Here is a 171981-nt window from a genome sequence, read left to right as displayed (position 1 = left end):
TCAAGGAACGGACGCTTCCTTTGTACTCACCCTCTCGGGCTTTCCTCCGGGCTTTCGTTCTGTTCTTGCGTTTCCGACTCTATCAGACTCTTTCGGGCCTGACTCCCAGTCAGCGGGTTTTGCCTTCCGGGCTGTTGGGCCCTTCCGACTCCCGAACTCTAGTGGATTTCCCCGGCGATTCATAATCGGCCTTCGGAAATGAATTCGGGCATGCCGAATGCGTTCCCAGTGGGAGATCTTGCTGAGTTGGGGTGCCGCAACGAGGCGGCGGGATTCGTTGACACCAGAACCTGTTGGCTCTGGGACAACTCGAAGAACCTTACGGACTTGTGTCGGGCGTGTCAAACCTTCAGGTCAGCTCGGGGACTGGAGGTCTTCCACGCGGTCCAGGAGCCGGGTGAGCATGTCGCCCAGCACGCCGCGCTCCGCCGTGGAGAGGTCCTGGAGAAGGTCCTCCTCGAAGACCGTGGCCGCGCGCATCGCGTCCAGCCACTTGCTGCGGCCCTCGTCCGTCAGTTCCACGATCACGCGGACCCGGTTGGACTCGTCCCGCTCGCGCGTGACCAGGCCCTCCGAGGTCATGCGGTCGATCCGGTGTGTCATCGCCGCCGGCGTCAGGCCCAGCTGCTTCGCGAGCTCGCTCGGGCCCATCCGGTACGGGGAGCCGGAGATGACGAGGGCCTTCAGGACCTCCCACTCCGCGTTGCTGATGCCCAGCGCCGCCGTCTGGCGTCCGTACGCGACGTTCATCCGGCGGTTCAGGCGGCTCAGGGCGGACACGACCTTCTCGACCTGGGGGTCGAGGTCCTGGAATTCGCGCTGGTAGACGGCGATCTGCTCGTCGAGGCTCGGCTCGTGGACGGGCGTAGTGCCGTCGGGGGTGTCACCCATGCGTCGAAGTATGGCACGGGCTCGTTGGCATCTAACTCCTTCGATGTGTAGAGTTAAGGATTGAAGTTTAGGTATCAAGTCTTCAGTCTTCATCTTTCAAAGGCAGGTGAGAAGTGACCAAGGTGATGGGCGCTGCGATGCGGCGGATCCAGGCCGGGAACGCGCTGACCGCGTTCGGCATCGGCTTCACGGTTCCGTTCCTCTACATCTATGTGGCGCAGGTGCGAGGTCTGGGCTCCATGGCCGCCACGAGCGCGTTCGTGGCGTTCGCGCTGGGGGCTCTCGTCGCGCTGCCCCTCACCGGGCGGGTCATCGACCGCCGCGGCCCCGTTCCCGTGGTCATCGGGGCGGCCGTCGTCGCCTCGGCCGGCGCGCTGGCGCTCGGGCTCTCCGCGGGTGTCGTCCCGATCCTGCTGTCCGCCCTGGCGCTCGGCGCCGGGCAGGCCGTCATGCAGCCGGCGCTCGCCACGATGATCGTGTGGTGCTCGACGCCGTCCACCCGTACGCGGGCCTTCGCGCTGCAGTTCTTCATGCAGAACCTCGGTCTGGGCATCGGCGGGCTCATCGGCGGCCAGATCGTCGACGAGAGCCGGCCCGGCAGCTTCACGCTGCTGTTCAGCATCGAGGCCGTGATGTTCCTGGTGCTGGCGGGGGTCATCCTCACCGTGCGCATGCCGCAGGTGCCGAGCATCAAGGACGCCGTGCCGAGGGACCCGTCCCAGGCGGGCGGGAGTGCGTGGAAGCGCCTGCTCGGGCACAAGGCCATGGTCAAGCTGCTGGTGCTGGGCTTCGTGATCTTCTTCGCCTGCTACGGCCAGTTCGAGTCGGGTCTCGCCGCGTTCGGCACCGAGGCCGCCGGGATCTCCCCCTCTACGCTCGGCTTCGCGCTCGCCGCCAACACCGGTGCCATCGTCGTCGCGCAGTTCGTCGTGCTGCGGCTCGTCGAGAAGCGCCGCCGGTCCCGGGTCATCGCGCTGGTCGGGCTGATCTGGACCGTGGCGTGGGTCATCGCCGGGTTCTCCGGGCTGGGCCACGGGAGCGCCGTGATGGCCGCCGCCGCGTTCGTCACCACGTACGCGCTCTTCGGCATCGGCGAGGCCATGCTCTCGCCGACCCTGGCGCCGCTGGTGGCCGACCTGGCGCCGGAGGGTTCCGTGGGCCAGTACAACTCCGCCTTCGCGCTGGTCAAGCAGATGGCGCTGGCGCTCGGGCCGCTGGGGGTGCCGCTGGGCGCCGGAATCCCGATGCTCTACATCGGGATCTTCGTGGCCGTCTCGCTGGGCATCGCCTGGCTGGCGCTGCGGCTCGGGAAGCAGCTGAGCCCGGTGCAGGACAACCCGTCGCTGGCGAGCAGGATCGTGGCGCAGGGGAACACCGCGCCCGCCGCGGCGCAGGCCGCCGAGCCGGCGCACGCGTAGCCGTACGGAGAGAACGAGGAAGGCCCCGGTCCGGTGGACCGGGGCCTTCCTCGTGTCTACGGCTGCTTGTCCGGCAGCGCGAACTCGCACCAGACGGCCTTGCCGCCGCCCGGGGTGCGGCGGCACCCCCACGACGAGGCGATCGTCGCCACGATGGAGATGCCGCGGCCGGTCTCGTCGGCCGGTTCGGCGCGGCGGCGGCGCGGGAGGTGGTCGTCGCCGTCGGTGACCTCGACGATCAGGCGGCGGTCGGTGCGGCGCAGGCGCAGGTGCATCGGCGGGGTGCCGTGCTGGAGGGAGTTCGCGACGAGCTCGCTCGCGGCGAGGACGCCGAGGTCGCACAGCTCGACCGGGAAGCGCCAGGAGGCGAGGACGCCCTGGGCGAAGGCGCGGGCGCGCGGGGCGGCTTCGATGCCGCCGAGGAGTTCCAGGGCGGCGTTGTGGAAGAGCTCGGCGTCGGCTCCGGTGCGGGCGGGCTGCTGGAGGACCATGACGGCCACGTCGTCGTCGTGGTCGGCGTCGACCCCGAGGGCGCGCATCAGGCGGTCGCAGATGACGGCCGGGCTGCCCTGGGCGCCGGACAGGGCGCGTTCCAGGGCGGCGACGCCCTCGTCGATGTCCTCGCCGCGGCGCTCGACGAGTCCGTCGGTGTAGAGGACGGCGGTGGATCCGGGGCCCAGGGGGATGGTGCCGGAGGTGTGGAGCCAGCCGCCGGTCCCCAGCGGGGGGCCGGTGGGGTCGGCGGCGCGGCGGACGGTGCCGTCCTCGTCGCGGACCAGGATCGGGAGGTGGCCGGCGGAGGCGTACGCGAGCAGGCCCTCGCTCGGGTCGTGGACGGCGTAGACGCAGGTGGCGATCTGGCTGGCGTCGATCTCGGCGGCGAGGCCGTCGAGGAGCTGGAGCACCTCGTGCGGGGGCAGGTCGAGGCGGGCGTAGGCGCGGACGGCGGTGCGGAGCTGGCCCATGACGGCGGCGGCGCGGACCCCGCGGCCCATGACGTCGCCGATGACGAGGGCGGTGCGGCCGGCGCCGAGGGTGATGACGTCGTACCAGTCGCCGCCGACGGCCGCCTCGGTGCCGCCGGGCTGGTAGGTGGCGGCGACGCGGAGGTCGTCGGGCTGTTCGAGCTCCTGGGGGAGGAGGGAGCGCTGGAGGGTGACGGCGGCCTCGCGCTGGCGGCGTTCGCTGGCGCGGAGGCGTTCGACGGCTTCGGCGTGGTCGGTGACGTCGGCGAGGTGGACGAGGACGCCGGTGGGGTGGGTGTCCTGGTCGTCGGCGGGGCCGGCCTTGGGGAAGTCGACGGGGGTGCAGGTGACGGTGTACGAGCTGGTGCCGCCGGGGGCGGTGCGGTTCTTGGCGGTACGGGGCCTGCCGCTGCGCTGGACCTGGTCGAGGAGCGGGAGGAGACCGAGCGCGCCCAGCTCGGGGAGCGCCTCGTGTGCGGGGACGCCGGTGGGGCGGGGGCCGAAGCCGGCGGTGTACGCGTCGTTGACGTAGGCGACGCGGTGCTCGGGACCGTGGACCAGGGCGACCAGGGCCGGGAGGCGGCCGAGGACCTCGCGCACGGACAGCTCGTCGGGGGAGGGCACGGCGACGGGGGCGCTCGTACGGAACGGGGTGGCGGTGGCCGGGGCGGTGCCCGCACCGGAACCTCCGGCACCCGCGCCTGACGTGCCCGAACCGCCCGTGCCCGTGCCCGTGCCGGAGACGGTGGGGTCCGCGGGGCAGCCGTCGGCGGCGGGCGCGGGCCGCTCGGTTCCGGGGTCGGCTCGGCCGCCGCGGGCTGCCGGGACGGCGCCTTCACCCCGCTTGGCCTGGGCTGCGGCGTGTTCGGTCCGGGCGGCGGCGCGGCGCTGCGTTCCGGGAAACCGGGCGCTCCAGCGCGTGAAGTTCACTGCGTTCAAGCCTCGTGGTGTCGCAAGTGGTCGCTGTGTCGCTCGTGGTCGGTCGCTGACTGGACGATGTCACTCTGTGCAGGTGTGAGCGCACCTATGGTCACACGTCCAGTGTGGCCGACCGCACTGACAACGTCAGCCCTGGCTGTCCTGCGGGGGGTTGGGGGCGGGGTCGGGGGGCGGGGCCTTGGGACCGCCCCCCGCGGCGAGTTCGAACTCTGCCCTGGGGTGTTCGAGGGAACCGAGGGAGACGATCTCACGCTTGAAGAGGCCGGAGAGGGTCCATTCGGCGAGGACGCGCATCTTCCGGTTGAAGGTGGGGACCCGGCTGAGGTGGTAGGCGCGGTGCATGAACCAGGCGGGGTAGCCCTTGATCTTGCGGCCGTAGATGTGCGCGACGCCCTTGTGCAGGCCGAGCGAGGCGACCGAGCCGGCGTACTTGTGGGCGTACTCGGTGAGGACCTCGCCGTGCAGGGCGGCGACGAGGTTGTCGGCGAGGGCCTTGGCCTGGCGGACCGCGTGCTGCGCGTTGGGGGCGCACTCGCGGCCCTTCTCCGCGGCGGTGATGTCGGGGACGGCGGCGGCGTCACCCGCGGCCCAGGCATGCTCGACCCCCTCGACGGTGAGGAAGGCGGTGCAGGCGAGGCGGCCGCGCTCGTTCCTGGGCAGGTCGGACGCGGCGAGGACCGGGTGCGGTTTGACGCCGGCGGTCCACACGACGGTGCGGGTGGGGAAGCGGGCGCCGTCGCTGAGGACGGCGACGCGGTTCTCGCAGGATTCGAGCCGGGTCTCCAGGCGCAGGTCGATGTTGCGGCGGCGCAGTTCGCGGACGGTGTAGACGCCCATCTCGGGGCCGACTTCGGGGAGGATCCGGTCGCTGGCCTCGACCAGCACCCACTTCATGTCCTCGGCCTTGATGTTGTGGTAGTACCGCGCCGCGTAGCGGGCCATGTCCTCCAGTTCGCCGAGGGCTTCGACCCCCGCGTAGCCGCCGCCGACGAAGACGAAGGTGAGGGCGGCGTCGCGGAGGGCGGGGTCGCGCGTCGAGGAGGCGATGTCCATCTGTTCGATGACGTGGTTGCGCAGGCCGATGGCCTCTTCGACGGTCTTGAACCCGATGCCGTACTCGGCGAGTCCCGGGACGGGGAGGGTGCGGGAGACGGAGCCGGGGGCGAGGACGAGTTCGTCGTACTCGATCTCCACGGCGCCGGTCCCCTCCTCGTCGGTGGCGAGGGTGGTGACGGTCGCGGTGCGCTTGGCGTGGTCGATGCTCCGGGCCTCGCCGATGACGATGCGGCACTTGCCGAGGACGCGGCGCAGGGGGACCACGACGTGGCGGGGGGAGATCGAGCCCGCGGCGGCTTCCGGGAGGAAGGGCTGGTAGGTCATGTACGGCTCGGGGGTGACCACCGTGATCTCGGCTTCGCCCGCTCTCAGCCTTCGCTGGAGCCGGAGCGCCGTGTACATGCCGACGTAGCCGCCGCCGACGATCAGGATGCGCGTACGGGGCGGAGTACCGGGGGCCGTGCCCCGTGAGTTAGCAGCCTTCACCACCCCATGACGCATCGTGGCCGGGAGTTTGTCCACAGCCCCGACAGATTGTGTGACCGGAGTGAGTACGGGGACGGGGTGGTCGGGGGCGTCAAGTGGGGGTACAGGTGCGCAGGTCAGAAGGTGCGGAATGACTCATTCCGGGGGTACGGAACGGAAAAGTGGGGGTGAATGCTCCGATCGGGCGGTGGTCCGTCCGGGGCTGCCCCTTCTGAATTGACTCTGGCTCAACTATGTTCGTATCTCGTCGAGGAGTAGGACCGGGCCCAACTGACCGTGGCCCCCTCGACGCGAAGGCGGGGAGTGTCTCCGGGGGGAGACAAATGATTACCGGGGGATACATATGAACATTTCCGATTTCCATGGTTCTGCGACCGCGCTCTCGGTCGAGAGCAGCGGTCGTGCTGTCGCGAACGGCGCCACCACGCACGGCGTGGGCCGCTCCACGCCGCTGCGCGTCGACGCGCAGCGCAACCTGGAGCACGTCCTGCGCGCCGCCCGCGAGGTGTTCGGCGAGCTGGGCTACGGCGCTCCGATGGAGGACGTGGCGCGGCGCGCGCGGGTCGGTGTCGGCACGGTGTACCGGCGCTTCCCGAGCAAGGACGTCCTGGTCCGCCGGATAGCCGAGGAGGAGACCGCCCGGCTGACCGAGCAGGCCAAGACCGCGCTGGGCCAGGAGGAGGAGCCGTGGCAGGCGCTGTCGCGCTTCCTGCGCACCTCCGTGGCCTCGGGCGCCGGGCGGCTGCTGCCGCCGCAGGTGCTGCGCGTCCGCCCGGCGGGCGAGGACGCCGCCGAGGAGGCGGAGGCCGCGCGGGTTCCGCACCAGCGACAGGCCGGGACGGCCCCGGCCGCGCCGGACCTGCGGGTCGTGGGCGCGCGCACGGCCGCCGAGGACGAGCCGTCGGACGACGCGGGCGCGGGCGCGCTGCTGGAGGTCGTCGGCCGGCTGGTGGACCGGGCCAGGGCGGCCGGTGAGCTGCGGGGCGACGTGACGGTGGCCGACGTGCTGCTGGTGATAGCGACGGCGGCGCCCGCGCTGCCCGACCCGGCGCAGCAGGCGGCGGCGTCCACGCGCCTGCTCGACATCCTGCTCGAAGGGCTCCGGTCCCGGACCGTGTGAGTGCCGGGTGGCGCGCGTGCCGGGTGGCGCGCGTGCTTGGCGGTGCGAACGCCGGGTGAGTGCCGGACCGTGCGCTTGCCCGATCGGGTGAGTGCCGGCCGGGTGAGCGGTGTCCGCCCGGTCGTCCGGAGGGGCTGACGTCCCGGCCCCCGGGCGGCCGTGCGGGAGACCGGTCGCTCGAACGGGCCGGGAACGGTACGGCGGTTCGCCGAAGTGTGCCCGGACGAGTGGATGGTACGGAGAGCGCCTCGTCGCGCGTCCGCCGTGTGCCACGCTGGATCGGTGTACCGGTTGAGTGTGTCGTGCGGGGGCTTCCTCGATGGGCGTTGACGGACGGGAAGAGCCACTCGGTGGCGCCGGCGGAGCCGGTGGCGAGGCCGAGGCGGGCAGCCTGCCCGAAGGGCAGGTCCCGGCCCAGCGCGAACCGGGCGGGCGGCACGCCGCCTCCCCCGGGTCCGGCGCAGCCGGGGGCGCGTGGATGCCCGTCGGTGACGTGGCCCCGTCCGACGCGGACCTGATCGCCCGGATGCGCGGGGGCGACGACGGTGCCTACGAGGAGCTCTTCCGCCGCCACGCCGACTCCGTACGGCGCTATGCGCGCAGCTGCTGCCGGGACGCGCACACCGCCGACGACCTCACGGCCGAGGTGTTCGCGCGGACCCTCCAGGCGGTGCGGGGCGGGGCCGGGCCGGACCAGTCGGTGCGGGCGTACCTGCTGACCACCGTCCGCAGGGTCGCGGCGGCCTGGGCGAAGACCGCCCGGCGCGAGCAGCTCGTCGAGGACTTCGCCGTCTTCGCCGAGCAGGCGGCCACGGGGTCGGAGGGCGGCGGCGCCCTCGGCGGGCTGGCCGGGGACGACACGCTCGAACTGGGCGCGGACGTACGGGCGATGCGCGAGGCCGAGCAGTCGCTGGCCATGCAGGCGTTCCGGAGCCTGCCCGAGCGGTGGCAGGCCGTGCTGTGGCACACCACCGTGGAGGAGGCGTCGCCGAGCGCGGTCGCGCCGCTGTTCGGGCTGAGCGCCAACGCGACCGCGGTGCTGGCCAGTCGGGCCCGTGAGGGGCTCAAGCAGGCGTACCTCCAGGCCCACGTGAGCGCGGCGCTGAGCGAGGGCGGCGACTGCGCGCGGTACGCGGACCGGCTCGGCGCCTACGCGCGCGGCGGGCTGCGGATGCGGGCGGAGCGGGGGCTGCGCAAGCACCTGGAGGAGTGCGCGAAGTGCCGGGTGGCGGCCGGGGAGCTCCAGGACGTCAACGCGGGCATTCCGGCGCTGCTTCCGGTCGCGGTCATCGGCTGGTTCGCCGCCGGGTACGCGGCCAAGGCCGCCGGGGTCGTGGCCGGAGGCGCTGTCGCCGCCGGCGGGGCCGGTGCGGCTGCGGCCGCTGCCGGCGGGTCGGGAGCCGCCGGGTCCGCCGCTGCCGGCGGGGCGGCGGCGGGCGGCACGGCCGGTGGGGCCGCGGGCGCGGGTGCGGGGGCCGCCGGAGGCGCGGGGTCGGGAGCCGGGGCCGGGGGCGCCGCGGTGTCCGAGGGGCTCGGGATGCCGGCCAAGGCCGCCATCGCCGCCGGGATCGCGGTCGCGGCGGCCGCCGGGGTGGTGTTCGCGCTGGCCGGGGACGATGCCGAGCCCCGGGCCCGGGCGCAGCCCGCGCCCAGCGCCGCCGCGCCGGTCGTGCCGGACTCCCCCGCGCCCGCCCCGCCGGAGCCGGAGCCGGAGCCGCCCGTGGCGCGGGCCCCGGCCGCGCGGGTCTCCGTACCGGCGGCTCGGAAGTCATCGCCGGCGCCGTCGAAGCCGGCCGCGTCGAGGTCCCCTGCGCCTTCGCCCGCCGTGTCGCGGACCGCGCCGGCTCCCTCCCCCTCACCGAGCCGGGTGCGGCCCTCGCCGTCCCCCGCCCGGCCGTCGCCGCCCGCGCCGAAGCCCGCGCAGGGCTTCCGGCTGGCCACGCTGGGGCACTCCGCGTACGGGGACCACAGCGGTCCGGAGGTGCAGACCTGGCGCAGCAGCTGGGTGTGGCAGCGCTGGGGGCTGGAGGTGGGCGGCCGGCGGTTCGGGCAGGGCATCACCGTGAACTCCCGCTCGTCGGTGGAGATCACCCTGCACCGGCAGTGCAGCGCGTTCTCGGCGCGGGCCGGAGTGGACAGCCTGTCGGTGTTCACCGACGCCACGGTGCGGTTCTCCGTGTACGCGGACGGGCAGCGGCTGTGGCAGTCCGGCGCCGTGGGGTACCGGGACCCGGCCGTGGCGGTGCAGGTACCGCTGACCGGCCGCACGTCGCTGCGGCTGGTGGTGGAACGGGCCGGCGGGGGCAGCCTGCCGGCCCTGGCGAGCTGGGCGGACGCCGTGATCAGCTGCCGCTGAGCGCCGCGGCGAGGGCGGCCGGGGCGAGGGCGGCTCCGGCCGCCTCCTCCCGGGCGTGGCGGTCGGCGCCGAGGGCGGCGCGGGCCCGCTCCCGCAGTCCGTCGACGAGGGCCGCCTCGGGGACCGAGCGGGGACGGCCCGCGCGCCAGGCGGTGGCCGCGGCCAGGGCCCGTACGGCGTCGGCGGGCCGGTCGGCGTCGGCCAGCAGCCGGGCGGCGGTCTCGGCGAGGCCGGCCAGGACGCGTTCCGCGCAGTTCCCCGCGACGGCCCCTGCGAGGACGGGCCCGATCAGGGCCACGGCGGCCGGTGCCCCGCGTTCGCGGGCGGCGAGGAGGGCCCCCGTGCTGCCGAGGGCCGCCGCGAACTGGGCGGGCACAGTGACCTGCCTGCTCTTCTCCAGGGCGGTCGCGTACGCGGTGCGGGCGGCCTGGTGGTCTTCCTCGTACAGGGCGATGAGCGCGGCGAGCAGCCGGTTGAAGGCGCTGACGTTGACCACCTCGTAGCGGTCCGCGTAGGCGTCGGACTCCGCGAGCAGCCGGCGGGCCCCCTCGACGTCGCCGGTGCTGAAGGCGGCCTCCGCGATCCGGACGAGGGCGTACGGCACCTCGATGTGCGCCCCGACCTCGCGGGCCAGGTGGAGGCATTCCTCGTACTCGGCGCGGGCCGCGTCGTACCGGCCGCGGGAGAACGCGACCTCACCGGCCGCGCTCGCGACCTGGGACCGGGCCCAGCGGTCGCCGACGCGCAGCGCGATGTCGTGCAGTTCGGCGAGGTCCGCGTCGAGGGTGGGCAGGCCTCCGGTGACGTCGATGGCGAGGTGCGTACGGAGCATGAGGGTGACGGCGAGCTCCCATTCGCTGCCGTGGCGGCGGCAGTTCGCGACCGTCGTGTCGACGTCCGCGGGCAGGTCGACCTCCTCGCCGGCGAGGTAGCCGGTCATGGGCCAGAGCATGCCGGGGAAGCGTCCGGCCTCCGGGGAGCCGGTGCGGAAGGCCTTCCGGATCCGGGCGACGAGGGCCGTGGTGCGCGGGGTGCGGAAGTCCTCCGCCGGGCGGCCCTCGGCCATGAGGAAGAGGTGCAGGATGTTCAGGCGCATGCAGCGCCAGTGCGCCGGGGATCCCTCGGGGGCGTCGTCGGTGGTGATGCGCAGGATGCGGTCGGTCCAGACGCCGCCCTCGAAGCGGTAGTTGCGCAGCCACCAGAACCAGCCGAGGGCGAAGACGAAGCGCTGGGCGGTCTCGGCGTCGGCGCTGTCGACGGCGTGGTGGAGCGCGGCGCGGAGGTTGTCGAGCTCGGTCTCGATCCGCCGGATCCAGGGGAGCTGCGCGGCGGAGCGCAGGTGGGGTTCCGCTTCCTCGGCGAGCGCGAGGAAGTAGGCGGTGTGGCGGCTGACGGTGGCGGCGCGCTCGGGGTGGGTGCTCGCGGGGATCGTGCTCGCAGGGGCCGGGCTCTCGGGGGCGGGGGCGGGGGCGGCGGGTTCCGGGCCGCGGGCGAGGCGTTCGGACGCGTACTCGTGGATGGTTTCGAGCATGCGGTAGCGCATCGGGCCGCCGTGGGGCGCCGGGGCGGGCTCGGCCAGGACGAGGGACTTGTCGACGAGGGAGCCGAGGACGTCGGCGACGTCGTACGAGGGGTCGGCGCAGACGGCTTCGGCGGCGGTGAGGTCGCAGCCGCCGGCGAACACCGCCAGCCGGCGCAGCACGGTACGTTCGGGCCCGTCGAGGAGGTCCCAGGACCAGTCCACGACGGCCCGCAGCGTCTGCTGGCGGGGCAGGACCGTACGGGCGCCACTGGTCAGCAGCCGGAAGCGGTCGTCCAGCCGGTCGGCGATCTGCCGCGGCGTGAGCAGCCGCAGCCGCGCCGCCGCCAGCTCGATCGCCAGCGGCAGACCGTCCAGGCGTGCGCAGATCTCGGCGCCGGCGGCCGGGTCCTCGTCGGGGCGGAAGCCGGGTCGGGCCGAGGCGCCGCGGTCGGCGAAGAGGCGGAGGGCGTGGTCGGGGGACAGCGGTTCGAGCGGGCGCACGCGCTCGCCGGGTACGCCGAGGGGCTCGCGGCTGGTGGCCAGGACCTGCACGCCGGGGCAGTGGGTGAGGAGCCGTTCGGCGAGGGCGGCGGCCGCGTCGATGACGTGCTCGCAGTTGTCGAGGACGAGGAGCAGGGCGCGGTGCGCGCAGTGGTCGAGGAGCTGGGCGGTGGGGTCGTCGGCGGGGGCGGTCCCGCGGGCGACGAGGGAGTTCTCGCGTACGCCGAGGGCGCTGAGCACGGCGCCGGGAACGGCGGCGGGGTCGTCGAGGCGGGCGAGTTCGACGATCCAGCCCGCCTTGGGGTGGTCGGCGGCCGCGTGCTCGGCGAGGCGGGTCTTCCCGGAGCCGCCGGGGCCGGTGAGGGTGACGAGGCGGTGGAGGCCCAGGTCGGTGCGGAGGGCGGCCAGTTCGGGCGCGCGGCCGACGAAGGAGGTGAGGCGGGGGCGGAGGTTGCCGCGCGGGGGTTCCGGGGGCGCGGGAGGGGGCGGCGGGCGGAGGAGCTCCGCGTGCAGGGCGGTGAGTTCGGCGCCGGGCGTGGCGCCGAGGCCTTCGGCAAGGGCGCGGCGGGTGCGCTCGTACGCCGCGAGGGCGTCGGCGGGGCGGCCGGCCGCGCGCAGGGCGCGGAGCTGCTGGGCGCGGAGCCGTTCGTCGTACGGGTGGACGCGGATCAGCGCCTCGATCTCCGGCAGGAGCGCGGCGGGACCGGCGGGGCCGGCTTCGACTCGGGCACTGCGCAGGCGGGCTTCGATCCGGTCGCGGACGGCGGTGGCGCGGCGGGCCTCCGGGGCGGCGGCGTGGGCGGAGCGGACGGGCTCGGGCAGGTCGGCGAGGGCGGGGCCGCGCCAGAGGTCGAGGGCGCAGCGGAGGGTGCGGGCGGCGGCGTCGGGATCGGTGGCCAGCTCCTGGGCGCCGCGGGCCGCCAGGCGGGCGAACCGGTGCAGGTCGACGTCGTCGCGGGCGGCGGCGAGGCGGTAGCCGCCGGCGGGGTCGGAGTGGACGGCGTCCCGGCCGCCGAGGGCGCGGCGGAGCCGGGCGACGAGGGCCTGCAGGGCGGCGGGGGCGTCCTGGGGCGGCGCGTCGCCCCAGACCTCGTCGACGAGGGCGGCCACCGGGGCCGGGGCGCCGGACCCGGCGCGCAGGGCCAGGGCGGTGAGGAGCGCGCGCAGACGGGCGCCGCCGATGGGAAGGGGGGCGCCGGTCTCGTCGTACGCCTGGGTCGCGCCAAGGATGAGGTACCGCACCGGGCAATTCTGCCGGGTGCCGCGCGGGCGGCCCGGCGGGGGCGGCCGGCTCCGGCCGGGGCGGGGGCGCCGGGGCCGGAACCGCGGGGGGGGGTGCCCGGTACCGGCTCGTCCCTGCCAGGGCCGGTGGCGGGGTGCGCCGACGGGAGCACGCGGGCGGTCCCGGTCGGCGGGGGGGGGGCGCCTGGGCCGGGTCTGCGCCGGGCAGTTGGAGGCGAAGCCCGGCGGGGGCCGCCAGGGGCCCCTCGGGAATCCCGCGGAGGCCGCGCTTCGGCGCGCAGGCCTCAGGAGAGGGCCGGGCGGTGTACGGGGACGCCTTCCGGTACCGCGCGGCGCCGGGCCGCCGTGGTGCCCGTCCAGCAGGTGCCGCGGCGGGCGAGGAGGCGGCCGAGCCACAGTTCCATCGAGACGAGTTCCGCGAGGCCGTCGAGCGGGACCGGCCGGCCGTCCGCCGCGTCGAGCAGGGCCTGCTGGACGACCCGGGCGTCGATCAGCCCGGCGTCGGCGAGCAGCGGCGCGGCGAACAGGGCTAGCAGTTCCTCCAGGGCGGCCCGCAGCCCCAGCCGGGTCGCCGTCTCGTTCGGGGTGTGCGCGGTGACGCCCCAGCCGGGCGGGAGTTCGCGGACGCCGGTCGAGGACAGCACGGTGCGCAGGATCGCGGCCCGGGCCCCGGGCTGGACCCGGAGGGATTCCGGGAGGGCGCGGGAGGCCCGGACGACCTGGTTGTCGAGGAACGGGGCGTGCAGGCGCTGGCTGCGGACCTCCACGGCCTGCTCGAACACCCGGTGGTCGGCGGCGTGCCGGGCGAGCACCGAGCGGGCGCGCGCCTCGCCCGGGCGCAGGGACAGGGGCGGGCGTCCGGCCGCGGCGGTGAGACGGATCGATACTTCCGCGAGCGCCTCCCCCGTCAGCCAGCCCGCCGCCGGGCCGGGCCGGGACCAGGTCAGGGCGGCCAGCGAGGCGTCCACCGGGCCGGAGGGGCGTACGGCGACCCCGCCCTCGCGGAGCCGGGCGGCCGCGGCCTCCATGCCCGCCCGGTAGGTCGTACGGGCGAGTCGGCGGGCGGCGGAGTACACGGTGAGCGGGACCAGCAGGGACTCGCCCGACGCGGAGGCGGAGCGGGCCAGGGCGGCCACCGGGCGCAGCAGGTGCCGGCGCCGGCGGTCCATCAGGAGGTCGGCGAGGCGGGCCGGGTGCGCGTCGAGGACCTGGCGGGCGCCGTGGCCGGTGAAGTGGTCGGCGGAGCCGGCGGCCAGCCGGCGGCGCTCGCGGGCGGCGAACACCAGCGAGGGGCCGGGTTCGTCGGTCAGCGGCCCGTCGAGGTCGGCGTACGGGAGGGCTTCCTCGGCGGCGGCCACCACGACGTGGTGCAGGCGCGGGTCCGCGGCGATCGCGTGGGCCCGCTGCATCTCGGGTTCGCGGCCCTGCGGGGTGGCCAGGTCGTTGAACGTCACCGCGAGCAGGCGCGCTCCGGCGGGGCTCAGCAGGGTGCCCGGTGCTCCGGGCAGGCCGGCGGCGAGCAGGGCGAGGGTGGCGGAGGCGCTGCCGCCGGAGAGGTCGGCGCCGACGCCGGGGGCCGGCGCGCCGCGGGCCGCGCGCCGGTCGGCGGGGCCCATTCCCGGTACGGGGCCGGGATCGTACGGCGGCATCGCGTCGGGGGCATGGCGCGGCGCCGTGAGCCGGGCGCGCACGGCGTCCACCAGAGCTTCGCGTACGCCCTCCACGGCGCGCTCGGGGTCGGCCTCGGGCGCGGCCACCGCGAGGGAGGCGACCGGCTCGTAGCCGGTGATCTCGCGGGAGCCCTCGCGGAGGATGAGCGCGTGCCCGGGCGGGATGCGCCGGACTCCGGCGTACGGTGTGCCGTCGCCCAGTGCCTCGGGGCTTTCGGGGCAGGCCAGCAGGGCGGCGAGGTGGCCGATGTCGAGCTGCGCCTCGATGAGGTCGGCGAGGGGGAGGGCGGCGGTGGCGTACGCCGTTCCGCTCGCCCAGGGCGTGTAGAACACGGGCCGGGCGCCCGCGAGGTCGCCGACGACGGTGATCCGGCGGCCGGCCTGCACGACGGCGGTGTAGCTGCCGGACCACTGGGTGAGGTGGCGCAGGGCGCCGCCGCGGGCGGCGTACAGGGCGCGGCGCAGTTCGGCGTCGGTGGCGCCGCAGACGCCGAGGACGGCGAGGCGGGTGAAGGGGTCGGCGGGGTCGGCGGTGAGCATCCGGATCTCGTCGGGGCGCCAGTCGCCGACGGCCCACAGGGGGTCGGGGTCGCCCCACAGGAGCTGGGCGCCGACGGGGTGGACGGTGCGCTCGGCGTCCGCGCCGGGGTCGCCGGGGTGCGCGGCGTCCGCGATGCCGCCGTGCAGGGGGGCTCCGTCGGGGTGACCGGCGTCGGCGTGGCCGGGGGAGCCGTAACCGTTCGAGCCGTAGCCGTTGGAGTCGTATCCGCCCTGGCCGGAGCCGTTCCGGGAGGCGTGGCCGGGGGCTCGGGCGGAGCCGTGCCCGGAGACGCGGCCGGCCGTGCCGAAGCTCGCGGCGATACTGCTCCAACCCACCAACCAGCGCACCGCCGCCTCCCCAGCCCGTGGGCACATGACCGGGGCACAGGCAGCACGGACGGCGCTGAGGGCGCGGCCGACGGGGCCCCGGGTGGCTCGGGTCCATGCTGCCACGGGACAGGCGTGCGAGAGGGGTTAAAGGGGGCGCACATGCAAACGAACACGCGCCGACCATGCGGTATTTGGCGTTCCGTTCCCACCGCCCCATAGGTCGCTTTCGGCCATTCTTCGGCCGTCCCGAGTGCCGAGGTGTGGCCTCGGCGGCCGCCGTGCGGGCGCGGTGCGGGAGGCGGAAACCGCCCCCCGGACCGTTCCGCCACCCGCGGGGATTGAGGTGGCGGCATCCCCCGGCCCGCCCGATCCGCGCAGTGGGCCGACCCACGCACCGCACATCGAATCGCCGCTTCCCGGGGCCGGACAGAGCGCACGGGCGGGCGCACGGCCACACGGCCGGAGCACGCCGGGACGCGTGCGCCCCGGGGGCGGCCCGGGGCCCGACTGTGCAAACGGACAACAATCCCGCCATACGGACGGAGGGGCCTTAACGCTTGGGAGGCGGGGAACTACGCTGGGTTTACGAAATGCCGGGCGCCTATGCCCCGGCGGCGTCTGCGTTCCGCGTGTGACGAGGGGTGGCGCATGTCCAGGGAGCTCCGCGAGCCCAATGAGAAGCTCGGCGCCGTCCTCGCCCTCGCGGGCATCAGCAACGCGGGACTGGCCCGGCGGGTGAACGACCTCGGCGCACAGCGCGGTCTGACGCTTCGGTACGACAAGACGTCGGTGGCCCGGTGGGTGTCGAAGGGGATGGTGCCGCAGGGCGCCGCCCCCCATCTGATCGCCGCGGCGATCGGCGCGAAGCTGGGGCGGCCGGTGCCGCTGCACGAGATCGGCCTGGCGGACGCGGACCCCGCGCCCGAGGTGGGCCTGGCCTTCCCGCGCGACGTGGGCGCGGCCGTCCGCTCGGCCACCGATCTCTACCGGCTCGACCTCGCCGGGCGGCGCGGCGGTGGCGGGATCTGGCAGTCGCTCGCGGGCTCCTTCTCGGTCGCGGCGTACGCGACGCCCGCCTCGCGGTGGCTGATATCCCCCGCGGACGGCTCCGTCGCCCGGGAGCCGGCGGCCCGGGGCGGCTCCCCGGCGACCGGGGCGACCGCGGCCGGGACCCCGGCTCCGGCGGGCGCTTCCGCGGCCCCGCCGGCCGCCTCGGTGCCCGTACAGCCGTCGGGCGGGCAGCTCCCCACGGGCACGCCGGGCCCCGCACCGCAGCCGCCCGCACAGCAGCAGCAGCAGCAGGCACACGCTCAGCAGTCACCACAGCAGGCACAGGCACAGGCGCAGCCGTCACCGCAGCAGGCACAGGCGCCGTCCGCCGACCCGGCCCCGCAGCGCGTCGGCCACAGTGACGTGGCGAAGCTGCGCGAGGCCGCCGAGGACGCGCGCCGCTGGGACTCCAAGTACGGGGGCGGCGACTGGCGTTCCTCGATGGTCCCCGAGTGCCTGCGGGTCGACGCGGCGCCGCTGCTGCTCGGCTCGTACACCGACGAGGTGGGGCGCGCCCTGTTCGGCGCCACCGCCGAACTGACCCGCCTGGCCGGGTGGATGGCCTTCGACACCGGCCAGCAGGAGGCCGCGCAGCGCTACTACATCCAGGCGCTGCGGCTCGCCCGCGCCGCCGGCGACGTCCCGCTCGGCGGATACGTCCTGGCCTCGATGTCCCTCCAGGCCACCTACCGGGACTTCCCCGACGAGGGCGTGGACCTCGCGCAGGCCGCGGTCGAACGCAACCGCGGCCTCGCCACCGCCCGCACCATGAGCTTCTTCCGTCTCGTCGAGGCCCGCGCGCACGCCAAGGCGGGCGACTCGGCCGCCGCCGGAGCGGCGCTGCGGGCGGCCGAGGGCTGGCTGGAGCGCGCCCGCGCCGGCGACCCGGACCCGACCTGGCTCGGTTTCTACTCCTATGACCGGTTCGCGGCCGATGCGGCGGAATGCTACCGGGACCTCAAACTCCCCCGCCAGGTCCGGCGCTTCACCGAGCAGGCCTTGTCCAAGCCCACCGAGGAGTACGTGCGCTCGCACGGGCTCCGGCTGGTCGTGAGCGCGGTTGCCGAGCTGGAATCGGGGAATCTGGACGCAGCGTGCGCTGCGGGAACCCGGGCGGTCGAAGTGGCGGGCCGGATCTCCTCCGCGCGGACGACCGAGTACGTACGGGACCTGCTCCACCGACTGGAACCGTACGGGGACGAGCCGCGCGTCGCGGAGCTGCGCGAGCGGGCCCGCCCGCTGCTGGTGGCCCCCGCGTAGTCGTGTTGTCGGTGGCGGGGTGCAGTATGCAGGGGTGGGAGGTGTCAGCGTGGGCGGCGGCGTGGACTGCGATGTGCTGGTGATCGGCGGCGGGATCGTCGGCCTGTCGACGGCGCACGCCTTGGCGCGCCTGGCTCCGGGGACCCGCGTGGTCGTCCTGGAGAAGGAGGCCGGCCCGGCGCGGCACCAGACGGGCCGCAACAGCGGGGTGATCCACAGCGGGATCTACTACCGCCCGGGGTCGCTGAAGGCGCGCTTCGCCGTGCGCGGCGCCGCCGAGATGGTCAAGTTCTGCGCGGAGCACGGCATCGCGCACGAGGTGACCGGCAAGCTGATCGTCGCCACCGAGCGCGAGGAACTGCCGCGGCTGCACGCCCTCGTCCAGCGCGGCCGGGAGAACGGCATCCCGGTGCGCGAGCTCGGCCCGGCGCAGATCTCCGCGTACGAGCCCGAGGTCCGGGGCCTGGCCGCAATTCACGTCGGCAGCACCGGCATCGTGGACTACGGCCGGGTCGCGGCGCAGCTGGCGGAGTCCTCGGGCGCGGAGATCGTCTACGGCGGCGCGGTGGACCTGATCTCCCGCCGGCCCTCGGCGGTCGCGGTGCGCACCACGTCCGGGCTGGTGGTCCGGGCCCGGGTTCTGGTGAACTGCGCGGGTCTGCAGTGCGACCGGATCGCCCGGCTGGCCGGGGACGACCCGGGCATGCGGATCATCCCCTTCCGCGGTGAGTACTACGACCTCGACCGGCCCGACCTGGTCCGCGGCCTGGTCTACCCGGTGCCGGACCCGGCGTTCCCCTTCCTCGGCGTCCACCTCACCCGGGGCATCGGCGGCGGTGTCCACGTGGGCCCCAACGCCGTACCGGCCCTGGCCCGCGAGGGCTACGACTGGGGTACGGTCCGGCCGCTGGACGTGGCCTCGGAACTGGCCTGGCCGGGCTCCTGGCGGATGGCCGCGCGGCACTGGCGGTACGGGGCCGGCGAGGTCCACCGCTCGCTGTCGAAGCGGGCCTTCACCCAGGCCGTGCGCCGGCTGCTGCCGGCCGTCGGCCCCGAGGACCTGCGCCCCGCCGGCGCCGGGGTCCGTGCGCAGGCGGTGCTGCGCGACGGCACCCTGGTGGACGACTTCCTCATCCGGGAGGCGCCGCGCACGGTGCACGTCCTGAACGCGCCGTCGCCGGCCGCGACGGCCTCGCTCCCGATCGGCCGCGAGATCGCCACCCGCGCCCTGCGCACCCTCGGCTCGGCCTGACCGGTCCCTCCGGCGCCCGGGCCACGGACGGGCCGCCCGAGCGGCCGGGGGCGGGGTGCCGTCGTAGAATCAGCGCATTGTGCCTGAGTCCCTGAACCCCCAGTCGCCCCGCCTCCCGGACACCGCGCCGGAGGCGGGTTCGTACGTGCCGCCCAAGTGGCGCACCGAGCCCCGCTTCCCCGACGGCCCCTCGCCGGACCCGGCCGGCTCGCACCACGAGCGGCGCATCCGGAGCTTCCAGCCCCGCCGCAGCCGGGTCACCACCGGCCAGGGCGAAGCCCTCAAGCGCCTGTGGGGCACCTGGGGCTTCGACATCGACGGCCACGACGTCCTGGACCTGAAGGCCCTCTTCGACGGCCTCCCCGTCGTCCTGGAGATCGGCTTCGGCATGGGCGAGGCCACGGCGCAGATGGCCGCCGCCGACCCCGGCACGGGCATCCTCGCCGCCGACGTCCACACCCCCGGCCAGGGCAACCTGCTGGCCCTCGCCGAGCGCGGCGGGATGACCAACGTCCGCGTGGCCAACGGCGACGCCATCATCCTGCTCCGCGAGATGCTGCCGCCCGACTCGCTGGCCGGCATCCGCGTGTACTTCCCCGACCCGTGGCCCAAGGCCCGCCACCACAAACGCCGGCTGATCCAGCCCGAGTTCCTCACGCTGGCCGCGACCCGGCTGGCCCCCGGGGCCGTGCTGCACTGCGCCACCGACTGGGAGCCGTACGCCGAGCAGATGCTCGAAGTCCTCAGCGCCCACCCGGATTTCGAGAACACCCAGGAGGACGGCGGCTACGCGCCCCGCCCCGACTTCCGCCCGCTCACCCGGTTCGAGGGCCAGGGCCTCGACAAGGGCCACCTCGTACACGACTTGTTGTTCCGTCGCACGGAGAACTGACAACGTCACCGCCCGTGTCGGACCCGCTCGGTAGGGTCATGGCGTGTTCCGAGCGCTCCCCCGTGTGCTCGCACGTCCGTCGGGCGCGGTCCGCACGAGCGTGCTCGTCGTCCTGCTCGCCGCCACCGGGATCTCGATCCTCGAACTCGTGCGGGAGCAGACCGGTACGCCCGGGTTCCTCGTCGGCCTCGGTCTGGCGCTGGTCCCGGTGCCGCTGCTCGTGGCGGCCTTCCGGTGGCTGGGCCGGGCGGCGCCCGCTCCCTGGCCCCAGCTGCTGTTCTGCGCCGGCTGGGGCGCCTGCACCGCGGCACTGATCGCCATACTGGCCAACAGCTTCGCCGCCCAGTGGATAGCCGCGGCCACCGCCGACCCCTCCGACGCCGACCAGCTCGGCTCGGTCGCGATCGCCCCGGTCGTGGAGGAGAGCGCCAAGGCGGCCGCCCTGCTGCTGGTGTTCGTGTTCCGCAGGCGGCACTTCAGCGGTCCCGCCGACGGGTTCGTGGCGGCCGGGTTCACGGCCACCGGCTTCGCCTTCACCGAGAACATCCTCTACCTCGGCAACGCCTTCGACGAGGACCTCGCCCACGGCACCCCCCTGCTCGACTCGGTGACCGCGGCGACCTTCTTCGTCCGCATGGTGCTGTCGCCCTTCGCGCACCCGCTGTTCACCGTGCTCACCGGCCTCGGTTTCGGCGCCGCCGCCCTCGCTCCGCGCCGCGCGGCCCGGGTGGGCCTGCCGCTGCTCGGACTGGCGGCCGCCATGGGGTTGCACGCGCTGTGGAACGCCTCCTCGCACTTCGGTGAGTACGGCTTCTACGTGGTCTACGGGTGCGTGATGGCCCCGTCGTTCGGGCTGCTGGTGTGGCTGGCCGTACGGATACGGCGGCGCCGGCTGCGCGCCGTCGCCGGGGAGCTCGCCGTGTACGCGGCCGCGGGCTGGCTCGCTCCCGCCGAGGTTCCGGCCCTGGCCTCCGTGCCCGCCCGCTCGCTGGCCCGCTCCCTGGCCCGGCGCAGCGGGGGCCGGGCCGCCGGACGGGCGGTCGCCCGGTACGGGGCGGACGCAGCCGCCCTGGCACTGCTGCGGAACGGGGCCCGGCGGGGCGGCCCGCCGGGGGAGGCCGACTTCGCCGGACGGGAGCGCGAGCTGCTGCACCGGCTGTGGGAGCACCGGGCGACGGCGGGGCCCGCGCTGGCCCGGGCAGCGGTCATGGAGGAGCTGCTGCCGCCCTCGTACGACGCCGCGGACCGGGCGGTCCCGGCGGGCGCGCCCGCGGGGGTGGGCGTACCGGGTCCCCGGCCGCCCGCCGCGCAGGGACGCGCGGGCGCCGTACCGGAGGGGTCGCGCTTCCGGGGGCCGGGCTAGGGCGTCCGTTTCAGATCCTGCCGAGACGGCCTAGACCTTCAGGCCCTTGGAGTTGAGCCACGCCATCGGGTCCATCGTCGAGCCGCCCTTGCGCACTTCCAGGTGGAGGTGGGGCCCGGTGACGTTGCCGGTGGCGCCGACGCGGCCGATGGTCTCGCCGGCGCCGACGGAGCCCGAGGTCACCGACATCGAGGACAGGTGGCAGTACCAGACCTCCGTGCCGTCCTCCAGCTCCAGCACGATCCGGTAGCCGTACGCGCCCGACCAGCCGGCCGAGACGATCTTCCCGGCGGCCACGGCCTTGGCCGGGGTGCCGGTCGGGGCGGCGAAGTCGAGGCCGGTGTGGTGCCCGGAGGACCACATCGAGCCGGCGGCGCCGTACCGCGAGGTGAGGGTGTACGCGGACGTCGGCAGGGAGTAGCCGCCGGACGGCGCGGCGACGCGCTCCTGTTCGGCCTTGGCCTGCGCGGCGGCGCGGGCCTCCGCCGCCTCCCGGGCGGTCTTCGCCTCGGCCTCCGCGGCCGCCTTCTCCGCCGCCGCGTTCTCCGCGGTCTTGCGGGCCTCCTCGCGCTTGTCCTTCGCCTCCTGGCCGGCGGCCTCCTGCGCGATCCGCTCGGCCTCGGCCCGGGCCTGCGCCTCGGCGGCGTCCTGCTGGGACTCGGCCTGCTGGAGGATGCGGTTGCGCAGCACCTCTCCGGCGTCGGCGCCCCGGTCCGCCTGGCGGGGGATGATCCCGCTCCGGGAGGCGGCCGCGGCGGCCTCCGCGGAACCGGCGTCCGCCCGGCGGGCGTTGTCGCCCGAGGATCCGCCGTCCATCACGTCGGGCAGCGAGGGAAGGGAGGGCAGGGATATCGCGACCTGGGGCCGGTCCTGCGCCGTGGCGATGCCGCCCGCGCCGACCGCCGCGATGACGCCGACGCCCAGCACGGTGGAGCTGCGGGCGAGTCCGCCGCGCTGCCTGGCCACCCGGTGCTTGCCCCGTACCGGACGGACCGAGTCCTCCGTGGGGTTCCACTCGCCCCAGGCGCCCGCGGTGGGCTGCTCCAGGGTCTCGGTGCCTTCGGGAGCGGGCAGGTTGGATGCCACCGGGGCACACTCCTCATGGCGAACACACGCACGGCGCCGTCTCTTGCGACGGCCGGGACGACCGCGCTGCGTTATCGAACGGTAATAGACGCAGGGGAGTGATTCCAAGCTGTTGCGATTGATCGTTCTCACCAATCAGCCACGCACCGAACGGCTTTGGCCAGCACCTTTCGCCACAGAATCGGATCAACAACCGCAAAGTTCCGCCGATTCCACCACCTCTCCAGCCACAGGCGCGACATGACGGTTCGTCAGCCGCTGTGCGGAGAGCACCCCTTCGACCACGTACCGTTACGGACCTTCGTCCCGCGGCACCACCGGCACGGTCCGCCGGCGCTCCGGCTGCCCCTGCGCCGGCCGTCCCACCGCGAGCAGCGCCATGTCGTCCGTCGCGCCGCCGCCCGTGTGCCGCCGCACGTCGCTGCCGAGGGCGCTGAGGAGCGCGTCCGGCCCGGGGAAGACCCGTCCGCGCAGCCGCTCCGCCGGGTCGTAGAAGACCCCCGCGCCGTCCCTGGCCTCGGTCAGCCCGTCCGTGAACAGCAGCAGGGTGGTCCCCGCCGGGAAGTCCCATTCCTCCGCCCGGTCCGGCCACCCCCCGAGCTCGCCCAGGCCGAGCGGCAGGGCCGGATCCGCCGGGGCCAGGACGGCCAGTCTCCCGTCCGCGTGCAGCAGCAGCGGCTCCGGGTGGCCCCGGTTCACCAGCCGCAGCACCTCCGCCCCCGGGGGGATCTCGCCGAGCACGCACGTGGTGAACCCCTCCACCGCGTCCAGACTGTCCCGCCGGGTGCCCTCCCGGGCCAGCGCGCGCTCCAGGCGCCGCGCCACGCCCTCCAGCGTCGGCTCGCTCTCCGCCGCCTCCCGGAAGGCCCCCAGCACCACGGCGACTGCCTCCACCGCCCCCAGCCCCTTGCCGCGCACGTCCCCCACCGCCAGGCGCACGCCGTACGGGGTGTCCTGGACGGCGTACAGGTCCCCTCCGATGAAGGCGTCGGCCTGCGCGGCCTCGTACGAGGCGGAGACGTGCAGCCCGCCGATCCGCTCGGCCGGGGTCGGCAGCACCGCCCGCTGCGCGGCCTCGGCGATGCCGCGCGCCGAGGCGAGCGCGGCCCCGCTGCGCCGCACCACCTGGTTGATCAGGAGCGCCAGTCCGGCCACGGTCACCACGGTGGCCAGCTCGGTCATCGCCTCGACCTTCCACGTGGTGCCGTTGTGGAGGTGCAGCAGGACCACGGCGAGCGAAGCCAGCACCCCGGTCAGCGCCGTGGCCAGGAGGCTGAACAACGGCGCCGCGATCAGCGGCGCCGCCGTGAAGAAGGGGGACCCGGTGAAGCTGGGAGGGGTCATCACGTCGAAGAAGAACCCGAGGGAGATCAGCGCGGCCGGCAGCAGCCGGACCACCCGGCGGGCCGTGCCGTTCCCGGCACCGCCCGCGCGCTCACCGCCGTCCCGCTGGCCCAGCCCCGCCACGCCGCTCTCCTGCCGCCCGGTCCTCGCACGGGTGCGGGCCGCCGCCGCCTCCCCCTCAAGGCTGTCGCCCCGGACACCCCCGGGGCGACCCGGCGGCGGCCGATCGGGTGACGGCGGCCCGACGGCCCCCGGGGCGGGAACACGACGAAGGCCCGGCTCCCCAAGGGGAACCGGGCCTTCGTACGGAGTAGCGGGGGCAGGATTTGAACCTACGACCTCTGGGTTATGAGCCCAGCGAGCTACCGAGCTGCTCCACCCCGCGTCGGTAAACACAACTCTACGCCATCGGGACGGAGGCACCGGCCAATTAACCTCGCGCCAGCCCCCAAGAGCGACATCACCGCAGGTCAGAGCCTTGCAACTGGCCCGAAGGCCGGCAATTCCGGGGAAATCCGCAGGCCTTTCCGCACCCCCGGGCCTCCCCCAACAGCGGTGAAAAGCAGGGCTGTCGGGAACTTCCCCGCGGCATCACCGAGTTGCGGGCCCGCGGACAGCGCTGTGGCCCGCCCGGATCCCGGGCGGGCCACAGAACGAGCACGTCAGAACGCCCCGGCTGACGCCGCGACGAGTAGGCCATGTCGGACTCGAACCGACAACCAACGGATTAAAAGTCCGCTGCTCTGCCAATTGAGCTAATGGCCCTCCACGCGCTCACCCCAGAGCATAGCCGGAGAGCGCCGGTCAGCCGATCGGGTATCCCGTGCCCGGCCTGTCGGGCGCCCGCCCGCCACGGCCCGGGCGCCGCTCCGGACGGACGCGACAGGGCCCCCACGACAATGTCGTGGGGGCCCTGTCAGGCGCTCAGTTCAGCCGGTTCGGCCGAGCCGGGCCGGGATCAGCCGTTGCGCTTCCAGCGCGGCTTGTCGTCGCGGCGGCCACCGAAGGAACCGGTGGAGCCGGTCGAACCGGAGCCGGACGGACGGTTGTCGTCGCGGCGGCCGTACGGACGGTCGCCGGCGCCGCCGGAGCGGAAGCCACCGGAGGACGGACGGTCGTCACGGCGGAAGCTGCCGCCGGTCGGGCGGTCGTCGCGGCGGAAGGTGCCGTTGCCGGTCGGGCGGTCGCCGCCGGAGCGGAAGCCACCGGAGGGACGGTCGCCCCCACGGTCATCGCGGTTGAAGCCACCCGAGGGGCGGTCGTCACGGCGGAAGCCGCCGGACGGACGGTCGCCACCACGGTCGTCACGGTTGAAGCCACCCGAGGGGCGGTCGTCGCGACGGAAACCACCGGACGGACGGTCGCCACCGGAACGGAAGCCACCGGACGGACGGTCGCCACCACGGTCATCGCGGTTGAAGCCACCCGAGGGGCGGTCGTCGCGACGGAAACCACCGGACGGACGGTCGCCACCGGAGCGGAAGCCACCGGACGGACGGTCGTCACGGCGGAAGCCGCCGGACGGACGGTCGCCACCACGGTCGTCACGGTTGAAGCCACCGGACGGACGGCCACCGCGGTTGTCGCGGTCACCACCGCGGAAGCCGCCTCGGTCACCACCACGGTCGCCACCGCGGTAGCCGCCGCGGTCACCACCGCGGTTGTCACGGCGCTCGAAGTTGCCGCGGTCGTCACGCTGGGCGCGCTGCTCCTCGCGGCGCTCCTGCGCGGCCAGTTCGGCGGCAGCGGCAGCGGCGGCAGCCGCGACCTCGGCCTCGGCGGCCTCGGCCACCTCGGCGACGGCGGCCTCAGGGTCCTCGCCGCGCTCGCGGGCGGAGCGGGCGACCAGGCGGTCGGCCTCCTCGCGCAGCTCGCCGGCACGGCGGGTCAGGCGCTCGAGCTGCTTGGTGAGCTCGGCGACCTCGCGCTCGGCCTGCTTGGCGGCGTTGTTCGCGGAGTCGGCCTGGACCTCGGTGAGCGAACGCGCACCGGTGATCTCGGCGACCTCCGGGTCGAAGGCGCCGACGCCCTGGACGATGTGGCGCGTGGCGTCGACGCCAGCGTCCTCCATCAGGCGGAAGATCTGGCGGCGCTGGTGCGGAAGCGCCAGCGACACGACGACACCGGACTTGCCGGCGCGGGCGGTACGGCCCGAGCGGTGCAGGTAGTCCTTGTGGTCGCCGGCCGGGTCCACGTTCAGGACGAGGTCGATGCCGTCGACGTGGATGCCGCGGGCGGCGACGTCGGTGGCGACGAGCGCGTTGACGTAGCCGTCCTTGAAGTCGGCGAGGACGCGGGTACGGGCACCCTGCGTCATGCCGCCGTGCAGCGCGTCGGCCTTCACGCCGGACTCGACGAGCTGCTCGGCGATGCGGTCGGCGCCCAGCTGGGTGCGGACGAAGATGATCGTGCGGCCCTTGCGGGCGGCGATGGCGGCCGTGACCGGCGCCTTGTCCTTCGGCTTCACGACGAGGACGTGGTGCGTCATGGTCGTGACGTTGCCCTGGGCGCTGTCGACCTCGTGCGTGACCGGGTTGGTCAGGTAGCGCTTGACCAGGGTGCCGATCTCGTTCTCCATGGTGGCGGAGAAGAGCATGCGCTGGCCGCCGCCGGGGATCTGGTCGAGCAGCTCGGTGACCTCGGGCAGGAAGCCCAGGTCGGCCATCTGGTCGGCCTCGTCGAGGACCGCGACCTGGACGTTCGCCAGGGAGCAGGCACCGCGGTTGATGATGTCGCGCAGCCGGCCCGGGGTGGCGACGAGGACGTCGACACCGCGCTCCAGGGCGAAGATCTGGTTGCTCATCGACGTACCGCCGCAGACGACCTTCATCTTCAGGCCGAGCACGTCGCCGTAGGGCTGGAGGGCGTCCGCCACCTGCATGGCCAGCTCACGCGTCGGCGTGAGGATGATCGCGCGGGGCTTCTTCTTCTCGGTGTGGCCACCGGCCAGCGAGGCCAGGGTAGGCAGACCGAAGGAGAGGGTCTTGCCGGAGCCGGTGCGGCCGCGGCCGAGGATGTCCTTGCCGGCCAGGGCGTCCGGGATGGTCGCGGCCTGGATCGGGAAGGGGGCGGTGACGCCGTTCTGCGCGAGCTTGCGCACGATGCCGTCCGGCAGACCGAGGTCGCTGAAGGTGATCGTGGGCTCGGCGTCGGCGTCGTCCTCGCCGTCGAAGTCGTCGGCGGAGTCCTCGAAGGCCTCGTCGGACTCGTCGTCGGTGTTCAGGTCGGTGCTGTTCACGTCGGCCTCAAGGGCCTCGATGATCTCGTCCGCCTCGATGGCCTCAATGGCCTCGGTGACCACGAGGGCCTCGGCGTCGACGATCTCGTTGGAGTCGTTCTCGGGCATGACGGAACGGTCAGAACTGGAAATGGACATGCGAAATGCGAAACCTTCCGGAGTCTCGGCACGCGCCCAAACTCCGTGAATCGCAAATCGACCGCCTCAATGCGGTCAGCCACGGTTGGGGAGAGTACGCGCCACACGGCGCTCTTCGGAGTCGGCGCCGGGCAATGGGATCAAACGATCTATAACCATACGCACCCTCCCCCGGGTCTGGCAAGTCACCCCGTCGAGTACCGCCCTGAACTGCGACGATCCCGTTTCCGGGAGGGCCTGCCGACGCGGCGGCAGGAGCTCCGCGCGGGCTACACCTGCGGCTGGGGCTGGGTGCTGGGCTCCGGTTCCGGAGTCGGCTGGGCCGACGGCGGCGGAGTGGGTTCCGTCACAGGGGGCGTCGGCTTCGGGGGCTCCGGGGTCGGGCTCGCCGGCGGCTGGCCGCCGCCCGAACCCCCCGATCCGCCCGAGCCGCCCGGCGGGGGCTCCTGGGGGCCCTGGCCGCCCGCGCCGCCGCCGGGTCCCGCCGACGGGGAGGGCGCCCCCGGCGCGCCGCTCGGGGCGCCGGGGCTCGGGGTGGCCCCGGTCGCGCCGGAGGCCTTGCCGTCCTCCTTGGCCTTGCCGTCGCGGGTCCCCGTACCGTCCTTGACGCCCTGTCCGTTGCCGTGGACGCCCGAACCGCGGCCGGTGCCGGAGGAGCCGCCAGACGCGGAGCCGCGGTCGGCCGAGGAGGAGGGCCCGGGCTTGGCGGCGTCCTCGCCGACGCTCATGCAGCCCGCCGAGGCCGCGACCGCGAGCGCGGCGGCGGCCAGGCGGAGGGATGCGGACAACTGGCGCACGGGGCACCTCCGGGGCATGGGTGATGAGGTGATGAGCAGTCCGCATGTGCGGGTCAATGTGCCCAACTCCCTTTGACCCGCAAGGGACACGCCCGCGCGCACACCCGCTGCGCGCGGGCCGCCGGCGGCCTCAGGCGAACAGCTGCCGCGCCACCTGCGACCCGAGGTGGACGGCGCCCAGCCCCACCAGCACCGAAGCGCCCACGTTCGCCGCGGCGAGGAAGGTCCGGCCGCGCTCGGCCAGCCGCAGCGTCTCGTACGAGAACGTCGAGTACGTGCTCAGCGCCCCGCACAGCCCGGTCCCCAGCAGCAGGTCCAGCCGCGAGGAGGAGGCTCCGGCCAGCGCCGCCCCGGCCAGCGCGCCGAGCACCAGGCAGGCGAGCGCGTTGACCGTGAAGGTGCCCCAGGGGAACAGCGTGTCGTGCCGGGCCTGCACCGCCCGGTCGGTCAGGTACCGCAGCGGCGCGCCGACGACCGCGCCCGCCACCACCAGCAGCCAGTTCACCCGGCCCCCCGGACGGCCCGCCGGGTCAGCGAGGCAGCTCCCCACACGGCGCCCAGCGCGGCCACGACGGTGAGCCCGGCGTACGCCAGCGCGGTCCCCGCCTCCCCCGCGTCCAGCAGCCGGGAGAAGTCCAGGGCGTAGGCGGAGAAGGTGGTGAATCCCCCGAGCACCCCGACCCCGGCGAAGGGCCGCACCAGCGGGTGCGCCGCACGGCCGCCCTCGGCGATCAGCACCATCAGTACGCCGATCAGCGCGCAGCCGGCCGCGTTGATCCAGAAGGTCGCCCACGGGAAGGCCCCGGGCCCGGCCGGCCACAGCAGCGCGACGCCGTACCGCGCCGACGCCCCGACCGCCCCGCCCGCCGCCACGGCCGCGAGGACCCGGCCCTGCGGCTCGGCGCGCTGGGCCGGCACGCGCAGGTCGACGTCGGGATCGACCGGACCGCCGCCGTGGCCGTCGTGGCCGTCGCCGCCGTCGCAGCCGTCGCCACCGGGGACCGGCCCGGTCACCCGTAGCCCAGCTCGTGCAGGCGGTCGTCGTCGATGCCGAAGTGGTGGGCGATCTCGTGCACCACGGTGACCTCCGTCTCGGCGACCACGCTCTCCCGGTCCTCGCACATCCGCAACGTGGGGTTGCGGTAGATGGTGATCCGGTCGGGCAGCACCCCGGCGTACCACTCGCCGCGGTCCGTCAGCGGGGTCCCCTCGTAGAGCCCCAGCAGCTCGGGGTCGTCGGCGGGAGGTTCGTCCTCGACGAACACCGCCACGTTGTCCATCAGCCGCGTGAGCTCAGGCGGGATGCGGTCCAGGGCCTCTGCGACGAGCTCTTCGAACTCCTCGCGCGTCATCTCCAGCACCGGGCCATTGTCCCTCCGGAGGAAACCGTTTTGGCGATAGCTCCCCGGATCCCATATGCTTCTGACGTCCCCGACGCGCTGAGAAGTGCCCGGCGGGCCTTTAGCCCTCATCGTCTAGTGGCCCAGGACGCCGCCCTTTCAAGGCGGTAGCACGGGTTCGAATCCCGTTGGGGGTACGCAACACCATGTGCGAGACTTGTTCTCGCACAATGCAAGGACCTGTGGAGCAGTTGGTTAGCTCGCCACCCTGTCAAGGTGGAGGTCGCGGGTTCAAGTCCCGTCAGGTTCGCTGAAGCCGGAAACGGTTTCGTGGCTGGGTAGCTCAGTTGGTACGAGCGATCGCCTGAAAAGCGATAGGTCGCCGGTTCGACCCCGGCCCCAGCCACCACAGGAAGGCCCCGTCCTCGGACGGGGCCTTCCGCCGTTACTGCACCTCGGCCCTCTCGGCCTCCTCGGCCGTCTCCGTCGCCCCGGCCGCCGGCCGTGTCCGGCGGCGCCACCGGACCAGGCCCGTGACGGCCGCCCCGGCCGCGACCAGGCCGAGCAGCGCCCCGTCGGGGACGCCGCCGGCCAGCGCGCGGACGCGCTGCTCCACCGCGAACGAGTCGTCGACGTCCAGCAGGCCCGGCAGCGCGCTCGCCCCGTCGTAGGCCAGGAACAGCGCGCCCAGGGTGATGAAGAACAGCCCGGACAGCAGCGAGGTCGTGTGCAGCGAGAAACGGCCCGCCGTGAAGGCCCGCCCCCGCAGCCAGCGCCGCCGGCCGAGGTCGAACCGCTCCCAGAGCAGGGCCATCACGAACAGCGGTACGGCCATCCCCAGGGCGTAGACCGCCAGCAGCAGGCCGCCGTAGGCGGGGCTGCCGCTGACCGCCGCCACCGTCAGGACGCTGCCGAGGATCGGGCCGGCGCAGAAGCCGGCCAGCCCGTAGACCGCACCGAGCGCGTACACCGACAGGGCGGTCGTCGGCCGGATCCGCCCGGACAGCTCGGAGACGCGCTGGGAGGCGAAGCCGAGGCCGAGGATCTGGGCGAGGCCGAGGACGATGATCAGCCAGCCGCCGGCGAGGACCAGCGCGTCGCGGTTGCCGTGGAAGAAACGGCCCGCGTACGAGCCCGCCGCGCCCAGGGGCACCAGGGTGGTGGCCAGGCCCGCGTAGAAGATCCCGGTCCGGGCCAGGAGCCGGGAGGCCGAGTCGATCGAGTACGCGAAGAAGGCGGGCAGCAGCAGCGCGCTGCACGGGCTGAGCAGGGCGAGGAGGCCGCCGAGGAGGGCGGCCAGGTATCCGATGTCGGTCACTTGCGGGCCGCCGCCCCGGCCTTGGCGATCGCGGCGTCGAAGACGGCCGGCGGCTGGGCGCCGGCGATCGGCTGCCCGTTGACGAGGAAGGACGGGGTGGAGGTGACGCCGATGGAGTAGCCCTCCTCCCGGTCCTTGGCCAGGGCGGCCGCGGCCTGCTCGCCGGCCGCGTCGCGGGCGAAGCGCTCCAGGTCCGGGACGCCCGCCTGGCGGGCCAGCTCCAGGAGTCGGGCCTCGCCGAAGCCCTTCTCCTTGGAGCCGTCGGCGTACGCGGCGGCGTGGAAGGCGGCGAACCGGTCCTGCTGCCCGGCCGCCCAGGCGGCCCTGGCGGCCGCCTCGGACTCGGCGCCGAAGATCGGGAAGTTGCGCCACTCGATGCGCAGGGTGCCGTCGTCGACGTACTTCTTCACCAGGGCGGGCTCGACGTCGCGGGCGAACTTGCCGCAGTAGCCGCACTTGAAGTCGGAGTACTCGATCAGGACGACGGGCGCGTCGGCGCGGCCGACGGCGAGCTTGTCGCCGGAGTCGCGGCGGGCGAGGGCCTTCAGCGCGGCGGCGGGGTCGGCCGCGGGCGCGGAGGCGGCTGCCGCGGGCCCGCCGGAGGGCTTGTCCGCGGGGGCGGTGGCCTGCCAGCTGACGACCCCGAGGGTGAGGGCGGCGAGCGCGACGCCGGCGGCGTACAGCAGGGGCTTGCGCGAGGAAGAGGACGCGGAAGAGGGCATGCGGGTGCTCCAGGACTACGGGTGGGGTGATGGCCGGGCCGGGGGAACCGGGCCGGCCTAGACCCGCAGTACGGAGAGCTCCACCGGGCCGGGTGCCTGCCGGTCGGGCCCGCGTACGGGGACCCGTGCGGGCGCCGTGCCGTGCGGCCGGGGCTCCTCGGGCGCCGGCCGGGCCGCCGGGGCCTGGGCGTGGTCGGACCCGGCGCGCGGCGGCACGGCGGGGACGCCGTCCTTGCCGGGGGCACCCGGGTCGCAGACGGGCCCCCGGTCGCCGGCGGCCGTCACGAAGGCGGCGCCGGCCGCATCCGGGAGGACGGCCGGCACGACGGCCGGCACGACGACCGGGGCGGTGTCCACGGCAGCGGCGGCAGCGGCGGCCACGGCCGGCGCGGGGCCGGGGGCCGCCGACGGGCCCGCGAGGACGCCCAGCAGCATCGCGAGTGCGGCCGCCGCGAGGCACCACACACGGCGACGGCGGGACACAGTGGGCTGCCTCTCACTCGCACGACTGGGGTACTCGTCCCGAAATGGTACGGGGAGGGGCACAAATGCGTTCGCCACCCGGCCGCCGCGGGTGAGATCCTCGACCAGGTATGTCTACTTCCTTCGCCGCCCTGCAGACGCTTCTCGGTGAGATCTCCCTCCGTGACGCGCACCGCCTCGGCCGCCGCCTCGAGGGCGCCCGCCGCATCCGCAAGCCCGAGGCCAGGCAGGCCGTGCTCGACGAGATCGCAGCGGAGGCCTCCAAGGCCGCCGAGCGGCTCCTCGGGCGCGCCTCGCGGATGCCGGAGGTCACGTATCCCGAGAACCTGCCCGTCAGCCAGAAGAAGGACGAGATCGCCGAGGCGATACGCGACCACCAGGTCGTGATCGTCGCGGGCGAGACCGGCTCCGGCAAGACCACGCAGATCCCCAAGATCTGCATGGAGCTGGGCCGCGGCGTCCGGGGCATGATCGGGCACACCCAGCCCCGCCGGATCGCGGCCCGCACGGTCGCGGAGCGCATCGCGGAGGAGCTGAAGTCCGAGATCGGCCAGACGGTCGGCTGGAAGGTCCGCTTCACCGACCAGGTGGACCAGGACGCGACCTTCGTGAAGCTGATGACGGACGGCATCCTGCTCGCCGAGATCCAGACGGACCGCGAGCTGCGCGCGTACGACACGATCATCATCGACGAGGCGCACGAGCGGTCGCTGAACATCGACTTCCTGCTCGGCTACCTCGCCACCCTGCTGCCCAAGCGCCCCGACCTCAAGGTGATCATCACCTCGGCGACCATCGACCCGCAGCGGTTCTCCCGGCACTTCGGGGACGCTCCGGTCGTGGAGGTCAGCGGCCGCACGTACCCCGTCGAGGTCCGCTACCGCCCGCTCCTGGAGGAGGAGGGCGACGACAGCGACCGGGACCAGATCACCGCGATCTGCGAGGCCGTGGACGAGCTCCAGGCGGAGGGGCCGGGCGACGTCCTGGTCTTCCTCTCCGGCGAGCGGGAGATCCGCGACACCGCGGACGCCCTGAACAAGCGGAACCTGCGCTTCACCGAAGTCCTCCCCCTGTACGCGCGGCTCTCGCACGCCGAGCAGCACCGGGTCTTCCAGCAGCACACGGGCCGCCGGATCGTTTTGGCGACCAACGTCGCCGAGACCTCGCTGACCGTCCCGGGCATCAAGTACGTGATCGACCCGGGCACCGCCCGGATCTCCCGCTACAGCCACCGCACCAAGGTGCAGCGCCTCCCCATCGAGCGCGTGTCGCAGGCCAGCGCCAACCAGCGCAAGGGCCGCTGCGGCCGCACCTCGGACGGCATCTGCATCCGGCTCTACTCCGAGGACGACTTCCTCTCCCGGCCGGAGTTCACGGACGCCGAGATCCTGCGGACCAACCTGGCCTCCGTCATCCTCCAGATGACCGCGGCCGGCCTCGGCGAGATCGAGAAGTTCCCGTTCATCGACCCGCCGGACCACCGCAACATCCGCGACGGCGTCCAGCTCCTGCAGGAGCTCGGCGCGCTGGAGCAGGGCGAGAAGTCCGCCGAGGGCAGGAAGGGGCAGCGGCTCACGCCGATGGGCCGCCAGCTGTCCCAGCTTCCCGTGGACCCGCGCCTCGCCCGCATGGTCGTGGAGGCCGACAAGAACAACTGCGTCCGCGAGGTCATGGTCATCGCGGCCGCCCTGTCCATCCAGGACCCGCGCGAGCGGCCCTCGGACAAGCAGACCCAGGCCGACCAGAACCACGCCCGGTTCAAGGACGAGACCAGCGACTTCCTGGCGTTCCTCAACATGTGGCGCTACGTCCGCGAGCAGCAGAAGGAACGCGGCTCCTCCTCGTTCCGCCGGATGTGCAAGCAGGAGTACCTGAACTTCCTGCGCATCCGGGAGTGGCAGGACATCTACTCGCAGCTGCGCACGGTCGCCAAGTCCATGGGCATCCACGTGAACGAGGCCGACGCTCCCGAGCAGGTCATCCACGTCTCGCTGCTGGCCGGCCTGCTGTCGCACATCGGCCTGAAGGACACCGACAAGAACGAGTACCTGGGGGCGCGGTCCGCCAAGTTCGCGATCTTCCCCGGCTCCTCGCTGTTCAAGAAGCAGCCGAAGTTCCTGATGTCGGCGGAGCTCGTGGAGACCTCGCGGCTGTGGGCCCGGGTCAACGCCAGGGTGGAGCCCGAGTGGGTCGAGCCGCTCGCGCAGCACCTGCTCAAGCGCACGTACAGCGAGCCGCACTGGGAGAAGGACCAGGCGGCCGTCATGGCGTACGAGAAGGTCACGCTGTACGGCGTGCCGATCGTCGCCCAGCGGAAGATCAACTACGGCCGGATCGACCCCGAGGTCTCGCGCGAGCTGTTCATCCGCAACGCGCTGGTCGAGGGCGACTGGAAGACCCACCACAAGTTCTACGCCGACAACCGCCGCCTCCTCACCGAGGTGGAGGAGCTGGAGAACCGGGCCCGGCGCCGCGACATCGTCGTGGACGACGAGACGCTCTTCGACTTCTACGACCAGAAGATCCCCGACCACGTGGTGTCCGGGGCGCACTTCGACTCCTGGTGGAAGCACAAGAAGCACGAGGAGCCCGAACTCCTCGACTTCGAGCGCGAGATGCTGCTGACGGAGAAGGCGGCCGGGGTCACCAAGGCCGACTACCCGGACTCCTGGCACCAGGGGCAGCTGAAGTTCCGGGTGACCTACCAGTTCGAGCCGGGGGCGGACGCGGACGGCGTGACCGTGCACGTCCCGCTCCACGTGCTGAACCAGGTCACCGACGCGGGCTTCGACTGGCAGATCCCCGGGCTGCGCGAGGAGGTCGTCACCGAGCTGATCCGCTCGCTGCCGAAGCCGATCCGCCGCCACTACGTGCCCGCGCCGAACTTCGCGGGCCGCTTCCTGGCCACCGCGGTGCCGCTGCAGGAGCCCCTGCACGTGACCCTGGCGCGCGAGCTCCAGCGGATGGTCGGAGTGCCGGTCGCGGCCGAGGACTTCGACCTGACCCGCATCCCGGACCATCTGAAGATCACCTTCCGGATCGTCGACGAGCGGCGCAGGAACCTCGCCGAGGACAAGGACCTGGAGGCCCTGCGGCTGCGGCTGAAGCCCAAGGCCCGCCAGGCGCTCTCCAAGGCCGCCGCGGCGACCGCCGAGCGCGCGGGCGGGGAGTCCGTGGAGCGCTCCGGGCTGACCGACTGGACCATCGGCACGCTGGCCAGGGTCTTCGAGACCCGGCGGGCGGGCCAGCCGGTGAAGGCGTACCCGGCGCTGGTGGACGAGGGCGGGTCCGTCTCCGTACGGCTCTTCGACACCGAGGCGGAGCAGCAGCAGGCGATGTGGCTGGGGACCCGGCGGCTGATCCTGCTGAACATTCCGGTGAACCCGGCGAAGTTCGCCTCGGACCACCTGACCAACCAGCAGAAGCTGGCCCTGTCCCGGAACCCGCACGGCTCCATCCAGGCGCTGTTCGACGACTGCGCGACCGCGGCGGCCGACCGGCTCATCGCCGCCCACGGCGGCCCGGCGTGGGACGAGGCGGCCTTCCGCAAGCTCTACGAGGCCGTCCGGGCCGACCTGGTGGACACGACCGTCCGCGCGGTCGGGCAGGTGCAGCAGGTGCTGGCCGCCTGGCAGGCCTGCGAGCGCCGGCTGAAGGCCGTGAACAGCCTGACCCTGGTGGCGAACCTGCAGGACGTCAAGACGCAGCTGGCGGCCCTCGTGCCGGCCGGTTTCGTGACGCTCACGGGCCTGCGGCGCCTGGGAGACCTCATGCGCTACCTGGTGGCGGTGGACCGGCGATTGCAGCAGATGCCGACGGGCGTCCAGCGCGACACCACGCGGATGCAGAAGGTCCACGAGATGCAGGACGAGTACGCCTGGCTGCTGGAGCAGTTGCCGAAGGGGCGGCCGGTGCCGGCCGCGGTCACCGACATCCGCTGGATGATCGAGGAACTGCGGGTCAGCTACTTCGCCCACGCGCTCGGGACGGCGTACCCGATCTCCGACAAGCGGATCGTGAAGGCGGTGGATGCCGCGGCCCCCTGATCGGGTTCGACTGCACCCCTTGAGCTGCTGTACAGTCTGTTTCGCAGCCGGGTGATCGGCAGCCAAGCAAGGACCTGTGGAGCAGTTGGTTAGCTCGCCACCCTGTCAAGGTGGAGGTCGCGGGTTCAAGTCCCGTCAGGTTCGCAGTGACGTCAGGGCCCGTATCCCCCAGGGGATACGGGCCCTGACGCGTTGGCGGGGTGCGCCCCGGGGAGGGCCTTGGGAGGCCCCCTGGGGCGCCCGGAGGGCCACGGGCGCCCCAACTGCCCCGGGCGCCGCCAGGCGCCCCGTACGCGGCCCGACGGCCCGCACACGACCCGGTTGCCCGCACACGACCCGGCGACCCTCGCGCGGGCACCCGGCCGGCCCCGGCCACGGCCCGGCCACAGAATCCCCCGTTCGCATGATGCGCTTCGCGCGGGACCTCCCCTTACGGGGTGCAATGCCGGATGTACAAGAGTGATCATCTGTGACGGGAGTCACCGTACGGGTTTTTGAGACGCGTACTTTTATCGCACCCCTACGCGCCCTCGATTTAATATGTGCAATGGCACCTACCGCTCTCCGCGCCCCGCTCCCGCCCGATACCGCCCTGACCTGGGCATAAAAAAATCGCGCTGGACCCGGCGGAGTCCAGCGCGATCGACGACCGGTGAACCTGTTGGGGCAGGTTCGGTCGCATGAAGCAAAGTGGGTTTCATCGGATTGGGGGACCCGAATACGACCCGTTAAAGCAGGGGTGCTGCGGAACCTCAGGCCTCGCTGCGCTGCTGCGGAATTCCCGCAAGCAGTGCGCGGACCTCAGCCTCGCGGTAACGGCGGTGTCCACCCAGGGTGCGGATGGACGTGAGCTTGCCAGCCTTGGCCCAGCGGGTGACCGTCTTCGGGTCCACGCGGAACATCGTGGCAACCTCAGCCGGGGTCAGCAGCGGCTCGGCATCAGGGGTGCGAGCGGTCATGAGCGGCCTCCTCGGGAGAACCGAACCATCTCGGTTCTTTCCTCTAAATTCTGCACCTTGGCCCGCGGTGCCCGAAATGGACATACGCGGGCCGAGTCGGTTATAGGACGAACGGCTTGTCCTCGGCACTACAACTACACCATCCGTCCAGCCCCAAGGGCCAAACCGACGGAATTGCCCTCCGAGGTGTTCATCAGCGGCGGAAGCCGATGGACCGCCCCATAACGGACAGTCACCCCACTGTGACGATCAGTCACAGAGCGATCAGGAGTCGTCAGACCCCCCGTAGAGCGCAATGCCGAGCATTCCGCCCTTAGTTGGACGGAAGGAACCCTCCCCGGACTCCTTGTCCTATTTTGGCACGAGGGTAGGGGAAGGGCGCAAGGGTGTAGATAGTGCGGTCCGTCACGCTTGGGCCAATGGCCCGTATCGGGACGAAGGTCCTGGCACTACGTCCCAAATCTCACGATCAGGGCTCTGATCAGGCACTTATGGCCGATCGACCGATAGACAGCGGTACGTGCGCCCGCCTCAGGGTCGAGATCCGGCCGTTGCGCCTACTTCCGGCCTAATTCGCGAAAAGCCGCTCCCGCACCGCCCTCCAGCGCTCCGCGAGCTCCTCGTACGCCTCGACCGCGCCCTCGCCGTCCCCCGCCCGCAGGGCGTCCAGGCCCGCCGCCAGGTCACGGGCCGAGCGGTCGCCCGCCAGCCGGTCCGCCGGCAGCGCGTGCAGCAGCCCGGCGTAGTCCAGCTCGACCATGGAGCCCGGGTGGAACTCCTCCAGCCAGCTCCCGACCTCCACCAGGCCGTCGGCGAGCATCCCGTACCCCTCGGCCTCCCGCAGGACCCGCAGCGCCCGCGCCAGGCGCCGGCGCGCCTGGACCATCGGCGTCCGGTAGCGCAGCCGTTCGCCCGGCACGTACTCCCGCTCCTCGTCCGCCACCAGCACGAACCAGCGCAGCGGCACCTGCCACACCCCCGTACGGATCCACGGGCGGGCGTCCGGGTTCCGCTCGCGCCAGCTCTCGTACGCGTCGGTGGCCCGGCGGCGCTCGTCCGGCGGGAGCGCCGCGTCCAGCACCGGCAGCGGGAACCACTCCACCAGCTCCTGGAGCGCCAGCCAGCCCCGGAGCCGGGTGCGCCAGGGGCAGACCAGCAGCACCCCGCCGACCTCCGCCGTGAAGGCGTCGGCGCTCTCCTGCGCCGGCACCCCCACCACGGGCACCCGTACCAAGTCGGCCAGCGACCGGCGCAGTTCGTCCTGGGCCGTCGGGCTCACCCCGCGCCGGGCGTAGTCGGCCCAGTGCGCGCGCTCCGGCTCGGGGAAGGCGGCCAGGGGCTCGTAGACGCGCAGGTAGGAGGCGTACGGGACGGTCGGCGCCGTGCGGGCGGCGGGCAGCTGGGGCTCGGGGGATTCACTCACGCCCTCGTACCTCCCCCCTTTGCGGGCCCGGTTCACCTCCCGGGCGCCGGCGGCGTGGCGGACGGGTGCGCGGACGGGCCCCGGGCCGGGGCGCGGGCGGGTGCGCGGGCCGGTGCGCGGGCGGGCGGAACGCCCCGCGCACGGGGGTCCGTACTCCGGGAGGGTTCCGATCCCCGGACAGGTCGCCTCAGCGCGCCCCGCAGGTCTTACGCTGCTCCCAGCACGCCCTCCCCCACCCGCAGGGCGGGCGTCATCCCGCCGCATCTCTTCCATGGGAGTCACCACCGTGACCGAAATGACCGACGGCGTCCTGCACACCCTGTTCCGTACGGAACAGGGCGGCCACGAGCAAGTCGTGCTGTGCCAGGACCGAGCCACGGGCCTCAAGGCCGTCATCGCGATCCACTCCACCGCCCTGGGCCCCGCCCTCGGCGGCACGCGCTTCCACGCGTACGCCTCGGACGAGGAAGCCGTCCAGGACGCGCTGAACCTCTCGCGCGGCATGTCGTACAAGAACGCCCTCGCCGGTCTCGACCTCGGCGGCGGCAAGGCCGTGATCATCGGTGACCCCGACGTCATCAAGAGCGAGGAACTGCTGCTGGCCTACGGCCGGTTCGTGGAGTCCCTCGGCGGCCGCTACGTGACCGCCTGCGACGTCGGCACCTACGTGGCCGACATGGACGTCGTGGCCCGCGAGACCCGCTGGGCGACCGGCCGCTCCCCCGAGAACGGCGGAGCGGGCGACTCCTCCGTGCTCACCGCCTTCGGCGTCTTCCAGGGCATGCGCGCCAGCGCGCAGCACCTCTGGGGCGACCCGACCTTGCGCGGCCGCAAGGTCGCCGTGGCGGGCGTGGGCAAGGTCGGCCACTACCTGGTCGAGCACCTGCTGGAGGACGGCGCCGAGGTCGTCATCACGGACGTACGGGAAGAGTCCGTCCACCGGATCCTGGAGAAGCACCCGGGCAAGGTCACGGCGGTCCTGGACACGAACGCGCTCATCCGCGTCCCGGGCCTGGACGTCTACGCCCCCTGCGCGCTCGGCGGGGCCCTGAACGACGAGACGGTGCCGGCGCTGACCGCCAAGATCGTCTGCGGTGCGGCGAACAACCAGCTCGCGCACACGGGCATCGAGAAGGACCTCTCGGACCGCGGCATCCTCTACGCCCCGGACTACGTGGTCAACGCGGGCGGCGTGATCCAGGTCGCCGACGAGCTGCGCGGCTTCGACTTCGACCGCTGCAAGGCCCAGGCGACGAAGATCTTCGACACCACCCTGGCCATATTCGCACGTGCGAAGGCGGACGGCATTCCGCCGGCCGCCGCGGCCGACCGGATCGCCGAGCAGCGGATGTCCGACGCCCGCGCCGCGCGCGCGGTCTGACCCCTCGGGAGAGCCCCTGGGGGCGCCCGCCGGGGCGCAGCGAGACGGAACTCACTGCGCTTCGGCGGGTCGCCCGCCAGGAAAGGGTTAAAATCGCAGCTGACCAGCGAGGACGGGGTGCCTCGTTGGTTCTGCACCGGGGCGCGTCATGCGGGCGGCGTACCGTATGGCCGCGGAAGCAGGTACCGTTAAACCCCTACGGACGGTCTCTCCACGGAGAGCCCGCTCCGAACCATGAACGCGTGTCAGACTCTGGGGCCGTCGAGCCCCGTCACCGAGGGGGTCGAGCCATGGGGCGCGGCCGGGCCAAGGCCAAGCAGACAAAGGTCGCCCGCCAGCTGAAGTACAACAGCGGCGGGACTGATCTCTCGCGTCTGGCCAACGAGCTGGGCGCATCGCCGACGGAGCCGCTGCCTATCAGCGAGCCGGTCGAGGTCGATGACGATCAGGACGATGACGACGACGACCCGTACGCGCAGTACGCGGCTCGGTACAACGGCGATGACGACGACGAGGACGATGAGTCCGGTCCGTCGGCACACCGCCGCGGCGCTTGACGCCCACGGCGTCGGCACAGCAGGTCATAAAGCCGAAACCCGGTCCAGGGCGTAGCCCCGGGCCGGGTTTCGGTGCTGTTCAGCTCGCGTAGGTGCCGGTCAGGGTGGCGCCCTCGGTGTGGTCGCCGCGGTCGTGGATCTCGCCCGCGACCCACGCGTCGACGCCCCGGTCGGACAGCGCGGTCAGCGCCACCTCCACCGACTCGGCGGGGACGACGGCCATCATGCCGACGCCCATGTTCAGCGTCTTCTCCAGCTCCAGCTGCTCCACCCGGCCGGCCTTGCCGACCAGGTCGAAGATCGCGCCGGGGGCCCAGGTCGTCCGGTCGACCGTCGCGTGCAGGTGGTCCGGGATGACCCGGGCCAGGTTGGCCGCGAGGCCGCCGCCGGTGATGTGCGAGTAGGCGTGCACCTCGGCCGTACGGGTGAGGGCCAGGCAGTCCAGGGAGTAGATCTTCGTGGGCTCCAGCAGCTCCTCGCCGAGGGTGCGGCCGAGTTCGGCGATCTCCTGGTCCAGGGACATTCCGGCCCGGTCGAAGAGCACGTGCCGGACCAGCGAGTACCCGTTCGAGTGAAGGCCGGACGAAGCCATCGCGATGACGGCGTCCCCCGTACGGATGCGATCGGCGCCCAGGAGGCGGTCGTACTCCACGACGCCGGTGCCGGCGCCCGCCACGTCGAAGTCGTCCGGGCCCAGCAGGCCCGGGTGCTCGGCGGTCTCGCCGCCGACGAGGGCGCAGCCGGCGAGGACGCAGCCCTCGGCGATGCCCTTGACGATGGCCGCGACACGCTCGGGATGCACCTTGCCGACGCAGATGTAGTCGGTCATGAAGAGGGGCTCGGCGCCGCAGACGACGATGTCGTCCATGACCATCGCGACCAGGTCGTGGCCGATGGTGTCGTACACGCCGAGCTGGCGGGCGATGTCGACCTTGGTGCCGACGCCGTCGGTGGCGGAGGCCAGCAGGGGGCGCTCGTAGCGCTTGAGGGCGGAGGCGTCGAAGAGGCCGGCGAAGCCGCCGAGGCCGCCGAGGACCTCGGGGCGCTGCGTCTTCTTCACCCACTCCTTCATCAGTTCGACGGCGCGGTCGCCCGCTTCGATGTCCACGCCTGCGGCTGCGTAGCTGGCACCGGTGGTCTTCTCTGTCATGACAGGAGAGAGCTTTCGTGTCGTTACTGCGGGTGGTGCCGGGCCCTGGGAGAAGCCTCAAAGACAGGGCCCGGCGCAGGTGGAGCGGGCCGGACGGGAATCCGGCCTACGGGCGGCGCAGCGCGTCGGCGGCGTCCGAGCCGCCGGCGAGCTCGGTTTCCAGGAGCTGCTTGCCCAGGAGCTGCGGGTCGGGCAGCTCCATGGGGTACTCGCCGTCGAAGCAGGCACGGCAGAGGTTGGGCTTCTGGATGGTGGTCGCCTCGATCATCGTGTCGAGCGAGATGTACGAGAGGGAGTCCGCGCCCATGGAGGTGGCGATCTCGTCGACCGTCATGCCGTTGGCGATGAGCTCGGCCCGGGTCGCGAAGTCGATGCCGAAGAAGCACGGCCACTTCACGGGCGGCGAGGAGATCCGGATGTGGACCTCCGCCGCGCCGGCCTCGCGGAGCATCTTGACCAGGGCGCGCTGGGTGTTGCCGCGGACGATCGAGTCGTCCACGACCACCAGGCGCTTGCCCCGGATGACTTCCTTGAGGGGGTTGAGCTTCAGCCGGATGCCGAGCTGGCGGATCGTCTGCGAGGGCTGGATGAAGGTCCGGCCCACGTAGGCGTTCTTGACCAGGCCGACGCCGAACGGGATCCCGCTGGCCTCGGCGTAGCCGACGGCGGCGGGCGTACCGGATTCCGGCGTCGCTATCACCAGGTCGGCTTCGACCGGGGCTTCCTGGGCCAGGCGGCGGCCCATCTCGACGCGCGAGAGGTAGACGTTCCGGCCGGCGATGTCGGTGTCCGGGCGCGCCAGGTAGACGTACTCGAAGACACAGCCCTTGGGCTTTGCTTCCGCGAAGCGCGAGGTGCGCAGGCCGTTCTCGTCGATCGCGATGAGCTCGCCCGGCTCGACCTCGCGGACGAAACTGGCTCCGCAGATGTCGAGGGCGGCGGTCTCGCTCGCGACCACCCAGCCGCGGTCCAGGCGGCCCAGGACCAGCGGGCGGATGCCCTGCGGGTCGCGGGCGGTGTAGAGGGTCCCCTCGTCCATGAAGACGAGCGAGAAGGCGCCCTTGACCTTCGGGAGGACCTTGGTGGCCGACTCCTCGATGGTCAGGGGCTTGCCGTCGTCGTCGGTCTGTCCGGCGAGGAGGGCGGTCACGAGGTCGGTGTCGTTCGTGGCCGCCACCTGGGTGGCACGGCCGTCCTGACGGGGGAGGTCGGCGACCATTTCGGCGAGCTCGGCGGTGTTCACCAGGTTGCCGTTGTGACCCAGGGCAATGGAGCCGTGGGCGGTCGCGCGGAAGGTCGGCTGGGCGTTCTCCCAGACGGAGGCCCCGGTGGTCGAGTAGCGGGCGTGACCGACCGCGATATGACCTTGGAGCGAGCCGAGAGAGGTTTCGTCGAAGACCTGGGAAACGAGGCCCATGTCCTTGAAGACGAGGATCTGGGAACCGTTGCTCACAGCGATTCCCGCGGACTCTTGTCCGCGGTGCTGTAGTGCATACAGTCCGAAGTAGGTGAGCTTGGCGACCTCTTCACCCGGAGCCCAGACACCGAAGACGCCGCAAGCGTCCTGGGGGCCTTTCTCTCCGGGGAGCAGGTCGTGGTTGAGTCGTCCATCACCACGAGGCACGGCACCGAGTGTAGGCGAGATCGACCACTGGTCCGAATTGGGGACGGTCAGGAAAAGTCACAGTGCGGACAGTCGGGCCCTCCGTGCGGAGGGTGACCGTCTCGGAATCCGGAATGCCCTGGTTGACAGGTGCCTGTCGGTTCGTACAAGCTCCGCCCCATGCAGCCTCCCGGTGACCGCACCGTCACCCTCGTCGAGCGCCGGCACGTGGACCTGGTCCGTGTCGCGAGCGCCATCTGTCGTCGCTGCGCGTAGGCATCCGCCTTTCCCTTTCGCATTCCCCTTTTCTTTTTCCTGCTCCCCGTCCGAGCCCGCCCCGCCGTGCCGTGCGCCGCCGTGCGCCGCCCCCGGGCAGGCCGGCGGGCCGTGCCCTGGAGTACCTCTGTGAGCTCGAACGAATCCCCCCTGTCCCGGCGTGCCTTCGGGGGTGCGGTCGGTGTGACCGCGGCCGCGGCCGCGGTGGGTCTGGGCGCCTCGCCGGCGCAGGCCGCCGAGGAGCACCGCGCGGTGCCCGAGGAGCGGGAGTTCCGCGCCGCGCGGGACCGCCGGTCCCGGCGTCCGAACATCCTGTTCATCCTCGGCGACGACCTGGGCTGGGCGGACCTGTCCTCGTACGGGTCCCCGCACATCAAGACCCCGAACCTGGACCGGCTGGCCCGCCAGGGCGTCCGGTTCACCGACGCCTACTCGGGGTCGGCGACCTGCTCCCCGACCCGGTTCAGCCTGTACACGGGCCGCTACCCGGCCCGTACCAAGGGCGGTCTCGCCGAGCCGATCGCCGACAAGTCGGTGGGCCTGGAGCCCACGCACCCGACGCTGGCCTCGCTGCTGAAGGAGGCCGGGTACTCCACCGCGCTGATCGGGAAGTGGCACGCGGGCTACCTGCCCGACTACAACCCCACGAAGTCCGGCTGGGACGAGTTCTTCGGGAACTTCGGCGGGGCCCTGGAGTACTACTCCAAGCTCGGCCTGGGCGGCGAGTACGACCTCTACGAGGGCGACACCGAGTACAAGGACCTGCGCTACTACACGCGGATCATCACCGAGCGGGCGAGCGAGTTCGTGGGGCGCGAGCACCACGGAAAGCCGTGGCTGCTGAACCTCAACTACACGACCCCGCACTGGCCCTGGATCGCCGAGGGCGACACGGAGGAGAGCGCCGAGATCGTCCGCCGGATCAAGGCGGGCGACGGACGGGCGCTGTGGCACCAGGACGGCGGCTCGGTCGAGAAGTACAAGCAGCTGGTCGAGGACCTCGACCGGTCGGTCGGCGAGGTGCTGAAGGCGCTCAAGCGCTCCGGCCAGGAGGACAACACCCTGGTGGTGTTCTCCAGCGACAACGGCGGCGAGCGGTTCTCGTACAACTGGCCGCTGTCGGGGAACAAGGCGTCGCTGCAGGAGGGCGGCATCCGGGTCCCGAACATCGCCCGCTGGCCCGCGCGCCTGGAGGGCGGGCAGGTCAGCCGCGTCCCGGTGTTCAGCCCGGACTGGACGGCCACGCTGCTGGAGCTGGCCGGGACCCGGCCGCACCGCGCGTACCCGCTGGACGGCGTGAGCCTGGCCGGGTACCTGCTGCGCGGCGAGAAGCCGGCTCAGCGGGACCTGTTCTGGCGGGTGCGGGGGGAGCGGGCGCTGCGGCGCGGCGACTGGAAGTACTACCGCGGCAAGGCCGGCCGGGACCAGCTGTTCAACCTGGCCGGGGACGTCCGCGAGCAGGCCGACAAGGCGGCCGTGGAACCGGCCCGGCTGGCGGAGCTGCGGGCGGCCTGGGAGAAGACCGACGCGGGGCTGCTGCCGTACCCGGTCTGAGCCGGGCGGTGCGCGGGCGGCGTACGGGCGCCCCCCGGGCCGGGGGGCGCCGTGGCCGCGGCGCGGGCGCTCGCGGCGGCCGGAAGAGGCTCAAGCGGACCCGGGCGGGGTCACTCCGCCGCGGAGCCCGCCGTGGCGCCCAGTCCCGTGCCGTCGGGGGCGGTCAGGGTCAGCTTGCCGCCCTGCACCTTCCACGTGAGCGGGCCGCTGCCCAGCAGGCCGGTCAGGGTGCGCTCGACCTCGCCCTCGGGGCCCTGGCAGGCCATCCGGGTCGCGGTGAGCGGCCCGAAGGCGACGGTGGATCCGTCGACGGTGGCCTTCGAAGTGAACCGGTTGCAGCCGAGGTTGCCGCTGGCGGCGCCGTCGGCGGCGAGGGTGAAGCGGGCCCGGCCGGCGGCCGCGGCGGGTACGGAGGACACGCTCGCGCCGCTGATCAGGGAGTCGACGGTCCACTCGGTGACCGTGAGCGGGGCGTCCGGGTCCGGGGGTTCGGAGGTCATGGCGAGGGTGCTCCCGTCGGCGGTCTTCAGGGTGAGCCGGTCGGGGCCGCGGTCGACGGTGAGCCGGCCGCGGAACAGCTTGGCGAACTCGATCTCGAACGCCTGGTTCGCGCAGGCCATGGTGGTCGACATGCCCGGGGTGACGGTGAGGGCGCCGCCCTCGGGGACCACCTTCGCCGTGAAGCCGTTGCAGCCGTAGTTGCCCTTGGCCTCGTGCTCGGCGAGGTCGAGGCGGGCCTCGGCGGGTGCGTGGAGCGTCCGGCCGCCGGTGGTGAGGGACTCGACGCGCCAGGAGCCCTGGCCGCCGGGCAGTGGATCGGCCGGCTCCTCCCCCGCTCCGCCGCCGCAGGCGGCGAGGGCGAGGACGAGGGCCAGGCCGGGGGTGAGGTTCCGGAGAGTACGCATGACCCTGTGACGGAGCGGCCGCCGGAGCGGTTCCGCTCAGCTCATCAGCGGGAGGAGCGCGGACAGGTCCGCCCGCTCTCCGCTGGCCCGCACCAGGGCCCCGTCGAGCGCCTCCGACCAGCGCGTACGTCCCGTCGCGAGCCGCAGCCAGGTCAGCGGGTCGGTCTCCACCACGTTCGGCGGGGTGCCGCGGGTGTGGCGGGGGCCCTCGATGCACTGGACCACCGCGAACGGGGGGATCCGCACCTCGACCGATCCGCCCGGCGCCCGGACGGCGAGGGCGTCGGCGAGCAGCCGGGTGCAGGCCGCCAGGGCCTGGCGGTCGACGGGGACGTCCAGTCCGGCGGCCCGGTTCAGGTCGTCGGTGTGCACCACCAGCTCGACGGTCCGGGTGACGAGGAAGTCTGCCAGGGTCATGTCCCCGATCCACAGGTCCAGCACGCGGTGGCCGGGGTGGGCGTCCAGGGCGCGGGCCAGCCGCTCCCCCGCCCGCTCGTACAGCTCGGGCAGCGGGGCGCCTCCCAGGGTCTCCCGGGCGGCCTCCGAGATCTTCCCGGCGAGGGAGGCGGTGGCGAAGGGCCACTCCACGGCCGACAGCTCCGCGACCGCGGCGGGCGGCCGGTCGAGGCCGGCCGCGAGGGAGTCCGCGATCCACGCGACGTGCGCGGCGAGGTCGGCGACGGTCCAGTCGCCGAGCCCGCTGGGCCGCTCCAGCTGCTCGGGGGTCAACTCCCCGACGGCGCGGGCGACATGGCCGAACTGGGTGGTGACGGCCGTACGGACCCGGGCGGGGTCGTAGGCGCGCTGCTTCTTCCTGGCGGGCGGCATGACCCGACCCTACTCGGCGGCCTTCCGCGTCCGGGGAGCACCGCGGACACGGCCGGGCCCCCGCCCGGAACGCATCCGGACGGGGGCTCGGAACGGAGCGGGATCAGGCGAGCAGCGCCGGGATCGTCGCCTCGTGGGCCTCGCGGAGCTCGGCCAGCGGGAGCGTGAACTCGCCCTGGACCTCGATCTCGTCGCCGTCCACCACGCCGATGCGGGCGGCCGGCAGGCCCCGCGCACCGCACATGTCGGTGAACCGGAGCTCCTCGCTGCGCGGAACGGACACGATGGCCCGGCCCGCGGACTCGGAGAACAGGAAGGTGAAGGCGTCCAGGCTCTCGGGGACCACGATCCGCGCACCGTTGCGGCCGCGCAGACAGGACTCGGTGAGCGCCTGGATCACGCCGCCGTCGGACAGGTCGTGCGCGGCGTCGACCATGCCGTCGCGGGAGGCGGAGATCAGGATCTCGCCGAGCAGCTTCTCGCGGCCCAGGTCCACCTTCGGCGGCATGCCGCCGAGGTGGTCGTGGACGACCTGGGACCAGGCCGAGCCGCCGAACTCCTCGGCCGTGTCGCCCAGCAGGTACAGCAGCTGGCCGGGCTCCGCGAACGCCATCGGCGTACGGCGGTTGACGTCGTCGATCACACCGAGGACCGCCACGACCGGGGTCGGGTGGATCGCGGTGTCGCCCGTCTGGTTGTAGAGCGAGACGTTGCCGCCGGTGACCGGGGTGCCCAGCTCCAGGCAGCCGTCCGCGAGACCGCGGGTGGCCTCGGCGAACTGCCACATGACGTCCGGGTCCTCGGGGGAGCCGAAGTTCAGGCAGTTCGAGATCGCGAGGGGCTTGGCACCGGTCGCGGCGACGTTGCGGTACGACTCCGCCAGCGCGAGCTGCGCGCCGGTGTACGGGTCGAGCTTGGCGAAGCGGCCGTTGCCGTCGGTGGCCATGGCGACGCCGAGGTTGGTCTCCTCGTCGATGCGGACCATGCCCGCGTCCTCGGGCTGCGCCAGGACGGTGTTGCCCTGCACGAAGCGGTCGTACTGGTCGGTGACCCAGGACTTCGAGGCCTGGTTCGGGGAGGAGACCAGCGCGAGGACCTGCGCGCGCAGCTCGGCCGACGTGGCCGGGCGCGGCAGCTCGTTCGCGTCGTCCGCCTGGAGCGCGTCCTGCCACGCGGGGCGGGCGTACGGGCGGTTGTAGACGGGGCCCTCGTGGGCGACGGTGCCCGGGGGCACGTCCACGATCTGCTCGCCGTGCCAGAAGATCTCCAGGCGCTCGCCCTCGGTCACCTCACCGATGACGGTGGCGATGACGTCCCACTTCTCGCAGATCTCCATGAACCGGTCGACGTGACGCGGCTCGACGATCGCGCACATGCGCTCCTGCGACTCGCTCATGAGGATCTCCTCGGGCGAGAGCGTCGCGTCGCGCAGCGGGACGGTGTCCAGCTCGACGCGCATGCCGCCGGAACCGGCGGAGGCCAGCTCGCTCGTGGCGCAGGAGAGCCCGGCGCCGCCGAGGTCCTGGATGCCCGCGACCAGCTTCTCCTTGAAGATCTCCAGGGTGCACTCGATGAGGAGCTTCTCCTGGAACGGGTCGCCGACCTGGACCGCGGGGCGCTTGGTGGGCTTCGTGTCGTCGAAGGTCTCGGACGCGAGGACCGAGACGCCGCCGATGCCGTCGCCGCCGGTGCGGGCGCCGTAGAGGATGACCTTGTTGCCGGGGCCGGAGGCCTTGGCGAGGTGGATGTCCTCGTGCTTCATGACGCCGATGCATCCGGCGTTCACCAGCGGGTTGCCCTGGTAGCAGGCGTCGAAGACGACCTCGCCGCCGATGTTCGCCAGACCCAGGCAGTTGCCGTAGCCGCCGATGCCCGCGACCACGCCCGGCAGGACGCGCTTGGTGTCGGGGTGGTCGGCGGCGCCGAAGCGCAGCGGGTCCACGACGGCGACCGGGCGGGCGCCCATGGCGAGGATGTCGCGGACGATGCCGCCGATGCCGGTGGCCGCGCCCTGGTAGGGCTCGATGTACGAGGGGTGGTTGTGCGACTCGACCTTGAAGGTGACCGCGTAGCCCTGGCCGACGTCGACGACGCCGGCGTTCTCGCCGATCCCGACGAGCATCGCGTCGTTCTCGGGGATCTTCTCGCCGAACTGCTTCAGGTGGACCTTGCTGCTCTTGTACGAGCAGTGCTCGGACCACATGACCGAGTACATGGCGAGCTCGGCGCCCGTGGGGCGGCGGCCGAGGATCTCCCGGATGCGGGCGTACTCGTCCTCCTTGAGGCCGAGTTCCTTCCAGGGCTGGGCCGCGTCCGGGGTCTCGGCGGCGTTCTTGACCGTGTCCAGGCTCATGCGTTGACCAGCTTCTTCAGGACCGACGTGAAGAACGGGATGCCGTCGGTGCGGCCGGTGCCGACCAGCGGCTCCACCGCGTGCTCGGGGTGCGGCATGAGACCGACGATGTTGCCCCCGGCGTTGCTGATGCCGGCGATGTCGCGCAGCGACCCGTTGGGGTTGCCGGCTCCGTCGGCGGCGTCGCCGTCGACGACGTACCGGAAGGCCACGCGTCCCTCGGCCTCCAGTTCGTCGAGCGTGCGCTCGTCGGCGGTGTAGCGGCCGTCCACGTTCTTGAGCGGGATGGAGATCTCCTGGCCGGCGGCGTAGTCGCCGGTCCACGCGGTCTCCGCGTTCTCCACCCGCAGCTTCTGGTCGCGGCAGATGAAGTGCAGGTGGTTGTTCCGGAGCATCGCCCCCGGCAGCAGGTGGGCCTCGGTGAGGATCTGGAAGCCGTTGCAGATGCCGAGGACGGGCATGCCGCCCCTGGCCTGCTCGATGATGGTCTCCATCACCGGCGAGAACCGGGAGATGGCTCCGGCGCGCAGGTAGTCCCCGTAGGAGAAGCCGCCCGCGAGGACGACCGCGTCGACCTGGTGCAGGTCCTTGTCGCGGTGCCAGAGCGAGACCGGCTCGGCCCCCGCGAGGCGGATGGCGCGCAGCGAGTCACGGTCGTCGAGCGTTCCGGGGAACGTGACGACTCCGATGCGAGTGGTCACCGTCAGGCCTCGACCTTCACGGTGAAGTCTTCGATGACGGTGTTGGCGAGGAACGTTTCGGCCATCGTGTGGATGCGGTCGAGGGCGGCCTGGTCGACCGGTCCCTCCACCTCGAGTTCGAAGCGCTTCCCCTGGCGGACGTCGGCGATCCCATCGAAGCCCAGACGCGGCAGTGCACGCTGCACCGCCTGGCCCTGGGGGTCGAGGATCTCCGGCTTGAGCATGACGTCGACTACGACGCGTGCCACTGGCACTCCCGTGTGGTGGTTGGTGCGAAGGCGGTTCCCTCAGCGTACCCGGCGAAAATTTCTACGCGGGTAGATATCCTTCATCCTTGATCACCGGAACGATTCGGCTTCACCAACGCTTCGCAAAATCCGCCGGAAAACCACGCCCCCGGCATTGCGGCGGGACACGCGGAGAGAATTAACTGGGCTTAGCAATGCAATGGGAATCAAGGTACAAAGGAATCACCCGGTGCGAGTGACTTTTGCCGCTTCGCAACGGGGACGGAAAGATGCATTGCTCCGAAACATCCACACAGGCGACATCACCGCACGTCAGTAGGCGGCGTTGTCGCACGAAGGGACCGATATCCGTGGCGCAGCGCGTAGTAGTCACGCTCTCCGACGACATCGACGGCGGAGAAGCGGCGGAAACGGTCGTGTTCGCCCTGGACGGTAAGTCGTACGAGATCGACCTCAATCCCGCCAACGCCAAGAAACTGCGGAAGGGCCTCGCCCCCTTCGTGGCGGCCGGCCGGCGCCAGTCCCGCTCCGGGAAGGCCTTCAAGCACACGTCGGTCGCACCGGACCCGGCGGTCGTGCGGGCCTGGGCCCGGTCGAACCACCACGAGGTGCCGCCGCGGGGCCGCATCCCCAAGAAGATCTACGAGGCCTACAACGCGGCCCACTGAGAGCCGATTTGCCATCCACCCCCCTCCGTCGGCTAGTGTGTGGATCACGCCGAGGGGCGAGGCCGCAGGTCAAAGCCCCGAAGGTCGTGCGGGTGTAGTTCAGTAGTAGAACATCCCTCTTCCAGAGGGAAGGCGCAGTGTGCGATCCCTGTCACCCGCTCTGCATCGCTTTACGGACCACCACGGTGGATCAGGTAGAGTGATGCTCGCATTGCCGAGCGCGTAGTCCAGCGCCATGCATGCGGACGTAGCTCAGTTGGTAGAGCACCACCTTGCCAAGGTGGATGTCGCGCGTTCGAGTCGCGTCGTCCGCTCAAAGTGAGAAGGCCCCGGTCATTGTGACCGGGGCCTTCTTCGTGTGGCCGCCTTACGGCCTTTCCCGCGATCCGGCCGCACCGCGTCCGGCGGCGCCCCCTGACAAATGTCATCGGCGGCCATGACAGCGCGCACTGCCGGGCCGGTCCGGGCGCCGCGAGGCTGGATCCATGACTGACACCGTGATCGACGTCGAGGACCTGCGCCGCGGCTACTCGGGCGGCTTCGAGGCCGTCCGGGGCGTCTCCTTCTCCGTGCGGCGGGGCGAGATCTTCGCCCTGCTCGGCACCAACGGCGCCGGCAAGACCTCCACCGTCGAGCTGCTGGAGGGGCTGGCCGCGCCGACCGGCGGGCGGGTGCGGGTCTTCGGGCTGGACCCCCGCGCCCGGCGGGCCGAGGTGCGCCCCCGGACCGGGGTGATGCTCCAGGAGGGCGGATTCCCCTCCGACCTGTCCGTCGCCGAGACCGTACGGATGTGGGGCGGGCTCACCTCCGGCGCCCGCCCGGCGGCGGAGGCGCTGGAGCTGGTGGGGCTGGGCGGGCGCGCCTCCGTACGGGTCAAGCAGCTGTCCGGCGGCGAACGGCGGCGCCTGGACCTGGCGATGGCCCTGCTGGGGCGGCCCGAGGTGCTGTTCCTCGACGAGCCGACCACCGGCATGGACCCCGAGGGCCGCCGGGACACCTGGGCACTGGTGCGGGAACTGCGGGCGCAGGGCACCACGGTGCTGCTCACCACGCACTACCTGGAGGAGGCCGAGGAGCTCGCGGACCGCCTCGCGATCCTGCACGAGGGGGAGCTCGTCCTGACCGGTACCCCCGCCGAGGTCACCGCGACCCGGCCGTCGCGGATCCGCTTCGCCCTGCCGGCGGGGGTGCCCGCGGCCCGGCTGCCGCTGACGCTGCGCGCGGCCGCGCACGGCCGGGACGTGGAGGTCCGTACCGAACGGCTCCAGGCCGACCTGACCGAGCTGCTGCGCTGGGCCCACGACCACGGGGTGGAACTCGGCGGGCTCGACGCCCGCTCCGCCTCCCTGGAGGAGGCCTTCCTGGAGATCGCGCAGAACCGCCGGAGCGCCGGCGGCCGTACCGAGGACACGATGGCGGGGACCCGATGAACACCATGACCCTGAATCCCGGGCGCCTCGCGGCGCTCGGCCGCTCCGAGATCACGCTGCTGGTGCGCAACCGGGCCGCCCTGAGCGTGGCGCTGCTGATGCCGCTGGTGATGGTGTTCGTGCTGCGCACCTCGGTGACCGGCGCCGACGGCAGGGCCGCCGTCGGCGAGGCCACCCTGACCGGCGGGATCGGCATGGTGCTGATGCTCGTCGTGTACATGAACCTGGTCTCGGCGTACGTCGCCCGGCGCGAGGAACTCGTCCTCAAGCGGCTGCGGACCGGTGAGGCGGGCGACCTGGAGATCCTGGCCGGGACCGCCCTGCCCTCCGCCGTCCTGGCCCTCGGGCAGATCGCCGTCCTCGTGGTCGCGGGCTCCCTCGCGCTCGACGTGCCGCTGCCGCGCGAGCCGCTGCTGATCGCCGTCGCCGTCCCCGCCGGGATCGTGCTGCTGGCCGGGCTGTCCGCGGTGACCGGCGCCGTCACCCGGAACGTGGAGAGCGCGGGCATCACCACGCTGCCGCTGTTCCTGCTGACCTCGCTCGGTTCCGGGCTGTTCCTGCCGGCGGACGTACTGCCGGACGCGCTGGCCTCGGCCTGCGAACTGCTGCCGCTCAGCGGCGTGATGGCCCTGGTGCGCGCCGGCTGGTCCGGGGGCGCCGGGGGCGGGGACCTGCTGGGTGCCGCGCTGACCACGCTGGCCTGGACGGCGATCAGCGTGTTTGCTGTCCAGCGGTGGTTCCGCTGGGAACCGCGCCGCTAGGACGCGCAACGAGCCGGGGGGAGGCGCCGTGTCGAAGCTGACCGGATGGTGGAGGAACCGCAGCAGCGCGGGGAAGGTCGAGCTGTACACGCGCTGGTCGTTCCACTTCTTCGTGCTGATCGAGATCACGACGATCGGCCTCGCCGCGCTGGGGTCCATGACCGCCACCAGCTCGGCGCTGCTGCCCGCCTCGCTGTTCCTGGCCGTGTGCGTCCACGCCGTCCTGTGCGGGGTGCTCTCCTCCCGGGCGCTGGACTGGCACGTGGAGCGGCGCGAGCGGCCGACGCGGCTCGCCGTGGCCGCCATGGCCGTCACCGCCGCGGCGTGCCTGGCCGTGCTGCTCCTGCGCCGGGCGGGGCTGACCGGGCCACCGGAGGTGGCTCCGACGCTGGTCCTGGGCCTGGCCTGCTTCGCCTGCGGCTCGGTGGTGCTGTGCATGCGCAAGGTCCGGCACATGCTGCTGACGGCCCCCGCCATGGCGGTGGGCACCGCGGGGGTGATGCTCGCCATGGGCCTGCCGGCCGCGGAGGCCCTCGGGTACGGCGTCGGGATCCTGCTGAGCGGCATCTTCCTCGTTGCGGCCTGCGGTTTCTCGGCCTGGCTGGTGCGTGCCGTACGGGAGCTGGACCGGTCGCGGGAGCTCCAGGCGCAGCTGGCGGTCGCCGAGGAGCGGCTGCGCTTCGGGCGCGACCTGCACGACGTGATGGGGCGCAACCTCGCGGTGATCGCCCTCAAGAGCGAGCTGGCCGTCCAGCTGGCCCGGCGCGAACGCCCGGAGGCGGTGGACCAGATGATCGAGGTGCAGCAGATCGCCCGCGACTCCCAGCGGGAGGTGCGGGACGTCGTGCGCGGCTACCGCGAGGCCGACCTGGCGGTGGAGCTGGAGGGCGCGCGGGGCGTGCTGAGCGCCGCCGGGATCGACTGCCGGGTGGAGCTGCGGGAGCGCCGGCCGCTGCCCCCGGCGGTGCAGTCGGCGCTGGGCTGGGTGGTGCGCGAGGCCACCACGAACGTGCTCCGGCACGGGGAGCCGCGGCACTGCGTGATCCGGCTCGCGGCCGTGGACGCCGGGGAGGACCTGGTCCTGGTCGTGGAGAACGACGGGGTGCCCGCGGTGGCCCCGCCGGGCGACGGCAAGCCCGGTTCGGGGCTGGCCGGGCTGCGGGAGCGGCTGGCCGCGCTGGAGGGAACCCTGGAGGCCGGTCCCGCGCCCGGCGGCCGCTTCCGGGTACGGGCCGAGATCCCCGCGCGGCGACTGCGCGGGCACGCGGAGGAAGAGGAAGAGGAGGTCCGGGCGTGAACCCCGTACGCGTACTGCTCGCCGACGACGAGCACCTGATCCGCGGGGCGCTGGCCGCCCTGCTCGCGCTGGAGGACGACCTGCTGGTGGTCGCGGAGGCGGCGTCGGGGCCCGAGGCCCTGGCGATGGCCCGGGCCCACCGGCCGGACGTGGCGGTGCTGGACCTCCAGATGCCGGGGGCGGACGGTGTGAGCGTGGCCACATCGCTGCGGACCGAACTCCCCGGCTGCAAGACCATGATCGTGACGAGCCACGGGCGTCCCGGGCACCTGAAGCGGGCCCTGGCGGCCGGGGTGCGGGCCTTCGCCCCCAAGACCGTCTCGGCGCAGCGGCTGGCGGAGCTGATCCGGACCGTGCACGCCGGAGGGCGGTACGTGGACCCGGAGTTGGCGGCCGACGCGATCAGCGCGGGGGACTCGCCGCTGACCGCCCGGGAGGCGGAGGTGCTCGAACTGGCGGCGGACGGGGCGCCGGTCGCGGAGATCGCGGAGCGGGCCTCCCTGACGCAGGGGACCGTACGGAACTACCTGTCCTCGGCGGCGACGAAGCTGGGGGCCGAGAACCGGCACACGGCAGTGCGTCTCGCACGGGAGCGGGGTTGGGTATAGTGGGTACCGCGCTACGGCGCATGCGGACATAGCTCAGTTGGTAGAGCACCACCTTGCCAAGGTGGATGTCGCGCGTTCGAGTCGCGTTGTCCGCTCAGCGCAAGGAGCCCCCGGCCATCGGCCGGGGGCTTCTTCGTGTCTCAGGTCCCGGTGGCCGCGGTCCAGGACAGGCCGGTGAGCCGCTCGTACGCCTCGACGTACTTGGCGCGGGTCTGCTCGACGACCTCCTGCGGCAGCGCGGGCGGCGGGAGTTCGCCCTTCGGGTCCCAGCCGGAGGCGGGGGAGGCCAGCCAGTCGCGGACGTACTGCTTGTCGAAGGACGGCTGGCTGCGGCCCGGCTCCCACTGGTCGGCGGGCCAGAAGCGGGAGGAGTCCGGCGTCAGCACCTCGTCGGCCGCGACCAGGGTGCCGTCGGCGAAGCCGAACTCGAACTTGGTGTCGGCCAGGATGATCCCGCGCTCGCGGGCGATGTCCCGGGCGCGGCCGTAGACGGCGAGGGTGGCCTGGCGCAGCAGGGCGGCGGTCTCGGCCCCCGCGGTGCGCGCGACCTCCTCGTACGAGACGTTCTCGTCGTGCTCGCCGACGGCGGCCTTGGCGGCCGGGGTGAAGATCGGGGCGGGCAGCTCGGAGCCGTCCACGAGCCCCTCGGGGAGGGCGAGTCCGCAGACCGTACGGGTCTTCTCGTACTCGGCGAGGCCGGAGCCGGTGAGGTAGCCGCGGGCCACGCACTCGACCGGGACCATGTCGAGGTTCCGGCAGATCAGCGTGCGGCCGGCCCAGTCGGCCGGGGCGCCGGGGGGCAGTTCGGTGGACACGACGTGGTTCGGGACCAGCTCGGCCAGCTGGTCGAACCACCAGAGGGACAGCTGGGTGAGGACGCGGCCCTTGTCCGGGATCTCGGTGGGGAGCACCCAGTCGAAGGCGGACATCCGGTCGCTGGCGACCATGACGAGGTGGCCGTCCCCGTCGCGGTAGAGATCGCGCACCTTGCCGGTGTGGAGGTGGACGAGGCCCGGCACCTGGACCGGCTCGGGCTTTTCGACGAATCCGGACACGGGGTCTCCCTGTGGTTCTGTACGAGCGCACCCCCATTCTCCCGCACCGAGACCCCCGCACCGCCCGGGGGGGGTCAGTCGCGCTTGCAGATCCGGTCGAGCAGATTGGCCGTGGCCCGCTGGACCCGCTCGTCGACGTGGCCCGGCCGGTCGAGCGCAGGGGACCAGGCGAAGGTGCCGGAGGCGAAGACGAGCGCGCCGCTGGGGGCCCGGTAGAGGGAGGTCTCCTGGTGGCGCCGGTGTCCGTCGCCGTCGAGGTACGGGGAGTGCGCCAGCAGGATGCGGTCCCGGTGCTCGGGGAGCTGCGTGCGCGGGAAGTACCGGTCGGCCTCGCCCGCGACCAGGCCGGGCAGCTCGTCGTTCTCCCCGGCGCCGGTGGCGTCCCAGATCCAGTGGGTCGCGTTGCGCACGATGAGGGGCTCGGGCTCGGGGACCCGTCCCGCGTACTGGATGCCGAGGAGCTGCTGCTCGGGGCGGTCGACCTCGCGCCAGAGGCTGGAGCGCCCGGGGCCGCGGCGTTTTCGGCAGGTGAGGAGGCGGTCGGCGACCCCGGAGGCGGACGGGCCCAGCTCCACCTGCCAGTACATGGTGTTGGCGGAGAGGAAGACGAGCGAGGTGCCGTGCTCGCGGGCGCGCTCGACGGTGCGGCGCATGGGGGCCGACCAGTACTCGTCGTGCCCGGGGAAGACCAGGCCCCGGTAGCGGGTGGGGTCGACGCGGCCGGCGTGCAGGTCGCGGGTGTCGGCGTAGGCGATGTCGTAGCCGTAGCGCTCGGCCCAGCGGATGAAGTCGTAGGCGTGGCCGACGTGCAGGGGCAGGCCGGCGCCCGCGTAGGGGCGGTCGAAGGAGACCGTGACGGCGGCGTCCCGCTCGCCGAGCAGCCGGCCGTCCTCGTCCCAGGCGTGGTAGAGGCTGGCGCCGGTACGGCCGTCCTCCGGGTAGAGGTTGTAGGCCTGCCAGGTGATGTCGGGGAGCAGGAGCAGCAGGTCGGCGGGGTGGTCGTCGCGGACCGTGAAGGGAACGTGGGAGCGGTAGCCGTCGACGGTGGTCAGGACGGCCACGTACGCGCCGACGCTCCAGTAGCTCGGGACCTGGAGGCGCCAGGACATCCACCAGTGGTGGCAGGAGACGGTGCGGTCGGCGGCGAGGGGGGCCGGCTGGACGATGCCGGAGAGGCGGGGACTGGTGGTGATCTTCGAGGCCCCGTCGCCGCCGTAGTGGCCGATCCGGTAGACGTCGACGGAGAACTGCTGGGGCGGGTCGACGGTGATGTGGAAGTCGATGGCCTCGCCGGGGGTGACGGCTCCGGTGGAGGCGAACCCCTTGATCTGGCGGTGCACGTCGTCGGCGGTGCGGGGCCCGCCGTTGCCCCGGGCGCGGGGGATCCGTCCGGTGTCGGCGGCCGCGGCGGCCGGGTCCACGTACCAGGGCACGACCTGGCCGGTGTCGTCGAAATAGAGCTCGCTGCCCCGGAACCAGGGCAGGGGCCCCTGCCCGAAGGGGTCCGTCACCGCGTGCGCGAGCGCACCTGACTCCCAACGCCGGATCTGGTCCGCACCCATGACCGCTCCCCTCCCTCGCTCCCCCGGACGGGCGTTCTCCGAGCCGTTGCGCGGCACTGTTTCCGGTCACCGGGCCGCGACCGGTCCCAGCACATCACATAACGCACGCACTCCGTCACCGTTCGTCGCGAATTGACGTGAGCGGAACATTCGCGTCCGTTCGCCCGTACGAGCCGTGCCCGGCGGCGCGGCCCGTCCGGACGCGGGTCAGACCAGCCGGACCGGCTTCTCGGGCCGGACTCCCAGATCCGCCAGCCAGGTCCGCAGCGGCCCGGGGTCGCCCTCCTCGACCAGGGACAGCACGCGCGTCGCCAGGTCGGACCGGCGGGCGCCGCCGACCAGCAGGACCGGTCCGTCGAGCCAGTCCAGCCCCGGTGCGGCGCCGGCCGAGTCGACCGCCGCGCAGCACACCATCGCGGTCACGTGGTCGGCCAGCAGGTCCCGGCCGCTGCGCGGCGGCTGCAGCGGGAACAGCGGTACGGCGTCCGCGCCGCGCGCCTTCCCGGCACCCTCGGCCGGGCCGGAGGCGCGCTCCTCGCGGGCCAGGTCCCCGCTGAGGCGGCCGGCCAGCGCCTCGCCGGCCGCGCCGTCACCGGCGGGGTCCGTGAGGTAGCCGAGCACCCGCTCCAGCGTGGGCCCGGTGAAGGCGTCCGAGGCGGCCCGGCCGGCCGCTCCCCCGGCGGGACCCGCGACCGCGGGCGCACCGGCGGAGGCGGACGGGGAGACGGTGACCGGGGGCGCCGCGGCCGCGGCCGGGGCCGCGGGGGCCGCCGGGACGGCCAGGGCGTCCAGGGCCGTGTGCAGGCGGGCCGCCTCGGTGCGCCACTTGCGGTCCACGACCTCCTCCGGGTAGGCCGTCCAGTCCACGGGGGACCAGTCGGGCCCCGCCTCGGCGGGACCGCCGTGGAAGAGCCGCGCGGCCAGCAGGGACGTCGCCTCGTCGATCACTCCGGGCTGGTCCAGCAGATCGCAGGCGGGCCGCTCGCCGAGGCGCGAGGTGAACCCCTCGGCCAGCCGGTCCCGCCGGGACAGCTCGGTCAGCGCGGACACCACTCCGGCGTCGAGGTGCGCCGGCCAGCGGCCCATCCGCCAGGCGGGCAGCGCGACCCGGGTCAGCAGCCGGTCCCAGCCCGCGTAGGCGAGGCCGACCTGCTCCTGGGCGACGATGCGCAGCCCGTAGTCCACGCCCTGTGCGCGCTCCGAGGCGGCCGCGGCCACGCCGCGCTCCATCTCGGCCGCGTCGACCCGGCACATCCGCAGCAGCAGCCGCGCGGGTCCGGCGATCCAGCCGAGGCCGGGCCGGGAGCCCACGTCCACGGCGGCGTCCAGCCCGCGCACGAAGCCGCGGGCGTCCGCTATGTCGGGATGGGCGGACGGGCCCGTGCCCGCGACGACCGGGGCGAGGACGGCCCGGAGCTCCGCGACGCGCATCCACCACAGGAACGGGGAACCGATCACCAGCACCGGGGCCGCGCCGGGCGCCGATTCCGGACCGGCGGACGTGCCCGCGCGGCGGTGGGCGGCGTGGGTGCGGTCCTCCAGCCAGCTGTCGCAGTCGGGGGTCAGGGCTATCGCCGAGGGCGCCGGCACGTCCATCCGGTCGGCCAGGTCGCGCACCAGCCGGTAGAGGTCGGGCGCGGCGGTCTCCGACAGCGGGACCGTCGGGGTCACGGCGGGGCTCGCCCGCAGCACCACCGCGGCGAAGACCCCGCCGACGAGCAGGACCAGTACGGCGGCGGCGCAGACGGCCAGGGTCACCGCCGGCCAGGGGTCACCGGCCAGCCGGCCCGTCATCCGGGCGGTGACCAGCACCACCGCGAGGGCGGCGGGCAGCAGCCCGACGGCCAGGGCCCTGCTGCGTACCCGCAGCACGGCCAAGGCGCGGGAACGCGCGGACGGCACGCCCACTTCCATGATCGAACCGGTTCCGGACACGGCCGGACCTCACCCCCTCTGCCCTGCGGCGGCTTTGCTCACTCCCCCACTGTGACACCCGCCCCTGACATCGCAATGCCGGTGGGCCAAGTGCCGGAATGCTTGCGCCGCACCCTAGTTGGGGCACGCCCGGACGTCAGGCAGTCGGGGTGACGATCACCCGATGGAATGGCTTTGGGTAAAGCTGGGTGCGTTCGAACGCGGCCGGATGCAATCGCCCGGGCACATGCCTGCGGGCCCGGACGCACCTCGTGCGCACCGGGCCCGCAGGTCCGCCTCGTCGCGGATCAGCGCCCTTCGGCCGCCCGGGCCGCGATGTCCGTACGGTGCTGGGAGCCGTCCAGCCGGATCCGCGCCACGGCCTTGTACGCCTTCTCGCGGGCCTGCGCCAGATCAGAACCGGTCGCCGTCACCGACAGCACGCGGCCGCCCGCGCTGACGACCGCGTCGCCCTCCTGCCGGGTCCCGGCGTGCAGCACGTACGCGTCGGGCGCGTCCTGCTCCGCGACCTCCGCGAGCCCCTCGATGGGGTCCCCGGTACGCGGGGTCTCCGGGTAGTTGTGCGAGGCGATGACCACCGTGACGGCCGCGTCGTCGCGCCAGCTGAGCGGGGGCTCGGAGTCCAGCGTGCCGTTCGCGGCGTTCAGCAGCACGCCCGCGAGCGGGGTGCGCAGCCGGGCCAGGACCACCTGGGTCTCGGGGTCGCCGAACCGGGCGTTGAACTCGATGACCCGGGTGCCGCGGCCGGTGATCGCCAGCCCCGCGTAGAGCAGGCCGGAGAAGGGGGTGCCGCGGTGGCGCAGCTCGTCGACGGTCGGCTGGAGGACCAGCTCCATGACCTCGTCGACCAGCTTCGGGTCGGCCCAGGGCAGCGGGGAGTACGCCCCCATGCCGCCGGTGTTGGGGCCCTCGTCGCCGTCGAGCGCGCGCTTGAAGTCCTGCGCGGGCTGGAGCGGGACGACGGTCACGCCGTCGGTGATGGCGAAGAGGGAGACCTCGGGGCCGTCGAGGTACTCCTCGATGACGACCCGGTCGCAGGCCACGCCGTGGGCGCGGGCGGCGTCCCGGTCCGCGGTGACCACGACGCCCTTGCCGGCGGCGAGGCCGTCGTCCTTGACGACGTACGGGGCGCCGAAGGCGTCGAGGGCCGCGTCCACCTCCTCGGGGGTGGTGCACACGTAGCTGCGCGCGGTCGGGACTCCGGCGGCGGCCATCACGTCCTTGGCGAACGCCTTGGAGCCCTCCAGCTGCGCCGCCGCGGCGGTCGGGCCGAAGCAGGGGATGCCGGCGGCGCGGACGCTGTCGGCGACACCGGCGACGAGTGGCGCCTCCGGGCCGACGACGACGAGGCCGACGCCGAGCTCGGCGGCCAGCCGGGCCACAGCGGTGCCGTTGAGGGCGTCGACCGGGCGCAGTTCCGCCACCTCGGCGATGCCGGCGTTGCCGGGAGCGCAGTAGAGCGCGGAGACGTCGGGGTCGAGGGACAGAGAGCGGCACAGGGCATGTTCGCGGGCGCCGCCGCCGATGACGAGGACCTTCACGCTGCTCAGCCTAGCCGGGACGGCGCGGCCGGATTCGTGCGGCCACCCAACTCCGGGGTGCTACTCGTTCGTGTATTCCTCCACGACCGTGGCTCCGAGCTCCCGCACGATGAGGTCGTGACCCGTCAGGGCGCTGTCGACCAGGTCGGGATCGTCCTCCTCCGGGACGTCGTCCTCGGGGGCCACGGGGGGCGGCGCCTGGTGCACCGGGGGCTGCGGGGCCGGGGGCTGCTGCCGGGACGGGGAGGACTGCTGCGGGTACGGGGCCGCGGGGGCCTGCTGGGCCGGGGGCGGGCTGTAGGCGGGCTGCGGGGGCGCGTACGAGGAGGAGGAGACGGCCGGGGCCGGGCCCCCGCCGCCCACGACGGCCTCGACCTTCCAGGTGACCTGGAACTGCTCGGCGAGGACCGCCTTGAGCACCTCCTCGCTGCCGCTGCTCGCGAAGTTGTCGCGGGCTCCGGCGTTGGGGAAGCCGAGCTGCAGGGTGGTGCCGTCGAAGCCGGCGACCTGGGCGTTCTGGCTGAGCAGGATCCAGGTGAAGCGGCGGCGGTTCTTGACCGCGTCCAGGACGGCGGGCCACATGGCCTGGATCTGCCCGGCGCCGGCGGCCATGCCCGGGGAGGGCGCGGGGGCCGCGGGCCCGGAGGGGGCCTGGGCGGCCGGAGCCGGCGCCTGGGCCGCGGGCCCGCCCTGGCCGGGGGCGGCCGCGCTGGGCCAGGCCCCGGCGGCCGGGGCCGGGGCGGACGGTGCGGAGGCGGCCGGGGCGGGCGCCGCAGGGGCCGCGGCGCCGGGCCAGGCGCCGGGGGCGCCCCCTCCGGGCTGCGCCGCTCCGGGCCAGGCCCCCGGGGCGGGGGCGGCGGGCGCGGGAGCGGTGGGGGCAGCGGCGGTGGGGGCCGCCGCGGGGGCGGCCTGGTGGGACGGCTCCGGGGGCTCGGGAGCCCGTACGACCGGGGCGGGCGCCGCCTCCGGCTCCGGGGCCCGCGCCGCGGCCCGGGCGGCGGCGGGACCTCCGCCCGGCCCGGCGGGGGCCATGGCGTGCGCCTCGGGGCCGGGGACGTACCCCATGGCGGGCTGCGGAGCGGCGGCAGCGGCGGCGGCCATCGCGAGGCCGGCCCCGCCGCGCTCCAGCCGGTCGAGCCGGGCCTGGAAGGACCGCTCGTCGTCGAAGGCGGCGGGCAGCAGCACGCGGGCGCAGATCAGCTCCAGCTGGAGCCGCGGCGCGTTGGCGCCCCGCATCTCGGTGAGCCCGGTGTTGACCAGGTCGGCGGCGCGCGACAGCTCGGCGGCGCCGAAGACGGACGCCTGGGCCTGCATCCGCTCCACGACGTCGGCGGGGGCGTCGATCAGCCCCTTCTCCCCGGCGTCGGGCACGGCGGCCAGGATGACCAGGTCGCGCAGCCGCTCCAGCAGGTCGGCGACGAAGCGGCGCGGGTCGTTGCCGCCCTCCACGACGCGGTCCACGACCTCGAAGGCGGCGGCCCCGTCCCCGGCGGCGAAGGCGTCGATGACGGAGTCGAGGAGCGAGGCCTCGGTGTAGCCGAGCAGCGAGGTCGCCATGGCATACGTCACACCCGTGTCGGTGGCGCCGGCGAGCAGCTGGTCCATGACGGACATCGAGTCGCGCACGGAGCCGGCGCCGGCGCGCACGACGAGCGGCAGCACGCCGTCCTCGACCTTGGCGCCCTCGCGGCCGCAGACCTCGCCCAGGTAGTCCCGCAGGGTGCCGGGCGGCACCAGCCGGAACGGGTAGTGGTGCGTCCTGGACCGGATGGTCCCGATCACCTTCTCCGGCTCCGTGGTGGCGAAGATGAACTTGAGGTGCTCCGGCGGCTCCTCGACGACCTTCAGCAGGGCGTTGAAGCCCGCCGAGGTGACCATGTGGGCCTCGTCGATGATGTAGATCTTGTAGCGGCTGGAGGCCGGTCCGAAGAAGGCCTTCTCGCGCAGGTCACGGGCGTCGTCCACACCACCGTGCGAGGCGGCGTCGATCTCGATGACGTCGATGGAGCCCCGCCCGTTCCTGGCGAGGTCCTGGCAGGACTGGCACTCCCCGCACGGGGTCGGGGTGGGGCCCTGCTCGCAGTTCAGACAGCGGGCGAGGATGCGCGCACTGGTCGTCTTTCCACAGCCGCGCGGCCCGCTGAACAGGTACGCGTGGTTGACCCGGTTGTTCCGCAGGGCCTGCATCAGCGGTGCAGTGACATGCTCCTGCCCGATGACCTCGGCGAACGACTCGGGGCGATAGCGGCGGTACAGCGCAAGGGACGACACGTCTACGAGGTTATCCGGGCCCGCCGACAACGGCGGCCCGCAGCCGCCGCGGAACCCGACCCGGACCCGCTCCCGAGCCGGCGCGCGACCCGCCCCGGAACGCAAAGCGCCCCCCACGCACCCGCCAGAGCCCACTTACCCTTGCTGCCTTCCGGCCCTGGGGGAATTGGGTGAGATAGCGCCACGTGAGGGGCTGGCCCCACCCTAGCGGATGAAAGGCCCCGGAATCGAGCCGGACTCCGGCCGGAACTCCGGCCCGATCGTCCGCGGGGGATGCGCGGACGTCCGCGGACGATCACGTTCGCGAGCACCCCTCAACGTCTTGTATTGTTTGCCGCGGAGGATTCGCCTAGTGGCCTAGGGCGCACGCTTGGAAAGCGTGTTGGGGGCAACCCCTCACGAGTTCGAATCTCGTATCCTCCGCCAGTGCCTCACCGGGCACTTGAAGGCCCCGACCGGGAAACCGGGCCGGGGCCTTCTGCGTTGCCCCCGTCCCGGCCGGCCCTCCCGCGCGTGCGCGGCGCCGTGAACGCGCCTAGCGTTCTCGCAGGCGGCCGCGGCGGGAGGCGGGTGGACGGATGGAGTGGTTCAGGGACAACGTCTTCCGGCCGTATCCGGAGCTGCTGATCTTCCTGACCATCGCCGTCGGCTTCCTCCTCGGACGGCTGCGCTACCGGTCGCTGGCGCTCGGCGCCGTCACCGGCTGCCTGGTCGCCGGGCTCGTCATCGGCTCGCAGGCCAAGGTGGAGATCGACGGGCCGATCAAGTCCGTGTTCTTCCTGATGTTCCTCTTCGCCCTCGGCTACGACGTCGGCCCGCAGTTCTTCCGCGCCCTGCGCAAGGACGGCCTGCCCCAGGTGTTCCTCGCGCTCGTGGTCTGCGTCACCGGGCTCGGCGCCGCCTGGCTGTTCGCCGCGCTCGCCGGATACGGCCCCGGGCTCTCGGCCGGACTGCTCGGCGGCGGGCTCACCCAGTCCGCCGTCATCGGCGTCGGCGCCGACGCCATCTCGCACCTGCCCGGGCTGACCCCCGCCGAGGCCAAGGACGAGTCCCACCTCGTCGCCGTCGCGTACGCCGTCACCTATCCCCTCGGCACGGTCCTGCCCGCGCTGCTGCTCGCCGGGGTGCTCCCCCGCCTCGTGCGCCGGGACCTCGCGGAGGACAGTGCCGTGCTCGCCGCCGACCTGGAGGCGGTGGACGAGGACCCCGACGCCGGGGAGGGCTACTACAAGCACGTGCTGCGCGCGTACGCCGTGGACGTCCCGCGCTTCGCCGGCCGGACGATCGGCGACTTCGAGGCCGAGCAGAAGGCCGCCGGCCGCCGGCTCTACATCACCCGGCTGCGCCGCGCGGGGGAGATCCTCGAACACGATCCCGCCACCCGCATCGAGCTCGGCGACATCCTCGCGGTCAGCGCGGTCCGGGGGGACCTGGTCGCGTACGACGCCCGCAGCCACATCGGCATGGAGAGCGACGACAGCGAGCTGCTCGGCTACCGCACCGAGACCCTGCACGTGGTCGTCACGGGCCGGCGGCGGGACGCGGGCGGGACGGCCGCCCCGCGCACCATCCGCACCCTGCGGCACGAGGAGTTCATGCCGGGGGTGTTCATCGAGGGCCACTGGCGCGGCGGAGCCGATCTGCGGGTCCGCCTGGACAGCACCGTCGAGCGCGGCGACACCCTCGTCCTGACCGGGCCCCGCCACCGCGTCGACGCGGCCGCGGCGGTCCTGGGCAAGCCGGTGCCGACGAGCTTCGCCACCGACATGGTGTGGATCGCCCTCGGGCTGTTCCTCGGCGGCTGCCTCGGCATCCCGGCCCTGCACGCCGCCGGGGCCCCGCTGTCGCTGTCCACCTCGACCGGCGCCCTGCTGATGGGCCTGGTCTTCGGCTGGGTCCGGAGCAAGTACCCGACGTACGGCAACCTGCCCTCCGCCGCCCAGTGGCTCATGGGCACCCTCGGGCTCTGCGTCTTCGTGACCGTCGTCGGGCTCAACGCCGGACCGAGCTTCGTCCCCGGTCTGCGGGAGGCCGGCTGGCCGCTGCTGCTGTGGGGCGCGGCCGTGACGACGCTGCCCCTGCTGGCCGGCTTCCTGTACGGGCACTTCGTGCAGCGGCTGCCGCTGCCGATCCTGCTCGGCGCCCTCGCCGGGGCCCAGACCACCACCGCCGCGCTCGGCGCCCTCACGGAACGGGCGCGCAGCCAGATCCCCGCCCTGGGGACGACGGTCCCGTACGCCCTGGGCAACGTGCTGCTGACGATGTGGGGCTCGGTGATCGTCCTGCTGCGGCGGTGAGCCGGGCCCGGGCCGTCACCGGAAGCCGAGACGCCGAGGGGCCGAGGGGGCCGGCTCAGACGGTCTGGAGGGAGACCTCGGTGGACTTGACCAGGGCGAAAACGGGGATCCCGGCGGCCAGGCCCAGCGTTTCGACGGCGTCCTTGGTGATGGCCGCGGTGAGCCCGCCGCCGTTCACGTCCACGGTGACGGACGCCATGGCGCCGCCCAGCGCGACACCGACGACCGTGCCGGCGATCTGGTTGCGGATGGACAGGCCCTCGACCGGGCCGGTGGCCAGGGCGACCTCGGTGGCCTTGACCAGCGCCTTGACGGAGGATCCGGCGACGATGCCGAGGTCCTCGACCGCGTCGGTGGTGATGGCGGCGGTCAGGTCCTGGCCGCCCTCCAGGCGGACCTTGACCGTCGACATGGCCTCGCCGGAGGTGACGGCGGTCACGGTGCCGGCCAGCTGGTTGCGGATGCTCAGCGTCATGGGTGGTTCGACCTCTTGCCTTGCTCGGGGGAGTGCGCAGTGGCGCGCGGGGGGAGCCGCGCACGGTTCGGGGGAGCCGCGGGACCGACCGTAGGCGCCCCCGCCGTGCCGTGCGGCCCGCCCGTCGCACCTGCGGACGGGAACCACCCGACCGGCTGGCGCCTGCGGACACGGCGGTCCGGGCGGCCTTCCCGGGCCCGGGTAAGCGGATTGGCCCGGGAAGCAGACGGGCCCGGCTGAACTCCGGGCCCGTCGAAGGGGCACGGCTACGCGTCCGACACCGCCGGCATCTCCCCGACGGTCGTCGTCAGGTCGATGACGGCGAAGGCGGCGCCCTGCGGGTCCGTCACCGCGGCGAAGCGCCCGAACGGGCTGTCCATCGGGCCGAAGTGCAGCGCTCCGCCGTGCTTCCTGGTCTTGGCGACCGCCTCGTCGCAGTCCGGGACGGCGAAGTAGACCTGGACGTAGGAGGGGATCTCGGGCGGGAACTCCTCGCCCATGGCCATCCGCCCCAGCACCGCGTTCTCGGGTGCGGAGCCGCCCAGGGTGAACAGCTTGAAGTCCATGTCGCCCGCCTCCGGGTCCTCGCCCGGCTCCATGCGCTGGACGCCGTACGGGAAGACCTTCGGCAGGAACCCGTCCGGCTTGTCCGGGTCCCGGGAGAAGAACTCGGCCCAGGCATAGGAGCCCGGCTCGCCGGTCTTCTCGAAGCCCCTGTGCTCGCCCGGCTGCCAGACGCCGAACACCGCCCCGCTCGGCTCCTTCGCGATCAGCATCGTGCCGAACGTGCCGACCTGCATCGGCTCCATCAGCAGCTCGCCGCCGGCCGCCGTCACCTTTTCGGCGGTGGCCGCCGCGTCGGGCGAGGCCAGGTACAGGCACCACTGCGACGGGGCCTCCGCCCCCGGCATCGGCGGGACGACGGCCGCGACGGCCTTGCCGTCGGAGTAGGCCTGCGTGTAGTTGCCGTACTCACTGCTGGACTCGCCGAAGGTCCAGCCCAGCACATCGGCGTAGAAGGTCTTGGCGGCCTCCACGTCGGTGAACATCGCGTCCGCCCAGCACGGTGCGCCTTCCGGGAACTCAGCCATGATCGATCGACTCCTGTGTCGTGTGCCCATGCCCGTCGTACGTCCTCGCACGTCCTGTACGTGCCGTACTCACGCTAGGCGCGCGGTGCGGCGGCCGCGCGGGGAGCGCCGCCCGGGGGCAGGCTGGAGCCATGGAGCACAAGGACACCCCCGTCATCCGGCTGGCCCAGCAGCCGGAGGCCGACGCACTGCTCGGCCGGAGCCCGCTCGCCGCCCTCGTCGGGATGCTGCTCGACCAGCAGGTGCCGATGGAGTGGGCGTTCTCCGGGCCCTGGACGATCGCCCGGCGGCTCGGCGCCGACGACCTCGACGCGCACGCGATCGCCGCCTACGACCCGGAGGCCTTCGCGGCCCTGCTCTCGGAGAAGCCGGCCGTGCACCGCTATCCGGGGTCGATGGCCACGCGCGTCCAGCAGCTGTGCGCGTACCTGGTGGAGCACTACGGAGGGGACGCCGAGGCCGTCTGGGCCGACGCGGGGACGGGCGCGGAGCTGCTGAAGCGGCTCAAGGAGCTGCCCGGCTTCGGCGAGCAGAAGGCCCAGATCTTCCTCGCCCTGCTGGGCAAGCGGCTCGGGGTCCGCCCGAAGGGCTGGCGGGAGGCCGCGGGCGGATACGGGCCGGACGGCGTCTACCGGTCGGCGGCCGACATCACGGGACCGGAGTCGCTGGCCAAGGTGCGCGCCCACAAGCAGGAGATGAAGGCCGCGGCCAAGAAGGCCAAGGCGGAGAAGACGGAGAGGCCGGAGAAGTCGGAGAAGGCCTGAGGCACGGCCGCGCTTCGGTTCGGGGAGCGAGGGAATTGACCGGTCCCGCAGGCCGCCGATTGACCCCTGTGGCCGGTCTGTCCGCTCCGTAGATTGGGGGACATGACAGAGACCGCGGTCCGCGCCGCCACCGCCGAAGCCGTCCAGGACGCCCCGGGCAGCATCATCACGCTGCTGACGGACACCGCCGAGCTCACCTGCAACACGGCCGCCTTCGACGAGGGTGCGGCCGGCGCCCCGGTGCACTTCCACACCAGGGCGACCGAGTTCTTCCACGTCACCGCCGGACGGCTCGACGTGCTCGTCGGCGACGAGGTCCACACCCTGGGCGCCGGCGACTTCATCGCCGTCCCGCCCGGCGTCAAGCACGCCTTCGCGCCCGCCGCCGGCCACCCGGCCTCCGTCTTCGTCGGCTTCACGCCCGGCATGGGCCGCTTCGACTACTACCGGCTCCTCGGCCGGGTCCACGCGGGCGAGGCCACCGTGCAGGACATCAAGGACAGCTCACCGGTGTACGACAACCACTACGCGGAGAGCCCGGTCTGGAGCGGCCGCCGCCGCAGCGCCGCCCCGTAGACCTCGTCCGCGTCCAGGCGGCGCAGTTCCTCCGCCATCAGCTCCGCGCCGCCGCGGATCTTCAGGGCCACCTTGCGGTCCGGGCTCCCCGGCAGGGCCAGGGTCGCCAGCACGCCCCCGGGCCGGTCCACGCTGATCTCCCCGGACCCGGTCTCCAGCACCACCCGGGTGATCACCGGGCCCTCGCTCGCCACGCGGACGGCGGGCACCCCGAGCCGGTCCTCCAGCCACCGCGCCAGCAGCTCCGAGCTGGGGTTGTCGGGCTCGCTCTCCACCCGGGCGCCGGTCACCGGCAGCGGCTTCTGGTCCAGCGCGGCGGCCAGCAGGGCCCGCCACGGCGTCAGCCGGGTCCAGGCCAGGTCGGTGTCCCCGGGCTGGTACGCCGCGGCGCGCACGTCCAGTTCGGCGACCGGGTCGGCCGCGGCCTGGGCGTCGGTGATCCGGCGCTGCGCGAGGACCCCGAGGGAGTCCCGGGCCGGGTCGGCGGGGGCGTCGGCCGGCCACCACGCCACCACGGGGGCGTCCGGCAGCAGCAGGGGGAGCACCACCGAACCGGCCTGACCGGTCAGCTCGCCGTGCAGGCGCAGCATCACGATCTCGCCCGTACCGGCGTCCGCGCCGACCTTCAGCTCGGCGTCCAGCCGGGTCGCGCGGAGCTTGTGCGGCCCCCGGGAGGTCCGTTTGATCACCGCGATGATGCGGCACGGGTGCTCGTGCGAGGCCTCCGAGGCCGCCCGTACGGCGTCGTAGGCGTTCTCCTCGTCGGTGACGACGACGAGCGTCAGCACCAGCCCCATGGTGGGGCTGCCTATCGCCCTGCGGGCTTCGAGCAGCGCCCGGTTGACCTTGCTGGACGTGGTGTCGGTGAGTTCGGTCCGCATGGGCCGAGTCTGTCAGCGACCGGTCCGGTCCCGGCACCAGGTTCGCTCGAATCCGCCCGGAGCGGGGCGCGGGCCCGCGGCCCGCGTCAGCGGCGCTTGCGCGCCGTACCGAAGATGGACCGCGAGATCTCCCGGCCCAGCTGCGTCCCGATCGACCGGGCCAGCGAGCGGAACATCCCGCTGCCCACCACCTGTTCGGCGAGCGAGGGGTCGGGCTTGGGGGCGCTGCGCGCCGCCTTCTCGGCCTCCTTGGCCTCCGCCTTCGCCTGCTTCTCCGCCTCCGCGGCGGCCGCGGCCGCCTCCGCCGCCGCCTCGGCCGCGGCCTGCTCGGCGCTGATCTTCTCGTACGCGGACTCGCGGTCGACCGGCTCCGCGTAGCGCGAGTACAGCAGCGAGCCCTTCACCACCGCGTCCAGCGCCGCCGCGTCGATCGGTCCCATGAGCGACTGCGGGGCGCGCAACCGGGTCGCCGCGACGGGGGTGGGGGCCCCGTTCTCGCTGAGCACGGTGACGACCGCCTCGCCGGTGCCGAGCCCGGTGAGGAGCTCCTCCAGGTCGTACGGGGAGTGCGGGAAGGTCTTCACCGTCGCCTTGAGCGCCTTCGCGTCGTCGGGGGTGAAGGCGCGCAGCGCGTGCTGCACGCGGTTGCCGAGCTGGGCGAGCACGTCCGCCGGCACGTCCTTGGGGGTCTGCGTCACGAAGAAGACGCCGACGCCCTTGGAGCGGATCAGGCGCACGGTCTGGGTGATGGAGTCGAGGAAGGCCTTCGAGGCCCCGTTGAACAGCAGGTGGGCCTCGTCGAAGAAGAAGACGAGCTTCGGCTGCTCCAGGTCGCCGACCTCGGGCAGGTCGTTGAACAGGTCGGCCAGCAGCCACATCAGGAAGGTGGAGAAGAGCTGCGGCTTGTCCTGGACGGCCGGGAGCTCCAGTACGGAGACCACTCCGCGGCCGTCGGCGGCCGTGCGGAGGAACTCGCTGGTGTCGAACTCGGGCTCGCCGAAGAACTCGGAGGCGCCCTGCTGCTCGAAGGCGGTCAGCGCCCGCAGGATCACCCCGGCGGTCACCGTGGACAGCCCGCCGATGCCCTTGAGCTCCGGCTTCCCCTGGTCGGAGACGAGGAAGGCGGCGACCGCGCGCAGGTCCTTGAGGTCGACGAGCTCCAGGCCCTTGGAGTCGGCATAGTGGAAGATCAGGCCGAGGGACTGCTCCTGCGTCTGGTTGAGCTGGAGCACCTTGGACATCAGCACCGGGCCGAAGCTGGTCACGGTGGAGCGGACCGGGATCCCGGGACCGATGCCGCCGAGCGAGTAGAACTCGCTGGGAAAGCCGGTGGCGTGCCACTCCTGGGCGACGTCCGCGGCCCGTTGCCCGACCTTCTCGCCGGAGGTGCCGGGCGCCGAGATCCCGGAGACGTCGCCCTTGACGTCCGCGAGGAAGACGGGAACGCCGTGGGCGGAGAGCTGCTCCGCGATCAGCTGGAGGGTCTTGGTCTTGCCGGTGCCGGTGGCGCCCGCGACCAGCCCGTGCCGGTTCAGCATCGACAGGGGGATGCGGATCTGGCGGTCCGGCAGGCAGACGCCGTCCCAGAGCAGGGCCCCCAGATCGAGGGCGGGGCCGGTGAAGGCGTAGCCGGCGGCGATCTGCGCGGCCGGTCCCGCCTCGTCGGCCGCCGGTCCCGCCTCGTCGGCCGCCGCGCCCGCGGCCGGTGCGCCCGCGGCCGGTGCCGGGCCGTCCGCCGGGGTGCTCGCGGGCGTCGTGGCGTCTGGGTCGGTGCTCTCGCTCATGCATCACTCCCGAGTTGGTGCCGTTTGCCACTTTTGCACCAACCGCGCAAGGCTGCGCCCGCAGGCACCGGCCCGGTAGGCTTTCCGTGTGATCTTCAAGCGCATCGGAAACGGAAAGCCGTACCCCGACCACGGCCGGGAAAGCACCCGGCAGTGGGCGGACGTCGCGCCGCGCCCGGTCCGGCTCGACCAGCTGGTGACGACCAAGGGACAGCTCGACCTCGAGACGCTGCTCGCCGAGGACTCCACCTTCTACGGCGACCTCTTCGCGCACGTCGTCAAGTGGCGGGGCGACCTCTACCTGGAGGACGGGCTGCACCGCGCCGTGCGCGCCGCCCTGCAGCAGCGCCAGGTGCTGCACGCCCGCGTCCTCGAAATGGACTGACGACCCGTCGGCGGCCCTCCCGGGGGCCCGTCGGCGGTGCGGCGGCCGGGGCCCGGTGCGGAGCGTTGCCGCTTCGTACCGGATTGCGCCTTTCGGGTCGCCCTTGGCGTATCAGCACATCATCGAGTGGGCATCGCCGACGGGCGGCACTACGCTGCGCTCATGAGCATGCTCACTCCCCCCGGCATGGGCGGAAAGTACCGCGTCACGGGAGCGGCTTACCCCCGCATGAGCCGTAAGCGGAGCCTCCGCCGGATCGTCCTCACCGCACTCGGCGCGGTCCTCGCCCTCGCAGTGATCAGCTACGGGGCACTGCAGCTCATCGACGTGTTCCGGGGTGACAGCCCGAAACGGAACACGGCGGCCGGCGCCGGGGACTGTCCGACCGCGAAACCCGCGGCCGCCGTCAAGGGCGCCCCCGCGGCCGCCCCTTCGACGCCCGCCAAACCGGCCGTCGTGCTGCCCCAGCCCGGCCAGATCACGGTCAACGTCTTCAACGCGACCCCGCGCGCCGGACTGGCCAAGGCCGTGGGCGACGAGCTGAAGAAACGCGGCTTCCTCATCGGCAGCGTCGGCAACGCCCCGGCCACCTTCGACAAGAAGGTCCCCGGCACCGGACTGCTGGTGGGCGCCCCGGCCACCGACAAGGCGGCCTTCGCCGTGCTCGGCACCCAGCTGGCCGGCACCACGCAGCAGACCGACACCCGCGAGGGCGCCGACATCGACCTGATCCTCGGCGACGCCTTCAAGGAGCTGAGCACGAAGGAGGACGCGGACAAGGCGCTGGCCCTGCTGGCCAACCCCGCGCCCGCGCCCGCCAAGAACTGCTGACGGCGAAGAGCCCCGGAGCCTGCGGGCTCCGGGGCTCTCCTGTGCGCGTGCGCCGTTCCCGCTCCCGCGGGGTCACGGCTGCCGTGACGGCCGCGTCCTACTCCGCGGAGCCGTACATCCGGTCGCCCGCGTCGCCCAGTCCCGGCACGATGTAGCCGTGCTCGTTGAGCCGCTCGTCGACCGCGGCGGTGACCACGGTCACCGGCGTGCCCGCGAGGTCGCGCTCCATGACCTCCACGCCCTCCGGGGCGGCCAGCAGCACCACGGCGGTGACGTCGTCGGCGCCGCGCTTGATGAGCTCGCGGATCGCCGCGACCAGCGTGCCGCCGGTGGCGAGCATCGGGTCGACGACGTAGACCTGACGGCCGGAGAGGTCCTCGGGCATGCGCGTCGCGTACGTGGAGGCCTCCAGGGTCTCCTCGTTGCGGACCATGCCCAGGAAGCCCACCTCGGCGGTCGGCAGCAGCCGCACCATGCCGTCGAGCATCCCGAGACCGGCGCGCAGGATCGGCACGACCAGCGGGCGCGGGTGCGACAGCTTCACACCGGTGGTGGGCCCGACCGGGGTCTCGATGTCGGCCTGCTCGGTGCGCACGTCCCGGGTGGCCTCGTACGCGAGCAGGGTGACCAGCTCGTCGGCGAGGCGGCGGAAGGTGGCGGAGTCGGTGCGCTTGTCGCGCAGGGTGGTGAGTTTGTGCGCCACCAAGGGGTGATCGACGACCTGCAAACGCACAACATCCTCCAAGACTCGGAAACCCAGGGTTTTCGACCTGCGACCTGCAAAAACGGCCGCACGACGCGACCCGCACCCGAAAGGCTACGCGCTGCCGGGGGCGCTTCGCGTCTCAAGGCGCGGACGCACCGCCGCCGTCTGGAGATGCGGCCCGGGCGCGGGCCCAGCACGCTGGACGGATGAGCAGCGCACCGGTGATCGCGGCCGTCGACGGATCCGACCACAGCCTCGGGGCCCTGGAGTGGGCACGGGCCGCCGCCCTGCGGCACCGTACCGGACTGCTCATCGCCCATGTGCTCCCCGACCACGCCCAGTTGTACGCCGGCCGGCGGGCCTCGCTCCACGACGCCTCGCAGCCCGACGAGTTCGCCGACCCGGTCCGCGACCGCATCCGGGCCCTCCTCGACAGCGGCCCGGAGCTGCCCGGCGAGGTGCGCTACGAGGCCCTGGAGGGGTCCGTGCCGGAGGCGCTGCGGGTCATCGGGGCGCAGGCCCTGATGCTGGTGATGGGCTCCCGGGGGCGCGGCGGCTTCGCCACCCTGCTCCTGGGCTCGAACAGCCGCGCCGTCTCCACCACGGCTCCGTGCCCGGTGGTGGTGGTCCCGCACGAGGAGCGCCGCGCCGGTGCCGCCCCGGAGGCGTCCGCCGGGCGGGTGGTCCTGGGGCTGCACGCCGCCGAGACGCCCGAGGACGTACTGGACTTCGCGTTCGCGGAGGCGGCCGCACGGGGGACAACCGTCCAGGTGGTCTCCGCGTACCTGATCCCGCCCGCGCCGACCATGGTGGTGGACAGCCCCTTCGCGGTGATCCCGCCGGAGGGGCTCGCCGACGGCGGGGACGCCGTGCCCGCCGAACGGGAGATGCTGCGCTCCCAGACGGAGCGGCTCGCGCCCCTGCGGGCCCGCTACCCGGACGTCCCCGTCGAGCAGGCCGCCGTCCCCGGGGATCCGGCGGGCCGCCTGGTCGACACCTCCCGTTCGGCGGCCCTGGTCGTGGTGGGCCGCCACCACCCGCGCCGCGGCGCGATGTCGCTCCTCATGGGCTCGGTCGCCAACGCGGTCCTGCAGCACGCGCACGGCCCGGTGGCGGTCGTACCGACCCTCACGGACGACTGAGGGCGCTCCGGCGACCGGTCTGACCTGCGCCGGGGTGGCATCAATCGGGCCGACCGGGGGAAGGTGGTTGCCGGGGGGTCTGCTTCGCGCCGGCGGAGGAGGACGACCGGATCAGCCGGGGTGGTGGCCGATGCCCGACTCGCAGTCGAGCGACGAGACCGACGACTACGGAACGCCGGAGACGGCGGCGCAGCGCCGTGCGCGGCGCGCGCAGTTCCTGCGCGACCTGAACGAGGCGCGCGAGCTGCGCGACCGCGTCCAGCCCCGGCGCGCCCGCGCGGCGCGGATGCGCCAGCAGATGCGCATGCGCACGTTCCGCTGGTAGCCGGGCGCGCTGGGTAGCCGGGCGCGCGCCCCGCCGGTGGCCCGGCGTGCGCTCCCGCCCGCCCGCATCCCGGACCGCGGCGCGCCCGCCGACACGGCCGCGCCGCGCCGGGCCGCGCGACCGCCGGAGCGGGTCCCGCCGGAGCCCCCGGACCCGTACGGCACCACAGCCCCGGGGCCCCCGTACGCGCCGCGCGGCGCACGGCACGGCGCGACGCAAGCGCGGAAGACCTCTCGCAAAGCCGCCGTTTCTGCCACGATGCCGATTGGGCGGGGCACGGGCGGCGAGCAGAACGGCCGTTCCACCCCATCCTCCGGCCGGGGGGACCTCCAACCGGCACGCCTAAGACCAGTGGGAGAGTCACGGTGTACTTCGCCGCACTGCTCGCGCGCACCGAAGACGGGTGGGAAGCGAGCGACATGGAACTCGACGACGTCGAGTCCCTCAGTGATCTGATCGATCTCGCCCGTTCCGCCGCTGTCGACGACGACACGGTGGTCGCCCTCATCGAGCAGGAGGACGCCTGGTTCGGCGTCGTCCGCGTGGACGGCGAGGAGGACCCGCGGTACTTCGTGTCGAACGCCGCCGGGGCCGCCCGCAGCTCCTACGGCTCGATGCTGACCAAAGAGCTGCTGGGCAGCGACGAGGAGGACGACGAACTCGACGAGCTGGACCTGGACGGCACCGAGGACGGCGAGGAGGAACCCGTCGCCTCGTTCGCGGACGGGGCCGACGACGCCGGCGAACCGGGCGGGAGCGGCGCGGAGCCGGTACCGGCCGGGCCCCTCGGCGACCCCGCGCTGCTGGACGACCTCGGCGTGACCAACAAGCAGCTGATGAACCTGGACGGGGACGCCCTCTCGGAGATCGCCGACTCGCTCGGCGCCACCGAGGTCCTGGAGGCCGTCCGCTAGTGACCGGCACGCACGACGCACCCCCCGGTCCCGATCCCGTACGGGACCCCTGGCGGGACTCCATGCGCCTGGCGCTCGTGGAGGCCGCCAGGGCGGTGCCGGCCGGCGACGTGCCGGTCGGCGCCGTGGTGCTCGGCCCGGACGGCGGGCTCCTCGCCACCGGGTACAACGAGCGCGAGGCGACCGGCGACCCCACGGCGCACGCCGAGGTGGTGGCGCTGCGCCGGGCGGCCGCCGCGGTCGGGGAGTGGCGGCTCCCGGGGTGCACCCTGGTGGTGACCCTGGAGCCGTGCGTGATGTGCGCGGGCGCGCTCGTCCAGTCGCGCGTGGCCCGGATCGTCTTCGGCGCCGCGGACGAGAAGGCCGGCGCGGCGGGGTCGCTGTGGGACCTCGTACGGGACCGCAGGCTCAACCACCGGCCCGAAGTGGTCGGCGGGGTCCTGGCCGAGGAGTGCGCCCGGCAGCTCACGGATTTCTTCCGCAGCCTGTGACGGATACGGATTTCAGAGCACGGCGCACCTTGGGCTAAGCTCTCTCTCGGTAGCGTGTCCGAGCGGCCGAAGGAGCACGCCTCGAAAGCGTGTGATGGTGCAAGCTGTCCGTGGGTTCAAATCCCACCGCTACCGCTCTGACCGAGAGCCCCGCCCCGCAAGGGTCGGGGCTCTCGGCGTTCCACGGGTCTGTCCGTGGCGGCTCCACTGATCCGCGGGTCCCCGGGGACGGACGCGGCCGCCCCGGAAGCCGTCCGCGCGCGTCGCGGGACGTCCGCGGCCCGTCGCGGCCGTCCGGAGGCGTCCGCGGCCCGTCGCGGCCGTTCGCGGGGTCCGGAGGGCGTCCGCGTGACCGCCCGGCGCCTCGGCCGTTGTCACGGCATGACCAAGACCCAGCGCATCCTCGCCGCCTTCGCCCTCGCGGGGGCCGCCGCGGGCCTCGCCGCACCCGCCGCCTCGGCCGCCCCGATCGCCCCGCTGACCCTGCCGGACCTCCCGACGGCGGCTCCGGGCATGCCGGCCGGGGCCACGCCCGGCTCCGTCCAGGAGATCGGCGCGAAGCTCAACCAGCTGAACGAGCTCAACCAGCTGATGGAGGTACCGAACCAGCTGGCGCCCGTGATCGCCCCCGTGGAGCCCGTCGTGGGCCTCCTGGGCGGCATCCAGTAGCAGCCCGGCCCCGCCCCCGGGCACGCGAAGAAGGCCCCGGCCTGAACCGGGACCTTCGACGCTTGGGACGGGGGAAGTGGCATCGGGGGGACAAGCCACTCCCCCCGACGAGGACGGAACCTGCCAGTCCGGGCCGCAGTCAGGGGGGAAGCTTGCGGCTCGGACCCCGCAGTGAGGTCCTGTCCCTCACCCACCGATTTCCTGCCAGAACCGGTGGGCTCACATCAATCCTGCGCCCGCGGCGCACGCCGTCCCGACGGCAAAGGACCCGGACCGCCGGGTCATTGGTCCTTAAAGGCCTGGTGAGTGTCCAAACCCGAACGGTTAGACTCACCCGACTTTGGCAGGATCGGTTGGGGAGGCCGTCACCGCACATGGACACCAAGAAGCTCATCACGGGCGTCCTCACCGTGTTCGTCCTCTTCGTGATCATCACCCAGCCCAAACGGGCCGCCGAGATGGTCGGAATAGGCTTCCAGGGCATATCGGATGCCGCGTCCGGCATCGGCGAGTTCATGACCGAACTGGTGCGCTAAACCCGTACGCTGATGCGGTTTCCGGATTCCCGGCCCCCCACTCCGACGGGTGGGGGTTTTTTGCGTACCCAAAACTGGGCATATTGCCCGTATTTGCCCAACTTGCCCTCAACACGGCGTTATACGGTGCTTGCACACAGTGCATATCTCTTGTGATGCTATGACCGCTTTTAACGGATGAGTTGACTGAAGGGGTGGCGTGACCGTGCCGGCCAGTACTGCGCCTCAGGTGCCACCCCAGCAGGACCCCCAGCAGGCACCCCCACAGGTGTCGGCGCAGGCGGCCCCCCAGGCATCGCCCCCGCCGGGCCGGCAGGCGCCGCCGCAGGTGCCCCCGTACGAGCCCCCGCACGAGCCACCGCACGAGCCCCACCAGGAATCCCAGGTGCCTCCCCAGCAGGAGCCCCGCCAGGAACCCCGGGAGGGCGCGCAGGGGGCCCGGCAGGAGGGCGGTCAGGGCGAGGGCGCCGCCGCCGCGCCGCCGGCCCCGGTGCCCCCGAGGCCGCCGAGCAGGGGCGCGGACACCCGGGCGCTCACCCAGGTGCTCTTCGGGCAGCTGAAGGACCTGGAGCCGGGCACCGGTGAGCACACCCGGGTGCGCGGGGCCCTGATCGAGGCCAACCTCCCGCTCGTCCGGTACGCGGCCGCCCGCTTCCGCAGCCGCAACGAGCCGATGGAGGACGTGGTCCAGGTCGGCACGATCGGGCTGATCAACGCCATCGACCGGTTCGACCCGGAGCGCGGCGTGCAGTTCCCGACCTTCGCGATGCCGACGGTCGTGGGCGAGATCAAGCGGTACTTCCGCGACAACGTCCGCACCGTCCACGTGCCGCGCCGCCTCCACGAGCTGTGGGTGCAGGTCAACGCCGCCACCGAGGACCTCACCACCCTCCACGGGCGCACCCCGACCACCCCCGAGATCGCCGAGCGGCTGCGCATCACCGAGGACGAGGTGCTGTCCTGCATCGAGGCCGGCCGCAGCTACCACGCGACCTCGCTGGAGGCCGCCCAGGAAGGCGACGGCATGCCCGGGCTGCTGGACCGCCTGGGGTACGAGGACCCGGAGCTGGCCGGGGTCGAGCACCGCGACCTCGTCCGCCATCTGCTCGTACAGCTGCCCGAGCGCGAACAGCGCATCCTGCTCCTGCGGTACTACAACAACCTGACGCAGTCGCAGATCAGCGCCGAGCTCGGTGTCTCCCAGATGCACGTCTCGCGGCTGCTCGCGCGGAGCTTCGCCCGGCTGAGATCCGCAAACAGGATCGAGGCGTAACCGGAACGAGTGGCGGCGAATCCCTAGATTCCCGGCAGAACGCCCATATCCCCTTCTGACCTGGTCTGTCGCTGGAGATATATGTCGACTTGGCGCTACAGCGTGTTGCCGACATGTGACATTCTGCTGGAACCGCGTTTGCCGCAGCCCCGCCTCCGGTATTCAGGTGGAGGCTGCGTTCCTCTGACGGGCGCGCCGCACGCGACCGTCCGCGACCTCAAGGGGGTGGCATGTCCGTAGACCAGGGCAGCTCCAAGGTGCTCACGCTCGTCAAGAGCCCGACACCGGCAGTGTCCGACCGCTCGGAAGCCATCGACACCCGCACCCTCTCCCGCTCCCTCTTCCTGCGACTCGCCTCGCTGGACGCGGACAGCCCCGACCGGGTGTACGTACGTGACACCCTGATCGAGCTGAACCTGCCCCTGGTGCGGTACGCCGCGGCCCGGTTCCGCAGCCGCAACGAGCCGATGGAGGACATCGTCCAGGTCGGCACCATCGGCCTGATCAAGGCGATCGACCGGTTCGACTGCGAACGCGGTGTCGAGTTCCCGACGTTCGCGATGCCGACCGTCGTGGGCGAGATCAAACGATTCTTTCGGGACACCTCCTGGTCCGTCCGCGTCCCGCGGCGGCTCCAGGAGCTGCGCCTGGCGCTGACGAAGGCCAGCGACGAGCTCGCCCAGAAACTGGACCGCTCGCCGACCGTGCCGGAGCTCGCCGCCGTGCTCGGGGTGTCGGAGGAGGACGTCGTCGACGGCCTCGCCGTGGGCAACGCCTACACCGCGTCCTCGCTCGACTCGCCCTCCCCCGAGGACGAGGGCGGCGAGGGTTCGCTCGCGGACCGCCTCGGCTACGAGGACACCGCGCTCGAAGGCGTCGAGTACCGCGAGTCGCTCAAGCCGCTGCTCGCCAAACTCCCGCCCAGGGAGCGGCAGATCATCATGCTGCGGTTCTTCGCGAACATGACCCAGTCGCAGATCGGCGAAGAGGTCGGCATCTCCCAGATGCACGTCTCGCGGCTGCTCACCCGCACCCTCGCGCAGCTGCGCGTCGGGCTGATCGGCGAGTAACCCGTACCGCGCGGTTCCCAATTGACGATGCGTCAGGAAAACTGGCGCGATGCGAAAGGGATCCCGCGCGGCCGCTCTGCTCACCCTGTGCTGCACGGCCGCCGCCGGCCTCACCGGCTGCGGCGGCCCGCCGCCGGACGGCTACGTCGCCGTGGGCGCCGCTGCCCCGGGCCCCGAACGGGGTGCGGGGGAGAACGTGGCGCCGCAGGGTGCCGTGGAGTTCCAGCAGCTCGGCGGCCCGTCAGCGGCGGGCGGCTCCGCCGAATCCCCCGGTACGCCCACCGGCACCGCGGAGGGCCGTGCGCAGGACGGCTCCGCCCGGAGCGGAGCCCCGTCCGGCGCGTCCGGCGGCCCGTCATCCGGCCCGGGCACACCACCGGGTTCCGGGCGCACCACCACCCCCGGCAGCTCCGCCCCGCGGGACACCCCGGGCGGCTCCGGCACCCCCGGCTCCGGCACGTCCGGCGGCGCGGGCGGCCCCGGGACCCCGCCCGGCGCACCGACGGCTCCGCCGGGCACCGGGCCCGGCACGACACCGCCCGCGCCGCCGCCTCCGGCCACCCCGGCGCGGCTGACGGTGTCGGCCCCGGCCAGGTCGGCCGCGGCCGACCGCTGGTGCGAGCGGGTCACCGTCACCTTCACGAACAGCGGCACGACCGCGGCCCGGTCCGGCACGGTCGCCTTCGCGACGCACATCATCGGCGCCCTCGGCGTCGACTGGGCCACGATCACGACCACGCAGCCGCTGCCGGGGCCGATCGCGGGCGGCGCCGCGAAGACGCAGACCTACACCGTGTGCGTGGAGTCCTGGCGGGTGCCGCTGGGCATGCGCGTGGAGACCAGGAAGGTCACGGCAGCCTGGAACTGAGCCGTGGCCCGTGCCGTGATCCGCCAGGACCGGCTCAGTGCAGGACGACCCACACGGCGGCGCCGATGGCGATCACCAGACCGAGGGCGATGCCGATCCACTGGCCCGTCTTCGAGTCGGCCTGCTGCTGCTCCGCGCGGCGCTGCTGCCGGGCCCCGGGGCCCGCCTGCCGGGCCGGAGCGGCTTCCTCGACGAACGCCCGGAACATCTGAGTGCTGCCCGCGGGGTCGTAGTTGCCCTCGGGGCCCTGTGAGTTGTGGTTCGCAGCCATGGCTCAGGACCCTAGCCGGTTTTCCGATTCCTTTACCGCCCGACCCCCCCGATTCATTTGCCTGTAGCAACCATCCGCTTCTATGGTTGCTCTAAGCAACAAGATGAGGGGCTGCCCGGTGACCACTCCTACCGTTCCGAGCACATCCACCCGGTACCAGGAGCTGGCCCGCCAGCTGACGGGGATCGGCGCCGTCAAGCGCGACCTCGCCCGCATCCTGCCCCCGGACTGTCCGGCGGGCGCCGCCGCCGTCCTCACCGTGCTCGACCGGCACGGCGAGATGCGGCTGAGCCGGCTCGCCGCGTTCATGGCGATCGACGTCTCGGTGACCAGCCGGCACGTGGCCCACGTGGCCGACCGCGGCTGGATCGCCCGGGAGATCGACCCGGGGGACGGCCGCTGCCGGATCCTGCGGCTCACCCCGGCCGGACGGGCGCTGCTCACCGAGCTGGGCGCCCGGTACACGGACGCGCTGGAGAGAGCCCTGGCCGACTGGTCCGCCCGGGACATCGACGAACTCAACACCCTGCTGGCCCGACTCCGATCGAGCTTCTAGTACGTAAGGAAACACATGGCTACGACCACACCCTCCGGTGTGCGGGGAGGCGGCGGCCAGTCGGGGACCACGTCCGACGGCACGTCCATGACCCACCCCCAGATCATGAAGGCGCTGTCCGGGCTCATGCTCGGCATGTTCGTGGCGATCCTGTCCTCCACGATCGTCTCCAACGCCCTGCCCGAGATCATCAGCGACCTCGGCGGCACCCAGTCCTCCTACACCTGGGTCGTCACCGCGGCCCTGCTCTCCATGACGGCGGCGACCCCGCTGTGGGGCAAGCTGTCCGACCTGTTCAGCAAGAAGCTGCTGGTCCAGATATCCCTGGTGATCTACGTCCTCGGGTCCGTCGTCGCGGGCCTGTCGCAGAACACCGAGATGCTCATCGCCTGCCGCGTGGTCCAGGGCATCGGCGTCGGCGGCCTGTCCGCCCTCGCCCAGATCGTCATGGCCGCGATGATCTCGCCGCGCGAGCGCGGCCGGTACAGCGGCTACCTCGGCGCGGTCTTCGCCGTCGCCACCGTCGGCGGCCCGCTGCTGGGCGGCGTCATCACCGACACCTCGTGGCTCGGCTGGCGCTGGTGCTTCTACGTCGGCGTCCCCTTCGCGATCATCGCGCTGGTCGTGCTCCAGAAGACCCTGAAGCTTCCGGTGGTCCGCCGTGACGTGAAGGTCGACTGGCTCGGCGCCGTGCTGATCAGCGGCTCCGTCTCGCTGCTGCTGATCTGGGTCACCCAGGCCGGCACCTCGTACGACTGGATCTCCTGGCAGACCTGGGCGATGACCGGCGGCGCCCTCGCGCTCGGCCTGCTCTTCGTCCTCGTCGAGTCCCGCGCGAGCGACCCGATCATCCCGCTGCGGCTGTTCCGCAACAAGACCATCACCCTCGCCTCGGCCGCCTCGCTGTTCGTGGGCATCGCGATGTTCTCGGGGACCGTGTTCTTCAGCCAGTTCTTCCAGCTGGCCCGCGGCGAGTCCCCCACGATGTCCGGAGTCCTCACGATCCCGATGATCGCCGGCCTCTTCGTCTCCTCCACCGTTTCCGGTCAGGTGATCACCAAGACCGGCCGCTGGAAGGCCTGGCTCGTCGGCGGCGGCGTGCTCCTGACGGCCGGACTCGGCCTGCTGGGCACCCTGCGGTACGACACCCCGTACTGGCACATCGCGATCTACATGGCGCTGACCGGCCTCGGCCTCGGCATGATGATGCAGAACCTGGTCCTCGCCACCCAGAACCAGGTGGCCCCCGAGGACCTGGGCGCGGCCAGCTCCGTCGTCACGTTCTTCCGCTCGCTCGGCGGCGCCATGGGCGTCTCCGCGCTGGGCGCGGTCATGGCCAACCGGGTCACCCACTACGTCCAGGACGGTCTCACCGCACTCGGCCCGAAGGCCGCGGCCATGGGTCACGGCGGCACCGCGGGGGGCGGGATCCCCGACCTCGACAAGCTGCCGGCGCCGTTCCGCGAGGTCGTCGAGGCCGCGTACGGCCACGGCGTCGGCGACGTCTTCCTGTACGCCGCCCCGTTCGCGCTCCTCGGACTGGTCCTGGTGCTGTTCATCAAGGAGGTCGCGCTGAAGTCGAAGCCGGCCGCCCACGCCCCGGCCGCCGGTTCCGGCACCGCGGCGGGCACCGAGGCCCCGGCCCCCGCGCAGGCCACGGTCTGACCTCCCGCAGCACCCTGCGACGGGACGCCGCACCACCCCGCGGGACCTGCGGCGGCCCCGGCAGGTGAGAAGGCCACTGCCCGCACCCGGACGTCCGGGTGCGGGCAGTGGCCTTCGCCGTGTCGCGCCGCCGCGGTTCGCTCCGCACGGCCGGCGCCCTGCGGGCCGCGCGAGGTGTCGCCGCGCGGCCCGCAGGGGGTGGAACGGGGCGGTCAGGAGGACGTGGTGGCCGGAGCCGTCAGGTCGTAGAAGGTGGCCCCGCCGACGGTGGTCGGCGTGAACGTGGCCTTGACCCAGGTCTCGATGGCCGTGCCGGTGGCGCCGGACGGACCGCCGCCGCCGCGGGTCCGGCCCGCCGCACCGGCCTCGGCGCCGTCCCCGGCACCGTCCCCGGCGCCGCTCTGGCCGATGAACCAGTGGATCTTCCCGGCCTTCACGTACTCCTGGAACCGCTCCAGGGTCGGCGACGGATCGCTGCCGTTGAACCCGCCGATCGGCATCACCGGCTCGCCGGAGGCCAGCTGGTAGCTCGCCGCGTTCTGCGAGCCGATGGCGGCCGCCGCCCAGGTGTACTTCCCGGCGTCCGCGCGCAGGGCCGCCGTAGCCGCCGCCGCGACCCTGGTCCCGCCCAGCAGCCCGCCGGGACCGCCCTGGCCGCCGCCACCGGCGCCGCCGGGCCGCCCGAAGCCGCCACCGGGACCGCCCTGGACCCCCGGACCGCCTTGGCCACCCGGTGCACCCTGGCCGTCCTGACCGCGCCGGCCGTCCTGACCGCCCTGGCCACCCGGTACGCCCTGGCCGCCCTGGCCGCCTTGGCCGCCCGGCGCCTGGCCGCCCTGGCCGCCCTGGCCGTCCTGCGGCGCGCCGCCCGGTGTGACCCCGGCGGTTCCGCCGACGCCACCGGCCGCGCCGGGCGCACCGGCGCCGCCGGGACCCTGCTCACCGCCGGGTGCGAACCGCATCCCGCCGCCCGGGCCGCCGCGACCTCCCGCCACCGCCGGTCCGGCGGTCACGATGGAGCCCGTGTGCGCGGTCGTCACGGTGGTCAGGCAGTACGCGAGCGGCCCGGCCAGCGCCGCCGCCAGCCCCAGCGCCGCCACCGCCGGAAGCGCCCGGCGCCCCACCCGCGCGGCGAACGGCAGCGCGACCGCGGCGAGCAGCCCCGCCACCAGCACCGTCCAGCGCAGCCACGGCAGGTACCCGCCGGCCCGGCCGAGCAGCACGTACGACCAGACCGCCGTCAGGGCGAGGACCCCGGAGAGCGTGAGCGAGGCGGCCGGGCTGCCGCGCTCCTCCCACAGCACGGCGACGCCCATGCCGACGAGCGCGGCCACGAACGGCGCCAGCGCCACCGTGTAGTACTCGTGGAAGATGCCCTGCATGTAGCTGAAGACGAGCACGGTGATCAGCAGCGCACCGCCCCAGGCCAGGAAGGCCGCCCGGGCCGTGCTCTCCAGCGAGTCGGTGGCCCTGCGGGCCCGCCAGGTCATCACCAGGCCGGCCACGAGCAGGACCAGGGCGGCCGGCAGGAGCCAGGAGATCTGTCCGCCGATGTTGCCCGCGAACAGGCGGTCGATGCCGGTCTCGCCCCAGCCGCCGCCTCCGCCGCCGCCGGGCCGCCCGCCGCCGCCCACGCTGCCGGTCTCGTTGCCGTTGATCCGGCCCAGCCCGTTGTAGCCGAGGGTCAGTTCCAGGAAGGAGTTGGTCTGCGAGCCGCCGATGTACGGGCGCGAGCCCGCCGGCCACAGCTCGACGGCCGCCACCCACCAGCCGCCCGCCACGACCATGGCGGCTCCGGCGAGCAGCAGCTGGCCCAGGCGCCTGCGCAGCCGGGTCGGCGCGCAGACGGCGTACAGGAGGGCGAGCGGCGGCAGGATGACGAAGGCCTGCAGGGTCTTGGTGAGGAAGGCGAAGCCGACCGCGACGCCGGCCCAGACCAGCCACCGGGTGCGCGCGCCGTCGAGGGCCCGCAGCACGCAGTACACGGTGACCGTCAGCAGCAGGGTCAGCAGCGCGTCGGGGTTGTTGAAGCGGAACATCAGCGCCGCGACGGGGGTGAGCGCGAAGGCCGCGCCGCTCAGCAGCGCCGCCCCCGGTCCGAACGACCGGCGGACGGCCGCGTACAGGACCGCCGTCGTCCCGACGCCCATCAGGGCCTGCGGGACGAGGATCTGCCACGCGCCGAGCCCGAACAGCCGGACCGACAGCATCATCGGCCACAGGGCGGCCGGCGGCTTGTCGACGGTGATGGAGTTGCCGGCGTCGGAGGAGCCGAAGAAGAAGGCCTTCCAGTTCTCGCTGCCCGCCTGGACGGCGGCGGAGTAGAAGGAGTTGGCGTACCCGGAGGAGCCCAGGTCCCACAGCAGCAGGACGGCGGTGGCGATCAGCAGCCCGGCGAACGCGGGGCGCTCCCAGCGGGGCCGGTCGGTCCGGGCCCGCACCGCGGCGGCCGCGGCGGGCGCACCGGACGCACCGGACGCGTCGGGTGGGAGGAGCGGAAATGCGGCCGTGGTCATCGGCTGTCCTTGGGCGTAGGGATCGCGGAACCGCGCCGCTCGGGGAAGACCCAGGCGCGGAAGAGCAGGAACCGCAGCACGGTGGCGGCGAGGTTGGCGGTGATCAGGACGGCCAGCTCGGTGCCGTGCGCCGGCCGGTCGGTGGCCGCCGCGAGGGCGGCGAGGGAGCCGCTGGTCAGGGCCAGCCCGATGGCGAACACCACGAGTCCCTGGGCCTGGTGGCGCACGGCCCGGTCCCGGCCGCGGATCCCGAAGGTGAGGCGGCGGTTCGCGGCGGTGTTGGCGACGGCGGAGAGCAGCAGGGCGGCGCCGTTGGCGGTCTGCGGGCCGGTGCCGGTGCGGAGGGCGGAATAGAGGAGCAGGTAGAGGAGGGTGGACAGCGCGCCGACGGCGCAGAAGCCGAGGAGCTGGCGGGCCAGCCCGCCGTCCACGTCGGGCAGGGCGCCCCGGTCGCGCGGGTCGTCGCCGAAGGGGCGGGCGAGGCGGTCCAGGGGCAGGGCCCCGACGGCGAGCGCGCGGCCCACCCGCCAGACGCCCTTGAGGTCCTCGGCGGCGGTCCGGGCGATGTGGACGGTGGAGTCGGGGTCGTCGACCCAGTCCACCGGCACCTCGTGGATGCGCAGTCCGGCCCGTTCGGCGAGCACGAGCAGTTCGGTGTCGAAGAACCAGCCCGAATCCTCCACCAGCGGCAGCAGCCGCTCGGCGACGTCCCGGCGGATGGCCTTGAAGCCGCACTGGGCGTCGCTGAACCCGGCGGCGAGGGAGGAGCGCAGGAGGAGGTTGTAGGCGCGCGACACGAACTCCCGCTTCGCCCCCCGCACCACCCGTGAGGAGCGGGCGAGGCGGGTGCCGATGGCGAGGTCGGAGTGGCCGGAGATCAGCGGGGCCACCAGCGGCAGCAGGGCGTTCAGGTCGGTGGAGAGGTCCACGTCCATGTACGCGAGGATCGGCGCGTCCGAGCCGGACCAGACGGTGCGCAGCGCCCTGCCCCGGCCCTTCTCCTCCAGCCGCGTGCTGCGTACGCCCTCCAGGGCGGTGACGAGCCCGGCCGCGACCTCGGGGGTCCGGTCGGTGCTGGCGTTGTCGGCGACCGTGATCCGGAACGGGTACGGGAAGGTGCGGGTGAGGTGGTCGTGCAGTCGGCGCACGCACCGGTCGAGGTCTTTCTCCTCGTTGAAGACCGGTATCACCACGTCGAGGACGGGCTCGCCGGGCAGGGGCGCGAGGTGGGCCCGTGCCGGAAGGGCCCCGGGAGAGGCGTCGGTTGACATGAGACGAGCCTCGTCGGGCGCCCTGTCACCGCTGTGTGGTGAGCCTGTGCCCCGTCTGTGAGTCCCCAGCCGTACCCGTCGGGGCCGGGGGGAGCAGGACCTCGAAGCAGGTCCGTCCGGGCTCGCTCCGTACGTCGACCTGCCCGCCGTGTGCCGTCACCACGGCCTGGACGATGGCGAGGCCGAGCCCGGTGGAGCCCGCACCCCGGGAGCGGGAGGCGTCGCCCCGGGCGAAGCGCTCGAAGACGTGGGGGAGCAGGTCGGGTGCGATACCGGGCCCGTCGTCCTCGATCCGGAGCCGGACGGCGGATGTTTCACGTGAAACACGCGCCGTGACGGTGGTGCCGGGCGGGGTGTGGGTGCGGGCGTTGGCCAGCAGGTTGACCAGGACCTGCTGGATCCGGGCCGGGTCGGCGAGGATCGTCGCGGGCTCCTCCGGCAGGTGCAGGCGCCAGTGGTGTCCGGGCCCGGCGGCCCGCGCGTCGCTCACCGCGTCGATGACGAGGGGGGCCAGGTCGGTCTCGGTGTCGCCGGTGGCGAGCGGACGGCCGGCGTCGAGCCGGGCCAGCAGCAGCAGGTCCTCGACCAGTCCGGTCATCCGGGTGGCCTCGGACTCGATGCGGCCCAGGGCGTGCCGGGTGTCGGGGCCGGGCTCCTCCCGTCCCCGGCGGGTCAGCTCCGCGTAGCCGCGGATCGACGCGAGGGGGGTGCGCAGCTCGTGGCTGGCGTCGGCGACGAACTGGCGGACCCGGGTCTCGCTCTGCTGGCGGGCGGTGAGCGCGGAGGAGACGTGTCCCAGCATCCGGTTGAGGGCCGCACCGACCTGGCCGACCTCCGTACGGGGGTCGGCCTCGGCGTCCGGCACCCGTTCGTCGAGTGCGGGTTCGCCGCTGTGGAGCGGCAGTTCGGAGACCCGGGTGGCGGTGGCGGCGACCCGTCGCAGCGGGCGCAGGGCGACCCCGACCAGGGCCTGCCCGGCGAGGGAGGCGGCGATCAGTCCGGCCAGGGTGACGCAGACCTCGACCCCGATCAGGGTCTCCACGGTGGAGTCGACCTCGTGCAGGGGGAAGCCCAGGACCAGGCTCCCGTCGGGGGCGGACAGCACGCGGTACGCGCCGAGCCCCGGCAGGCTCAGGTCCACCGGCTCGGTGCGACCCGGTTCGGCGGTGCGGGCGACCGCCACGAGGGCGGCGGTCTGGGCGGGAGTGAGGAGCTCGCGGTTTCCGAGCTCGGGGTCCTCGACGCGGACGCTGCGCGCCGTTCCGGCCACCGTGCCGTCGGAGTCGAGCCGGACCCCGGTGGCGCCCAGGGGGGTACCGGGGCCGAGGACGGAGCCCAGGCCTCCTTCGCGGGCGGCCTTTCCGCTGCCGGGGCCGCGGGTGCCCATGTCGACGGAGATCCGCAGCTGCTTGTCGAGCTGGTCGACCAGGTAGGAGCGCAGGGCGAGGGTGGTGACGGTGCCGATGGAGGCGCCGACCACGGCGATCAGCAGCACCGCCGAGACGACGAGTCGGGTCCGCAGCGACCAGGGCCGCCTGCGCGGCCGGGCCGGACGGCGCCACCGCGGCACGCGCTGCGCACGTGGGGGCCGCCCGGGCTTGGGCGGCCGGCCGGACCGCGGCGGACGTCCCGGCCGGGACGCGCGCAGCGCCACTACTCGGCCGGCTTGATCAGGTAGCCGGCGCCGCGCCGGGTGTGGATCATCGGTGCCAGGCCGGGACCGCTCTCCAGCTTCCGGCGGAGGTAGGAGATGTACAGCTCGACCACGTTGGCCTGCCCGCCGAAGTCGTACGACCACACCCGGTCCAGGATCTGCGCCTTGCTCAGCACCCGGCGCGGGTTGCGCATCAGGTAGCGCAGCAGCTCGAACTCGGTCGCGGTCAGGTGGATCTCCAGGCCGCCGCGGACCACCTCGTGGCTGTCCTCGTCGAGGGTCAGGTCGCCGACGGCCAGGACGGACCCGCCGCGGGCGGCCTGCGCGGCGCCCGAACGCCGGACCAGGCCGCGCAGCCGCGCCACGACCTCCTCCAGGCTGAACGGCTTGGTGACGTAGTCGTCCCCGCCCGCGGTGAGGCCCGCGATCCGGTCCTCGACGGAGTCCTTCGCCGTCAGGAACAGCACCGGGACCTGCGGGAGCTCGCGGCGCAGCCGGCCCAGGACGGCGAGCCCGTCCATGTCGGGGAGCATGACGTCGAGGACCACCACGTCCGGCCGGAACTCCCGCGCCGCGCGCACCGCCGCGGCTCCGTCCCCCGCGCTGCGGACCTCGCAGCCCTCGTAGCGCAGCGCCATGGACAGCAGCTCGGAGAGCGAGGCCTCGTCGTCGACGACGAGCACCCGGCAGGGGCCGCCGTCGGGCCGCACCAGGGCCGTGGGATTGCTGGTGGACGTGGACGCGTGTGAGGTGGTCGTCGCAGTCATGCGACCACGCTGTACGGCGCCTCTGAGAGCGTTCTTGCGCGAACCTGTGAATTTCCTGAGAAACGACCGCACCGGACGGACGGGGGCGATGGACGGGGGCGACGGGCGGGCGCGGCGGACGGACGCGACGGACAGGCCCGGATCCGCCCGGGAGGGACTCGGGAACGGCCGGCCGGCCGGGCTGGTCACCCGGGCAGGCGGAACAGCCTGGCCCCGTTGTCGTGGCAGACCGCGCGCAGCCACGCGTCCCCCAGCCCGAGCCGTTCGAGGGCGAGGAGCTGTCCGTCGTACGGGTACGGGATGTTCGGGAAGTCGGTGCCGAGCAGGATGCGGTCGCCGAGGTCCGCGAGGCGCCCCAGCTCCGCCCGGGGGAAGGCGCTGAACTGCTCGGAGAAGTCGGTGAAGGCCATCGTGGTGTCCAGGCGGACCTCGGTGTGGCGGTCGGCGAGGTCGAGGAAGTCGGCGTACTCGGGCATGCCCATGTGGGCGATGACCAGGGGCAGCCGCGGGTGCCGGGCCAACAGCCGGGCGATCGGCTCGGGCCCGGTGTGCTTCCCGGGGACGGGCCCGGATCCGCAGTGGATCACGATCGGCGTGCCGGCCTCGGCGAGGAGGCCCCAGACGGCGTCGAGCCGGTCGTCGTTCGGGTCGTAGCCGCCGACCTGGAGGTGTGCTTTGAAGACGCGCGCCCCCGCCTCCAGCGCCCGGCGGACGTACCCGGCGGCGGCGACCTCCGGGAAGAACGTCGCGGTGTGCAGGCAGTCGGGGGTCCGGGCGGCGAAGTCGGCGGACCAGGCGTTGAGCCAGGCGGCCATCTCCGGCTTGTGCGGGTACAGCATGGCGGTGAAGGCCCGTACGCCGAACTCCCGCAGCAGCGCGACCCGCTGCTCCTCCTCGTACCGGTAGGTGATGGGCCACTCGACGCCGGTCAGCGGACCGACCGCGTCGAAGTAGTCCCACACCTTCTCCAGCACCCGTTCCGGCATGAAGTGGGTGTGGACGTCGACCAGCCCGGGCAGCCCGAGCCGGGTGCGGAAGGCCCGGACCGCCTCAGCCGTGGTGGACAAAGCCGTGGCTCCGTTCGACGGTCGCGACGTGCAGGGTGTAGCTCTCGTACCAGTGGGCGCGCCCCTGCTCCATGGCCGCCCGGTGCTCCGCGTCCTGCCGCCACCGGGCGAGGGACGCGTGGTCGCGGAAGTAGGCGACGGTGATGCCGAGCCCGCCGGGGGTGCCCGCGGACTCCTGTCCGAGGAAGCCCGGGTTCTCGGCGACGATCTCGTTCATCCGGTCGAGGGTCTCGGCGTAACCGCTCTCGTCGGCGCCTCGGACGCTGCTGAACACCGCCATCAGATACGGCGGTTCGAAGGCCGGAAGGGGCCGGAGGGGCTGAAGGGTCATGGGCACCACCCTCGGCGGAGCCCTCCCGCATGTCCACCGGAATCAGCCCCGGAAGGTCAAAGGGATCCAAGTCTTGACCCTGGCCTCCGACACCACACGGGCCGGGACTCCGCGCAGCGGCCTCAGAACAGCCCGTCCTGCTCGGCCGGGGGACGGACGGCGACGGGGACCTCCGCCGAGGGCGCCGCCGTCCACGCCTCGCCTTCGGGGACGGCCAGCTCCCAGCCGGCCAGCAGCCGGCCGTCCACGACGAGCCCGTCCGCGAAGTGCAGATCGGGACCGGCCGCACCGGCCAGTACCCCCGTCACGGCTCCGCCGGCCACCATCTCGGTGACGACCCGGGCGGGGACGGGCAGCCCCGCCAGCCCGAACACCACCGCGTGGTCGACGACTTCGCACCCCAGCCGCTCCAGCGAGTCCGGCCACCCCGGCAGGGCGGCGGCCCGCGCGTGCAGCTCGGCAACCTCCGGGCCCCGCTCGGCCGCGGGCGGCAGCCCTGCCCGAACGGCGCGCTTACGGGCGTACGCGATCCGGTCCGGCACCCCGAGCGCGGCCCGCAGCAACTCCTCGGTGCGCCGGGCTGCCATGAGCGGCCCGCGCCCCAGCCAGGCCCAGGTGACCGCACCCTGCTCCAGCAACCGGACGCAGCCGCGCTCCTCGGCGGTGATGCCGACCTTGACCAGACCGGGCCCGAACCAGGCCAGGTAGACCCGGTAGGTCCGCGGATCGGCCGCGTTGGTGTCGGCCGCCACCGAGAACGACCGGTCCAGGCGCGCGCACTCGGGGCACTGGGCGTTCCCCGTCCGGCCGGGCACGGCGGCGCCCGTGGGGCAGGGTGTCCGCTTCCCGGCCCGCCGCACCCCCGGACAGCGCCGCTCGCCGCGCGCGACGAAGGCCAGCCGCTGCCCGTACGCGAGCACGCTCTCCCGCGTCGCGCGCCCCTCGGCGTACCAGCCGACGGCGGGCCGGCCCCCGATCCACCGGACCCCGGAACACCGCCAGGTCACAGCGGAAGGGGGCGCTCGAAGAAGGTGTCCAGGACGACGGTGGCGTGCGTCCCGATGACACCGTCGATGGCGTAGAGGCGGCGCAGCACGTCCTGCAACTGCCCGGTCGTGGCGGTGCGCACCTTGACCATGACCGAGGCGCTGCCCGCGATGATGTGCGCCTCCTGGATCTCGGGAATCGCGGCGAAGGCATCCCCGGACTCGCCCATCCACGCGTTGGAGTCGACCATCACGTAGGCCAGCACCCCACTGCCCACGGCTGCCGGGTCGACGTCGACGGTGGTGCGGCGGATCACCCCGCGCTCGCGCAGTTTGCGTACGCGCTCGTGGGTGGCCCCGGCCGACAGCCCGACGGCCGCGCCGAGGGAGGCGTACGACTGGCCCGCGTCCTGCTGGAGGCGCAGGACGAGCGCCCGGTCGATGTCGTCCACGCGATCTTCCTCCCATGGGCCCGTCGGCCCTTGCGAAGACAGTACCTGATCCTGCAATCTCACCATCAGACCGAACTTGATTCGGCATTTCGATTTCAGGGAGAACTGTGTCTGCCATAGCCGACCTCACCTTGTACGAGATTCTGGACGATCGCTTCCGGACCGGCCGCTGCGCCAACGGGGACCTTCGCCTGGAGCGGCTCCACGACGACTGCCGCTGGGCGGAAGGCCCGCTCTATCTGCCCGCCTGGCGCCAGCTGGTGTGGAGCGACATCCCCAACGACCGGATCCTGCGGTGGGACGAGGCGACCGGCGCCGTTTCCGTCTTCCGCTCCGCGGCCGGCCACGCCAACGGCAACACCCTCGACCGCGAGGGCCGCCTGATCACCTGCGAACAGGGCAACCGCCGCGTCACCCGCACCGAACCGGACGGCAGGCTCACCGTCATCGCCGACCGCTTCGACGGCAAGCGGCTCAACAGCCCGAACGACGCGGTGGTCCGCTCGGACGGCTCCATCTGGTTCTCGGACCCGGACTTCGGCATCACCAGCGACTACGAGGGCCGGCGCGCCCCCGGCGAGATCGGCGCCTGCAACCTCTACCGCGCCGATCCGGCCACCGGCACGGTCCGCCTGGTCGCTGACGGCTTCCTGGGCCCGAACGGACTGGTCTTCTCCCCCAACGAGGCCGAGCTGTACGCCGCGGACACCCGGGCCGGACACATCCGCGCCTTCAAGGTCACCGACGACGGCGCCCTCACCGACGACCGCGTGTTCACCGACTGCCCCTCGGTCGACAACATCCGCTTCGACGACGAGGGCAGGCTGTGGGCGGCCGCGATGAAATCCGGCGTCCACTGCTACGCCCCGGACGGCGCCCTCATCGGCCGCGTCCGCGTCCCCGAACCCGTCTCGAACATCGCCTTCGGCGGCCCCCGGAACAACCGCCTCTTCATCACGGCCACCACCTCCCTCTACTCCCTGGTGATGTCCGTGACGGGCCTCCCCCGCGTCCTGTGACGCAAGGCCTCCCCGAGGGGGGGCGCGGCTACCGGGCGACGAACTGCGTCAGGATCGCCTGCACCTCGTAGATGTCGACCCCCTTGGTGAAGGTCTTCTCGATCGGCGCCGGGGTCCCGGATATCCAGATCTTGAGCTCGGCGTCGAGATCGAAGTGACCGGCGGTCTCCACCGAGAAGTGGGTGATGCTCCGGTAGGGGACGGAGTGGTACTCCACCTTCTTGCCCGTGAGCCCCTGCTTGTCGATGAGCACCAGCCGCCGGTCGGTGAACAGGATCGTGTCCCGGATCAGCAGGTACGCCGCGTGAACCTGCTCCCCCTGGCCCAGCAGCCGCGCGTAGTCCCGCTGCGCGGAGACGGGGTCGACGGTGTGCGCGTTCCCGAACAGTCCCATGGGGTGCCCCCTTGTTCCGATTTCGAACGATCTCTTCGAACGATCTTCAAAACCGTACCGAGGCCGCGGGGTAACCGGCATCCCCCTCCAGAGCCATCCCGCCCCCCACTCCCTCCGGGGTACCCCCTCCCCATCAAGGAGGAGACCCGGACCCGCACGGCCCCCACCCGCCGCTCCGTCCGGACAACGCAAGAGGCCCCCCGGTGAACCGGGGGGCCTCTCAGGCTGTGCACTCGGCAGGATTCGAACCTGCAACCTTCTGATCCGTAGTCAGATGCTCTATCCGTTAAGCTACGAGTGCTTGGCTTGCTGGGGTTTTGCGCCCCGTTGGCCTTGCGAGAACAACAATACATGGACCTCGCCGGGACGCGAAATCCATTAGGCAAACCATGCCTGACCTGCAAAAACGCCTCTGGCGAAGATCATCCGGGTGCGTGCGGACGGGTCGCACACAGATCGGATCGGGCGCCCGCCGCGCCGGGAAACACCGAAGCCCCGGTCCACAGGGACCGGGGCTTCGTCAGGTGCGGAGGCGGAGGGATTTGAACCCTCGATGGGGGGTAAGCCCCAAACCGCATTAGCAGTGCGGCGCCATAGACCGGACTAGGCGACGCCTCCAGCACACCCCCGCGTACGAAGGTGCGTGCAGATGATGACACAGGCGCGGGGCCGGTCACCAATCCGCTCCCACGGTACTAGGACGCACGGCCGGAGGGCAAAGCCTTAAAGCCCCCGCCGCACGCAACATCCGCGCGCTCCCGTCGTTGGTCAGCCGTACGACGTACGGACGACCTGGAGTGCCCCCATGCTGCGTCTCGCCGCTTTCGCCGTCACCTCCGCCCTGGCCACCGCGGTGGCCGGGCCGCTGCCCCCGCTGCCCCTGGGCGGGCTGCTGATGAAGGCCCCCGACCGCCTCTCCATCACCATGGCCGACACCGGCAACCGCCAGTTGGACCGTGAGTACCGGCTCGAATGCGATCCCGCCGGCGGCGATCACCCCCAGAGGGAACGGGCCTGCGCGCGGCTGGACCAGCTCGCCGCGGAGGGCAGGGACCCCTTCGCCCCCATCTCCCACCGGCAGATCTGCACCATGCAGCACGGGGGCCCGGCCACCGCCCGCATCACCGGTACCTGGCGGGGGCAGAAGGTCGACGCGACCTTCCGCCGGACCGACGGATGCGAAATCAACCGGTGGGACGAGTTGGAACCTCTGCTTCCGAGTGGGCGTTCCTGACCTGGGAGGATGCGCGGAATGGGCGCTATACACCGCACTTCGGCCACCCCGCCGCGGGGCTGTGGCCTTAGACTCCTCCCGTGACTTGCCGGTAGTTGTGGTCAGGGAGGAAGCTCGTCGTGAGCAGCAGGCCATCCCGAGGCGCTGCTCGCCTCGCAGCAATACTCGACGCTCTTCCGGACGCGCTGTTGCTCGTCAACGCCAACGGCACGGTCGTCAACGCCAATTCGATCGCCCTCGAGGTGATGGAGAGTCCGGGAACCGGTCTCGTGGGCCGCGGCCTGCTCGATCTGCTGCCCGATTTCGACTCCAAGCTGATCCCCGGCTCCATGCGCCGGCCCGGCGAGGACGAGGGCGGCCGCACCAAGCCCACCCGGATGACCGCCCGCCGCACCGACGGCAGCGAGTTCCCCGTCGAGGTCACCAGCGCCCATCTCGACGGCCGGGACGCCTACCGCGAGCCGCAACCCGCGTACACCGGCGACGAGCTGCTCATGCTCGTCGTACGGGACCTCTCCCAGACGGTGGACACCGAGGCCGAGCTGGCCCGCTCCCAGCGGCAGACCGAGATGATCCTGCGGGCCGCCGCCGAGGGCGTCGTGGGCACGGACACCGACGGCCGGGTGGTGCTGGTCAACCCCGCCGCCGCGCAGATCCTCGGCTACCGCGCCACCGACCTGGGCAACCGCGAACTGCACGGCCTGGTCCAGCACTCGCGCGCCGACGGCTCGCCGTTCCCCTTCGAGGAGTCCCCGCTCGCCGACACCCTGCGCAGCGGACGCAAGCACCGGGTGCGCGGGCAGGTGCTGTGGAACAAGGCCGGGCAGCCCGTCGCCGTGGACCTGACCACCTCTCCCGTACGGGACGGGGAGCAGCTCGTCGGCGCCGTCATGACCTTCACCGACCGTCGGCCCTACGACGCCCTGGCCGCGCGCCACGCCCAGCTGCTGGCCGTCCTCGGCGAGTCGCTGCGCGGCCCGCTGGACGAACTGCGCGGGGAGCTGGCGACGCTGGCCGCCGACGATGCGGGACAGCTGTGGCCCGAGGCCAACCAGTTGCTGCACCACCTGGCCGCCGGATACTCGCGGATGACCACGCTCGTGGACAACGTGCTCGGCTTCCAGCGCCTGGACTCCGGCGGAGACCGGCTCCAGAAGAAGAAGGTCCTGATCAACGGCGTGGTCACGGCCGGGGTCGACGGCGCGGTCGAGCTGATCGGGCCGGGGCGCGCCCAGTTCGCCGTCCACGCGCCGACCATCGAGGCCGAGGTGGACGGCGACCGCATCGCGACCGCCCTCGCCCACCTGGTCGCGGACGTCGCCGGGGTGGACGCCACCGGGAAGACCGCCCAGGGCAGCGGGTACGGCGACTCGACGATCGTGGTGGCCGCCGCGCAGCGCGGCGACGTCGTACGGATCGAGGTGCGCGGGCCGTACGAGGGCGGGAGCCCGGTGCACGAGCCGATCGTGCGCGGCATCGTGGCCGCACACGGCGGTGTGCTGCAGACGGTGGAGGTGCCGGGCGCGCCCGGCGGGGCCTACGTGCTGGAGCTGCCGCTCGGCGCGGGAGCCGGGACGGTGACCCTCCCGGAGCCGGAGGAGGAGCCGCCGGCCGAGAAGAGCCCGCCGACCGGGCCCACCGCGTCCGCCACGGGTCCCGGCGGACGGCGCGCCCGGCGCGGAGTCGACGCGTTCCTCGACGACCCGGCCGAGCCGGCCGGCGCCCCCGGTGCCCCGAAGCCCGCCGAGGGCGGTGGCGCCTTGGCGCTCGCCTCGGGACGGCGCCGGGCGGGCGAGACCGACGGCGGTGGTCCGGAGCTCGCGCAGTCCCCGGTGAACCCGGCGGGGCTCGGTACCGGGCGGCGCCGCGGGCGGGACGGCGACGGCAGCGGCGAGGGCGGTCAGGGCGGCTCCGGCCGGCCCGTCCCCCCGCAGGGCAACGCGATGCCCGCGCTGCCCCCCGCACCCGCGATGGCACCCGTACCGGCGGTGCCCGTGATGCCGGCGGCGCCCCAGGTTCCCCCCGTTCCGGTGACCGAGCACCCCGCGGGCCGGCGCCGTGCGCTGGGCGCGGCCGGTCCGGCGCAGAACGGCGGCCCCGTGCCGGCGGCCGGGCTCCGTCCGGCGCCCGCTCCCCGGCAGGCCCCCGTACGGCCGATCGCCCCCGAGGGCGGCTTCGCGCTGCCCGCCGGGCCGACCCCGGCTCCCCCCGCTCCGCAGAACCCGGCCGCGACCGGCCCCGGTTCGCCGCCGTCCCCCCCGGCCCCCGCCGAGGCGGACTCCGACGGCCCGGGCGGGCGGCGCGGGCGCCGGGTGCTGGGCGCCCCTGCAGCCGAGTCCGAAGCTCCCGCCCCGCAGCCCGCCGAGGGCGCGGACGAACCCGTACAGCCGACCGGGCGGCGGCGTGCGCTCCAGACCGCCCCGTCCTGGCCGGTGCCGGCGGCGCGGACGGCTCCCGAGGACGGCGGGGCCTCCGGCCAGGCCGCGGTCCCCGGGGCCCGGCAGTCGCAGGACGCCCCCGCCGACGGCCAGGCCGCGCAGCCGATCAGCGTGCGCGCCCTCGGCACGCTGGGCCAGGGGATCTCCGTGGACCCGAACGGAACGGGCTCCGGGCGGCGTCGGCGCCTCGCCGATCCGGCGCCCCAGGGCCGGGCGTTCGCCATAGGAGCCCCCGAAGCGGGTTCCGACGAGGGCCCCGAGCCGCTGGACGGCCCGGGCGGTGCGGTGGAGGTGGTCAACCGGCCCGTGCCGCGGCCCGTGGACGACGAGCTTCCGCCGGAGCCGCTGGACAACCCCCGCCGCCTCCTGGTCTGGCCCGCACCCGACGTGCAGACGCAGCAGGCCCTCAGCGACCGCGGCTACCGCCCGGTGATCGTCCACTCCCGCGAGGAGGTGGACGCGCAGATCGCCGCGTTCCCCGCCGCGCTGTTCGTGGACCCGCTGACCGGGCCGATCACCCGGACCGCCCTCCAGTCACTGCGCCAGGCCGCGGTGGCGGCCGAGGTGCCCGTCCTGGTCACGGCCGGTCTGGGGCACGCCACGCGGGAGGCCGCGTACGGCGCCGACCCTGCGGTCCTGCTCAAGGCGCTCGCGCCGCGCGACAGTGAGCAGCACCCCTCGCGGGTGCTGCTGATCGAGGAGCACGACGAGATCGCGGCCGCCCTGACCACGGCCCTGGAGCGGCGCGGCCTGCAGGTCGCCCGGGCGGGCGCGGACACGGACGCCGTGGAGCTGGCCACGCGGATGCGGCCCAACCTGGTGGTGATGGACCTGATGCAGGTGCGTCGCAGGCGGGCCGGGATCGTGGACTGGCTGCGCGCCAACGGGCAGCTGAACCGCACTCCGCTGGTCGTCTACACGGCCACCGGCATCGACCCGTCCGATCTGCCGCGGCTGGCCTCGGGGGAGAGCGTGCTCTTCCTGGCCGAGCGGGCGACGACCGGCGATGTGCAGGGTCGCATCGTGGACCTGCTGGCCAAGATCGGAACCAACTAGACATCCTGGCCCGATGGCCATCATCAACACGAGCGAGCAGACCGTCCCCGCCGACAGCGGGGAGGTGAACCTGCTGATCGCGCGACAGGTGGATCCGGGGCACGAGGACACGTTCGAGGCCTGGGCCCACGGCATCCTGGAGACGGCCGCCGGTTTCCCGGACCATCTCGGATACGGGCTGTTCCGCCCCGCCGCGGAGGGCGGGCCGTGGTTCCTGGTCCACCGCTTCCGCAACCAGGCGGCGTTCCAGCGCTGGCAGGACTCCGCCGAGCGGGCCGAGTGGTTCTCGAACTGTCTGGGCCACCACCACACGGAGATAGCCCGGCGCGAACTGCACGGCATGGAGACGTGGTTCGCCAAGCCGGGTACGACCCGGCCCGCGCCGCCGCGGTGGAAGATGGCGATCAGCTCGGGGCTGGCCATCTTCCCGATCTCGCTGATCGGCAACGCGGTGCTCGGGCCGTACCTGGTGGACCTGCACTTCGTCCTGAGGACGGCCGCGTTCGCCGTCGTCTTCAGCACCCTGATGACGTACGCCGCCATGCCCGCCGTCAGCAGGCTGCTGCGGCCGTGGCTCACCAGGGGCTGAAGAGGCCCGGCCCGGGTCCCTCGGGATCCCGGACGGGGCCGTCCGTCCGTCGTCAGTCGTCAGTCGTCAGTCGTCAGTCCAGCTTGGTCACGTCCAGGCCGCCGTCGGCGTACTGCTTGCGGATCACCTTCTTGTCGAACTTGCCGACGCTGGTCTTCGGCACGGCCGCGATGACCGTCCAGCGCTCCGGCAGCTGCCACTTGGCGATCGACTGGGCGAGGAACGCGCGCAGGTCCGCGTAGTCCGCGGTCGCGCCCTCCTTGAGGACGACGGTGGCCAGCGGACGCTCGCCCCACTTGTCGTCGGGGACGGCGACAACGGCCGCCTCGGCGACATCGGGGTGGGCCATCAGCGCGTTCTCCAGCTCCACGCTGGAGATCCACTCGCCGCCGGACTTGATGACGTCCTTGGCCCGGTCGGTGAGGGTGAGGAAGCCGTCCGGACTGATCACGCCGACGTCGCCGGTCTTGAGCCAGCCGTCGGCGCTGAACTTGTCCTCGGGGCGGACCGGTTCGCCGGCGGCGCCGCCGTAGTAGGCGCCCGCGATCCAGGCACCGCGCACCTCCAGCTCGCCCGCGGCCTCGCCGTCCCAGGGCAGCAGGTCGCCACCGGGGCCGACCAGGCGGGCCTCGACGCCTGCCGGGAAGCGGCCCTGGGTGATCCGGTAGGGCCACTCCTCCTCGGCGCTCAGGCCGGCCGGCGGGTGGGCCATGGTGCCCAGCGGGGACGTCTCGGTCATGCCCCAGGCGTGGCAGAGGCGGACTCCCAGCTTGTCGTAGGCCTCCATCAGGGAGGGCGGACAGGCGGCGCCGCCAATCGTGACCTGCTTCATCGATGTCAGGTCGCGCGGGTTGGCGGTGACCTCGGCCAGCAGCCCCTGCCAGATGGTGGGGACGGCCGCGGCGTGTGTGGGCTTCTCCCGCTCGATCATCTCGGCGAGGGGTGCGGGCTGCAGGAAGCGGTCCGGCATCAGCATGTTGATGCCGGTCATGAAGGTGGCGTGCGGCAGCCCCCAGGCGTTCACGTGGAACTGCGGGACGACGACCAGGGTGGTGTCCTTGTCGTTCAGCCCCATCGACTCGGCCATGTTGACCTGCATGGAGTGCAGGTAGATCGAGCGGTGCGAGTAGATGACGCCCTTGGGGTCCCCGGTGGTGCCGGAGGTGTAGCACATGGCGGCTGCCTGGCGCTCGTCCAGTTCGGGCCAGTCGTAGGTGTCCGGGCGGCCCGCGAGGAGGTCCTCGTACTCGTGGACGCGCACGTCCAGCCCGTCGAGCGCGGAGCGGTCGCCGATGCCGGACACCACGACGTGCTCGATGGTCGGCAGGTGCGGCAGCAGCGGGACGAGGAGGGGCAGCAGCGTGCCGTTGACCAGCACCACCCGGTCGGCGGCGTGGTTGACGATGAAGACGAGCTGCTCGGGAGGAAGACGGAGGTTCAGCGTGTGCAGGACCGCGCCCATGGAGGGGATCGCGAAGTAGGCCTCGACGTGCTCGGAGTTGTTCCACATCAAGGTGGCGACCCGGTCGTCCTGGCGGACTCCGAGTTCGTCGCGCAGTGCATTGGCGAGGCGGGTGGCGCGGGCACCGATCTCGGCGAAGCTGCGGCGGTGCGGCTCGGCCTCCCCGGTCCAGGTCGTGACCTGGGACTTCCCGTGGATCGTCATCCCGTGCTGGAGTATGCGGGTGACGAGGAGCGGTACGTCCTGCATGGTGCTCAGCAAAGCGTCCTCCCAGTGAGCGCTGCGGCGCTGCGGCGGCTACGGATGCTGCCGATTCTGCGCACGTACCGGTCGGCATGTCACTACCCGAGAGTAGAAAACGACCCTGATGTTTCACGTGAAACGGCCGCGAGGGTCACGCCGCCGGGCCGCCCGGGCTTTCCTGTTTCACGTGAAACATCGGGGCGGACCGGCACCGCCGGGCCGTACCGGCCTCTGCGTCAGCGCACCGGGGTGATCTCGGGGTCGTCGCGGAGCTTGACGAGCGCACGCGACACCGCGCTCTTGACGGTGCCGACCGACACCCCCAGCAGCTCGGCCGTCTGCACCTCGCTCAGGTCCTCGTAGTACCGAAGGACGACCATGGCCCGCTGGCGGTCCGGCAACCGGGTCACCGCGCGCCACATCGCGTCGCGCAGTGCCTGCGCCTCCGCGGGGTCGGCGGCCGGCGCGACCTCGGTCTCGGGGAGTTCGTCGCACGCGAATTCGTCGACCTTGCGCTTGCGCCACTGGGAGGTCCGGGTGTTGACCAGGGCCCGCCGGACGTAGCCGTCCAGGGCGCGGTGGTCCTCGATCCTGTCCCAGGCCACGTACGTCTTCGTGAGGGCCGTCTGGAGCAGGTCCTCGGCGTCGCACGGGTTCGCGGTGAGGGAGCGCGCAGTGCGCATCAGGACCGTGCCGCGGGTCCGGACGTACGCCGAGAACGACGGGTACGGCGTCGGATTCGAGGCGAGCGTGCACACTGGCGTGGTCATGTCTCCACGCTAGGAGCGCGGGCGTCCCCTGCAATCGGCCGCAGGTGCCGAAGGGGGGTCCACCTCAGGTTGTAGGGGCGGAGCGGCCTCCACCTCCTGAAGGTGGAGGCCGCGGGGGCCCCTGGGGCCGGGATCTCACGCCTCGACGCCGAGGATCAGCCCGGACGTCGGCACCCCCGTACCGGCCGTGACCAGCACGTGTTCCGCCCCCTCGACCTGGTTGACCGACGTGCCCCGCAGTTGACGGACGGCCTCGGCGATGCCGTTCATGCCGTGGAGGTACGCCTCTCCCAGCTGACCGCCGTGGGTGTTGAGCGGCAGCGCGTCGGCAGCGACGAAATCGGCGGCCTCACCTGGCTTGCAGAAGCCGAACTCCTCCAGCTGCATGAGCACGAAGGGGGTGAAGTGGTCGTAGAGGATCCCGACGTCGATGTCCGCCGGACGCAGCCCGCTGGTGCGCCACAGCTGGCGCGCGACGACGTCCATCTCCGGGAGGCCGGTGAGGTCGTCGCGGTAGAACGAGGTCATGGCCTCCTGGCGACGGCCGGCGCCCTGCGCGGCCGCGGTGATCACCGCGGGCGCCTGCCGCAGGTCCCGTGCCCGTTCGGCGGTGGTGACCACGAGGGCCTGGCCCCCGTCCGTCTCCTGGCAGCAGTCGAGCAGCCGCAGCGGCTCCACGATCCAGCGCGAAGCGGCGTGGTCGGCGAGGGTGATGGGCTTGTTGTGGAAGTACGCGGCGGGGTTGTTCGCGGCGTGCCGGCGGTCGGTGACCGCGACGTGCCCGAAGGCCTCCGGGGTGAGGTCGTAGGCGTGCAGGTAGCGCTGGGCGGTCATGGCCACCCAGGAGGCGGGGGTCAGCAGCCCCCACGGCAGGGCCCAGCCGAGGGCCGCGCCCTCCGCCGAGGGTTCGCGCTGCTGCACGCCGGAGCCGAAGCGGCGGCCGGAGCGCTCGTTGAAGGCGCGGTAGCAGACGACGACCTCCGCGACCCCCGTGGCGACCGCGAGGGCGGCCTGCTGGACGGTGGCGCAGGCCGCGCCGCCGCCGTAGTGGATGCGGGAGAAGAAGGACAGGTCCCCGATGCCGGCCGCCTGTGCGACGGTGATCTCGGGGCTGGTGTCCATGGTGAAGGTGACCATGCCGTCGACGTCGGCGGGGGAGAGCCCGGCATCGGCGAGCGCCGCGTGCACGGCCTCGACGGCGAGGGTGAGCTCGCTGCGGCCCGAGTCCTTGGAGAACTCGGTCGCCCCGATCCCGGCGATGGCGGCGCGGCCGCCGAGCTCGTCGCGGTTCCGGACGCTCATGCCGCACCCCCTCCGGCCAGGGTCACGGTGACCGTGCCGGTGACGTGGTGGCCGATGCCGTTGGCACCGAGGACGCGGATTTCGGCGGTGTTCCCGTCGAGGGCCGTGACGGTGCCGGTGAGGGTCATGGTGTCGCCCGGGTAGTTGGGGGCGCCGAGCCGGATGGCCACCTTGCGCAGGACGGCACGCGGGCCGAGGTGATCGGTGATGTAGCGGCCGACCAGTCCGTTCGTGGTCAGGATGTTCATGAAGATGTCCGGGGAGCCCTTCTCCCGCGCCAGTTCCGCGTCGTGGTGCACGTCCTGGTAGTCGCGGGACGCGATCGCACCCGAAACGATCAGGGTCCGCGTGACGGGGACCACCAGGGGCGGCAGTTCCGCACCGACCCGTATCGCGCCGACTGTCATGTCTCAGCCCTCCTGCGCCAGTACGGCGCCCAGTTCGGCCAGCAGTTCGCTGCCACAGCCCAGGTACGCGTCCAGCTGGCGCCCCCACAGGAAGTGGCGGTGGACGGGGTGCTCCAGGTCGGCGCCCATCCCGCCGTGCAGGTGCTGGCCGGCGTGCACGACCCGCTTGCCCGCCTCGGAAGCCCACCAGGCCGCCGTCAGGACGTGTTCGCGCGCGGGCAGGCCCCGGTCGATGCGCCAGGCCGCCTCGTAGGCGGTGACCCTGATCGCCTCGGTGTCCATGTACGCGTCGGCGGCGCGGAGCATGACCCCCTGGTTGGTGGAGAGCGGCCTGCCGAACTGCTCGCGGGTCCCGGTGTACTCCACGGCGCGGGCGAGCGAGCCCGCGCACACGCCCGCCTGGAGTCCGGCGAAGGCGGTGCGGGCGGCGCCAAGCACCTCCGCGTAGGCGCCCGCCGCGCCGATCCGTTCGGCCTCCGCTCCGGCCAGCGTCAGCCGACCCGCCGACCAGGGGGCGGTGGTCTCCACCGGGGAGGTCCGTACGCCCGGTGCGTCGGTCCGTACGAGCCACAGGTCCCGGTCCGCGTCCGGGACCAGTACGTGCGTGGCCTCGCGCAGCCAGGGCACGGCGGGTGCGCTGCCGAAGAGGCGGCCGCCCTCGGCGGTGATCCGGCCGCGGGCCGGGAAGGCACCGGTGGCGACGGCCTCGCCGGTGGCCAGGGCGGGCAGCAGGCGGGCCCGCTGTCCGGCGGTACCGTGCGCGGCGACCGGGAGCACGCCGTACGCGCACGTGGCGGCGTACGGAACCTGAGCGGTGGTGCGGCCCTGTTCTTCCAGCAGCAGGACCAGGCCGAGGAGGCCGACGTCCTCGACGGCCCCGATCAGGCCGGCCGCGGTGAGGGCCTTCCACAGCTCGGCGTCGCTGCCGCTGCCGGCGGCCGCGAGACGTTCGTGGGTGGCGAGGTCGCCGAAGATCCGGGCGGCGAGCCCGGCCGCCGCGGCCTGCTCTTCGGTGGGGTGGAAGTCCATCAGCCCTCGCTCCCGTGGAAGACGGGGAGTTCCAGTTCGTCGTCGACGCGCAGGAACTCCAGCTGGACCGGCAGGCCGATGCGGACCTTGTCGTGGGGGACGCCGGTGATGTTGCTGATCATGCGGACGCCCTCGGCGAGCTCGACGAGGGCGACCGCGTACGGTCCGCCCGCGGCCGCGGGATCCTCGTGCGCGGTGAAGGCCGGGAAGGGCGGGTGGTGCATCACCACGTAGCTGAAGACGGTGCCCGCTCCGGAGGCCGCGACGGTGTCCCAGTGGAGCGAGGCGCAGGAGTTGCAGCCGGGGAGCCACGGGAAGCGCAGGGTGGCGCAGGCGGTGCAGCGCTGGATCAGCAGCCGGTGCTCCCGTACCCCGTCCCAGAAGCCCTGGTTGTCGCGGTTGACCACCGGGCGGGGGCGCCGCGGGGCGGGCTTCGCCGGCTGGGCGGACTGCACGGCCGCGGGCGCGGGCGCGGCTGCGAGTGCCCTGGTGGCCGGCCGGGCGGGGGCGTACTTGAGGATGCGGAAGCGGTGCGTCCCGGCGAGTTCGCCGTCCGCCCGGACGTCCGTGCGCGTGGTCACGAAGTGCCCGGTTCCCAGCTTGGTCGTCTTGCGGGGCGATACGGACTCGATGACGGCGTCGAAGGTGACCTCCTGTCCCGGCCGGAGGGGGCGCAGGTACTCCTGCTCGCAGTCGGTGGCCACCACGGAGGTGAAGCCGCTCCCCTCCAGCAGCGCGAAGAGCTCGTCGTAGGCACCGGAGCGGTCGCCGTGCCCGGAGAGCCCGCCCATCGTCCAGGCCTGGAGCATGGTCGGAGGGGCGATGGCGTCCGGCCCGCCGTACGCCGGGTTGGCGTCCCCCATCGCCTCGCACCAGTGGCGGATCATCGGTGCATTGACGGGGTCCTTGCCGCGACCCGCGGTGGCCGCCGGCTGCCCTTCGAAGGCGGCCAGCAGCGCGTGGAACCGCTCTCCAGACTCGGTTTCGGCAGCGGTACCGGAGCCGGCAACCGCAGCGTCCCGCGTCCCTCCGGATCCGGGCCCCGCCGCTCCGGTCCTCCCGGCCCCAGCCCGGCCGGCCGCGTCTGCCGTCATCGCTTCCTCCCCTTCATGCCGAGCCGCATCATGGCGACGATCTCCCGCTGGACCTCGCTGACCCCGCCGCCGAAGGTGTTGATCTGTGCGGCCCGGTTCATTCGCTCCAGCTCGCCTCCCTCGAACGACTCGCTCCCCGGCCCCCGGATCAGCCCCTCCTCGCCCACCACCTCCTGGCACATCCGGTACACCTCGACGGTGGACTCGGTACCGAGGAACTTCACGCCGCTCGCGTCCCCGGGCGCCAGGTCGCCGCCGCCGACGTCCTGGACGAGCCGCCAGTTGAGGAGGCGTACGGCGGCCAGCCGCGCGTGCGCCTCCGCCAGCCGGGACCGCACCCACGGCAGATCGGCGGGCCGTTCCCCGGTGACGGGGTCGGGGTGGCGGGCGTGGGCGAGGGCGGACGCGTAGAAGTCCTCCGCCTGCATGCCGATGGCGGCGAGGGCCACGCGCTCGTGGTTGAGCTGGTTGGTGATCAGTCCCCAGCCGCCGTGCTCGGGCCCGACGAGGTTGCCGCCGGGCACGCGGACGGAGTCGTAGTACGTGGCCGTGGTGGTGAGCCCGCCGACCGTCTCGATGGGGGTCCAGGCGAAGCCGGCAGCCTGCGTGGGCACCAGGATGATCGATATGCCCTTGTGTTTGGGCGCCTGCGGGTCGGTGCGGCAGGCCAGCCAGATCCAGTCCGCGTTCTGGGCGTTCGAGGTGAAGATCTTCTGCCCGTCGATCACCCAGTCCGCATCACCGTCAGGTCTGCCGTCGGGGCGTTCGTCGCGGACGGCACGCGTACGGAGCGAGGCGAGGTCGGTGCCCGCCTCGGGCTCCGAGTAGCCGATGGCGAACACGATCTCCCCCGCGAGGATGCGGGGCAGGAAGTAGTCCTTCTGCTCCGGGGTCCCGTATTTCATCAGGGTCGGCCCGACGGTGTTGAGCGTGACCATGGAGACGGGGGCGCCGGCCCGATAGGCCTCGTCGAAGAAGACGAACTGCTCGTCTGGGCCCCGGCCTTGGCCGCCGTACTCGACGGGCCAGCCGAGGCCCAGCAGCCCGTCGGCGCCGATGCGACGCAGCAGTTCGCGCTGGCGCCCGGGGTCTTCGGGCACCCCGTCGGGCAACAGGTTCTTGAAGTACTCCCGCAGTTCGGCGCGGAGCCGCAACTGGCCTTCGGTCGGGGCGAGGTGCACGGCGCTGGCCTCCCGGCATCACATCATCGAGTAAACCTGACTGTCCGTCAGATTTACCCGTGGTGTCAAGGTCGGAAGAGCGGCGAGGAGTCGGAGGCGGACCCGGAGGCCGGGCGCGGGGCCGGGGCGGACGGCCACGCGCGAGGGCGCCCGCACCACCGGACCCCAGCCGGTCCGGTCGCACGGGCGCCCTCAGCAGTCGGAGCGGCTCAGGCCGCGGTCACCACCAGGGATGGAAGTTGACCGCCACGTTCGAGTTGCTCTGATGGATGGCGGTGAAGGCCGAGCCGTTGACCTGCGCGGTGTTGTTCTGGTTCGACGCGCCGGCACCGGTGGCCACCTGCTGCGAGGTGGAGGAGTTGCCGAGGTTGCTGCCGCCCACGCCGCTGCCGACGATGCCGGCGGCGCTCGCATTCGATCCGTCGTTCGCGAGGGAGCCGTTGTCGGCCGAGGCCACGCCGCCGAAGAGGGCGACGGCGAGGGGGAGAGCGGCGGCAGCGGCGATGACGCGGGCGGTACGGATGCTTGCCATGTCTGAATCCTCCAGAAAACCGAAGTGGGACTTGCCCCAAGGCAGTTGGCCTGCTGCCCCGGTCGTTCGTGTGGGACGACGTCGTGGGACCAGAGTTGCCCACCGAATCCCCGGCGAACCACCCCGGAGCCCCCGATTCCCCCGCAAGTATGACCAACATCGGATAAACCTCATTCACGCCCTCGATGCCCCAGCTCAACGCCCTGGAGCCCGGTGAAACCCTTGCCGCACAAGGGATGAAGCGTTCCGCCAGATCGGCGTGTCCCGGACATGCCGAAAAGGGCCGCGCCGTCCGGGAACCCACCGTCTCCCGGGCATGCGGCCCTGCGATACCAAGCTTCGCGCCCCCTGCGCGCCCCCGGCGCCCGCCGGGGTGATCCATCCGTGCCCCAGTCCTGGGGCACCTCGGCGCGATCCACGGCCACGAGTGACCGGGCTCCAGCGCCTGTTGCCAGTGCCGCTATCTGCTCCCGCTGATGCTGTGGGTGCTGCTACTCCTGCTCACGCACGTCCTCGCGCGCCGGATTCGGCGCGTACTCCTGCTGCCTGTCTGCCTGTCTGTCCGTCTGCCTGCTACCTGCTACCTGCTACCTGCTACCTGCTACCTGCTGATGCTCGTTCACTCTCAGGCTCGCGCCGTACTGTCGCTCGCGTTCCTGCTCGGTGGCGGCGCGTACGCCCGAACCACCGGATCCACTGCCGGCCGGTGTCGGCCACGGGGACCTACGCGGCGAGCGCGAGCGCTTCCCGGGCGGCGCCGGTACGGGATCCGGCTGCGATCGGAGCTCCGGCGGCAAGGGACCCGCCGGGGGTCTGGACCGCAGCGGACGTTCCCGATCCGGCGCCCATGGCGGCGGCGGTGGTGGAGCGGCGGACGGACGGGGTCTTGCCGTGCGCCTCGGCGCGGATCCGCTGCTTGATGGTGGGCGGGAGCGAACCGCCCCGCATCATCGCCCGCCAGGTCCGCCGGGCCGTCACCGCCGTCCGGCGCTCGGTGGCGGCCGTGGTGGCCGGCACGGCGGGGGCGGAGACGCCGGCGACCGCCGGGGCCGCCTTTCCGCCGAGGCCGAGGGACGCGAGGAGTGCCACGAGTGCGGCGAGGACGGCGGTCCAGATCGAGGTGACGGTGCTGCGGTGAGCCATGACGGGTGCCTCATTTCGCGATGTTCTGACGGGCGGATCTGAATACATTCGTCATGATGTGGCCGCAACCGCACGACCCCCACGACGCGCGCCGATCTTCCGACAAACACCACTCAAAAGGCCCAAGGGGGCTTTCGCGGCCCCCCGGGCCAGGCGCCCCGTCCGCCCGCCCCACCGACTTGCGGGCATGGTGACCCGGCAGTACCGAGGCCCTCGGAGGCACCGTTTTCACCGGGGGATCCGCCCACCCCGCCGTGCGACCGGCAGGACGCCACGGAGCCGCCGGGGCACACGCCAAAGGGCGTGACCCCGATCGGGATCACGCCCTCTGACCTGCTACTTCACTCACCTGGCGGTGGGTGTGGGATTTGAACCCACGGTGACATCGCTGCCACGACGGTTTTCAAGACCGTTCCCTTAGGCCGCTCGGGCAACCCACCTGGCCGGTACAGAGTACCGGGCTGTGGAGGACGCCGGGGCGGCTGCGGAATCAGGCGGTCTGGGCCTTGTCGTAGGCCGCCTTGGCCTCGTTGCCGAAGTACGGGCCGTACATGCGGTTCGGCAGGAAGGTGTAGCCGAAGCTGTTCACCGAGACCTGGGTGCCCAGGCCGGTCGCCTCGTCGAAGTCCTGGAACCAGGGGCCGCCGCTGGAGCCGCCCGTCATGTTGCAGGCCAGGCCGTGGTCCTTCGTCAGGAGGAAGTCCTTGCCGCTGTTGCCGCTGCAGTAGACGAGCTTCGTGCCGTCGTACGGGGCCGCGGCCGGGAAGCCGAAGGCGTACATCCTCTTGTTGTAGCCGCCGTTGAAGAGGATGCCCTGTGCCCCCACGGCCTGGGTGAGGGTCTGGCCGTTCAGCGGGGCGACGACGGCGAGGCCGACGTCCATGTTCATGTCCTCGCTCGCGGCCCACTGGTCGGTGGCGAACGTCTTGGTCGCCGACCACTGGCCGTAGGGCGCAGCGCCGTTGTTGTAGGCGGGAACGAAGACCCAGTTCGTGTGCCAGGCCCCCTGGTACTTCACGCAGTGGCCGGCCGTGATGACCGTGCTGCCGTTGGCACTGGTGATCGAGCCGCCGGAGCAGGAGGCGGTCCGGCTCCCCATCGTGAAGAAGACCCGGCCCGAGGTCTTCACGACCGCGCCGCCACTCGTCCAGGCACCTCCCGCCTGCGGGAAGGCGGTGGGGGAGACCGTGCGGGACCCGGCGGACGCGGCCGTCGGCGCGATGGCCGTGGGACGGGCCCCGGCCGAGGCGACGGGGACACGGGACGGGCCGGGAACCGCCGTGATGTCGAGCGCGGCCGCCCCGCGCATGCGCTCGGCGGTCCAGAAGCCCGGCGTGTGCTGCTGGGAGGACGCGGAAACGGGGGTGTCTGCGGCGGCCACGGGGGCCGCGGCGGTCAGGGCGCCCGCGATCAGGGCCCCCGCAGATAAGACGACGGACAAGACGGTGCGATGACGATTCACGCAGGACTCCTTCTGCCGTGCCCGGACCGGGGCAGGGTGGGGGTGAAGAACGGTCGGTGCGGATCGGCTCTGCGCGGTGCGGCTTGCCGGGGCAGAGTGGCACGGCCGCGCGTCGATGTCAGGAGGCAGTCGGACCGTTCGGTCGGTTCTGGCCACCGATTGGCCAACTCCGTGCCGCGCAAGGGTCATAGGGTCAGCAGTACGCCCACGTACGAGGCCCCGGCCACCACCACCCAGGCTCCGAGCCCCAGAGCCGCCGCCCGCCCCCCGGTACGGGCCAGGGTCGGCAGGTGCACCGCGCTCCCCAGCCCGAACAGGGCTGCCGCCAGCAGCGCCTCCTGCGCGGTGTGCGCCCACTCCAGGGCCGCGTCGGGCAGCGCCCCGGTGGCCCGCAGCGCGGCCGCCGCCAGGAACCCGGCCACGAACAGCGGTACGGGAGCCGGCCGACGCCCCGAAGCGGTGCGGATCCCGCGCCGCCGGGCCCGTACGGAGAAGGCCACGGCCGCCACCAGCGGAGCCAGCAGCGCCACCCGCATCAGCTTGACGAGGACCGCCTCGCCGAGCGCACCGGGGCCGGCGGTCTGCGCGGTCGCCACCACCTGGCCGACGTCGTGGACGCTCGCCCCCACCCAGCGCCCGAAGGCGGGATCGGACAGCCCGAGCGGGCTCTGGAGCAGCGGCAGGACCGCGATGGCCAGGGTGCCGCACAGGGTCACCAGCGCCACCGAGGCGGCCACGTCCTCCTCGTCGCTGCCCGACACCTCGCTGACCGCACCGATCGCCGAGGCTCCGCATATCGAGTATCCGGTGGCGATCAACAGCGGCTGGTCGCCCGGGAGTCCGAGTCGTCGGCCCAGCCAGAGCGTGCCGAAGAAGGTGGCCGCGACCACCCCGGCGACCATGGCCACCGTGGCCCACCCCAGCCGCAGCACCTGGTCGAAGCCCAGTCCGAGGCCGAGCAGGACGATGCCGATCCGCATGAGCCGTCGGCCGGCCAGCGAGAGCCCCGGGCGGGCGGATCCCCGCACGAAGCCCCGCAGGCCCGGCAGGTGCGCGGCAGCGATGCCCAGCACCACGGCGGCGGTGAGCATCGGCACCGCGGGCAGCACCCGGTGAAGGGCCCAAGCCGCCAGCGCACCGCCGGCGGCTGCCGCCAGGCCGGTCCAGGGGCCCGGTGTTTCACGTGAAACAGTGCGGGCCGCCGGCGCCCCCTGGGGGCGGTGGAGGAGCGCCATCAGTCGACGGGAAGCGTGTAGGAGCGGCGGATGCTGGTGCCCAGGCGGGACACGTCGGCGCCGTACACGTGGAGGGATATCGCCTTGGTGGAACAGGAGTTGCGGACCTGGTGGATGTCACCGGGCGGGGCGAAACCGCACACCTCGCCCGGCCCGTTGACCACGTCCTCCGTGGCCACCAGCCGGGCCGTTCCGACGCCGGGCGCCAGCCGGTAGCGTCGCTCGCTCTCCTCGCCCTGGTGCACGCCGGCCACGCACCACGACACGTGGTCGTGGATGCAGGTCTCCTGGCCGGGCAGCCACACCAGGGCCACCACCGAGAAGCTGCCGTCGGACTCGGCGTGCAGGATGTGCTGCCGGTACCGGTCCGGGGAGCCTTCGCTCTGGGCCGGGGTCAAGAGGTCGGGAGCGCCCAGGTGCGGTGCGAGGCGTTCACCGACCAGGTACGCGGTCAGGTCGGGGGCCAGGCCGCGGTCCACGACCGTGCGGATCTCACTGACGAGGGCGGCCATCCTCGTGGTGGGAGGGGCCGGCGTGGTGGTGGTCATGTCGGCAGGGTCCTGCGGACGTCCCATCACGTCCAACGACAGTTGTGACCCGAAAACCCAAGCACCGCTTATGGGTTGGTCAGCATCCGACCCTGTTCGCCGCGACCCGCTTCAACGCGTCGAGCACCACCGCGGTCGCCGGGACGCGCAGGTGGTCCCGGTAGACGTAGGCGGCGATGTGGCGGCGGGCAGCGGGCTGGAGCGCCCGCCCGCAGACCCGGTTGAGGGACAGCGAGGGGAGCACCAGCGCGGGCATCATCGCCACGCCCAGCCCCTGCGCCACCAGGCTCTGCACCACCAGGTTGTCGTCGGTCGCGAAGCGGATGTCGGGTACGAAGCCCAGCTCGGCGCACTCGTGCAGCAGGTTCGCCCGACAGCGCGGGCAGCCCGCGATCCACCGTTCCCCGGCGAGGTCGGCCAGGTGCACGGCGCGCCGCCGGGCCAGTGGGTGGCCGGTCGGGAGCAGGACCGTCAGCTGGTCCTCCAGCAGCCTGACCTCGGCGACCTCGTCCGGGATCTCCTCGTGCAGCCCCGGATAGGTGAAGGCCAGCGTGATGTCGCACTCCCCGCGCTCCAGCCTGCGCAGGGAGTCCGGTGGCTCTCCCTCCAGTAGTTCCACCTGGATGCCGGGATGGTCCTTGTCCAGGCCGCTCAGCGCCTCGGGAACCAGAGTGGCGTTGGCGCTGGGGAACCCGCACAGCCGGACCCGGCCGGTGCGCAGGCGGGCGTACGCCTTCAGCTGCGCCTCGGCCGCGGAGAGGCTGCCGAGGATGCTCACGGCGTGCCGGGACAGGGACTCCCCCGCCTCGGTGAGCTGCATGCGGCGGCCGACCCGGGTGAACAGCGGGGTGCCGACGGCACGTTCGAGCGCCTTCATCTGCTGGGTGATGGCGGGTTGGGTGTACCCCAGGACGCGGGCAGCCGCCGAATAGGACCCGGAGGCCACGACCGTGTGGAACGTCCTTATGTGCCGGGAATCGAACACGAGCGAAGCATAAGCGGACGTTGGGAGGGGCCGCAGGCGGAATCCCGCTTGCGGCCCCTCCCAACGCGCCACCGTCAGCTCCCGCCGACGGCCGCTGGTCCCCTGGTTGTTCGTCCCGCCGGCTACTTGTCCCCGACCCGCGAGCCGAGCGTGATGTCGACCGTGCTGGGCTTGCCGTCGCGCTGGTAGGTCAGCTTCACCGTGTCGCCGGGCTTGTAGGTCCAGATCATGCTGATGAGCGTCGGGCCGCTGTCGACCGGCTTGCCGCCGAACTCCGTGATCAGGTCGCCGGGCTTGAGGCCTGCCTTGCCGGCCGGGCCGTTCGGGTCGACCAGGTCGTTGGCGGGCGCACCCTGCTCGGAGATCTTGGCGCCCGCGGTCTTGGCCTGGAGGTCCACGGAGACCGAGATCACCGGGTACACCGGCTTGCCCGTCTTGATCAGCGACTCGGCGACGTTCTTCGCCTGGTTGATCGGGATGGCGAAGCCGAGGCCGATCGAGCCGGCCTGACCTCCGCCGAAGCCGCCGTTGCCGGCCGACTGGATGGCGGAGTTGATGCCGATGACCGCGCCGCGTCCGTCGAGGAGCGGGCCGCCGGAGTTGCCCGGGTTGATCGAGGCGTCCGTCTGCAGGGCGCTCATGTAGGAGTTCTTGCTCCCGGAGCCGTCACCCGAGGCGACCGGGCGGTTCTTGGCGCTGACGATGCCGGTGGTGACCGTGTTCGACAGGCCGAAGGGGGCGCCGATCGCGATGGTGGAGTCGCCGACCGCCACCTTCTCGGAGTCGCCGAGCGGCAGCGGCTTGAGGCCGGCCGGCGGGTTCTTCAGCTTGAGCACCGCCACGTCGTAGCCCTGGGCGCGGCCCACGACCTCGGCCTCGTACTTCTTGCCGTCGGAGAAGGTGGCGGAGAGCTTGCCGCCGTTCGCGGCGGAGGCCACGACGTGGTTGTTGGTGAGGATGTGGCCCTGCTGGTCGTAGACGAAGCCGGTTCCGGTGCCGCCCTCGCCGTCGCCGGCCGAGGCCTCGATGGTCACCACGCTGGGCAGCGCGCCGGATGCCAGCCCCGCGATCGAGCCCGCCTCGCGCTTGAGGTCCTTGGGGGTGTTGCCCGCGCTGATCGTGGTCGAGCCGGTGCCGTTGTTGCTCCGGTCGGCCGCCCAGTAGCCGACGCCACCGCCGATGCCGCCCGCGAGCAGGGCCGCGACGAGGACGCCGGCGATCAGGCCGCCCTTGCCCTTCGGCTTGGGCGGCGGAGTGCCGTCGACGCCCAGCGGGGCGCCCCAGCCCCCACCGTGGCCGCCACCGCTGTAGGCCGGGACGGTGGGCGGCGGGGGCGGCCATCCCTCGGCGCCGTGCGCGGCCGGGCCGGGGCCCTGGCCGTACGCCGGACCCTGGTCGTGCGGTCCCTGGGCGTACCCGTGGTTCTGGCCCTGGGGGGCCTGGTCGTACGCGGGAGCCGGCGGCTGGCCGTACGCCGGGGCGGGGTGCGCCGGGGCGGGCGGGATCTGCTGCGTCGGCTCGGTCCCCGGCGGGGTCGTCGGCGGAAGCTGCTGGGTCACCGGCTCGGAGACGGGCGGAACCGGCGCCGAAGCGGGCTGCGGCGCCGGGGCCGCAGCCTGCGTCTCGGAGGCCGGAGCAGGTGGTACGGACGGGGCCGCGGGGTGCTGGGGGGCCGCGGTGCCCTCGTTCTCGTTGCTCACAGCGCTCTCTCCTCGTCACACACGGCTTCGGCAATCTCTGGCGATATCGGTCCGACTGAACGTTCGACGTGCCGTACAAGTTCCTGGGCAAAGCCTTTCCCATGACCCGTCAGAGCACTGTAAGCCGGACCTGTGAGTCTCCCCGCATTCTTTATATCTGACATTTCGGACGCCCGACAGGACCCGGTCCCGCCACCCCGCGCCCGCTCGATGGCACCATGACCCGGTGACCCACGCAACGCCGCTCCCCATCCAGGTCGTCGCCCACCGCGGCGCCTCGGAGGACGCCCCCGAGCACACCCTGGCCGCCTACCGCAGGGCCATCGAGGACGGCGCCGACGCCCTCGAATGCGACGTACGGCTCACCGCCGACGGCCATCTGGTCCTGGTCCACGACCGCCGGGTGAACCGCACGTCCAACGGCCGCGGCGCCGTCTCGGCCCTGGAGCTGGCCGATCTCGCCGCACTCGACTTCGGCTCGTGGAAGGACCGCGAGGAGTCCCCGGACTGGGACTCCGACCCCGAGCGGACCTCGGTCCTCACGCTGGAGCGCCTCCTGGAGCTGGTCTCCGACGCAGGGCGCCCGGTCCAGCTGGCGATCGAGACGAAGCACCCGACCCGCTGGGCCGGACAGGTGGAGGAGCGGCTCCTCTTCCTCCTCAAGCGCTTCGGCCTGGACGCCCCGCCCGCCGCGGGCCCGCACCCGGTCCGGGTCATGAGCTTCTCCGCGCGCTCCCTCCACCGGGTGCGGGCGGCCGCTCCCACCGTTCCGACGGTGTACCTGATGCAGTTCATCTCGCCCCGCATGCGGGACGGGCGGCTGCCCGACGGCGTGCAGATCGCCGGCCCAGGGATGCGGATCGTGCGCAACCATCCCGCCTTCATCCGCAAGCTTCAGGCCGCGGGGCACTCCGTTCACGTGTGGACGGTGAACGATCCGGAAGACGTTCGGCTGTGCGCTGATCTGGGTGTGGAAGCAATCATCACGAACAGGCCCCGACAGGTTCTGTCACAGCTGGGACGCTGACGTCCCGTTTTGCACCCCTGTCCCCACCAGCACTTCGATCACAGGGAGTGCACCGGCGCATCCGCTCCGCATTCGACCGCCGTGAGTGCGTCAGAGGCCTCCGCTACGGCGGTTTCCGGTCCAGGCCAATGGGGCATCCAGACCATGCGTGGGGCTAAGGAGGTTCCGGGGGTGGCGTTGGTGGTGGCACAAGAAGTGCCCACGTCGTCGTGCATGGTCGTACGCCATGGCCCTGCTGGCGTGGGCGAGGCGAGGCACCGGATGCGCGAGGAATTGCGCCTCTGCGGGGTGTCCGAATCGGTCGTGGACGATGTCGTACTGATCCTTTCCGAACTGCTCAGCAACGCCTGTCGACACGGCAGGCCGCTGGGCTCGCGGGAGATCGGCGACGGGGAGATACGCGCCGCATGGCGCATCGACGGGACGGGCCGGCTGACGGTCGAGGTCACGGACGGGGGCGGGCCCACTCGCCCCATCCCGGCCACACCCTCGGTCACCGCCCGCGGCGGACGGGGGCTGAACATCATCAGCGCCCTGGCACAGACCTGGGGTGTCCGGGACGGAGCGGCGGGTGAGGTCACCGTCTGGGTGGTCGTTGCCTGTGGGGCCCGGCACGACGATTTCGCTACGCGCGTTGCGCCCCCGGCGATCGACTTCGGCACGGCCTTCGGCGAGCTCGACTCCCTGACGGCGGACCCGGAACCGACAACAACCGACCGCAGCTGACATCAACCCGCACCCGAAGGCGCGGAGAACGGAACGGCCCTCGACAGAAGCGGCCGTCAGGGAGCGCATGCCGACCGCGCTCCCGGCCGCACCCACCGGTTCCGGCGGTACGAACGGCTAGGCTCGCGCCCAGACACGACGCCGTACCGCCGCAACCGGGAGACACCCACGATGGCCAAGAAGCGCCCCGCAGCCAAGACTGCAAAGCCGCAGCTCAACAATGGTGAGATCCCGGTGGTGGGCGCTCGCGAGCCCTGCCCCTGCGGATCCGGGCGCCGCTACAAGGCGTGTCACGGCGCAGCCGCCGCGCACGCCGTCACCGAGCACGTGCAGCGCCCCTTCGAGGGCCTGCCGGGCGAGTGCGACTGGGTCGCGCTGCGCGAGCTCGTTCCCGCGGCCACCGTGCCGCTCACCCTCAAGGCCGGTCTGCCCGAGGGCGTTCCGTCCGTCACGCTGGTGACCGTACTGCCCCTGGCGTGGCCGGCGCTGCGCCGCGAGGACGGGTCCGTACTGCTGGGCCTGCAGAACGAATCCTCCACCGGGGACCTCGGGCGCGACATGGCCGACACCCTGGAGCGCGCGCTCGCCGCGGAACCGGGTACTCCCGTTCCGGCCCGCCGGGTTCCTGCAGAGGGCCCGCGACTTCAGGACCTCCTGGACGCCGACGGCGGTTTCGAGCCGGTTGTCCACAGCGGATTCGAATTCTGGATTCCGGAATCGGAGAGCGCGCAGAGCGCCTCCCCGGAGATCGCCGCCTCCCTGGAGCGCGCGAACGCGGCGGCCATTCCGACCGTCAAGCTGGCCGGCGTGGACGCGGCCTACTGGTGCGAGACCCCGGACAAGAACCACCTGCGCTGGGTCATGCCGCACCCCGAGGAGAAGCTCCTCGACGCACTCGCGCGCCTGCACGCCGCCGGCACCTCCTCGCTGGGCGAAGGCACCCGGCTGGTCGGTTCCTTCCGCGCGCACGGCCTGATGGTCCCGGTCTGGGACCTGCCCACCGGCGTGACGGCCGACGACGTCGAGAAGCCCGCCGCCGAGCTCGCCGAGCGACTCGCCACGGCCCTGGCCACGGACACCCCGCTGACCACCGAGGAGCGCCGGGCGCGCGGCGGGCTCACCAACCGCCAGGTGACCCTCAGCTGACCCCGGGAGCCCTGCGGGACCGGTGACCGGAGTCACAACTCCCGCTAATCGTCTGCAAATCGCTGTCTGAATATCAGAGATCGAATTTGCGAACAGGCGATCTCTTGTTACCGTTCTTGTAGCCCGGTCGCTGGTGCATCCCCCGTCGCCAGCGACCGGGCGCTTGATTTTCGGCGGTTCTCAACCGTCTGACGGTGCCGGTGAGTTGCTCCCGGACCGCAGCAGCAACGCGCCTTCATCATCCGGAACTGCAAACTCCGCTACGGCCGAGTAGCTTTCCGGCGTCCCGGCGGAGTCGTCCCTCGGTGTCTCGCACAGCCCGGGCTCGTCTCCCGCCCCGACCGCGCACCGGATCTGCACCGTTCGCCCGGCCGGACCCATCACGGTGAGCACGGCGTCGAGCGCGCGACCACTCGTGTTGCGGTAGTAACTGCGGCCCCACGTACGCCCTTCGCCGACAAGTACGCAGGTCTGCGCCTCCACGCCGTGGGGCGAGGACACCTCGGGCCCGCAGCGGGAGTCCGTACGGGGCTGCTCGGCCGGCCCGGGACGCCCCCCGCCGTACGAGGCAGGTCCCGAGGACGGCGCGGACGCGGTGCGCGGGGGGCCCGAGAGCCCGAGCGTCGAGAGCAGACCGCCGCCTTTCCCGTCGTCCTGACCGGCGATATCCGGGCCCGCGATCGCACCGGCGAGCGGGAGCGACAGGATGATCAGCACACCGGCGCCGATACCGATCAGGCGGAGATTCATTCGCCGAAGATAGCGATCCGGGAATGGGGCGCGGAGAGCCCCGCGCCCAATTCCCGTGCAAACTCGTTCCGCTGGCACCCGTACGAGTGATCCGCCCGATCCCGGACGGGTCAGTACGCGAGCCTGCTGCCGCCGCCCGGAGCGCTGCTGCTCGCCTCGACCAACGCATCCACGACGGCCTCGATCTCGGGCAGCCAGGGGGTCCGCGCCGCACCCTCCGCCGCTGGGGCGCGCGTCAGCCGGGGCCGGGCCCGGGGCTGCGGCTCCGGGCGCGGTTCCCGCTCCCAGCGGACCTGGCCGCCGCCGGACGCGACCGAGGGCGGCAGCAGCACGTAGCCCCCCTCGCCGTGGAAGCGCAGCGAGGACGGCACGTGGTCCTTCGCGTAGAGCAGTTCGCCGAGCCGCTCCAGGGAGTACGGCGCCACCAGCAGCGACCACCGGGTGGGCGAGGCCACCACCGGCCCGAGCCGCAGACCCTGCGCGTCCAGCCGTACGAGGGCCTGCGCGCCGGCGGCCGCGGGCAGGCTCACGGCGCACGGGGCGGTCCCCCCGGTGGCCAGCAGCACGGGGGCGGCGGGCCGGTTGGTCCACCACCAGGTGATCATCCGGGGGTCGGTGGTGGCGGCGAGCAGCCCCGGGTCGAAGGGGTGCGCGCCGGGAACGACGCAATCGGGGTCGGGGCAGGCACACCGCGATCCGTCCGCGGCCGACCGGCCGATGCCGGGCAGGACGGGCCACTGCCACGTGGTGGCGCAGTGCAGCGCGGCGCCGAGGAGATCCGGCGCGCCACCGCGCCCAGGGGCCGGACGCAGGGATGGAAACCGATCGCGGAGCCGCTGGAGACGCCTTCCGAGGATCTCGCGCATGAGCGCTCGTTCCTTTCCGTTGAACGCCGAGGGCCACATGACACCATGTAACCGATGTCTCACCGCACGTACATGTTTCGCGTCACTGTCCGCACCGTTCACCAGAAGCGGGTTCGCACTGCTCGCACCGTTCGCGCAGTTTCCTCGTGGTCCGCCGAACGTCCGACGGGGGCGGAGCGCGCGCCCCACACCGGTACCCAGACCGGCTGCCGCCGTTAAGGACGACGGCCCGCGCCGGGCGGTTCCCGACACCCGCCGGGGCGTCGCCACGAAGGTGCCGCGACGCTGCCTGATGACCGACGGATGGCCGTCGGGAGGCGTCAACTGGCCCCGGGCGCTGCCGAGTACGTACCCGGGCCCCCGGTGGAGCTCGCCCAGTCGACCGCAAAAACCGTCGGGTTCCATCTTTTTCCGGCCAAGTTCTAGCCTTGGCTCGACCGTGAGTTGCCGTTCCGCGAACACCAGAATTGGCACCTGGGCAATGCTGGACATGCATCCACGTGTGCGTGTAGATGTGGATTCCTTGAAGGCGGCGCAGCACGATCTGGGGGTTTGCGATGCTATATGGCGAATCGCACCAGGTGGAAAGGCGGACGCCATGAGCGCCCCGCATCTGCCGAAAGTGGCTGGAATCGATCCGGCAGTTACGGCGTCACCGCACACTGCGGCGCCCGCACCCGCTCGGAGCGCACCCGCGGCAGTGCCCGCGCCCGCCCCGGGCAGCCTCATCCAGGACCGGCTCGCGGGCATGGTCTCGGACCTCACCACCCTCCACGAGCTCACCGAGCGCCTGGCCCGCGCCAACGACCTCGACTCCTCCCTCCGCGAGTTCCTGCGCGCCGGGGCCGCCCTCGTCGGCGCCCGCCGCGGCCTGATCGTCCTGGAGCCCTCCGACGGGCTGGGCCCCACCGCGACGATCGGCCTCGGGCTCGGCCACGCCGACCTCGGTCACATCGAGACGGTGCCGCGCAGCGCGACCTCGTACGGCCGCATCCTCGACGGGCTCCCGGACGCCGAGGGCGGTTCCGAGGTGCTCCCCGAGCCGGGTGCGCCCGCCGGCACCGGCGGCTTCGCCGCCCCCGTCGACCCCCGACACCGCGAAGTCGCCGCCCGCCTCGGGTACGCCGCCAGCTACGCGCTGCCGCTCGCCGCCGAGGCCACGGGCCGGCTCGGCGCCGCCGTGTGGCTCTACGACGAGCAGGCCGAGCCGAGCGACCGCCAGCGCGACCTCGCCGGACTGTACGTACGGCACGCCGCCGAACACCTGGCCCGGATGCTGGAGGTGGAGCGCTCCCGCTCCAGCCTGGCCACCCTCGCCGAGGAACTCCTGCCCAGCAGGCTGCCGCGGATCCCCGGGGTCCAGCTCGCCGCCCGCCACCACACCGGCCCGCGCGGCGGCGGGGACTGGTACGACGCTCTGCCGCTGCCCGAGGGCGCCCTCGGGCTGGCCGTCGGCTCCGTCACCGGGTCCGGACCCAGCGCCGTCGCCGCGATGGGCCGGCTGCGCGCCTCCCTTCGCGCCTACGCGGTCATGGAGGGCGAGGACCCCGTGGCGGTCCTGTCCGACCTGGAGCTGCTGCTGCGCCTGACCGAGCCCGCGCGCTCGGCCACCGCCCTCTTCGCGTACTGCGAGCCCGCCCAGCGGAAGATCATCCTGGCCGGGGCCGGACACACCCCGCCGCTGCTCATCGGGGAACGGCGCACCGAGTACGTGGAGACCTCGCTCTCCGCGCCGCTCGGGATGCTGTCCTGCTGGGAGGCGCCGAGCGTGGAGATCGAGCCCGCTCCCGGAGAAACGGTGCTGCTCTACACGGACGGCTTGCTGCGCCGCACCGGCGACCCGATGGACCGGGCCTACGCCCGGCTGCACGCGGCCGCCGCCGGGGTTCCCCGGGCCGTTCGGGACGATCCCGCGGCACTCTGCGACCACATCCTGCGGACCGTGCTGCCCGAGCGGGAGCCGGCCGACCTCCCCGAGGACATCGTCCTGCTCGCCGCCCGATTTGAGTGATATGGCACATGCCCTCCGGGCTCCTTCCGCTCACACATACGATGGATGAGGTCCACACCCAGGTCCGTGCCTGTCGTAGCTGAGGAGAAGACGTGGCTGACGAGCTCACCCCGGAGACCCCGGAAGAAGAGCAGCCCAAGAAGAAGCACAAGCAGCGCAAGAACGGTCTGTACCCGGGCGTCAGCGACGAACTTGCCGAGAGCATGCGCACCGGATGGGCCGACACCGAGCTGCACGGCCTGGAGCCGATCCCCCAGGCCGCGCACACCGCCGCGCGCCGGGCCGCGCTGTCCGCGCGCTTCCCGGGCGAGCGCCTCGTCGTCGCCGCGGGTCGCCTGAAGACCCGCTCGAACGACACCGAGTACCCCTTCCGCGCCTCCACCGAGTACGCGTACCTGACCGGCGACCAGACCGAGAACGGCGTCCTGGTCCTGGAGCCCACCGGGGAGAGCGGCCACAGCGCCGCCGTCTACCTGCTGCCCCGCTCCGACCGGGAGAACGGCGAGTTCTGGCTGTCCGGCCAGGGCGAGCTGTGGGTCGGCCGGCGCCACTCCCTCACCGAGGCCGAGCAGCTGCTGGGGATCCCCGCGCAGGACGTCCGCGAGCTCGCCGAGTTCCTCACCGAGGCCGAGGGCCCGGTGCGCCAGGTCCGCGGCCACGACTCCCTCATCGAGTCGGCCCTCACCGACAAGGTGACCAAGGAGCGCGACGAGGAACTGCGCGTCTACCTCTCCGAGGCCCGCGCCGTGAAGGACGACTTCGAGATCGGCGAGCTGCAGAAGGCCGTCGACTCCACCGTCCGCGGCTTCGAGGACGTCGTGAAGGTCCTCGACAAGGCCGAGGCCACGTCCGAGCGCTACATCGAGGGCACCTTCTTCCTCCGCGCGCGCGTCGAGGGCAACGACGTCGGCTACGGCTCCATCTGCGCCGCCGGCCCCCACGCCTGCACCCTGCACTGGGTCCGCAACGACGGCGACGTCCGCTCCGGAGACCTGCTCCTGCTCGACGCCGGCGTGGAGACCCACTCCCTCTACACCGCCGACGTCACGCGCACGCTGCCGATCAACGGTGCGTACACCGACATCCAGCGCCAGGTCTACGACGCGGTCTACGCGTCCCAGGAAGCCGGCATCGCCGCCGTCAAGCCGGGTGCGAAGTTCCGCGACTTCCACGACGCCTCCCAGCACGTGCTGGCCGAGAAGCTCGTCGAGTGGGGTCTGCTGGAGGGCCCGGTCGAGCGCGTCCTGGAACTCGGCCTGCAGCGCCGCTGGACCCTGCACGGCACCGGTCACATGCTCGGCATGGACGTCCACGACTGCGCCGCCGCGCGCACCGAGGCGTACGTCGACGGCACGCTGGAGCCGGGCATGTGCCTGACGGTCGAGCCCGGTCTGTACTTCCAGGCCGACGACCTGACCGTGCCCGAGGAGTACCGCGGCATCGGCGTCCGGATCGAGGACGACATCCTCGTCACCGAGGACGGCAACCGGAACCTGTCGGCCGGGCTGCCCCGGACCTCGGTCGAGGTCGAGGCCTGGATGGCACGCCTCAAGGGCTGATCCCCGGCGGCCGCCGGCGGCTTCGCTGCCGTCGCGACACCCTTCCGGTGGGCGGGACCCCGAACGGGGCCCGCCCATCGGCGTACCCGCGGCGCGTACGGGCGGGCGTGGGAGCGGGTGGCCGGGTGAGCGGCCGGGTGGCTAGGACACCTTCAGCAGCGCGCCGTCGCGCCACTTCAGCATCTTGTCGAAGCTCACCACCGCGCCGCGTCCCGGCCGGTTGCGGAAGCGCGCGTGGTCGGAGAGTTCCGCGATCAGGTGCAGGCCCCTGCCGTGCTCGGCCAGGGAGGGTCTGCGGCGGGCCACCGTCGCGGCGGGAAAGCCCGGACCCGAGTCGGTCACCTCGATGCGGCAGCAGTCCCCGTCCAGATAGGCCGTGACGTCGTACGCCCCGGCTCCGTCGTCCGGGAGACCGCCGCATCCGCCGTGCTCCACCGCGTTCGCACAGGCCTCGCTCAGTGCCAGCGAGAGATCGAAGGAGACGTCCGGGTCCACCCCCGCGGTCTCCATCGTCCCCAGCAGCAGTCGCCTGGCGAGCGGCACGCTCGCGGCTTCGCGCCTCAAGTGGAGAGACCACCAGATGCTCATACGGTTACCTATTGCCTTCCGCGGGGGGCGGTAAGCGCCCTGCGGCCGACGGAGCGCGCATTGACCTCGTTCAGCCGATGCGGCGCACCCGGGCCGCGGGGTGTGCGGGGCGGGTGCGGCGGCCTGACCGCAGCGGGGGTGGCGCGCGGTAACGGGACCCGGGTGTCCCCGTGTGCCGTGCGCGGAACGCCCGCACAGGGGGACTCATGGGACCTTCCGGACCTGCCGTATGGAGGGCCTGAGCGCAGTGCGATGATGACCGGGCCATGACTGCCCCCCACGCGACGCACGCCGGAGTCGGCCTCCGGCTGATCCGGGCCGCGGTGTTCACCGCGGTCTGCGTCGTGCTGTCCGCGGCCGGGCACGCCCTGGCATCCTGCGCGACCGTGCCCTGGTGGTCGCTGTGCATCGGCTTCGTCGCGGTGTTCTCGATCGCCGCCCCGCTCGCCGGACGCCGGCGCACTCTGCCCGGGCTCGCCGCCGGCCTCACCGCCGGACAGCTCGCCCTGCACGCGTTGTTCGGTCTCGGCCAGCACGGTGCCGCCGCCGCGCAGGCGCCGAGTTCCGCCGATGCCTCGCTCGCGATGCTCGCCGCGCGCTTGGTGTGCGGCGGCAACTCCGTACCCGTCAGCCCCGCTGACGCCCGGCAGATCCTGGAGACGGCCGGTCTCGATCCGGCCGCGCTCGCCGCGCAGGCCGCGATGCAGGGCCACGGGGCGCACGCGCACCTCGGCCAGGCGGCCGCTGCGGCGCCCGACACCGGTCTGTTCAGCCCGGCCATGCTGGCCGGGCACCTGCTGGCCGCGCTCGGCGCCGGCTGGCTGCTCGGCCGGGGAGACGCCGCGCTGTTCCGGCTCGTCGAACTGTCCCGGCTGTCCTGCGATGCCGCCCCCGTACGAGCGCTGCGTGCCGCGCTGGCCTTCGTACGCGCCCTCGGCGCCGGACTCGCGGGCACGGTCTCCCGTACGCCGCAGGCCCGTCGGACACGTTCCGCGCCCGACCCGGCCACCGGCCGGGTGGCCCTCCAGCACACGGTGATCAGGCGCGGGCCCCCCGGGGCGCTCGTCCTCGCAGCCTGACGCGGCACCCCCCTCCCCGGGAAACGGGGCGGGAGCACCGGTGCCGCGAACTCCGCGCGCGCCCGTGCGCGGAGCCAACGCCACCCTGCTTCCGTGGAGTGTTTCTGCCGTGAAGACCTCTCGCGTCTCCTTCGCCGCCGCCCTCGCCGCCGGTATCGTCCTGGTCCTGTCGGGCCCCGCCTTCGCCCACGTCGGCGTGCAGCCCGGCGAGGCCACCAAGGGCGGATACGCGACGATCAACTTCAAGGTCCCCAACGAGCGCGACAACGCCTCGACCACCCAGCTCGAGGTGAACTTCCCGGTCGACCAGCCGCTCACGTCCGTCATGCCGCAGGACATCCCCGGCTGGACCGTGAAGGTCGAGACGAGCGACCTCGACAAGCCGCTCACCGTGCACGGCAAGCAGATCACCAAGGCCGTCACCAAGGTGACCTGGTCCGGCGGCAAGATCGAGTCCGGCAAGTTCCAGCAGTTCCCGCTCTCCGTCGGCAAGCTCCCCGAGGATGCCGACCAGATGGTCATCAAGGCGATCCAGACCTACGACAACGGCGAGGTCGTCCGGTGGATCGAGGAGGCCAAGGAAGGCGCCGCGGAACCGCAGAACCCCGCGCCCGTCCTGAAGCTGACCGCCGCCAAGGCAGACGACCACCACGACGGCGGGGACAAGAAGGCCGACGAGGCCAAGAACGCCGACAAGGACGCCGAGGCGGGCCACGACGAGGCCGCGTCCGAGCACGGCTCCGACACGACGGCGCGGGCCCTCGGCATCACGGGCATCGTGGTCGGGCTCGGCGGTGTCGCCTTCGGCGTCGCCTCGCGCCGCCGCTCCGCCTGACCTGACGTGCCCACGGGCACCGCCCTTCGGACCATCCGTACTTTCCCCGATCCCAGGGACACCTCCTCATGCGCACCACTCGTGTGACGATCGCCGCTCTCGTAGCGGCGGCCGCACTCACCCTCACCGCCTGCGGCGGTGAGACCGCCAAGACCGGTTCGGTCACCCAGATCTCCGGCGGCCAGAACAACGCCAAGGCCGCGACCGTTCTGGACCGCCCCTTCGCCAAGCCGGAACTCGTCCTGACGGACACCACCGGCAAGCCGTGGAACCTGCGCGAGCAGACCAAGAACAAGCCGACCCTCATCTACTTCGGCTACACCCACTGCCCGGACGTGTGCCCGCTGACGATGAGCAACATCGCCGTGGCCAAGAAGGCGCTCCCCAAGGCGGACCAGGACAACCTCCAGGTCGTCTTCGTCACCACCGACCCCGAACGGGACACTCCCGAGTCCCTCAGCCCCTGGCTTCGCTCCCTGGACCCGGCCTTCACCGGCCTGACCGGGGACTTCGCCGCCATCCAGGCCGCCGCGCGCTCGCTCGGCATCGGTATCGAGGCCGCCACGACGGGGCCCGACGGCAAGGTCGTCTCCATGCACGGCGCCCAGGTCATCGCGTTCTCGCCCAAGACCGACGAGGGCTACGTCCTCTACGGCGAGGGCACCACCGTGGACGACTACACCAAGGACCTGCCGAAGATCATCAAGGGAGAGAACCCGTGAACGCCCGCACCACCCGCACCCTCGCCGTCGCCCTCTCCCTGACGGCCGCACTCGCCATATCCGGCTGTTCCTCCGACGCCGACAAGCCCTCGGTGAAGGTCAGCCAGGGCTTCATGCCCGAACCGGTCAACGACCAGATGGCGGGCGGGTTCATGGTCATCAAGAACGGCACCGCGACCGCCGACAAGCTCACCGGCGCCTCTTCCCCGCTCTCCGACGATCTCCAGATCCACGAGACGAAGGACCAGAAGATGCAGCAGGTCACGTCGCTGGACGTGCCTGCCAACGGCGAGCTCCGACTGGAGCGCGGCGGCAACCACGTCATGTTCATGGGCCTCAAGAGCACTCCGAAGGTCGGCGAGAAGGTCACCGTCGAGCTGCGCTTCGAGAAGGCCGGCCCCGTGAAGGTCGAACTCGACGTGAAGGAACGGACGTACACCGCGCAGAACTCCAACGCCCACTGACGGACCGAGGAACCGACACGCCATGACGGCCACCGCCCCCGCACCTTCCGCGGCCCGCGCCCCTGCCACGGCACTTCTGCCGCGGCTCGCGCTGGTCCTCGCAGCCCTGCTGGCAAGCCTGTTCACCGCGGCCTCCCCGGCCGCGGCGCACGCCGCACTCACCGCGAGCGACCCCAAGGAAGGGGCGGTGGTCGCCACGGCGCCCGCGCAGGTCTCGCTCTCCTTCTCGGAGCAGGTCGCCATGGGCGACGACTCCATCCGCGTCCTGGACCCCCAGGGCAGGCGAGTGGACACCGGCGAGCTGCGCGACATGTGCAGCGGCCACATCATCCGCTACGGCACCGCCCTGAACTCCGGCCTGCCCGACGGCACGTACACCGTCGCCTGGCAGGCCGTCTCGGCCGACAGCCACCCGATCTCCGGCGCCTTCACCTTCTCCATCGGCGCGCCTTCGGCCACCAACGTCACGCTCCCCACCCGGGAGGCCGGGGGTGGACCGGTCGGCATCGCGTACGGGATCGCGCGCTACGCCGCCTACGCCGGCTTCACCGTCCTCGTCGGCGGCGCCGCCTTCATCCTGCTCTGCTGGCGGAGGGGCGCCGCCGCTCGCCCGCTGCAGAAGCTCGTCGTACGGGCCTGGGTCACCCTGACCGCGGCCACCCTCGCGATGCTGGTGCTGCGCACTCCGTACACCGGGTCCGGGCAGTTCGCCGACGCCTTCGACCTCGCCGGGCTGAAGACCGTCCTGGAGACGAAGACCGGCGCCTCGCTCGTCTCCCGGCTGCTCCTGCTCGGCGCCGCCGCCCTGTTCATCGCGGTCCTCTTCGGTGTCTACGCACGGCGTCAGCAGGGTTCCGGAACCGCCGAGGAGGACAAGGACACCAGCGACCTCACCTTCGGCCTGGCAATCGGCGGCGCCGTGGTCTCGGGCGGCATCGCCGCGACCTGGGCCCTGTCCGAGCACGCCTCCACCGGCATCCAGCCGGGCATCGCCATGCCGGCGGACATCCTGCACCTCCTCGCCGTCGCCACCTGGCTCGGCGGTCTCACCGCCCTGCTCGTAGCCCTGTACAAGGTTCCGGAAATCGAGCGCGAAGCGGTGCGGCGGTTCTCGAAGGTGGCCTTCTTCAGCGTGGTGGTGCTCGCGATCACCGGCGTGTACCAGTCCTGGCGTCAGCTCGGCAGCTGGTCCGCCCTCACCGGGACGGACTACGGTCGGCTGTTGCTCCTCAAGGTCGGCCTCGTCGCCGTCCTGGTCGGCATCGCCTACGTGTCCCGCCGGTGGACCGGTCGGCTGCTCGACGGGCCGTCGGACGCCGGGCGGAAAGGCGAGCGGACCCTCGCACCGCTTGATGTTTCACGTGAAACGACGGGCGGTGTTTCACGTGAAACCGAGGCCGTTTCACGTGAAACGGACCCCGTGACCTCCCCGGCCGACCCGAAGCGCGCCGCCCAGCTCGCCCGGCAGCACGCCGCCCGCGAGACGGCGCGCGAGAAGCAGGTCCGCGACGCCGACCCGGATCGCGCCGGACTGCGCCGCTCGGTGCTCGCCGAGGCGGGAGTGGCCGTGGTCCTGCTGGCCGTCACCACGGTGCTCACCAGCACCGAACCGGGCCGTGCGATGGAGCGCGAGGCCGGGCGCGGCTCCACCTCCACCGCTGTGCCGGACCGCGCGGTCAAGATCACGCTGCCGTTCGACACCGGTGGCCCGAACGGCAAGGGCGACGTCCGGCTCGAACTCGACCCGGGTCGGGTGGGGGCCAACACCCTGCACCTCTGGGCCGACTCCCCCGAGGGCCAACCGCTTGACCTCCCGGAGATCAAGGTCGCGTTCACCCTTCCGGCGAAGGACGTCGGCCCGCTGCCGCTCGTTCCCGACCGCGCCGCTCCGGGGCACTGGACGGCCTCCGGAGTACAGCTGCCACTGACCGGAGAGTGGCGCATCGACGTGACCGTCCGTACCTCCGACATCGACCAGACGACCGTCCAGAAGACCGTGAAGATCGGCTGAGCAGCGTGACCGAGAGCACCCCCGACATCGAGATCTCCCGGCGACGCCTGCTGGGCACCGTCGGCGCCGCGGGCGCCGCGGGACTCGCGCTCGGCGCAGCCGGTGGCGCCCTGGCGCACGCGGCCGCGACCGACGCGGGGACATCGGCCCCCGGCGGAGCCGCCGGGAGCCTGTCCTCCCTCGGCGCCACGCAGGTCGCCTTCCACGGCGACCATCAAGCCGGCATCACCACACCGCTGCAGGCCAAGGGACACCTCGTGGCCTTCGACCTCGTGGCGGGCGCGGGGCGCACGGAGGCCGCCGCGCTGCTGCGGCGCTGGTCCGACACCGCACGGCTGCTCATGGCGGGCAAGGCCGCTCCGGACTCCGACACGGGCATCGCTCTCGACGCCGGCCCTTCCTCCCTCACCGTCACCTTCGGATTCGGTCACTCCTTCTTCGAGCGCACCGGCCTCACCGCCCGCCGTCCCGCCGCCCTCGACGCGCTGCCGGACTTCTCCTCCGACCGGCTCGACGAGGGGCGCAGCAACGGCGACCTGTGGGTCCAGATCGGCGCGAACGACGGCCTCGTCGCCTTCCACGCCCTGAGGGCCCTGCAGCGGGACGCCGGGCAGGCGGCCCGTGTCCGCTGGCAGATGAACGGCTTCAACCGGTCCCCCGGAGCCACCGGAACGCCGATGACCGCCCGCAACCTCATGGGGCAGATCGACGGCACCGGAAACCCCAAGCCCGCCGAGCCCGATTTCGACCGGCGCATCTTCGTGCCCGGCACGGGCCCCGGTCCGGCCGAGCACGCCTGGATGGCCGGCGGCTCGTACGCCGTCGTCCGGCGCATCCGCATGCTCCTCGACGACTGGGACAAGCAGTCGCTCGCCCAGCAGGAGCAGGTGATCGGCCGGAACAAGGCCACCGGTGCCCCGCTGACGGGCGGCGGCGAAACCACCGAGCCGGAGCTCACCAAGATCGGCGCCGACGGGAAGCCGGTCATCGCGGCCAACGCCCACGCGCGGATCTCCGCGCCCGAACAGAACGGCGGGGCGGCCATGCTGCGGCGCCCGTTCTCCTTCCACGACGGGATCGGCGCCGACGGCGCCCCGGACGCCGGGCTCCTGTTCGTGTGCTGGCAGGCCGATCCGCTGCGCGGGTTCGTCCCGGTCCAGCGGAAGCTCGACCGGGGGGACGCGCTGTCGGAGTTCATCCGGCACGAATCCAGCGGGCTCTACGCGGTCCCGGCCGCTCCCCGCTCCGGGGAGTACGTGGGGCAGCGGCTGCTCGAAGGGTGAACAGCACCCCGGCGTGGAGCACCCCGGCATTAGGCTGATCACATGACGGCCACGCGCTTCACCTATCTCGGTCCCGAGGGCACTTTCACCGAAGCCGCCCTCCGTACGCTGCCGGAAGCCGCGACCCGGGAGCTGGTCCCGATGGTCTCGGTGCCGGCCGCACTGGACGCGGTACGCAACGGCGAGGCTGCGGCCGCGCTGGTCCCGATCGAGAACTCGGTGGAGGGCGGGGTCACCGCGACCCTCGACGAGCTGGCTTCCGGCGAGCCGCTGATGATCTACCGCGAGGTGCGGCTGGCCATCGCCTTCGCGCTCCTCGTGCGTCCCGGGACCGCCCTGTCGGACGTCAAGACCGTCACCGGGCACCCGGTGGCCCAGCCCCAGGTGCGCAACTGGCTCCGCGCCAACCTGCCCGATGCGGTGTGGGAGTCGGCGGCCTCCAACGCCGACGGCGCCCGGCTGGTCCAGGAGGGCCGTTTCGACGCCGCCTTCGCCGGCGAGTTCGCCGCCGCCACCTACGGGCTCGTCCCGCTGGTCACCGAGATCCACGACGCGGAGAACGCGGAGACCCGGTTCGTGCTCGTCGGGCGGCCGGCCAGGCCCGCCGCGCCGACCGGGGCCGACAAGACCTCCGTCGTGCTCTGGCTCGCCGACGACCACCCCGGCGCCCTGCTGGAGCTCCTCCAGGAGTTCGCCGTGCGCGGGGTGAACCTGATGCTGATCCAATCCCGGCCGACCGGCGAGGGCATCGGCAACTACTGCTTCGCCGTCGACGCCGAGGGCCACATCTCGGACCGGCGGGTCAGCGAGGCCCTCATGGGCCTCAAGCGCACCTGCCCCCAGGTCCGCTTCCTCGGCTCCTATCCGCGCGCCGGCGTCGCTCTGAGTGACGTACGGGCTGCACGGCCGGGAACCTCCGAAGCGGACTTCACGGCTGCCTCCGACTGGCTGACTCGTTGCCTGGACGGCCGGGCGTAGGGCTTCGTCCACTGTCCACAGAGTTATCCACAGGGCTAGATGGCAACCTGGGGACAAGTCGACAGAACAGCGCGACAAGGTCGACAAATCGGCTGTGGGTCCAGGTTTCGCGCTGGGGAGCGGAGGGTGAACGGTGTCACCCGCGCATCGCCGATCAACTCTTTGGGGCGAGTCATTCCCACCCGAATGAGTGTGTGAGGGTGGTTTGAACCCCGATTCGCCCCGGTCGACCACGGAACGGGATTGATCTATTCCCGTGTCCACAGAGGCGGCGCACAGCCTGTGGATAAGCTGCCGGTAGCGGCCATTCCTGTGGACAAAGAACTGCCTGCCGCCCTGCTCAGGGCCCGCCCGGCCGCCACCTCCGGGCCCCATTTCAGGGAAAGGCGCGACATTTATCGACCATGGGAGAAGGGCCTCTTCCAGCCGACCAGCAAGACTTATCCAATAGTGGCAATTGGGACATAGCGACACGCAGCGTGATATCGGTGTGATCCCCTGAACCCCAGCCCGGTAGCCTGGAGGGGTGATTGACCTCCGGCTGCTCCGTGAAGACCCTGACCGTGTCCGCGCCTCGCAGCGCGCCCGTGGAGAGGACGTCGAGCTCGTCGACGCACTGCTCTCCGCCGATGAGCGCCGCAGGTCCTCCGGCACGCGCTTCGACGAACTGCGCAATGAGCAGAGGTCGCTCGGCAAGCTCATCCCGAAGGCCTCTCCGGAGGAGCGGGCGGAACTGCTGAAGAAGGCCGAGCGGCTCAAGCAGGACGTCAAGGCGGCCGAGGCCGAACAGAACGAGGCGGACGAGGCTGCCAAGCAGCTCCTGCTGCGGCTCGGGAACATCGTCCACGTGGACGTCCCGGTCGGCGGCGAGGAGGACTTCACCGTCCTGGAGACGCACGGCAACATCCGCGACTTCGCCGCCGAGGGGTTCGAGCCCAAGGACCACCTGGAGCTGGGCGAGTCGCTGGGCGCCATCGACGTCGAGCGCGGCGCCAAGGTGTCGGGATCCCGCTTCTACTACCTCACCGGCGTGGGCGCCCTGCTGGAGCTGGCCCTGGTCAACGCGGCCATCGCGCAGGCCACCGAGGCCGGCTTCATCCCGATGCTGACTCCGGCCCTGGTCCGCCCGCGGGCCATGGAGGGCACCGGCTTCCTCGGCCAGGCCGCGGAGAACGTGTACCACCTGGAGAAGGACGACTACTACCTCGTCGGCACCTCCGAGGTCGCTCTCGCCGCGTACCACATGGACGAGATCATCGACGCCGACAAGCTGCCGCTGCGGTACGCGGGGTTCTCCCCGTGCTTCCGCCGCGAGGCAGGCACGTACGGCAAGGACACCCGCGGCATCTTCCGCGTCCACCAGTTCGACAAGGTCGAGATGTTCTCGTACGTCGCACCGGAGGACGCCGAGGCCGAGCACCAGCGCCTCCTGGAGTGGGAGAAGCAGTGGCTGACCAGCCTGGAGCTGCCCTTCCAGGTGATCGACGTCGCGACCGGTGACCTCGGCTCCTCCGCCTCGCGCAAGTTCGACTGCGAGGCGTGGATCCCGACCCAGGGCAAGTACCGCGAGTTGACCTCCGCGTCGAACTGCGACGGATTCCAGGCCCGCCGCCTGTCGATCCGCTACCGCGACGGCAAGAAGACCCAGCCGCTGTCGACGCTGAACGGCACCCTGTGCGCCGTGCCGCGCACGATCGTCGCGATCCTGGAGAACCACCAGCAGGCCGACGGCTCGGTACGGGTGCCCCAGGCGCTCCGTCCGTACCTCGGCGGCCGCGAGGTCCTGGAGCCGATCAACAAGTGAGCCCCGCCCCGTTCCCGTACAAGCTCGTCGCGACGGATCTCGACGGCACCCTGCTGCGCGGCGACGACACCGTCTCGGAACGCACCCGCGAGGCGCTCGTCGCCGCCACGGCGGCCGGTGCGGCGCACATCATCGTCACCGGCCGGGCCGTGCCCTGGACCCGGCACGTCCTGGACGACCTCGGCTATCAGGGGATCGCCGTGTGCGGGCAGGGCGCGCAGGTCTACGACGCGGGATCGCACCGGCTGCTCACCTCGGTGACCCTGGACCGGCAGCTGGCCGGTCTGGCGCTGTCGAAGATAGAGGCCGAGATCGGCCCGCTGGCCCTCGCGGCCAGTCGGGACGGCGTCGACGGCGAGGTCCTGATCGGACCCGGCTACCAGGTGCAGGAGGGCCTGCCGGCCGTCTACCTGGAGGACACGACCGCGGTGTGGACCGCGCCGCTGAACAAGCTGTACATCCAGCACCCGGGTCTGGACGACGACGCCCTCGTCAAGGCTGCGCGGCAGACCGTGGGCAGCCTGGTCGACATCGTGATGGCGGGACCGGGCGTCGTGGAGATCCTGCCGCTCGGCCTGACCAAGGCCACCGGCCTCTCACTGGCCGCACGCCGGTTGGGCGTGAAGGCCGCGGAGACCATCGCCTTCGGCGACATGCCCAACGACATCCCCATGTTCGGCTGGGCCGCGCACGGGGTCGCGATGGCCAACGCCCATCCGGAGCTGAAGAGCGTGGCGGACGAGGTGACGACCTCCAATGAGGAGGACGGCATCGCGGTGGTGCTGGAACGCCTGCTGGGCGCCGCCTAGAACGTACGGCGGAGGAGGTCCGGGGCTGCCCGCGCCGAAGGCGCGCTCGAAGTGGCTGCCCCGGACCTCTTGTTGCTCCCCGCACGGCTCACTCTGCCCCGGGCGCAAGCCGCGTACCAGTGAATTTCCGTGCATCAGCCGTCAATCCGGCAGGAGCGGGGGCAGGACGCGGTCTGCGGAGCACGGCGTCGCGAAGGCGGCGCCCGACGCTCGGCTATCCCTGTTTCACGTGGAACGCCGGCCGTGTTTCACGTGAAACAACGCTACGGGTGAGCGGCCAGGCGAGCAGGCCGACCGCGAGGGCGATGGCGTGGCCGAGGTCGGTGAAGGTCCCGCCGGTGGCGAGGGGGAGTCCGAAGAAGGCCACCACCCCGGCGAGGTAGAACCATCTCCACGGACTGGGCAGCCGGTAGGTGAGCACGCCCGCGGCCGCCGCGAGTCCGTAGCTGACGCCGATGTCGACGACGTGGGTCATGGTCCGCGGGGCTCGATGGTCCTGAATGGCCGTCAGCAGAACCTTCTGGCTGACCAGGGTGGCGACGATGTGGGCGGTCGCGACGATCAGGAGCCAGCGCAGGGTGCCGAGCCAGCGTTCGACGGGGGCGTGGAAGACCTCGAAGAGCAGCGCGTAGAGGGCGAGCGAGGCCGGGTTCTCGATCCAGAAGGCGCTGCTGAGGAGCGCCCGCACGGGATGCTGGACGAGCTGGTGGATATTGCTGCTCTGGCGGTGGAGCAGGACGTGGTCCACTCGGTCGGGCGCGATCACGACGATGATGCTGGTGACGGCGATGATCAGCAGCCAGAGGTGCGTTCCGGGCGAGGAGCGTATCCAGGACCGCAGGGGCCTGGAGGGCTCCGGCTCGGTGTGCTCGCTCATGCACCGATGATGCCGTGTGCAGCTGTGCCCCGCCCGGCCGGTGGGCCGGGCGGGGCACAGGGTCCGCCGTGGTGTGCCGATGGACAGGCCGGGGGTGCTACTCCTCCCCGGCCAGCGTGAGGCGGCGCAGCTTCTGACCCGCGTAGACGGTGGCCCCGACGGTGACCACCACGAGCAGGACGACCGCGGTGGGCAGGCCGACGGTGGCGTCGACGTATCCCTCGCCCGCGACCTTCTCGGCCAGGGAGAGGGCCCACTGCTGGACGCTGAGGGTCTTGGCGCCCGAAACGAGGCTGCCGAAGAGCGACTCCCAGATCAGCGCGTACACGAGGCCGAAGACGACCGCGTGCCGGCTGACGGTGCCCAGCAGCAGGAACAGCGCGCTGTAGGCGATCGAGGCGACGAGGGCGGCGACCGTGTAGGCGATGGCGATCTGCTGGCCGTTGCCGTTGAGGATGAACCCGGCGATCAGGGTGGGGATCGCGGAGAAGGCCATCGTGACGGCGATGGCGACGATCAGCTTGGTCATGATGATCGTCGGTCGCTTCACCGGCTTGGAGAGCAGGTAGACGATCGATCCGTCGTCGATCTCCGGGCCGATGGCACCGGTGCCGGCGATGACGCCGATCAGCGGAACCATCGTCGCCAGGGCGAAGCCGCCGAGCAGGTCGGCGGCCACCTTGTCGTCCACGCCGGTGAGGGCACGGACGGCGATGGCGATGACGATCAGCAGAGCCGGGAGGAGGAAGAGGATCAGCGCGCGGCGGCGGCCGAGCAGGGCCCGGTAGGTGAGCCGGGCAACGGTGGGGTTGTACATGGGTGCCAGCTCCTTCAGGCCGAGACGAGGTAGGAGAAGACCGACTCGAGGGACTCGTCGGAGGGCGAGACCGTCAGCAGCCGGATTCCGTGCGCGCGGGCGACCCGCGGCAGCAGTTCCGTGAAGCGTCCGAAGTCGACGGCCTGGATGCGCAGGGCGCCTTCCTTCAGGTCGACCTCGATACCGGCGGTGGACGGGTCGGCGATCAGGGCCGCCGCGAGGACCCGGTCGTCGGAGGATCGGACGAGGTAGCGGTGGGGGCGGTCCGTCATCAGGCGGCGGATCTTGCGGAAGTCGCCCGAGGCCGCGTGCCGGCCGGCGACGACCACCTCGATGTGGGAGGCCAGCTGCTCGACCTCCTCCAGGATGTGCGAGGAGAACAGCACGGTGCGGCCGGCATCACCCATGCGCCGCAGCAGGTCCATGAGCTGCATGCGCTGGCGGGGGTCCATGCCGTTGAACGGCTCGTCGAGGAGCAGCACGGCCGGGTCGTGGACCAGTGCGGAGGCCATCTTCACGCGCTGGCGCATGCCCTTGGAGTACGTGGAGATCTTGCGGTCCTGGGCGTACTCCATCTCGACGGTGGCCAGTGCCCGCCGGGCGGCCGCGTCGTCGAGCCCGTGCAGTTCGGCGTTGGCGACGACGAACTCGCGGCCGGTGAGGAAGTCGTACATGGCCTCGCGCTCGGGCACGACGCCGATCTGCTTGTAGACCTGTTCGTTGCGCCAGATCTGCGTTCCGTCGATCGTGACCGTGCCCGTGGACGGGGCCAGGAAGCCGCCCATCATGTTGATGAGCGTGGACTTGCCGGCGCCGTTGGGACCCAGCAGCCCGGTGACGCCCGGACCGATGCGCATGGTCACGTCGTTGACGGCGACGACGTTCCCGAACCAGCGGGACGTGTGGTCGATGTCGATGATGGTCACAGCCCGGCCTTCCGGTAGCGGGCCATCAGAGCGGCGTAGGAGCCGACGATGAGGCCGAGGGCGACGAGCAGGTAGACGAAGCCGGTGCCGGCCGCGGGGCCCTCACCGCCGGGGAAGGCGGAGGTGGCGCCGAGGAACGCGGTCTGGATGCCGTCGATCAGGGTGATCGGGGAGAACAGGCCCATCCAGTCGATGGCACCGGTGTTGCCCGTGCTGTAGGCGATGCCCTGGACCGCGGTCACCGCGCCGTAGGGGATCAGGAGCACGGCGATGATGGCGGCGACTCCGAAGCCGCGGCGCGGGGTGAGCGCCGCCATGATCAGGCCGAGGCCCGAGAAGAGCAGCGACAGCAGAAGTACCGACACCAGTCCCTGCCCGAATCCCTTGGTCTGATCGCCGAAGTCGAACTTGGCCAGCAGCGAGCCGATCCACATGATCAGCAGCGGCGTGGCGGTGAGGATGAACAGGGCCGAGGCCATGGCCGCGAACTTCGCGACGACGTAGTCGACGCGCTCGATCGGCCGCGAGAAGTACAGCGGCACGGTCTTGAAGCGCAGGTCGCGCGAGACCGACTGGGGCGCCTGGGAGGCGAGGAAGAGCCCGATGATCACTTGGGTGGTCAGGGCGTACGTCGTGTACTTGATCGGCAGGTCGGTGCTGCCGGGGACGGTGATGGCCACCGCGACGAGGATCAGCGCGGGAACGCACATCACCGCGAAGAGGATCATCGGCAGGACCTTGGACTTGGCGGAGCGGCCGAGCCCGTACGCGCCGCGCAGGGACTGGGAGAACAGCGACTTGCGGGCGTAGGAGCGACCGAGCCGCGGCCCGTCGTAGGACCGGTAGCCGATGTTGTGGATCTGGGTCGAGGTGTCAGGCGCCATCGGAACCGGCTCCCTTCTTCTGGGCGGTGTGGACGGGCTGGTCGTTGTCGCGGAAGACCTCCGCGATGTGGTGGCGGCGCTGCTCCATGCGGACCAGACCGAGGCCCAGATCGGCGACGGTGTCGCGGACGGTGTCGTAGGTCTGCTCGCCGGCGGCCTCCACGAGCAGGACGTGGCCGGCGCCCGGCAGGCCCTGCTCCTCTCCCGCGTGGAGGGTGAGCCCCACCTCGGTGAGCGCCTTGCGCAGGGCGGCGGTGCCGTCCGGGTGCTCGTCCGAGTCGGTCACCTCGATCGCGAGGGTCGCGGTGCTCTGGGTGAAGTCGCTGGTGGAACTGGAGCGCAGCAGCTTGCCGCCGTCGACGACCACGACGTGGTCGCAGGTCCGCTCCAGCTCTCCGAGGAGGTGGGAGGTGACCAGGACGGAGATGCCGAAGTCCGTGTAGATGCGGCGGATGAGTCCGAGCATCTCGTCACGGCCGACGGGGTCGAGGCCGTTGGTGGGCTCGTCGAGGAGGACCAGCTGCGGGTCGTGGACGAGCGCCTGCGCGAGCTTGACGCGCTGCTTCATGCCGGTGGAGTAGCCCCCGATGGGGCGGTAGCGCTCCTCGTACAGTCCGACGTGGCGCAGGGTGTCGGCCGTGCGTTCGCGGGCGGCGGTCGGCGGGAGGCCGGACATGCGGGCCATGTGAACGACGAACTCGGTGGCCGAGACGTCGGGTGGCAGGCAGTCGTGCTCGGGCATGTAGCCGACGCGTTCACGGATGGCGCTGCCATGCGTGGTGACGTCGAGGCCGAGCACGGCGGCACTGCCCTCGGTGGCGGGGGACAGTCCCAGCAGAATCTTGATCAGCGTGGACTTGCCGGCTCCGTTGGCACCCACGAGGCCGGTCACACCAGGCCCGATGTCCAGGGAGAGCCGGTCGAGGGCGGTCACTCGGGGGTACCGCTTGCTCAGGCTTTCGGTCGCGATGACAGTCACGGGTTCGACGTTAGTGGTCCGGGCCCCGCGAATCGTCAGACCTTGAGCTGGCTCCGGTCTCCGCCTTCAGGCGTACATGCCCGTACTGGAGGCTGATGTGACCCGGACAAGTTTGTCCACAGGTCCGTGCACGGGCCTTGACGTGATCTCCAGTCATTGTCACATTCATCAGTGTCAAGTTACGGGCGCGTACGGCTACAGGGACGGACTGCTGGCATGGCTGGGGACACCAAGCAACGCACCGCGCAACTCACCCCCGAACTGCGCGGGTTCAGGGAAGTGCAACGGCTCTCGTACGCGTGCGCGGAGGCCGTCGCCGCGCAGCTGCGACCCGGGGTGACCGAGCGGGAAGCCGCGCGGATGCAGCGCGAATGGCTGCGCGAGCGGGGCGTGCGGGACTGGTTCCACCTGCCCTTCGCCTGGTTCGGCGACCGCACCGCCTTCGCGAACTTCAGGATCCCGCTGCAGTTCTTCCCGACGAACCGGAGGCTGGAGCCGGGGATGCCGTTCATCCTCGACATGGCGCCGGTCTTCAAGGGCTACGCGGCCGACGTCGGCTACTCGGGCAGCCTCGGGCTGAACCCGGTCCAGGACCGACTGATGTCCGATCTGCACGCACACCGCGTGCTGATCCTGGAGCAGGTGCGCGAGCGCCGCCCCCTGCGCGAGATCTACGAGAACGTCGAGCGGCTGATGACGCGCCAGGGCTATGCCAACCGGCACCGCGCCTATCCCTTCGGCGTGATCGCGCACAAGATCGACCGGGTCAAGGAGCGGCGCTGGTCGCCCACCGCGTTCGGATTCGGCACCCAGTCCCTGAAGGGGCTGGCAGGCGACGCCCTGCACGGGCACCGTGAGGGCTGGTCCCCGCTGTGGAGCCCGTACCGCTTCTCCGACCATCCGCCGCAGCCCGGTCTGTGGGCGGTGGAGCCGCACCTGGGCTTCCGGGGCACCGGGGCGAAGTTCGAGGAGATCCTGGTGGTCACCGATTCCCGGGACCCCGGGGAAAGTGCGTTCTGGCTGGACGACGATCTGCCGCACGTGCGGCGCTGGGCTGAGGAGAAGGCGGCATGAGCGGGACGAGCGGGACAGGACCGGCGGGACTGGCAGGCGCGCGCGAGCGCCGGGTGAGCACCGGCGGCGTCGAGCTGTGCGTCGCCGAACTCGGCGAGGCGGGCCGGCCGACCGTCGTGCTGGTGCACGGCTACCCGGACAGCAAGGAGGTCTGGTCGGAGGTCGCGGAGCGGCTCGCAACGCGCTTCCACGTGGTGCTGTACGACGTACGCGGCCACGGGCGCTCCACCGCGCCGCAACCGTTGCGCGGCGGGTTCACCCTGGAGAAGCTGACGGACGACTTCCTGGCCGTCGTCGACGCGGTCAGCCCGGACCGGCCGGTGCACCTGGTCGGCCACGACTGGGGCTCCGTACAGGGCTGGGAGTTCGCGACGGTCGCCCGCACCGAGGGCCGGATCGCCTCCTTCACCTCGATGTCGGGGCCCTCCCTGGACCACTTCGGGCACTGGATCAAGAAGCGGATGGCCCGGCCCACCCCGCGCCGGGCGGCGCAGCTGCTCAGCCAGGGCGCCAAGTCCTGGTACGTGTACATGCTGCACACCCCGGTGCTCCCGGAGCTCGCCTGGCGCGGGCCGCTCGGCAAGCGCTGGCCGGCCATCCTCCAGCGCGTCGAGAAGGTCCCGGCCGGGTCCTACCCCACGGCGTCGCTGCCCACGGACGCGGCGCACGGAGCCTGGCTCTACCGCGACAACGTCCGGCCCCGGCTGCGCCGCCCGCGCGCCGACGCCTACGCGCACGTACCGGTGCAGCTGATCACCCCGACCGGGGACGCCTTCCTGTCCGAGCGGCTCTACGACGACCTGGAGCGGTGGGCCCCGGATCTGGTCCGGCGGACCCTCCCCGCCAAGCACTGGGTGCCCCGGACCCGGCCGGACCAGCTCGCCGCCTGGATCACCGACTTCGTCACCTCCCGGGAGGAGCCGGCCGCGCGGGCCCCGGAGCTGCGGGCTCCGGGCCGGTACGCGGACCGCTTCGGCGGGCAGCTCGTCCTGGTGACCGGCGCGGCCAGCGGCATCGGCCGGGCCACCGCCTTCGCGTTCGCCGAGGCGGGTGCCCGGGTCGTGGCCGTGGACCGGGACGGCGAGGGCGCGGCGCGCACGGCCGAGATGGCCCGGCTCGTCGGAGCCCCCGAGGCCTGGGGCGAATGCGTGGACGTCAGCGACGAGCAGGCGATGGAGAAGCTCGCGGCGAAGGTCGCCGCCGAGTACGGGATCGTGGACGTCCTGGTGAACAACGCCGGAATCGGACTGTCCGGAGCCTTCCTCGACACGAGCGCCGAGGACTGGAAGAAGGTCCTCGACGTCAACCTGTGGGGCGTCATTCACGGCTGCCGGATCCTCGGCCGGCAGATGGCCGAGCGTGGCCAGGGCGGACACATCGTCAACACCGCCTCCGCCGCCGCGTACCTGCCGTCGAAGACCCTTCCCGCCTACAGCACCTCGAAGGCCGCGGTATTGATGCTGTCGCAGTGCCTGCGCGCGGAGCTGGCGTCGAAGTCGATCGGCGTCTCCGCCATCTGCCCCGGCATCGTCAACACCAACATCACCGCCACCTCGCGCTTCGCCGGGGTGGACGAGACCGAGGAGAAGCGCCGCCAGGAACGCTCCTCGCGCCTGTACGGCCTGCGCAACTTCCCGCCGGAGAAGGTCGCCGACGCGATCCTGCGGGCCGTGGTCCGCAACGAGGCCGTGGTACCGGTGACCCCCGAGTCCAAGGGGGCCCTGTGGATGTCCCGCTTCGCCCCGCGCACCCTGCGGGCCATCGCGAAGCTGGAGCCCCCGCTGTGAACCCGGGCGGTGGCCCGCGCGCGGATCCGTACCCGTACCCGATCGGTCCGCGGCGGGTGGCCTTCGACTGCTGCGCGCGGCGGATCGAGGGGATGGCCGTGGTCGCGCCGGTGCTCGCCTGACTGGGGGTGTGGGGTGCCTCGTACCTCATGCGCAACGACCCCGGGACGGGCGGACGGACGCGCTGTTCGCTCGGCGGCCACCACCGGGCGGTGGCCAAGGGACTGCTGCCCGCGTGGAGAGAGCTCGGCACGGCCATACCCCGCTCCTTCCGGCGGTCGTACCATCCCTCGCAGGAGGGCTCGCTGCGCAGGGCGGTCGGGTACCTCGCGGCCTCGCCCGCCGCCCGGACCACAGCGGGTACGGTCGGCCGAGCCGCGATGTCGTAGGGAGCCGGGATTGTCCGAGCAGACGGTAGCCGAGTACCGGATCGAGGATCTGGCGCACCACAGCGGGGCCACGGTGCGCACGATCAGGGCGTACCAGGACCGCGGTCTGCTGCCGAAGCCGGAGCGGCGGGGCCGCTCCAACGTCTACCGGGACACGCACCTGGCGCGCCTGCGCCAGATCGCGGACCTGCTGGACCGCGGCTACACGCTGGCCTCCATCAAGGAACTGCTGGAGGCCTGGGACGCCGGACGCGGGCTCGGCGGCGTCCTGGGGCTGGTCGCCGAGGTGCACGGGCCGTGGACGGACGAGGAGGCGGCGCGGATATCCCGGGAGGAGCTGAACGAGCGGTTCGGCGGCAGGCCGGACGACGACGCGGTGGGCGAGGCCTGCGAGCTGGGGGTGCTGGAGCGCATCCCCGACCGGCCGGACCAGTTCCTGGTGCCCTCCCCGCAGGAGCTGGCGGTGGCCGCCGAGCTGTACGCGGCCGGCGTGCCGCTGGCGGCGATCACCGGGCACCTGCGCGAGCTGCGGGGGCAGGTGGAACACATCGCCTCGCGGTTCCTGGAGTTCACCACCGAGCACGTCTTCGCCCGCTATCTCGGCGAGGTGCCGCCCACGGACGCCGACGCGGCCGAAGCCGCCACGATGGTGCGGCGGCTGCGGCCGCTGGCCCAGCAGACGGTCGATGCCGAACTGGCGCGGGCGATGCGGCTCTTCGCGACGCGCCATCTGCAGCAGCACCTCGGGGCGCCCGGCGCTCCTCAGCAGACGGGACCGTCACCGGTGGCCCTGCCGGCCGGCACGGTGCGAGCGGTGCAGGAGCTGGTGGGCGCCGAGCACGTGGCGGAGTTCGTCCGGGCCGCGACGGAGCGGGAGCTGCAGGCCCGGACGATGAACGATCTGGCCCGCCGGGGCGAACGGTAGAGTCGGCTGCCGATCGACCGGCGGCACCGAGTGGGGCTCGGCACGCGGTGCCCGGTGCTCCGCCCGCGGCGCCCGGTACCGATCGGCCGGTAGTCCACAGGGCAATCACGCGTTTGCCGTCAAAACATGCCCAAACGGCTGTGGACAACCGGCTCTTCCTGTGGGCAACAGGGTTCCGGCTGGACCATTTCTCAACCAATGGTCTCGTACGCCACCTTGCCGGTGGCCGCACCCTCCCCCGCTCCGGTCCCGGACGGGGACTCGCCCACCGCCTCCCTCGCCACCGGGACGTCCACCACCACGTCCACCACGACGGGCGCCACGGCAATCGGCGTGACGGCGACCGGCACACCGGCGACCGGAGCCTCCTCCGCCGCGGCTACGCCCGCGCTCCCGGCACGGGTACCTCCGTACAGCAGGGCCGCGAGGGCCAGGCCGACCGCCCCGCCGAGCAACTGGGCCGCGACGAAACCCGGCAGCGACTGCGGGGCGATGCCCGTGAAGGAGTCGCTGAAGCTGCGCCCGATGGTGCCGGCCGGGTTGGCGAAGGAGCCGGACGAGGTGAACCAGATCGCGGCGGCGATGTACGCGGCGACGGCGGCCGGTACGAGCCCTGCGCGCCCGATGCGCCCGAGGCCCTGGATGACGAGGACCAGCCCGGCGGTGGCCACGACCTCGCCGACCAGCAGATGGCCGCCGTCGCGGACCTGGGTGGCGAACGCGCCCGGGGTCCGCCCGAACATGGTCTCCGCGAGGACGGCGCCGCCGATGGCCCCGGCCGTCTGGGCCGCGGCGTAGACGAGCGCCTCCCGCCCGCCGAGCCCTTCACCGCCGGTGCGCCGCGCCCACCAGGAGGTGAGGGTGACCACCGGGTTGAGGTGGGCTCCGGACAGCGGACCGAAGAGCGTGATGATCAGCCCGAGGCCGATGGCCGAGGCGAGCGAGTTGGCGATGAGGGCGACACCGGCGTCGCGACTGAGCTCGGCGGCCTGGATTCCGGAACCGACCACGACCACGAGCAGACCGGCGGTGCCGATCAGTTCGGCAGCCGCACGGCGTGGAAGAGAGGTCTGGGCTGTCATGGTTTCTCCCCTTGGACAGAGGTGTCAGCGGAAAATATATTCCGTATCTTGGAATCGTGATAGAGGGTGTCCACTCCTGTCGCCGCCGCGAAATTCACTGCCGGAGCGGCGCCCGACCGGGCACCCTGGGGCCATGGATGACAGACGCACCGTGAAGGTGTCCAAATACGTCTCGAAACACCTCCGGCACCAGCCTGAACGGATCGGACTGGTGCTCGACCCGCACGGGTGGGTGGAGATCGACGACCTGCTGCGCGCGGCCGCCGACCATCACTTCGCCATCAGCCGCGCCGAGCTCGACCACGTCGTGGCCGCCAACGACAAGCAGCGGTTCGCCGTCGAGGGCACCCGCATCCGGGCCAGCCAGGGGCACACCGTCGCCGTGGACCTGGACCTGCCGGAGGCGGAGCCGCCCGCGTACCTCTACCACGGCACCGTCGCCGCAGCCCTGGACGCGATCCGCGCCGAGGGCCTGCGCCCGATGGCCCGCCACCACGTCCACCTGTCGCCCGACCGGGAGACGGCGACCCGGGTCGGCGCACGCCGCGGTCGGCCCGTCGTGCTGAGCGTGGACGCGGGGGCGATGCGCGCGGCCGGGCACGTCTTCCGGATCAGCGCCAACGGCGTGTGGCTGGTAGAGGCCGTTCCGCCGGACTTCCTGCGTTTTCAGTAGCACTGTCCCGGAGGGAAAACACCGGGGAATTGTCAGATCATCCCCCTACTCTGTTCCCACTCCGGGATCCGTGAGGGGGGAACCTCGCGATCGCCGAACCACCCCTGAAAGCACGCGAGGTGACGCCTTATGACGTCCACGTCCCCGTCCACGCCGCCCTCCTCGTCCGAGGCCCCGCCCGCGGACCCGTCCGCGCCCCACAGCTTCCAGGTCGACCTGCGCGGTCTGGTCGACCTCCTGTCCCACCACCTCTACTCCAGTCCGCGTGTGTACGTCCGCGAGCTGCTGCAGAACGCCGTGGACGCGGTCACCGCCCGCAACGCCCTCGACCCGGAGGCGGAGGTCCGCATCCGGCTGTCGGCGTCCGAGGGGCGCGTGACCATCGAGGACAGCGGAATCGGCCTGACCTCCGACGAGGCCCACTCCCTCCTGGCCACCATCGGCCGCAGCTCCAAGCGGGGCGGCGAGCACGGACTGGAGGCCACGCGCCGGGAGTTCCTCGGCCAGTTCGGCATCGGCCTGCTCGCCTGCTTCGTCGTGGCCCGCCAGATCCGCGTCGTCACCCGGTCCGCCCGCGACCCGCAGGCCGCGCCGGTCGAATGGCTGGCCACGGACGACGGCTCCTACACCATCCGCGAGCTGCCCCGCTCCGCCCGCCCCGAGCCCGGCACCACGGTGGTCCTGGAGGCCCGGCCCGGCGCCGCCGAATGGACCGTCCCGGACAAGGTGGAGCAGCTGGCCCGCGACTACGGCTCCCTGCTGCCCTACGACATAACCTTCGACGACGGCCTCGGCGGCGAGCCCCGCCCCGTCACCGATCGCCCCGCCGTGTGGGACCGCCCCTTCCCGACCCCGGTCGCGCGCCGCGTCGCGCTTGCCGGGCACTGCGCGGGCCTCTTCGGCTTCACCCCGCTCGACACCATCGACCTCGACCTGCCGGTGGCCGGGGTGCGCGGAGTGGCGTACGTCCTGCCCGAACCGACCAGTCCCGCCCACCGGGCCGGACACCGCGTCCATCTCAAGGGCATGCTGCTGACCGACCGCGCCGACAACCTGCTGCCGGACTGGGCGTTCTTCGTCCGAGCCGTCCTCGACACGGACACGTTGCGGCCAACCGCGTCCCGCGAGAACCTCTACGACGACGAGACCCTCTCCGCCGTACGGGACGCCCTCGGCACCCGCATCCGCGGCTGGCTCGCCGAGCTCGCGGCGAGCGACCCGGAGCGCCTGGCCGCCTTCCTGCGCGTCCACCACCTCGGCGTGAAGTCCATGGCGCGCCACGACTCCGAGCTGCTCGCGCTGATGCTGCCGTGGCTGCCGTTCGAGACCAGCGACGGCTCCATGAGCCTCGTCGAGTTCACGGCCGCCCACACGGAGATCCACTTCACGCGCACCGTCGAGGAGTTCCGGCAGATCGCGCCGATCGCCGCGGCCCACGGCCTCGGCGTCATCAACGCCGGCTATACCTACGACGCGGACCTGCTGGCCCTCATGCCCTCCGTACGCCCCGCGCTCAAGGTCACCGAGCTGGACGCCGGAGCCGTCACCGAACGCCTCGACCAGGTGCCGACCTCCGCCGAACTGGCGCTGGCCCCCTTCCTGGCCACCGCGCGCACCCGCCTGGAACCCCTGGGCTGCGACGTGGTGCTGCGCGCCTTCCAGCCCGTCTCCGTGCCCGCGCTCTACCTCGACGACCGCCAGGCGCGGCAGGAGCGCGACCGGACCGCCGCACTGGAGAGCGCAGACTCGTTGTGGAGCGGCATCCTCGGGGCGCTGCGGGGCTCCGCACCCCGGGCCCGGCTGGTCCTCAACCACAACAACCCGCTGGTCCGCCGGATCTCCACCCTCCCCGACGGGGAACTGACCGGCACCGCGGTCGAGTCGCTGTACGGACAGGCCCTGCTGATGTCCCAGCGGCCGCTGCGCCCCGCCGACTCCACCCTGCTCAACCGGGCCTTCCTCGGGCTCCTGGAATGGGCGACCCACTCCACCGACGCCGCGGAGGACCAGAAGTGACGACGACCCGTGAAGAGATCGAGCAGGGGCTGGCCCAGAACCGCGAAACGCCGAACGGCTCCGCGCGCAACGCGCACGCCGAGGCCCTGGCCGGGGCAGCGGAGGCGAGCGGCGACCGGGCCCTGTTCCGCGAGACGCTCGACAACCTGATCAACGCCTACCTGTACAGCGCCGAGTCGTCGAAGATCCTGGTGCCCTTCGCCCGGCTGCTCCAGGAGTACGACAAGGACCCGGCCGCCTTCTCCGAGTGGGAGGCGCACTCGCTGTTCTGGCAGTTCAAGTGGGTGGCCTCGGCGATCTCCGACTCCCCGGACATCCCGCTGGAGTCGGCCGCCGGCTGGCTGGACGAGATGGAGCGGCGCTACCGGGTCGCGGGTTACAGCGAGCGGCCCGTGCGCGAGGCCGAACTCTGGCTCGCCCACGCGACCGGTGACGACGAACGCGCCGAGCGGGCCTTCGGACGCTGGCTGGCGGCGGAACGCGACGACATGAGCGACTGTCAGGCCTGCGAGCTCAACAGCCAGGGGCAGTACGCCGTCCTGCACGACGACGACGCCGAGGCCCTGGAGCTCTGGAAGCCGGTACTGGCGGGTGAACTGACCTGCGCGGAGGAACCGCACCGGGTCCTGGCCACCTCGCTGGTGCCGCTGCTCCGGCTCGGCCGGGCCGACGAGGCACGCTCCCACCACCTGCGCGGCTACCGCATGGCCCGCGGCAACGAGAGCCTGCTGCCGACGATCGGCAAGCACATCGAGTTCTGCGCCCTCACCGGGAACGAGTCCCGTGGCCTGGAGATCCTGGCCGAGCACGCGGTGCACGTCGGACCGCTCGCCAACGTCGACGATCAACTCGCGTTCCACGGAGGCATTCTGGTCCTGCTGCACCGGCTGGAGGAGCTGGGACACGGCGGGAGTCCCGCCGTCCCGTACGAGGGCGCCCCGCGCACGGTCTCCGAGCTGTACGCGGTCCTGTACGCGGGCTGCCTCGACATCGCCCGGCGCTTCGACACCCGCAACGGCACCGGTCGGATCTCGGACCGCTTCCTGGCGCGGATCGGGCGCGAACCGCTGCTCGGGGTACTCCCGTTGGGGGTGCGCAGCGCGGCGCTGCCGCGCGACGGGGCGGCGACCGCTCCGGCCCCCGCCCGGAAGCCGCATGCCGCCGCGTCCGAAACGGCGTCCGTCACCGCGTCCGGCTTCGAAGAGCTGGTCGATCGTGCCCGTCACGCCCGCGACCTGGGGCACCCGGGCACCGACGCGCTGTGGGCGGAGGTCGGCGTACGGCTGGACGCGCGGCCGGAGCCCGATCCCATGGTCTCGGCCGACCTGGCGGACCAGCGGGCCCTGGCGGCTGCACGGAACGGGGACGAGGACGCCCCCGGCCTCCTGACGGCGGTGCGGGACACCTACCTGGCACTGGGGCGGGCGGAGCGCGCCGCGCTGGCGGAGCTGCGGCTGGCCGGCGTGGCCGCCCGGTCCGGGGCGACGCCCGCAGAGATCCGGGCGCTGTTCCGGGTGGCGGCCCGGGCAGCGGAGGCGCTCGACCCCGCCGAACCGTCGCGGACCCGCCGGATCGCTCTGGTGGAGCTTTCGGTGATACGCGTGGAGTCCTACCTCCGCTCGCTCGATGCGCCCCACGACCACGACCACGGCCACGACGGCGCACACGACCACGGCCACGGCGAGGTCGTGGCGGAGCTGGCGGACTTCGTCGCCGCCTACGCCGGTACGGTGCCCGACCTCGCCGCGGAGGCGGAGGAGATGCTGGGCCGCCTCGCCCTGTCCCAGGGCGACCCCGACCGGGCCGTGGTGCTGCTGGCCACCGCCGCGGAGCGGGCGGTCGCGGCCGGTCGTCCCTGGCAGGCGGTGGATCCGCTGTCGCTGCGGGCGGGGGTGCTGATGTCGCTCGGCCGGCCGGAGGAGGCGGAGGCCGCCGCGCGGTCGGGCCTGGAGCACGCCTCCGAGGTCACCGACGCCGAGGCGCAGGGCGCCGTCCGGCTGACCCTCGCGGACGTCCTGCTGCGCCGCGGCGACGCGGTACGGGAGGCGGCCGAGCACGCCCTGTCCGGGGCCCACTGGTTCGACCAGGCCGGGCTCGCCGCCGACGGCGGAGCCCAGGCGCGGCTGATGCTGGCGCGGGCGTACGCGCGGGACGGCCGCACCGCCGAGGCGGCCGAGGTGCTGCAGTCGGCTCTGCCCGACCTGCTGGAGCACGGAGAGGAACAGGTCGTGTCCGGCCGGGAGTTCCTGGGCGATCTCCTGCGCGAGCTCGGCGATTCCCGTCCCGCGGCGGAGCAGTACCTGCTGGCGGCGGAGGCGGCCAAGGACTGGGAGAACCCGCGCCCCCAGGCACACCTGGCTCACTCGGCCGCGGAGGCCCTCGCCGGCGCGGGACTGGCCGCCCAGGCGACCGCCGCCTACGAGCGGGCCCTGGACCTGTACCGCCTGACCGGGGACGCTCCCGTCCCGGAGGTCCGCGTCCTGCGGTCCCTGGCCTGGCTGGGCCTGCGCGAGGAGGTCACCGACGCGGCGGTGACCCGGGCGCGCAAGCTGATGGACGGAGCCGCGGGGGTCCTGGAGACGGCCCTGGCCTCCGACCCGGACGACCGGGAACTGAGGTCGGAACTCGCCCAGACCTGGCACCAGCTCGCGCAGGTACTGGACCGCCGTGTCAGCGAGGACGCGGCGGACGACGACACGGAGGACGACGCCGTCACCGGGGAGGACACCACGGCGGACGGTTCCGCCGACCGCCCCGGGGCCGCGGAGAAGCTGGGCGACGAACGGGTCGAGGCCCTGCGCGTCGAGGAGATCGAGCTGTGGGACCGGGCCGCGGCGCTCTACGCGGAGCTCGGACCGGACCACCTGCGGGACCGGTTCCAGTGTCTGAACAACGCCGCCTGGACGGAGCAGGAGCGGGGCCGCCCCGAAGCCGGCGCCGCCCGGGTCTCGGCCCTGGTCGACGAGGTGCGCGCCTGGCCCGAGGACGCCGTGCCCGACTGGCTGCTGCCCTCGGCGGAGCACCTGATGAGGCAGTTGGCGAACTGAACCCGGCGCCGGCGCCGCTCCTCGGGAGGTGCGGCGCCGGTGGAGGAGTTCAGCCGTCCAGCTGAGCCGGGGCCTCGGTCGCGATCCGTTCGAAGACGGTCTCGTCGGCGGCGAACTCGGATCCGGGGATCGGCGCGTGGATCACCAGCTCCGTGAAGCCCAGCTCCCGGTGCCGGCCCGCGAAGTCGACGAACGCGTCCACGGACTCCAGCAGCGTGCTGCGCTCGGGCGTGAATCCGGTCAGCAGGATCCTCTCGATGGAGTCGGGCTTCCGCCCGGCCTCCGACAAGGCCTCGTCGAGCCGTCCCGCCTGCCCGCGAAGGGCCTCCAGCGACTGCTCGGGGGTCCCCTCCTCGAAGAGCTTCGGGTCTCCGGTGGTCACCCACGCCTGCCCGTACCGGGCGGCGAGCTTCAGCCCGCGGGGCCCGGTCGCGGCGACCGCGAACGGCAGCCGGGGCGACTGCACGCAGCCGGGGATGTTGCGGGCTTCCTCGGCCGAGTAGAACGCTCCGCGTTCACTGACCGCCCCCTCGGTCAGCAGTCGGTCCAGCAGTGCCACGAACTCGGCGAAGCGGTCGGCCCGTTCGCGCGAGGTCCAGGCTTCCTGCCCCAGAGCGGTCGCGTCGAAGCCGTTGCCGCCCGCACCGATGCCGAGGGTGACCCGCCCGGCGGAGACGTCGTCCAGGCTGATGAGGTCCTTGGCGAGGGTCACCGGGTGGCGGAAGTTCGGGGAGGTGACGAGCGTCCCCAGCCGGATCCGCTCGGTCACCGCGGCGGCCGCGGTCAGGGTGGGCACCGCGCCGAACCACGGAAGGTCCCGGAAGCCCCGCCAGGAGAGGTGGTCGTAGGTGTAGGCGGTGTGGAACCCGAGGCGCTCTGCCCGCTGCCACTGGTCGCGGCCGCCCTCGTGCCATCGACGTACCGGAAGGATCACCGTACTCAGACGCAGACTCATGCGATCGAGCCTACGGGGCCGGACACGACGCCCGCACGTCTCCGGCCAGTGGACCCCGCCTCGGTAGACCCGTCGTGTTTCACGTGAAACACGACCGCGGCACCGATGTTTCACGTGAAACGTCGGGCCGCCCCGGCGCGACCTTCCGATCATGGTCCGTCCGCTCGGGACCATGGGCGAAGATGGAGCCGTGACCTCGGCTCCCCAGTGCCCGGAAGGGCCCACCCCCGCACCCCGGCTGATCGCCACCGATCTCGACGGCACGCTGCTGCGCGACGACAAGTCGCTCTCGCCGCGTACCGTCGCCGCGCTCGCCGCCGCGGAGGAGGCCGGGATCGAGGTGTTCTTCGTGACCGGACGCCCGGCGCGGTGGATGGGGGTGGTCAGCGACCACGTCCACGGTCACGGACTCGCGATCTGCGCCAACGGCGCGGCGGTGGTCGACCTCCACGGGGGGCCGGAGTTCGTCCAGGTCAGGGCCCTTCCCCGGGAGGCAGCCCACTCTGTCGTAGAGGCCCTGCGGGCCGCCGCACCCGGCACGTCCTTCGCGGTCGAACTGACCACCGGCATCAACTACGAGCCCGAGTACCCGCCGTTCTTCCAGGACCCCGGTGCGAAGATCGCCACCGCCGAGAAGCTCCTGTACGAGGACACGGACGACAGCGCCGCACCCGTGCTCAAGCTGCTCGCGCACCACACCGAACTCGCCCCTGACGCGTTCCTGAAGCTGGCCCGCTCCGCCGCCGGCGCGTACGCGTCCATCACCCGCTCCAGCCCGACCTCCCTGTTGGAGATCAGCGGCCAGGGCGTCTCCAAGGCCAGCACCCTGGCCCTGTGCTGCGCCGAACGGGGTATCACCCCGGCAGAGGTCGTCGCCTTCGGCGACATGCCGAACGACGTGGAGATGCTCGGCTGGGCGGGCACCTCGTACGCCATGGGCAACGCCCACCCGGACGTGATCGCCGCCGCGTCCGGTCGTACGACCGCGAACAACGAGGACGGGGTCGCCGTCGTCATCGAGCGGATCCTCGCCGAGCGCATCGCGGCCATCGCGGCGGCGGAGCAGCAGAACGTCTGATCGCGTCACCCGGTCTGGAACGGCACACCGCTCTGGAAGGGCACACCGCTCCGGAAGGGCACATACCGGACCCGGTCTAGAGCGGGGCCTCCCACAGCAGGGTGGTGCCGCCACCGTCCTCACCGATGCCGGGGCCGTAGGAACTCGCGCCGCCCAGCGACTCCGCCCGTCGCCGGAGGTTGCGCAGACCGCTGCGGCGGCCGCCGTCCGGAATGCCCACCCCGTCGTCGGCGACCTCCAGGCGCACGCCCGGCCGCCCGTCGGCCAGCGCGATCGTGGAGTCCACGACGACTTCGATCCGGGACGCCTCCGCATGCCGGAAGGCATTGGACAGGGCCTCTCGGAGCGCCGCGATCAGGTTCTTGCCGACCAGCTCGCCGACGACGGCGTCGATCGGTCCGAGGAAACGGTGCGCGGGCTTGAAGCCCAGCGGCACCGCCGCCATGTTGATCTCCCGCAGCACCCGGGTGCGCAGCCCCGACGGCGCCTCCGCCGGGCCCTGCTGGAGCGCGAAGATCGCCGTGCGGATCTCCTGGATGGTCACGTCCAGCTCGTCCACGGCCTTGCCCACGCCGTCGCGGACCTCCGGGACGACCGACCGGCGCTGGGCTCCTTCCAGCATCATCCCGGTGGCGAACAGCCGCTGGATGACCAGGTCGTGCAGATCGCGCGCGATGCGGTCGCGGTCCTCGAACACGGCGAGCCGCTCCCGGTCGCGCTGCGCCTCGGCCATCATCAGCGCGAGCGCCGCCTGCGAGGCGAACTGCGTGGCCAGGGTCCGCTCGGCCTCGGTGAACGGCCGCTGCCCGCGGGCCCGGGGCGTCACCAGCGCCCCGAGAACCCGCCCGCCGCTGTGCAGGGGCAGCATCATGCAGGGTCCGTACTGGCTGGTCAGCTTGCTGATCATGCGCGGGTCGGCAGCCGCGTCGTCCACGAAGACGGCCTCGCCCTGGAGCAGCTTGTCCACCACCGGGCTTTCGGCCGGGATCACCACGCCGAGGGAGGTGGCCGGGTTGTCGGCGGAGACCGCGACGATCTCCATCCCACCGTCCTCGGCCGGAAGCATGACGATTCCCGCGGAGGAGTCGGCCAGGCGTCGGGCCTGCTCCGCCACCACCGCGAGGGCGTCATCCGCGTCCCCGCCGGACAGCAGTGCCGTGGTGACGGCCACCGAGCCGTCGATCCAGCGTTCGCGCTGGGTGGCGGCCTCGTACAGCCGGGCGTTGCCGATGGCGATGCCCGCCTCGGTGGCCAGCACCCGGACCATGTGGACGTCGTAGTCGTTGAACTCGCCGCCGCCGTTCTTCTCGGCGAGGTACAGATTCCCGAAGATCTCCCCCTGCACCCGGATCGGGACGCCGAGGAAGGTCTTCATGGGCGGGTGGTGCTTCGGAAAGCCGGCCGAGCGCGGATCCTTGGTGAGATCGGCGAGGTGCACCGTGTCGGGGTGGGAGATCAGTGCCCCCAGCAGGCCCCGCTTCCCGTCCGGACGGTGGCCGATCTTCCGGGCCGGCTCGGGACCGATCCCGAAGGTGACGAAGTCCGAGAGGCCCCGGCCCTCCGTGTCGACGACGCCGATCGCCGCGTAGCGGGCGTCCGCGAGCTCGGCCGCCGTCTCGCAGATGCGGTCCAGCGTGGAGTGCAGCTCGAGACCCGTGCCGACCGACCTCATCGCCTCCAGCAGTTGGGGGACCCGGGCGGTGAGCTCGGTGGACAGGCCTTGCAGACTCCTGGTGGCCTGGGTGGCGGCCTCCAGCGGGTCCGGCGTCCCGGGTGATGCGTCCGGCGATTGCTGCGACTCCTGCGCTGACATGCCCTTGAGCCTAGTTAGTCCCTTTTACTGGGGAAAGTCGGCCGGCGTCCGGTCCGCCGCACTCTCCCGTTCCAGCAGTCGCCGCAGCGGCCCGTCCTCGGCGGCCAGCTCCGCGTAACCGCCCCGCTGGACGACCTCTCCGCGGTCCAGTACGAGCACTTCGTCGACGGCCTCCAGACCGGCCAGCCGGTGCGTGATCAGTACGGTGGTGCGGCCCTCGGTCGCTGCGAGCAGGTCCGCCGTCAGCGCGTCCGCCGTCGCCAGGTCGAGGTGCTCGGCCGGCTCGTCGAGGACCAGGACGGGGAAGTCCGCGAGCAGCGCCCGGGCCAGGGCCAGGCGCTGGCGCTGGCCGCCCGAGATCCGTTCGCCGTGCTCACCGACCAGAGTGTCCAGCCCGTCCGGCAGACCGTCGGCCCACTCCAGCAGGCGCGCGGCGGCCAGTGCCTCCCGCAGCTCCTCCTCACTCGCTCCGGTCCGGGCCAGCCTCAGGTTCTCCCGTACCGAGCTGTCGAAGATGTGGGCGTCCTGGGCGCAGAGCCCCACGCGTGCCCGTACGTCGTCGCCTTCGAGCGCGCGCACGTCCGTGCCGCCCAGGGTGTACGCCCCCTCGCGGGGGTCCAGGAACCGCAGCAGCACCTGGGCGAGGGTGGTCTTGCCGGAGCCCGAGGGGCCGACCACGGCGATGCGGCGCCCGGCCTCCAGGGTCAGGTCCAGTCCGCGCAGCGCGTCCCGCTCCTGGCCGGAGTGCCGTGCGGAGAGGCCCGTCAGCCGCAGCGGGAAGGGCGAGACGGGCGGCTCGGAGGGGCGCTCCGGCTCGGCGACCGGAACCGGCGCGTCGATCACCTCGTAGACCCGCTCGGCGCTGCGGCGCACCCGCTGGCGGTACTGGACCGCCAGCGGAAGGCCGTTGACGGCTTCGAACGCCGCGAGGGGGGTGAGCACCGCGACGGCCATGGCCACCCCGGACAGCCGCCCGTCGTGGACGGCGTTCGCGGCGGCGGCCGCGGCGGCCACCACGGTGAGCCCGCAGATCAGGGCCGACAGCCCGCTGCCCAGCCCGGTCGCCGCGGCGCCGCGGGCGGCGATGCGCGTGAGGACGCCGTCGCTCTCCCGTGTCCGGCCCTTGCGCTCCTCCAGCGCCCCGGCGACGGTCAGCTCCGCGGTACCGGTGAGGAGGTCGGCCACCCGGGTGGCGAGCTCGCCCCGGGCCGGCGCGAGCAGGCGCTCGGCCCGGCGGGCGGTCGCCCCGCTGATGAGCGGCACCCCGATCCCGGCGGCGAGGAGGCCGACGGCCAGGACGGCTCCGGCCTCGGGCAGGAGCCAGGCGGTGAAGGCGACCGAGCCGGCTCCCACGAGCACCGCGGTACCGACCGGGAGGAGCCAGCGCAGCCAGTAGTCCTGCAAGGCGTCGGCGTCGGCGACCAGCCGGGCCAGCAGGTCCCCGCGCCGGTGCTCGCGCAGCCCGGCGGGCGCGATGCGCTCCAGCCGCCGGTACACCGAAACCCGCAGGTCGGCGAGCATCCGCAGCACGGCATCGTGCGAGACGAGCCGCTCGGCGTACCGGAAGACCGCCCGCCCCATCCCGAAGGCACGGGTGGCCGTGACGGCCACCATCAGGTAGAGCACGGGAGGCTGTTCGGAGGCCCGCGAGATCAGCCAGCCGGACACGGCCATCAGGCCCACGCTGCACCCGACGGCCAGAGCCCCGAGCAGGAGACCGAGCCGGAAGCGCCCCTGCCACGCCCTGGCCACCGCCCGCACCCGGCGCAGCGGGTCCGCCCCGCCCGAGTCGGTTCCGCCCCTGGCCCGCACCCGCTCGGGCGCGGTACCGAGGATCCACTCGCCGGCGTCCGGGTCGGAGACCGGCGCCCCGGTCTCCGGTCCGACCGCGATCCGGGGGGTCGCGGTCCGGGGGAGGGGCCGCGCCGGAGCGCCCCCGGCCGCCATCGGGACCACACGGTCCGCGACGGCGAGCAGCGCCGGGCGGTGCACCACCAGCAGCACGGTGCGGCCCACGGCGAGCCGGCGTACGGCGTCCACCACCGCGGCCTCGGTCTCGCCGTCCAGCGCGGCGGTCGGCTCGTCCAGCAGCAGGACGGGCCGGTCCGCCAGGAACGCCCGCGCCAGGGCCAGGCGCTGGCGCTGCCCGGCGGAGAGCCCCACGCCGCCCTCGCCGAGTGCCGTCTGTACTCCGAGGGGCAGGGTCGCCACGAACTCCGCTGCCCCGGCGTGGTGCAGCGCTTCGGCCACATCGGCTTCGGAGGCCTCGGGGCGGGCCAGCCGTACGTTCTCGGCGATCGTTCCCGCGAACAGGTGCGGGCGCTGCGGCACCCAGGCGATCCGCTCGCGCCACTGGGGGCGCGACAGCTCGGCCAGGTCGACGCCCGCGACCCGGACCCGGCCGGCGGTGGGTTCCACGAAGCCCAGCAGGACCTGGAGGAGCGTGGACTTCCCCGCCCCGCTCGGGCCGGTGAGGGCGACGACCTCGCCCGGCCCGACGGTCAGGGAGACCGGGCCGGGGGAATCCTCGCCGCGACCCTCGTACCGGACGGCGACCGCGTCGATCTCGATCCGCAGGGGGGCACCGGCGGGCAGGAGGGCCCCGCCGCCCGGGTGCGCGTCGGGCGTCTCCAGGACGTCGAAGATCTGCTCCGCGGCTGCCAGGCCCTCCGCGGCCGCGTGGTACTGGGCACCCACCTGGCGCAGCGGGAGGTAGGCCTCGGGGGCCAGGATCAGGATGACCAGGCCGGTGTAGAGGTCGAGCTCGCCGTGGACCAGTCGCATGCCGATGGTCACGGCCACCAGAGCCACCGACAGGGTGGCGAGCAGTTCCAGTGCGAAGGAGGAGAGGAAGGCGATGCGCAGGGTCCGCATCGTCGCGCGCCGGTAGTCGTCGGTGATCGCGCGGATCGATTCGGCCTGCGCCTTCGCCCGGCCGAACACCTTCAGGGTCGGCAGCCCGGCCACCACGTCGAGGAAGTGCCCCGACAGCCGGGAGAGCATCCGCCACTGGCGGTCCATCCGGGACTGGGTGGCCATGCCGATGAGGATCATGAACAGAGGGATCAGCGGGAGCGTGACCACGATGATGGCGGCCGAGACCCAGTCCTCGGTGACGATCCGGGCCAGCACCGCCACCGGCACCACCACCGCGAGCCCGAGCTGGGGCAGGTAGCGCGAGAAGTAGTCGTCGAGGGCGTCCACGCCCCGGGTGGCCAGCGCCACCAGCGAGCCCGTCCGCTGCTTGTCGATCCGGCCGGGCCCCAGGTCGGCGGCCCGTTCCAGCAGCCGCCCCCGCAGTTCCGATTTGACCGCCGCACCCGCCCGGTGCGCGGCCAGCTCGGTCAGCCAGGCCACCAGGGCCCGCCCGAGGGCCACCGCCGCCAGGAGCAGCAGCGGGGTCCTGAGCGCCGCTCCGTCCAGACCGTCCTCGAAGGCGCCGACCACGATCTCGGCCATCAGCATCGCCTGGCCGACGACCAGCCCCGCCCCGGCCAGGCCCAGGACCACCACCGCCCCGAGGAAGAGGCGGGTGGAACGGGCGTACCGGAGCAGGCGCGGGTCGATCGGTTTCACGTGAAACATCCCCCAGGGCAGGGTCAGTCAGGCAGGTGGGCCGGAGCCGGGCTCCGAGGTGCTCAGTGCACGTCGACGATGTGCTGGGTGCCGATCCGCTTGCGGAACACCCAGTACGTCCAGCCCTGGTAGAGCAGGACGAGCGGAGTGGCCACGCCCGCACACCAGGTCATGATCTTCAGGGTGTACGCGCTGGACGAGGCGTTGGTGACCGTCAGGTTCCAGGCCTCGTTCAGCGACGACGGCATGACGTTCGGGAAGAGGGTCAGGAAGAGCATCGCCACGGCCGCCGCGATGGTGATGCCGGACAGGGCGAACGACCACCCCTCGCGGCCCGCCAGGTTGAGGCCCAGGGCCCCGAGCAGGGCCAGCACCGCGACGGCCATCGCGATCAGGCTCTTGCCGTCACCCCGCGAGACCTGGGTCCAGATCAGGAAGACCAGGGCCAGCACGGCGGTGACCGCTCCCAGCCTCGTGGCCAGCCGACGCGAGCGGACCCGGATGTCACCGACCGTCTTCAGCGACGTGAAGACCGCGCCGTGGAAGGTGAACAGGGTGAGCGTGACCAGACCGCCGAGGATCGAGTACACGTTGAGCAGGTCGAGGAAGGTACCGACGTACTCCTTGTTCTCGTCGATCTTCACGCCCCGCACGATGTTGGCGAACGCCACGCCCCAGAGGAACGCGGGGATCAGCGAGGTCCAGAAGATCGCGTGCTCCCAGTTGGTCTGCCACTTGTCCTCGGGGCGCTTGTGCCGGTACTCGAAGGCGACGCCGCGGATGATGAGGCAGACCAGGATGAGCAGCAGCGGCAGGTAGAACCCGGAGAAGAGGGTGGCGTACCAGTCGGGGAAGGCGGCGAAGGTCGCGCCGCCGGCGGTCAGCAGCCAGACCTCGTTGCCGTCCCACACGGGCCCGATCGTGTTGATCAGGACCCTCTTCTCCGTCCGATCGCGGGCGAGCAGCTTGGTCAGGACACCGACTCCGAAGTCGAAGCCCTCCAGGAAGAAGTAGCCGATCCACAGGACGGCGATGAGCACGAACCAGACGTCGTGGAGTTGCATGATGTGGACTCCTCAGCCTCAGTACGAGAAGGCCATCGGCCGGTCGGGGTTCTTGTCGTCCCCACCGATCTTGGTGGGCGGGTTGAGATCGGCCTCGGTGAGTTCGGGCGGGCCTGCCTTGACGTACTTGACGAGGAGCTTGACCTCGATGACCGCCAGCACGGCGTACAGGAGGGTGAAGCCGATCATCGAGGTGAGGACCTCACCCTGCGAGACGTTCGGCGAGACGGCGTCCCGGGTGCGCAGGACCCCGTAGACCACCCACGGCTGGCGGCCCATCTCGGTGAAGATCCAGCCCCAGGAATTGGCGATGAGCGGGAAGCCCATCGTCCAGAGGGCGACGACCCAGTACAGGTTGGCGAAGCGGGGGCTCAGGGCCTTCCTGAAGAGGACCAGGTGAGGGACCTCGTCCTCACCGGTGCGCAGGCCCGGCGGCAGCAGGAACTTCTTGCGGGTCAGCCACAGTCCCAGCGCTCCGATGCCGAGGGAGGCCATGCCGAAACCGATCATCCAGCGGAAGCCCCAGTAGGCGACCGGGATGTTCGGCCGGTAGTCGCCGGGCCCGAACTTCTCCTGCTGCGCCTTGTTGACGTCGTTGATGCCGGGGACGAAGGAGGTGAAGTCGTCGTTGGCCAGGAACGACAGGAGGCCGGGGATCTCGATGGCGACCTTGTTGTGGCCCTTGTCCACGTCTCCGTACGCGAAGACCGAGAAGGGTGCGGGCGCCTCTCCGTCCCAGAGCGCCTCGGCGGCGGCCATCTTCATCGGCTGCTGCTTGTACATGACCTTGCCGAGCAGGTCACCGCTGATGGCGGTGCCCATACCGGCGATGATCATGACGATCAGACCGAGCCGCAGCGAGGAGCGCATCACCGGGACGTGCTTCTTGCGGGCCAGGTGGAAGGCGGCGATGCCGGCCATGAACGCACCGCCGACCAGGAACGCGGCCGTGATGGTGTGGAAGAACTGGGTGAGCGCGGTGTTCTGGGTGAGCACCAGCCAGAAGTCGGTGAGCTCGGCCCGGCCCCGCTCCTCGTTGATGCGGTACCCGACCGGGTGCTGCATCCACGAATTGGCCGCCAGGATGAAGTAGGCGGACAGGATGGTGCCGATGGACACCATCCAGATGCAGGCGAGGTGGATCTTCTTCGGCAGCTTGTCCCAGCCGAAGATCCACAGACCGATGAAGGTCGACTCGAAGAAGAAGGCGATCAGCGCCTCGAAGGCCAGTGGAGCCCCGAAGATGTCACCGACGAACCGCGAGTAGTCGGACCAGTTCATGCCGAACTGGAACTCCTGGACGATGCCGGTGACGACACCCATCGCGATGTTGATCAAGAAGAGCTTGCCCCAGAACTTCGTGGCTCTGAGGTACTTCTCCTTCTCGGATCGCACCCATGCGGTCTGCAGGCCGGCCGTGAGCGCGGCGAGCGAGATCGTCAACGGGACGAAGAGGAAGTGATAGACGGTGGTGATGCCGAACTGCCATCGCGCCAGGGTTTCCGGCGCCAGAGCGAGGTCCACGTCATCTCCTTCGGCCGTGGGGGACAGCGGCATTTGCCTGGTGCATCCCACTCAACTCGGGAGGAAGCGGGACACGCTTGTGAACGCGTTCACATTCACAAGCATTATGTCCTACTGCATTTCGATCTCCGAAGGGGGGTACCCCTAGCCAACAACTTCAACAGATTGTTGAATGCGGCCATGCAGATACGAATCTCCTGGCCCGCCGGGCAGCTCACGGCCACCCTGGACGAGACCCCGACCAGCAAGGCGCTGGCCGAGGCCCTTCCGATCTCCGCCTCCGCCAATCTCTGGGGCGAGGAGGTCTACTTCGACACCGGCGTGTCCGTGGCCCTGGAGCACGACGCCCGGCAGGTCGTGGACCCGGGAACCATCGCCTTCTGGACCGAGGGCGACGCGCTTGCGCTGCCCTTCGGCCCCACACCCATCTCGCGTGGTGGCGAGAGCCGCCTGGCGAGCCCCTGCAACGTCCTCGGCTCGTTCGACGGCGACCCCCGCCAGCTGTCCACCGTCCGCGAGGGCGACCCCGTCCGCGTGGAACTGGCCTAGCGAACGGGCCCGGCCCGCCCGTCAAGGCGCATGGGCCGGCACACCGGCCGCATCGGCCGGCGAACCGCCCGGCCCACCTACAGCTCCTTGAAGAACGCCCCCGCCGTGTGCAGGAAGAGGTCGTTCGCCTCGGTCTCACCGATCGTGACCCGCAGGCCCTCACCCGCGAAGGGCCGGACCACCACACCGGCCTTCTCGCAGGCCGCCGCGAAGTCGGCGGTCCGCTCCCCCAGACGCATCCACACGAAGTTCGCCTGCGTGTCCGGGACCGTCCAGCCCTGCGCGAGCAGCGTCTCGTGCACCCGTGCGCGCTCGCCCACCAGTGCCCCGACCCGGCCCATCAGCTCGTCCTCGGCGCGCAGCGAGGCCACCGCCGCGTCCTGGGCGAGCTGGCTGACCCCGAAGGGCACCGCCGTCTTGCGCAGCGCGGCGGCCACCGGCTCGTGCGCCACCGCGAAACCGACACGCAGGCCGGCCAGGCCGTACGCCTTGGAGAACGTACGCAGCACGGCGACGTTGGGGCGGTCGCGGTACAGCTCGATGCCGTCCGGCACGTCCGTGTCGCGCACGAACTCGCGGTACGCCTCATCCAGCACCACCAGGACGTCCGAGGGCACCCGGTCCAGGAACCGCTCCAGCTCGGCGCGGCGCACCGCGGTGCCGGTGGGGTTGTTGGGGTTGCAGACGAAGATCAGCCGGGTTCGCTCGGTGATCGCGTCGGCCATCGCGTCCAGATCGTGCACGTCACCGTCGGTGAGCGGGACCTCCACGGAGGTCGCACCCGAGATCCGCACGATGATCGGGTAAGCCTCGAAGGAGCGCCACGCGTAGATGACCTCGTCGCCCGGGCCGGCGGTCGACTGGATCAGCGACTGGGCCACGCCCACCGAGCCCGTGCCGGTGGCGATGTGCTCGACGGGCACCCCGAACCGCTCCGCGAGCTCGTTCACGAGCCCGGTGCAGGCCATGTCCGGGTAGCGGTTGAAGTTGCCGGCAGCGGCGACCGCGCTCTCCAGCACCCCGCGCAACGGCGGGTACGGGTTCTCGTTCGACGACAGCTTGTACGCGACGGCTCCGCCCGCGGCCGCCGGCTTGCCGGGCTTGTATGTCGGAATGCCGTCCAGCTCGGCGCGCAGCCTCGGGCTCTTCTCGCTCACCGCAGGTCCTCCTCGACCGTCCCGTACGACGTCGCCGCCGACTCAATACTGCTCACCTTATGAGGATTCCTCGCTCACGAGAATGGGGGCGCCTGGAATGCGGGGGAGCGCGCGCATATATGCGCGCGCCGGTGGCCTGCGCCGTGGCGCGCATCCCTCGTGCAGGTGAGTTGAGACCGGTCCGGCACCACACCGTTTTGGCATGCCCGGTCCCGCCGACAAGCGCCCCACCCTTCCCTCTCCCTCAAACACCTTCATTTCCAAGGTCATTGGGGGTGGCGAACCATGCAGAAACGTGCCTGTCAACGCGTGCATATGCACCCGGACCACGCACCCCGCCGAGCCCTACTATCGGCTCGCCATGACAGCAGCAGGGAAGCATCAGGTGAGCCGGACCGAGACCACCCGGCGACCGGCCGGCCGACAGGGCCGGGCCGGCATCAGGGACGTGGCCGCCGCAGCGGGCGTCTCCATCACGACCGTCTCCGACGCGCTCAATGGCAAGGGGCGGCTGCCGGACGCCACCCGCCGCCACGTTCGCGAGGTCGCCGACCGGCTGGGCTACCGCCCGTCCGCCGCCGCCCGCACCCTCCGTACCGGAAAGTCGGGCCTGATCGGCCTGACCGTGACGACGTACGGGGATGAACCTTTCACCTTCACCGAATTCGCCTACTTCGCCGAGATGGCCCGGGCCGCGACCTCGGCAGCGCTCGCGCGCGGCTACGCCCTCGTCATCCTCCCCGCCACCTCCCGACACGACGTGTGGTCCAACGTCGCCCTCGACGGCACCGTCGTCATCGACCCCTCGGACCACGATCCCGTCGTCACCGAACTGGTCCGCCAGGGCCTGCCCGTCGTCTCCGACGGCCGCCCGGCAGGCTCCCTCCCCGTCACCGCCTGGGTCGACAACGACCACGAGGCGGCCGTACTCAACCTGCTCGACCACCTCGCCGCCGCCGGCGCCCGCCGGATCGGACTCCTGACCGGCACCACCACCGACACCTACACCCGGCTCTCGACCACCGCTTACCTGAGCTGGTGCGAGCGGGTCGGCCAGGACCCCGTCTACGAGTCCTACCCCGCCCACGACCCGTGCGCGGGCGCGGTCGCCGCCGACCGGCTCCTCGCCCGCCCCGACCGGCCCGACGCCGTGTACGGGCTCTTCGACCCCAACGGCACCGATCTCCTCGCCGCCGCCCGGCGGTACGGGCTGCGCGTCCCCGAGGACCTGCTGCTCGTCTGCTGCAGCGAGTCCACCGTGTACGCCAACACCGAACCGCCCATCACCACGCTCTCCCTCAAACCGCGCCGCATCGGCACCGCCGTCGTGCAGTTGCTGATCGACGCGATCGAGGGGGTCGACACCGGACGCCCCGTCGAACAGGTCGTCCCGACCGAACTGATCATCCGCACCTCTTCGCAGCGCAGGCAGCCCCGCACCACCGTCAGCCCACCCCGTTCACCGGCCCAGGACTGACCTCCACCTCGCCCCGAAACGCGACCGAAGGCCCCGTCAAAGATTTCACCCACACCGATATCGGGAGAAAACGGCAGGAAGGATCGGCTCCGGAAAGGATTCACCACCCCTGGTGCGTCACAGAGCGCGAGCCGCATTCCTATGATGGGCGCACGACATCACGGACCCTCCTCCCCGGAGGTCAGGAGGGTCCGCAGGTGTACGACAGCGCGACGGTGGTGGAGGGGTCGATGACTCAGGGGGCCGGTCAGGGACCCGCGATGCGGACGGAGACGCTGCGGGACTTCCGAGTTCCGGTCACCGAGCCCGCCCCGTACGAGGTGGCCGAGGGGTTTGCCCGAGAGCAACCCGTCTACGGCTCGTATCCCGCGTACTACGCAGACCGGGCCGTGCCCGCGGGCGCCGTGCCCGGACCTGCGATGTCCCACGAGCCCGAGCCGGACGATCCCGAGGGCTACACGCCGACCCAGCGCGACCTGCCCGTCATCGGGCGCGGCGCGGCCGGCGGCGGCCCCGGGGACACCGTCCAGATCCACTACGTCCCCCAGGAGACCGCTCCCGACGGCCCCGGACCGCTCTACGTGGTCGGCGACGTCCACGGCTACCTCGACGAGCTCGTCACCGAACTCGGCGCCCAGGGCCTGATCGACGCGGAACGCCGCTGGTCCGCCGGGAACGCCCGGCTCTGGTTCCTCGGCGACTTCACCGACCGCGGCCCCGACGGCATCGGCGTCATCGACCTCGTCATGCGGCTGTCCGCCGAGGCGGCCGCCGCGGGCGGCTACTGCAAGGCGCTCATGGGCAACCACGAGCTCCTGCTCATCGGCGCGAAGCGGTTCGGCGACACTCCGGTCGCCTCCGGCGCCGGCACCGCCACCTTCCAGGCCGCGTGGCTGCTCAACGGCGGCCAGCGCACCGACATGGAGCGCCTGCAGGACGTGCACCTGCAGTGGATGTCGCGGCTGGACGCGGCCGTCCTCGAAGAGGACCACCTGCTGCTGCACTCCGACACCACGGCATACCTCGACTACGGCGACTCGATCGAGGACGTCAACGACACCATCCACGAGCTGCTCAACCGCAACGACGCCGACATCACCTGGGACCTGTTCCGCAAGTTCACCAAGCGGTTCGCCTTCCGCGACGAGGACACGGGCCCCCAGGCCGTACGCGAACTGCTCGGCACCTACGGCGGCAGTCGCGTCGTCCACGGCCACAGCCCGATCCCGTACCTCCTCGGCGAAGTGGGCACGGAGGACGGCGACTCGGCCCGCGGCCCCGAGGCGGTGGACGGCCCGCACGTGTACGCCGAAGGGCTCGCCATCGCCATGGACGGCGGGGTGACGATGGCGGGCAAACTGCTGGTCGTGCAACTTCCGTTGAACAACTGAGCGTTACCGCGGCAGGCTATTTCCGGAAAGCCCCTGTCAACCGGTGGCGGTGGCGCTCTACCATCGCTCTATCCGTAGCAGGCTCTCCTCCGTTTGTGCCGGCGCCCGGGTCTACGCGGGCATACCGGCTTCTACGGAGCATCGGGGGATGCACATGACCAGCGCTCCGCACCTGCTGACCGAAGACCGACCGGAATTCGAGCGCCTCCTCGACGAGGCGCTGCGCACAGCACCCGAGCGTCCCGAGCTCGCCACCCTCGGCGAGCGACTGAACGCCGAACAGCTGCGCACCATGGCCATGGGGGCCAGTGCGCTGCTGTCGGCCGCCGCCGCGGCCGAATACGACCACTACGTCAAGATCCGCGCGGAACGGCGCGACGAGCTCCTCTCCACCCCCGGATCATCGGGTGAGGAGATCGGCGGACAGGGCGGCGACGGGGCCGGAGCGGGCGCCGTCATCGCGGTCCTCGCACCGGTACTGGCGGGCACCGCCATGCTGATCTTCCTGCTCGTGGGCTACAGCCTGAAAATGATCGAGCCGGAACCCGCTTTCGCCGAAACCATGCTGACGGCGGGTTGGCTCTTCGGCGCGCTCACCGTGGCCGGCCTGCTGTACGCCGTGATCGCCCTGTTGGTGACCGCCGTCCGCAACAGCTCGACCGAGGTCGTGGCCGACGAGTCCGAGGCGGTACCCGACGAGGTGGCCCGGGCGCGCGAGGCCTGGCGTCATGCACTGCTGGAGCGCGGCATCATGCCGTTCCTCCGCGATGCGCTCGCCGACCCGAGTGCGGGTCCGGGCTTCCCGCTCCCGCGCGGGCGCGGCACCCGGATTCCCAGCCTCGGCTACACGGCTCCCGATTTCACCAGTCCGGGTGCCCCTGCCGAGGGGCCCGCGCCCGGCTACTCGCCCCCGGACTTCACGAGCCCGGACTTCGGCGGACCGGAGCACGATCCGAAGTGACGCGTCCGCCCGTGCGTGGGCCGTCCCCACCACGTCTCCTGTTTCACGTGAAACATCGGCCCGGAGGGGGCGGCGCCCGCTAAGACACGCCCTGGCCTGCGGCCCGTTCCCCCGGCGGCCGCCTCCGCCGGGCGGGGTCGGCCAGGGACGGCGGTCGCCATACCCCGTCCGGCTGGTAGAGGTTCCGGCCCGGGGGGACGATCTCATCGATCCGGTCGAGCACCGCGTCGTCCAGCAGCACCCCGGCACCCTTCACCAGCGCCTGCAGCTGCTCCATGGTCCGCGGCCCGATGATCACCGACGTGACCGCGGGGTGCGCCACCGGGAAGGCGACGGCGAGCTCCGGCAGGGTGCAGCCGATGGACTCGGCCAGCGCGACCAGTTCCTCCACCGCCTCCAGCTTCCCGACATTGCCGGCGATCGCCGGGTCGAAGCGGCCGGGCGTCAGCGCCGCCCGGCCGGAGGTCAGGTCGACGGGCTCCCCCAGGCGGTACCTGCCGCTGAGGAACCCGGAGGCGAGCGGGCTCCACGTCAGTACGCCCATCCCGTACCGCTGGGCGACCGGCAGGACATCGGCCTCGACGCCGCGCGCGAGGAGCGAGTACGGGGGCTGCTCGGTCCGGAACCGCGGCAGCGCCCGCCGTTCGGCGGCGTGGTGCGCCTCGACGAGCTCCTCGGCGGGGAACGTGGAACAGCCGAACGCCCTGATCTTCCCGGCACGGACGAGGTCGCCGAGGACGGACAGGGTCTCCTCGATGTCCGTCGCGTGGTCGGGGCGGTGCACCTGGTAGAGATCGATCCACTCGGTGTCCAGCCGCCGCAGGCTGTCCTCCACGGCGCGGACGATCCAGCGCCGCGAGTTGCCGCTGCGGTTGCGCCCCTCACCGGGCTGTCCCTCGCCCATGTGGAAGTGGACCTTCGTGGCGAGGACCACGTCGTCGCGCCGGCCCTTGAGCGCCTTGCCGACGATCTCCTCGGACTCACCGCCGGAGTACATGTCCGCGGTGTCGACGAAGTTGATGCCCTGGTCGAGCGCGGCGTGGATGATCCGTTCGCACTCCCGGTGGTCCGGGTTGCCCACCGAGCCGAACATCATCGTGCCGAGGCAGTGGACGCTGACCTCCATGCCGGTCCCGCCGAGAAATCGGTATCTCATGGTCATGCGCCCGCACTCTAGGAGTTCGAGCACGCTCCAGCGCAAGGGGCTGCAAGCGTCGCCGCGTGCGCAACCGCGCTCGGGGCGACGCCTTCTGCCGGTGCGTCAGTCGGCGAGCGGCAGATAGACCCGGTTGCCCGCGGCCGCGAACTCGGCGGACTTCTCCGCCATGCCCGCCTGGATCTCCTCCGCCTTGAGGTCCCCGCCGTGCTGGCGGCGGATGTCCTGCGAGATCTTCATGGAGCAGAACTTGGGACCGCACATGGAGCAGAAGTGCGCGGTCTTGGCCGGCTCGGCCGGAAGGGTCTCGTCGTGGAACTCCCGGGCGGTGTCCGGGTCGAGGGCCAGGTTGAACTGGTCCTCCCAGCGGAACTCGAAGCGGGCGTCCGACAGCGCGTCGTCCCACTCCTGGGCTCCGGGGTGGCCCTTGGCCAGGTCCGCAGCGTGCGCCGCGATCTTGTACGTGATGACACCGGTCTTCACGTCGTCCCGGTTGGGCAGGCCCAGGTGCTCCTTGGGCGTGACGTAGCAGAGCATCGCAGTGCCCCACCAGGCGATCATCGCGGCGCCGATGCCCGAGGTGATGTGGTCGTACGCGGGCGCCACATCGGTGGTCAGCGGGCCGAGCGTGTAGAACGGCGCCTCCTCGCAGATCTCCTGCTGGAGGTCGATGTTCTCCTTGATCTTGTGCATCGGGACGTGACCCGGACCCTCGATCATGGTCTGGACGTTGTGCCGCTTGGCGATCGTGTTCAGCTCGCCCAGCGTCTTGAGCTCGGCGAACTGTGCGGCGTCGTTGGCGTCCGCGATGGACCCGGGGCGCAGGCCGTCTCCCAGCGAGTACGTGACGTCGTACGTCGCGAGGATGTCGCAGAGCTCCTCGAAGTTCGTGTAGAGGAAGTTCTCCTTGTGGTGCGCCAGGCACCACGCGGCCATGATCGAGCCGCCGCGCGAGACGATGCCGGTCTTGCGGCGGGCGGTCAGCGGCACGTAGGGGAGCAGCACGCCGGCGTGGACCGTCATGTAGTCGACGCCCTGCTCGGCCTGCTCGATGACCGTGTCCTTGTAGATCTCCCAGGTCAGGTCCTCGGCACGGCCGTCGACCTTCTCCAGCGCCTGGTAGAGCGGCACGGTGCCGATCGGGACGGGAGAGTTGCGCAGCACCCACTCGCGCGTGGTGTGGATGTTGCGGCCCGTCGAGAGGTCCATGACCGTGTCGGCGCCCCACTTGGTCGCCCACGTCATCTTGTCGACCTCCTCCTCGATGGAGGAGGTGACCGCGGAGTTGCCGATGTTGGCGTTGACCTTCACCAGGAACCGCTTGCCGATGATCATCGGCTCGATCTCGGGGTGGTTCACGTTGACCGGGAGAACCGCGCGGCCCGCGGCGATCTCCTCGCGGACCACCTCGGGGGAGACGTTCTCGCGGATCGCGACGTACTCCATCTCCGGGGTGATCTCGCCGCGCCGGGCGTACGCGAGCTGCGTGACGGCGGCGCCGCCGCGGCCCCGACGGGGCTGACGGGGCCGGCCCGGGAAGACCGCGTCGAGGTTCTTCAGGCCGCCGCGCGGCGACGTGTGCTTGATGCCGTCGTCCTCGGGGCGCGCGGGGCGTCCCGCGTACTCCTCGGTGTCTCCGCGCGCGATGATCCAGTTCTCGCGCAGCGGGGCGAGGCCCCGGCGGACGTCGGTCTCGATCTGCGGATCGGTGTACGGACCGGACGTGTCGTAGAGCGTCACGTCCTTGCCGTTGGTGAGGTGGACCTGGCGGACCGGCACCCGGAGGTCGGGGCGGGAGCCCGCCACGTACCCCTTGTGCCAGCCCGGCTGGCGCTCGGTCTGGCCGTCGGCGCCCTGGCTGACGGCAGGCGTGCGTGCGTCCTGAATGGTCATGAGACCTGATCTCCCTACGCCGGCATTACCCGGTAACAGGTTCGGCGGTCGACGCAGCCTCTTCCCGTGCGCATCGATCATGCGCGTACGGTGATCAGCGTCCTCTCAGCCCGGTGCTCCGAGCTCCCGCGTTGTGCAAAGGTGCCCCCACGCTAGCGTCATCTATGGCGTGCTGAACAGTGGGCCCCCTCATCTCTTGCGATGATCAGCCGGTGACGTCCTCGCCGCAGCCCCCCACCGAGCCCACAGATCCCACCGGCCACGCCGGCCATGCGCACACAGGCCACGGGTCCGCCGCCGGCCACTCCCACAGCCACGGCCACGGCCCGGCGGCCCCTGTCTCGAAGCACCTGCGCAAGGTCATCGCGGCCGTCCTGATCCCCTTCGCCACCGCCGTCTTCGTCGGCCTGGTGGTGCTCTGGCCGGGCGGCGCGCCCGGCCACGAGCGCACGGGGGTCGGCTTCGACCGGCAGACCCAGCAGGGCAAGGTCGTCTCGCTGGCGTTCGTCGACTGCAAATCCGTGAACGCCTCACAGGTACCGTCGACCGGAGACACGTCCACTCCGGAAGGCCGCGAGGCCGAGGCCGCGCAGACCGGCGAGTGCAAGAAGGCCACGGTCGAGGTCGGCAGCGGTCCGGACAAGGGCCGGACCTTCGTGGAGGTCGTGCAGCCAGGCGCGCCACGGCAGTTGGCGGACGGTCAGGAGGTGGTGGTCGCCTATGCTCCGGACGCCCCCCGCGACCTGCAGTACTCGGTGATCGACGTCAACCGGAAGTTCCCGATGGCGGTGCTGGCCGGCATCTTCGCGGTCGCGGTCGTCCTGGTCGGGCGGATGCGCGGGCTGTTCGCACTGATCGCGCTGGTCATCAGCTTCGGCGTGCTGACCCTCTTCATCCTCCCCGCCATTCTCCAGGGGTCGAACCCGCTGGTCGTGGCGATCGTGGGAGCGAGCGCGATCATGCTCATCGGGCTCTACATGTGCCACGGCCTGACCGCCAGGACCTCGGTCGCCGTCCTCGGCACTCTCGTCTCGCTGCTGCTGATCGGCCTGCTGGGCTCGGTGTTCATCGACTGGGCCTTCCTCAGCGGCAACACCGACGACAACACCGGTCTGATCCACGGCCTCTACCCCGACATCGACATGAGCGGTTTGCTGCTCGCAGGCGTGATCATCGGCTCGCTGGGCGTGCTCGACGACGTGACGGTCACCCAGACCTCTGCCGTCTGGGAACTGCACCAGGCCGACCCGTCAGCGGGGCCGCGCGGCCTCTACCGCGCCGCCATCCGGATCGGGCGGGACCACATCGCATCAGTCGTCAACACGCTGGTACTGGCCTACGCGGGTGCCGCGCTGCCCCTGCTCCTCCTGTTCTCCATCGCGAACAGCAGCATGGGTTCGGTGGCCAACAGCGAGCTGGTCGCGGCGGAGATCGTACGGACGCTCGTGGGCTCGATCGGGCTCGTGGCATCGGTCCCGGTGACGACTGCGCTCGCCGCGCTCGTCGTCTCCGCCGACCGCCCGGGATCCCCGACCACCGGTCCGGGCGCCGCGGCGAACCCGGTCCCGGCGCGCGGTGGTCGGGGCCGGCGGCGCAAGCGCTGAGGCGGGACGACCGGGTCGGCGGACGGATGGGACACCGCGCACCGCCGACGCGGCGGGCCAGGTCCCGCGCGGCGTCGGCCGACAACCTGTCCGTATTCCCGCTCGATGACTGTCAGTCACTGTTTCGCGGAGCAGCGCCGTCGTCTCAGCCGGCGTTCTGCTCGTTCTGCCGCGACTCGGCCAGGATCTTGCCGAGCGCCTCGTCGAGGTGCTCCTCGAAATCACCCAGATTCCTCTCCTGACCGAGCGGAACAAGCCGGTCGGTGCGGTCGAGGAACGCGACGAGGGGCGCCGCGCTCGCACGGAACAACGCCCGGTCGCCACCCACCTGCAGACGGATGTGGACGTCGGACAGCTCCTCCGGGTCGGAAGGCGCGATGTGCACATCGCCTTCACCGCAGGGCTTGTTGATGCCGTCGAGAAGGAGCTCCCGGCCGAACGCCCAGGTCACGGGCGCATCTCCCGGAAGGTGGAAGGTAAGGCGGACTGCGTACGGATCACGAGCGTCGTACCGGAGTTCCACCGGAATCCGGAACGAGAGCTCCTCGGAAACGAGGAAGTTCATCATGACCTCTGCCTGCACCGACTCGCGCATTGCCTACCCCGCTGTTGTGGAAGTGGCCAGGAATGGTCCCCAAGGGCCTCTTGACAAGAGTGGTGGAAGCGCTTGCAGATCACAAGGAGTGAGTTTTCAGATACTGATAGAGAACGAGAGGGTGCTCAACAGCGCGCCTACTTCACTCCGTAGTCGATCAATTGCAGACAGCAATCGACTTTCCTGGTGCAGAGGGAGAGAAATGGCCACGGTTGCGGGGGCATCTCCGGCCGCGATCGGAATGGCTGCGCACACGGTGCCGAGGGAGTACTCCTGACGCTCGGTGACGGGACGCATTCGTTCGAGGGACCCGATCCGGTACTCCAGGGAGCGCAGATCCTGAACGGTGTAGGGGGTGATGGCCTCGACCGGATGGCGGTCGTAGTAGTCCTGGCGCGACTTCTCGTCGAGCTGGCCGAGCAGGCACTGGCCGATGGCATGAGCGTGCCCGGTGGCGCGGAAGTCGGCCCACTCCTCGCAGGCGGGGCTGGCCGGGGTGTCCGAGACGCCCACGACCTCGATCTCCCCCTCGCGGTAGACCGCGAAGTAGACCGGGGCCCCGACCGCGTCGCGGAAGTGGGCGAGGGAGTCGAGGATCATGCTGCGACGTTTCTGCTGGATCCCGCCACAGGCCAGACGGGCAGCCGCGTCACCGAGTACGAAGACCCCGTTCTCCCGGCGCAGGTAGCCCTCGTGCGTCAGGGTGCGCAGCAGGTGGTACGCGGTGGGGAGCGGGAGCCCGGCCTCACGCGCCAGCTGTTTCGCCGGGGCTCCCCCGCTGTGGGACCCCACGGCTTCGAGCAGCCTCAACGCCCGCTGCACAGAACCGATCAGCGTCGGCACACCGCCGTTGTGAACCGTGGACAAAGCTCACCCCCAGGCGTGGCGGCGGGCCTTCGGGGAGGCCCGCCCTGCGGGGGCCGCCCCCGCGCGTGCCGCGGCTCCTGGGGTCGTGCTCGGCGTGTGCATTGACGTCACCGCTGGTCGGGGCGGCGTTACCGGCTTTTCGGGTGCCCAGGGAACGGCACAGATTGCCACTCTATCCACCGGTTCCCGGGGTGCGAGCGGTTTCGGGCCTTGCGTTCCCTCGCCTGGCTCAATCCCGGAACGGCACCGGCCGGACCTCCTACCACTCCCGGGTGGAGGACTTCGAGCCGCCGCCGACCTTCTTCACCACGAAGACGAGACCGCCGACGAGGGCGGCGAACAGGAGCAGCTTGAAGACGATCCCGATCAGGGCGCCGAGCACGCTGGTGATCACGCCGCCGAAGACGAACAGCGCCAGCAGCGGAACGGCGACCCACTTAACCCACCAGGGCATGCCTGCGAACGTCTCTCGGATGCCGTCCATGTCCTCGACCTCTTCTTCCTCGACCGTGACTTCCTGCACTCGATGCTAGGAGCCGGCCGCTTCCTGCGGGGGCCCGCGAGCCCCCGGAGTCCCCTGATCCGACCCCTAGGGGGATCAGGGGCGCGACCCTCAGCCGACGGCCCGGCTCAGCCCTCCGGCGGGGAGAACACCACCATCACCCGCAGGTCCTCGGTGATGTGGTGGAACTTGTGCGGCACCCCTGCGGGCACGTAGACGACGCTGCCGCGCGCCACCGTCGTCGTCTCCTCCCCGACCGTGATCGAGGCGCGGCCGCTCACGACGAAGTACACCTCGTCCTGGCGGTGCGGCGTCTGCGGATCGCTCCGCCCCGCGTCGAGCGCGTAGAGCCCGACCGACATGTTCCGCTCGCGCAGAAACTGCAGGTAGGCGCCGTCATTGGCAGCCCGCTCCGCTTCGAGCTCGTCCAGCCGGAAGGCCTTCATCGTCCTCGTGCCCCTTGTGGTCGGTCGCGCCTTCGCATCCGCTGATCTGCGGATGTCCCGCCGGGATCTTCTCTGCAACGATCAGACACATGACGAATTTCGTAGTCAAGACGCTCGCCAACGCGGCTGCACTGGCCGTCGCCATCTGGCTCCTTGCCGACATCACTCTGGACGACGGCAGCAGCCTCGGGAGACGGACCCTCACCCTCATTCTGGTCGCCCTGGTCTTCGGCCTGGTCAACTTCATCGTCAAGCCCGTGGTGAAGCTGCTCTCACTGCCGCTGTTCGTCGTCACCCTCGGCCTGTTCACCCTCGTCGTGAACGCCCTGATGCTGCTCCTGACCTCCTGGCTTGCCGAGCAGCTCGACCTGAGCTTCCACGTCGAGGGCTTCTGGACCGCATTCCTCGGCGGCCTCATCATCTCCGTCGTCTCCTGGGCCCTGAACATGGTCCTGCCCGACAAGAATTGAGCCGGCCTCCCGTGTACCGCGTGTGCTTCGTCTGTACGGGCAACATCTGCCGCTCGCCCATGGCCGAGTCCGTGTTCCGCGCCCGCGTCGCCGAGGCCGGGCTCGAAGGCCTGGTGGAGGTCGACAGCGCCGGCACCGGCGGCTGGCACGAGGGTGACGGCGCCGACCCGCGCACCGTGTCCGTCCTGGAGAACGCCGGGTACGCGCACGACCACCGGGCCCGGCAGTTCCGCTCCTCCTGGTTCGCCCGCCTCGACCTCGTCATCGCGCTCGACTCCGGGCACCTGCGGGACCTCCGGGCGCTGGCCCCCACGCCCGAGGACGCGGCCAAGGTCCGGCTGCTGCGGTCGTACGACCCCGCGGCCGGCGCGGAAACTGACGTACCCGACCCCTACTACGGCTCCCTCGACGGATTCGAGGAGTGCCTGAACCTGCTCGAGGCGGCGAGCCCCGGCCTGCTGGCCGCCGTACGCGAGGCCGTGAAGGAGCACACCGAGTGAACGACCACGACCGCAAGCCCCTGGGCGACGGCACCCTCGCCGTACGCGCCGGACTGCCCGAGCCCGTCAAGAACGAACCGACCCTCCCCGGGCCCGTCTTCGCCGCGCACTTCCACCTGCCCGGAGACGTCGAGGGCCCGTACACCTACGGCCGTGACACCAACCCCACCTGGACCCTGCTGGAGCGGGCCATCGGGGAGCTGGAGGCCCCCGGCCAGGACGTGCACACCGTCGTCTTCGCGTCCGGGATGGCGGCGATCTCCGCCGTCCTCCTCTCCCACGCGCACACCGGGGACACCGTCGTCCTGCCGGACGACGGCTACCAGGCCCTCCCGCTGCTGCGGGAACAGCTGGAGGCGTACGGGATCCGCGTCCGCACCGCCCCGACCGGCGGGGACGCACAGCTCGACGTCCTCGACGGCGCCCGGCTGCTGTGGATCGAGACCCCCTCCAACCCCGGCCTCGACGTCTGCGACGTCCGCCGCCTCGCGGACGCCGCACACGCCGGCGGGACACTGGTCGCCGTCGACAACACCCTCGCCACCCCGCTCGGCCAGCGTCCGCTGGAGCTCGGCGCGGACTTCTCCGTGGCCAGCGGTACCAAGGGCCTCACCGGCCACGGCGACCTGCTCCTCGGGTACGTCGTCTGCCGCGACCCGGAGCCGGCCGCGCGCGTCCGGAAGTGGCGGAAGATCGTCGGCGCCATCCCCGGACCGATGGAGGCCTGGCTGGCCCACCGCTCCCTGGCCACCATCCAGCTCCGCACGCAGCGCCAGGGGGAGAACGCCGTGGCCGTCGCCGAGGCGCTGGCCGGGCACGCCGACGTGACCGGGCTGCGCTATCCGGGCCTGGCCACCGACCCGTCCCACAAGACGGCCGCCCTCCAGATGCGGGGCTTCGGATCGGTGGTCTCCTTCACCCTCCCCGACCGGGCGCACGCCGAACGCTTCATGGAGGCTCTGCGCCTGGTCGAGGACGCCACGAGCTTCGGTGGAGTACGGTCCACGGCCGAGCGACGAGGGCGGTGGGGCGGCGACGCCGTGCCGGAGGGCTTCATCCGTTTCTCGGCCGGCGCCGAGGATACCGAGGATCTGGTCGCGGACGTCCTGCGCGCCCTCGTCATCGCAGGTGGCGGCAGCTGACGGCAGTACAGAAGGGCGGTCCGAGCCTCCCCCCTAGTGGCTCGGACCGCCCCGGGTTCCGCGCGCGAAGAACCACGCGACAAGGCTAGTTGACTCTTCGTCAGAGTCCAATCACGGTAACGACAGGTGCCTATCCGGATATTTATAGTTGTAGGCCCCCACCGAGAGGTGCTGCCGTGGACCTGGCCTTGCTGCGCACCTTCGTCGCCGTCCACCGGGCCGGGTCGTTCACCCGGGCCGCAGCGCTCCTCGGACTGTC

145 protein-coding genes, 14 tRNA genes, 1 other RNA gene and 2 pseudogenes (1 of these 162 cut by a window edge) are annotated in these 171981 nt (G+C 72.5%); 77 read left to right on the top strand and 85 right to left on the bottom strand.

The genetic code is table 11. From position 1 onward, the window contains the following. Positions 1 to 354: 354 nt before the first annotated feature. Positions 355 to 891 carry a MarR family winged helix-turn-helix transcriptional regulator gene (locus ACZ6S8_RS10510; RefSeq protein WP_383923947.1) on the bottom strand — a complete coding sequence of 179 codons (537 nt, stop codon included), beginning with the start codon at positions 889 to 891 and terminating at the stop codon, positions 355 to 357. 125 nt (positions 892 to 1016) lie between these two features. Between ACZ6S8_RS10510 and ACZ6S8_RS10505 the strand changes: the two genes are divergently transcribed. Then, the gene (locus ACZ6S8_RS10505) at positions 1017 to 2309 is read left to right on the top strand and encodes an MFS transporter (protein ID WP_469454358.1); all 1293 of its coding nucleotides are present in this window, start codon (positions 1017 to 1019) and stop codon (positions 2307 to 2309) included. A gap of 56 nt (positions 2310 to 2365) precedes the next feature. Here the strand turns inward: ACZ6S8_RS10505 and ACZ6S8_RS10500 are convergent, their stop codons facing one another. Further along, a complete protein-coding gene (locus ACZ6S8_RS10500) occupies positions 2366 to 4204 on the bottom strand; it encodes an ATP-binding SpoIIE family protein phosphatase (protein WP_469454356.1) in 1839 nt (612 codons plus the stop codon). Between the two features lie 135 nt (positions 4205 to 4339). Continuing rightward, on the bottom strand, positions 4340 to 5758 hold the full coding sequence (locus tag ACZ6S8_RS10495; RefSeq protein ID WP_469454303.1) for an NAD(P)/FAD-dependent oxidoreductase: 1419 nt from the start codon (positions 5756 to 5758) through the stop codon (positions 4340 to 4342). Positions 5759 to 6098: 340 nt separating this feature from the next. On the opposite strand from ACZ6S8_RS10495, the gene ACZ6S8_RS10490 reads away from it, so the two are divergent. Both ACZ6S8_RS10490 and ACZ6S8_RS10485 read left to right on the top strand, forming a co-directional pair. Beyond that, positions 6099 to 6875 (top strand): TetR/AcrR family transcriptional regulator, encoded by a 777-nt coding sequence (locus ACZ6S8_RS10490; protein ID WP_469454300.1) that lies wholly within the window; start codon positions 6099 to 6101, stop codon positions 6873 to 6875. Positions 6876 to 7194: 319 nt separating this feature from the next. Then, positions 7195 to 9231: a sigma-70 family RNA polymerase sigma factor gene (locus tag ACZ6S8_RS10485; protein WP_469454298.1), complete on the top strand. Its 2037-nt coding sequence runs from the start codon at positions 7195 to 7197 to the stop codon at positions 9229 to 9231. On the opposite strand, the gene ACZ6S8_RS10480 is transcribed toward ACZ6S8_RS10485, so the two are convergent. Together ACZ6S8_RS10480 and ACZ6S8_RS10475 are read right to left on the bottom strand one after the other, a co-directional pair. Continuing rightward, the gene (locus ACZ6S8_RS10480) at positions 9218 to 12496 is read right to left on the bottom strand and encodes an ATP-binding protein (RefSeq protein ID WP_469454296.1); all 3279 of its coding nucleotides are present in this window, start codon (positions 12494 to 12496) and stop codon (positions 9218 to 9220) included. The genes ACZ6S8_RS10485 and ACZ6S8_RS10480 overlap by 14 nt on opposite strands. A gap of 284 nt (positions 12497 to 12780) precedes the next feature. Further along, positions 12781 to 15054 (bottom strand): asparagine synthase-related protein, encoded by a 2274-nt coding sequence (locus ACZ6S8_RS10475; protein WP_469454294.1) that lies wholly within the window; start codon positions 15052 to 15054, stop codon positions 12781 to 12783. A gap of 630 nt (positions 15055 to 15684) precedes the next feature. Between ACZ6S8_RS10475 and ACZ6S8_RS10470 the strand changes: the two genes are divergently transcribed. From ACZ6S8_RS10470 to ACZ6S8_RS10455, 4 genes are all read left to right on the top strand, one after another. After that, on the top strand, positions 15685 to 17346 hold the full coding sequence (locus ACZ6S8_RS10470) for a sporulation protein (protein WP_469454292.1): 1662 nt from the start codon (positions 15685 to 15687) through the stop codon (positions 17344 to 17346). A gap of 19 nt (positions 17347 to 17365) precedes the next feature. Then, on the top strand, positions 17366 to 18598 hold the full coding sequence (lhgO, locus tag ACZ6S8_RS10465) for an L-2-hydroxyglutarate oxidase (RefSeq protein WP_469454290.1): 1233 nt from the start codon (positions 17366 to 17368) through the stop codon (positions 18596 to 18598). Positions 18599 to 18743: 145 nt separating this feature from the next. Then, complete coding sequence (gene trmB, locus ACZ6S8_RS10460; RefSeq protein ID WP_469454354.1) at positions 18744 to 19490, top strand: tRNA (guanosine(46)-N7)-methyltransferase TrmB; 747 nt, start codon at positions 18744 to 18746, stop codon at positions 19488 to 19490. Between the two features lie 43 nt (positions 19491 to 19533). Next, entirely contained in the window at positions 19534 to 20853 is a 1320-nt protein-coding gene (locus ACZ6S8_RS10455; protein WP_469454288.1) for a PrsW family intramembrane metalloprotease, read from the top strand. A 30-nt stretch (positions 20854 to 20883) separates the two neighbouring features. Here the strand turns inward: ACZ6S8_RS10455 and ACZ6S8_RS10450 are convergent, their stop codons facing one another. The 9 genes from ACZ6S8_RS10450 to ACZ6S8_RS10410 all read right to left on the bottom strand — a co-directional run bounded on the left by ACZ6S8_RS10450 (position 20884) and on the right by ACZ6S8_RS10410 (position 28817). Beyond that, entirely contained in the window at positions 20884 to 21939 is a 1056-nt protein-coding gene (locus ACZ6S8_RS10450) for a M23 family metallopeptidase (protein ID WP_469454286.1), read from the bottom strand. A gap of 291 nt (positions 21940 to 22230) precedes the next feature. After that, positions 22231 to 23406: a PP2C family protein-serine/threonine phosphatase gene (locus ACZ6S8_RS10445; protein ID WP_469454284.1), complete on the bottom strand. Its 1176-nt coding sequence runs from the start codon at positions 23404 to 23406 to the stop codon at positions 22231 to 22233. Between the two features lie 188 nt (positions 23407 to 23594). Continuing rightward, positions 23595 to 23668 (bottom strand) — tRNA-Met (locus tag ACZ6S8_RS10440). A gap of 307 nt (positions 23669 to 23975) precedes the next feature. After that, positions 23976 to 24048 (bottom strand) — tRNA-Lys (locus tag ACZ6S8_RS10435). Between the two features lie 193 nt (positions 24049 to 24241). Beyond that, positions 24242 to 26659 carry a DEAD/DEAH box helicase gene (locus ACZ6S8_RS10430; RefSeq protein WP_469454282.1) on the bottom strand — a complete coding sequence of 806 codons (2418 nt, stop codon included), beginning with the start codon at positions 26657 to 26659 and terminating at the stop codon, positions 24242 to 24244. Positions 26660 to 26928: 269 nt separating this feature from the next. Beyond that, on the bottom strand, positions 26929 to 27447 hold the full coding sequence (locus ACZ6S8_RS10425; RefSeq protein WP_469454280.1) for a hypothetical protein: 519 nt from the start codon (positions 27445 to 27447) through the stop codon (positions 26929 to 26931). A gap of 139 nt (positions 27448 to 27586) precedes the next feature. Beyond that, on the bottom strand, positions 27587 to 27961 hold the full coding sequence (gene crcB, locus ACZ6S8_RS10420; RefSeq protein ID WP_469454279.1) for a fluoride efflux transporter CrcB: 375 nt from the start codon (positions 27959 to 27961) through the stop codon (positions 27587 to 27589). Further along, the gene (locus tag ACZ6S8_RS10415) at positions 27958 to 28470 is read right to left on the bottom strand and encodes a FluC/FEX family fluoride channel (protein ID WP_469454277.1); all 513 of its coding nucleotides are present in this window, start codon (positions 28468 to 28470) and stop codon (positions 27958 to 27960) included. The genes crcB and ACZ6S8_RS10415 overlap by 4 nt, the downstream gene beginning before the upstream one ends. Beyond that, positions 28467 to 28817: a metallopeptidase family protein gene (locus tag ACZ6S8_RS10410; RefSeq protein ID WP_266935388.1), complete on the bottom strand. Its 351-nt coding sequence runs from the start codon at positions 28815 to 28817 to the stop codon at positions 28467 to 28469. The genes ACZ6S8_RS10415 and ACZ6S8_RS10410 overlap by 4 nt, the downstream gene beginning before the upstream one ends. A gap of 103 nt (positions 28818 to 28920) precedes the next feature. Here ACZ6S8_RS10410 and ACZ6S8_RS10405 point away from each other — a divergent pair. The 3 genes from ACZ6S8_RS10405 (at position 28921) to ACZ6S8_RS10395 (ending at position 29205) form a co-directional block, all read left to right on the top strand. Beyond that, a tRNA-Glu gene (locus tag ACZ6S8_RS10405) sits at positions 28921 to 28993 on the top strand. Between the two features lie 39 nt (positions 28994 to 29032). Then, a tRNA-Asp gene (locus tag ACZ6S8_RS10400) sits at positions 29033 to 29106 on the top strand. A 22-nt stretch (positions 29107 to 29128) separates the two neighbouring features. Next, positions 29129 to 29205: transfer RNA gene (locus ACZ6S8_RS10395), tRNA-Phe, on the top strand. 36 nt (positions 29206 to 29241) lie between these two features. Here ACZ6S8_RS10395 and ACZ6S8_RS10390 read toward each other — a convergent pair. The 3 genes from ACZ6S8_RS10390 to ACZ6S8_RS10380 are packed head-to-tail and all read right to left on the bottom strand — an operon-like array spanning position 29242 to position 31319. Continuing rightward, positions 29242 to 30114, bottom strand: a complete 873-nt coding sequence (locus ACZ6S8_RS10390) for a cytochrome c biogenesis CcdA family protein (RefSeq protein WP_469454275.1) — start codon at positions 30112 to 30114, stop codon at positions 29242 to 29244. Beyond that, complete coding sequence (locus tag ACZ6S8_RS10385) at positions 30111 to 30836, bottom strand: DsbA family protein (protein WP_469454273.1); 726 nt, start codon at positions 30834 to 30836, stop codon at positions 30111 to 30113. Before ACZ6S8_RS10385 ends, ACZ6S8_RS10390 begins: the two co-directional genes overlap by 4 nt. Before the next feature lie 57 nt (positions 30837 to 30893). Next, positions 30894 to 31319, bottom strand: a complete 426-nt coding sequence (locus ACZ6S8_RS10380; RefSeq protein WP_469454271.1) for a hypothetical protein — start codon at positions 31317 to 31319, stop codon at positions 30894 to 30896. Positions 31320 to 31429: 110 nt separating this feature from the next. On the opposite strand from ACZ6S8_RS10380, the gene hrpA reads away from it, so the two are divergent. Together hrpA and ACZ6S8_RS10370 are read left to right on the top strand one after the other, a co-directional pair. Then, entirely contained in the window at positions 31430 to 35365 is a 3936-nt protein-coding gene (gene hrpA, locus ACZ6S8_RS10375; protein ID WP_469454269.1) for an ATP-dependent RNA helicase HrpA, read from the top strand. Between the two features lie 70 nt (positions 35366 to 35435). Beyond that, a tRNA-Asp gene (locus ACZ6S8_RS10370) sits at positions 35436 to 35509 on the top strand. A gap of 608 nt (positions 35510 to 36117) precedes the next feature. On the opposite strand, the gene bldC is transcribed toward ACZ6S8_RS10370, so the two are convergent. Together bldC and ACZ6S8_RS10360 are read right to left on the bottom strand one after the other, a co-directional pair. Continuing rightward, positions 36118 to 36324, bottom strand: a complete 207-nt coding sequence (gene bldC, locus ACZ6S8_RS10365) for a developmental transcriptional regulator BldC (protein ID WP_003949541.1) — start codon at positions 36322 to 36324, stop codon at positions 36118 to 36120. Positions 36325 to 36892: 568 nt separating this feature from the next. Beyond that, on the bottom strand, positions 36893 to 37747 hold the full coding sequence (locus ACZ6S8_RS10360) for a DUF8083 family protein (protein ID WP_469454267.1): 855 nt from the start codon (positions 37745 to 37747) through the stop codon (positions 36893 to 36895). 286 nt (positions 37748 to 38033) lie between these two features. On the opposite strand from ACZ6S8_RS10360, the gene ACZ6S8_RS10355 reads away from it, so the two are divergent. Next, positions 38034 to 39128 (top strand): Leu/Phe/Val dehydrogenase, encoded by a 1095-nt coding sequence (locus ACZ6S8_RS10355; protein ID WP_469454265.1) that lies wholly within the window; start codon positions 38034 to 38036, stop codon positions 39126 to 39128. Positions 39129 to 39418: 290 nt separating this feature from the next. After that, on the top strand, positions 39419 to 39685 hold the full coding sequence (locus ACZ6S8_RS10350; RefSeq protein ID WP_383923884.1) for a DUF3073 domain-containing protein: 267 nt from the start codon (positions 39419 to 39421) through the stop codon (positions 39683 to 39685). A 79-nt stretch (positions 39686 to 39764) separates the two neighbouring features. Here ACZ6S8_RS10350 and purM read toward each other — a convergent pair whose 3' ends face one another. Both purM and purF read right to left on the bottom strand, forming a co-directional pair. Then, positions 39765 to 40835 carry a phosphoribosylformylglycinamidine cyclo-ligase gene (purM, locus tag ACZ6S8_RS10345; RefSeq protein ID WP_469454262.1) on the bottom strand — a complete coding sequence of 357 codons (1071 nt, stop codon included), beginning with the start codon at positions 40833 to 40835 and terminating at the stop codon, positions 39765 to 39767. Positions 40836 to 40941: 106 nt separating this feature from the next. Continuing rightward, positions 40942 to 42459 (bottom strand): amidophosphoribosyltransferase, encoded by a 1518-nt coding sequence (purF, locus tag ACZ6S8_RS10340; protein WP_383923878.1) that lies wholly within the window; start codon positions 42457 to 42459, stop codon positions 40942 to 40944. Positions 42460 to 42618: 159 nt separating this feature from the next. Here purF and ACZ6S8_RS10335 point away from each other — a divergent pair, with 159 nt between their 5' ends. Together ACZ6S8_RS10335 and ACZ6S8_RS10330 are read left to right on the top strand one after the other, a co-directional pair. Beyond that, positions 42619 to 42714: a putative leader peptide gene (locus ACZ6S8_RS10335; RefSeq protein ID WP_469454260.1), complete on the top strand. Its 96-nt coding sequence runs from the start codon at positions 42619 to 42621 to the stop codon at positions 42712 to 42714. Between the two features lie 129 nt (positions 42715 to 42843). After that, entirely contained in the window at positions 42844 to 44268 is a 1425-nt protein-coding gene (locus tag ACZ6S8_RS10330; RefSeq protein ID WP_469454258.1) for a sulfatase-like hydrolase/transferase, read from the top strand. Between the two features lie 110 nt (positions 44269 to 44378). Here ACZ6S8_RS10330 and ACZ6S8_RS10325 read toward each other — a convergent pair whose 3' ends face one another. From ACZ6S8_RS10325 to purS, 5 genes are all read right to left on the bottom strand, one after another. Beyond that, on the bottom strand, positions 44379 to 45173 hold the full coding sequence (locus ACZ6S8_RS10325) for an META domain-containing protein (RefSeq protein ID WP_469454255.1): 795 nt from the start codon (positions 45171 to 45173) through the stop codon (positions 44379 to 44381). A gap of 36 nt (positions 45174 to 45209) precedes the next feature. Further along, on the bottom strand, positions 45210 to 46001 hold the full coding sequence (locus ACZ6S8_RS10320; RefSeq protein WP_469454253.1) for a maleylpyruvate isomerase family mycothiol-dependent enzyme: 792 nt from the start codon (positions 45999 to 46001) through the stop codon (positions 45210 to 45212). Between the two features lie 103 nt (positions 46002 to 46104). Further along, positions 46105 to 48354 (bottom strand): phosphoribosylformylglycinamidine synthase subunit PurL, encoded by a 2250-nt coding sequence (purL, locus tag ACZ6S8_RS10315; RefSeq protein ID WP_469454252.1) that lies wholly within the window; start codon positions 48352 to 48354, stop codon positions 46105 to 46107. Continuing rightward, the gene (purQ, locus tag ACZ6S8_RS10310) at positions 48351 to 49055 is read right to left on the bottom strand and encodes a phosphoribosylformylglycinamidine synthase subunit PurQ (RefSeq protein WP_469454249.1); all 705 of its coding nucleotides are present in this window, start codon (positions 49053 to 49055) and stop codon (positions 48351 to 48353) included. The genes purL and purQ overlap by 4 nt, the downstream gene beginning before the upstream one ends. A 2-nt stretch (positions 49056 to 49057) precedes the next feature. Beyond that, entirely contained in the window at positions 49058 to 49303 is a 246-nt protein-coding gene (gene purS / locus ACZ6S8_RS10305; protein ID WP_283457338.1) for a phosphoribosylformylglycinamidine synthase subunit PurS, read from the bottom strand. A gap of 350 nt (positions 49304 to 49653) precedes the next feature. On the opposite strand from purS, the gene ACZ6S8_RS10300 reads away from it, so the two are divergent. From ACZ6S8_RS10300 to ACZ6S8_RS10265, 8 genes are all read left to right on the top strand, one after another. After that, positions 49654 to 49971, top strand: coding sequence for a histone-like nucleoid-structuring protein Lsr2 (locus ACZ6S8_RS10300; RefSeq protein ID WP_469454246.1), 318 nt, complete (start codon positions 49654 to 49656; stop codon positions 49969 to 49971). An 88-nt stretch (positions 49972 to 50059) separates the two neighbouring features. Continuing rightward, positions 50060 to 50131 (top strand) — tRNA-Gly (locus tag ACZ6S8_RS10295). Between the two features lie 81 nt (positions 50132 to 50212). Beyond that, a tRNA-Gly gene (locus tag ACZ6S8_RS10290) sits at positions 50213 to 50285 on the top strand. Positions 50286 to 50456: 171 nt separating this feature from the next. Further along, entirely contained in the window at positions 50457 to 51401 is a 945-nt protein-coding gene (locus ACZ6S8_RS10285; protein WP_469454244.1) for an ABC transporter ATP-binding protein, read from the top strand. After that, positions 51398 to 52162: an ABC transporter permease gene (locus ACZ6S8_RS10280; protein ID WP_469454242.1), complete on the top strand. Its 765-nt coding sequence runs from the start codon at positions 51398 to 51400 to the stop codon at positions 52160 to 52162. The genes ACZ6S8_RS10285 and ACZ6S8_RS10280 overlap by 4 nt, the downstream gene beginning before the upstream one ends. 28 nt (positions 52163 to 52190) lie before the next feature. Then, complete coding sequence (locus tag ACZ6S8_RS10275; protein WP_469454240.1) at positions 52191 to 53459, top strand: sensor histidine kinase; 1269 nt, start codon at positions 52191 to 52193, stop codon at positions 53457 to 53459. Then, entirely contained in the window at positions 53456 to 54067 is a 612-nt protein-coding gene (locus ACZ6S8_RS10270; RefSeq protein WP_383923840.1) for a response regulator, read from the top strand. The genes ACZ6S8_RS10275 and ACZ6S8_RS10270 overlap by 4 nt, the downstream gene beginning before the upstream one ends. A 22-nt stretch (positions 54068 to 54089) precedes the next feature. After that, positions 54090 to 54162 (top strand) — tRNA-Gly (locus ACZ6S8_RS10265). Positions 54163 to 54207: 45 nt separating this feature from the next. On the opposite strand, the gene ACZ6S8_RS10260 is transcribed toward ACZ6S8_RS10265, so the two are convergent. The 6 genes from ACZ6S8_RS10260 to ffs form a co-directional block, all read right to left on the bottom strand. After that, positions 54208 to 55122, bottom strand: coding sequence for a phosphoribosylaminoimidazolesuccinocarboxamide synthase (locus tag ACZ6S8_RS10260; RefSeq protein ID WP_469454238.1), 915 nt, complete (start codon positions 55120 to 55122; stop codon positions 54208 to 54210). A 74-nt stretch (positions 55123 to 55196) separates the two neighbouring features. Next, positions 55197 to 56684 carry a N,N-dimethylformamidase beta subunit family domain-containing protein gene (locus ACZ6S8_RS10255; RefSeq protein WP_469454237.1) on the bottom strand — a complete coding sequence of 496 codons (1488 nt, stop codon included), beginning with the start codon at positions 56682 to 56684 and terminating at the stop codon, positions 55197 to 55199. 207 nt (positions 56685 to 56891) lie between these two features. After that, entirely contained in the window at positions 56892 to 58619 is a 1728-nt protein-coding gene (locus ACZ6S8_RS10250) for a hypothetical protein (protein WP_469454235.1), read from the bottom strand. A 287-nt stretch (positions 58620 to 58906) separates the two neighbouring features. After that, positions 58907 to 60160 carry a phosphoribosylamine--glycine ligase gene (purD, locus tag ACZ6S8_RS10245; RefSeq protein WP_469454234.1) on the bottom strand — a complete coding sequence of 418 codons (1254 nt, stop codon included), beginning with the start codon at positions 60158 to 60160 and terminating at the stop codon, positions 58907 to 58909. A 60-nt stretch (positions 60161 to 60220) separates the two neighbouring features. After that, positions 60221 to 62431, bottom strand: coding sequence for a DNA polymerase III subunit gamma and tau (locus tag ACZ6S8_RS10240; RefSeq protein WP_469454232.1), 2211 nt, complete (start codon positions 62429 to 62431; stop codon positions 60221 to 60223). 99 nt (positions 62432 to 62530) lie between these two features. Then, an RNA gene (ffs, locus tag ACZ6S8_RS10235) (signal recognition particle sRNA small type) lies at positions 62531 to 62629 on the bottom strand. A 140-nt stretch (positions 62630 to 62769) separates the two neighbouring features. On the opposite strand from ffs, the gene ACZ6S8_RS10230 reads away from it, so the two are divergent. Beyond that, positions 62770 to 62857 (top strand) — tRNA-Ser (locus ACZ6S8_RS10230). Between the two features lie 152 nt (positions 62858 to 63009). Further along, positions 63010 to 64728 carry an aspartate:alanine exchanger family transporter gene (locus tag ACZ6S8_RS10225; RefSeq protein WP_469454230.1) on the top strand — a complete coding sequence of 573 codons (1719 nt, stop codon included), beginning with the start codon at positions 63010 to 63012 and terminating at the stop codon, positions 64726 to 64728. 55 nt (positions 64729 to 64783) lie between these two features. Here ACZ6S8_RS10225 and ACZ6S8_RS10220 read toward each other — a convergent pair whose 3' ends face one another. Continuing rightward, a complete protein-coding gene (locus tag ACZ6S8_RS10220; RefSeq protein WP_469454228.1) occupies positions 64784 to 65203 on the bottom strand; it encodes a TOBE domain-containing protein in 420 nt (139 codons plus the stop codon). A 266-nt stretch (positions 65204 to 65469) separates the two neighbouring features. Then, positions 65470 to 66294 carry a VOC family protein gene (locus tag ACZ6S8_RS10215; protein WP_469454226.1) on the bottom strand — a complete coding sequence of 275 codons (825 nt, stop codon included), beginning with the start codon at positions 66292 to 66294 and terminating at the stop codon, positions 65470 to 65472. A 131-nt stretch (positions 66295 to 66425) separates the two neighbouring features. On the opposite strand from ACZ6S8_RS10215, the gene ACZ6S8_RS10210 reads away from it, so the two are divergent. After that, entirely contained in the window at positions 66426 to 67058 is a 633-nt protein-coding gene (locus tag ACZ6S8_RS10210) for an HhH-GPD-type base excision DNA repair protein (protein ID WP_469454224.1), read from the top strand. 102 nt (positions 67059 to 67160) lie between these two features. Then, entirely contained in the window at positions 67161 to 67634 is a 474-nt protein-coding gene (locus ACZ6S8_RS10205) for a cupin domain-containing protein (protein ID WP_469454222.1), read from the top strand. Here the strand turns inward: ACZ6S8_RS10205 and opcA are convergent. Together opcA and ACZ6S8_RS10195 are read right to left on the bottom strand one after the other, a co-directional pair. After that, positions 67583 to 68515, bottom strand: a complete 933-nt coding sequence (gene opcA, locus ACZ6S8_RS10200; protein ID WP_469454220.1) for a glucose-6-phosphate dehydrogenase assembly protein OpcA — start codon at positions 68513 to 68515, stop codon at positions 67583 to 67585. The two genes, ACZ6S8_RS10205 and opcA, sit on opposite strands and share 52 nt — an antisense overlap. Before the next feature lie 86 nt (positions 68516 to 68601). Then, a complete protein-coding gene (locus ACZ6S8_RS10195) occupies positions 68602 to 70299 on the bottom strand; it encodes a helicase HerA-like domain-containing protein (RefSeq protein WP_469454218.1) in 1698 nt (565 codons plus the stop codon). A gap of 88 nt (positions 70300 to 70387) precedes the next feature. Between ACZ6S8_RS10195 and ACZ6S8_RS10190 the strand changes: the two genes are divergently transcribed. Together ACZ6S8_RS10190 and ACZ6S8_RS10185 are read left to right on the top strand one after the other, a co-directional pair. After that, entirely contained in the window at positions 70388 to 70684 is a 297-nt protein-coding gene (locus ACZ6S8_RS10190; RefSeq protein ID WP_017240525.1) for a type II toxin-antitoxin system VapB family antitoxin, read from the top strand. Between the two features lie 162 nt (positions 70685 to 70846). Further along, the gene (locus ACZ6S8_RS10185; protein ID WP_469454216.1) at positions 70847 to 71515 is read left to right on the top strand and encodes a LytR C-terminal domain-containing protein; all 669 of its coding nucleotides are present in this window, start codon (positions 70847 to 70849) and stop codon (positions 71513 to 71515) included. A 97-nt stretch (positions 71516 to 71612) separates the two neighbouring features. Here ACZ6S8_RS10185 and upp read toward each other — a convergent pair whose 3' ends face one another. After that, positions 71613 to 72248, bottom strand: a complete 636-nt coding sequence (gene upp / locus ACZ6S8_RS10180; RefSeq protein ID WP_386525225.1) for a uracil phosphoribosyltransferase — start codon at positions 72246 to 72248, stop codon at positions 71613 to 71615. Between the two features lie 179 nt (positions 72249 to 72427). Here upp and ACZ6S8_RS10175 point away from each other — a divergent pair, with 179 nt between their 5' ends. From ACZ6S8_RS10175 to ACZ6S8_RS10130, 10 genes are all read left to right on the top strand, one after another. After that, positions 72428 to 73363 carry a universal stress protein gene (locus ACZ6S8_RS10175; protein WP_469454213.1) on the top strand — a complete coding sequence of 312 codons (936 nt, stop codon included), beginning with the start codon at positions 72428 to 72430 and terminating at the stop codon, positions 73361 to 73363. A 130-nt stretch (positions 73364 to 73493) separates the two neighbouring features. Next, a complete protein-coding gene (locus tag ACZ6S8_RS10170; RefSeq protein WP_469454211.1) occupies positions 73494 to 73688 on the top strand; it encodes a hypothetical protein in 195 nt (64 codons plus the stop codon). Between the two features lie 365 nt (positions 73689 to 74053). Next, the gene (locus ACZ6S8_RS10165; protein WP_469454210.1) at positions 74054 to 74602 is read left to right on the top strand and encodes a tRNA adenosine deaminase-associated protein; all 549 of its coding nucleotides are present in this window, start codon (positions 74054 to 74056) and stop codon (positions 74600 to 74602) included. 62 nt (positions 74603 to 74664) lie between these two features. After that, complete coding sequence (tadA, locus tag ACZ6S8_RS10160) at positions 74665 to 75093, top strand: tRNA adenosine(34) deaminase TadA (RefSeq protein WP_469454353.1); 429 nt, start codon at positions 74665 to 74667, stop codon at positions 75091 to 75093. 48 nt (positions 75094 to 75141) lie between these two features. Next, positions 75142 to 75228, top strand: a tRNA-Ser gene (locus ACZ6S8_RS10155). 246 nt (positions 75229 to 75474) lie between these two features. Further along, positions 75475 to 75762, top strand: a complete 288-nt coding sequence (locus ACZ6S8_RS10150) for a hypothetical protein (protein WP_469454208.1) — start codon at positions 75475 to 75477, stop codon at positions 75760 to 75762. 374 nt (positions 75763 to 76136) lie between these two features. Next, a complete protein-coding gene (locus tag ACZ6S8_RS10145; RefSeq protein WP_167347253.1) occupies positions 76137 to 76298 on the top strand; it encodes a hypothetical protein in 162 nt (53 codons plus the stop codon). Positions 76299 to 76683: 385 nt separating this feature from the next. Further along, positions 76684 to 77571 carry an RNA polymerase sigma factor SigF gene (locus ACZ6S8_RS10140; protein ID WP_469454206.1) on the top strand — a complete coding sequence of 296 codons (888 nt, stop codon included), beginning with the start codon at positions 76684 to 76686 and terminating at the stop codon, positions 77569 to 77571. A 230-nt stretch (positions 77572 to 77801) separates the two neighbouring features. Next, positions 77802 to 78641: an RNA polymerase sigma factor SigF gene (locus ACZ6S8_RS10135; RefSeq protein WP_469454204.1), complete on the top strand. Its 840-nt coding sequence runs from the start codon at positions 77802 to 77804 to the stop codon at positions 78639 to 78641. Positions 78642 to 78690: 49 nt separating this feature from the next. After that, positions 78691 to 79509 (top strand): hypothetical protein, encoded by an 819-nt coding sequence (locus ACZ6S8_RS10130; protein WP_469454203.1) that lies wholly within the window; start codon positions 78691 to 78693, stop codon positions 79507 to 79509. Positions 79510 to 79543: 34 nt separating this feature from the next. On the opposite strand, the gene ACZ6S8_RS10125 is transcribed toward ACZ6S8_RS10130, so the two are convergent. Beyond that, positions 79544 to 79780 carry a hypothetical protein gene (locus tag ACZ6S8_RS10125; RefSeq protein WP_469454201.1) on the bottom strand — a complete coding sequence of 79 codons (237 nt, stop codon included), beginning with the start codon at positions 79778 to 79780 and terminating at the stop codon, positions 79544 to 79546. 103 nt (positions 79781 to 79883) lie between these two features. On the opposite strand from ACZ6S8_RS10125, the gene ACZ6S8_RS10120 reads away from it, so the two are divergent. Both ACZ6S8_RS10120 and ACZ6S8_RS10115 read left to right on the top strand, forming a co-directional pair. Continuing rightward, a complete protein-coding gene (locus ACZ6S8_RS10120; protein ID WP_469454351.1) occupies positions 79884 to 80336 on the top strand; it encodes a MarR family winged helix-turn-helix transcriptional regulator in 453 nt (150 codons plus the stop codon). Positions 80337 to 80423: 87 nt separating this feature from the next. Next, positions 80424 to 82001 carry an MDR family MFS transporter gene (locus tag ACZ6S8_RS10115; RefSeq protein ID WP_469454349.1) on the top strand — a complete coding sequence of 526 codons (1578 nt, stop codon included), beginning with the start codon at positions 80424 to 80426 and terminating at the stop codon, positions 81999 to 82001. A 212-nt stretch (positions 82002 to 82213) separates the two neighbouring features. Here ACZ6S8_RS10115 and ACZ6S8_RS10110 read toward each other — a convergent pair whose 3' ends face one another. The 8 genes from ACZ6S8_RS10110 to ACZ6S8_RS10075 form a co-directional block, all read right to left on the bottom strand. Beyond that, positions 82214 to 84517 carry an ArnT family glycosyltransferase gene (locus tag ACZ6S8_RS10110; protein WP_469454199.1) on the bottom strand — a complete coding sequence of 768 codons (2304 nt, stop codon included), beginning with the start codon at positions 84515 to 84517 and terminating at the stop codon, positions 82214 to 82216. Further along, positions 84514 to 85788 carry a bifunctional glycosyltransferase family 2/GtrA family protein gene (locus tag ACZ6S8_RS10105; protein ID WP_469454197.1) on the bottom strand — a complete coding sequence of 425 codons (1275 nt, stop codon included), beginning with the start codon at positions 85786 to 85788 and terminating at the stop codon, positions 84514 to 84516. The genes ACZ6S8_RS10110 and ACZ6S8_RS10105 overlap by 4 nt, the downstream gene beginning before the upstream one ends. Positions 85789 to 85813: 25 nt before the next feature. Next, positions 85814 to 87358, bottom strand: coding sequence for a sensor histidine kinase (locus ACZ6S8_RS10100; protein ID WP_469454195.1), 1545 nt, complete (start codon positions 87356 to 87358; stop codon positions 85814 to 85816). Between the two features lie 83 nt (positions 87359 to 87441). Then, positions 87442 to 88209, bottom strand: a complete 768-nt coding sequence (locus ACZ6S8_RS10095) for a response regulator transcription factor (protein WP_469454193.1) — start codon at positions 88207 to 88209, stop codon at positions 87442 to 87444. A 185-nt stretch (positions 88210 to 88394) separates the two neighbouring features. Further along, positions 88395 to 89276: an amidohydrolase family protein gene (locus ACZ6S8_RS10090; RefSeq protein ID WP_469454191.1), complete on the bottom strand. Its 882-nt coding sequence runs from the start codon at positions 89274 to 89276 to the stop codon at positions 88395 to 88397. After that, positions 89260 to 89607 (bottom strand): antibiotic biosynthesis monooxygenase family protein, encoded by a 348-nt coding sequence (locus tag ACZ6S8_RS10085; protein ID WP_469454189.1) that lies wholly within the window; start codon positions 89605 to 89607, stop codon positions 89260 to 89262. The genes ACZ6S8_RS10090 and ACZ6S8_RS10085 overlap by 17 nt, the downstream gene beginning before the upstream one ends. A gap of 122 nt (positions 89608 to 89729) precedes the next feature. Further along, positions 89730 to 90614 carry a DUF2797 domain-containing protein gene (locus ACZ6S8_RS10080; protein WP_469454188.1) on the bottom strand — a complete coding sequence of 295 codons (885 nt, stop codon included), beginning with the start codon at positions 90612 to 90614 and terminating at the stop codon, positions 89730 to 89732. Further along, the gene (locus ACZ6S8_RS10075; protein WP_469454185.1) at positions 90611 to 91045 is read right to left on the bottom strand and encodes an Lrp/AsnC family transcriptional regulator; all 435 of its coding nucleotides are present in this window, start codon (positions 91043 to 91045) and stop codon (positions 90611 to 90613) included. Before ACZ6S8_RS10075 ends, ACZ6S8_RS10080 begins: the two co-directional genes overlap by 4 nt. Before the next feature lie 107 nt (positions 91046 to 91152). Between ACZ6S8_RS10075 and ACZ6S8_RS10070 the strand changes: the two genes are divergently transcribed. Further along, positions 91153 to 92064: an SMP-30/gluconolactonase/LRE family protein gene (locus ACZ6S8_RS10070; protein WP_469454184.1), complete on the top strand. Its 912-nt coding sequence runs from the start codon at positions 91153 to 91155 to the stop codon at positions 92062 to 92064. 28 nt (positions 92065 to 92092) lie between these two features. Here the strand turns inward: ACZ6S8_RS10070 and ACZ6S8_RS10065 are convergent, their stop codons facing one another. From ACZ6S8_RS10065 to ACZ6S8_RS10055, 3 genes are all read right to left on the bottom strand, one after another. Next, positions 92093 to 92458: a PH domain-containing protein gene (locus tag ACZ6S8_RS10065; RefSeq protein WP_267721587.1), complete on the bottom strand. Its 366-nt coding sequence runs from the start codon at positions 92456 to 92458 to the stop codon at positions 92093 to 92095. 228 nt (positions 92459 to 92686) lie between these two features. Further along, a tRNA-Arg gene (locus ACZ6S8_RS10060) sits at positions 92687 to 92759 on the bottom strand. A gap of 226 nt (positions 92760 to 92985) precedes the next feature. After that, positions 92986 to 93076: transfer RNA gene (locus ACZ6S8_RS10055), tRNA-Ser, on the bottom strand. 187 nt (positions 93077 to 93263) lie between these two features. Here ACZ6S8_RS10055 and ACZ6S8_RS10050 point away from each other — a divergent pair. From ACZ6S8_RS10050 to ACZ6S8_RS10040, 3 genes are all read left to right on the top strand, one after another. Further along, positions 93264 to 93692, top strand: a complete 429-nt coding sequence (locus tag ACZ6S8_RS10050) for an SSI family serine proteinase inhibitor (RefSeq protein ID WP_469454183.1) — start codon at positions 93264 to 93266, stop codon at positions 93690 to 93692. 119 nt (positions 93693 to 93811) lie between these two features. Continuing rightward, positions 93812 to 97186, top strand: a complete 3375-nt coding sequence (locus ACZ6S8_RS10045) for a response regulator (protein ID WP_469454181.1) — start codon at positions 93812 to 93814, stop codon at positions 97184 to 97186. Between the two features lie 13 nt (positions 97187 to 97199). Next, the gene (locus ACZ6S8_RS10040; protein ID WP_469454180.1) at positions 97200 to 97775 is read left to right on the top strand and encodes an antibiotic biosynthesis monooxygenase; all 576 of its coding nucleotides are present in this window, start codon (positions 97200 to 97202) and stop codon (positions 97773 to 97775) included. 73 nt (positions 97776 to 97848) lie between these two features. Here ACZ6S8_RS10040 and ACZ6S8_RS10035 read toward each other — a convergent pair whose 3' ends face one another. The 15 genes from ACZ6S8_RS10035 to ACZ6S8_RS09965 all read right to left on the bottom strand — a co-directional run bounded on the left by ACZ6S8_RS10035 (position 97849) and on the right by ACZ6S8_RS09965 (position 112868). Then, entirely contained in the window at positions 97849 to 99498 is a 1650-nt protein-coding gene (locus ACZ6S8_RS10035; RefSeq protein ID WP_469454178.1) for a long-chain fatty acid--CoA ligase, read from the bottom strand. Positions 99499 to 99716: 218 nt separating this feature from the next. After that, entirely contained in the window at positions 99717 to 100250 is a 534-nt protein-coding gene (locus ACZ6S8_RS10030) for a SigE family RNA polymerase sigma factor (protein ID WP_469454176.1), read from the bottom strand. Positions 100251 to 100385: 135 nt separating this feature from the next. Further along, complete coding sequence (locus tag ACZ6S8_RS10025; RefSeq protein ID WP_469454174.1) at positions 100386 to 101552, bottom strand: lipid-transfer protein; 1167 nt, start codon at positions 101550 to 101552, stop codon at positions 100386 to 100388. Then, complete coding sequence (locus ACZ6S8_RS10020) at positions 101549 to 101944, bottom strand: MaoC family dehydratase (RefSeq protein ID WP_469454347.1); 396 nt, start codon at positions 101942 to 101944, stop codon at positions 101549 to 101551. Before ACZ6S8_RS10020 ends, ACZ6S8_RS10025 begins: the two co-directional genes overlap by 4 nt. 18 nt (positions 101945 to 101962) lie before the next feature. Beyond that, entirely contained in the window at positions 101963 to 102988 is a 1026-nt protein-coding gene (locus tag ACZ6S8_RS10015; protein WP_469454172.1) for an acyl-CoA dehydrogenase family protein, read from the bottom strand. Beyond that, complete coding sequence (locus ACZ6S8_RS10010; protein ID WP_469454171.1) at positions 102988 to 104082, bottom strand: bifunctional MaoC family dehydratase N-terminal/OB-fold nucleic acid binding domain-containing protein; 1095 nt, start codon at positions 104080 to 104082, stop codon at positions 102988 to 102990. The genes ACZ6S8_RS10015 and ACZ6S8_RS10010 overlap by 1 nt, the downstream gene beginning before the upstream one ends. After that, positions 104079 to 105263, bottom strand: coding sequence for an acyl-CoA dehydrogenase family protein (locus ACZ6S8_RS10005; protein ID WP_469454170.1), 1185 nt, complete (start codon positions 105261 to 105263; stop codon positions 104079 to 104081). The genes ACZ6S8_RS10010 and ACZ6S8_RS10005 overlap by 4 nt, the downstream gene beginning before the upstream one ends. Before the next feature lie 220 nt (positions 105264 to 105483). Continuing rightward, the gene (locus ACZ6S8_RS10000; RefSeq protein WP_469454168.1) at positions 105484 to 105795 is read right to left on the bottom strand and encodes a hypothetical protein; all 312 of its coding nucleotides are present in this window, start codon (positions 105793 to 105795) and stop codon (positions 105484 to 105486) included. A gap of 723 nt (positions 105796 to 106518) precedes the next feature. Then, positions 106519 to 106938: a DUF6344 domain-containing protein gene (locus tag ACZ6S8_RS09995; protein ID WP_469454166.1), complete on the bottom strand. Its 420-nt coding sequence runs from the start codon at positions 106936 to 106938 to the stop codon at positions 106519 to 106521. A gap of 350 nt (positions 106939 to 107288) precedes the next feature. Beyond that, a tRNA-Ser gene (locus ACZ6S8_RS09990) sits at positions 107289 to 107378 on the bottom strand. A 50-nt stretch (positions 107379 to 107428) separates the two neighbouring features. Continuing rightward, positions 107429 to 108400, bottom strand: a complete 972-nt coding sequence (locus tag ACZ6S8_RS09985) for a trypsin-like serine peptidase (RefSeq protein ID WP_469454164.1) — start codon at positions 108398 to 108400, stop codon at positions 107429 to 107431. A 185-nt stretch (positions 108401 to 108585) separates the two neighbouring features. After that, positions 108586 to 109635 (bottom strand): YeiH family protein, encoded by a 1050-nt coding sequence (locus ACZ6S8_RS09980; protein ID WP_469454162.1) that lies wholly within the window; start codon positions 109633 to 109635, stop codon positions 108586 to 108588. Continuing rightward, positions 109635 to 110183, bottom strand: a complete 549-nt coding sequence (locus ACZ6S8_RS09975; protein ID WP_469454160.1) for a cysteine dioxygenase family protein — start codon at positions 110181 to 110183, stop codon at positions 109635 to 109637. Before ACZ6S8_RS09975 ends, ACZ6S8_RS09980 begins: the two co-directional genes overlap by 1 nt. A gap of 79 nt (positions 110184 to 110262) precedes the next feature. Then, positions 110263 to 111168 (bottom strand): LysR family transcriptional regulator, encoded by a 906-nt coding sequence (locus ACZ6S8_RS09970; protein WP_469454159.1) that lies wholly within the window; start codon positions 111166 to 111168, stop codon positions 110263 to 110265. A 122-nt stretch (positions 111169 to 111290) separates the two neighbouring features. Beyond that, the gene (locus tag ACZ6S8_RS09965) at positions 111291 to 112868 is read right to left on the bottom strand and encodes a S1C family serine protease (RefSeq protein ID WP_469454156.1); all 1578 of its coding nucleotides are present in this window, start codon (positions 112866 to 112868) and stop codon (positions 111291 to 111293) included. A 226-nt stretch (positions 112869 to 113094) separates the two neighbouring features. On the opposite strand from ACZ6S8_RS09965, the gene ACZ6S8_RS09960 reads away from it, so the two are divergent. The 3 genes and pseudogenes from ACZ6S8_RS09960 to ACZ6S8_RS09950 all read left to right on the top strand — a co-directional run bounded on the left by ACZ6S8_RS09960 (position 113095) and on the right by ACZ6S8_RS09950 (position 115767). Further along, positions 113095 to 113895 (top strand): glycerophosphodiester phosphodiesterase, encoded by an 801-nt coding sequence (locus tag ACZ6S8_RS09960; RefSeq protein WP_469454155.1) that lies wholly within the window; start codon positions 113095 to 113097, stop codon positions 113893 to 113895. Positions 113896 to 113980: 85 nt separating this feature from the next. Then, a pseudogene (locus tag ACZ6S8_RS09955) lies at positions 113981 to 114621 on the top strand (ATP-binding protein). A 171-nt stretch (positions 114622 to 114792) separates the two neighbouring features. After that, positions 114793 to 115767, top strand: a complete 975-nt coding sequence (locus ACZ6S8_RS09950; RefSeq protein ID WP_469454153.1) for a DUF5926 family protein — start codon at positions 114793 to 114795, stop codon at positions 115765 to 115767. Between the two features lie 180 nt (positions 115768 to 115947). Here the strand turns inward: ACZ6S8_RS09950 and ACZ6S8_RS09945 are convergent, their stop codons facing one another. Together ACZ6S8_RS09945 and ACZ6S8_RS09940 are read right to left on the bottom strand one after the other, a co-directional pair. Next, complete coding sequence (locus ACZ6S8_RS09945; RefSeq protein WP_469454151.1) at positions 115948 to 116517, bottom strand: hypothetical protein; 570 nt, start codon at positions 116515 to 116517, stop codon at positions 115948 to 115950. 110 nt (positions 116518 to 116627) lie between these two features. Continuing rightward, positions 116628 to 117383, bottom strand: coding sequence for a bifunctional DNA primase/polymerase (locus ACZ6S8_RS09940; RefSeq protein WP_469454149.1), 756 nt, complete (start codon positions 117381 to 117383; stop codon positions 116628 to 116630). Between the two features lie 481 nt (positions 117384 to 117864). Here ACZ6S8_RS09940 and ACZ6S8_RS09935 point away from each other — a divergent pair, with 481 nt between their 5' ends. After that, positions 117865 to 119394: a PP2C family protein-serine/threonine phosphatase gene (locus tag ACZ6S8_RS09935; protein WP_469454147.1), complete on the top strand. Its 1530-nt coding sequence runs from the start codon at positions 117865 to 117867 to the stop codon at positions 119392 to 119394. Between the two features lie 92 nt (positions 119395 to 119486). After that, positions 119487 to 120953 (top strand): aminopeptidase P family protein, encoded by a 1467-nt coding sequence (locus ACZ6S8_RS09930; protein ID WP_469454146.1) that lies wholly within the window; start codon positions 119487 to 119489, stop codon positions 120951 to 120953. A 141-nt stretch (positions 120954 to 121094) separates the two neighbouring features. On the opposite strand, the gene ACZ6S8_RS09925 is transcribed toward ACZ6S8_RS09930, so the two are convergent. Continuing rightward, positions 121095 to 121541, bottom strand: a complete 447-nt coding sequence (locus ACZ6S8_RS09925) for an ATP-binding protein (RefSeq protein WP_469454144.1) — start codon at positions 121539 to 121541, stop codon at positions 121095 to 121097. A gap of 266 nt (positions 121542 to 121807) precedes the next feature. Between ACZ6S8_RS09925 and ACZ6S8_RS09920 the strand changes: the two genes are divergently transcribed. From ACZ6S8_RS09920 to ACZ6S8_RS09880, 9 genes are all read left to right on the top strand, one after another. Continuing rightward, the gene (locus ACZ6S8_RS09920) at positions 121808 to 122620 is read left to right on the top strand and encodes a hypothetical protein (RefSeq protein WP_469454142.1); all 813 of its coding nucleotides are present in this window, start codon (positions 121808 to 121810) and stop codon (positions 122618 to 122620) included. A gap of 109 nt (positions 122621 to 122729) precedes the next feature. Beyond that, positions 122730 to 123455 (top strand): YcnI family copper-binding membrane protein, encoded by a 726-nt coding sequence (locus ACZ6S8_RS09915; protein ID WP_469454141.1) that lies wholly within the window; start codon positions 122730 to 122732, stop codon positions 123453 to 123455. A gap of 68 nt (positions 123456 to 123523) precedes the next feature. Continuing rightward, positions 123524 to 124177: an SCO family protein gene (locus ACZ6S8_RS09910; protein ID WP_469454139.1), complete on the top strand. Its 654-nt coding sequence runs from the start codon at positions 123524 to 123526 to the stop codon at positions 124175 to 124177. Further along, positions 124174 to 124641, top strand: coding sequence for a copper chaperone PCu(A)C (locus tag ACZ6S8_RS09905; RefSeq protein ID WP_469454137.1), 468 nt, complete (start codon positions 124174 to 124176; stop codon positions 124639 to 124641). Before ACZ6S8_RS09910 ends, ACZ6S8_RS09905 begins: the two co-directional genes overlap by 4 nt. Before the next feature lie 22 nt (positions 124642 to 124663). Continuing rightward, positions 124664 to 126652: a copper resistance CopC/CopD family protein gene (locus tag ACZ6S8_RS09900; protein WP_469454135.1), complete on the top strand. Its 1989-nt coding sequence runs from the start codon at positions 124664 to 124666 to the stop codon at positions 126650 to 126652. Between the two features lie 5 nt (positions 126653 to 126657). Beyond that, positions 126658 to 127935 carry an iron uptake transporter deferrochelatase/peroxidase subunit gene (gene efeB, locus ACZ6S8_RS09895; RefSeq protein WP_469454133.1) on the top strand — a complete coding sequence of 426 codons (1278 nt, stop codon included), beginning with the start codon at positions 126658 to 126660 and terminating at the stop codon, positions 127933 to 127935. Positions 127936 to 127977: 42 nt separating this feature from the next. Next, on the top strand, positions 127978 to 128913 hold the full coding sequence (gene pheA / locus ACZ6S8_RS09890) for a prephenate dehydratase (protein ID WP_469454131.1): 936 nt from the start codon (positions 127978 to 127980) through the stop codon (positions 128911 to 128913). A 526-nt stretch (positions 128914 to 129439) separates the two neighbouring features. Beyond that, positions 129440 to 130717: a serine--tRNA ligase gene (serS, locus tag ACZ6S8_RS09885; RefSeq protein ID WP_469454129.1), complete on the top strand. Its 1278-nt coding sequence runs from the start codon at positions 129440 to 129442 to the stop codon at positions 130715 to 130717. Continuing rightward, positions 130714 to 131526, top strand: coding sequence for an HAD family hydrolase (locus tag ACZ6S8_RS09880; RefSeq protein WP_469454127.1), 813 nt, complete (start codon positions 130714 to 130716; stop codon positions 131524 to 131526). The genes serS and ACZ6S8_RS09880 overlap by 4 nt, the downstream gene beginning before the upstream one ends. Positions 131527 to 131740: 214 nt before the next feature. Here ACZ6S8_RS09880 and ACZ6S8_RS09875 read toward each other — a convergent pair whose 3' ends face one another. From ACZ6S8_RS09875 to ACZ6S8_RS09855, 5 genes are all read right to left on the bottom strand, one after another. After that, the gene (locus tag ACZ6S8_RS09875; protein ID WP_469454125.1) at positions 131741 to 132403 is read right to left on the bottom strand and encodes a rhomboid-like protein; all 663 of its coding nucleotides are present in this window, start codon (positions 132401 to 132403) and stop codon (positions 131741 to 131743) included. A 97-nt stretch (positions 132404 to 132500) separates the two neighbouring features. Further along, entirely contained in the window at positions 132501 to 133220 is a 720-nt protein-coding gene (locus tag ACZ6S8_RS09870; RefSeq protein WP_267721541.1) for an ABC transporter permease, read from the bottom strand. A 14-nt stretch (positions 133221 to 133234) separates the two neighbouring features. Then, positions 133235 to 134146: an ABC transporter ATP-binding protein gene (locus ACZ6S8_RS09865; RefSeq protein WP_383926462.1), complete on the bottom strand. Its 912-nt coding sequence runs from the start codon at positions 134144 to 134146 to the stop codon at positions 133235 to 133237. Beyond that, positions 134143 to 135030, bottom strand: a complete 888-nt coding sequence (locus ACZ6S8_RS09860) for an ABC transporter permease subunit (RefSeq protein ID WP_469454122.1) — start codon at positions 135028 to 135030, stop codon at positions 134143 to 134145. Before ACZ6S8_RS09860 ends, ACZ6S8_RS09865 begins: the two co-directional genes overlap by 4 nt. Continuing rightward, positions 135020 to 136009 (bottom strand): ABC transporter ATP-binding protein, encoded by a 990-nt coding sequence (locus ACZ6S8_RS09855; protein ID WP_469454120.1) that lies wholly within the window; start codon positions 136007 to 136009, stop codon positions 135020 to 135022. The genes ACZ6S8_RS09860 and ACZ6S8_RS09855 overlap by 11 nt, the downstream gene beginning before the upstream one ends. 216 nt (positions 136010 to 136225) lie before the next feature. On the opposite strand from ACZ6S8_RS09855, the gene ACZ6S8_RS09850 reads away from it, so the two are divergent. From ACZ6S8_RS09850 to ACZ6S8_RS09835, 4 genes and pseudogenes are all read left to right on the top strand, one after another. Then, positions 136226 to 137083 (top strand): M24 family metallopeptidase, encoded by an 858-nt coding sequence (locus ACZ6S8_RS09850; RefSeq protein WP_469454117.1) that lies wholly within the window; start codon positions 136226 to 136228, stop codon positions 137081 to 137083. After that, positions 137080 to 138870 carry an SDR family oxidoreductase gene (locus ACZ6S8_RS09845; RefSeq protein ID WP_469454115.1) on the top strand — a complete coding sequence of 597 codons (1791 nt, stop codon included), beginning with the start codon at positions 137080 to 137082 and terminating at the stop codon, positions 138868 to 138870. Before ACZ6S8_RS09850 ends, ACZ6S8_RS09845 begins: the two co-directional genes overlap by 4 nt. A 74-nt stretch (positions 138871 to 138944) precedes the next feature. Then, positions 138945 to 139259 (top strand): annotated as a pseudogene (locus tag ACZ6S8_RS09840) (metal-dependent hydrolase); the annotation flags it as partial. Positions 139260 to 139269: 10 nt separating this feature from the next. After that, positions 139270 to 140184: a MerR family transcriptional regulator gene (locus tag ACZ6S8_RS09835; protein WP_469454114.1), complete on the top strand. Its 915-nt coding sequence runs from the start codon at positions 139270 to 139272 to the stop codon at positions 140182 to 140184. A 191-nt stretch (positions 140185 to 140375) separates the two neighbouring features. On the opposite strand, the gene ACZ6S8_RS09830 is transcribed toward ACZ6S8_RS09835, so the two are convergent. Next, the gene (locus ACZ6S8_RS09830; RefSeq protein ID WP_469454112.1) at positions 140376 to 141266 is read right to left on the bottom strand and encodes an aquaporin; all 891 of its coding nucleotides are present in this window, start codon (positions 141264 to 141266) and stop codon (positions 140376 to 140378) included. 133 nt (positions 141267 to 141399) lie between these two features. Here ACZ6S8_RS09830 and ACZ6S8_RS09825 point away from each other — a divergent pair, with 133 nt between their 5' ends. From ACZ6S8_RS09825 to ACZ6S8_RS09815, 3 genes are all read left to right on the top strand, one after another. Then, entirely contained in the window at positions 141400 to 141939 is a 540-nt protein-coding gene (locus ACZ6S8_RS09825; protein WP_469454110.1) for an RNA 2'-phosphotransferase, read from the top strand. 129 nt (positions 141940 to 142068) lie between these two features. Then, positions 142069 to 143955, top strand: a complete 1887-nt coding sequence (locus ACZ6S8_RS09820; RefSeq protein ID WP_469454108.1) for an HSP90 family protein — start codon at positions 142069 to 142071, stop codon at positions 143953 to 143955. Beyond that, on the top strand, positions 143952 to 147002 hold the full coding sequence (locus tag ACZ6S8_RS09815; RefSeq protein WP_469454106.1) for a tetratricopeptide repeat protein: 3051 nt from the start codon (positions 143952 to 143954) through the stop codon (positions 147000 to 147002). Before ACZ6S8_RS09820 ends, ACZ6S8_RS09815 begins: the two co-directional genes overlap by 4 nt. A 49-nt stretch (positions 147003 to 147051) precedes the next feature. Here the strand turns inward: ACZ6S8_RS09815 and ACZ6S8_RS09810 are convergent, their stop codons facing one another. Continuing rightward, complete coding sequence (locus ACZ6S8_RS09810; protein ID WP_469454104.1) at positions 147052 to 147957, bottom strand: LLM class flavin-dependent oxidoreductase; 906 nt, start codon at positions 147955 to 147957, stop codon at positions 147052 to 147054. A gap of 172 nt (positions 147958 to 148129) precedes the next feature. Here ACZ6S8_RS09810 and ACZ6S8_RS09805 point away from each other — a divergent pair, with 172 nt between their 5' ends. Then, on the top strand, positions 148130 to 149035 hold the full coding sequence (locus ACZ6S8_RS09805; protein ID WP_469454102.1) for a Cof-type HAD-IIB family hydrolase: 906 nt from the start codon (positions 148130 to 148132) through the stop codon (positions 149033 to 149035). Positions 149036 to 149111: 76 nt separating this feature from the next. Here the strand turns inward: ACZ6S8_RS09805 and ACZ6S8_RS09800 are convergent, their stop codons facing one another. The 4 genes from ACZ6S8_RS09800 to ACZ6S8_RS09785 all read right to left on the bottom strand — a co-directional run bounded on the left by ACZ6S8_RS09800 (position 149112) and on the right by ACZ6S8_RS09785 (position 157012). Continuing rightward, positions 149112 to 150848 (bottom strand): GAF domain-containing sensor histidine kinase, encoded by a 1737-nt coding sequence (locus ACZ6S8_RS09800; RefSeq protein WP_469454100.1) that lies wholly within the window; start codon positions 150846 to 150848, stop codon positions 149112 to 149114. A 24-nt stretch (positions 150849 to 150872) separates the two neighbouring features. Next, positions 150873 to 154424, bottom strand: a complete 3552-nt coding sequence (gene cydD, locus ACZ6S8_RS09795) for a thiol reductant ABC exporter subunit CydD (protein ID WP_469454098.1) — start codon at positions 154422 to 154424, stop codon at positions 150873 to 150875. A 62-nt stretch (positions 154425 to 154486) separates the two neighbouring features. Further along, complete coding sequence (gene cydB / locus ACZ6S8_RS09790; RefSeq protein ID WP_469454096.1) at positions 154487 to 155488, bottom strand: cytochrome d ubiquinol oxidase subunit II; 1002 nt, start codon at positions 155486 to 155488, stop codon at positions 154487 to 154489. Positions 155489 to 155506: 18 nt separating this feature from the next. Further along, positions 155507 to 157012 (bottom strand): cytochrome ubiquinol oxidase subunit I, encoded by a 1506-nt coding sequence (locus tag ACZ6S8_RS09785; protein ID WP_469454094.1) that lies wholly within the window; start codon positions 157010 to 157012, stop codon positions 155507 to 155509. Between the two features lie 180 nt (positions 157013 to 157192). Between ACZ6S8_RS09785 and ACZ6S8_RS09780 the strand changes: the two genes are divergently transcribed. Further along, on the top strand, positions 157193 to 157561 hold the full coding sequence (locus tag ACZ6S8_RS09780) for a cyclophilin-like fold protein (RefSeq protein WP_469454092.1): 369 nt from the start codon (positions 157193 to 157195) through the stop codon (positions 157559 to 157561). A gap of 77 nt (positions 157562 to 157638) precedes the next feature. On the opposite strand, the gene hisC is transcribed toward ACZ6S8_RS09780, so the two are convergent. Beyond that, positions 157639 to 158718 carry a histidinol-phosphate transaminase gene (hisC, locus tag ACZ6S8_RS09775; RefSeq protein WP_469454090.1) on the bottom strand — a complete coding sequence of 360 codons (1080 nt, stop codon included), beginning with the start codon at positions 158716 to 158718 and terminating at the stop codon, positions 157639 to 157641. Between the two features lie 361 nt (positions 158719 to 159079). Between hisC and ACZ6S8_RS09770 the strand changes: the two genes are divergently transcribed. The 3 genes from ACZ6S8_RS09770 to ACZ6S8_RS09760 all read left to right on the top strand — a co-directional run bounded on the left by ACZ6S8_RS09770 (position 159080) and on the right by ACZ6S8_RS09760 (position 162547). Next, on the top strand, positions 159080 to 160195 hold the full coding sequence (locus ACZ6S8_RS09770) for a LacI family DNA-binding transcriptional regulator (protein WP_383926413.1): 1116 nt from the start codon (positions 159080 to 159082) through the stop codon (positions 160193 to 160195). Between the two features lie 215 nt (positions 160196 to 160410). Then, entirely contained in the window at positions 160411 to 161586 is a 1176-nt protein-coding gene (locus ACZ6S8_RS09765) for a metallophosphoesterase (protein ID WP_469454345.1), read from the top strand. A 148-nt stretch (positions 161587 to 161734) separates the two neighbouring features. Next, positions 161735 to 162547: a hypothetical protein gene (locus ACZ6S8_RS09760; protein ID WP_469454088.1), complete on the top strand. Its 813-nt coding sequence runs from the start codon at positions 161735 to 161737 to the stop codon at positions 162545 to 162547. A 79-nt stretch (positions 162548 to 162626) separates the two neighbouring features. Here the strand turns inward: ACZ6S8_RS09760 and ACZ6S8_RS09755 are convergent, their stop codons facing one another. Then, complete coding sequence (locus ACZ6S8_RS09755; protein WP_469454343.1) at positions 162627 to 163703, bottom strand: aldo/keto reductase; 1077 nt, start codon at positions 163701 to 163703, stop codon at positions 162627 to 162629. A 105-nt stretch (positions 163704 to 163808) separates the two neighbouring features. After that, complete coding sequence (gene thiC / locus ACZ6S8_RS09750) at positions 163809 to 165596, bottom strand: phosphomethylpyrimidine synthase ThiC (RefSeq protein WP_469454086.1); 1788 nt, start codon at positions 165594 to 165596, stop codon at positions 163809 to 163811. 212 nt (positions 165597 to 165808) lie between these two features. Between thiC and ACZ6S8_RS09745 the strand changes: the two genes are divergently transcribed. Beyond that, on the top strand, positions 165809 to 167200 hold the full coding sequence (locus ACZ6S8_RS09745) for a YibE/F family protein (RefSeq protein ID WP_469454085.1): 1392 nt from the start codon (positions 165809 to 165811) through the stop codon (positions 167198 to 167200). A 145-nt stretch (positions 167201 to 167345) separates the two neighbouring features. Here the strand turns inward: ACZ6S8_RS09745 and ACZ6S8_RS09740 are convergent, their stop codons facing one another. The 4 genes from ACZ6S8_RS09740 to ACZ6S8_RS09725 all read right to left on the bottom strand — a co-directional run bounded on the left by ACZ6S8_RS09740 (position 167346) and on the right by ACZ6S8_RS09725 (position 169610). After that, entirely contained in the window at positions 167346 to 167795 is a 450-nt protein-coding gene (locus ACZ6S8_RS09740) for an SsgA family sporulation/cell division regulator (protein ID WP_384027598.1), read from the bottom strand. A 96-nt stretch (positions 167796 to 167891) separates the two neighbouring features. Next, a complete protein-coding gene (locus ACZ6S8_RS09735) occupies positions 167892 to 168638 on the bottom strand; it encodes an IclR family transcriptional regulator (RefSeq protein WP_469454082.1) in 747 nt (248 codons plus the stop codon). A gap of 283 nt (positions 168639 to 168921) precedes the next feature. Further along, positions 168922 to 169146: a DUF5326 family protein gene (locus ACZ6S8_RS09730; protein ID WP_469454342.1), complete on the bottom strand. Its 225-nt coding sequence runs from the start codon at positions 169144 to 169146 to the stop codon at positions 168922 to 168924. A 146-nt stretch (positions 169147 to 169292) separates the two neighbouring features. Further along, entirely contained in the window at positions 169293 to 169610 is a 318-nt protein-coding gene (locus ACZ6S8_RS09725; RefSeq protein WP_469454080.1) for a cupin domain-containing protein, read from the bottom strand. Positions 169611 to 169699: 89 nt separating this feature from the next. On the opposite strand from ACZ6S8_RS09725, the gene ACZ6S8_RS09720 reads away from it, so the two are divergent. The 4 genes from ACZ6S8_RS09720 to ACZ6S8_RS09705 all read left to right on the top strand — a co-directional run. Next, positions 169700 to 170080: a phage holin family protein gene (locus ACZ6S8_RS09720; protein ID WP_469454078.1), complete on the top strand. Its 381-nt coding sequence runs from the start codon at positions 169700 to 169702 to the stop codon at positions 170078 to 170080. 59 nt (positions 170081 to 170139) lie between these two features. Then, entirely contained in the window at positions 170140 to 170580 is a 441-nt protein-coding gene (locus tag ACZ6S8_RS09715; RefSeq protein ID WP_469454076.1) for a low molecular weight protein-tyrosine-phosphatase, read from the top strand. Then, positions 170577 to 171722, top strand: coding sequence for a cystathionine gamma-lyase (locus tag ACZ6S8_RS09710; RefSeq protein WP_469454074.1), 1146 nt, complete (start codon positions 170577 to 170579; stop codon positions 171720 to 171722). Before ACZ6S8_RS09715 ends, ACZ6S8_RS09710 begins: the two co-directional genes overlap by 4 nt. 176 nt (positions 171723 to 171898) lie before the next feature. Next, on the top strand, positions 171899 to 171981 hold the 5' end (the start) of the coding sequence (locus ACZ6S8_RS09705; RefSeq protein WP_469454072.1) for a LysR family transcriptional regulator. It continues 823 nt past the right edge of the window; the window shows 83 of its 906 coding nt (coding positions 1-83); it begins with the start codon at positions 171899 to 171901; its stop codon lies beyond the right edge, outside the window.

Source organism: Streptomyces sp. NPDC048461 (assembly GCF_055587105.1).
The sequence above is the reverse complement of the archived record's forward strand: the minus strand, read 5'-3'. Positions and strand labels throughout refer to the sequence as shown.

Excerpts from the sequence above, each read along its gene's own strand:
- ACZ6S8_RS10195 (WP_469454218.1), bottom strand. The coding sequence starts at position 70,299 with ATGAGCGAGAGCACCGACCCAGACGCCACGACGCCCGCGAGCACCCCG.
- ACZ6S8_RS09900 (WP_469454135.1), top strand. The coding sequence starts at position 124,664 with ATGACGGCCACCGCCCCCGCACCTTCCGCGGCCCGCGCCCCTGCCACG.
- ACZ6S8_RS10015 (WP_469454172.1), bottom strand. The coding sequence starts at position 102,988 with ATGGACTTCCACCCCACCGAAGAGCAGGCCGCGGCGGCCGGGCTCGCC.
- bldC (WP_003949541.1), bottom strand. The coding sequence starts at position 36,324 with ATGACCGCTCGCACCCCTGATGCCGAGCCGCTGCTGACCCCGGCTGAG.
- ACZ6S8_RS10050 (WP_469454183.1), top strand. The coding sequence starts at position 93,264 with ATGCTGCGTCTCGCCGCTTTCGCCGTCACCTCCGCCCTGGCCACCGCG.
- hrpA (WP_469454269.1), top strand. The coding sequence starts at position 31,430 with ATGTCTACTTCCTTCGCCGCCCTGCAGACGCTTCTCGGTGAGATCTCC.
- ACZ6S8_RS09805 (WP_469454102.1), top strand. The coding sequence starts at position 148,130 with ATGGGCGAAGATGGAGCCGTGACCTCGGCTCCCCAGTGCCCGGAAGGG.
- thiC (WP_469454086.1), bottom strand. The coding sequence starts at position 165,596 with ATGACCATTCAGGACGCACGCACGCCTGCCGTCAGCCAGGGCGCCGAC.
- ACZ6S8_RS10285 (WP_469454244.1), top strand. The coding sequence starts at position 50,457 with ATGACTGACACCGTGATCGACGTCGAGGACCTGCGCCGCGGCTACTCG.
- ACZ6S8_RS09780 (WP_469454092.1), top strand. The coding sequence starts at position 157,193 with ATGCAGATACGAATCTCCTGGCCCGCCGGGCAGCTCACGGCCACCCTG.
- ACZ6S8_RS10010 (WP_469454171.1), bottom strand. The coding sequence starts at position 104,082 with ATGACGGCAGACGCGGCCGGCCGGGCTGGGGCCGGGAGGACCGGAGCG.
- ACZ6S8_RS09720 (WP_469454078.1), top strand. The coding sequence starts at position 169,700 with ATGACGAATTTCGTAGTCAAGACGCTCGCCAACGCGGCTGCACTGGCC.
- ACZ6S8_RS10215 (WP_469454226.1), bottom strand. The coding sequence starts at position 66,294 with ATGGCTGAGTTCCCGGAAGGCGCACCGTGCTGGGCGGACGCGATGTTC.
- ACZ6S8_RS09770 (WP_383926413.1), top strand. The coding sequence starts at position 159,080 with ATGACAGCAGCAGGGAAGCATCAGGTGAGCCGGACCGAGACCACCCGG.
- ACZ6S8_RS09980 (WP_469454162.1), bottom strand. The coding sequence starts at position 109,635 with ATGGCGCTCCTCCACCGCCCCCAGGGGGCGCCGGCGGCCCGCACTGTT.
- ACZ6S8_RS10210 (WP_469454224.1), top strand. The coding sequence starts at position 66,426 with ATGGAGCACAAGGACACCCCCGTCATCCGGCTGGCCCAGCAGCCGGAG.
- ACZ6S8_RS09755 (WP_469454343.1), bottom strand. The coding sequence starts at position 163,703 with ATGAGATACCGATTTCTCGGCGGGACCGGCATGGAGGTCAGCGTCCAC.
- ACZ6S8_RS10510 (WP_383923947.1), bottom strand. The coding sequence starts at position 891 with ATGGGTGACACCCCCGACGGCACTACGCCCGTCCACGAGCCGAGCCTC.
- ACZ6S8_RS09800 (WP_469454100.1), bottom strand. The coding sequence starts at position 150,848 with ATGTCAGCGCAGGAGTCGCAGCAATCGCCGGACGCATCACCCGGGACG.
- purM (WP_469454262.1), bottom strand. The coding sequence starts at position 40,835 with ATGACAGAGAAGACCACCGGTGCCAGCTACGCAGCCGCAGGCGTGGAC.
- ACZ6S8_RS10085 (WP_469454189.1), bottom strand. The coding sequence starts at position 89,607 with ATGACCCTTCAGCCCCTCCGGCCCCTTCCGGCCTTCGAACCGCCGTAT.
- ACZ6S8_RS09945 (WP_469454151.1), bottom strand. The coding sequence starts at position 116,517 with ATGAATCTCCGCCTGATCGGTATCGGCGCCGGTGTGCTGATCATCCTG.
- ACZ6S8_RS10505 (WP_469454358.1), top strand. The coding sequence starts at position 1,017 with ATGGGCGCTGCGATGCGGCGGATCCAGGCCGGGAACGCGCTGACCGCG.
- ACZ6S8_RS10125 (WP_469454201.1), bottom strand. The coding sequence starts at position 79,780 with ATGGCTGCGAACCACAACTCACAGGGCCCCGAGGGCAACTACGACCCC.
- pheA (WP_469454131.1), top strand. The coding sequence starts at position 127,978 with ATGACGGCCACGCGCTTCACCTATCTCGGTCCCGAGGGCACTTTCACC.
- ACZ6S8_RS09830 (WP_469454112.1), bottom strand. The coding sequence starts at position 141,266 with ATGACAGCCCAGACCTCTCTTCCACGCCGTGCGGCTGCCGAACTGATC.
- ACZ6S8_RS09875 (WP_469454125.1), bottom strand. The coding sequence starts at position 132,403 with ATGAGCGAGCACACCGAGCCGGAGCCCTCCAGGCCCCTGCGGTCCTGG.
- ACZ6S8_RS09715 (WP_469454076.1), top strand. The coding sequence starts at position 170,140 with ATGGCCGAGTCCGTGTTCCGCGCCCGCGTCGCCGAGGCCGGGCTCGAA.
- ACZ6S8_RS10335 (WP_469454260.1), top strand. The coding sequence starts at position 42,619 with ATGCAGCCTCCCGGTGACCGCACCGTCACCCTCGTCGAGCGCCGGCAC.
- ACZ6S8_RS09740 (WP_384027598.1), bottom strand. The coding sequence starts at position 167,795 with ATGCGCGAGTCGGTGCAGGCAGAGGTCATGATGAACTTCCTCGTTTCC.
- ACZ6S8_RS09975 (WP_469454160.1), bottom strand. The coding sequence starts at position 110,183 with ATGACCACCACCACGCCGGCCCCTCCCACCACGAGGATGGCCGCCCTC.
- ACZ6S8_RS09845 (WP_469454115.1), top strand. The coding sequence starts at position 137,080 with ATGAGCGGGACGAGCGGGACAGGACCGGCGGGACTGGCAGGCGCGCGC.
- ACZ6S8_RS09870 (WP_267721541.1), bottom strand. The coding sequence starts at position 133,220 with ATGTACAACCCCACCGTTGCCCGGCTCACCTACCGGGCCCTGCTCGGC.
- ACZ6S8_RS10205 (WP_469454222.1), top strand. The coding sequence starts at position 67,161 with ATGACAGAGACCGCGGTCCGCGCCGCCACCGCCGAAGCCGTCCAGGAC.
- ACZ6S8_RS10025 (WP_469454174.1), bottom strand. The coding sequence starts at position 101,552 with ATGAGCGTCCGGAACCGCGACGAGCTCGGCGGCCGCGCCGCCATCGCC.
- ACZ6S8_RS10185 (WP_469454216.1), top strand. The coding sequence starts at position 70,847 with ATGAGCATGCTCACTCCCCCCGGCATGGGCGGAAAGTACCGCGTCACG.
- ACZ6S8_RS10470 (WP_469454292.1), top strand. The coding sequence starts at position 15,685 with ATGTCCAGGGAGCTCCGCGAGCCCAATGAGAAGCTCGGCGCCGTCCTC.
- ACZ6S8_RS10170 (WP_469454211.1), top strand. The coding sequence starts at position 73,494 with ATGCCCGACTCGCAGTCGAGCGACGAGACCGACGACTACGGAACGCCG.
- ACZ6S8_RS10145 (WP_167347253.1), top strand. The coding sequence starts at position 76,137 with ATGGACACCAAGAAGCTCATCACGGGCGTCCTCACCGTGTTCGTCCTC.
- ACZ6S8_RS10095 (WP_469454193.1), bottom strand. The coding sequence starts at position 88,209 with ATGACTGCGACGACCACCTCACACGCGTCCACGTCCACCAGCAATCCC.
- ACZ6S8_RS10040 (WP_469454180.1), top strand. The coding sequence starts at position 97,200 with ATGGCCATCATCAACACGAGCGAGCAGACCGTCCCCGCCGACAGCGGG.
- ACZ6S8_RS10350 (WP_383923884.1), top strand. The coding sequence starts at position 39,419 with ATGGGGCGCGGCCGGGCCAAGGCCAAGCAGACAAAGGTCGCCCGCCAG.
- ACZ6S8_RS10175 (WP_469454213.1), top strand. The coding sequence starts at position 72,428 with ATGAGCAGCGCACCGGTGATCGCGGCCGTCGACGGATCCGACCACAGC.
- purL (WP_469454252.1), bottom strand. The coding sequence starts at position 48,354 with ATGAGCCTGGACACGGTCAAGAACGCCGCCGAGACCCCGGACGCGGCC.
- ACZ6S8_RS10220 (WP_469454228.1), bottom strand. The coding sequence starts at position 65,203 with ATGACGCTGAGCATCCGCAACCAGCTGGCCGGCACCGTGACCGCCGTC.
- ACZ6S8_RS09725 (WP_469454080.1), bottom strand. The coding sequence starts at position 169,610 with ATGAAGGCCTTCCGGCTGGACGAGCTCGAAGCGGAGCGGGCTGCCAAT.
- ACZ6S8_RS09995 (WP_469454166.1), bottom strand. The coding sequence starts at position 106,938 with ATGGCTCACCGCAGCACCGTCACCTCGATCTGGACCGCCGTCCTCGCC.
- ACZ6S8_RS10485 (WP_469454298.1), top strand. The coding sequence starts at position 7,195 with ATGGGCGTTGACGGACGGGAAGAGCCACTCGGTGGCGCCGGCGGAGCC.
- ACZ6S8_RS09820 (WP_469454108.1), top strand. The coding sequence starts at position 142,069 with ATGACGTCCACGTCCCCGTCCACGCCGCCCTCCTCGTCCGAGGCCCCG.
- ACZ6S8_RS09860 (WP_469454122.1), bottom strand. The coding sequence starts at position 135,030 with ATGGCGCCTGACACCTCGACCCAGATCCACAACATCGGCTACCGGTCC.
- ACZ6S8_RS10385 (WP_469454273.1), bottom strand. The coding sequence starts at position 30,836 with ATGCCCTCTTCCGCGTCCTCTTCCTCGCGCAAGCCCCTGCTGTACGCC.
- cydB (WP_469454096.1), bottom strand. The coding sequence starts at position 155,488 with ATGCAACTCCACGACGTCTGGTTCGTGCTCATCGCCGTCCTGTGGATC.
- ACZ6S8_RS09850 (WP_469454117.1), top strand. The coding sequence starts at position 136,226 with ATGGCTGGGGACACCAAGCAACGCACCGCGCAACTCACCCCCGAACTG.
- ACZ6S8_RS09910 (WP_469454139.1), top strand. The coding sequence starts at position 123,524 with ATGCGCACCACTCGTGTGACGATCGCCGCTCTCGTAGCGGCGGCCGCA.
- ACZ6S8_RS10430 (WP_469454282.1), bottom strand. The coding sequence starts at position 26,659 with ATGTCCATTTCCAGTTCTGACCGTTCCGTCATGCCCGAGAACGACTCC.
- ACZ6S8_RS10280 (WP_469454242.1), top strand. The coding sequence starts at position 51,398 with ATGAACACCATGACCCTGAATCCCGGGCGCCTCGCGGCGCTCGGCCGC.
- ACZ6S8_RS09920 (WP_469454142.1), top strand. The coding sequence starts at position 121,808 with ATGACTGCCCCCCACGCGACGCACGCCGGAGTCGGCCTCCGGCTGATC.
- ACZ6S8_RS09940 (WP_469454149.1), bottom strand. The coding sequence starts at position 117,383 with ATGCGCGAGATCCTCGGAAGGCGTCTCCAGCGGCTCCGCGATCGGTTT.
- ACZ6S8_RS09935 (WP_469454147.1), top strand. The coding sequence starts at position 117,865 with ATGCTGGACATGCATCCACGTGTGCGTGTAGATGTGGATTCCTTGAAG.
- ACZ6S8_RS10105 (WP_469454197.1), bottom strand. The coding sequence starts at position 85,788 with ATGTCAACCGACGCCTCTCCCGGGGCCCTTCCGGCACGGGCCCACCTC.
- ACZ6S8_RS09825 (WP_469454110.1), top strand. The coding sequence starts at position 141,400 with ATGGATGACAGACGCACCGTGAAGGTGTCCAAATACGTCTCGAAACAC.
- ACZ6S8_RS09810 (WP_469454104.1), bottom strand. The coding sequence starts at position 147,957 with ATGAGTCTGCGTCTGAGTACGGTGATCCTTCCGGTACGTCGATGGCAC.
- opcA (WP_469454220.1), bottom strand. The coding sequence starts at position 68,515 with ATGCGGACCGAACTCACCGACACCACGTCCAGCAAGGTCAACCGGGCG.
- ACZ6S8_RS10255 (WP_469454237.1), bottom strand. The coding sequence starts at position 56,684 with ATGGGTGCGGACCAGATCCGGCGTTGGGAGTCAGGTGCGCTCGCGCAC.
- ACZ6S8_RS10000 (WP_469454168.1), bottom strand. The coding sequence starts at position 105,795 with ATGGCAAGCATCCGTACCGCCCGCGTCATCGCCGCTGCCGCCGCTCTC.
- ACZ6S8_RS10110 (WP_469454199.1), bottom strand. The coding sequence starts at position 84,517 with ATGACCACGGCCGCATTTCCGCTCCTCCCACCCGACGCGTCCGGTGCG.
- ACZ6S8_RS10490 (WP_469454300.1), top strand. The coding sequence starts at position 6,099 with ATGAACATTTCCGATTTCCATGGTTCTGCGACCGCGCTCTCGGTCGAG.
- ACZ6S8_RS10135 (WP_469454204.1), top strand. The coding sequence starts at position 77,802 with ATGTCCGTAGACCAGGGCAGCTCCAAGGTGCTCACGCTCGTCAAGAGC.
- ACZ6S8_RS09950 (WP_469454153.1), top strand. The coding sequence starts at position 114,793 with ATGGCCAAGAAGCGCCCCGCAGCCAAGACTGCAAAGCCGCAGCTCAAC.
- ACZ6S8_RS10130 (WP_469454203.1), top strand. The coding sequence starts at position 78,691 with ATGCGAAAGGGATCCCGCGCGGCCGCTCTGCTCACCCTGTGCTGCACG.
- ACZ6S8_RS09730 (WP_469454342.1), bottom strand. The coding sequence starts at position 169,146 with ATGGACGGCATCCGAGAGACGTTCGCAGGCATGCCCTGGTGGGTTAAG.
- ACZ6S8_RS10225 (WP_469454230.1), top strand. The coding sequence starts at position 63,010 with ATGGAGTGGTTCAGGGACAACGTCTTCCGGCCGTATCCGGAGCTGCTG.
- ACZ6S8_RS09925 (WP_469454144.1), bottom strand. The coding sequence starts at position 121,541 with ATGAGCATCTGGTGGTCTCTCCACTTGAGGCGCGAAGCCGCGAGCGTG.
- ACZ6S8_RS09760 (WP_469454088.1), top strand. The coding sequence starts at position 161,735 with ATGCACATGACCAGCGCTCCGCACCTGCTGACCGAAGACCGACCGGAA.
- tadA (WP_469454353.1), top strand. The coding sequence starts at position 74,665 with ATGCGCCTGGCGCTCGTGGAGGCCGCCAGGGCGGTGCCGGCCGGCGAC.
- ACZ6S8_RS10120 (WP_469454351.1), top strand. The coding sequence starts at position 79,884 with ATGAGGGGCTGCCCGGTGACCACTCCTACCGTTCCGAGCACATCCACC.
- ACZ6S8_RS10030 (WP_469454176.1), bottom strand. The coding sequence starts at position 100,250 with ATGACCACGCCAGTGTGCACGCTCGCCTCGAATCCGACGCCGTACCCG.
- ACZ6S8_RS10065 (WP_267721587.1), bottom strand. The coding sequence starts at position 92,458 with ATGGGACTGTTCGGGAACGCGCACACCGTCGACCCCGTCTCCGCGCAG.
- ACZ6S8_RS10320 (WP_469454253.1), bottom strand. The coding sequence starts at position 46,001 with ATGCCGCCCGCCAGGAAGAAGCAGCGCGCCTACGACCCCGCCCGGGTC.
- ACZ6S8_RS10325 (WP_469454255.1), bottom strand. The coding sequence starts at position 45,173 with ATGCGTACTCTCCGGAACCTCACCCCCGGCCTGGCCCTCGTCCTCGCC.
- ACZ6S8_RS10115 (WP_469454349.1), top strand. The coding sequence starts at position 80,424 with ATGACCCACCCCCAGATCATGAAGGCGCTGTCCGGGCTCATGCTCGGC.
- ACZ6S8_RS10150 (WP_469454208.1), top strand. The coding sequence starts at position 75,475 with ATGACCAAGACCCAGCGCATCCTCGCCGCCTTCGCCCTCGCGGGGGCC.